The sequence below is a fragment of the Halobacillus ihumii genome (genome assembly GCF_902726645.1).
Taxonomy (GTDB): Bacteria; Bacillota; Bacilli; order Bacillales; family Halobacillaceae; genus Halobacillus_A; species Halobacillus_A ihumii.
Genome location: NZ_CACVAO010000001.1, coordinates 518,279 through 748,191 on the forward strand (window position 1 = coordinate 518,279; position 229,913 = coordinate 748,191).

255 protein-coding genes, 1 tRNA gene, 3 rRNA genes, 2 pseudogenes, 6 riboswitches and 2 other annotated features (2 of these 269 running past the window's edge) are annotated in these 229,913 nt (G+C 40.8%); of the genes and pseudogenes, 57 read left to right on the forward strand and 204 right to left on the reverse strand.

Translation table 11 applies throughout. The annotated features are described in order from the left end of the window. On the forward strand, positions 1–422 hold the 3' portion of the coding sequence (ytvI, locus tag G6R08_RS02740) for a sporulation integral membrane protein YtvI (RefSeq protein WP_163526570.1). The gene continues 691 nt to the left of window position 1, outside the view; 422 of the gene's 1,113 nt are visible here — the last part of the coding sequence; its start codon lies beyond the left edge, outside the window; it ends in the stop codon at positions 420–422. Positions 423–459: 37 nt separating this feature from the next. On the opposite strand, the gene G6R08_RS02745 is transcribed toward ytvI, so the two are convergent. The 8 genes from G6R08_RS02745 to dnaE form a co-directional block, all read right to left on the reverse strand. Next, on the reverse strand, positions 460–852 hold the full coding sequence (locus G6R08_RS02745) for an FxsA family protein (protein ID WP_163526571.1): 393 nt from the start codon (positions 850–852) through the stop codon (positions 460–462). A 101-nt stretch (positions 853–953) separates the two neighbouring features. After that, entirely contained in the window at positions 954–2,714 is a 1,761-nt protein-coding gene (gene pyk / locus G6R08_RS02750; RefSeq protein ID WP_205439452.1) for a pyruvate kinase, read from the reverse strand. Between the two features lie 36 nt (positions 2,715–2,750). Next, positions 2,751–3,710: a 6-phosphofructokinase gene (gene pfkA, locus G6R08_RS02755; protein ID WP_163526573.1), complete on the reverse strand. Its 960-nt coding sequence runs from the start codon at positions 3,708–3,710 to the stop codon at positions 2,751–2,753. A 243-nt stretch (positions 3,711–3,953) separates the two neighbouring features. After that, positions 3,954–4,916, reverse strand: a complete 963-nt coding sequence (accA, locus tag G6R08_RS02760) for an acetyl-CoA carboxylase carboxyl transferase subunit alpha (protein WP_163526574.1) — start codon at positions 4,914–4,916, stop codon at positions 3,954–3,956. Then, complete coding sequence (accD, locus tag G6R08_RS02765; RefSeq protein WP_163526575.1) at positions 4,913–5,773, reverse strand: acetyl-CoA carboxylase, carboxyltransferase subunit beta; 861 nt, start codon at positions 5,771–5,773, stop codon at positions 4,913–4,915. Before accD ends, accA begins: the two co-directional genes overlap by 4 nt. A gap of 95 nt (positions 5,774–5,868) precedes the next feature. Continuing rightward, positions 5,869–6,471 carry a FadR/GntR family transcriptional regulator gene (locus G6R08_RS02770; protein ID WP_163526576.1) on the reverse strand — a complete coding sequence of 201 codons (603 nt, stop codon included), beginning with the start codon at positions 6,469–6,471 and terminating at the stop codon, positions 5,869–5,871. Between the two features lie 129 nt (positions 6,472–6,600). Continuing rightward, a complete protein-coding gene (ystJ, locus tag G6R08_RS02775) occupies positions 6,601–7,839 on the reverse strand; it encodes an NADP-dependent malic enzyme (protein ID WP_163526577.1) in 1,239 nt (412 codons plus the stop codon). A 226-nt stretch (positions 7,840–8,065) separates the two neighbouring features. Continuing rightward, positions 8,066–11,395 carry a DNA polymerase III subunit alpha gene (gene dnaE / locus G6R08_RS02780; protein WP_163526578.1) on the reverse strand — a complete coding sequence of 1,110 codons (3,330 nt, stop codon included), beginning with the start codon at positions 11,393–11,395 and terminating at the stop codon, positions 8,066–8,068. A 664-nt stretch (positions 11,396–12,059) separates the two neighbouring features. Here dnaE and ytrH point away from each other — a divergent pair. Next, positions 12,060–12,440: a sporulation membrane protein YtrH gene (ytrH, locus tag G6R08_RS02785; protein ID WP_275897918.1), complete on the forward strand. Its 381-nt coding sequence runs from the start codon at positions 12,060–12,062 to the stop codon at positions 12,438–12,440. Next, positions 12,440–12,943: a sporulation membrane protein YtrI gene (gene ytrI / locus G6R08_RS02790; RefSeq protein ID WP_163526579.1), complete on the forward strand. Its 504-nt coding sequence runs from the start codon at positions 12,440–12,442 to the stop codon at positions 12,941–12,943. The genes ytrH and ytrI overlap by 1 nt, the downstream gene beginning before the upstream one ends. 37 nt (positions 12,944–12,980) lie before the next feature. Here the strand turns inward: ytrI and G6R08_RS02795 are convergent, their stop codons facing one another. Then, positions 12,981–13,928, reverse strand: a complete 948-nt coding sequence (locus tag G6R08_RS02795; protein ID WP_163531073.1) for a DHH family phosphoesterase — start codon at positions 13,926–13,928, stop codon at positions 12,981–12,983. A gap of 127 nt (positions 13,929–14,055) precedes the next feature. On the opposite strand from G6R08_RS02795, the gene G6R08_RS02800 reads away from it, so the two are divergent. Then, positions 14,056–14,352, forward strand: coding sequence for a YtpI family protein (locus tag G6R08_RS02800; RefSeq protein ID WP_163526580.1), 297 nt, complete (start codon positions 14,056–14,058; stop codon positions 14,350–14,352). 70 nt (positions 14,353–14,422) lie between these two features. On the opposite strand, the gene G6R08_RS02805 is transcribed toward G6R08_RS02800, so the two are convergent. From G6R08_RS02805 to G6R08_RS02845, 9 genes are all read right to left on the reverse strand, one after another. Continuing rightward, complete coding sequence (locus G6R08_RS02805; protein WP_163526581.1) at positions 14,423–15,736, reverse strand: DRTGG domain-containing protein; 1,314 nt, start codon at positions 15,734–15,736, stop codon at positions 14,423–14,425. 222 nt (positions 15,737–15,958) lie between these two features. After that, positions 15,959–16,639 (reverse strand): metal-dependent hydrolase, encoded by a 681-nt coding sequence (locus G6R08_RS02810; RefSeq protein ID WP_163526582.1) that lies wholly within the window; start codon positions 16,637–16,639, stop codon positions 15,959–15,961. Between the two features lie 31 nt (positions 16,640–16,670). Further along, positions 16,671–18,221: a polyamine aminopropyltransferase gene (locus G6R08_RS02815; protein WP_163526583.1), complete on the reverse strand. Its 1,551-nt coding sequence runs from the start codon at positions 18,219–18,221 to the stop codon at positions 16,671–16,673. Between the two features lie 110 nt (positions 18,222–18,331). Beyond that, positions 18,332–18,727: a DUF350 domain-containing protein gene (locus tag G6R08_RS02820; protein ID WP_163526584.1), complete on the reverse strand. Its 396-nt coding sequence runs from the start codon at positions 18,725–18,727 to the stop codon at positions 18,332–18,334. 12 nt (positions 18,728–18,739) lie between these two features. Continuing rightward, positions 18,740–19,411 (reverse strand): DUF4247 domain-containing protein, encoded by a 672-nt coding sequence (locus G6R08_RS02825; protein WP_163526585.1) that lies wholly within the window; start codon positions 19,409–19,411, stop codon positions 18,740–18,742. Positions 19,412–19,484: 73 nt separating this feature from the next. Continuing rightward, on the reverse strand, positions 19,485–20,156 hold the full coding sequence (locus tag G6R08_RS02830) for a PspA/IM30 family protein (protein ID WP_163526586.1): 672 nt from the start codon (positions 20,154–20,156) through the stop codon (positions 19,485–19,487). A gap of 15 nt (positions 20,157–20,171) precedes the next feature. Continuing rightward, positions 20,172–20,681, reverse strand: a complete 510-nt coding sequence (locus tag G6R08_RS02835) for a DUF4178 domain-containing protein (protein WP_163531075.1) — start codon at positions 20,679–20,681, stop codon at positions 20,172–20,174. A gap of 127 nt (positions 20,682–20,808) precedes the next feature. Next, positions 20,809–21,927, reverse strand: a complete 1,119-nt coding sequence (gene ald, locus G6R08_RS02840; protein WP_163526587.1) for an alanine dehydrogenase — start codon at positions 21,925–21,927, stop codon at positions 20,809–20,811. 167 nt (positions 21,928–22,094) lie between these two features. After that, positions 22,095–22,853: an SDR family oxidoreductase gene (locus G6R08_RS02845; protein WP_163526588.1), complete on the reverse strand. Its 759-nt coding sequence runs from the start codon at positions 22,851–22,853 to the stop codon at positions 22,095–22,097. A 283-nt stretch (positions 22,854–23,136) separates the two neighbouring features. Here G6R08_RS02845 and G6R08_RS02850 point away from each other — a divergent pair, with 283 nt between their 5' ends. Continuing rightward, positions 23,137–23,592, forward strand: a complete 456-nt coding sequence (locus G6R08_RS02850; RefSeq protein ID WP_163531077.1) for a universal stress protein — start codon at positions 23,137–23,139, stop codon at positions 23,590–23,592. A 92-nt stretch (positions 23,593–23,684) separates the two neighbouring features. Here the strand turns inward: G6R08_RS02850 and G6R08_RS02855 are convergent, their stop codons facing one another. From G6R08_RS02855 to G6R08_RS02870, 4 genes are all read right to left on the reverse strand, one after another. Next, positions 23,685–24,197, reverse strand: coding sequence for a MogA/MoaB family molybdenum cofactor biosynthesis protein (locus G6R08_RS02855; RefSeq protein WP_163526589.1), 513 nt, complete (start codon positions 24,195–24,197; stop codon positions 23,685–23,687). 3 nt (positions 24,198–24,200) lie between these two features. Beyond that, positions 24,201–25,025: an EcsC family protein gene (locus G6R08_RS02860; RefSeq protein WP_420810366.1), complete on the reverse strand. Its 825-nt coding sequence runs from the start codon at positions 25,023–25,025 to the stop codon at positions 24,201–24,203. 209 nt (positions 25,026–25,234) lie between these two features. Further along, positions 25,235–26,422: an acetate kinase gene (locus tag G6R08_RS02865; protein WP_163526590.1), complete on the reverse strand. Its 1,188-nt coding sequence runs from the start codon at positions 26,420–26,422 to the stop codon at positions 25,235–25,237. A gap of 122 nt (positions 26,423–26,544) precedes the next feature. Next, positions 26,545–27,537, reverse strand: coding sequence for a class I SAM-dependent methyltransferase (locus G6R08_RS02870; protein WP_163526591.1), 993 nt, complete (start codon positions 27,535–27,537; stop codon positions 26,545–26,547). Positions 27,538–27,779: 242 nt separating this feature from the next. On the opposite strand from G6R08_RS02870, the gene G6R08_RS02875 reads away from it, so the two are divergent. Beyond that, complete coding sequence (locus G6R08_RS02875; RefSeq protein ID WP_163526592.1) at positions 27,780–28,583, forward strand: NAD kinase; 804 nt, start codon at positions 27,780–27,782, stop codon at positions 28,581–28,583. Between the two features lie 48 nt (positions 28,584–28,631). Here G6R08_RS02875 and G6R08_RS02880 read toward each other — a convergent pair whose 3' ends face one another. From G6R08_RS02880 to G6R08_RS02915, 8 genes are all read right to left on the reverse strand, one after another. Next, complete coding sequence (locus G6R08_RS02880; protein ID WP_163526593.1) at positions 28,632–30,221, reverse strand: amidohydrolase; 1,590 nt, start codon at positions 30,219–30,221, stop codon at positions 28,632–28,634. 165 nt (positions 30,222–30,386) lie between these two features. After that, positions 30,387–31,589, reverse strand: coding sequence for a tRNA uracil 4-sulfurtransferase ThiI (gene thiI, locus G6R08_RS02885; RefSeq protein WP_163526594.1), 1,203 nt, complete (start codon positions 31,587–31,589; stop codon positions 30,387–30,389). 2 nt (positions 31,590–31,591) lie between these two features. Then, a complete protein-coding gene (locus G6R08_RS02890) occupies positions 31,592–32,734 on the reverse strand; it encodes a cysteine desulfurase family protein (protein WP_163526595.1) in 1,143 nt (380 codons plus the stop codon). A gap of 133 nt (positions 32,735–32,867) precedes the next feature. After that, the gene (gene ezrA, locus G6R08_RS02895) at positions 32,868–34,559 is read right to left on the reverse strand and encodes a septation ring formation regulator EzrA (protein WP_163526596.1); all 1,692 of its coding nucleotides are present in this window, start codon (positions 34,557–34,559) and stop codon (positions 32,868–32,870) included. 243 nt (positions 34,560–34,802) lie between these two features. Next, positions 34,803–34,982, reverse strand: coding sequence for a hypothetical protein (locus G6R08_RS02900; RefSeq protein WP_163526597.1), 180 nt, complete (start codon positions 34,980–34,982; stop codon positions 34,803–34,805). A gap of 38 nt (positions 34,983–35,020) precedes the next feature. Continuing rightward, positions 35,021–35,434 carry a hypothetical protein gene (locus tag G6R08_RS02905; protein WP_163526598.1) on the reverse strand — a complete coding sequence of 138 codons (414 nt, stop codon included), beginning with the start codon at positions 35,432–35,434 and terminating at the stop codon, positions 35,021–35,023. Between the two features lie 13 nt (positions 35,435–35,447). Next, complete coding sequence (locus G6R08_RS02910) at positions 35,448–36,035, reverse strand: replication-relaxation family protein (RefSeq protein WP_163526599.1); 588 nt, start codon at positions 36,033–36,035, stop codon at positions 35,448–35,450. Beyond that, a complete protein-coding gene (locus tag G6R08_RS02915; protein WP_163526600.1) occupies positions 35,971–37,254 on the reverse strand; it encodes an FtsK/SpoIIIE domain-containing protein in 1,284 nt (427 codons plus the stop codon). Before G6R08_RS02915 ends, G6R08_RS02910 begins: the two co-directional genes overlap by 65 nt. 226 nt (positions 37,255–37,480) lie before the next feature. Between G6R08_RS02915 and G6R08_RS22415 the strand changes: the two genes are divergently transcribed. After that, positions 37,481–37,672: a helix-turn-helix transcriptional regulator gene (locus tag G6R08_RS22415; RefSeq protein WP_163526601.1), complete on the forward strand. Its 192-nt coding sequence runs from the start codon at positions 37,481–37,483 to the stop codon at positions 37,670–37,672. 23 nt (positions 37,673–37,695) lie between these two features. Here the strand turns inward: G6R08_RS22415 and G6R08_RS02925 are convergent, their stop codons facing one another. From G6R08_RS02925 to G6R08_RS02955, 7 genes are all read right to left on the reverse strand, one after another. After that, on the reverse strand, positions 37,696–38,037 hold the full coding sequence (locus G6R08_RS02925; RefSeq protein WP_163526602.1) for a YolD-like family protein: 342 nt from the start codon (positions 38,035–38,037) through the stop codon (positions 37,696–37,698). A 299-nt stretch (positions 38,038–38,336) separates the two neighbouring features. After that, positions 38,337–39,290, reverse strand: coding sequence for a peptidoglycan-binding protein (locus G6R08_RS22210; protein ID WP_163526603.1), 954 nt, complete (start codon positions 39,288–39,290; stop codon positions 38,337–38,339). Between the two features lie 2 nt (positions 39,291–39,292). After that, a complete protein-coding gene (locus G6R08_RS02935) occupies positions 39,293–39,559 on the reverse strand; it encodes a holin (protein WP_163526604.1) in 267 nt (88 codons plus the stop codon). 12 nt (positions 39,560–39,571) lie between these two features. Next, positions 39,572–39,886, reverse strand: a complete 315-nt coding sequence (locus G6R08_RS02940) for a hypothetical protein (protein ID WP_163526605.1) — start codon at positions 39,884–39,886, stop codon at positions 39,572–39,574. Between the two features lie 86 nt (positions 39,887–39,972). Then, the gene (locus G6R08_RS02945; RefSeq protein ID WP_163526606.1) at positions 39,973–40,437 is read right to left on the reverse strand and encodes a hypothetical protein; all 465 of its coding nucleotides are present in this window, start codon (positions 40,435–40,437) and stop codon (positions 39,973–39,975) included. A 130-nt stretch (positions 40,438–40,567) separates the two neighbouring features. Further along, positions 40,568–40,762, reverse strand: a complete 195-nt coding sequence (locus G6R08_RS02950; protein WP_163526607.1) for a hypothetical protein — start codon at positions 40,760–40,762, stop codon at positions 40,568–40,570. After that, a complete protein-coding gene (locus G6R08_RS02955) occupies positions 40,762–43,650 on the reverse strand; it encodes a phage tail spike protein (RefSeq protein WP_163526608.1) in 2,889 nt (962 codons plus the stop codon). Before G6R08_RS02955 ends, G6R08_RS02950 begins: the two co-directional genes overlap by 1 nt. A gap of 103 nt (positions 43,651–43,753) precedes the next feature. Here G6R08_RS02955 and G6R08_RS02960 point away from each other — a divergent pair, with 103 nt between their 5' ends. Beyond that, entirely contained in the window at positions 43,754–44,401 is a 648-nt protein-coding gene (locus tag G6R08_RS02960) for a sugar transferase (RefSeq protein WP_163526609.1), read from the forward strand. 108 nt (positions 44,402–44,509) lie between these two features. Here G6R08_RS02960 and G6R08_RS02965 read toward each other — a convergent pair whose 3' ends face one another. The 51 genes from G6R08_RS02965 to G6R08_RS03205 all read right to left on the reverse strand — a co-directional run bounded on the left by G6R08_RS02965 (position 44,510) and on the right by G6R08_RS03205 (position 73,421). Further along, the gene (locus G6R08_RS02965; protein WP_163526610.1) at positions 44,510–46,789 is read right to left on the reverse strand and encodes an alanine-zipper protein; all 2,280 of its coding nucleotides are present in this window, start codon (positions 46,787–46,789) and stop codon (positions 44,510–44,512) included. Between the two features lie 16 nt (positions 46,790–46,805). Further along, the gene (locus tag G6R08_RS02970; protein ID WP_163526611.1) at positions 46,806–47,621 is read right to left on the reverse strand and encodes a phage tail domain-containing protein; all 816 of its coding nucleotides are present in this window, start codon (positions 47,619–47,621) and stop codon (positions 46,806–46,808) included. After that, entirely contained in the window at positions 47,618–51,064 is a 3,447-nt protein-coding gene (locus tag G6R08_RS02975) for a phage tail tape measure protein (protein WP_163526612.1), read from the reverse strand. The genes G6R08_RS02970 and G6R08_RS02975 overlap by 4 nt, the downstream gene beginning before the upstream one ends. A 215-nt stretch (positions 51,065–51,279) precedes the next feature. Then, on the reverse strand, positions 51,280–51,645 hold the full coding sequence (locus G6R08_RS02980; protein WP_163526613.1) for a hypothetical protein: 366 nt from the start codon (positions 51,643–51,645) through the stop codon (positions 51,280–51,282). Between the two features lie 54 nt (positions 51,646–51,699). Beyond that, positions 51,700–52,569 carry a major tail protein gene (locus tag G6R08_RS02985; protein ID WP_163526614.1) on the reverse strand — a complete coding sequence of 290 codons (870 nt, stop codon included), beginning with the start codon at positions 52,567–52,569 and terminating at the stop codon, positions 51,700–51,702. Positions 52,570–52,571: 2 nt separating this feature from the next. Next, positions 52,572–52,964 (reverse strand): hypothetical protein, encoded by a 393-nt coding sequence (locus G6R08_RS02990; RefSeq protein ID WP_163526615.1) that lies wholly within the window; start codon positions 52,962–52,964, stop codon positions 52,572–52,574. Then, positions 52,961–53,335, reverse strand: a complete 375-nt coding sequence (locus G6R08_RS02995) for an HK97-gp10 family putative phage morphogenesis protein (RefSeq protein WP_163526616.1) — start codon at positions 53,333–53,335, stop codon at positions 52,961–52,963. Before G6R08_RS02995 ends, G6R08_RS02990 begins: the two co-directional genes overlap by 4 nt. A gap of 1 nt (position 53,336) precedes the next feature. Further along, positions 53,337–53,693 carry a phage head closure protein gene (locus tag G6R08_RS03000; RefSeq protein ID WP_163526617.1) on the reverse strand — a complete coding sequence of 119 codons (357 nt, stop codon included), beginning with the start codon at positions 53,691–53,693 and terminating at the stop codon, positions 53,337–53,339. After that, positions 53,693–54,232, reverse strand: a complete 540-nt coding sequence (locus tag G6R08_RS03005; protein ID WP_163526618.1) for a head-tail connector protein — start codon at positions 54,230–54,232, stop codon at positions 53,693–53,695. Before G6R08_RS03005 ends, G6R08_RS03000 begins: the two co-directional genes overlap by 1 nt. A gap of 33 nt (positions 54,233–54,265) precedes the next feature. Next, positions 54,266–54,646 (reverse strand): hypothetical protein, encoded by a 381-nt coding sequence (locus G6R08_RS03010; protein ID WP_163526619.1) that lies wholly within the window; start codon positions 54,644–54,646, stop codon positions 54,266–54,268. 52 nt (positions 54,647–54,698) lie between these two features. Then, positions 54,699–55,925: a phage major capsid protein gene (locus G6R08_RS03015; RefSeq protein ID WP_163526620.1), complete on the reverse strand. Its 1,227-nt coding sequence runs from the start codon at positions 55,923–55,925 to the stop codon at positions 54,699–54,701. A 2-nt stretch (positions 55,926–55,927) separates the two neighbouring features. Then, positions 55,928–56,659, reverse strand: coding sequence for a head maturation protease, ClpP-related (locus G6R08_RS03020; protein WP_163526621.1), 732 nt, complete (start codon positions 56,657–56,659; stop codon positions 55,928–55,930). After that, on the reverse strand, positions 56,656–57,873 hold the full coding sequence (locus G6R08_RS03025) for a phage portal protein (protein ID WP_163526622.1): 1,218 nt from the start codon (positions 57,871–57,873) through the stop codon (positions 56,656–56,658). The genes G6R08_RS03020 and G6R08_RS03025 overlap by 4 nt, the downstream gene beginning before the upstream one ends. 181 nt (positions 57,874–58,054) lie before the next feature. Continuing rightward, complete coding sequence (locus G6R08_RS03030; protein ID WP_163526623.1) at positions 58,055–59,608, reverse strand: terminase large subunit; 1,554 nt, start codon at positions 59,606–59,608, stop codon at positions 58,055–58,057. Continuing rightward, entirely contained in the window at positions 59,598–60,134 is a 537-nt protein-coding gene (locus G6R08_RS03035; protein WP_163526624.1) for a P27 family phage terminase small subunit, read from the reverse strand. The genes G6R08_RS03030 and G6R08_RS03035 overlap by 11 nt, the downstream gene beginning before the upstream one ends. A gap of 218 nt (positions 60,135–60,352) precedes the next feature. Next, positions 60,353–60,694, reverse strand: a complete 342-nt coding sequence (locus G6R08_RS03040; RefSeq protein ID WP_163526625.1) for an HNH endonuclease — start codon at positions 60,692–60,694, stop codon at positions 60,353–60,355. Beyond that, the gene (locus G6R08_RS03045) at positions 60,684–60,947 is read right to left on the reverse strand and encodes a hypothetical protein (RefSeq protein WP_163526626.1); all 264 of its coding nucleotides are present in this window, start codon (positions 60,945–60,947) and stop codon (positions 60,684–60,686) included. Before G6R08_RS03045 ends, G6R08_RS03040 begins: the two co-directional genes overlap by 11 nt. Further along, complete coding sequence (locus G6R08_RS03050) at positions 60,931–61,275, reverse strand: hypothetical protein (RefSeq protein ID WP_163526117.1); 345 nt, start codon at positions 61,273–61,275, stop codon at positions 60,931–60,933. The genes G6R08_RS03045 and G6R08_RS03050 overlap by 17 nt, the downstream gene beginning before the upstream one ends. Before the next feature lie 144 nt (positions 61,276–61,419). After that, on the reverse strand, positions 61,420–61,578 hold the full coding sequence (locus tag G6R08_RS03055) for a hypothetical protein (RefSeq protein WP_163526627.1): 159 nt from the start codon (positions 61,576–61,578) through the stop codon (positions 61,420–61,422). 35 nt (positions 61,579–61,613) lie between these two features. Continuing rightward, positions 61,614–61,687 (reverse strand) — tRNA-Arg (locus G6R08_RS03060). Positions 61,688–61,992: 305 nt separating this feature from the next. Beyond that, positions 61,993–62,166 (reverse strand): hypothetical protein, encoded by a 174-nt coding sequence (locus G6R08_RS03065; RefSeq protein ID WP_163526628.1) that lies wholly within the window; start codon positions 62,164–62,166, stop codon positions 61,993–61,995. Between the two features lie 16 nt (positions 62,167–62,182). Next, positions 62,183–62,584 (reverse strand): hypothetical protein, encoded by a 402-nt coding sequence (locus G6R08_RS03070; RefSeq protein WP_163526629.1) that lies wholly within the window; start codon positions 62,582–62,584, stop codon positions 62,183–62,185. Next, on the reverse strand, positions 62,584–62,856 hold the full coding sequence (locus G6R08_RS03075; protein ID WP_163526630.1) for a hypothetical protein: 273 nt from the start codon (positions 62,854–62,856) through the stop codon (positions 62,584–62,586). Before G6R08_RS03075 ends, G6R08_RS03070 begins: the two co-directional genes overlap by 1 nt. Positions 62,857–63,288: 432 nt before the next feature. Further along, entirely contained in the window at positions 63,289–63,831 is a 543-nt protein-coding gene (locus G6R08_RS03080; RefSeq protein WP_163526631.1) for a tyrosine-type recombinase/integrase, read from the reverse strand. After that, positions 63,828–64,283: an ArpU family phage packaging/lysis transcriptional regulator gene (locus G6R08_RS03085; RefSeq protein ID WP_163526632.1), complete on the reverse strand. Its 456-nt coding sequence runs from the start codon at positions 64,281–64,283 to the stop codon at positions 63,828–63,830. Before G6R08_RS03085 ends, G6R08_RS03080 begins: the two co-directional genes overlap by 4 nt. After that, complete coding sequence (locus tag G6R08_RS03090; protein WP_163526633.1) at positions 64,261–64,416, reverse strand: hypothetical protein; 156 nt, start codon at positions 64,414–64,416, stop codon at positions 64,261–64,263. The genes G6R08_RS03085 and G6R08_RS03090 overlap by 23 nt, the downstream gene beginning before the upstream one ends. Next, entirely contained in the window at positions 64,394–64,582 is a 189-nt protein-coding gene (locus G6R08_RS03095; RefSeq protein ID WP_163526634.1) for a hypothetical protein, read from the reverse strand. The genes G6R08_RS03090 and G6R08_RS03095 overlap by 23 nt, the downstream gene beginning before the upstream one ends. A 114-nt stretch (positions 64,583–64,696) precedes the next feature. Continuing rightward, positions 64,697–64,822 (reverse strand): hypothetical protein, encoded by a 126-nt coding sequence (locus G6R08_RS22215; RefSeq protein ID WP_275897919.1) that lies wholly within the window; start codon positions 64,820–64,822, stop codon positions 64,697–64,699. A 37-nt stretch (positions 64,823–64,859) separates the two neighbouring features. Continuing rightward, complete coding sequence (locus G6R08_RS03100; RefSeq protein ID WP_163526635.1) at positions 64,860–65,021, reverse strand: DUF3954 domain-containing protein; 162 nt, start codon at positions 65,019–65,021, stop codon at positions 64,860–64,862. Continuing rightward, entirely contained in the window at positions 65,018–65,194 is a 177-nt protein-coding gene (locus tag G6R08_RS03105; protein WP_163526636.1) for a hypothetical protein, read from the reverse strand. The genes G6R08_RS03100 and G6R08_RS03105 overlap by 4 nt, the downstream gene beginning before the upstream one ends. A 12-nt stretch (positions 65,195–65,206) precedes the next feature. Further along, positions 65,207–65,737, reverse strand: a complete 531-nt coding sequence (locus tag G6R08_RS03110) for a zinc-finger domain-containing protein (protein ID WP_163526637.1) — start codon at positions 65,735–65,737, stop codon at positions 65,207–65,209. After that, positions 65,730–66,140: a YopX family protein gene (locus G6R08_RS03115; protein ID WP_163526638.1), complete on the reverse strand. Its 411-nt coding sequence runs from the start codon at positions 66,138–66,140 to the stop codon at positions 65,730–65,732. The genes G6R08_RS03110 and G6R08_RS03115 overlap by 8 nt, the downstream gene beginning before the upstream one ends. Further along, on the reverse strand, positions 66,100–66,441 hold the full coding sequence (locus G6R08_RS03120; RefSeq protein ID WP_163526639.1) for a hypothetical protein: 342 nt from the start codon (positions 66,439–66,441) through the stop codon (positions 66,100–66,102). Before G6R08_RS03120 ends, G6R08_RS03115 begins: the two co-directional genes overlap by 41 nt. Before the next feature lie 99 nt (positions 66,442–66,540). Continuing rightward, complete coding sequence (locus G6R08_RS21940; protein WP_205439386.1) at positions 66,541–66,681, reverse strand: hypothetical protein; 141 nt, start codon at positions 66,679–66,681, stop codon at positions 66,541–66,543. Then, complete coding sequence (locus G6R08_RS03125) at positions 66,662–67,102, reverse strand: RusA family crossover junction endodeoxyribonuclease (protein ID WP_163526640.1); 441 nt, start codon at positions 67,100–67,102, stop codon at positions 66,662–66,664. Before G6R08_RS03125 ends, G6R08_RS21940 begins: the two co-directional genes overlap by 20 nt. Continuing rightward, positions 67,092–67,628: a dUTP diphosphatase gene (locus G6R08_RS03130; RefSeq protein ID WP_163526641.1), complete on the reverse strand. Its 537-nt coding sequence runs from the start codon at positions 67,626–67,628 to the stop codon at positions 67,092–67,094. The genes G6R08_RS03125 and G6R08_RS03130 overlap by 11 nt, the downstream gene beginning before the upstream one ends. Beyond that, positions 67,625–67,789 (reverse strand): Fur-regulated basic protein FbpA, encoded by a 165-nt coding sequence (locus G6R08_RS03135; RefSeq protein ID WP_163526642.1) that lies wholly within the window; start codon positions 67,787–67,789, stop codon positions 67,625–67,627. Before G6R08_RS03135 ends, G6R08_RS03130 begins: the two co-directional genes overlap by 4 nt. Then, entirely contained in the window at positions 67,786–67,995 is a 210-nt protein-coding gene (locus G6R08_RS03140; protein ID WP_163526643.1) for a DUF1653 domain-containing protein, read from the reverse strand. The genes G6R08_RS03135 and G6R08_RS03140 overlap by 4 nt, the downstream gene beginning before the upstream one ends. 10 nt (positions 67,996–68,005) lie before the next feature. Further along, complete coding sequence (locus tag G6R08_RS03145) at positions 68,006–68,170, reverse strand: hypothetical protein (RefSeq protein WP_163526644.1); 165 nt, start codon at positions 68,168–68,170, stop codon at positions 68,006–68,008. Positions 68,171–68,179: 9 nt separating this feature from the next. Continuing rightward, positions 68,180–68,425, reverse strand: a complete 246-nt coding sequence (locus G6R08_RS03150; protein ID WP_163526645.1) for a hypothetical protein — start codon at positions 68,423–68,425, stop codon at positions 68,180–68,182. Continuing rightward, positions 68,422–68,811 (reverse strand): hypothetical protein, encoded by a 390-nt coding sequence (locus G6R08_RS03155; RefSeq protein ID WP_163526646.1) that lies wholly within the window; start codon positions 68,809–68,811, stop codon positions 68,422–68,424. Before G6R08_RS03155 ends, G6R08_RS03150 begins: the two co-directional genes overlap by 4 nt. Then, positions 68,812–69,390 (reverse strand): hypothetical protein, encoded by a 579-nt coding sequence (locus G6R08_RS03160; protein WP_163526647.1) that lies wholly within the window; start codon positions 69,388–69,390, stop codon positions 68,812–68,814. Continuing rightward, the gene (locus G6R08_RS03165; protein WP_163526648.1) at positions 69,387–69,557 is read right to left on the reverse strand and encodes a hypothetical protein; all 171 of its coding nucleotides are present in this window, start codon (positions 69,555–69,557) and stop codon (positions 69,387–69,389) included. The genes G6R08_RS03160 and G6R08_RS03165 overlap by 4 nt, the downstream gene beginning before the upstream one ends. Before the next feature lies 1 nt (position 69,558). Then, positions 69,559–70,353 carry an ATP-binding protein gene (locus tag G6R08_RS03170; protein WP_163526649.1) on the reverse strand — a complete coding sequence of 265 codons (795 nt, stop codon included), beginning with the start codon at positions 70,351–70,353 and terminating at the stop codon, positions 69,559–69,561. Between the two features lie 11 nt (positions 70,354–70,364). Beyond that, entirely contained in the window at positions 70,365–71,168 is an 804-nt protein-coding gene (locus tag G6R08_RS03175) for a phage replisome organizer N-terminal domain-containing protein (RefSeq protein ID WP_163526650.1), read from the reverse strand. A gap of 101 nt (positions 71,169–71,269) precedes the next feature. Next, positions 71,270–71,998, reverse strand: a complete 729-nt coding sequence (locus G6R08_RS03180) for an antA/AntB antirepressor family protein (RefSeq protein WP_240339639.1) — start codon at positions 71,996–71,998, stop codon at positions 71,270–71,272. Then, a complete protein-coding gene (locus G6R08_RS03185) occupies positions 71,973–72,185 on the reverse strand; it encodes a hypothetical protein (protein WP_163526651.1) in 213 nt (70 codons plus the stop codon). Before G6R08_RS03185 ends, G6R08_RS03180 begins: the two co-directional genes overlap by 26 nt. A 38-nt stretch (positions 72,186–72,223) precedes the next feature. Then, on the reverse strand, positions 72,224–72,397 hold the full coding sequence (locus tag G6R08_RS03190; RefSeq protein ID WP_163526652.1) for a hypothetical protein: 174 nt from the start codon (positions 72,395–72,397) through the stop codon (positions 72,224–72,226). A 326-nt stretch (positions 72,398–72,723) separates the two neighbouring features. Then, complete coding sequence (locus G6R08_RS03195) at positions 72,724–73,002, reverse strand: hypothetical protein (RefSeq protein WP_163526653.1); 279 nt, start codon at positions 73,000–73,002, stop codon at positions 72,724–72,726. A 4-nt stretch (positions 73,003–73,006) separates the two neighbouring features. Beyond that, entirely contained in the window at positions 73,007–73,198 is a 192-nt protein-coding gene (locus G6R08_RS03200) for a helix-turn-helix domain-containing protein (protein ID WP_163526654.1), read from the reverse strand. Between the two features lie 37 nt (positions 73,199–73,235). Then, positions 73,236–73,421 carry a helix-turn-helix domain-containing protein gene (locus G6R08_RS03205; protein ID WP_163526655.1) on the reverse strand — a complete coding sequence of 62 codons (186 nt, stop codon included), beginning with the start codon at positions 73,419–73,421 and terminating at the stop codon, positions 73,236–73,238. Between the two features lie 167 nt (positions 73,422–73,588). Here G6R08_RS03205 and G6R08_RS03210 point away from each other — a divergent pair, with 167 nt between their 5' ends. The 3 genes from G6R08_RS03210 (at position 73,589) to hisJ (ending at position 76,205) form a co-directional block, all read left to right on the forward strand. After that, entirely contained in the window at positions 73,589–73,930 is a 342-nt protein-coding gene (locus G6R08_RS03210) for a helix-turn-helix domain-containing protein (protein WP_163526656.1), read from the forward strand. A gap of 243 nt (positions 73,931–74,173) precedes the next feature. Next, complete coding sequence (locus G6R08_RS03215; protein WP_163526657.1) at positions 74,174–75,262, forward strand: site-specific integrase; 1,089 nt, start codon at positions 74,174–74,176, stop codon at positions 75,260–75,262. A 142-nt stretch (positions 75,263–75,404) separates the two neighbouring features. Next, positions 75,405–76,205, forward strand: coding sequence for a histidinol-phosphatase HisJ (hisJ, locus tag G6R08_RS03220; RefSeq protein WP_163526658.1), 801 nt, complete (start codon positions 75,405–75,407; stop codon positions 76,203–76,205). Here hisJ and refZ read toward each other — a convergent pair. Then, positions 76,195–76,803, reverse strand: a complete 609-nt coding sequence (gene refZ / locus G6R08_RS03225; protein ID WP_240339640.1) for a forespore capture DNA-binding protein RefZ — start codon at positions 76,801–76,803, stop codon at positions 76,195–76,197. The genes hisJ and refZ overlap by 11 nt on opposite strands. Before the next feature lie 121 nt (positions 76,804–76,924). Between refZ and G6R08_RS03230 the strand changes: the two genes are divergently transcribed. Continuing rightward, positions 76,925–77,404 (forward strand): GAF domain-containing protein, encoded by a 480-nt coding sequence (locus G6R08_RS03230; RefSeq protein ID WP_163526659.1) that lies wholly within the window; start codon positions 76,925–76,927, stop codon positions 77,402–77,404. Between the two features lie 320 nt (positions 77,405–77,724). Continuing rightward, a complete protein-coding gene (gene rpsD, locus G6R08_RS03235; RefSeq protein ID WP_163526660.1) occupies positions 77,725–78,327 on the forward strand; it encodes a 30S ribosomal protein S4 in 603 nt (200 codons plus the stop codon). A gap of 173 nt (positions 78,328–78,500) precedes the next feature. On the opposite strand, the gene tyrS is transcribed toward rpsD, so the two are convergent. Further along, positions 78,501–79,769, reverse strand: coding sequence for a tyrosine--tRNA ligase (gene tyrS, locus G6R08_RS03240; RefSeq protein WP_163526661.1), 1,269 nt, complete (start codon positions 79,767–79,769; stop codon positions 78,501–78,503). A 57-nt stretch (positions 79,770–79,826) separates the two neighbouring features. Beyond that, positions 79,827–80,034: a binding site (T-box leader), on the reverse strand. A gap of 126 nt (positions 80,035–80,160) precedes the next feature. Here tyrS and G6R08_RS03245 point away from each other — a divergent pair. The 4 genes from G6R08_RS03245 (at position 80,161) to G6R08_RS03260 (ending at position 85,766) form a co-directional block, all read left to right on the forward strand. Continuing rightward, positions 80,161–83,166: a transglycosylase domain-containing protein gene (locus G6R08_RS03245; RefSeq protein WP_163526662.1), complete on the forward strand. Its 3,006-nt coding sequence runs from the start codon at positions 80,161–80,163 to the stop codon at positions 83,164–83,166. A gap of 133 nt (positions 83,167–83,299) precedes the next feature. After that, positions 83,300–83,950 carry a GNAT family N-acetyltransferase gene (locus tag G6R08_RS03250; protein WP_163526663.1) on the forward strand — a complete coding sequence of 217 codons (651 nt, stop codon included), beginning with the start codon at positions 83,300–83,302 and terminating at the stop codon, positions 83,948–83,950. Positions 83,951–83,952: 2 nt separating this feature from the next. Then, on the forward strand, positions 83,953–84,600 hold the full coding sequence (locus G6R08_RS03255) for an acetoin utilization AcuB family protein (RefSeq protein WP_163526664.1): 648 nt from the start codon (positions 83,953–83,955) through the stop codon (positions 84,598–84,600). Further along, positions 84,597–85,766, forward strand: coding sequence for an acetoin utilization protein AcuC (locus G6R08_RS03260; protein ID WP_163526665.1), 1,170 nt, complete (start codon positions 84,597–84,599; stop codon positions 85,764–85,766). The genes G6R08_RS03255 and G6R08_RS03260 overlap by 4 nt, the downstream gene beginning before the upstream one ends. On the opposite strand, the pseudogene G6R08_RS22345 reads toward G6R08_RS03260, so the two are convergent. The 14 genes and pseudogenes from G6R08_RS22345 to G6R08_RS03330 all read right to left on the reverse strand — a co-directional run. Beyond that, positions 85,756–85,998 (reverse strand): annotated as a pseudogene (locus tag G6R08_RS22345) (OmpA family protein); the annotation flags it as partial. The gene G6R08_RS03260 and the pseudogene G6R08_RS22345 sit on opposite strands and share 11 nt — an antisense overlap. A 1-nt stretch (position 85,999) precedes the next feature. Next, positions 86,000–86,643: pseudogene (locus G6R08_RS03270) on the reverse strand (MotA/TolQ/ExbB proton channel family protein); the annotation flags it as partial. A gap of 45 nt (positions 86,644–86,688) precedes the next feature. Next, entirely contained in the window at positions 86,689–87,690 is a 1,002-nt protein-coding gene (ccpA, locus tag G6R08_RS03275) for a catabolite control protein A (protein WP_163526666.1), read from the reverse strand. A 215-nt stretch (positions 87,691–87,905) separates the two neighbouring features. Further along, the gene (locus tag G6R08_RS03280; protein WP_163526667.1) at positions 87,906–88,991 is read right to left on the reverse strand and encodes a bifunctional 3-deoxy-7-phosphoheptulonate synthase/chorismate mutase; all 1,086 of its coding nucleotides are present in this window, start codon (positions 88,989–88,991) and stop codon (positions 87,906–87,908) included. Positions 88,992–89,197: 206 nt separating this feature from the next. Continuing rightward, entirely contained in the window at positions 89,198–89,527 is a 330-nt protein-coding gene (gene ytxJ, locus G6R08_RS03285; RefSeq protein ID WP_163526668.1) for a bacillithiol system redox-active protein YtxJ, read from the reverse strand. Between the two features lie 64 nt (positions 89,528–89,591). Continuing rightward, entirely contained in the window at positions 89,592–90,053 is a 462-nt protein-coding gene (locus G6R08_RS03290; protein ID WP_338035421.1) for a YtxH domain-containing protein, read from the reverse strand. 14 nt (positions 90,054–90,067) lie between these two features. Continuing rightward, a complete protein-coding gene (locus G6R08_RS03295) occupies positions 90,068–90,484 on the reverse strand; it encodes a DUF948 domain-containing protein (protein ID WP_163526669.1) in 417 nt (138 codons plus the stop codon). Positions 90,485–90,674: 190 nt separating this feature from the next. Further along, entirely contained in the window at positions 90,675–91,970 is a 1,296-nt protein-coding gene (gene murC / locus G6R08_RS03300) for a UDP-N-acetylmuramate--L-alanine ligase (RefSeq protein ID WP_163526670.1), read from the reverse strand. A gap of 218 nt (positions 91,971–92,188) precedes the next feature. Continuing rightward, a complete protein-coding gene (locus G6R08_RS03305; RefSeq protein WP_079530549.1) occupies positions 92,189–93,304 on the reverse strand; it encodes a nicotinate phosphoribosyltransferase in 1,116 nt (371 codons plus the stop codon). Between the two features lie 108 nt (positions 93,305–93,412). Then, positions 93,413–95,923: a DNA translocase FtsK gene (locus G6R08_RS03310; RefSeq protein ID WP_163526671.1), complete on the reverse strand. Its 2,511-nt coding sequence runs from the start codon at positions 95,921–95,923 to the stop codon at positions 93,413–93,415. Positions 95,924–96,084: 161 nt separating this feature from the next. Next, positions 96,085–96,690, reverse strand: a complete 606-nt coding sequence (ytpR, locus tag G6R08_RS03315) for a YtpR family tRNA-binding protein (RefSeq protein WP_163526672.1) — start codon at positions 96,688–96,690, stop codon at positions 96,085–96,087. Beyond that, positions 96,691–97,512: a DUF1444 domain-containing protein gene (locus G6R08_RS03320; RefSeq protein ID WP_163526673.1), complete on the reverse strand. Its 822-nt coding sequence runs from the start codon at positions 97,510–97,512 to the stop codon at positions 96,691–96,693. It abuts the gene before it with no gap. A 128-nt stretch (positions 97,513–97,640) separates the two neighbouring features. After that, positions 97,641–97,958 (reverse strand): thioredoxin family protein, encoded by a 318-nt coding sequence (locus G6R08_RS03325; RefSeq protein ID WP_163526674.1) that lies wholly within the window; start codon positions 97,956–97,958, stop codon positions 97,641–97,643. Between the two features lie 33 nt (positions 97,959–97,991). Then, positions 97,992–99,011 (reverse strand): PTS sugar transporter subunit IIC, encoded by a 1,020-nt coding sequence (locus tag G6R08_RS03330; protein ID WP_163526675.1) that lies wholly within the window; start codon positions 99,009–99,011, stop codon positions 97,992–97,994. A 179-nt stretch (positions 99,012–99,190) separates the two neighbouring features. On the opposite strand from G6R08_RS03330, the gene G6R08_RS03335 reads away from it, so the two are divergent. Then, complete coding sequence (locus G6R08_RS03335; protein ID WP_163526676.1) at positions 99,191–101,347, forward strand: methyl-accepting chemotaxis protein; 2,157 nt, start codon at positions 99,191–99,193, stop codon at positions 101,345–101,347. A 370-nt stretch (positions 101,348–101,717) separates the two neighbouring features. On the opposite strand, the gene G6R08_RS03340 is transcribed toward G6R08_RS03335, so the two are convergent. Next, positions 101,718–102,248, reverse strand: coding sequence for a hypothetical protein (locus G6R08_RS03340; protein WP_163526677.1), 531 nt, complete (start codon positions 102,246–102,248; stop codon positions 101,718–101,720). Between the two features lie 160 nt (positions 102,249–102,408). On the opposite strand from G6R08_RS03340, the gene G6R08_RS03345 reads away from it, so the two are divergent. Then, complete coding sequence (locus tag G6R08_RS03345) at positions 102,409–102,849, forward strand: YtoQ family protein (protein ID WP_163526678.1); 441 nt, start codon at positions 102,409–102,411, stop codon at positions 102,847–102,849. 159 nt (positions 102,850–103,008) lie between these two features. On the opposite strand, the gene G6R08_RS22220 is transcribed toward G6R08_RS03345, so the two are convergent. The 3 genes from G6R08_RS22220 to G6R08_RS03355 all read right to left on the reverse strand — a co-directional run bounded on the left by G6R08_RS22220 (position 103,009) and on the right by G6R08_RS03355 (position 104,888). Then, positions 103,009–103,134: a hypothetical protein gene (locus tag G6R08_RS22220; protein ID WP_275897920.1), complete on the reverse strand. Its 126-nt coding sequence runs from the start codon at positions 103,132–103,134 to the stop codon at positions 103,009–103,011. An 86-nt stretch (positions 103,135–103,220) separates the two neighbouring features. Next, complete coding sequence (locus G6R08_RS03350; RefSeq protein WP_163526679.1) at positions 103,221–103,721, reverse strand: DUF84 family protein; 501 nt, start codon at positions 103,719–103,721, stop codon at positions 103,221–103,223. Between the two features lie 99 nt (positions 103,722–103,820). After that, positions 103,821–104,888 (reverse strand): M42 family metallopeptidase, encoded by a 1,068-nt coding sequence (locus G6R08_RS03355; RefSeq protein ID WP_163526680.1) that lies wholly within the window; start codon positions 104,886–104,888, stop codon positions 103,821–103,823. A 149-nt stretch (positions 104,889–105,037) separates the two neighbouring features. Between G6R08_RS03355 and G6R08_RS03360 the strand changes: the two genes are divergently transcribed. Beyond that, positions 105,038–105,355, forward strand: a complete 318-nt coding sequence (locus G6R08_RS03360; RefSeq protein WP_079530560.1) for a PepSY domain-containing protein — start codon at positions 105,038–105,040, stop codon at positions 105,353–105,355. Positions 105,356–105,418: 63 nt separating this feature from the next. Here the strand turns inward: G6R08_RS03360 and G6R08_RS03365 are convergent, their stop codons facing one another. Continuing rightward, positions 105,419–106,273 (reverse strand): YtnP family quorum-quenching lactonase, encoded by an 855-nt coding sequence (locus G6R08_RS03365; RefSeq protein ID WP_163526681.1) that lies wholly within the window; start codon positions 106,271–106,273, stop codon positions 105,419–105,421. Between the two features lie 68 nt (positions 106,274–106,341). Continuing rightward, on the reverse strand, positions 106,342–106,983 hold the full coding sequence (trmB, locus tag G6R08_RS03370) for a tRNA (guanosine(46)-N7)-methyltransferase TrmB (RefSeq protein ID WP_163526682.1): 642 nt from the start codon (positions 106,981–106,983) through the stop codon (positions 106,342–106,344). 313 nt (positions 106,984–107,296) lie between these two features. On the opposite strand from trmB, the gene G6R08_RS21945 reads away from it, so the two are divergent. Continuing rightward, a complete protein-coding gene (locus G6R08_RS21945; RefSeq protein ID WP_176142542.1) occupies positions 107,297–107,458 on the forward strand; it encodes a hypothetical protein in 162 nt (53 codons plus the stop codon). Between the two features lie 47 nt (positions 107,459–107,505). Here the strand turns inward: G6R08_RS21945 and G6R08_RS03375 are convergent, their stop codons facing one another. The 6 genes from G6R08_RS03375 to G6R08_RS03400 form a co-directional block, all read right to left on the reverse strand. Then, positions 107,506–108,312: a phosphotransferase family protein gene (locus G6R08_RS03375; RefSeq protein WP_205439387.1), complete on the reverse strand. Its 807-nt coding sequence runs from the start codon at positions 108,310–108,312 to the stop codon at positions 107,506–107,508. A 157-nt stretch (positions 108,313–108,469) separates the two neighbouring features. Then, entirely contained in the window at positions 108,470–109,399 is a 930-nt protein-coding gene (locus G6R08_RS03380; protein ID WP_163526684.1) for a diacylglycerol/lipid kinase family protein, read from the reverse strand. 50 nt (positions 109,400–109,449) lie between these two features. After that, positions 109,450–110,358 carry an NERD domain-containing protein gene (locus G6R08_RS03385; protein ID WP_163526685.1) on the reverse strand — a complete coding sequence of 303 codons (909 nt, stop codon included), beginning with the start codon at positions 110,356–110,358 and terminating at the stop codon, positions 109,450–109,452. Continuing rightward, positions 110,342–110,926, reverse strand: coding sequence for an RNA 2',3'-cyclic phosphodiesterase (gene thpR, locus G6R08_RS03390; RefSeq protein ID WP_163526686.1), 585 nt, complete (start codon positions 110,924–110,926; stop codon positions 110,342–110,344). The genes G6R08_RS03385 and thpR overlap by 17 nt, the downstream gene beginning before the upstream one ends. Before the next feature lie 61 nt (positions 110,927–110,987). Continuing rightward, positions 110,988–112,361: a dipeptidase PepV gene (gene pepV, locus G6R08_RS03395; protein WP_163526687.1), complete on the reverse strand. Its 1,374-nt coding sequence runs from the start codon at positions 112,359–112,361 to the stop codon at positions 110,988–110,990. Continuing rightward, positions 112,358–113,383 carry an ion channel gene (locus G6R08_RS03400; protein ID WP_163526688.1) on the reverse strand — a complete coding sequence of 342 codons (1,026 nt, stop codon included), beginning with the start codon at positions 113,381–113,383 and terminating at the stop codon, positions 112,358–112,360. The genes pepV and G6R08_RS03400 overlap by 4 nt, the downstream gene beginning before the upstream one ends. Positions 113,384–113,528: 145 nt before the next feature. On the opposite strand from G6R08_RS03400, the gene G6R08_RS03405 reads away from it, so the two are divergent. Beyond that, entirely contained in the window at positions 113,529–113,768 is a 240-nt protein-coding gene (locus G6R08_RS03405) for a DeoR family transcriptional regulator (RefSeq protein ID WP_420810368.1), read from the forward strand. A 42-nt stretch (positions 113,769–113,810) separates the two neighbouring features. On the opposite strand, the gene G6R08_RS03410 is transcribed toward G6R08_RS03405, so the two are convergent. Both G6R08_RS03410 and G6R08_RS03415 read right to left on the reverse strand, forming a co-directional pair. Beyond that, positions 113,811–114,533, reverse strand: coding sequence for a pseudouridine synthase (locus tag G6R08_RS03410; protein WP_163526690.1), 723 nt, complete (start codon positions 114,531–114,533; stop codon positions 113,811–113,813). 3 nt (positions 114,534–114,536) lie between these two features. Then, the gene (locus G6R08_RS03415) at positions 114,537–116,174 is read right to left on the reverse strand and encodes a putative polysaccharide biosynthesis protein (RefSeq protein WP_163526691.1); all 1,638 of its coding nucleotides are present in this window, start codon (positions 116,172–116,174) and stop codon (positions 114,537–114,539) included. 104 nt (positions 116,175–116,278) lie between these two features. Here G6R08_RS03415 and G6R08_RS03420 point away from each other — a divergent pair, with 104 nt between their 5' ends. Together G6R08_RS03420 and G6R08_RS03425 are read left to right on the forward strand one after the other, a co-directional pair. Beyond that, the gene (locus G6R08_RS03420; protein WP_163526692.1) at positions 116,279–117,541 is read left to right on the forward strand and encodes a BaiN/RdsA family NAD(P)/FAD-dependent oxidoreductase; all 1,263 of its coding nucleotides are present in this window, start codon (positions 116,279–116,281) and stop codon (positions 117,539–117,541) included. 238 nt (positions 117,542–117,779) lie between these two features. Continuing rightward, positions 117,780–118,760: a cation diffusion facilitator family transporter gene (locus G6R08_RS03425; RefSeq protein ID WP_163526693.1), complete on the forward strand. Its 981-nt coding sequence runs from the start codon at positions 117,780–117,782 to the stop codon at positions 118,758–118,760. Between the two features lie 481 nt (positions 118,761–119,241). On the opposite strand, the gene rrf is transcribed toward G6R08_RS03425, so the two are convergent. The 6 genes from rrf to leuS all read right to left on the reverse strand — a co-directional run bounded on the left by rrf (position 119,242) and on the right by leuS (position 127,768). Further along, positions 119,242–119,355, reverse strand: a 5S ribosomal RNA gene (gene rrf / locus G6R08_RS03430). Between the two features lie 80 nt (positions 119,356–119,435). Next, a 23S ribosomal RNA gene (locus tag G6R08_RS03435) occupies positions 119,436–122,358 on the reverse strand. Positions 122,359–122,575: 217 nt separating this feature from the next. Then, positions 122,576–124,142 (reverse strand): 16S ribosomal RNA (locus G6R08_RS03440). Together the 16S, 23S and 5S rRNA genes form the textbook arrangement of a ribosomal RNA operon. A 414-nt stretch (positions 124,143–124,556) precedes the next feature. Further along, positions 124,557–124,889 carry a rhodanese-like domain-containing protein gene (locus G6R08_RS03445; RefSeq protein WP_205439388.1) on the reverse strand — a complete coding sequence of 111 codons (333 nt, stop codon included), beginning with the start codon at positions 124,887–124,889 and terminating at the stop codon, positions 124,557–124,559. Positions 124,890–124,910: 21 nt separating this feature from the next. Then, on the reverse strand, positions 124,911–125,222 hold the full coding sequence (locus G6R08_RS03450) for a rhodanese-like domain-containing protein (RefSeq protein WP_163526694.1): 312 nt from the start codon (positions 125,220–125,222) through the stop codon (positions 124,911–124,913). A 131-nt stretch (positions 125,223–125,353) separates the two neighbouring features. Further along, complete coding sequence (gene leuS, locus G6R08_RS03455; protein ID WP_163526695.1) at positions 125,354–127,768, reverse strand: leucine--tRNA ligase; 2,415 nt, start codon at positions 127,766–127,768, stop codon at positions 125,354–125,356. Positions 127,769–127,823: 55 nt separating this feature from the next. After that, positions 127,824–128,041 (reverse strand) — a binding site (T-box leader). A gap of 124 nt (positions 128,042–128,165) precedes the next feature. Here leuS and G6R08_RS22225 point away from each other — a divergent pair. Beyond that, the gene (locus G6R08_RS22225) at positions 128,166–128,300 is read left to right on the forward strand and encodes a hypothetical protein (protein ID WP_275897921.1); all 135 of its coding nucleotides are present in this window, start codon (positions 128,166–128,168) and stop codon (positions 128,298–128,300) included. Between the two features lie 370 nt (positions 128,301–128,670). Further along, positions 128,671–129,243 carry a tRNA 5-(aminomethyl)-2-thiouridylate-methyltransferase MnmM gene (mnmM, locus tag G6R08_RS03460; RefSeq protein WP_205439389.1) on the forward strand — a complete coding sequence of 191 codons (573 nt, stop codon included), beginning with the start codon at positions 128,671–128,673 and terminating at the stop codon, positions 129,241–129,243. A 10-nt stretch (positions 129,244–129,253) separates the two neighbouring features. Here mnmM and G6R08_RS03465 read toward each other — a convergent pair whose 3' ends face one another. Beyond that, on the reverse strand, positions 129,254–130,294 hold the full coding sequence (locus G6R08_RS03465) for a tetraprenyl-beta-curcumene synthase family protein (protein ID WP_163531090.1): 1,041 nt from the start codon (positions 130,292–130,294) through the stop codon (positions 129,254–129,256). A 39-nt stretch (positions 130,295–130,333) separates the two neighbouring features. Continuing rightward, the gene (locus tag G6R08_RS03470) at positions 130,334–131,113 is read right to left on the reverse strand and encodes an alpha/beta hydrolase (protein WP_163526696.1); all 780 of its coding nucleotides are present in this window, start codon (positions 131,111–131,113) and stop codon (positions 130,334–130,336) included. Positions 131,114–131,182: 69 nt separating this feature from the next. Between G6R08_RS03470 and G6R08_RS03475 the strand changes: the two genes are divergently transcribed. Beyond that, positions 131,183–131,701, forward strand: a complete 519-nt coding sequence (locus tag G6R08_RS03475) for a gamma carbonic anhydrase (RefSeq protein ID WP_163526697.1) — start codon at positions 131,183–131,185, stop codon at positions 131,699–131,701. Between the two features lie 54 nt (positions 131,702–131,755). Here the strand turns inward: G6R08_RS03475 and metK are convergent, their stop codons facing one another. Beyond that, positions 131,756–132,952 (reverse strand): methionine adenosyltransferase, encoded by a 1,197-nt coding sequence (metK, locus tag G6R08_RS03480; protein WP_163526698.1) that lies wholly within the window; start codon positions 132,950–132,952, stop codon positions 131,756–131,758. A 233-nt stretch (positions 132,953–133,185) separates the two neighbouring features. Further along, positions 133,186–133,300: riboswitch (SAM riboswitch) on the reverse strand. Positions 133,301–133,739: 439 nt separating this feature from the next. Here metK and pckA point away from each other — a divergent pair. Further along, positions 133,740–135,332, forward strand: coding sequence for a phosphoenolpyruvate carboxykinase (ATP) (pckA, locus tag G6R08_RS03485; protein WP_163526699.1), 1,593 nt, complete (start codon positions 133,740–133,742; stop codon positions 135,330–135,332). Positions 135,333–135,408: 76 nt separating this feature from the next. Here the strand turns inward: pckA and ytkD are convergent, their stop codons facing one another. Continuing rightward, entirely contained in the window at positions 135,409–135,894 is a 486-nt protein-coding gene (ytkD, locus tag G6R08_RS03490; protein ID WP_163526700.1) for an RNA deprotection pyrophosphohydrolase, read from the reverse strand. A gap of 250 nt (positions 135,895–136,144) precedes the next feature. Here ytkD and G6R08_RS03495 point away from each other — a divergent pair, with 250 nt between their 5' ends. Further along, positions 136,145–136,963, forward strand: coding sequence for a DUF6612 family protein (locus tag G6R08_RS03495; RefSeq protein ID WP_163526701.1), 819 nt, complete (start codon positions 136,145–136,147; stop codon positions 136,961–136,963). Between the two features lie 250 nt (positions 136,964–137,213). On the opposite strand, the gene G6R08_RS03500 is transcribed toward G6R08_RS03495, so the two are convergent. The 7 genes from G6R08_RS03500 to G6R08_RS03530 form a co-directional block, all read right to left on the reverse strand. Then, on the reverse strand, positions 137,214–137,531 hold the full coding sequence (locus tag G6R08_RS03500; protein WP_163526702.1) for a hydrolase: 318 nt from the start codon (positions 137,529–137,531) through the stop codon (positions 137,214–137,216). An 87-nt stretch (positions 137,532–137,618) separates the two neighbouring features. Beyond that, entirely contained in the window at positions 137,619–138,722 is a 1,104-nt protein-coding gene (gene menC / locus G6R08_RS03505) for an o-succinylbenzoate synthase (RefSeq protein ID WP_163526703.1), read from the reverse strand. After that, a complete protein-coding gene (locus G6R08_RS03510; RefSeq protein ID WP_163526704.1) occupies positions 138,722–140,197 on the reverse strand; it encodes an o-succinylbenzoate--CoA ligase in 1,476 nt (491 codons plus the stop codon). Before G6R08_RS03510 ends, menC begins: the two co-directional genes overlap by 1 nt. A gap of 83 nt (positions 140,198–140,280) precedes the next feature. Next, a complete protein-coding gene (menB, locus tag G6R08_RS03515; protein WP_079526846.1) occupies positions 140,281–141,099 on the reverse strand; it encodes a 1,4-dihydroxy-2-naphthoyl-CoA synthase in 819 nt (272 codons plus the stop codon). A gap of 57 nt (positions 141,100–141,156) precedes the next feature. Continuing rightward, positions 141,157–141,954, reverse strand: a complete 798-nt coding sequence (gene menH / locus G6R08_RS03520) for a 2-succinyl-6-hydroxy-2,4-cyclohexadiene-1-carboxylate synthase (protein ID WP_163526705.1) — start codon at positions 141,952–141,954, stop codon at positions 141,157–141,159. A 3-nt stretch (positions 141,955–141,957) separates the two neighbouring features. Beyond that, positions 141,958–143,694 (reverse strand): 2-succinyl-5-enolpyruvyl-6-hydroxy-3-cyclohexene-1-carboxylic-acid synthase, encoded by a 1,737-nt coding sequence (gene menD / locus G6R08_RS03525; RefSeq protein WP_163526706.1) that lies wholly within the window; start codon positions 143,692–143,694, stop codon positions 141,958–141,960. Then, entirely contained in the window at positions 143,691–145,085 is a 1,395-nt protein-coding gene (locus G6R08_RS03530) for an isochorismate synthase (protein ID WP_163526707.1), read from the reverse strand. Before G6R08_RS03530 ends, menD begins: the two co-directional genes overlap by 4 nt. Positions 145,086–145,313: 228 nt before the next feature. On the opposite strand from G6R08_RS03530, the gene G6R08_RS03535 reads away from it, so the two are divergent. From G6R08_RS03535 to G6R08_RS03545, 3 genes are all read left to right on the forward strand, one after another. Beyond that, positions 145,314–146,261 (forward strand): 1,4-dihydroxy-2-naphthoate polyprenyltransferase, encoded by a 948-nt coding sequence (locus G6R08_RS03535; protein ID WP_163526708.1) that lies wholly within the window; start codon positions 145,314–145,316, stop codon positions 146,259–146,261. Positions 146,262–146,403: 142 nt separating this feature from the next. After that, positions 146,404–146,799, forward strand: a complete 396-nt coding sequence (locus G6R08_RS03540; protein WP_163526709.1) for a hotdog fold thioesterase — start codon at positions 146,404–146,406, stop codon at positions 146,797–146,799. Positions 146,800–146,828: 29 nt separating this feature from the next. Further along, a complete protein-coding gene (locus G6R08_RS03545; protein WP_163526710.1) occupies positions 146,829–147,197 on the forward strand; it encodes a TraR/DksA family transcriptional regulator in 369 nt (122 codons plus the stop codon). A gap of 81 nt (positions 147,198–147,278) precedes the next feature. Here the strand turns inward: G6R08_RS03545 and G6R08_RS03550 are convergent, their stop codons facing one another. The 4 genes from G6R08_RS03550 to G6R08_RS03565 form a co-directional block, all read right to left on the reverse strand. Then, positions 147,279–147,875 carry an ECF transporter S component gene (locus tag G6R08_RS03550; RefSeq protein ID WP_163526711.1) on the reverse strand — a complete coding sequence of 199 codons (597 nt, stop codon included), beginning with the start codon at positions 147,873–147,875 and terminating at the stop codon, positions 147,279–147,281. Positions 147,876–148,032: 157 nt separating this feature from the next. Beyond that, positions 148,033–148,184, reverse strand: a riboswitch (FMN riboswitch). A 71-nt stretch (positions 148,185–148,255) separates the two neighbouring features. Then, positions 148,256–148,729, reverse strand: a complete 474-nt coding sequence (locus tag G6R08_RS03555; protein ID WP_163526712.1) for a PTS sugar transporter subunit IIA — start codon at positions 148,727–148,729, stop codon at positions 148,256–148,258. A gap of 23 nt (positions 148,730–148,752) precedes the next feature. Then, positions 148,753–150,348 carry an FMN-binding glutamate synthase family protein gene (locus G6R08_RS03560; protein WP_163526713.1) on the reverse strand — a complete coding sequence of 532 codons (1,596 nt, stop codon included), beginning with the start codon at positions 150,346–150,348 and terminating at the stop codon, positions 148,753–148,755. Positions 150,349–150,469: 121 nt separating this feature from the next. Further along, positions 150,470–151,495, reverse strand: a complete 1,026-nt coding sequence (locus G6R08_RS03565; RefSeq protein WP_420810414.1) for a M20/M25/M40 family metallo-hydrolase — start codon at positions 151,493–151,495, stop codon at positions 150,470–150,472. Between the two features lie 167 nt (positions 151,496–151,662). Here G6R08_RS03565 and G6R08_RS03570 point away from each other — a divergent pair, with 167 nt between their 5' ends. Both G6R08_RS03570 and G6R08_RS03575 read left to right on the forward strand, forming a co-directional pair. After that, positions 151,663–152,217 (forward strand): thioredoxin family protein, encoded by a 555-nt coding sequence (locus G6R08_RS03570; protein WP_163526715.1) that lies wholly within the window; start codon positions 151,663–151,665, stop codon positions 152,215–152,217. Positions 152,218–152,308: 91 nt separating this feature from the next. Then, a complete protein-coding gene (locus G6R08_RS03575; protein ID WP_163526716.1) occupies positions 152,309–153,307 on the forward strand; it encodes a potassium channel family protein in 999 nt (332 codons plus the stop codon). Here the strand turns inward: G6R08_RS03575 and G6R08_RS03580 are convergent. The 3 genes from G6R08_RS03580 to G6R08_RS03590 all read right to left on the reverse strand — a co-directional run bounded on the left by G6R08_RS03580 (position 153,278) and on the right by G6R08_RS03590 (position 156,454). Next, positions 153,278–153,706 (reverse strand): YugN-like family protein, encoded by a 429-nt coding sequence (locus G6R08_RS03580; protein ID WP_163526717.1) that lies wholly within the window; start codon positions 153,704–153,706, stop codon positions 153,278–153,280. The two genes, G6R08_RS03575 and G6R08_RS03580, sit on opposite strands and share 30 nt — an antisense overlap. 93 nt (positions 153,707–153,799) lie before the next feature. After that, entirely contained in the window at positions 153,800–155,146 is a 1,347-nt protein-coding gene (locus G6R08_RS03585; RefSeq protein WP_163526718.1) for a glucose-6-phosphate isomerase, read from the reverse strand. A 141-nt stretch (positions 155,147–155,287) separates the two neighbouring features. Continuing rightward, entirely contained in the window at positions 155,288–156,454 is a 1,167-nt protein-coding gene (locus G6R08_RS03590; protein ID WP_163526719.1) for an iron-containing alcohol dehydrogenase, read from the reverse strand. 141 nt (positions 156,455–156,595) lie between these two features. On the opposite strand from G6R08_RS03590, the gene G6R08_RS03595 reads away from it, so the two are divergent. After that, complete coding sequence (locus G6R08_RS03595; protein ID WP_163526720.1) at positions 156,596–156,835, forward strand: DUF378 domain-containing protein; 240 nt, start codon at positions 156,596–156,598, stop codon at positions 156,833–156,835. A gap of 92 nt (positions 156,836–156,927) precedes the next feature. Here G6R08_RS03595 and yugI read toward each other — a convergent pair whose 3' ends face one another. Beyond that, entirely contained in the window at positions 156,928–157,308 is a 381-nt protein-coding gene (yugI, locus tag G6R08_RS03600; protein ID WP_079526880.1) for a S1 domain-containing post-transcriptional regulator GSP13, read from the reverse strand. Between the two features lie 316 nt (positions 157,309–157,624). Between yugI and G6R08_RS03605 the strand changes: the two genes are divergently transcribed. Further along, the gene (locus G6R08_RS03605) at positions 157,625–158,797 is read left to right on the forward strand and encodes a MalY/PatB family protein (protein ID WP_163526721.1); all 1,173 of its coding nucleotides are present in this window, start codon (positions 157,625–157,627) and stop codon (positions 158,795–158,797) included. Between the two features lie 39 nt (positions 158,798–158,836). On the opposite strand, the gene G6R08_RS03610 is transcribed toward G6R08_RS03605, so the two are convergent. Then, the gene (locus G6R08_RS03610) at positions 158,837–159,406 is read right to left on the reverse strand and encodes a superoxide dismutase family protein (RefSeq protein ID WP_163526722.1); all 570 of its coding nucleotides are present in this window, start codon (positions 159,404–159,406) and stop codon (positions 158,837–158,839) included. A gap of 134 nt (positions 159,407–159,540) precedes the next feature. After that, positions 159,541–159,729, reverse strand: a complete 189-nt coding sequence (locus G6R08_RS03615; protein ID WP_163526723.1) for a hypothetical protein — start codon at positions 159,727–159,729, stop codon at positions 159,541–159,543. 121 nt (positions 159,730–159,850) lie between these two features. On the opposite strand from G6R08_RS03615, the gene kapB reads away from it, so the two are divergent. Further along, on the forward strand, positions 159,851–160,234 hold the full coding sequence (gene kapB / locus G6R08_RS03620; protein ID WP_163526724.1) for a kinase-associated lipoprotein KapB: 384 nt from the start codon (positions 159,851–159,853) through the stop codon (positions 160,232–160,234). A 27-nt stretch (positions 160,235–160,261) separates the two neighbouring features. Here the strand turns inward: kapB and G6R08_RS03625 are convergent, their stop codons facing one another. Both G6R08_RS03625 and G6R08_RS03630 read right to left on the reverse strand, forming a co-directional pair. After that, positions 160,262–161,440, reverse strand: coding sequence for a cation:proton antiporter (locus G6R08_RS03625; RefSeq protein ID WP_163526725.1), 1,179 nt, complete (start codon positions 161,438–161,440; stop codon positions 160,262–160,264). Between the two features lie 6 nt (positions 161,441–161,446). Next, positions 161,447–161,935 carry a cation:proton antiporter regulatory subunit gene (locus G6R08_RS03630; RefSeq protein WP_079526891.1) on the reverse strand — a complete coding sequence of 163 codons (489 nt, stop codon included), beginning with the start codon at positions 161,933–161,935 and terminating at the stop codon, positions 161,447–161,449. 212 nt (positions 161,936–162,147) lie between these two features. Between G6R08_RS03630 and deoD the strand changes: the two genes are divergently transcribed. Then, positions 162,148–162,858, forward strand: coding sequence for a purine-nucleoside phosphorylase (gene deoD / locus G6R08_RS03635; RefSeq protein WP_163526726.1), 711 nt, complete (start codon positions 162,148–162,150; stop codon positions 162,856–162,858). A 230-nt stretch (positions 162,859–163,088) separates the two neighbouring features. Here deoD and G6R08_RS03640 read toward each other — a convergent pair whose 3' ends face one another. After that, positions 163,089–164,576: a leucyl aminopeptidase gene (locus tag G6R08_RS03640; RefSeq protein WP_163526727.1), complete on the reverse strand. Its 1,488-nt coding sequence runs from the start codon at positions 164,574–164,576 to the stop codon at positions 163,089–163,091. Positions 164,577–164,737: 161 nt separating this feature from the next. On the opposite strand from G6R08_RS03640, the gene G6R08_RS03645 reads away from it, so the two are divergent. Next, the gene (locus G6R08_RS03645) at positions 164,738–165,214 is read left to right on the forward strand and encodes a divergent PAP2 family protein (protein WP_163526728.1); all 477 of its coding nucleotides are present in this window, start codon (positions 164,738–164,740) and stop codon (positions 165,212–165,214) included. 41 nt (positions 165,215–165,255) lie between these two features. On the opposite strand, the gene G6R08_RS22230 is transcribed toward G6R08_RS03645, so the two are convergent. From G6R08_RS22230 to G6R08_RS03660, 3 genes are all read right to left on the reverse strand, one after another. Continuing rightward, the gene (locus tag G6R08_RS22230; protein WP_420810415.1) at positions 165,256–165,945 is read right to left on the reverse strand and encodes a 3D domain-containing protein; all 690 of its coding nucleotides are present in this window, start codon (positions 165,943–165,945) and stop codon (positions 165,256–165,258) included. Positions 165,946–166,027: 82 nt separating this feature from the next. Then, the gene (locus G6R08_RS03655) at positions 166,028–166,345 is read right to left on the reverse strand and encodes a YuiB family protein (protein WP_176142419.1); all 318 of its coding nucleotides are present in this window, start codon (positions 166,343–166,345) and stop codon (positions 166,028–166,030) included. 110 nt (positions 166,346–166,455) lie between these two features. Next, entirely contained in the window at positions 166,456–167,676 is a 1,221-nt protein-coding gene (locus G6R08_RS03660; protein ID WP_163526730.1) for an NAD(P)/FAD-dependent oxidoreductase, read from the reverse strand. Between the two features lie 315 nt (positions 167,677–167,991). Here G6R08_RS03660 and G6R08_RS03665 point away from each other — a divergent pair, with 315 nt between their 5' ends. Next, entirely contained in the window at positions 167,992–168,978 is a 987-nt protein-coding gene (locus tag G6R08_RS03665; RefSeq protein WP_163526731.1) for an NAD(P)/FAD-dependent oxidoreductase, read from the forward strand. Positions 168,979–169,078: 100 nt separating this feature from the next. Here G6R08_RS03665 and G6R08_RS03670 read toward each other — a convergent pair whose 3' ends face one another. From G6R08_RS03670 to G6R08_RS03680, 3 genes are all read right to left on the reverse strand, one after another. Continuing rightward, positions 169,079–169,441, reverse strand: coding sequence for a HesB/IscA family protein (locus tag G6R08_RS03670; protein WP_163526732.1), 363 nt, complete (start codon positions 169,439–169,441; stop codon positions 169,079–169,081). 135 nt (positions 169,442–169,576) lie between these two features. Next, positions 169,577–169,813, reverse strand: a complete 237-nt coding sequence (locus G6R08_RS03675) for a YuzB family protein (protein WP_079526908.1) — start codon at positions 169,811–169,813, stop codon at positions 169,577–169,579. A gap of 95 nt (positions 169,814–169,908) precedes the next feature. Continuing rightward, a complete protein-coding gene (locus tag G6R08_RS03680) occupies positions 169,909–170,238 on the reverse strand; it encodes a YuzD family protein (protein WP_163526733.1) in 330 nt (109 codons plus the stop codon). A 166-nt stretch (positions 170,239–170,404) separates the two neighbouring features. Between G6R08_RS03680 and G6R08_RS03685 the strand changes: the two genes are divergently transcribed. Then, a complete protein-coding gene (locus G6R08_RS03685) occupies positions 170,405–170,626 on the forward strand; it encodes a NifU family protein (RefSeq protein ID WP_163526734.1) in 222 nt (73 codons plus the stop codon). A gap of 107 nt (positions 170,627–170,733) precedes the next feature. On the opposite strand, the gene G6R08_RS03690 is transcribed toward G6R08_RS03685, so the two are convergent. Further along, positions 170,734–171,699, reverse strand: coding sequence for a 2-hydroxyacid dehydrogenase (locus tag G6R08_RS03690; RefSeq protein ID WP_163526735.1), 966 nt, complete (start codon positions 171,697–171,699; stop codon positions 170,734–170,736). A 176-nt stretch (positions 171,700–171,875) separates the two neighbouring features. Between G6R08_RS03690 and G6R08_RS03695 the strand changes: the two genes are divergently transcribed. Together G6R08_RS03695 and G6R08_RS03700 are read left to right on the forward strand one after the other, a co-directional pair. Next, the gene (locus G6R08_RS03695) at positions 171,876–172,388 is read left to right on the forward strand and encodes a phosphatidylglycerophosphatase A family protein (protein ID WP_163526736.1); all 513 of its coding nucleotides are present in this window, start codon (positions 171,876–171,878) and stop codon (positions 172,386–172,388) included. A 123-nt stretch (positions 172,389–172,511) separates the two neighbouring features. Then, positions 172,512–174,068, forward strand: a complete 1,557-nt coding sequence (locus G6R08_RS03700) for a hypothetical protein (RefSeq protein ID WP_163526737.1) — start codon at positions 172,512–172,514, stop codon at positions 174,066–174,068. 455 nt (positions 174,069–174,523) lie between these two features. Here G6R08_RS03700 and G6R08_RS03705 read toward each other — a convergent pair whose 3' ends face one another. Beyond that, on the reverse strand, positions 174,524–175,294 hold the full coding sequence (locus G6R08_RS03705; protein WP_163526738.1) for a TIGR01457 family HAD-type hydrolase: 771 nt from the start codon (positions 175,292–175,294) through the stop codon (positions 174,524–174,526). A gap of 44 nt (positions 175,295–175,338) precedes the next feature. Continuing rightward, positions 175,339–175,776, reverse strand: a complete 438-nt coding sequence (locus G6R08_RS03710) for a DUF86 domain-containing protein (protein ID WP_163526739.1) — start codon at positions 175,774–175,776, stop codon at positions 175,339–175,341. Between the two features lie 142 nt (positions 175,777–175,918). On the opposite strand from G6R08_RS03710, the gene glpX reads away from it, so the two are divergent. After that, positions 175,919–176,890, forward strand: coding sequence for a class II fructose-bisphosphatase (gene glpX / locus G6R08_RS03715; RefSeq protein WP_163526740.1), 972 nt, complete (start codon positions 175,919–175,921; stop codon positions 176,888–176,890). A gap of 11 nt (positions 176,891–176,901) precedes the next feature. Then, complete coding sequence (locus tag G6R08_RS03720; RefSeq protein WP_163526741.1) at positions 176,902–177,168, forward strand: DUF3055 domain-containing protein; 267 nt, start codon at positions 176,902–176,904, stop codon at positions 177,166–177,168. A gap of 77 nt (positions 177,169–177,245) precedes the next feature. On the opposite strand, the gene G6R08_RS03725 is transcribed toward G6R08_RS03720, so the two are convergent. Beyond that, entirely contained in the window at positions 177,246–177,545 is a 300-nt protein-coding gene (locus tag G6R08_RS03725; RefSeq protein WP_079526925.1) for a YutD family protein, read from the reverse strand. Between the two features lie 113 nt (positions 177,546–177,658). On the opposite strand from G6R08_RS03725, the gene G6R08_RS03730 reads away from it, so the two are divergent. Then, positions 177,659–178,249: a YhcN/YlaJ family sporulation lipoprotein gene (locus G6R08_RS03730; RefSeq protein WP_163526742.1), complete on the forward strand. Its 591-nt coding sequence runs from the start codon at positions 177,659–177,661 to the stop codon at positions 178,247–178,249. Between the two features lie 128 nt (positions 178,250–178,377). Further along, on the forward strand, positions 178,378–179,277 hold the full coding sequence (locus tag G6R08_RS03735) for a M23 family metallopeptidase (protein ID WP_205439454.1): 900 nt from the start codon (positions 178,378–178,380) through the stop codon (positions 179,275–179,277). A 56-nt stretch (positions 179,278–179,333) separates the two neighbouring features. On the opposite strand, the gene G6R08_RS03740 is transcribed toward G6R08_RS03735, so the two are convergent. The 17 genes from G6R08_RS03740 to G6R08_RS03820 all read right to left on the reverse strand — a co-directional run bounded on the left by G6R08_RS03740 (position 179,334) and on the right by G6R08_RS03820 (position 196,694). Continuing rightward, on the reverse strand, positions 179,334–179,432 hold the full coding sequence (locus G6R08_RS03740) for a methionine/alanine import family NSS transporter small subunit (RefSeq protein WP_163526744.1): 99 nt from the start codon (positions 179,430–179,432) through the stop codon (positions 179,334–179,336). Next, on the reverse strand, positions 179,432–180,961 hold the full coding sequence (locus G6R08_RS03745; RefSeq protein WP_163526745.1) for a sodium-dependent transporter: 1,530 nt from the start codon (positions 180,959–180,961) through the stop codon (positions 179,432–179,434). Before G6R08_RS03745 ends, G6R08_RS03740 begins: the two co-directional genes overlap by 1 nt. A gap of 237 nt (positions 180,962–181,198) precedes the next feature. Next, the gene (locus G6R08_RS03750) at positions 181,199–182,761 is read right to left on the reverse strand and encodes a Na+/H+ antiporter NhaC family protein (protein ID WP_163526746.1); all 1,563 of its coding nucleotides are present in this window, start codon (positions 182,759–182,761) and stop codon (positions 181,199–181,201) included. A gap of 159 nt (positions 182,762–182,920) precedes the next feature. Next, a riboswitch (Lysine riboswitch) is annotated at positions 182,921–183,105 on the reverse strand. A gap of 54 nt (positions 183,106–183,159) precedes the next feature. After that, entirely contained in the window at positions 183,160–183,918 is a 759-nt protein-coding gene (gene yunB, locus G6R08_RS03755; RefSeq protein ID WP_163526747.1) for a sporulation protein YunB, read from the reverse strand. A 91-nt stretch (positions 183,919–184,009) separates the two neighbouring features. Continuing rightward, on the reverse strand, positions 184,010–185,425 hold the full coding sequence (locus G6R08_RS03760; protein ID WP_205439390.1) for a bifunctional metallophosphatase/5'-nucleotidase: 1,416 nt from the start codon (positions 185,423–185,425) through the stop codon (positions 184,010–184,012). 11 nt (positions 185,426–185,436) lie between these two features. Next, on the reverse strand, positions 185,437–186,249 hold the full coding sequence (locus G6R08_RS03765; protein ID WP_163526748.1) for a sulfite exporter TauE/SafE family protein: 813 nt from the start codon (positions 186,247–186,249) through the stop codon (positions 185,437–185,439). 218 nt (positions 186,250–186,467) lie between these two features. Next, a complete protein-coding gene (locus G6R08_RS03770; protein ID WP_163526749.1) occupies positions 186,468–187,394 on the reverse strand; it encodes a glycine betaine ABC transporter substrate-binding protein in 927 nt (308 codons plus the stop codon). A 477-nt stretch (positions 187,395–187,871) separates the two neighbouring features. Then, positions 187,872–189,269: a Fe-S cluster assembly protein SufB gene (gene sufB, locus G6R08_RS03775; RefSeq protein WP_079526940.1), complete on the reverse strand. Its 1,398-nt coding sequence runs from the start codon at positions 189,267–189,269 to the stop codon at positions 187,872–187,874. A gap of 32 nt (positions 189,270–189,301) precedes the next feature. Beyond that, a complete protein-coding gene (sufU, locus tag G6R08_RS03780; RefSeq protein ID WP_163526750.1) occupies positions 189,302–189,745 on the reverse strand; it encodes a Fe-S cluster assembly sulfur transfer protein SufU in 444 nt (147 codons plus the stop codon). Further along, positions 189,735–190,955 carry a cysteine desulfurase gene (locus G6R08_RS03785; protein WP_163526751.1) on the reverse strand — a complete coding sequence of 407 codons (1,221 nt, stop codon included), beginning with the start codon at positions 190,953–190,955 and terminating at the stop codon, positions 189,735–189,737. Before G6R08_RS03785 ends, sufU begins: the two co-directional genes overlap by 11 nt. Then, positions 190,955–192,262: a Fe-S cluster assembly protein SufD gene (gene sufD / locus G6R08_RS03790; RefSeq protein ID WP_163526752.1), complete on the reverse strand. Its 1,308-nt coding sequence runs from the start codon at positions 192,260–192,262 to the stop codon at positions 190,955–190,957. The genes G6R08_RS03785 and sufD overlap by 1 nt, the downstream gene beginning before the upstream one ends. A 17-nt stretch (positions 192,263–192,279) precedes the next feature. Then, a complete protein-coding gene (sufC, locus tag G6R08_RS03795; RefSeq protein WP_079526948.1) occupies positions 192,280–193,065 on the reverse strand; it encodes a Fe-S cluster assembly ATPase SufC in 786 nt (261 codons plus the stop codon). 259 nt (positions 193,066–193,324) lie between these two features. Continuing rightward, positions 193,325–193,495, reverse strand: a complete 171-nt coding sequence (locus tag G6R08_RS03800) for a YuzK family famiily protein (RefSeq protein WP_163526118.1) — start codon at positions 193,493–193,495, stop codon at positions 193,325–193,327. A gap of 208 nt (positions 193,496–193,703) precedes the next feature. After that, entirely contained in the window at positions 193,704–194,069 is a 366-nt protein-coding gene (locus G6R08_RS03805; RefSeq protein ID WP_163526753.1) for a carboxymuconolactone decarboxylase family protein, read from the reverse strand. A 77-nt stretch (positions 194,070–194,146) separates the two neighbouring features. Further along, positions 194,147–194,980: a MetQ/NlpA family ABC transporter substrate-binding protein gene (locus G6R08_RS03810; RefSeq protein ID WP_163526754.1), complete on the reverse strand. Its 834-nt coding sequence runs from the start codon at positions 194,978–194,980 to the stop codon at positions 194,147–194,149. Between the two features lie 27 nt (positions 194,981–195,007). Next, entirely contained in the window at positions 195,008–195,676 is a 669-nt protein-coding gene (locus G6R08_RS03815) for a methionine ABC transporter permease (protein ID WP_163526755.1), read from the reverse strand. Next, positions 195,669–196,694, reverse strand: a complete 1,026-nt coding sequence (locus tag G6R08_RS03820; protein ID WP_163526756.1) for a methionine ABC transporter ATP-binding protein — start codon at positions 196,692–196,694, stop codon at positions 195,669–195,671. Before G6R08_RS03820 ends, G6R08_RS03815 begins: the two co-directional genes overlap by 8 nt. A 176-nt stretch (positions 196,695–196,870) precedes the next feature. Beyond that, a riboswitch (SAM riboswitch) is annotated at positions 196,871–196,981 on the reverse strand. 136 nt (positions 196,982–197,117) lie between these two features. Then, a riboswitch (SAM riboswitch) is annotated at positions 197,118–197,223 on the reverse strand. 78 nt (positions 197,224–197,301) lie between these two features. Here G6R08_RS03820 and G6R08_RS03825 point away from each other — a divergent pair. Beyond that, the gene (locus G6R08_RS03825; RefSeq protein ID WP_163526757.1) at positions 197,302–197,718 is read left to right on the forward strand and encodes a TlpA family protein disulfide reductase; all 417 of its coding nucleotides are present in this window, start codon (positions 197,302–197,304) and stop codon (positions 197,716–197,718) included. Here the strand turns inward: G6R08_RS03825 and G6R08_RS03830 are convergent. The 9 genes from G6R08_RS03830 to G6R08_RS03870 form a co-directional block, all read right to left on the reverse strand. Then, complete coding sequence (locus G6R08_RS03830; RefSeq protein ID WP_163526758.1) at positions 197,715–198,035, reverse strand: hypothetical protein; 321 nt, start codon at positions 198,033–198,035, stop codon at positions 197,715–197,717. The genes G6R08_RS03825 and G6R08_RS03830 overlap by 4 nt on opposite strands. Positions 198,036–198,136: 101 nt before the next feature. Further along, complete coding sequence (locus G6R08_RS03835; protein ID WP_163526759.1) at positions 198,137–198,451, reverse strand: thioredoxin family protein; 315 nt, start codon at positions 198,449–198,451, stop codon at positions 198,137–198,139. A 10-nt stretch (positions 198,452–198,461) separates the two neighbouring features. Then, a complete protein-coding gene (locus G6R08_RS03840; RefSeq protein WP_079526965.1) occupies positions 198,462–198,809 on the reverse strand; it encodes a toprim domain-containing protein in 348 nt (115 codons plus the stop codon). Positions 198,810–198,940: 131 nt separating this feature from the next. Beyond that, positions 198,941–199,327 carry a glycine cleavage system protein GcvH gene (gcvH, locus tag G6R08_RS03845; protein WP_163526760.1) on the reverse strand — a complete coding sequence of 129 codons (387 nt, stop codon included), beginning with the start codon at positions 199,325–199,327 and terminating at the stop codon, positions 198,941–198,943. An 83-nt stretch (positions 199,328–199,410) separates the two neighbouring features. Further along, positions 199,411–199,767: an arsenate reductase family protein gene (locus G6R08_RS03850; RefSeq protein WP_163526761.1), complete on the reverse strand. Its 357-nt coding sequence runs from the start codon at positions 199,765–199,767 to the stop codon at positions 199,411–199,413. Between the two features lie 151 nt (positions 199,768–199,918). Next, on the reverse strand, positions 199,919–201,700 hold the full coding sequence (locus tag G6R08_RS03855) for an acyl-CoA dehydrogenase family protein (protein WP_163526762.1): 1,782 nt from the start codon (positions 201,698–201,700) through the stop codon (positions 199,919–199,921). A gap of 14 nt (positions 201,701–201,714) precedes the next feature. Next, positions 201,715–202,890, reverse strand: a complete 1,176-nt coding sequence (locus G6R08_RS03860) for an acetyl-CoA C-acetyltransferase (RefSeq protein WP_163526763.1) — start codon at positions 202,888–202,890, stop codon at positions 201,715–201,717. A 15-nt stretch (positions 202,891–202,905) separates the two neighbouring features. Then, on the reverse strand, positions 202,906–205,305 hold the full coding sequence (locus tag G6R08_RS03865) for a 3-hydroxyacyl-CoA dehydrogenase/enoyl-CoA hydratase family protein (protein ID WP_163526764.1): 2,400 nt from the start codon (positions 205,303–205,305) through the stop codon (positions 202,906–202,908). Positions 205,306–205,547: 242 nt separating this feature from the next. Beyond that, positions 205,548–206,465 (reverse strand): proline dehydrogenase family protein, encoded by a 918-nt coding sequence (locus tag G6R08_RS03870; RefSeq protein ID WP_163526765.1) that lies wholly within the window; start codon positions 206,463–206,465, stop codon positions 205,548–205,550. 234 nt (positions 206,466–206,699) lie between these two features. Between G6R08_RS03870 and G6R08_RS03875 the strand changes: the two genes are divergently transcribed. Beyond that, the gene (locus G6R08_RS03875; RefSeq protein ID WP_420810370.1) at positions 206,700–206,963 is read left to right on the forward strand and encodes a hypothetical protein; all 264 of its coding nucleotides are present in this window, start codon (positions 206,700–206,702) and stop codon (positions 206,961–206,963) included. Positions 206,964–206,975: 12 nt separating this feature from the next. Continuing rightward, positions 206,976–207,314 (forward strand): spore coat protein, encoded by a 339-nt coding sequence (locus G6R08_RS03880; protein WP_079526978.1) that lies wholly within the window; start codon positions 206,976–206,978, stop codon positions 207,312–207,314. 184 nt (positions 207,315–207,498) lie between these two features. Here G6R08_RS03880 and G6R08_RS03885 read toward each other — a convergent pair whose 3' ends face one another. Continuing rightward, complete coding sequence (locus G6R08_RS03885) at positions 207,499–207,705, reverse strand: copper ion binding protein (RefSeq protein WP_079529097.1); 207 nt, start codon at positions 207,703–207,705, stop codon at positions 207,499–207,501. Between the two features lie 144 nt (positions 207,706–207,849). Between G6R08_RS03885 and crcB (G6R08_RS03890) the strand changes: the two genes are divergently transcribed. Together crcB (G6R08_RS03890) and crcB (G6R08_RS03895) are read left to right on the forward strand one after the other, a co-directional pair. Then, complete coding sequence (gene crcB / locus G6R08_RS03890; protein WP_163526766.1) at positions 207,850–208,218, forward strand: fluoride efflux transporter CrcB; 369 nt, start codon at positions 207,850–207,852, stop codon at positions 208,216–208,218. Beyond that, the gene (crcB, locus tag G6R08_RS03895) at positions 208,215–208,562 is read left to right on the forward strand and encodes a fluoride efflux transporter CrcB (RefSeq protein WP_163526767.1); all 348 of its coding nucleotides are present in this window, start codon (positions 208,215–208,217) and stop codon (positions 208,560–208,562) included. The genes crcB (G6R08_RS03890) and crcB (G6R08_RS03895) overlap by 4 nt, the downstream gene beginning before the upstream one ends. 37 nt (positions 208,563–208,599) lie before the next feature. Here crcB (G6R08_RS03895) and G6R08_RS03900 read toward each other — a convergent pair whose 3' ends face one another. The 6 genes from G6R08_RS03900 to G6R08_RS03925 all read right to left on the reverse strand — a co-directional run bounded on the left by G6R08_RS03900 (position 208,600) and on the right by G6R08_RS03925 (position 214,314). Next, a complete protein-coding gene (locus G6R08_RS03900) occupies positions 208,600–209,406 on the reverse strand; it encodes a VLRF1 family aeRF1-type release factor (RefSeq protein WP_163526768.1) in 807 nt (268 codons plus the stop codon). 87 nt (positions 209,407–209,493) lie between these two features. After that, complete coding sequence (locus G6R08_RS03905) at positions 209,494–210,717, reverse strand: hypothetical protein (RefSeq protein ID WP_163526769.1); 1,224 nt, start codon at positions 210,715–210,717, stop codon at positions 209,494–209,496. Continuing rightward, positions 210,710–211,927, reverse strand: a complete 1,218-nt coding sequence (locus G6R08_RS03910) for a DUF58 domain-containing protein (RefSeq protein ID WP_163526770.1) — start codon at positions 211,925–211,927, stop codon at positions 210,710–210,712. The genes G6R08_RS03905 and G6R08_RS03910 overlap by 8 nt, the downstream gene beginning before the upstream one ends. Then, on the reverse strand, positions 211,924–212,865 hold the full coding sequence (locus G6R08_RS03915) for an AAA family ATPase (protein ID WP_163531096.1): 942 nt from the start codon (positions 212,863–212,865) through the stop codon (positions 211,924–211,926). Before G6R08_RS03915 ends, G6R08_RS03910 begins: the two co-directional genes overlap by 4 nt. Before the next feature lie 162 nt (positions 212,866–213,027). Continuing rightward, on the reverse strand, positions 213,028–213,927 hold the full coding sequence (locus G6R08_RS03920; protein WP_163526771.1) for a glycine betaine ABC transporter substrate-binding protein: 900 nt from the start codon (positions 213,925–213,927) through the stop codon (positions 213,028–213,030). Between the two features lie 198 nt (positions 213,928–214,125). After that, entirely contained in the window at positions 214,126–214,314 is a 189-nt protein-coding gene (locus tag G6R08_RS03925) for a YfhD family protein (protein WP_163526772.1), read from the reverse strand. A 77-nt stretch (positions 214,315–214,391) separates the two neighbouring features. Then, positions 214,392–214,493, forward strand: a riboswitch (guanidine-I (ykkC/yxkD leader). A gap of 49 nt (positions 214,494–214,542) precedes the next feature. On the opposite strand from G6R08_RS03925, the gene G6R08_RS03930 reads away from it, so the two are divergent. After that, positions 214,543–214,887 carry a DMT family transporter gene (locus G6R08_RS03930; protein WP_163526773.1) on the forward strand — a complete coding sequence of 115 codons (345 nt, stop codon included), beginning with the start codon at positions 214,543–214,545 and terminating at the stop codon, positions 214,885–214,887. Further along, positions 214,884–215,198, forward strand: coding sequence for a DMT family transporter (locus tag G6R08_RS03935; RefSeq protein ID WP_163526774.1), 315 nt, complete (start codon positions 214,884–214,886; stop codon positions 215,196–215,198). Before G6R08_RS03930 ends, G6R08_RS03935 begins: the two co-directional genes overlap by 4 nt. A 44-nt stretch (positions 215,199–215,242) precedes the next feature. Here the strand turns inward: G6R08_RS03935 and G6R08_RS03940 are convergent, their stop codons facing one another. Both G6R08_RS03940 and G6R08_RS03945 read right to left on the reverse strand, forming a co-directional pair. Next, positions 215,243–215,857 carry a PH domain-containing protein gene (locus G6R08_RS03940; protein WP_163526775.1) on the reverse strand — a complete coding sequence of 205 codons (615 nt, stop codon included), beginning with the start codon at positions 215,855–215,857 and terminating at the stop codon, positions 215,243–215,245. Between the two features lie 153 nt (positions 215,858–216,010). Continuing rightward, positions 216,011–217,183, reverse strand: coding sequence for an MFS transporter (locus G6R08_RS03945; protein WP_163526776.1), 1,173 nt, complete (start codon positions 217,181–217,183; stop codon positions 216,011–216,013). A gap of 150 nt (positions 217,184–217,333) precedes the next feature. Here G6R08_RS03945 and G6R08_RS03950 point away from each other — a divergent pair, with 150 nt between their 5' ends. Beyond that, on the forward strand, positions 217,334–218,092 hold the full coding sequence (locus tag G6R08_RS03950) for a TrmB family transcriptional regulator (RefSeq protein ID WP_163526777.1): 759 nt from the start codon (positions 217,334–217,336) through the stop codon (positions 218,090–218,092). Between the two features lie 110 nt (positions 218,093–218,202). On the opposite strand, the gene G6R08_RS03955 is transcribed toward G6R08_RS03950, so the two are convergent. The 6 genes from G6R08_RS03955 to G6R08_RS03980 all read right to left on the reverse strand — a co-directional run bounded on the left by G6R08_RS03955 (position 218,203) and on the right by G6R08_RS03980 (position 222,736). Further along, the gene (locus tag G6R08_RS03955) at positions 218,203–218,799 is read right to left on the reverse strand and encodes a serine/threonine-protein kinase (protein ID WP_163526778.1); all 597 of its coding nucleotides are present in this window, start codon (positions 218,797–218,799) and stop codon (positions 218,203–218,205) included. 139 nt (positions 218,800–218,938) lie between these two features. After that, entirely contained in the window at positions 218,939–219,460 is a 522-nt protein-coding gene (locus tag G6R08_RS03960; protein WP_163526779.1) for a PepSY domain-containing protein, read from the reverse strand. Positions 219,461–219,610: 150 nt separating this feature from the next. Next, on the reverse strand, positions 219,611–220,318 hold the full coding sequence (locus G6R08_RS03965) for a PepSY domain-containing protein (protein ID WP_163526780.1): 708 nt from the start codon (positions 220,316–220,318) through the stop codon (positions 219,611–219,613). A gap of 54 nt (positions 220,319–220,372) precedes the next feature. Continuing rightward, positions 220,373–221,725, reverse strand: a complete 1,353-nt coding sequence (locus tag G6R08_RS03970; RefSeq protein WP_163526781.1) for a sensor histidine kinase — start codon at positions 221,723–221,725, stop codon at positions 220,373–220,375. Further along, entirely contained in the window at positions 221,722–222,417 is a 696-nt protein-coding gene (locus G6R08_RS03975; protein WP_163526782.1) for a response regulator transcription factor, read from the reverse strand. The genes G6R08_RS03970 and G6R08_RS03975 overlap by 4 nt, the downstream gene beginning before the upstream one ends. Before the next feature lie 97 nt (positions 222,418–222,514). Next, the gene (locus G6R08_RS03980) at positions 222,515–222,736 is read right to left on the reverse strand and encodes a YozQ family protein (protein WP_163526783.1); all 222 of its coding nucleotides are present in this window, start codon (positions 222,734–222,736) and stop codon (positions 222,515–222,517) included. 108 nt (positions 222,737–222,844) lie between these two features. Here G6R08_RS03980 and G6R08_RS03985 point away from each other — a divergent pair, with 108 nt between their 5' ends. Beyond that, positions 222,845–223,981, forward strand: a complete 1,137-nt coding sequence (locus tag G6R08_RS03985; protein WP_163526784.1) for a zinc-dependent alcohol dehydrogenase — start codon at positions 222,845–222,847, stop codon at positions 223,979–223,981. Between the two features lie 50 nt (positions 223,982–224,031). Further along, positions 224,032–224,166 (forward strand): hypothetical protein, encoded by a 135-nt coding sequence (locus G6R08_RS22235; protein WP_275897922.1) that lies wholly within the window; start codon positions 224,032–224,034, stop codon positions 224,164–224,166. A 20-nt stretch (positions 224,167–224,186) separates the two neighbouring features. On the opposite strand, the gene hpaB is transcribed toward G6R08_RS22235, so the two are convergent. From hpaB to G6R08_RS04010, 5 genes are all read right to left on the reverse strand, one after another. Next, entirely contained in the window at positions 224,187–225,629 is a 1,443-nt protein-coding gene (gene hpaB, locus G6R08_RS03990) for a 4-hydroxyphenylacetate 3-monooxygenase, oxygenase component (RefSeq protein ID WP_163526785.1), read from the reverse strand. A gap of 104 nt (positions 225,630–225,733) precedes the next feature. Next, positions 225,734–227,029, reverse strand: coding sequence for an isocitrate lyase (gene aceA, locus G6R08_RS03995; RefSeq protein ID WP_163526786.1), 1,296 nt, complete (start codon positions 227,027–227,029; stop codon positions 225,734–225,736). 164 nt (positions 227,030–227,193) lie between these two features. After that, positions 227,194–227,319, reverse strand: a complete 126-nt coding sequence (locus G6R08_RS04000; RefSeq protein WP_163526787.1) for a YhfH family protein — start codon at positions 227,317–227,319, stop codon at positions 227,194–227,196. A gap of 219 nt (positions 227,320–227,538) precedes the next feature. Then, entirely contained in the window at positions 227,539–228,471 is a 933-nt protein-coding gene (locus tag G6R08_RS04005; RefSeq protein ID WP_163526788.1) for an aldo/keto reductase, read from the reverse strand. Positions 228,472–228,533: 62 nt separating this feature from the next. Continuing rightward, positions 228,534–229,913, reverse strand: the 3' portion of a protein-coding gene (locus tag G6R08_RS04010; RefSeq protein ID WP_163526789.1) for an IucA/IucC family protein. The gene runs 423 nt beyond the window's last position; the window shows 1,380 of its 1,803 coding nt (coding positions 424–1,803); the start codon falls outside the window, past its right edge — the gene reads right to left on this strand; the stop codon is at positions 228,534–228,536.

Consider the following 229,913-nt stretch of genomic DNA (forward strand, 5'->3'; position numbering starts at 1 on the left):
TTATTTTGATGAGCATCTCTGTTGGAATGATCTACGCAGGCTTAGTTATATTGGACATACCTAACGCCTTAACCATCGCCCTTATATCAGGAGCTGTGGATTTTATCCCTTACATTGGTACAGGTATTATTTTTATTCCCTGGATCATCTATCAATTCTTAATGGGGCAGTTTGAAATGACAATCGGACTGGCTGTTCTTTACATGATAATCATCATTACAAGGCAGCTGCTGGAACCAAAAATCTTAGCTTCTCATTTCGGTGTACACCCGCTTATTCTATTAACAGGCCTGTTTGTTGGCTTTCAACTGGTGGGTATGTATGCGGTTATTGTAAGCCCGATTATTATAGCTTTTATCAAAACACTTCATACCACAGGTGTCACATTGCAAGCATGGCACTTCATTAAAGGCCATGAATAAGCAGCTGTTCCTTTTGTCAACAAGGAACAGCTGCTAGTTATCTCCGGTAAATTGTAATGGTATTCCGGTCCACAAGTTTCATTATAATCCTTCGAATAAACGACTTAATCGGTGGTCTAGTCAAAGGAAGCAGTAAAAGGAAGCCGGTAGCATCAGAGATAAAGCCTGGAGTTAGCAGTAGAGTTCCGCCTATTAAGATACAAGCACCATCCAGTAAAGCGTCCGCTGGTTCCTGGCCGACTCCGACAGAGGACTGTACTTTACGGATCGTTTCCAGCCCTTGCTGCTTAGCAAGCCATGCCCCAATAACTCCAGTAGCTATAATCAGCAAGATCACCCACCAAGCTCCGATTATTTGTCCAGCCCAGATAAACAGGGCAATTTCTAAAGCCGGTACAATAATTATGAGTAGAAACAACCAGCGAAACATAAGATCGTCCTTTCTGATCCTTTTCCTTTATTATATGACAGAATCGGCTTCCTACCAAAGGAAAAGGCAGAGCCTGAATTGACTCTGCCTATTTGTGTTTATTAAAGAACGCTTGCATGTCCTTCATAAATATCCCCACGAGAACTATCCATCGTTATATCTGATCCATCCGTGATTTTGGAAAGCGCACCTTCTACACCTACAATGACTGGAATCCCAAGACTCAGTCCTACAACTGCAGCATGTGAAGTTAAGCCGCCTTCCTGTGTGATTAATCCAGAAGCTTTTTCAATAGCCGGCATCATGTCACGATCTGTACCATACGTGACAAGAATGTCCCCATCGTCGACTCTGTTCATCGCATCTTCTGCATCTTTAGCCACTATAACACGGCCATAGGCACTTTTACGCCCTACTCCTTGTCCTTTTACGAGTACATCCCCAATGACATGAACCTTCATTAAGTTTGTTGTACCACTTTCACCCACAGGGACACCTGCTGTAATAATGACGCGATCCCCGCGTGTTACCACTCCCGATGCTAATCCACGATCAACTGCAACATCCAGCATATCATCTGTAGAATGTGCATGTGGACCCATCACAGCATGTACACCCCACACAAGAGAAAGCTTACGATTAACCCGTTCACTTGAAGTGATGGCAACAATTGGCGCAAATGGACGATATTTAGAAATCATTCTTGCTGTGTGACCACTTTCTGTTGGTGTGATGACCGCATTGACTGCAAGGTTAATGGCGGTATGGGTAACAGATTGACTGATACCATCCGTAATCGTCATATCACTGTGTTTAGAACGTTCATTGAGAATTGCTTTATAATTTAAGCCAGTTTCTGTTTTTCTCGCAATATTATGCATGGTGCGGACTGCTTCTTCAGGGTAGTCTCCTGCAGCCGTTTCCCCTGAAAGCATAATCGCATCTGTTCCATCAAATATGGCATTGGCCACATCGGAAGCTTCTGCCCGAGTTGGACGAGGGTTACGCTGCATGGAATCAAGCATTTGTGTCGCGGTAATAACGGGTTTTCCAGCTTTATTACATTTGCGGATTAATTCCTTTTGTACAAGAGGAACATCTTCAGCAGGGATTTCAACGCCCAAGTCACCGCGGGCTACCATTAGTCCATCACTTACTTCTAAAATTTCCTCAATATTGTCGACACCTTCCTGGTTTTCTATCTTCGGAATGATTTGAATGTGTGTCGCGTCACGTTTTTCTAGAAGCTCTTTAATTTCAAGTACATCGGAAGCTCGGCGCACGAAAGAAGCAGCAATAAAATCAACATCCTGCTCAATGCCAAATTCAATATCTTTTGCATCCTTATCCGTGATTCCAGGTAGATTCACACTGACATTTGGAACGTTCACGCCTTTTTTATTTTTTAATAAACCATTGTTCAAAACAGTTGTTTTAATTTCATTTTGTTCTGGCAGAATTTCTTCTACCAGAAGCTCGACCAAACCGTCATCGAGTAGAATTTTTGAACCTTTATGAACATCGTTAATTAATCCAGGATAAGTTATGGAGAAACGCTCTGCATCGCCTTCCATTTCGTCCATGGATACATAGACAGCAGACCCTTTTTCCAGTTGAGCTTCTCCACCTTTAAGTGTACCTGTCCTGATTTCAGGACCCTTTGTATCCAATAGGATGGCCACTGTTTTTCCTGTTGCTTGCGCCGCTTGACGAATATTTTTTATACGTGCTCCGTGTTCTTCAAAATCACCGTGTGAAAAATTCAAACGAGTAACGTTCATTCCTGCTTCAATTAACTTAGTCAGCATCTCTACAGACTCGGACGCTGGCCCAATGGTACTTACGATTTTCGTTTTTCTAATCATGTTATTTCCTCCTCAAAACATCTATTCAATGATTTAGATCGATAACTCTTTGGACAGACGATATAGACCTAAATCTACTGAATGCTTGGCATTTAGGATTTCCAGTATATCATGGTCAACCAGTTCATTTTTCTCTATACCGACCATACGCCCTGCCTTCCCTGCGATAAGCAAGTCCACAGCATAGGCTCCCAATCGACTTGCTAACACACGGTCAGCAGCTGATGGGGAACCACCGCGCTGAGTATGTCCTAAAACCGTTACACGTGTTTCCAAATCGGTCGCTTCTTTAATTTTCTTACCAAATTCAAACCCGCTTCCCATTCCTTCTGCCAGAATGATAATACTATGTTTTTTCCCGCGATCATGTCCGCGCTTAAGACGGTCGACCACATCATCAAAGTCATCTTTTACTTCAGGAATCAATATACTTTCTGCTCCATCAGCAAGCCCTGCCCAGAGAGCTAAATCTCCAGCATCCCGACCCATTACTTCAATTACGTATGTCCGTTCATGGGACGTGGCTGTATCACGAATTTTATCGATGGCGTCAATAATTGTATTTAAAGCTGTATCAAATCCAATGGTAAAATCAGTACCAGGAATGTCATTATCAATGGTTCCAGGCACCCCAATACATGGGTAGCCCTGTTCGGTTAGTTTCTTAGCTCCCATAAATGTCCCGTCTCCACCGATAACAATTAACCCTTCGATGCCATGCTTTTGTAGTTGGTCAATTCCTTTCTGCTGACCTTCCGCTGTTTTGAATTCTTCACAGCGTGCTGAATAAAGCTTTGTACCTCCACGTTGAATGATATCTCCTACTGAACCCAATTCCAGTTTTTCAATGGCACCGTCAATCAGTCCCTGGTAACCGTGCTGGATTCCATAAACCTCAATGTCATGGTAAATTGCTTTTCGAACAACTGCACGTATAGCAGCATTCATGCCCGGAGCATCTCCACCACTTGTTAATACACCTATTTTTTTCATCCTCAATCACCTCAAAAAGTTATACGTATTAATCTGTCTCCCCATTCAAATGTAATGTGAAACCTCGACTATATCAACTCTCAGCCAAAGCTTTAACTATTTCATTCTTATTTATAGACATAAACTAGAGTAAGAATACTAGGTCTAAACCCGAATGATAGCGTTACCATTCTGTAAAGATGACAAAAGTCGCACCTGGATCATGTGCGACTTCCCAATTTAAGCTGTATTTTTACCCTACCATTATATATCAAGATGTGTGTAATCACCAATTTTTTTATATTTATTAAACCGATTTTCTAATAGATCATACTCACTGTTCAAATACAACTCTTTCAAGGCACCGTCTAGCAGCTTCCTTATTTGGTCTGATTGAGCCTTAATATCACGATGAGCCCCGCCTCGAATTTCTGGAATTACTTCATCAATAACATTAAGAGCTTTTAAATCATAGGCCGTGATCTTCATCGATTCAGCCGCTTGCTGAGCTAAGCTTGAATCCTTCCACAGAATCGACGCAGCTCCTTCCGGTGAAATAACGGAATAGGTGGAATTCTCGAGCATAAAAATGCGATCACCAATCCCTAGACCTAAAGCACCTCCGCTTCCTCCTTCACCAATGACAATACAAACAATTGGAACAGTAAGCCCAGCCATTTCCATTAGATTCCTGGCAATGGCTTCACTTTGCCCGCGTTCTTCTGCTGCTCGGCCGGGATAAGCACCCTTGGTATCAATAAACGTGATGATAGGACGTTTAAACTTCTCAGCCTGTTTCATTAAGCGTAGTGCTTTCCGATAACCTTCCGGGTGAGGCATACCGAAGTTCCGCTTGATATTTTCTTTCGTATCTTTTCCACGTTGATGACCAATAACTGTTACCGGACGTTCCTCAAACTTCGCAATACCTGAGACAATAGCTTCATCATCGCCGTATAAACGATCACCATGAAGTTCCAGAAAATCTGTGAATAGTTCCTCAATGTAGTCAAGAGTCGTCGGACGCTCAGGGTGTCGTGCCATTTGCACTCTATCCCAAGGTTTCATTCGATCGTACACATCTTTCTCAAGCTTCTCCAATCGATTTTCTAAAGTGACGATTTCATCACTTAAGTCCATCTCACTATCTTCTGTTAAACGTTTTAGTTCAGCTATTTTCTCCCGAAGCTCTACTACTGGTTTTTCAAACTCCAATACGTGCTTCATGTGACTTTGCCTCCCGTCTGATGCAGCTCAAGCACCGTAGTCAGTGTTGCTTTCATATCATGACGGTGGATGACTCGGTCCAATTGTCCGTGCTCGAGCAAGAACTCAGCGGTTTGGAAGTCATCTGGAAGTTTCTCCCGTATCGTCTGTTCGATAATCCTTCGCCCTGCAAAACCAATTAAAGCACCAGGCTCTGCGAAGTTATAATCCCCTAAAGAAGCAAAGCTAGCTGAAACGCCTCCCGTAGTTGGATGTGTCATGATCGAAATAAACAACCCTTGTTCCTGGTGCAGACGCTGTAGTGCAATAGATGTTTTCCCCATTTGCATAAGACTTAGCACACCTTCTTGCATCCGCGCCCCGCCAGAGGCCGTAAAGATAATAAACGGAATTTTTTCCTTTCTGGCCTGTTCGATTGCATTAGTAATTTTCTCTCCTACAACTGACCCCATACTACCCATCCGAAAACGAGCATCCATAACAGCTAATGCCGCAGGGATACCATTCAACGATGCTTTTCCAGTCACAACAGCTTCATTTAAGTCGGATTTCTTTCGATCTTTCTCCAGTTTTTCTTCATAATCCGGAAACTCCAGCGGATTATTTGAAATCATGTACTTGTCCCATTCTTCAAACGAGTCACCATCAAACAAATGATCTATTCTTTCATAAGCATTTAGCCTGTGATGATGACCACAATGCGGGCAAACATTCTGGTTTCTATTTAATTCTTTTCTATAAAATATCTTTTGACAATTTGGACACTTTTGCATTAGACCCTCAGGTACATCCTGCTTTGCTTCCTGACTAGGAATGGATGCATACCTTTTTTTCTTGCTGAAAAAATCTCTAAGCAAGCTGATCCCTCCTTTAGGACAAAGGTTTCTACTATTACTATACAATAATGCACTCAGATAATATCACTTAATATGTCGAGACGTATTCGTCAGAATTACTCAAAGTTGAACAATGTGGTGACCCGAGTAACAGAGCCTTGTCTGATCACCGAATCTAATTCATCATACCACGAGGCATGATAAGTGATATCATGAACTGTATGAGTGAATCCAGTTATAAATTGCCACATTGATAATAGCAGAGGATGATTGCTTTGTTCAAATAAATAATAAAAAAGACGCTGGTGTCTCTCGCAAGAATGCTCTTCTTGCAGTATAGAAGATATAATTTCCATCTGTTGTTTTGATAACCTTCCAACTGACAGAAATAATACCTCTTTCTCTAGCATCTGCTTCGCTATTAGCAATTCTTCCCTAGTTCGGGAGTTGTTTAGTAAAAATTTGGATAATAATTCTACCATGTGATAAGGACGATAAGCTCTCATATAAGTTCCCTCACCACGGCGAGTCTCAATCAACCCTAATAATTCCATTGCTCTTAAAGCCTCACGAATGGAGGATCTTCCTACTTTAAGCCGTTCACTCAATTCTCGTTCAGAAGGGAGTTTATCACCAGGTTTTACCTTGTTAGCTTCAATATATGACTTTATTTGTTCCAGGACCCCTTCATACACTTTCTCATTTAAAGATCGGGACACACCTAAAGCCCCCTCCTTCACACATACATATGTAAGTACAAAAGCGCAAGCGCCCTGGGAGACACGCCAAGCATATTATTTCAAAAACCACCAGAGAAAAGCTGGAAGAGCTTTTCTCTGGTGTCACCTTTACTCTTCATCAATAAGAGTAAGTTGTCTGGTTTTCTCCGCAACTTCTTCAGGATCTACGTGATGTCTAGCTACACCTGATTCCATAGCAGCTTGAGCTACACTAGCTGCTACAGCAGGGGCTACTCTTGGATCAAACGGTGCTGGAATCACATAATCCTCATGAAGTTCCTCGTCGCTTACTAAAGAAGCTATGGCTTCCACTGCAGCAATCTTCATCTTTTCATTAATCCGTGTTGCCCGGACGTCAAGAGCACCGCGGAATATTCCTGGGAACGCCAGCACGTTGTTCACCTGATTAGGGAAGTCAGAACGGCCCGTCCCAATCACGCGTGCGCCAGATTCCTTCGCATCTTCAGGCATAATTTCTGGTTCTGGGTTCGCCATGGCAAAGATAATGGAATCATCATTCATTTTAGAAACCATTTCTTTAGAAAGGAGCCCTCCAACCGAAACTCCGATGAAGACGTCTGCGTCCTCCATTACTTCTTCTAAACTACCACTTAATTTATCCTTATTCGTAATTTTAGCTACTTCATCTTTTACATCATTCATTCCGTTCGGACGACCTTCATAAATTGCTCCCTTTGAGTCACACATAATAATGTCGCGAGCGCCAAAATGGTAAAGCAATTTAATAATGGCAATTCCAGCTGCTCCTGCTCCGTTAGCCACTACTTTGATTTCAGAGAAAGACTTGCCGGTAATTTTTAATGCATTTACTAATCCAGCTAACGTTACGATCGCTGTACCATGCTGGTCATCATGAAAAATCGGAATATTTGTTTCCTTTTTCAACCGGTCTTCAATGATAAAACAATTAGGGGCCGCAATATCTTCCAGGTTTACGCCGCCAAAAGTAGGCTCCATCAATTTAACTGTTTGAACAATCTCATCTATGTCTCTAGTATTTAAGCAGATCGGAAACGCATCTACACCGGCAAAACTTTTAAAGAGGGCTGCTTTCCCTTCCATTACAGGCAGGGAGGCTTCAGGTCCAATATTTCCTAAACCTAACACGGCAGATCCATCGCTAACGACTGCTACCATGTTCCCTTTCATTGTATAGTCATATACTGATTCTTTATGATCATAAATCTCTTTACATGGTTCGGCAACGCCGGGAGAATAGGCAAGGCTTAAGTCTTTTGAATTTCTAACAGGAACCTTTGAATTAGTTTCCAGTTTTCCTTTATTAGCACGATGTATGTGCAATGCTTCATCACGCAAATTTGACACGAGTACACGCTCCTTTATAACAGATAGAATAAAGCCGATTTTGGTGGTCAGACCACTATTAACCTCTCCATTATAACAGATCGATATGGGCTGTAAAGAATATGCACTAAAGCTATTCTTCCCAAAAAGAAGCCACAAGAAGGGATCGACTAATTTTACTTGAATCAGAAAAAAAGATTCAACGATACTTTTAATTCACATCACTAGCATCTGGTTGGACGAGCCATTATCGTAAAGCAACGGAAGATGGACCGAAAAACTCATGAAGTTTTCGTAAGCATTCTTCAGAAACAGTTAAAGAATAAGATTCACTTAATTGATACGTTTTACGGTCCTCAGACCGAAAGAGCAGTACTGGTGTTTCTCCTGGAAAGTAGGTCGATAATTTATTCAATCTTGCCAATGTCTGTTTTTCTTCAGATAGGCTCGTTTTTATAAACAGTCTCCGTCCAGAATGATTCGTTTCCTCCTCGCCATCTAAGGGGAAAATTGAAGAAATCACCCATTGTTTACGCCCGTTTCGTTCTTCTACCTTCCCTTCTATAACGGCTAGCATTTGTTCCGAAATCCATTGTTTCGCACTTCGATAGATCTCCGGAAAAAGAACAGCGTCCATTTCTGCCGTTTCATCGCTAATTGTTAAGAACGACATTGGGTCCCCGCGCTTCGTCCTAATCTCTTTCAACTGTTCAATGACGACAGCTGATTTAACAGATTTTGCATCTGTTTTCCGAAGAACATCTTTTAATAAACTAATGTTCTGGCGAGTAAGTTGTTGACGGTGAACTTCAAGCGGATGCTCGGATAGATAGGTGCCTAATACTTCTTTCTCCATTGAAAGCTGCTGTAAAACAGGAAAAGGGTCGACTTTCAACATTTGCCTGCCCAAGTCCAAATCTGAACTGAAAAGTCCGGGCTGGTCTTGAAACTCTTTAAACAATTCCCCTTGCTCTAAAGCTTGATCAATACTGGCGAGCAGACTTGCTCGATTTTGTTGTAAGTCATCAAACGCACCTGCCATGATCAAGGATTCAATCACAGATCTTGTAACTTCTTTATTCCGCACTCTTAAACAAAAGTCATTTAAATGTTTAAACGGGGCTGCTTTTCTGGCATTTAAGATTGCCTGAGATGCTTGAAATCCAACTCCTTTAATAGATAAAAAACCTAACCGAATTGATCCATGCTCATCACGAGCATATATGTGACTTTTGTTGATGGATGGCCCTTTTAATGACGCCCCTAAATCTTTTGCCTCTCGTAAGTATATTGATAACTTATCCCGGTCCCCTATTGTTGAATTAATGAGTTCCGCTAAAAAATATGAAGGGTAATGTGCTTTCAGGAAAGCCAACTGATAAGAAATTTTACTATAGGCCACAGCATGACTGCGATTAAAGCCATAATTTGAAAACCTGACGATCCAGTCAAACAACTCATTCGCCACATTTTCAGCATAACCTATGTCTACCGCTCTCGTGACGAATTGCTCTCGCTGCCGTACTAGAACCTCTCGTTGTTTCTTACTTACTGCCCGTCTCAATAAGTCAGCTTCTCCTAAGGAGTATCCTGCCATTTTCTGAGCGACTTGCATAATTTGTTCTTGGTATACAAGCACTCCAAAAGTGGACCATAAAATAGGCTGCAAATCTGGGTGAGGATAATCTACTTCCTCTATTCCATGCTTTCTATTGATATACACTGGGATATATTCCATTGGACCAGGGCGATAAAGAGCGTTAACGGCAACAACATCTTCAAAATGACTTGGTTTTAATCGGCGAAGGACATCCTTCATCCCTTGAGACTCCAGCTGGAACACGCCATTTGTTTTTCCCCTCTGTAGCAGTTCAAATGTTTCTTTATCATCAAGTGGAATACCTTTAATGGAAAAGTCCGCATCTTTGTAATGCTGAATTTTATTTTCAATTTTTCTCATCAGCGTGAGGTTTCGAAGGCCAAGAAAGTCCATTTTTAACAGGCCGACAGCCTCGATGTCCCCCATAGCATATTGAGTAAGCTGAACATTACTTTGTCCTTGCATCAAGGCAGTATAATGTACAAGCGGCTGTTCACTGATGACCACCCCCGCTGCATGGGTTGAAACATGACGCGGCAGCCCTTCCAGCTTACTCGCTAACTGAAACACCTTTTGTAAATGAGGAGACGAGCGAATGTATTCCTTTAGAGCAGCAGATTTCTGTACTTGCTGCCTTAATTTACTGGAGGAACCTCCTTTAATATGATTCAAGATAAAGGAAGCATCTCTGTGATCTACGTTCATCGTTTTAAACAGCTCTCGGAGTACACTCCTTGAAGCAAATGTACCAAACGTACAAATTTGAGCAACATGCTCCCTGCCATATTTATTCGCTACGTATTCAATGACTTCATCACGTCTGTCATCCGGAAAATCAATATCGATATCAGGCATACTCAACCGCTCGGGGTTTAAAAATCGTTCAAAAAACAGTTGATATTCCAAGGGATCAACCTGGGTTATGCCTAATAAATAACTAACAATTGATCCAGCAGCCGATCCCCTCCCTGGTCCCGCTTCCATTCCAGCCTTCCTTGCATAGTCGATAAAATCCCAAACAATAAGAAAATAATCACTAAAATTCATAGACGTTATGACTCTCAGCTCGTGCTCCAATCTTTTTTCAGCAATCTCTTGGTTATCTGGATACTTATTATCTAATTCACTTTCACAAAGAAAGCGTAAATATTGAGCAGAGGATTTTCCGTCCGGTACAGGAAATGAAGGGATTAGCTGCTGGTCCAGTTCAATCTGGACGTTACAGGACTCTACAATGGCCTGGTTCGCTTCCAGAACTTCTGGCCACCAATCTTTATAATAATTTTCTACTTCTTCGGAAGGTTTTAAATATTGATGGGGACTGCTGAACTCTTCAGGCGTAAATATTCCATCACGATCAATGGCTCGCAAACATTCGTATGCCTCAACGTCATCCCGATCAAGATACCGTACCTCATTCATCGCTGTCACAGGAATACCGCTTTCATTTGATAACTGTTTCAAAGGCTGATGAAGCTGCCTTTCTATGTGAACTCCATAATCTTTCACACCAAAAAATACTTCATCAAAGTAAAAACGCCAGTTTGTCAAGTCATCCCTAACGCTGTCAGTCATGCCATTAAGGATTGCAGATCCCCAAGAAGTTTCAGAAACAGCAATAATTGCAATGAGATGCGCGTGGGACAATGATATGTCCTCCAAGGATACCTCTTCAGACTTTTGCTTCAGTGAACTTATAGACAGCAGCTCCTGATAGCCCTGTTTACTTTTAGCAAGTAATACGACTGGGAAGAATTCTCCCTTATACCGTAGATGGATTCTCATTCCTAATATTGGCTTTATCCCTGCTTCAAGACAAGCCTTGTAAAAAGCAATGGCTCCACTCATTACATTGTCATCCGTGAGCGCAAGGGAAGTGAACCCGAGCTCTTTCGCTTTTTTTACAAGAGAAGGGATTTGGATCGTGCTGTTCATTAGGCTGTATCCACTATGTACATGTAAATGTGTAAATGACATCGGGGCCACCTTCTTTCTACCTTATATTATATGGAAGTTAGTCCACCTAAGAAAGCCTCCTGCATATTTCTCTAAAGCAAAGAATATTTTGAGTAATAAGTATATCTTTTCTTACATGAACCAATTTCATAATTCTCTACCTTTGCACTGCAAGGGGCTTGGTAAGTAAGAAAAGGATGCACCTCACAAGTCTACGCAAGTAGAAAATTTAAAAAATTTTATTAGATAAGGCCCACATCTTGAAAAAACGATTCCGAATGTCTGAGTGGAGAGGGGGAGTTGGGTAAGGAGTCGCTTTCCCCCTCTCCCCCTTGCGATATGTTTTTTCAGAATCATCACGACCTTTACATTTGCTGTAATGCAATTATTCAAAAGACTTTCTCAAAGAGTCCGTTCCGATTTTTATTAAGGTGGTTCCGTTGCTCTGATTAACGAAATGAGGGGTGGGAAACTGCGAGACTCCTACGGGAAAGGAAAGACTAGCGAGACCCCGGAGGTCACAGACCGAGGAGACTTGCCGTCTTCCCCGTGGAAAGCGAGTGGTTTCCCACCCCCATTCTCATATTAAAAATACGGAACCTTAATCAAATTCAACAACAGGACGATAGTGGAGCAATTGGAATAGAAAGTGATTTATCAGTCTTTATTTTGTTAAGGAGCCATTATGAAATTGACTCACGAAAATAACTTTTTAAGAAAGAGGGACGAGATGGAAGAGGAAAGGCTTATCGTATCTATGATCCAATGCTTTTTTATTGCTTTTGGTGTGATAATGGGCGGAACATTAATCGGCAGTATCGGCAGTTTCCTCACCGGCGAAGCACCTCTGACATCGATGTATAGAATTGCAAAAGCACTAAGGATCTGGGCAATAGTAGCTGCAATTGGAGGAACGTTTGATGCCATCAGTAATTTTGAAAGAGGAATTTTTGACGGTTCAACATTTGACTTATTCAAACAGGTAATGATTATCGTCTCAGCAATGGGAGGTGTCCAAGCTGCCCTTCTACTATTCGAATTCCTGCTTGGTGAGGAGGTTACTTAATGTACATTCCTCCCCAGGTTAGAAGTACCGAGTGGCGACGCTTCTACGCAGGCATGGTATTTGGGATCATCATCGGATATTTACTATTCGTATTTATCAATGGTCAGTTACAGGAGCAATTGGTGGAAGAAAACATTGAACTATCGACGAAGCTTAAGGATGCAGAAGCTAAATATGAAAATCTGCTTAACGCCGAAGAAGAGGAGGAGGAAGAACATAAAGAAGGACTGACCGTACAAGAAATTACTGTTGAATTTCAGAATGCCAAGGATTTGGAAGTGGATAAACTCACACAACATCAGCTCTCCTCTATGGTGAAAGATCAATTAACATCTGTAACCGGCAGCAAAATTGAAGAAATTTCCCGACAAAGAGAAATAATTATCTCTGCGATAGAAAACAAGCAGTTCAAAGTCGACGATTTCATCTACCACTTAACCGTTGAACAACTAGTTATCGCAAATGAGCTCCTGATCAGCTTATCCATTGAGATTGATCATTAAAGTGTCAGCAGGTTCATTGGTTCCTGCTGACACTTTATTATGAACGAAACGCCCGACAAACAGCCTCTAATTCTTTGGCGATTTCGTCTGTTTCCTCCCACGAATATGCAGAAGCCCCTGCCGCCATCGGGTGTCCGCCTCCATTATGGTTAGCGGCAATTGTATTCACAACAGGTCCTTTGGAACGCAGCCGCACACGAATTACGTCTTCTTCCTCCACAAAAAAGGCCCAAGCCAGAATTCCTTCAATATCTCCAAGCAATCCCACGAGAGCACTTGTTTCTGTTGGTGTCACGTTGTGTTTTTCAAGTATTTCCTTGGGGAGACGCACTGTACTATACCCTGCTTCGTTTAAGGTAAAGTTTTGAAGCACATATCCTTTTAATTTAGCCACATTTATAGAGGTCTTGTACATATTATTATACAACTCAGGTCGATCGAAGTTATAGTTAACAAGCTCAGCAGCTGATGTTAACGTATGGTTCGTTGTACTAGGGAACAGAAAGCGTCCAGTATCACCGACTATTCCAGCATACACCAACCTTGCTGCTTGATTATTAAATGTAAACCCTAAGTCAGATGTCTCCTTATAAAACGTGTAAACCATTTCAGATGTAGAACTGGCATCTGTATTCACCCAACTCCTGTCACCATAATCATCTACGACCGGGTGATGATCAATTTTAATTAGTTTATCGCCTTTCTTATACCTCTGATCATCAATGCGCGCTTGATTCGCTGTATCACAAACAATCACAAGCGCTCCCTCATAGTCCTTATCTGAAACCTCATGCATTTCTGCCAAAAAATGAAGGGAAGGCTCATCTTCGCCTGTGATCATCACTTTCTTCGAAGGAAAACTATGCTGTATCATTTCAGCAAGGCCCGCCTGAGAACCAATTGCATCTGGATCTGGACGCACGTGGCGATGTATGATAATCGTTTCATAATGTAGTATAGTTTCGGCAATCTCTCTTATTAACATCATTTCAACCCTCTCTCTATCATTCCTATTTTAATTAAAACACAAAAGTAAGTGTGATAGGTAGCAAAACCATGTGAAACAAGCTACAATTAATGAGTAACTATTTATCATCAGGAGTCGATTTAGATTGATCATTTTCCCAATTATTATCCTTATCTCATTTGTGCTTTATATTTACTATAAAGTAATGCTTGTAAAGTCTCGCGATCCTTTAGAACAATCTTATATGAACAGTAAAGCGAAGGTCTTCCTTGGAATCTTTGTTTTTTTCTTCGGGATCAACCAATACCTTTATTATGAAACTCAACTTTCGTTGTTTATTGGTATTCTATTCCTTGTAATAGGTGGTTTCCAATTTCGACTCGGCGTAAAAATGACACGCCATTACCGAAATGAATATAGAAAACACCGTGTTTCCTCCTAAGTTCACTATTCTTATCGAGAAACAGCCGGCTCCATAGATACGGATGGCGATCCGTTTTGAGCCGGCTGTTTTATCTATCTATAAGCTGAGCCATTAATAATGCCTTACCGACGATAGACTGATCATGGTGTACCTCTACATCCACTTTGGCAAACTTCCTGCCCACTTCCAGTATCTCAGGCTTGATCTCAATTTCACTCTCTAATTGGACGGGCTTTATGAAAAAGACAGATATGTTTTCAACTACCAAATCTCCTTTTTTATGCTTAGTCAGCAATCTGCTGGTAGATTCCGTAATAAGCGAGGTAAACACCCCATAGGACATAGTCCCAAGCTGATTGGTCATTTGTGGAGTCACTTTTGTTTTTAATGAGTACTCCCCATTTTCCGTTTCCCCTAACTCAAGCTGGCTTGTGATGAGATCATCAATGGTTTCTCCCACTTGAGGCTGGCGCTGAATTTGCTGAAGCGCTTTTAATACATCCTGTCTTGAGATAATCCCTTGAAGCTTATGTGCCGGGTCAACGACAGGCATAAGTTCAATCCCTTCCCAGACCATCATATGGGCTGCATTAGCTAAAGACGTCTTCGTATGAACGATCATCGGATTCTTCGTCATTACCTTATCTATTCTAATCTGCTTTTCCTTTCCAATCACGTCCTTAGACGTAATCATCCCAACAACCCGATTCTTTAAATCCACTACAGGGTATCGGCTGTGCAATGTTTCTTCATTCAACCGATGCCAGTCTTGCACACAATCTTTCGTTGTTAAAAATTTTGCTTCATCGAAGGGTGTATAAATGTCATTAACTAACACAATTTCCTTTTTAATAAGCTGATCATAGATGGCACGATTGATCATGGCAGCAACCGTAAATGTATCGTAACTCGTTGAAATAACAGGCAGTTTCTTTTCATCAGCAAGCCGTTTAACGGCATCTGTGGTATCAAAACCGCCAGTAACCAACACTGCTGCTCCTTCTTTTACTGCGAGCTCATGAGCGTTCGTCCGGTTTCCAACAATCAGAAGCGAGCCGGCTTCCGTGTAACGCATCATGGCATCCAGCTTCATAGCTCCGATGACAAATTTACTTAACGTTTTGTATAACCCTTCCCGCCCTCCAAGCACTTGACCGTCTACTATGTTAATAATTTCAGCAAAGGTTAACCGTTCAATGTTTTCTCTTTTCTTTTTCTCAATCCGGATCGTCCCTACGCGTTCAATCGTACTGACAAGGTCCTGATTTTCTGCTTCCTTAATCGCACGGTATGCAGTTCCTTCACTTACATTTAGAGCTTTTGCAATTCCCCTCACTGAGATTTTACTTCCAACCGAGAGGGAGTCTATATGGTCCAGAATCTGCTCATGTTTGGTAGCCATTTTTCCTCACCAATCTTTCTAACTGTACTAGTAACTTAATTGCTGATTGTTATTATACTAGTGATACAGTTTAACCGCAATTTTCACAACATAAACAAAGGAATATCTTCTCAACCATACTTTTGTAAAGGAATTACAGCGGCTAATGTGAAAGTTCGTCTAAATTTATTAGCTGATAACCCACAAAAAGACCCGCGGAATCTCCGCGGGTCCACCTATCCTTTATATCTCAATTGTATCGCCTGGTTGTAACGCTTTTCCTTTGCCCGGTTTCACTTTCGAAGCAAAAGCTTCCCCGTCCTGCTTAATTAAATCGAAGGTGTTGTAGTGAATAGGAACTACCTGTTTCGCATTGAGCCACTCTGCAGCAGTTAATGCATCCTCAGGTCCCATTGTAAAGTTATCTCCAATTGGAAGGAATGCCAGGTCAATATCATTTCGTTCGCCAATCATCTTCATATCTGTAAACAATCCGGTATCCCCCGCATGGAAAATCGTTTTTCCTTCAATGGTTAATAAAATTCCGGTGGGCATTCCTGTATAAACAATCGTGCCATCCTCTTCCGTATAAGAGGAACCGTGGAATGCCTGGGTGAATTTCACTTCCCCAAAGTCAAATTGCTTACTGCCTCCAATATACATTGGATGGGCATTTAACCCTTTACTGCCTAAATAGGAGGCTAACTCAAACGGAGCAATGATTTGTGCCTCACAGCGATTTGCTATCGAGAAAGTGTCCCCCACGTGATCATTGTGACCATGTGTTAATAAAATGACATCAGCTTGTACATCCTCAGCATTTAAATCGGTATTGCCATTGTCAGAAATATGGGGATCAAACAAGATTGTTTTCCCATGAGTTTCAACTTTTACAACAGAATGTCCATGATAAGATATTTTCACACTTACACTCCTTTTTTACCTTTTACCCTCATCAGTAATATTGCCATGCGTGCTCATATTTCTGAATGAGGTTAGGATCAATTAATGTATTAGGTTCTAATGAGACGATTTCCCCGTCCTTGTTTACAATTTCCCGATCTTCATCCTTTCCAAACACGGTCAGAGATTTTAATAAGTCACTTGTTAGAAATTCTGTTTCTTTAGTTATCTCAAGCTGACTTACATCAATAGGTTCACGACTTGCCATCACAAATCCCCAATCTCCGAAACTAGGAATCCCTACATGAAAGTTTTCAATATTCAGCCCTGTGGCAGCTACCGTTTCACTGATAGTCCAATAAACTTCTGTGGCAAACACAGGGCTCGTTGCCTGAATCATGGCTGCTCCGCCAGGCTCTAAGTGATTTCTAACAAGTGAATAGAATTCTCTTGTATATAGTTTATTGAGACTTTCGTTGTTTGGATCGGGTAAATCAATAATAATCACATTATAAAACTGTTCTGCTTTTTCAAGAAACTGAAACGCATCTTTATTATGAACAGTAACTCTCTCATCGAGAAGTGACCCTTCATTTAATTTAAATAAATGGTGGTTCGTCTTGGCCAGATTTGTAACCGCAGGATCGAGGTCCACGAGGGTAATCTCTTCAACATCCGAATACTCTAACAACTCGCGAGCGGCTAAACCATCACCGCCTCCAAGGACAAGCACCTCTTTGTGGCTTTCCGCCTGCGCCATCGGAAGATGAACGAGCGTTTCGTGATACCGGTGTTCATCGGAGGAACTAAACTGAAGTGACCCATTTAAATATAATCGTGTATCACCCTGTTCTTTAGTTAGAACGATTTTTTGATAAGCACTTTCTTCCATATAAATAATCGGATCCTTGTAGAGTTTTTGTTCGAAGGAAAAAGCCATTTCTTCTCCGAAAAATAAACCTCCGACTAATAATACACCTATCACCACAGCCGCTGTGACATGAATGGCCATTTTTTTTATTTCATAGCGAAACAGGTACAGGACAATAACAGCTACTCCAAGATTAATACAAGCGACGAAGAAAGCACTCTTCACCATCCCCATTTGCGGCCGTAAATAAAAAGCGAACAACAATCCGCCAATTAACCCTCCGGCATAATCTGAGAATAAAACTCGCGCAGTACTCCTGCTTAGTTCCACACCAATTTCATTGGCTTTTCGAATCAAAATCGGCAATTCTACTCCGGTGAGCGCCCCGACCGTGAATGTGATTAAATATAGAAATAAGGCATCCGAACCTGCAGGAGCAAATGCAGTCATCCCAAACATCATAAAGCTTGAGAATCCACCGATTAAGGCAACCATAAATTCGATCCATACAAATGTGATGATCAATCGTTTCATAACTTTCTCACTAAGACTGGCGCCAATCCCCATACCAGTTAAAAATAAACTTATCGTCAACGTATATTGTTTCACGCCATCTCCAAGTATGTATGATCCCAACGCTCCGAACAACACTTCAAAAATAATGCCACAAATCGAGACAATTCCAGAAGCCCAATAAATTACCCTGCTCTTTCTAACGGCTTCATTATTCATTGTTTTCACTCCTACATCAAACAATCGCTTTTAAAAAGCCACTATGAATCAGTACTCCATAGCGGCTCAATAAACATTCTTTTTTGATTAAAAAGTTACACTTGTGCTGCTTATGTAATGGAGGCGCCAATTACAAAAGCCAGCCCGATGGATACACCCATAGAAACAATTCCAACAGCTGTATTATTTTCCTTAAGCTTGGTTTCTACAGAAAACTTCCTCATAAATAATTCAAATAATAAATAAGTAGCCATTTGCAATACGACACCCACAGCTCCCCAAATCAAAGTATCCCATAACGTAAAGCTGTGATAAATGGCAAAAGATAAGATAATACAAATTCCAATAACCTTCCCTGAAATCGACATAGCGACAGCTTGATTTCCGTTACTTATTTCATCCCAATCCTTATATTGCTTCGTAAGCCATTCAAATATAAATAAACCAATCACGACAACAACAACGCCTAAAGCAAAATATCCTAATGTAGCTATAAATGGTCCCATTCATTTCCCTCCTTATTTTCCTGCACCAGGTCCGCCCCCGCGGTTTGAAGAGCCGCGAAATGATCCGGGAGTTCCTGAGTTGTATCCTCCGTACGTGCTATAACCGCCGTAACAATTACCTGTAGACTTACAGGTTGATGCACGTTTCCTTGCCCAATCATCAGAATCGAGCATTCGATTCAATAAAGAATAGGCTAATAAACCTTGGAAAAAGCTCGGCGAATAATGGTTTCGTACAAATTCATCACTGGATAATTCAATTAAGACAAGATCAGGTTCCGCATCGCTTTCCTGCAAAATTACAAAGTTTTCAGGATAAACGAGTACTTGTTTCCCATTGTTTCGTTTGCTCATCTCTTCAGGTGAAATATTCTTTTGAAGGAGTTCAGCGACCTTTTGCATCGAAAGCTCCTGTGTCATATAAATTTCGGAAATTCCTCTGTCCGTCTTGACTGTATCAAGTAAAGGAAAACCCTGTCTGACTAATTCTTCAATGGATGATGAATTAGAGTTATTGATGTTATCAATAATTTCACTTCGGGATGGTTCATCAGGCAGCTCTTCGTATGTATCTTCTGTATAAGAGCCGGAAATCCCTCTAGAACCATTATTATTTCCAAACATATTCATACCTAGTACCACCGCAATGATTACTACAATTATGACCCCGCCAAAACTTCTCACGTGCAACCCCTCCCTTCATCAAAAAAATACACGTGCCCGACGTAAAGTCAGGCACGATTCAACTTCCTGCCATTTACTCTTTATTCATTTTCTTTTTAAGGGCAGCTAATTCATCATCTACACTATTTTTATCATCTAAAGCATCGAATTCATCATCGAGGGAGCGATTAGATTTGGAAAGGTCCTCACTGGTCTCAGCTTCTGCTTCATACTGCATGACTTTCTCTTCCATTCTCTCAACCCCTTGACGTGACTCATCACCGCCAATGCCTGACATGGTGCGGTTCATCTTTGTACGTGTTTTGGCTGATTCCGCTCTTGCTTTAAGCGAATCCTTTTTCAACTTCATTTCCTGATATTCTTTCTTCATTTCATCAAGTTTTGTACGAAGATTATTCGAATCTTGCTCAGCACGTTCATGGGAAGCTTTAAATTGGTCAGCCTGTTCCTGATGATTATTTTTATCTTCGAGTGCACGGCGGGCTAAATCTTCGTTACCTGCTTCAATAGCTTTCTCAGCTTGTTTCATACGTTTATCACTTAATGCCTGTGAGTCATCATACTTACGTTTTAACATTTTTTCATTAGCGATTTGCTTTGCTACTGCACTTTCCGCATCACGGATGTCACTTTCCATATCTCTCATGAACTGTTCCAGCATTTTGACTGGATCTTCAGCTTTATCTAACATGGAATTAAGCTCGGCACCGACAACGGTTTTGACACGACTAAAAAGTTTAAACATTTCATATCCTCCTTATTATTTAGAACCTGCTATGATTTTTATTTCATAAGCTTCGATATCATATCCGTAGCTTACTTCAACTTCACTGCCCCACGATTCTAAAGACAGGTATGTTTCTTCATCCTCTGAAATGTACTCAGCATAACGAGTGGTCCGGCCATTGATATTCTTGCTCCGGCCTTCCCCCGTCACATAGGCTTCACCCTCCTCATCCTTATGATAAGAAGTGCCTTCATATTCAATTTGCTTTGGAAAGGAATCCTGCGGAAGCTTAATTGTCTCATATATACCAAGTTCCAGTTCATCATCCATCTCAGCAGAAAGCCACTTTATATTAGTACCTTCCAGCAGCTGATAGGAATACCATTCATAAGACCCATCACGGTAGGTAATTTTGCCAACCACTTCATAATCCACAAGGTCAAATGTAATGATATCTCCTACCTGAATATTAAGAACAGTTCTTTCCTTCACTTCAGGAGTTTCTGTTTTTTTATTGGAAAACAACCTTGAAAATAATCCCAAATGCTCACCTCTCTTCAACTAAGACCTCGTACCTGTATGTACGGGATAAACCCGTACTTGGTTTCATTTTATTATAACTTTTTATAAAAAAACAGTAGAACGAAGGGAAGTCCTACTGTTTGACAAGTTATACTTTTAATAATTCATTCGCACTAGCATAATCAAGGCCATGGGCTTCAGCTACTGCCTGATAAGTTACATAGCCATCGAGAGTATTGACTCCTTTAATAAGTGCTTCATTGTCCTTACTAGCCTGTTTATATCCTTTGTTGGCAAGCTGCAGAGCATACGGGACCGTCACGTTAGTCAAACCGATCGTTGAGGTTCGCGGAACTGCCCCAGGCATGTTAGCTACAGCGTAATGTAAGACGCCATGTTTTTCATATGTCGGGTCATCGTGGGTGGTAATTCGATCAGTTGTTTCAAAAATCCCCCCCTGATCAATGGCAACATCCACAATGACTGATCCTTCCGGCATCGATTTCACCATTTCTTCTGTTACAAGCTTCGGCGCCTTCGCTCCCGGAATAAGAACAGCTCCGACAACTAAATCAGACTCTTCCAGTGCTTCTTGTATATTTAATGGATTGGACATCAAAGTATTAATGTCTGAACCGAAAATATCATCAAGCTGACGCAAACGTTCAGGGTTCAGGTCGATGATCGTAACATCAGCCCCAAGTCCCATTGCAATTTTGGCTGCATTTGTTCCTACTACACCGCCGCCTATGATAGTTACTCTTCCTCTTCTCACTCCAGGAATCCCCCCGAGAAGGACACCTCTGCCGCCGTGAGACTTCTCTAAAAATTGTGCTCCGATTTGGGAAGCCATTCGTCCTGCCACTTCACTCATCGGCGTAAGCAATGGAAGTGAACCATTTGCTAGCTGTACCGTTTCGTAAGCAATAGCGACTACTTTACAATCGATCAAAGCTTTTGTTAATTCAGGTTCAGGAGCTAAGTGTAAATAAGTAAATAAGATAAGTCCCTCATAAAAGAAATCATATTCTTCAGGAAGCGGTTCTTTCACTTTCATAACCATTTCCTGTCCCCATGCCTCTTTTGCAGTTGATACGATTGTAGCACCAGCTTCTTTGTATTGTTCATCTGTAAAACTTGAACCAACGCCTGCATTGGTTTCCACAAAAACCTGGTGGCCTGAATTTAATAAAGTGACCACTCCAGCTGGTGTCATGGCGACACGGTTTTCGTTGTTTTTCACTTCTCTGGGTACACCTATTTTCACGAATACTCGACCTCCTACTTCGATTCGATCCAGGAGCATCCTTCCTGTCGAATTCAGCTATAACCTCATTTTTTACAAGTGAACAGAAGACTATTCTGTAAGCCCTTTCATTGTATCAAATTCGCGGACGAAACTATAGTCATTATCAATAAAGCGAAGTATTTCTTTCAGCGATATCGATTAATGACATCTAATCCACCCGTGACTTCATAGATGGTCCCTGTTATCATATCGGACTGCTCTTCACATAGGAAACCGATCGTCCGAGCGATATCTTCACCGGTTCCAGGTCTGCCGATCGGTGTTTTATCATCTTTCTTTTTCTTGCCTTGTTCGATAGACGCTTCTTTCATTTCCCCGGTAATATTGCCTGGACACACCATGTTCGATGTAATGCCATTTTCAGCTTCTTCAAAGGCGATCGTTTTCGTTAAAGACACTAAACCAACTTTGGCAGCAGCAAAGGCCGAGCGATAAATCCATCCTGATGAAGATCCCGCTCCTTGAAAGCCATAGTTTATAATTCGTCCAAACGATTGTGTCCTCATAATCGGAATAATCTGTTTCAGCAAATAAAACGCAGCGTCAAGATTCCCCCTGATCATAGCGTTCCATTCGTCATCACTATAATCGGCCAATTTTTTCCTTTCAAAAATATAAGGTCCTGCATTATTGATTAGAAAATCTATCCTTCCAAAGCGGCTTACTGCTGAATTGACTAGTTGTTGTAAATCAGATTGAGAGGTAACGTCTACTTGGACCAATTGGATCCTATCTGTTATGTCGCTATATTGTTCCACAAGCTCTTTAGCTTTTCTTTCATCGGTTCGGTAGGTAACGGTAACCGAATGACCAGCTTTGAGAAATTGCTCGGTTACTTTCTTACCTAACCCTTTCGTACCTGCAGTAATGATTGCGTGGCGCATATGTATTCTCCCTTCTTTTCTCGGGTAATTATGGTCTATTTTTATGATAATAATACCATGTGGGAAGCATTATTCTTTTGATTCTGGCTCCAGTTGTGAATATTAACTGTTATACATATACTGTACTACAAACAAAGATTAACGTTCAGCTCAAATGCCTCTATATGTATATTTTGGGAAATTTCCTAATATGAGAAAAATTACGAATCGCTTTCATAAGTAAGCACTACCACAACTTTTGTCATGTTATAATAAAGGTAATTAAAGGAAGGGAGAGTTCATGATGACATTTGAGTACAAAGATATCGTCGTCGCCGTTGATGGGTCTGAAACTGCGGAGGTAGCCTTTAATAAGGCCATCGATATCGCTAATCGGAATCAATCAAAGTTAATTCTTGCCCACATTGTTGACACCCGCGCGTTTTCAACTGTAGAGGCCTACGACCGTTCGCTCGCTATTCGTGCCGAGAAATACGCTACGGAGTTACTTGAGGATTACCGAAGCAAGGCAGAAGCCGCAGGTGTAACCAATGTAGTGATTGATATTGATTACGGCTCCCCTAAAGTGAAAATTGCAAAAGATGTCGCTCCTAAGCATCAAGCCGATTTAATCATTTGTGGGGCTACCGGCTTAAACGTCATGGAGCGCTTCTTTATCGGCAGTGTTTCCGAACATATAATAAGATATGCAAGCTGCGATGTACTCGTTGTACGTGAAGATGAAGCAGATGAGAACTAATTGAATAGGTCCCACAAAACAGAGGATGTTCGATATATTTAGTCGATCATCCTCTGTTCTTTCTTCCACTATGTTTATCTTTGTTCTTTCATTCAGTAATCTTTCTGGACTTCTCTTACCACATGAGTAATCTCAGGTAAAATCAGACGATCCATAGCTAGCTTCACTGCACCGCTCGAACCAGGAGTAGAAAAAACAGCTGTCCTATGAGTTACTCCGGCTGTTGCTCGAGATAAAAGCGCGGCCGAACCGATGTCCTCAGTAAAGCTGAGCATGCGAAATAACTCACCGAAGCCAGGAATTTCTTTGTCAAACATGGACGTCACGGTTTCGATCGTTACATCTCTCTTCGCAATCCCCGTACCCCCATTCGTTAACACGACATCAATCTCTTCATCCGTCACCCCTTGCTGCACTGCACTCCTTATAGCGTTTATCTCATCTTTGACTATTCGATAGTCGTTTATTTGATGGTTCGCAGCTTCGAGTTTATCTATCATTAATTGCCCGCTCTTATCCATTTTCTTCGTTCTTGTATCACTAATGGTAAGGACGCTGCAGCGAACTGTATGAGGTGCGCTTTGTTTATGTTGCTCCACTCCCATTTCCTATACCTCCTTCTCACTTAATAAATGCCGGTACTGGTAAAATTTCATAGCAAATTCGGTCATTTGCTTCGTCAATTGGTAGTTAGAATAAGCACCTACCGCTACACTAATAAGAGGGATGCCCTGGGTTAGTTTTCTTTTGAACATGAGGATAAAGAGTGACTTGAACGCCTGCTTCATCGGCTGCTCAAACCACGTTTCGTCTGTAAGTTGATCCTCTCCTTCATACACATAGGAGTGCGGAGTCAGCTTAACTTCATCTATTAATTGATCCCATGCAGCTGCCTGGAGTCGCTTAGGAAGCATAGATGCATGAAATACTTTAAACGAAATCATCATCTCATAGGGATGATTCATTTCATGTCCAAATGTTAAACCAATTAACTGAACAGCCCGCAGATTCAATATAGTCATCAGCGGGAAGTCTATCCCAAGCAGCAGCCAGCCTCCCGTGCCAGTTAATCCGCCTTGGGCAAAAGAATACAAACGTCCTCTTGCTACCTGCTGATCTGCTATGTACGTTAACTGATTGACATCCAACTGCTTCATATCTTCAATATGAGTAACATTCGACTGAAAAACCCGACCAACCGTTAATATGCGTTCTCGTGCATCGTTTTGGAAGGCAGAACCCTGAAGGAAAGCGTGGGTATGGAATAACCAGCCATCCAGTTTTGAAAAGAACTTTTGTTTTATATCTGGATTGATGCGGCTGAAAGATTCACGGATCCAATCATCATACATCATCTCAAAGTCATTGGCTTGATAACTTGATTGGTGCTCTCGCCACATCTCAATACCTTCTAACACTGGTTTCTTTGTCAAAAACACCACTCCTTCAAAAACCTTTCATTAACTTAATTGTAGCTCGAATGGAAGAAAAAGAAAATGATTTGGAAGAGGTTATTTCTTCAAAAAAAAGAGCTAGACACAGGATGTCTAACTCACAAGCTGTCGAGAAAGTCTCACCAGCTTCTTATTAAATTGTGTATTTCAAAATTAGAGAGAAAATTTTTATCTTTGAATTTCTTTATTTATAATCCTTTTTCAACTGTATCGCGAGCAATCATAACTTCCTCATTTGTTGGAATGACCATTACTTTAACAGGAGAATGCGGATAATTAACGAACGCTTCCTTCCCACGCACCTGGTTAAGTGAAGGATCCCAATACACACCCATAAACTCGAGACCTCGTAAAACGCGTTCACGAATGGAGGTACTATTTTCCCCAACACCTGCTGTGAAGATAATTCCATCGATCCCATGCATGCGAGAAGCGTATGAACCGATGTACTTGTGAATACGGTTAGCAAAAACCTCCAGTGCAAGTTCAGCACGCTCATCACCCACTGAAGCTTTCTCCTCAATGTCACGTAAATCACTTGAGAATCCGGATAGAGCAAGCATTCCGCTTTCTTTATTTAATACATTCATGACTTCGTTTGCTGATTTACCAGTTTTATCCATAATGAATGGAATTAAAGCTGGGTCAATATTTCCTGAACGAGTTCCCATCGTTACACCGGCGAGCGGAGTAAATCCCATGGAAGTATCAATGGATTTGCCGCCTTCAATAGCTGCAATACTCGCTCCATTTCCAAGGTGACAGGAAAGCAGGCGAAGCTGCTCTACAGGGCGTCCCAGCATTTCCGCTGCACGCTCAGAAACATACTTATGCGATGTACCATGAAAGCCATACTTACGAATTCCATACTGCTCATAATATTCATAAGGCAAGCTATATAAGTACGATTGTTCCGGCATCGTCTGATGAAAAGCTGTATCAAATACGGCTACGTGAGGAACATTTGGCATAATTTCCTTGAATGCTTGAATCCCGGTTAGGTTAGCAGGATTGTGCAACGGAGCAAGATCAGATACATCTTCGATTTCCTGAATGACTTCATCCGTAATCAAGACAGAATCGCTAAACCGCTCGCCTCCATGTACGACTCGGTGTCCTACCCCATCAATCTCATCAAGTGATTGGATGATTCCGAGCCCTGTCAACTTAGCTAAAAGTAAAGAAACTGCCTTACTGTGGTCAGGAATTTCTGTTACAGTTTTATCTTTCTCACCATTATACTCTATAGTAAAAACAGCGTCATCTAGTCCGATCCGCTCTATAAGTCCCTTTGTCACGACAGTTTCATCAGGCATTTCAATCAATTGAAACTTTAAAGAAGAACTGCCCGCATTGATCGCAAGAATATTATTCAACGTTGTTCATCCCCTTAAATATAGGTTCGTATCTTTCTGCCACTACCATTTAACCACCAGCCAGACTCGTTTTCAAGGACTAAGGAATATGATAACGTTTACTTGATATATTTCTTATTTTCTCACTTTTCTATCGTTTTATAATCTTGAAACCACTGATTCATTTGAGCCAGAATATCCGCCATTGCATCCGGATTTTTAAAGGAGGGCAGTTTTACGAGCAATGCCTGCTTAGGCGGTGTTGTGCCCTCACCCTTCTTTTGCAAAATTAAGATGCTTTTCCCGTGCTTCTCATCTTTGAAAAGAGAGTCTGATAGCTGCAGCATCCCTACAATATGAGCCTCTTCTCTAAGAAATTCATTTAGCGCTTTAGATTGATCACTATCAAAGAGAAAGTTCGGAACGATAAACATTAAATAACCGCCGTCTTTTGTATAGTTTAACCCTTGTTCAATAAATAAATGATGTGCATACGAATGGTCCTCTTCCGCCTTAAGTTGATACTGCTTAGCTTGGACATCATCTGGGTAATAACCGACAGGCAGATCCGCAAAAACAAAATCTACCGGTTCCATTAAAAATGGCCGCAGACTATCTTGATGGAAAAACTCAACGTGATTTTTTTGCAAGTTGGCATTAGCTAAAGCCAGTTGAATCAATGTCTGGTCTACTTCACTACCGTAAGCTGTAATCTCCATATCAAGTTGATTGAGTACAGCTGTCATTAAATTCCCTGTCCCGGCCGCAGGATCAAATACTTTCAACTGCTCTTCACCTTCAAATAGCTTAGAAGCTATATAACCCATGAACATGGCAACGGAGTCAGGTGTAATAAGATGCTGCTGTTGTGTGGCATCTTTCATTCCTTTTAATATAGCAAGTTGAACAGCTTTACGTATCTCCTCTTTACTATACTCATCACTTTTAATTTTCAACAGCTGATTCGTTAGTTTAGTCGAGAGCTGATCATCTATATCCTCAAATGGCTGTCCATTAAACAACGTATCCAATGTTTCGGCAACCGCCTCTAAGTACGTTACATTCAAATCCATTTCAATGATTGTTGCTGTTTCATCGATCCAAACATATAAACTCTCTACCATTTCTTGTTTCATTACGATCCCTCTGCTTCCTTCAAAACTAATTTCATACGAAAGGAACGCATTGCGCTCCGCTAATTATGCGTTCCTCAAACGTGCTTAATTCTATTTCTAACCATAACGGAAATAAGCACGTACTTCAACTTCAATCCCTCTCTATTACAAGATTTCAGCAGGTCATGCTAACAGAGTATCTGTCCATTTATTTATCAAGATGGTAAAATACATGATGAACGATATGAAGGAGGCTTTCTCACATGGATAATCAACGCAGAAATCTCTATTTTTATTACCATCCAGACCCTGAGCTGGAAGAAAAACTGGCACCATTATACCAGCTGGCCAATGAAAATGATTTTACGATCGTGGACGAGGCAAAAGATGCAAATATCATCGTATCTGTAGGTGGAGATGGCACTTTCCTCCAGGCAGTTAGAAAAACTGGCTTTCGACAGGATTGCCTATACGTTGGTGTTAGGACGAAAGATGAAGCCGGGTTGTATTGTGATTTTAATCTAGACAATTATAATGAAATGGTCCATTCCATGCTGCACGCCGAACTTGAGGTCAGACGCTTTCCGGTTATCGAATCTACAGTGAATGAGGAGTCAAACTACCTTTGTCTAAATGAATGCAGCGTTCGTTCTACATTGATTAAATCAATCGTTATCGATGTTTATATCGATGAGATTCATTTTGAGACTTTTAGAGGCGATGGCCTGATTGTAGCCACTCCAACAGGCAGTACTGGCTATAATAAATCAACCAAAGGGGCAGTAGTGGATCCTAAACTTCCGTGCATCCAGGTCAGTGAACTTGCCTCATTAAATAACAATCGTTATCGAACACTTGGATCATCATTTATTTTAAGTTCTGAACGTACTCTCCGATTGAGCGTTCGGCAAGACGGCAACGATTACCCGATCATCGGCATGGATAATGAGGCCTTTTCGATCCGAAATATTCAAGATATCACTGTGAAATTAAGTGATAAAGTTATTAAAACAGTCAAATTGAAAAATAACTCTTATTGGGAACGGGTACAGCGCACCTTTTTATAAACCGCATCATTGATAAAAGCCAGGCACATATATGTGCCTGGCTTTCACTTAGACGCGCTGATACATAATTTCACCATCTACCACGGTCATCATAACCGTGGCATCAGTTAATTCATGTGGCTTAAGAGCAAATAAGTCGCGGTCTAGAACGGTAAAATCGGCGACGTAATTTTTTTCAAGAAGACCGTGAGTATCTTCTTTCCCCATCGCATAGGCGCTCCCCTTCGTATATAAAGAAACAGCCTCATAAACCGTCAAACGCTCCTCGACCTGATACACTTCATTGTCATAGGTAGACCTGCGATCGACTGCAGCACGGATTCCAAGCAATGGATCGATCTCTTCAATAGGTGCATCAGAGCCTCCCGCACAAACAATCCCTTCATCCAGCAAAGTTTTCCAGGAGTAAGAGGTTTTCAGTCGGACTAGACCCAGACGTTCCATCACCCATGGGAAGTCTGAAGCAACGAAAGTCGGCTGAATATCAAGAATGACGTTAAGCTGTTGAAGTTTGTTTATAAGAGCCGGACTTAAAATTTGTGCATGGATAATTCTGTCTCTCTCTCCCGTTTGAAGAGGGTGTTCTTTAATCACATCAACTATCGCCTCTACCGCAGCATCCCCGATAGCATGCACAGCAACAGGCATCTGTCTTTGCCGTGCTTTTAAGACTAGCTCTTTCAATTGTTCATGCGTATAGATAGCCACACCTTGGTTCCCCGCGTCGTCAGCGTAATCTTTTGTGAGCCAGGCAGTTCGTCCACCAAGCGCTCCATCCGCAAATATTTTCATCGCGCCAAGTTCAACAAAGTCCGTACCTTTTTTAAAACCTAAGCCCTCAGTGTCCATATCCTCAATCACTCCATGGTGGACGAGTAAATGTGCCCTGAGTTTCACATCTTGCCCGTTAATCACATCGGTAAAAGCATCAAACGTCTTTTTAAAGCCTCCATAGTAATTTAGGTCCTCACTATGACCGCCCACCAGTCCGTGTGCATGCATGTCATTGACAGCAAGTTCTGTTGCTTTTCTTAAATACTGTGGAGTTACCTCAGGTGTTGCCTTTTTAATTATATCCTGTGCTTGGTCGTGAAAATACCCCGTTGGTTCAAGGTGTTCATCACGCACAATCACTCCGCCCTGAGGGTCTGGTGTCCGCTCCGTAACACCTGCAAGCTCCATTGCTTTTGAATTAGCTAGTAAGGCATGACGGCAGACTCGCGTAAGCATCATTGGATGGTCCTGAGTGAGTTCATCTAACTCCTTTTTATGTATAATCCGCTTATCTTCCCACTGATTCTCATTCCAGCCTTCCCCAATAATCCATTTCCCTTTTTCAAGCTGTTCAGCATGAAGACTTAAAGCTTGTTTGACTTCCTCTGCTGATTTCATGAAAGACAAATCAAGACGCATTAATCGTTCACCATGGCCAATGATATGAAGGTGGCTATCCGTAAAACCAGGGTACATTACAGCACCTTTTAAGTCGATTTCCTCTGTTATCGCATCCTGGTACGCCGCGTAAAGATCCTGAGTGTGACCTGTGGCCACAATCGTTCCTTTATCAGAGATAACAGCCTCTACCCAGTCGCCTTCTTTTTTCATCGTATATATTTTCCCACCATACCATAACTTCATTTGTCTGCCCCTTCCCAGCTATTTTTATATTTACCATACAGAATTCCCTTCAAATTGTAAATTAAAAGAGAGCAATGCAATTTTGCTTGCAGAACCTTCCCATCTAGATCATCGTATACAAAGAAAGCTCACCATGCTATATGCATCGTGAGCTGTTTCCTTTTTCTAAAGCAATTCATCAAATTCATCCAGTTCTTGCTGTTTCCGATCCATTTCAACCACAACGGATTTGTCAACTGCCTCTGCAATATCCTGGCTGAAATCAACTTTTGATTCGTAATAGTTCGCTTTTTCCCTCTTTGGCTTAGTTTTGGGAGCTTTCGGCACAAAGATGGTACAGCAGTCTTCATATGGCAGCACGGATACATCATAAGTACCGATCTTTCTAGATATATCGATGATTTCAAGCTTATCCATCGCAGCCAGCGGACGGATGATTGGCAAGTTGGTTACTTCATTTATTGTATGCATGCTTTCCATTGTCTGGCTGGCTACTTGTCCAAGACTTTCTCCAGTAGTCAGGGATAGAATTCCTTCCCGATTCGCTAGTAGTTCACTAATCCTCATCATCATTCGCCTCATGATCGTCATACTGTATCCTTCCGGCATTTCCCGGTGTATCTTTTGTTGGATGTTCGTAAAGGGAACGATATGCACTTTAACCTTTTTGCCATAATTAGAAAGTTCGGCGGCGAGGTCCAGAACCTTCTGTTTAGCTCGGTCACTCGTATAAGGAGGAGAGTGAAAATGAATCGCCTCCAGTTCAACCCCTCGCTTCATAGTTAAATAACCTGCAACCGGACTATCAATGCCCCCTGATAGGAGCAAGAGGGATTTGCCAGATGTCCCAACAGGGAGACCTCCAGCTCCTGGGTAATCTTTTGCAGTAATATAAGCAGCTCCATTTCTCAATTCTACTTTTAACTCAACATCCGGATGATGCACGTCCACCGTGATCCCTTCTGTATTTGAAAGCACATAACCTCCAATTACATGATTCAGTTCTTGTGAACGAATCGGGAAATCCTTGTCCGCTCGTTTGGATGAAACTTTAAAGGTCCGGGCTTCAGGTGAATCGCTTAGGGCGAATAATGCAGCCTGTTTAATTTCTTCCTCACTCTTATTAACTTTAATAGCAAAACTTAACGTGTGTATACCAAAGACCTGCTGACACATCCTCATAACTGAATGGGGGTCTGATCCATTCAACAGCACATACATTCTTTCTCCTTTTTTAGAAACCCGAACATCAGGAAACTCTTTTAACTTTTTAATTAGGTTACTTTGCAGTTTACTTTCAAATTTTTTCCTGTTTTTCCCTTTTATAAACATTTCACCATAGCGAATTAATATATGGTCAAATTCCATAGTTACCTCCTCATCGATCTTGTTATATGAACGACCGCCTTTTTTAACGCCTGAACAAACTGATCGATTTCAGTTTTTGTATTTTGATAAGATAGGCTTATTCTCAGAGAAGACGTAGTTCGGTCAGCTGCTAACTGACACGCCTCTAACACAGCACTAATATCTGACTGCTTAGAAGAACAAGCTGATTTTGTAGAAATATAAATTTCACTATCGGCTAGTTTATGAATGAGTACTTCCGGTTTAAAACCAGGCAGCGAAATGTTAATAATATGCGGTGCACTGTCTTCAGGAGAATTTATCACCAGATCATCAATTTGAAGGAGCTGGTGTCTTAAATCACTTTGCAGCGCTGTTAACTCCTGCAGCTGATTCTTCTCCTTCTCCTTGATTAACCTTATTGCTTTAGCTAAGGCCACGATACCCGGAAGGTTTTCTGTACCAGCCCGCATCTTTTGTTCTTGATTTCCACCATGCAATAACGGAAACAAAGATACATTTTTTCGAACAAAAAGGGCTCCTGTTCCTTTTAAACCATGGATTTTATGCCCTGACACTGAACATAAATCAATATTCGATCGCTTTATATGAAGTGGAATTTTCCCAAAGCCTTGTACATGGTCGACGTGGAAGAACAGCTTGGGATGCTTTTTAGTGAGCCTCCCGATAGCCTCGATCGGCTGAACGGTTCCGATCTCATTGTTAACAGACATTACACTGACTAAGATCGTATCCTTACGAATAGCTTTATCAATTTCATCTGGGTCCACACGCCCAGTTTCATCTACTTTCACATAGGTTACCTCAAATCCGATTGATTCCAATGAACGAAAAGCTTCTAAAACCGAAGGATGCTCGATCGTAGTCGTTACCATGTGTTTCCCTCTGCTTTGGTGTTTGAAAGCAATTCCTTTTATAGCCAAATTGTTGGACTCTGTCCCTCCGGAAGTAAACAACACTTCACTGGCCTTAATCCCTATCTGATCAGCTATAAGTGTTCGGGACTTTGTAAGCATCCTTTCAGCATCACTTCCTAACTGATGAACGGAAGATGGGTTAGCATAAAAGGTTTCAGCAGATTTCCTAAAGCTTTCAAGAACTTCTGGTAATGGTTTAGTTGTTGCACTATTATCTAAATATATCAAAAGGAAACACCTCTTTCCTATTTCGCAGTACATTATCGTACCATACCATGCAGGCAAATTAAATATTTATACTCAAAGTTAAAAGCTAGCATCCATTCGAGGATGCTAGCTCCGCTCACATTCCTATTTTAATTTAAACAGGTACTTGATCTCCTTCTTTGATCCGGCTGAGTGCCTGCGGGTCCACTTTATTTATCGCCGAGCTAGCCCTATCCAGCGCTTCCTCATAACGATAAGCTCTGAACTCATTTTCCGCTTCAAGTAATTCCGCTGCCAGCAGCGGATATTGACTTCGATACCGGTTTCCATACTGAATTAAACGTTCCACAAGTTGAGCTTGTGTAATAACAACCTCTGACTCTTTATTGATTGCTTCTGTCTCCTCAATAGCTTTTTCAAGTTTTTGATTTACTTCTACCATATCAAGCGGCTGAGTTTCCAAACTTCGAAACACCTCATCTATATCCTCGCTGGCTCTTTGCATTCCTTCAAAAAAATAAACAGGAATGCCTGGCAGATTACTTCTCTTCAGTCTGCGATGGGTGTCGAGAATCAGCTGCTCCATTTCAGCCAGTCGGTTCTTAGCCTCCATTTCATCTTTTCGCAGCGTTTGAATCTGCTCATTGAAAGTACTATGTTTCTCTTTCAATTCTTCAAGTTGTTCCTGAGCTTCCTCAAGTTCTTGGCGCAACTCTGTAAAAGATGTTTTCCCATCATCAAGTTTTTTCTCGAAGTTCAAATACTTCTTCTTTAATAAGGTCATAGATTGTTCGATAGTTCTGTGTGACTCAACGTCATCCATTTCCATTTGATAAGTTATTTGTAACCCGGCTAGTTCCTGTTTTGTCTCTTCGAGTATGGCTTCTAATTTCTCAAGAGAGACCTGGAAAGAAGGATGGTGCTGCCCTACAAATGAATGAGCAAGTGCCTCTTGTTCCAATGTCTGATAAATTTCCTGAATTCGAACTTCAATCTCATCGATAAGAGCTTGTACGTCTTCTTGATCTCCTTTTTCTAAACGTTCCACTGCTTTTTTTAATTGTTCTTGATAATTTTGTACTTCTGGTTCTAAATTCAGATGAGCAACACGATACCCATCTTCTTCCATATCCTTAACCCCGGACAAGAGCTCAGTCAACTGTTCCGGCAGTTCCGTTTGGCTCTTCTTCAATCGGTCGGGGAACACAGCCGCTTCTTCAGATAAAAGGCTAAGCTTCTCATGAATCGAATGCACAAGGTCATTTGCTTCTAAATAGTTTCCATGCTCGATTTCCTCTTCGTACTGTTTTAATTCAGTCTCAAGTTCTTCAATTCTCGATTCAAAAACTTCCACTGCTTTACCGTATTGGTAACGGTTATGTATCAGCTTCTTCTTTAGTTCCTTCATGTCAGGAGCGAGAGATTCAAGTTCGAGCCGGCTGCTCTTCTCCGAATCGAGCAGCATTTCCAATTCATTAAACATTTCTTCAATATCGCGCTCCACCGATTGCAATTCATTCTCAGTGTGACTTAAGGCTTTTCTAACCCGTTTAAATCGGTAACGGTCAGCTGCCTCTTCCGCATCAAACAAATGCTCCTCTAAATCAGGAAGCTCTCTAGTAAGAATTTGATCCCAGCGGTTACGCCACGTCTCAAACCGCTCCTGAGTTTGTCCCGAGAGATTCAGCGATTTTACACGGGATAGTTCCTCTGTCACATTCCGATTCATGATATCCATCTTCCATCCCTCTAAACGGTCGACTTCATCATACACTTTTTTTCGCCAGATCAACCCAATGATGATCAGTGCGATCAGTACTAAAATGCCCCCAATGAAGTACCTCATAAACAGCCTCCTTACAAAATGCACGTTCATAGATCATACGATCATATTATTAAAATTTAGATATTTCTTATGATACCATGGACGTACAAAAATTGACAGAAGTTATTTCACCGCGCTTTAGGCGTTTTCTTTAACCTAAGTAACCGATATAACAGATAAAAACAAACCAAAAATGTGAAACATGTGCCCGTTTGTGACCAAAATAAAGCAGCTGCCTTTGAATTGGACAGCTGCTTTTTATATTTATAACAAACGTTCCTCCAGTTCCTTTATATATTTTTTGTAATCTGAAACAGTCGTATAGTATCCCGACTCAATATTCTCTGCATACCAAGTTAGAGAACAATTCTGATTGCAGAATACTCCTTCATCCCCTACATAACATTCTTTCTTTAGCTCTTTTTCGCACAAATCACAATACATAACTAATTCCTCCTTAAATGTACTTTTTTCACGTTGCATCATACAGCTGAACCGACTCCAGCCAATAGATCAATAAACAGTGGAGACATTTGAACAAGTACATACCCTATACCAGCCTTCATCAATAAACCATATCCTCGATCATTCATCCCGATCATCACCATAAGAGCTCCACCAGTGACCATCACACTGGCTATTGGTAAGGAAATAGCAACCAATAATTCAACTACTGGATCAAATGCGCTTGCTATTCTTTCTTTAATCGCATCGCTAACGGCATTAGCTGTTACAACTTCCCCACTTGGTGCAGCAGATACCTTTGATAATCCTATAGGTAGTAATGCAGCTGGAACCGTAACAGCATATTTGCTTACATCCTTTAATGTTTTCCGCTTCCTTTTATAATCACCTGACATAAAATCTCCGAATGCAATAGCTTCTGTTTTAGCCATCTGATCATCCCCCTTATTTAATTTCGTTTAATGTGTAGACCTGACCAGGCATATCCTTCATCAATTCCTCCAAACGTGATTTCCTACCTTCTAATTCCGTAATCCATAACAATTCAAATCGAACACCTGACATTTCTTGTATCTTCTTGTATTTATCAATCTTTCTTTTATTAACGATCATTTTTTGAGATACATCAACCTCAACGAATTTAAGAACTCCTTTGCGCTCATACTTTGCATCGCAAATAATGTACATATTTTCTGTAGCTTTTATTTTCACTTCATTTTCCCACGAACTAGGTCGTTTTAAATGAATCCATAACTGGTTACGCAATAGGAAATGCTGGACCTGTGGTGTCTTCTTTCTTACGACTTCACATCCCACCTGGTCCCGACCTGTTTTGTTCAAGTAATAAACCTTTTCCAAACCGTGTCTATAACTTGATAAATACTTACTCATTGACTGTAAAAAACGATTAGTGTTTCTTACCCCTTTTAGATCGTGGAGTACCTGTAGTTGAGATCGCGTTAAATAGTCAAACCTTTTCAAACTCAAGAGGACGTTTTCTACCCGATTCTGTTTGATTGCAAGGTTGTTCATACTCATCATCCTTTCGGGATTTAATCACAATATGAGGTTTTACACGCTCCTGGATCTCTTTATTACTCATAAAAGGGGTTTGCACTGTCTGACATCGAACGTTTTTATATATGGCCCTACCAGGTATCATTGGTAAGTCTTCAGCACCAGCTTGATCTAAAACATTACTCGAAGCTGTTCCGCTATCTAGAACGAAGGATAACCGTGTAGGAATATTCCTTTTTAAATCAATCGGTACAGATCGGCTTGTTGGATATTGGGTTGCATAAACCGGATAGAAACCTGCAGCACGACCTTTTCTCCCAATTTCGGTTAGCAAGTCAATGCAACTCTGATCCCCGGCAATATCAGCTCCTTCATCAATAATAATAAAGTGCCGTTTTTTTATCCCTGCATCTTTGACATTGCTGTACCCCTTACCTATGAAGTCCCGATATACATTTTTCATTTCATCCTGAACGGACTCCAATACGGTTTTTGCCTCTTCTGGAGTGGTAGCAAATCGCTTCACTTGCTTCAAATCTTTAAACTTCGAAAATTCAGCGCCTTCTTTGAGATCAATCAATGAGAAGCTCACATTATGAGGTTGCATAACAATTAAGGTTATAATCATCATGTTTAAATACTGTGATTTACCATACCCAGGGGTACCTGCAACAATAAGAGAATATAGCTTATCGAAATCATGATAAATCATTCCGTTTCGGTTATGGCCAACAGGCACCTTCCAACCTTTTTTTATAAGATCTTCTTTCCAATCAATTTGTTTTGCTAGTGGTTGGTTATAGACGCTGATACGCAACATTCCATCAAAATCGATGCCGATCTCTTTCCTTGCAATCTTCTTATCTGTGACGATCTTTCTTATTTGTTTTAAAGCAGTTTTATCCCACTTAATTTTTAAAAGATCAGACGGTTCAAACTCTAGATATTTAGAGCGCCTATTTAATCCATCCTCTAAGACATTCTTTTTATCAATGATTTCTTTTGAAGACATCCCTAATGGCAGCTGCAGGACATATTCTGTTCCTCCTTCGATTTTTCTTTTCCTCTGGATCCTCACCGTTTTCACTTTTCCATCTTCTTTAATGGTCCATCCTGAATTTGCAAAGATACGTTGAATTTTTTCTCCATCATTTGTTGCTGGTCCTTTTGTTTTCAAATAAGAATAACCGGCCACTCCCGCCATAATAATTGTGGATCCGATCTCAACTAACACCGCGCCACCTCCTAAAGATATTTACAAAGTAAATAGTCCCACTTGAAAGGAATATTCCAGACACTTAACGAACATTGATATAAAGCAGTTAGGAATGTTCCAACAACTTTTCTAGGTTGGTATTTAGTAAAGCATATTCCATTGGAAGCCTGTTTTATTACTTATTAGTTCGAAAAAATTAAACGAGATTGGAATTTTATTTAGAAGTATAAAGTGAGGTGGTATTGTGAAGTGTAGTTTAAATGAACGGATTGATAAAAAGGGATATAAAAAAAAGTGGATGGCTGAGAAAATGGGGGTGAGCACTGCCGTTATGTCCAGGTGGTGCGCAAACAAAGCAACACCTTCATTAGAGAATGCATTGACGCTAGCTGAATTATTGGAGTGTAGAGTGGAGGATTTATGGCAAAAAAAATAAGCCCCGCTGTAATGGCAGGGCACTTATAGAAAGGTTATCTCTAGGATATCATCGAACTTAATGATGATATCTTCTTTGTTTTCTTGATCGATGCAGGAGATCTTCTTTGTACTTGGGTTTAAGCCGACCACTTTTACAGGTGTGCAACTATAATTAAATCCATTATGATGTTTCAATTCAATTGACAAATCATCACTTAAAGCAAGTTGAAGTGCAAAGCTGTTTTCTTCTATCTGTTGCTCATCCGGGATTCTCTTCTTTTCCCTTTCATCCTCTTTCCAGAGATCTTTAATCATTTCAACATGTTCAGGCATCATCAATGCAGTCCATTTTGCCGTACCTCGATCATTAACGTTATCACCCATTTCTTCCACTCCTAACAAGAACGTTTGTTCCTATTATAGCAGAATGACTCTAGATGTATACTCATAAATAAAAAGCTCCCACCCCTTCGATAGGTGAGAGCCCAAGCATGAAAGACATCACCAGTTCTATGTGATGATGGTAAATTAATTATAATCTTTTTCCAAAATAAAGCAATAATTATTTTATGAGTATGTTAAAATGCAGAAAAATAAGGAGGGTGATAGGAATGAAGGATCCAGGTAATCCAGGCGGAGGATAATTAAAAAAAGCCCCGCCATAGTTTGGCAGGGCTTTTGCTTTACTTCATGACTTCGATTAGTTTAGCTCGTGTTTTAGGACCATACACCTCATCAACCTTCAAGCCATAGTAAGACTGAAAACGTCCGACTGCATCGGCAGTATCCGGTCCATACCAACTATCACATCCGTTATTTGGTGCGCCTTTCTCCGGGTAGAAATAAACGCTCGATGTTGCTTCTTGTACCGCTAAGACACCGCTACCGTGAAACATTGGCTCTTTTTCATCATACCAATATGTTTCATGTGGCAATGTTGGTTTTTGGGCCTCTTTTAGTTCCTGAGTGGTAACAGGTCCGACCTTGCCGTCTACAGTAATACCTCTATCTGCCTGAAATTCCTTAACAGCATCCTTCGTCTCATCGCCAAAGTGACTGTCTGCTCCATACTCGGACAGATCGTAACCAAGATCGATGAGAGTTTCTTGCAAGTCCTCCACAGCTGCACCACTATCACCCTTTTCGAGTAGCCCGTCATCACTAGGAGCTGTATAAGTAACGCCCCCTAGATCCGGTCGTTGTCCAGCTCGTAACTGAGAGAGGCTTAATCCCCCGGTCATTTGCAAATGCGGGTTATCTACAAATCCTGACCAGTCACCGCCCCATTCAAACCCTAGTGACTTGCCAATAGCTGCAACGCGGCGCCAGTCGCTATTGACTACCCATATAGCACGTTGTCCATCATTGGACGTTAAGAAGAAGTCAACAGCCAAACCAAAGTTATGATAAGACTCTCCTGGTTCAGCATAGGTCACAATATTACCTGGTGCTGTTCGCCCTTTCGAATACAACCTTGCCTGTTCCGAATAAGTACGCAAACCGTCACTGATTTGCGCTGTAATTCCCTCACTGTAAGCACGTTCAATTGTTTCAATCGCTGCTTCTTTGACGACAGGGTGAACATTACCCATATTTCGGACAGAACGACTAATTAATGTTTGTAATGATACAGTCATAATTAATTAACTCCTTTCGTGGATCCACTTCGTTGATTTAGAATTTCAAACAACCCAGTAGCTGATAGTCCCGCAAATGCTCCAGCCCAAAGACGTAAGATAAGGTTTAAATCAGTAAACGGGTAAGCTAATGCGCCAATGCCGATCCCTAATACAAAGCTTAAAGCTGGCACCCAGTTCTTAGGTACATTCACTGTCCTTTTTACTAATTCAACTGCTCCTGCTAAAAGTGGTGCGATGACTGTTGCAAAAATCAATACTGCTTCCATATGAATCTCCTCCTATGCTAATAATTGGACCAGAGCATAAAAAATGGCGGTTATAATACCGCCAGCTCCAGTGATGTTTAAGATTACTTTCCAGAAGTTCGAGACTTTCATTTTATTAGTCGATAAGTGATGATCGATTAGAGTGTTCAATAGTTTTTTCTGTTCGTCGTTCTGCTGTTTTTGAATATTTCCTTGCTCCTTAATGGTCTTTTCCACGTTATCAACTTTAGTTGAGAAGGTACTGAAAGTGTTCTCTAATGTTGTAATACGCCTTTCGTGATCTTGCCATACAGGCATGTCTTCCATCTCCTTCATTTCCTTTGACATTTTCAACCCCCTCAATAAAATACTGACCACCCATGTACCAAGTGGATGGTTTAGAGCAATAAAAAAAAGAACCCCGAAGGATTCTTTTACTGAGCCATTGCTGGCAACACGTTATACATTTTTTTGCCTTTTACTTTATAAGTTTTGTCTTCAACTTTTATCGTAAATGTTGGCTTAATCCATTTAACTAGCTGCGAATCAAGACCATTATAATAATACATTAATCGTTCGTTGATCTTTGTTTCTCCAGATTCTAAAACTTCACCGTTTAAAATGTTTGAATTGTCTTCGCTTAACGTAAACCCTTGTAATCCACCAGTGACTGGATCACCTTCAAATACTTTAATATCTTTGCCAGTATTGTTGACCAGTTTCATAGTTACTGTAAATCCATTGCCATTGTGCGAAAAAGAATACTCTGGAATCATCTTGAAACCTTCCAAGTTGAATTCTGGTTCTCCTGAAACTTCTTCCGCCTGTTTGACTTCTCCTTCAGCACATCCGACAATAACCAAAAAGCACACGACAACAACCGTTAGTAATGACTTCATTATTGTAACCTCCCACAGTTACCCCATTTAATATTGCAGGCAGGAAGGTGGGTGCCTTCCTTTCGCCCCGTCGGGCTAGCCTGTAATATTATCATACACAAATCTTTCCAATATGATAACCCCCTTTCCATTATTTGTGTTCTTGATTATAAATATCGGCGGGTGTCACACCCTTAATATCTATCCTAGATCGCGTCAACCCGCCGATTTCAACAGAATTAATGGTTTCATCGTTCAATTTTGTATTGAGAACTGTTGCATCAAAGTCTTCAACCTCCACATCGAAGATATGACCGCTATGTGTTTCTATGGTTAATTGCACCATTAATAACTTCCTCCTAAGTGGCTCTGAATAAAAAGTCTTGATACTATGTTTGCGTTTATCCTAGCAAGAGTATCAGGTGTTAAAGTAATTTCATGCCAGGTCCCACGCTGTACTTTCCCACCACTGTCTTTTGACAGATAAGGAATCAAATCAATCATGTTTCCACTTGCACCAGTCGTAGGCATTAAGTTCCCGTCTACTCTTATCTCCACTTCGGACGGCCTATCCTGTAACTTATAAATTCCGTGTTTCACATCATGAGTGTGATCCGGCAACTCAAGCTGATGCGTGTGCTCTGGTATGCTCACCTCATGAGAGTGGGATGGAACCGTGAAGTCGTGTGAGTGGCTTGGAATATTTACATCATGACTGTGATTAGGTGTATTAAATGAGTGTGAATGGTTAGGTATTGAAACGCTATGACTATGATCTCCGTCAGCAGAATACGTGCTGAAGGCCCCGGGAGTTGATGAAGGTAAATACAAGCTTGTAAAGCCGACTCCTTCAACATAAACGTCAAACAAATTATAATTATCCGGGGGAGGGTAATTTGTTCCACTTCCAATGGAAGCTATTGTGTGTCTGTGACTCCCACCGTTATCGGAAGATTGAACAGATCCTCCGCCACTTTCAGTTGATTTACTTACTCCTCCACCGCTTGAACTCGTCTGAACTGATCCGCCGCCTGACTCAGTGGATTTAGATACGCTTCCGCCGCTTGTCGTTGTCCGAGTTGTACTTCCGCCGCTTGCAGTAGACTTGATTATTGCTCCTCCACCTTCAGTAGCTTGCGCGTATGCTCTGAATGCCTCTGTTTCGAAAGATAGATCAAGCGTATTGATATTCACTAGATCATTGGGTAAGAAGAATCGGATTGTTGCAGGATTGTTTGGATCACAGTTGTCCTGGTAATCATGAGAGTCAATGTTAGTCGAACCCTGCGAGTACGCTTCATTCACCTGTTGCTTTCGTTCTAAATCGGCTTGGGTTGTAGCAATGTCATCCAGTTTGTTCTCAATCTTGTATGTGACATCGTACTCTGCATCTAGCGGAATCGTATCTTCTATAATCCGAGCTTTGTACACATTACCTTTCTTAGTGGTGATATCCCCAACTGTATAAAAAGGCTTTCGTTCATGAGCATATTCTTCCCTTATGGAAAGATCAGCTGCATCCAACGTAAAAGAAATCTTAGGAATTTTCCATTGATCCAGAAGACTTTGAGCATTTTCTTTTAATGAATCTTTATCCTCGAATCGTTTATCATGCCAGATGTAAGAATGTTCTCCCCACTCATCGATCGATACCTGATCCTTTAAATAAGGAATACCATTATTGATATCACGAATATCCAAAGCATTTACACCTTCCCCAGCACCTTTAGGATATAGAACATTCACAATTTCACTGGGCTCTGAAGTCTCATTAAATGCGATTAGGTTTTTCCCCCAACGTATATCCCAAACCACATCATTAGATGTCTTCTCTAAATTAAGGGTGAAGGGGTATCTAGTGGTATCAAACGTAAATATATACGGTTCATCAAATGGTTGTGGAATGGAAAAGATCGGGGCAAGCAATCCGTTCTCGTCCTCGAATTTGTAATGGAAGTAACGTTTAATATCCACTTTTCCTAACTTCCAGTGTTTGATGGTTTGCCTTTCAAGTATGTTTTTAAACACATACTCTGTCGGCATGTTTGTAAATTGCGTATAGCCATAAATCACATCACTTAACAACGTAGCAAGTACATGCTCACACTTGTAACGAATCTCTTCACTATCATCGTCTTCTTGCCTTTCCATTTGCATAATACGGTATAGTCCGTAATAGCGACCGGATTCACCGTGAATTTTCACGTAATTAAAATGGTCACAATGCTCGTTCTTCGGATCGACTGCCGGCATAGAAAAAGACGCTGACCAAAGCTCGTTGGCGCGTCTTGTAATTTCTCCATCATATGCGTTTTCGAGAATCGCTACTTGATCAAAGTTTTTATCAAGTATTGAGATGCCGTGTGTCGGACCACCAATTGCTCTTTCATCAGGTGGAGGGGCATAACCCTCATAGGCTTGTAAGTTAAGTAACCCATTACCTTGCAGGTTATCGCTATATCCAAGACTCTCCGCGTGATGTAAAAGGCCGTAACGAACATCATCATAATTCGGTTCATGAAGCATAGACCATAACAAGGCGGCCGCCCCTGCAACATGAGGGGCAGCCATTGAGGTACCTGTCATGTAACCGTAACCGCCGCCCATTGTAGTGGAGTACACATCAACGCCTGGTCCAACAATATCCACCTCATCATTAGAACTTTGGTCAGTGTAGATGTTTTTATCTTTATCTACCGCGCCGACTGATATAGTTTCGGGCAAAACAGCTGGATAGCCTGTCTCATCTGTTGTTGCGTCACCATCCCCATAGTTGCCAGCAGAACATATTACAACTATGCCGTTATCTACAGCTCTTTTTATGGCATCGTGCCGTTCATCATAGGTGTAATAACTCCCTATAGATATATTGATAACTTGAACTTTTTCACCATTTGGCCCTATCCAATCAACTGCTGCATTAATAGCATTTGTGATCCATTGCCAATCTGTATTACCTAGCGAGTTGAACACCCTATAGGCAAGGATTGAGGCTTTAGGAGCAACCCCAACCGTTTCACCTGCTACTGTACCAGCTACGTGCGTACCGTGTCCATGTGTGTCTTCATATGAGCCCTCACCTGTGAAGTCTTGACCGCCTATGATTTTACCTTGTAAATCAGGGTGATTGGTGTCTATTCCTGTATCAATAACAGCGACGACTACACCCTCTCCCTGATTGGACTCCTCCCATATGAGAGGGGCGTTGATCATTTGTAGACCGTATGTTGACATATATTCACCTCCGAACTTAGTCGATATTTATTAAAATATCCTTGTAAAACTATTTACTTAATTATAATGTTCTAGTAATCTATCTCTAAAAGGATGGTGTTTTATGGAAACTATTAAAAGTTTTTTCAGTCTACGACTTAATACATACATAATTTCGAAACGGTGTCTTGACATTTTTTCAGCAGTTTTACTCCTTGTCCTTTTATCACCTGTTATACTCGTTGTTACTGTTGTCCTATATCTCATGCCTCGCCATAATGTGATATTCAAACAAGAAAGAATAGGACAAAACAGAAAAAAATTCAGAATAGTAAAATTTTGCACAATGGTCAATAATGCTGAAAATGTTTTAAAGGATAACACATTGCTATATCAAGAATTTGTGGAAAATGGTTACAAACTTGATCAAAATAAGGACCCTCGTATAACAAAAGTTGGTTCGTTTCTTAGAAAATCGAGTATTGATGAGATCCCCCAACTAATTAATGTCCTAAAAGGAGATATGAGTTTAGTTGGTCCTAGGCCTGTTATTAATTCAGAACTAAAAGAATACGGTGATCAAAAGGATTTATTCTTGTCTGCCAAACCAGGAATTACTGGATACTGGCAAGTGAGTGGAAGAAGTAATGTTGGCTATCCTGAAAGAAAAGAACTCGAACTTTTTTATATTGAGAAAAAATCATTTACATTCGATATAAGCATTATTTTCAAAACAGTCAAGGTGGTGCTAACGAAAAATGGTGCATGTTAAGCTGAGAAATTTGTTGAACGCACCACCCTGCTTCGGAAAAGGATTTCTCTTAGGTTTATCTTTTTCACTACTTCTATGGCTGTCCATCTTTTACTTTTTACGATTTATCTAGATTATATTAATAACTAGATCGTCTAACCATACTGCTACGTCGGTTGACCAAGCACCGCCCCAAAAACTAATTTCTACAGTTGTAGTTCCGGGCGGAGCTTCGATCGTAGGTACTACAAATCTTTCTGTCCATGAATAATAATCAGAACTAATTGTTTCAACCCCCCCAGTTGAGATAGCATCCCCTTTTCTATTCAAGAAACGTCTTTCTATCTTGAAATCCTTGCCGTTAGATTCTAAGTTTTTAGTTTTTATATGGTATTTAAAACGTATCATTTCACCAGCTTCGCAATTAAATTGAATTTGTGCACCTGAGGAATAACCTTCAGTAGGAACTGTAAACTTCATAGATGCTGAGCCTTCTTTAGATTCTGTTGAATCCAAGGAAGGCTTAGTAGCAGAAAACCTGTGAGAATCCCATTCATTTATTGATGCTTCCGTATTACAATCTCCGAAAGCAAGTTCATTTAAGAACCTGGAAATGACCGGTTTTCTAGCGTCTTTGTAACTGTCTACTCTATTGATTAAGGTTCGCCCTGTCCCCTTCACTAAGAAAGGTGTTATAGAACCTGCAGAAGTAACATCGGCTAAAGTTAATTTTAAGCTATCTGCTGTTAATCCGGCTCCAATTAGTTCATTAGTAGATTCCTCTACTCTAAAATACTCTTTTGTTCGATCACCCTCAAAAGTATCCACGATCTGTATTTTACCAATATCTAAATGGGCACCATAACCATCAACTTCAAACCAATGTGAATCCGTGTTCTGCTCTACAAAAACATTATCTAGGGAAACTAAACCTGAGTTTACCTTTATTGCTGTAATTCCGTAATCGATGCTTGAATTTACAACCCTAATATCTCCCTCACCATTGTTGTTATAAATAGCAGTTCCATAGAAATCGAAAACACTTCCCGATACGCTTATCTTCTCGCCGTAATTGGTTCCTCCATCAGGCATATAAATGCCATAATTAGTTTGTAACGGTTTGAAATAACATTTATCAAACAATGTTGCCCAAGTGCAACTATTCAATTCAATTATGTTAGCATCTAAGAAGGAACAGTCTATGAATTTCCACCCCGCTGCATATACTTGTCCAGGAGAATCACCTATACTTCTAATCAAGAAAATATCCCGGTTCGTTGCTCTGAATGTAATACCTTCAACACTTCTTTTGAAGGCTTGCGATAGGTAATCCTTAACGTCTAACCTTTCATAGGCCGTTATCTCCATCCCATACCCTGCTGTCTGAGTAAAAATAAATTCAGCATCTTCATCAGAGACAAGGGAAATCTTATCAGGGTAATACTTTAGAGTAGAGCTAATATTATAACCCCTACCAGGAATGTATACGGTACCGCCTCCGAAAGAAGCCACTGATTCGAATGAAGATTGAATAGCAATCGTATCGTCATGTTTTGTAATAGTACTTTTAACATCTGTACTTGCTACATCTGCTAAAGTAAACGTAACTCCATCTATCGCTGTTACTTCCGTAATAAGTTCGTCACCGTTAGTCCCCTCGGTCATCGTACTCATCGTACCTAACGCACCTGTCCCGTTCTGATTATAAGTTGCGTCCTGCTTTTCTCCTGCATCTTCACTAGTAAACGTAACCGTGTCCGTTCCTGCTGATCCGCCTGTCGTCCATCCCACGAATGTTGCCGCTCTGACTTTATCCGCTATTTGAATTGCAGTATCACCTGCTAACACAGCAATACTCGTCGCGATTCCATCAAGAGTAATAAGAACATTACCGTCTACTGTAGCTCCTGTTGTGACTTGTAATTCTGCAACCTCCACAATGCCGCCCATTCCTGCCCCTTTTATAAGAATACCTTGTCCAACGTTAAAGTCTTGTCGATTAGCCACGGTCAATTGATTTGACCCTGCTTTAATACTCCCTGTCGTTTCTAAGACAGAACCACTCGCACCGAACCATTTGACATTTACTCCACGTTCTTTAAATTCGATGTCTAAGTCATCAAGCCGGTCGTTTAATACATTAAAAGCTGTACCACGATTATTAACCCGAGCTTGCAATACTTCTGCATCACTGGTTCCACTTTCGATAATCACATTGTCCAATTGATCGGAAGTGATTTGCGATTGTTGCTTAGATTTGTCAGCTGTTCGACTAGCGTTCTTAGCTATGCTCATAGCTTGATTAGAGTTATTCTCAGCTTTATCCGCAGCTGAAATTGCATTGTTTATATAGTCAACGCCGTCGGCAATTGAAAACCTCTGACCAGTAGGTATTAAATTTAAAGCCATAATCTCACCTCTCTTATCAATACTGATCTCTAAATATCAGTGAAAATGTTATGTCTAAACCTGAACCATCAACGTTTACTGTGTTATCGCCTGGAAGTAGCTCTAAATGATCATTGATGGAATCTTTCTTGAGATCAGGCATACCATTTTGGGTGTTGTTCTTTTTAATGGTGTAATCCTGTCCGATTACTTCATATTTCGTATTAGTAAATGAACCCAAAGAAAAAGACTGCCCATTTGCTGAGACAGTCAAAGAATCTGCACTTCCCTCTATAATAATAGTTGGTCGTACCGCATAGCCATTCACGTAATAATCAATGGATGTTGGTGCTGTAACAGGTATGTTTGTACCAGGTGAATAGTGATCCATTGAGACACTCGAATCATAAGTTAGTTCAGTACTATCCCAAGAAATTTCGTGATTTTCTACAATAAGCTTGGCTTGGGGATCATGAGCAATGATAGGTAATTCAAAGCTTCCCATTGTTACGAATCGTTCAATAGGTATCTCCCCGACCTTTTTAATCATGTAATACTTGTCAGGATTGTAGTCGTACACTAGCTTCATTTCTCTGGGGTTCCCCCAGTCATCAGATATAAATCTATCAAATGCTTCGATCTTTCTATGCAATCCTATCTTATTTGCTTGCGGTAAAATTCCTAGAGGAAGATTAAGAGGTTTTGGATCGGTCTCGGTGCCAAAGCTAAGGACTCCTTTCCTTCCAGGAATCTTCAATGTTTTCTCACGTGTAGGAGCCGACATTGGATTCTGGTGATTCTCTAATAGTTCAATATCAAATTCCCTTAGATTGTTTCCGTCAAGCTTGATCATCGGCCCCCCCTCCTTCTTTTCTTCAATTTCACTTCTGTTCCCAGCATTTGGCTCACTTCATCAACATGCGCCTGCAGCTGCTGCCTCCCTATTCTAAGATTAATAGTTAGTGGTCCAGACTTAGATGTCTGTACTTGGGCCGGCGGGCTGTTATCTTGTAGACGATTTGCAATCCGATCCGCTTCACCAGATGAACTAATCCCACTTGCATAAGCAGGAATGTTATTCAAAGCACTCATGATCCTGTTGGATTCTTCATGTGTGAATACTTGAGTACCTTGTTGCAGATCCGCTACTCCAAAGTTCAACATGGACCATCGGTTTCCATGCTTCGCAAGCTCATATCCTTCTTCTCCAACAAGAGCAGGACCGCCAGGGTGAGAATTTGTTCCTTCCGCATATCGAGGAATCGATAGTACACCATTAGGGTTGGATACACTCAATTGAACCTTTTTAGAAATTGGTTTGCTCAACGTCCAGTCAAGTTCGGAAGCAGAGGGATTTACATTTACGTTTACATCCTTACTGATGTCCTGACCCATTTCCGTGTTATAGTCACTTGCTGCATTGACAAGGTTATAAATGTTATCCTTGGCTGTTTGTAACCTTCCAATTTCCTTTTCAATCTCTGCAACCGCTTCTCGGTGTTCTTCCGTATTACGTCTATTAACAGGAGTCTGTTCGATCAAGGCTTGTTTCTCAGCTTGTAACTTCCCAATCTTAGTTTCAATTAAAGAAATCGACTTACCCTCTTGAACAACTTGCTGCGCTTTTTCATCTGTAATCCCAGCTGCAATTAAATACTGCTCAGATAAACGTTGTTTGGCAATACTTAACTGGCTTAATTGCTTTTGTGTTTTTTCTAGCTCTTTCTGTCGTTCATTGTTTTTCTCAATGTAGATACTTAGCTGTTCATATAGGGTTTGTTTACCGCCTTTGAGCATGGTCAGCAATGCTCGCTTATCTTCTAATTCGATTTTGGCTTTTTCCAATGCTTCGCCTTGCAAAGTACCGTTTTGAGTCGCAACATCAAGTGCTTTAACCTCTGACTCATATTGCTTAATCTTGGACTGTGCGGTTTGCTTATTGTAATTTACGAGTAGTTTTTGAATTTCTGCTTCAAGGGACATTGAACGGTTTAATGCAGCTCGATCGTCTTTAATCTTTTGGATCAATTCAGACTGCTGACTAAGAGCCTTATAGAACTGCTCCTCTAATTCGCGAGTGGCCATGATCCGAGTTTGCTTGTTATATTCTTTCATTTTTTCTGTGGTGCCTGCAATCTCGTTCCCTTGATCTGTAATTTTGTTTGTGGCATGTGGCATCGTTTCAGTCAATGTTTCATTCTGACTAACCATTTTGGATAATTCCTCATTGGTAAGACCAGACTTATTTTGGAGTTTATCCATTTCTGATCGAATCGCTTTAATTACTTCAGGATCTGTCGCATCTTGAAGAGCGTGGTGAAGATCAATATAACGAGCAAACTCATCACTGGTAAGCTTAGATTTGTTTCTCAATTTATCAAATTCATCAATAAGCTGTCCGGTTTTCTTGTACTGCTCCTGGAGAGCATCTGCTGTTTCGTAGGATACTTCTTGGCTTTCTTCCATAGCACCCCTCAGCCCTACAAAAGCACCAACAAGTAAACTTAATCCTGTAATCGTTAAGCCTATTGGGTTTCCACTTAATAGCATTAATCCTCGTCCAACTTTAACAAGAGTCGCGGCCAAGAACCCAAATCCACCTGCAGCACCAACAGCTTTTAGTCCTGCTGCAACCATATCCGGGTTTAAGTCCCTGATCCATTCCGTTAATTCTTTAACTACTTCCGTAAGGTCGCCCATCGAGTCTTCAGCTATGCCAATACCAAGAGTCGCAAGAGTTGATTTAAGTTCCTCAAGTTTCCCTATAAATGTATCCATTCGAACAGCTGCAACTTCAGCCGCGGTTGTCTTACTCATCTCTTCATTCATTTCATTGATGCCTTCAGCGCCCTCTTTATATAGGATCGTAGCCGCACGCATAGCATCAGTACCAAACATCGTTTCTAAAGCTTGCTGACGTTGCATATCAGTTAAATCACCAAGTTGGGTCTGTAACAGCTCGGATATTTCTGCCATAGACTTAATTTCACCGTTAGCATCGTAAAAGGCTGACTGATACACTCCTACTTCATCTAATAAACCCTCAAATGCTTTTGTAGCTTCTTCCGTTCCCCTTTGAGCTCCGCTTGTAGCCTCAACATATTCGTATAAAGCATCATAAATATCAGTCCAAGAGTTACTAGCCGGTTTAATACCTTCTTCCTCTAATACTTGGAGAGCTTCTGTCGTATCTCTTGTAAGTAATCCAAACTTAGCAAAGGCATCTTTGGCCTTATCTGTCGTCGGTGCAAGTCTTTGAAACATGACTTTAAGGGATGTACCTGCGTCACTACCTTTAAGTCCATTTTGCGCCAATAGCGCTAACGCTGTAGACGTATCTTCAAATGAAAGTCCAGCACCTGCAGCAACAGCTGAAGCTTGAGCTAAACCAATTCGCATTTCATGTACATCTGTCGCTGAAGCATTCGCCGCCCCTGCTAAAATATCGGCAGCATCTGCTACACTCAATCCATCTTCTTCAAAAGCATTCAAAGCTGTCGAGGCGACTTCAGCTGCTTCAGCAAGTTGCAATTCACCTGCTGTCGCCAGATCTAGTGCTCCCTTTAGTGCCCCGCCAAGAACTTGTTCAAGAGGAATACCCGCTTTGATTAATTCTTGAGCACCTTCTAGCACTTGTTTACCGCTATACCTGGTCTGCTCTCCAAGTTCCTTTGCAAGATCAGCGAGCTGGCTCATTTCCTCCCCGGTGGCTCCACTTACAGCCTTAACATCAGCAAGAGCTTGTTCAAACGTCGCTGCTGAATAAATAGCTGCTCCAAATCCAATGCCACTCGCGATAAGTGCACCGCCCATGACCTGCTGAAGACCTTCCAACTCTCTTTTACTGTTCTTTATATCTTCACTTAAATTGTCAAAGGTACGTCCCCACAAGCCTCTATTAGTCGTTAACAATCCGTTCTGCTCTCTCAGTTCTCCATTTACATCGTTGATTTGCTGTTCCGTACCAATCATTTCACGCTTGGCCCGCTCTAACCGAACTGCTAAGTTCTGAGCAGTTTTAGAATGAGCACCTGCACTTTGCACAGCCTCTTTATGAGCCTTATCTAGAAGTTCAACACTGGTCTTTTGGAGTCTCAGCTGATTGGATAGAATTCTCGATTTATTTTCAAGGTTTTCTGTGGACTCTCCAAACTGTCTAGTTCTTAGCTGGGCTGTTTTCATTTCTTCCTTCATCAATTTAAGTCCACGATTAATCTTCCCTGCGCCATTTTGAAACTTGGTACCATCCAAAGTGACCTGGGCAACAAGATCAGCGATGACATCACGATCCGCCATGTTCTCACCTGCCTTTCACTAAACGTTCCTCATCTTATCAAGAGCTTCTCGTTGCTTCTGTAGTTCACGTTCTTTTTCAATACGTTTATTTTTTCGCTCATGCATACGAAAATAAGCATGTAAACGCCTCATGCTAAGTTTCCAAAATTCATCTTCGCTTTTTCCTGCCTGCTCTGTAATAAACCAAAAGTATCGCTCCCAGTCATGACGCTGATCTACTTTTTTTTAACGCTTCCTTCTGGCTGATCATCATCAGGATCTTTACTTGGCACGTCATCTTTTAATCCTCCTGAAATAATTTCAGCAGCATAGTTGAATCCGCCACTGTTTAGCATACTGCCTACTTGTTTCACTGTTAGATGCTCATCCTCATGCACCAGACAAGCCCACAAGAAAGCTCTTATGGCGTAAGGTCGCTGTTTAAAGAAGTCCTCTAAAATGTGATTAAATGATTTATCGTCATAAAGCATATCTAATTCCGAATAAGCATTTAGATCAAGAATAAAAGTTCGCTCTTTGTCCAGCATGATCGGTATTTCCTTGGGTTTGTGTTGCATGTCTCGCTTTAATCCACTATCCAATGAAATATCCTCCCTTCGTTTTTTATGTAAAAAAGAGCAGCCATACGGCCGCTCTTACGCTGTTGTAAAGTTAGTAATTTCATTGCTAGCCAAGTTATTGCCAGCAAGGTCACGAATGTTTTTAGATGCCACAGCTGTAAAGTCCGTAGCAGAAGTTAAAGCAGATGTTGGTGTGAAAGTAACAGTCGTTTCGTCTGTACTCTGTGTTAGTTCTCCATCTACCAGCGCTCCTGAGGAATCCATAAGATAGAAGTTTCCATCATGAACGTCTGCACCTTTAATGGCTTCATCAAATGTCCAAACGATATTAGAAGATGTCACGACTGCTGTATCTCCATCAGCCGGAGATACAGTAACCGTTGGTGGAGTTGTATCTGGATTAGGTTTATATACTTCATTAAACCAAGTATCAGCAGAAACAAAACCATCATTAGCTTCGTTACCTACAAACTTCCATTCTTCATCAAATTTACGTGGAATAAATTCACCAACAATGGAAGGCGAACCAAACTCAATAGAGTCTGTTGCTGTATTATTTGTACGGGAAGGCTCCTGGAACTTGCCTTTAAGTAACCACCAAAATTCACTAGTTCCGTCATCCATGGTTACTTCATAACCAAAAGCGCCGTATGGTGCGTTTCCTTTTGACTTAAGAACGCCATCCGGGCCAAGCTCTCTTCCCAATAAAACAGCTTCTTGTTTTGCTGGAAGATTTGTTGTATTAATTGTTACTCCTGCATAATTAAACTTACTTGCAGAAGCTACAACGTGGTTATCCCCAAAGTGCCTTCCTGTGGCAATGTTCGGCTCCAATTGAGCTGTAACCGCTTCAGATATTTTAATCGGTGTTTCATACACCGTACCTGTTTCATCATCAGAAACCAGTGGTGCGAAGTGGAAGTTTTTTAAACCTGTAGCATACATAATTAGTTAACCCCTTTCGGTTTTGTTTTCTTTGTTTGAAATCGCATGGGAATGTGAATATATACTTGCCCTTCATCCGCCATTTCAGAATTATAGGTACAAGAAAAGCCCAGCCCCTTCATCGTCTGAATTGTTTGTTCCGACAATGAAGAAGTTGAGCCGGTCTTAGTGAAAATCGAAATATGAACTTGAATATTCTCAGCCAGTGGATTGTTATCACCATAATGAGTGTCAGTTTGATTTAAGATGGAATAGATCAAGTAGGTATCAAAGTCCTGATTAGCTGGTGCCTTTACACCGAAAATGGCGGCATAGCCTCTATATTCATCAAGTTGAGCCGCCAAATTTTCGTTTTGTTCTAAAGCCAGAAGAATATCATCTCTCATGTTAATCATAAGCTCATGATCCTTCTCATGCCTTCAGTTAATGTCAAAGCCACACCATCTTTTGATTCAGCAATCCCGATAGTCATTGGCATTTGAGCAGACATTTTTACTGTGCCAAACTCAAGGAATTTCAATTTAAACCCTAGCCCTTTCCTTGCCCCTACTTCTACATAACGTTCTCCAAAATTGTTGGTTTTCGTCCGACTCACAATAATGTGATCTTGAAGGTGCTGATAGGTTGCGCTATTGGTTTTGGATCGATGGATATTATCAGCGATAGCATCAGCTAAAACTTCACCAGCTGTACGAAGCACTTTACCTTCCTGGCTTCTCCCTTTCTTACCAAGCTGATCGATACGATTACGCATGGAGATATTCATATCAGCTCCCACTATCCATCACCGCCTCTGTGATCACTTCTAATTCACGATTCATGCCTTCCATGTCGAGTATCCCTTTAATCTCGTAAACTTGTTTGATGGATTTATCAGGGTTTTTCTTAACAATTCTCATAGATTCATTCAATTCATCGTCATAACGCATTTTCCAATTCACTGTATGGATTGCATTAACCGCCTTAGCGTCAAAATACTCCTCAGCCTTCATCGGGACTTTATCAGCGAACTTCTTTTTAAAATCAATCCATGTATCAACCCATCGACCATCAGGATTACGAGTTGATTCCTTATTCTGAACATAAACCACATGACGATATTTGCCTGGTCTGATGGGCCGCATTAAAACCACCCCTTATAAGGGTAAAGCAGAGACTCAATAGAAAAAGGTATTTTAACAACCGATGTACCGACGATAACCGCTTCCCTATTTTCATAGAAATGGGAGACTAATAGGTGGATAGCTTGCCCAATGTCTTCTGGTAATGTTTCATATCCTGCTGTGTACTGAACTTTAAAAGCGTCAATAGGATATAATTCTACATCCGGCCATTCCACCAATAAGATTGCCGGTTCAGATTCGCTCACATAAAAATCTGTGACCTCTATAACGTTACCTTTTCTATCTTTCACACTCACTTTATCTATGGTTTGTAAGGGTGGATTAGGAATTTTAATCCGTTCTTTGCGCTCATCTAATATTAATTCATACGTTTTAACAGCCAAGGAACGACGAGTGAACTTTTCAGCGCTTCTTCTTGCAGCTGCAATGATCCGTTTCACCGTGTCATCCTCTTGCCCTTGATCTAGATGTAAATACTCTTGAGCATCAGCAACAGTAAGTGGTTCAGCCGTTGGCTCGGTGATCACTTTTACATGCATTATTCACCCTCCTGTCTAATAAAGGGAAAGATTTTACTCTTTGCCTTCTTCATTGTTGGGTGATTCTTCATTTTCTTTTAGCTGTTGCTCAATTTCTTCTTTCACACCTTTACGGTCCTTATCTGACTTTTCTTGCTCGAGAAGATCTTCCAACTCGGTTTTACTTAGTCCTTCTAAAGATTGAACAACTTCTTCCACTGTTCCTTCAAGAATGTTAGTTTTATCATCATTATCGTCAGGATTTTCCCCATTATTAGGTTGAGGTTCATAAGGGACATTAGGTTCAAGATCAGTTTTTTCAGCTATTCCTGCTGCAACCCAAGCAGCCCCGATCTCATCTGAAACGTCAAGGACATCTCCAATATTCTTAACACTATATTCTGATGCCATCGATACTCGCATTTTGATTTTCATTCACTTTCCTCCTTTTATAAAAAGAAAGAGAGGCGTTTAAGCCCCTCTATTATTATGCGCTGGCATTCTGCAATACTTTAACCGCTTCAGGTAAGATCAACTTGCCATCCACTCGTTCAAACATACGGAAACCAACTTGACCTGTTGCTGCATACAACTCATTTAGACGTTGCATAACACGTCCTTGACGATCTGCAATCCAGTAGTAAGAATAGTCACCGAAAGCCAATGGTTTGGCACCAGCTCCAAGAGCAGGAACATCATCACCTACATAAATAGGTCGGCTTAGCACTCGATCCGGTTCACCAGCTTGTAGTCCTGGTTGCCAGATATATTGTCCGTCGCTATCTTTCAGCTTGCGAACAGCTTTGACCGTACCGTCATTTGCCAAGAAAGAAGCATTACGACGATATGGACGCTTTAGGCTGTGATAAAGGTCAATGAAATCATCTGCAATGAGGGATGCAACCTGACCTGTGGCTGTTGTGTGACCAACTTGTGCTGATTGAATAACACCAGTTGGCTTTCCTACCCCGTCACCATTAATAAACGCTGCCTCTTCTAAGTTTCCGAATCGTTTAGAAAAGGAATTTAAGGCATAGTTATCAATATTAAATGCAGAATCATTTAATAGTTCCTCTGAAACCTTCATGATGGTACCCGCTTTATGAGCACTTAAGACCTTTTGAGAGAACGTTGCGTCACTTTCGGTGTATTGCTCTTTTTCACCCATCCAATTTGCTGTACCATAATCGGACTCAACAGGAATCTCACGGGAACCGCTCGAAGTAGTAATAACAGTAGCCAGTTGACGCATGATGTTTTGTTCTTCTAAACCCTGAATGAGTTTACGTTCGAACTCATCTGGCACAAGATAACCACCGTTTGCATCCGTACCAACAGCTAGGTTTCGAATTTGTGGATCCATAAGTAGAGAGACATCCTCATGGTTAAGTGCTTCTTTTCCATTACGGAACACTTTCCAGAAAGCATTGCGATATTCTTCTGCAGAACGACCTTGTTTTTGATCCATGTTTTGGTTCTGTGGTTCAGGACGGTGCGCTTGATGTACTGGCTGATCTAAATCATTTTCCAGACTAGTAAGTTTTTCTTCCCGATCAATAGAAGCTTTTAAGTTATCTACTTCATTCATGATGCGGTCATACTGCTGCTGATCTTCAGCATTAAAATCACGCTTTTCTTCTTCCGCTCGGTTTACCAAGTCTCGTGCTTGATTTACTAGCCTTGCTCGTTTTTCACGCATTTCGATAATTGTCATAACTATATGACCTCCTTGTTTAATAGCTCCAGTTTTTTCTTGCGTAAATTGTGCATATAAAAATCTTCTTCCGATTCACCATCGTCGTTAGAGGATTGAGTAACTTGATTATTTGGTTTTGGATCTTTTAAAACTTCATTCCGTAATTTATCGATGACCTGTTGAGGCAATAAACCGGAATGGTCAACACTTGCTACAAATTGATAATCTTGTTCAAACATAATCTCATCAATTAACTTGTATTCCATAGCTTGTTGAGGAGTAAGCCACGTCTCTTTGTCCATCATATCCAAGAGATCTGTTTCATTCATTCCGCTTTTAGCCATATAAGAGTTAGCAACTGTTTTATTAACATTTTTCAGTATTCCGGCTGTGTGTTCCATATCTCGGTAATCGCCACCCGCCATCGTAGCAGCATTATGGATCATAATTTGAGCTGTGGGTGACATCATTAAATTATTGACAGCCATTGCAATGACAGATGCAGCACTTCCCGCTAAACCAACGATTTTCCCTGTGGTGTTACCTGAATAATCCTTCAAGGCGGTATAGATCTCGGAACCATCAAACACCGATCCACCACCACTGTTGATATGCACTTCAACATCTTCACCATTCGCATCCTCCAATGCTGATTGGATTTTTTTTGGACTTGTAGCCTCCATATCTAGCCAGTCATAAATCCATTGGTGATTACTTGGGATAATAGGACCCTTCACATTGATTTTTTTCATTGTTTATCACCCCCTTTAAGCGCTGTTGTAATTGGAACCATATTTCCGTTTACCAAATACTCACCCCCGCCTTGTCCTTCAGGTAATGGATTCTGATTTTCCTTATCTCGGATCTCATCAGCGTTCAACCAGCCGTTTTGACGAGCAATCGCATACGCTTCATAACGACTTTTAATGTCGCCTCGTAACAACCCATCCACAAGAAATTCAGCGAAGTACTTTTTCTTCTCTTCCGGCCTAATCAATTGCATCTTAATAGCTTGTTCCCATCGAACGAGCCAAGGACGGATAGTGTGAACCACAAATTCAATGCCCTGGTGTTCAATATTGCTAAATGTAGCCTTCTCTAAATCTCCAATCATGTGAGGAGGTACACGGTAAATTCTAGAAATTTCAGTTGTTTGGAATTTCCTTGTTTCTAAGAATTGCGCATCTTCTGGCGGTATCCCTACCTGATGATATTTCAACCCCTGCTCTAAGATCATCAGTTTATGACTCTTGGATAATCCCGAATGGGCTTCCCTTGTATCCTCTTTGAAACGTTTAAACTGCTCATCATCCAATTGACCAGGGTACTCAATAATTCCTCCGGGTGTGGCCCCTTCACCGAAGAATCGCGCACCAAACTCTTCCGTCGCTTTAGCAAGTCCGATCGCTTCTCGATGCATACGAATGGGAGATTTACCAACAATCCCATCTCCTAATCCGGGAATATGAAATACTCGATGCCTGGGTAGCTTAAAGGACTTACCATCCGGTGTCATCGTTGTATATTCCAACTGCTTTGAACGTGGATTTCTTTCAACAATCGTTTGTGCTGGGTTTAATGGCCACAAAGCAATAGTACGACCAGCTCCATCGATTTCTTTTTCTGCAAATGCGTTTCCCCATGTTAATAGATGGTGTTGCATCAATTCACGAAAGGTAAATGCACTCATTTCTTCATTCGGCTGATCATGCAGCAGTGAATGCAGTTTATGATCTATTGCTTTCCCTTTACCTACTTCTTTTCTTTCGTACATAAACAGAGGTAAAGAAGCAATCGTTTCAAATATAACTTTTTGAGCTGCATATACCGCTGTACTGTTCATGGCATTCTCTTCATTGATGGAAACACCTGAATTTGTACGGGTTCCACCAAACATTCCAGATAACCATTCCGAAGGAGAACTTAATGTACTGGATTGATTCAATAACGTATTAAAAATCCCCATAAAATTTAATCACCGCCCTTCGGTTTGACCTTTTCGTTAGGAGTGTTCCTAGCCCCAAATAATCCAATTAAAAAAATCACCGTACCAATGATGACAAACATCAAGGGTGGTGATACGAGAAATAGGCCTATGCCCAATATAACAAGGCCTAAAATTATAAAAATATCCGATAAATCAGGCTTCACAAAGTTCGCACCCCCCTAAATTTATAAACAGAGTCAGTGGATTCACCCATAACAATGGCAGTAGCCATCGCATTGATCATCGCCACAGTTATATCAATACGATCTCTCGATTTGTTCTTCATAGGCTTAATGTTTTCATTACCGTCTGTGGCAATAACAACATTTCCCCAGCACCAACGTGCTACCGGATTGACCTCATGAGTGAACTCTTCCTTTTTCATCAGTCGTTCAATTGCTTTCATAGAAGGGCTCATATTTTTCATATTCTGTTGAATCTCAATGACTTCGACTCCCTCTTTCATCAATCTCTGACTCAACATCCGGCTATTCCATGGGTCAGTACCGAGCATTTGAAGATTATACTGCTTGCTAATATTAATCAATCTGGCTTCAACGAAGTCATAATCGACAACATCACCAGGAGTAGCAAACAAGTGCTTTTTGTTTACCCACTGATCATAAGGAACATGATCTCGTTTTACCCGTTCCCTCATGTTGTCTTCTGGTATCCATGCATCAAAAACCGCTCTCCACTCATCAATTCCTTTTTGAGGAGGAAATAAGTGACATGCAGCTGTGATATCGGTGGTACTTGATAAATCTAGACCCGTATAGCATTTTTTACCGACTAGATCAGATAAGTTCCATTTCCCGTCTGTTTTATCCCATAACGTCAACGGTTGCCAGCCAACGCTCTTCAAAGATATCCACTGATTTAATCGTAACCATCTGAATAATCGCTCTGATTTCTCAGAGTTTCTAGCTGATACAGCCTCTTGCCTAACACTTTCTATGTTGATGGTGTGCCCTAAAGATGGATTAGATTGAAACCAGACCTCTTCGTCAAATATATCTGCGTCCTCTGGGGCATAGAACATCTTCACATACCATGTCGGATCCACCAATTCACCATCAAGTATTTTTCTTGCCTGTTCATGAATTTCCCAGCCGATAGAGTTTCGGTCTGGATCATCTCCTGCTGTCGTAATGACCCACCAAATAGGTTCTTTACGAGCTGCACCTGCACCAAACGTCATGACATCCCACAAATCTCTATTTGGTTGAGCATGAAGCTCATCAAAGATAACAACAGTAGGGTTAATCCCGTGTTTGGTGTACGCTTCAGCAGACAATACTTTCATGGTCGTTCCAGTTTCACGATTGATGATTTCTTTTTTACTGTCTAAAACCTTAATTACACTTTCCAAGGCTTCATCTTGCTCAATCATGCCCTTAGCAGCTTTATAAACGAGCTCAGCTTGTTGACGGTCAGCAGCACAACAATAAATCTGCCCTCCAGGTGGATCGCAAACTAAATGATAAAGTGCTAATCCAGCAATCAACGAAGTCTTTCCATTTTTCTTCGGTACTTCAAGGTAGGAATATCGGTATTGCCTGTATCCAGATTCAGTAACCGTTCCGTAAACATCCCAAATGATTTCATATTGCCAGTCCAATAAAATAAACGGCTGACCATGAAAATCGTCAACCGCTTTTAGCATCTGTATAAATTCAATGGGTTCTAGAGCACGTTCTTTACTATGTGGCATTGTGACCACCAGAACGTTTATTCATAAATTGAGCCATCGGTGATTTCTTACTATCATCTTCTGGAGGAGATTTTGGAATGGCTTTTACTCTTGCTGTAGGATTCAAAAATAATCGATCTTCAATTTTCAGGAGCATGTCCCGGATCTGATTTAATTTCGTAGTCGAATTATGAATAGTTTTATAAATGCCTATTTCTTCCTCGATGCTTTCAACATCTTCTAACTTTTCTGTCAGCGAATCAATCTGTTTAGAGTAACTGAGCTCCTGGCTGACCATGTTGCAATATCGATTAATAATTCGTTCATCTAGTCCATCTATATACTCGATATGCTTATACAATTTTTTAAGCCTGAGAAATTCCTTGTGAGCAACAGGGTCAGATTTTACGACAGGAGATTCTTTAAATTTAATCCCTGTATAAAGCGATTGTTCCACTTTTTCCCGATGATCCAATTCTTTTTTTGTTCGATGGCTCTTTCCTTCCATTTTCACAAGTTGAACCGGTTTGCTCGATCTGCCTGCCATAAAATCACCCCCTTTAAAAATATTTCATTTTGGGAAAAAAACTCACGCGAAGGTGCCCCCACGGTCTGTAAAGAAATTACAGTAGGTATTTAGACCCCCTACCCCTTCTACAACCATTGTTTTTACATTTATTTACCAAATAAAAGTAGGAAAACGAAACAAAAAGAGAAGAAAAACACATTAAAACTTGCTTAGAAACGTTTATGTTTACTCTTACATTACAATCCTTTAGCTGTCTTACGACTGTGACATGGCTTACATAGGGCTTGATGGTTACTTGGTTCCCAGAACAGTTCACTGTCACCACGATGAGGACGGATATGGTCCACCTCGGTAGCAGGTACCAGTTGACCATGGGACCTACAGTGTTTACACAGTGGGTTGCTTCTCAAGAATACTTCTCTATACTTTCTCCACCTGTTGTCATAACCACGACGGTAAGCACTCTCTCTAAATTGATCATGTGTGTTACCTGATCCCTTATGCTCCTCACAGTAAGTTGTTGCAGTTAAGGTATTGCAACCTGGCTCACCACAAGGTCGGCTCGGTCTACGTGGCATGGTGGTTCTCCTGGATGGAGGTATCTGGATGAAGACCCCGGTGCCTTTCTTCTTTCCACCGGCGGTCTAATTCATTAACTTGTTCTCTCACTTCACTGATCTCACCGATGATCTCTCGACACCTGGCAACACATTTTCTCTTCTCACCCGGTAGCATATCTTTAGTGGGGAGGGTCTTTCTGTAAAGAGCCCATAGGTCTTGTTGTTTCTTGATGCCATCTCTAATTTGTTCAAGTTTACTCACGACAATCACAGGACCTGCACCTTGCTGAAGAATCTAATTCCTCGTCATCTGCAAGTAAAACAACCTTAGTCATAACATCACCACATTCAGGACATTCTTTGTTATAAGTCAAGCCGGATTTGCTACGCACATCCTCAAACTCTCTCAATGCACCAGTAGCCTTCTTCGCTTCACGTTGTACTGCTTTCAATCCTGTAAGTGCATCGGAACAATCTACGTCAATGCTGAGTTTGCCAGCACTTTTCTTCTTCGGAGTAACAGGTCTCCGTGGTGGTGTTTCTGTCATACTCGGTTTATCAATACTTCTTTTACCTTCGCTCGACTTATAGCCAGCCATGATCAACACTCCCTTTATATTTGTTTATCTCCATGCACTCCCGCCCCTGTGCTTTCTCCTATGGCCGACATCACTCGCTTACTTCGCTACGCAGCTACTAACCATAATCTTAGTGGAGATACATTACCCTTATATCCATAACGATTAAGCTGTTTCCCTAACTAACATGTTCCTATCTCTTAAGATGGCAAGCACTCTCCACATCACTTTAGGATTACCGGACTCAATACGATCAATGCTACCCTTCTTCACAAAAGCAACAGTCATAACTCCATCGCAATCTCCTATGATGTGAACCTGCAATACTCCCACCCTCTTATTTATTATTTTTGTATCAGCACCCTTGGCAGGAGTCGAACCTGCAACCGTGAGAATAGAAATCTCATGCTCTTTCCAGTTGAGCTACAAGGACATAAAAAGAGTCACTCACTACATCAGGCAATGTAATGAGTGACTATGCAAACGATGTAGCCACCACCTGGACCTAGTAAACAGATGGTGACCGTGCGTCGCGGCTTTTCCATGCCAACGACTAGACTTAAGATTGGTAGATCAACCAATGCTGACAGCTTTCCACACTATCAGCTGAAACAAGTCAACGTGGTTATACCAACACCGACGGGTAAATCGATGTGGTTAATTCTTTCATACTAGAATCATAACACCTTTTTAGTGAAATGTTCTGCCAAGAATCTGCCATCATCCTGCCATGAAAATTCAATCGTACTTTTCATTTTTGAGTTCATTTAGTCCAAAAATGAAAAAAGCCCACGCTGTCACCAAATAAGCAAATATCCGACTTATTGGAGATAGTTCAACATCAAAAACCGCATAAGCAATCGTGTTAAATATCCAAAGGGCTGCTGCTACAAAATAAATAACTGCAATCATATTCTACCCTCCTTGATTATTTATTACCAAAATATCTTTCTGCGATTTCTCTGCCGAATCCGACACCTCTCATATAGCCTTTCTCCCATTCTGTGTTATCCATATGGTTCATGGTGCATGTTTGGGTATAACAGGTGTAATGAAATTTGTTCAACGCCTTCTGCTGTTGTTCAAATTGATTCTGCAAAGCATAACGTTCATCTTCCCATCCGTTATTAACAAGCATTATCTTAGCTTCTAATTGCTGTTGTAAGGATTCAACTTTTTCAGCTTGCTCGATAAGCCAGTCTGTATGCTTTTTGGTGAATAACTCCCCTAAAATATCACCTAACTCCATGCGTATGTCGCCTTCCTCAGATACTTTGATCGCTTTGTTGTGTATTTCCTTAATAGCTTCTAAACGTTTCAGATCAATCATTAGAATCCTCTCCTTTTTTCGAAACTTACTTCTTTAATCCAATTATCAAATTCTCTTTGTGTCATGTTGTTTGGCAGAAATCTTTCAATCACTTCTGGAAATGGCCTCAACCAAACCTCTAATACTTCTTCTCCAACTTCTCTTTTACTAACTGTCCCAGTAATATTGTTCAAGTAATCTTCCTTTGTCATATTCCAATGTGTGGGACAGTCCACCACCGTAGAAAATCTACAATATAATCCATTGGGTTGTTGAGCTATAAATGCACCCAATGTTTTCACCTCCTTTGTATTTTGGCTAGTTCAACCATCACAGGTTGTAACGTGATAGTTCATTAATCGAATTCTGGTTCCATGCAATCAACGCATAACCTTCTGTGTTCTCCGCAATCTTCGCAAGGCTTTGTTTTACTCGCACCATATTCACAACCCATATGATACGGGGTTACAGTTCCATTCTTCTCCAGCCTTGCCACTTGAGTAAAATCCAAAGGTACTTCTCTGTTACATACACCGCACATTCTTTCACGCATTTATATCTTCCTTTCTATCGTTTTTTAGTAAGTGAGTTCACTACAATACATATTCTGTTGCACTGGTCTAAACGCTGAAAGCGTTGATGCTGTTACGTTTAAAGCATTTTATAAACTGAGCGCACTCCTAGCATTTTTATAGTGCGCTCATAAGAAAATAAAAAGAAAAAGGCTAGATTCGATATTTATCCATAGCCTTATCTAATGAATCCTGGTTGATGCCGATGTACCTTAGCGTGATCTCTTGGCTTGTGTGATTGAATAGTTCCTGCAGCAAGGCAATGTCCTTCGTCTGTTTATAGAAGTGATAACCGAAGGTTTTCCTTAGTGTGTGTGTGCCGATCTCAGATAAGCCTACATACTCTGCAGCTTCCCTTAAGATACGATAGGCTGTTGATCTGACAATAGGCTTGTTGTGTCCCTGTCGGCTCCTGATCAAGTATTCCTCATCGTTCAGTGACTTCACATAAAGCATTAGATCATTACGCACGTAACCAGGTATCTTGACGCGTTTTCTTTTCCGTGTCTTGGTTTCTTTGATGTCTACATGAGTACGTAGCAGGTTTTCCTTCTTCAGCTGCAGAATATCTGATATACGGAGCCCTGTTGCTATCCCTAACAGAAACAGGGCATAGTTCCTTTCATTCTTTTGCCGTAAGTACTCCTTCATCTTTTCAACCTTTACTGGATCTCGTATGGGCTCAACGAAGTTCATGCCTCTTTCACCTCCTTCTCATAAACTTCGATACGGAGCACAAAGGCCAGTTTGTAAATGGCTCTAGCCTTTAATCGGTAGTAATGACGTTCACTGTATCCCAGTTCGTTGTACGCCATGTAATCTAAGATGTCTTCGTGCTCCATGTACCTCTTAACGATCACGGACCGTTCCTTAAAGGGAAGACGGTTCACGGCATTTCTGATTCTATTCATGTATATCTGTTGCTCTTTCTCCAAGTCCATACGTTGAATTGCTGCACTTTCAGTGGAAGAATGGAATTGATTATTATTAGATGGTGGTGTGATCTTAAATTTTGCTGTGATTTGTGGTGTGAATTCGGACGGATCCATAAGCATGTACATCTGATATTTTTCTAGTGCAGCTTCAACGGCATCCTTTGTTTCATCACGATCAATCTTTGGAAGCTTAAAGTTTAGTTGATTTGTCATTCTTCCATCTCACCTCATCAAATAGTTGTTTGAGATATTCACTTGGCTGAATTGCTTTGGTTACACCAGCACGTTTATCTCGTCTGGCCTTATCAACTTTCCATTGCATGTCATAGGTCTGCTTTCTTGCCATTTTGTTTCACCACCCACCTATATAGGAGATACAGTGGCCAAAGAAACACCATGGCGATCAGAATAAACATATAGAAGTTCTCTTCCTCTTCCGTTTCATGTTGTGGATCGTCTTCAAGGAAACACAGCGCTAACCCAATGATTAGGTAAATCACAATTCCGACCATCACATACGCTCCTTTCTAATAAAAAAGAGCACCAACTACAGCTGCACTTGCAGCTTGTAATCAGTGCCCTGGTTGTTCCAGTAGCTTATTTGATTAGCCTTATCTTCGAAATGTTCAAAGGATATATCTTTCTACAAACCAATTATAAAAGTCGCTTAAGGATTCATAGGTTTCTTGTTTGTCGTTATCCAGTGCTTCTTCTCTTCTTTGGTTCAATTCATCAATGACTTCTGCTTTCAATTCCGCCCACCCCTTTTCTAAATGAGTCACTCATCTATCACAGTTTAAAACTCTGCTCCATTTTCCCGTGACATGGTTTCCCGCCTTGCCAGTTAATCGTTAGAGCTCCATATCCTTTCTCTGGAGCAGGAGCCTTAACAACCTCGCCATCTTTCACCACATATACCGCATCTTCATTCAGATCGATTTCCTCTTTCATTCCGACTCCTCCTGACTTATCTTCAGCAATTCGAATAGGTGGTAACTCTTCTTATCACTAATTTCCTTTTGGTTCTTCAGATCACTGATCTCATCAATAAGGTGAGCGATATTTCCTTTTAGAGCTTCGTTAGATTCTTGTTCACCTTCTAGCTGATGTTTCAAGTCCTTCATGTATTGATCATATTAAGCTTGCGGATTCTCCTGCTCAACTTTTTCCTGAACAGGAGTAACCGTCTTTTTTACTCTCTGATCCCTCGATTCCTTCTTTCTATATTTAGAAGAATAAGTGTAGACAGTTTTGATATTTGCACCGGTTTCAGCTGCAATCTCCTTTGGAGTCATATCCGTTTCTTTTAACAGTTTAATAGCTTCCTCATTAGGTTTTTTCGTTTTCAATACCGCTTCACCCTTTCGGACTTTATTCAATTCAAGAAAACTTTGTTTGTGAATTCCAGTAGCTTTATAGATTTCTGTCCATGGGACTTCACGTTCTTTCAAGAAATCAATATCGGACCACGTAAGGTCAGGACCCTTATCTAAAACCCTCTGATAATCACGCTCACCTACATTAAGCTGATCACCTAAGCTCCGAATCTCTTTTCCGATTGAGCATGGCATACAAGCTTTATTGTTATTATCGTTCCTGTGCTTGCATAAATTACAATGGCTTTCAAACAAATCATCTATTTTAGCAAGGGTATCCGCTCTACTCATGCTCCATCAACTCTGGGTTCTCGTATATGTTGCCGATTACTTTTACTGTCCCTGAATGCCCCCAACCTGAAACGCCTTCTGGGTGAAATTCACCGCTACTAAACATAACCTTTTTAATTTGCGTTCCACCTATGATCGGGTCAATGTAAACTGATTCGTAACTGACAATATCCCCTTCATAGATCTCCTTGCCGTTACAATCTTTAAGGCCTGTGAATTGCATGATTTCAAAGTCAGACATTCTTAATTGTTTGTATCCTGCATATTCAAAGTAAGCACCTATTACCTTTGTTTCAAAATTGATACTTTCTACTGCATTACTGCATAACAATTTATTTGTCGGCTTATACCAAGCTCGGAATTTAATTGGTCTCATAATCATCAACCTCACTTTCCAACTCATACCGCCGACCTTCCTCGGGTTCAGGTTCTAAGTGCTGCTTCATCTCGTGAATAGTGTCTCTGCAAAACCAGTAGATTTCGTTATCATTAGTTGCATCGGATATTATGCATAAAATTCTGTTCGCTCGTTCGACTGCCTTCTCATGACGTTCAATAAGATCATGCTGTTGTTTCGATAAATCAATTAGAAATTTGAAGTCGTCAATATCTAAATCGATCCTATCGTAAATACCGTGACCCTCTTGGTGCATAGACTTAAACATTGATTCCCATAATTCATCCACTCGCTTCATATCACTCATAAACATCCTCCAATTCATGAATAGCCTTCCTGACCTGATCAACAGTCAATCCCATTCCTTTTGCTTTTTCCATGAGCTTGATCCAATCATGAATTTCCTTCATGTAGGTTTCACCTTCCATCCTCTTCGCTTTTTAGCATTCAGTTCATCTTTCCTTAAGGGTTCATACACATGGACAGCTTGACCGTCCTCAAACCGAAACAGCAGGTACCATTTCGGCTTACGTTTTCTTTTCGCCATGTGATTCCACCTCGCTGATCTCAATTTCTACACGTGGCTTTTCGCTGTACCATTTACTAATAGTGAGATCGACTACCTGGCTATCATCTTTCCAGATCACTTTATTAAGAGCATCTTTGATTCCTTTAACATAATTATCGACATCGGGCTTGGTGATCGGTCTGTATAATCCCGCTTCCGCTTCATTCGTTCGTTTCTTGGAGAAACTTTTGAGCAGTGGCTTATACACTTTTACCCTAACGACTAACGGGCCTTCCAATAGATTATTAGGAGCATGTTGTGAAGCTACTAACTGAACATACCGCTTAAAATCCTTTGACTTCTTAGGATCGTATAAGATGGTCTTTCCGGTTGGTGACTTCCCAGCTCTAGGTCTGCCCTGGGCGACCGTTTCGCCCAGAACAGTGAAATTAATATCCATTGGCTTGCCTTTCGAAGTTCGTTGCATTCTTCTGCTTATAAGCCTCCATGATCTGATCCGATGTAAATCCAAGCTTTGCACCTAATGCTGTTACATGACTGATCACGGTCTGGAACATATTGAATTTATCCTTACCATATCCAAGCTGTGAAGCAGAGTTGAATATATCCCGGAAGAATTCCAACACAGTTTTATCATTAACCTGGACGATCTCAATTTCTTTAATTCCTAACTCCAAACCTACTGATGCAACAAAGTGAACAACGTCAATGAATTCTTCCAGGAGTGGGTTTTTATATTGCTTGTCCTCATCATTCATCGTTGGATGCACCAATACTTTGGTGTTTGGTCGCTGGTCCACCTTCCAGAACTTAAAGCATTTGTGCTCCTGGGCCATTTCTGCTAATTCGACTTGTAATGCTACGACCTTTTTAAGGAGACGATCTTCCCCTTCTTTACGTGGATGATTTTCTTCAATATTGGCATCCAGTTTCTGTTGATTCTTGAATATAAGCTGCCAATTCATTGACCCGCCTCCTTACATCGAATGTTGATATGAATTTCTTCAAGTTCAGTGAGGGTCATATCTTCCGTTTTCTTACCTAGAAAATCCTCAACATAACCCTTTTCCGCTAATTCCTGAATGAGATAGTTTTTCCGTTCATCAACCGCTCTGGATAGTATCATTCATGCACCTCCATTTTGGTGAATCGCTTCACACCTGATGGATGATCGTTCATGAACTCTTGTAAAGGCCTTACCCAACTGATTTCATCTTTGAAAGATTTATAGATTACGAGCTCTTCTTGTGTCTCATGATGAAGAGCAAGCCCCTGAACCATATATGTGTTTCCTTTAAAATGCTTGTAGAATTCACCTTTTTTAGGTCTCATCGACAACCTCCTAAAACCATTTATTATCATCGCTGTTCAAATCAACTTCCAACGCTCTGGCTACAGCTAACTTTCTTTTCAATTCGTCATATGTGAGTCCTTCGGTGTCGTTAAATCCTAATTTGTTGAGTTGCTCTATGATGTGGGCTGTTTTGTACTCCTGTTCATAGATCATGGCAACCTCCTAAATGTATCTGCATCCGAATTTTCGTTTAATCTTTCCTTTTCTTCCGAGATGGAACAGTGCTAAGAATATTTCATCAGCTGGACGTTTCTGTTTCCATGCGATCTGTTCCAGCTCCACACCATCGTTCCAATCGTCCTGGATCTCTTTCAGCTGCTTTTCTGGATAGCCGAATTCTAATTCCTCCAAGATGATTACGTTATTGCCTGTTTTCGGTAGGTAAGTGTTTTTAGCGATGGTGTTCATTCTTCAATCGTCCATTTGCCTTCAATCAATTCATGTAAGCAAAGGTTATCGCTAGATAGTTCCTTAAATTGGCCTGTGTCTAACGAGTGCTCAAATCTATATCTCAATTCATCGTTATGATGGTATGTGACTGTTTTCTTTTTACTATGAGCTATCATTGCTTCACCGAATGATACATATTTAGGTTGGATGCGCCACCTTTCATTTAGATAAACTTTGTTCATCCTTCTGGAATGTTCATTCTTGCGAAACTTATCACCTGATGGTGCGAATCTTAAGTCACCTGTTTGAGGAGCCCATTCAACCAAATCTCCTGATTCACTTTCCGCTATTTGACCTATCTTTAACCGATCAATAATCTGCCCTGTCGTTAGCCATTCACTCATTCACACGTCCTCCAATCCGAAACGCTGTTCGCTCGGTGTATCTAATGTTAGGAATGTTTTGAGTACCTTTTTTTCACTACCAGCGAAATTATCACTAACGAATGCATGCTCCCCCTCAACAGATACCACTTCCAGCAATCCCTTATGATACTCGTGAGTAACGATATCGTATGGCTTAATCTGTCCTGGTTCCCGATCAATAGCCTTCCAGCGTCTACGCTCTTTCTCTTGTGCGATTTCTTGGGGTGTGGCTTTGCGGAATGCTCCGATATAACCGCCCATTCCATTATCGGCGTGTAGACCATCTTCGACTAATTTAGTAACTTTTCCGATGTCCGCCTTGAATATTTTTTCAGCAAGCCCATGTACAACCCAATCCCCCACCTTGAAAGGTTCCTCTACGGTGTACCATCCGCATAAGAGTAAAGCGAATTGTTCAGGGGTGAAGTTGTTTAACGATTTAAAAGCACCCACCCATTCTGTCTCAGGATTTATAAAGTCTATAAACAACAGGTCATAACTGTTGAATAAATCTAACGCTCCTGATTGCTCTTTCGTAATCACCAATTTATCAGTCATACAGATGCAGCCTCCTTTTGATCGAGATACTCTTGTATTCTTGCTCGTACTTTTTTTGATTCTTCTTGAGCAATCTGTCTGCATACTTCGTTTGGACAAGGCATAACGTATATTACAGACTGATCGTAGTCGTAATATCCGCCTCTTCCGTGGCATATATCGCACATATTAAAACGCCTCCTGTCTTCTGTAGTCGTCGCCCTGCAATCGAATTCCAGTAGCGCCATTCATCATTCTGGAGATAATGCGAGGGCCATTATTGCCGTACTTTTCTTGGAGATCACGTTCTGAATAATTCGTGGTGCAGATCGTTGCTTTATTCAATCTCATATCAAACACCTTAAACAGCACATCTGATGCCCACGTTTCATGTCCAGTATCGTTCGTCTTCACGTACTCTGATCCAATGTCATCTAAGACGAGAAGATCTAAATCGGCTGCCATTTCGAAGATTCGTTCCTCTGATACATTGGAATGCTTGTTGTATGAAGCTTTGATATGATCTAGGAAGTCTGTAACCTTGATGTATAAAACTTTCTTCTGTTGACTGCGAACAGCTTTAGCGATCGCATATGATAAATGACTTTTGCCTAGACCAGGGTCCCCACTGAATACAAGTGACTGACTCGGCTTTTCTTCAAATTCCTTAACAAATTTAATCGCTGTTTGCTTTGCTTTGATCTGAGAATCATGTTTAGGAACATACGAATTTACAGAAGCCCTTTTGAGGTCATCAGAAACTTTCTCGAAACTGGCGATAAAGTTATTCGCTTTACTTTGTTCCAATTCTTCAAGATAAGGAAGTTTCAAATTTTTCTTTAGCTCATCATCCGCACATTTTTTACAGGCTCCCATTGGCCCCCTGGGAGTTTCATAGATTTTATAGAGAGACCCGCATGTTTCACATTCCTTCTCCCCTACTTCTTGCAACACCTTACCGGCGATTTCCTTAAATGATTTCACTACTGGACCTCCTAAAAGGCATCGGCATCGGGGTCATATCCATTTTGTGACTTTCCTTTACTACCTTTTGCCTGATCTACTTCTGCAGCAGTCAATAAAGATTCGTTTTCCCAATTCCTCAGAATGCCTTCAACATAATTTAAGCGACGTTTATTGTTTGCACATGCAATTTCTAATGCTTTTATAATCATTTCTTTTGGATATTGAAAATTAGAATCATCCAACCACGACAACAACTGATGTTTTGCATTTGTATTATTCAGGCCAAATCCATTTACGTCCCAGAACTGAATAACATCAGCAACGTCTTGTTCTTGTAGTTGTTCTTTCTCTTTATCTATATCTAATTCTCTTTCTAGTTCTTGTTCTTCTTCTGGTGCGTTACCTTGAGTTACATGTAACGTTACATCGTCTTTTGGTTGTTCTAGCTTCTTTTTTTGACGATGTTTGGCTACTCTTTTACGGTTCTGTTCGCGTATTTTTTCTAATCCAGCAATGTTCTGATGCTTCTCCCAATTGGTTATTCGGATAAACGATTTATCGTCAATGTGAATCATTCCGAACTGTTGGAATGTGTCCAGCGCCATTCTTACTGTATTTATTGGGCGGTTGAAGATCGTTGCCAGCATTTCATCGCTGTAAGGTATCCGTTCACTTAAGAAGATGTATCCGCTGGCATTGACCTTTCCTGCTTGAGCAATTAACTTGATCCAGATTACTAGAAGAGTGTCTGCATCTGGCATCTGTTCAATCAGCTTGATCTTTTCATCCTCGAACATGTGTGTATTCAGCTTTATCCACTTTACTTCGCTCACATGATCCCCTTTCTTTCATTTTCATGCATAAAGCTTGTCCTTTTTGATATAATAGGAATATAAAGTATTTTCTCAGGAGAGCTTTTAGGTGCTGGTGACCCCTAGGCTTTTTTTATTTCATTCAGCATTTTATCCGCCACTCTGATTGCATCTTCCAAACTATCAGTGAGAGATAGATATTGTGGCATAGTCAGAGATTTCAACCCGTGACAGTTCTTATAATGGTTTAACTTAGCCTTTAAATTAGTGTGAAAGGCTGTATTGTAAGCTGTTCTGAACTCGCCCCATGCTTTGGCAAAAGTTAGTCCTTCTTGCTGGGCGTACCTCTTCACCATCCCATTCAACCGCTGCTGTAGATCTCCGATAGCATCAATCCGGTCAATGTTATCCAAACGATGTGTGATGACCTTATTCTCTTTCTTAAGCTGCTCCTGATCTTCCCTTACTTGCTTCAAGGATTGAGCTTGCATGATAATCAAATCTTCAATGGATTGTGGTTGCTGTTTACGATGTTTCTTTTCTACCTCAATGAAGTATTTGCGAATGGCCCGTCCCAGTTCATTGTTTTCTACCATAGCAATTTCTTTTCCAGTATCCAGGGTTAGAAGGTAATCAATCTTCGGTCTTCCATATTCACTTTTCACCGAAATTGGGGAAAAGTCTTCACCTTCAATGAATCCGTAATTTTCAATGCGATTCTTTATCCAAGTAGAAAAGTCTTTACCTACCATCATCTGATCATGCAATTCTCTGGCATTCACAAATTTTTCTTGGTATTCATTTTCATAAACAGGAAGCATTTCATTAGCGATCATCTTCATTTGATTCATTCCCTGCCTCCTCCTTTAATTTGATAATGGCCTTTCTTCCAGTGATCTTAGATAGATACCATCCTGGATAGTTATGTTTCACGTAAGCTGCTATATAACGCTTGAATAACTTCCCTCGGTTCTTAGATCCTTCTGTCATCCATTCATAATGATGAGGAATGGCAACCTCTCTTCTGGTCAACTTCATTTGATTACCTTCTTTACTGTGGTAAAATGGAGATAATCTTATTCGATAAAGTCTCCAATAAATATACGGAGGTCTTTTTCGTCCAATCGACCGGCAATTTCATCTGCGACTTCTTTACACTGAGTTACGCCTTCGGAAGCTATTAACTCTGTATGGATCGTTTTGAAATTGCCTTTTTCTAATGGGATGCAAAAATCAACCTCATAAAACACACATGCTTCACCTACCTTCTGATGTGTGAACACATCGTTGAGACCAGGAACGCCGGACTAATTCAGCATTCTTGTGAATGGGTAAGGTCGCCATTCCTAGCCTCAACGACAGGTTCACCACGCCTGTCGCAGTATTGATTGAAACAAGTCATCAATGGTATAATATTTTTACTAGATACTCGCCGTCTAAGAGTTGGAGCTCTTGGCGGTATTTTTTTGATTAAATTTCATATTGTACACTTCCTATAAATTCACCAGCTGATGATATAAAAAAGATACAGACCCGATTAAGCAGATATAGATTTTCACATTTTGCCAATCAATCTTCATATCTTCACCTCTACAGATGCTGTATAAATGCCATGAGCATTGAGTTTATATTCCGCTAATTTTTCTAAGCGCTTACGATCTTCAATGATTTTTTTGTTTCTTAACTCGATTAACGTATTCGCTGTGTTTATCATGTCGCTGGCGATCTTCTTTGTATTCTCCATATCTCCTTGTGTAAAAGCCTCATTCAGCTTATCCGATAATTTCCAGAAACACTTGGTTTCCCTGACTGCTTGACTCACATCGCTAACAAGATAATTATCTAAGTTATTCACTTGTTTAAGCCTCCCTCAAGGTCTTTTGTTTTTCGAGCCATTCATATAAATCCTTTTCAAACACTCGCCTAAATACTCTAGATTTGGATTTATTAATTTCAAATGCAGGGAAGTCTTTCCAAGACATGATTTCCCTGGCATGATCCTCTCCGCATTGAAGAATTTCAGCAACTTCACTCGGTTTTAAAATTTTCATTTTTTCACCTCTTGTTTACTTATAGTGAACAAATTGATTAAAAAAATTCTTGAACAGAACAATCTAACTTTTCCGCTATGCGTGTTAGAAAGTTAATGGACGGATTTACATGACCGCCTTCTATTTGTGAAATGTAGGAACGGCTTGAATTAAGGGATTCAGCTAATTGTGATTGAGACATGCCCTTAGCTTTTCTAAGTTCTTTCAATCGGTGACCCTTCATGGTGATGACCTCCTTTTGTTTGTTATTTGTAAACTTTATAATTTTATACTACACTATTGTTTGTTATATGTAAACATTGTATCAAGAAAAAATTTCATGTTTTTTGTAGTTCTCGTTAAGTAATATTATAATTGTAAGGGTAAATTTACGTGGGAGGGTGGAAAGTAATGGAATTAGATGAAAAGATTGGTCAAAGATTAAAAAAGGAAAGGAAGAAAAAAGGATACACACTTAGAGAGGCAGGTAATCGACTGGGTAAAAGTCACTCATACATGAGTCAGATAGAGAATGGAAAGATTCCTAGCTTACAGACATTAGAAAAATTATGTGCGTTTTACGATATAGAGTTATCATCCTTGTTTGGCAAAGAAGCAGAGAAACCAGAGGGATTAGACGTAGAGTGGATCGCATTCAATGAAGAGTTAAAGAAAGAGAAGATCACACCACAAGAAGCTAGAGAGTATATAGAGATAGTTAAAACATTAAGAAAATTAAATAAAAATGAGTAAATTGTCGTAAAATGTCGCTATTTTTAACCCCCTCGATTTCAAAATATTATAGAAATTGTAAGTACAAAGATGTATAATTAAAGCATGTTACGAACAAGCGTTCTTACATCAAGGGGGTACATAGAGAAATGTTCATTTATACTGAGCTACTGGAAAAAGGTGTTACTATCAAGGATGGAGATATGGTGTATATTGGGGTGAGGGAGGAATGATTTCCTCTCTTTTTCTTATGGAGGTGACATTATGAAAGGGTCAATAAAAAAGCGCGGGACAACCTACTCTATCCGTGTAGATGCTGGAACAGATGCAAATGGAAAACGTAAACAGATCAGGCGTAGTGGTTTTAAGACGAAGAAAGCAGCACAAGAGAAAATAAACGAATTGCTTTACGATCTTCAAAGTGGGAAACAACTCTTTAAAGAGGACATCACTATCCAGGAGCTGTTTGCTAAATACGACCGGATCATTTTGAGCCAGTCTAATACCCGAACAATGGAAGCATATCGTGAAGGGTACAAACGGTTCATGAAGTATTTGAAGCAGGATACCTTAACTCATATTAAACCGTATCATTTACAGGAAGCATACAGTGAAATGTTAGATGAATATAGTATCCACTCTCATAACAACTCAGTAACAATTATTTCACATTTATTTGAGTTCGCCGTTGACAATGAATTTATTCAGAAGGATCCCCACAAAAAGATCAAAATGAAGAAAGTGCCAAAAACTGAAATAGATGTATGGACTGAGGAAGATATAAATAAGTTTATGAACATTTGTCATGATGATTTATATTCACGCACCATGTTTGCTCTAACGCTTCACACAGGTATGAGGAAAGGTGAAGTACGTGGACTGATGTGGGATGACATCGATTTATCAGAAAAGGTTATTCATATAAAAAGGCAACTTGCACCAGCTAAATCACAGTTTAATGAATGGATACCACCAAAAAGTGAGTCCTCCAGGCGACCAATATATATTTCAAACTACCTGGTAAACTTACTCAAGAAATACAAAAAACATGCCTGGCATCCTAATATCAGTAATGGGGTATTTTCGAATGAAAGGGGAACAGCTATAGCCACTAAAACGATGAGCGATCGCTTGGATAGATATGCTTTTTGTGCAGGAATAAAACGGATCAGGTATCATGATTTAAGGCATACACACGCTACTATCCTTATACAAAAAGGTGTAAACATAAAAGTAGTGAGTGATCGTCTAGGTCATAGTGATATATCCATTACTCTAAACAAGTACACTCACTTTGACGAAAGTTCTAAACGTGAAGCTGCGGAAGTGTTCGAATCCGTGACCGTTTCGTGACCACCCCTTACACAAAACCCTTGATGTAAAGGGATAATCCAATGTAACAACTTATGATACCATGTTAGTAGTCATTTTGGCTAAGATATTTCAAATTTATTAACATATTGACAATTAATGCAAGGGAAGCAGGTGCAGAATTATGATTGACGGCCACGTCCACTCTCCTTATTGTCCGCACGGGACTTCAGATTCTCTTGATTCATACGTAGAAAAGGCTATTGAACTCGGGTATGCTTCACTGACTTTTACAGAACATGCCCCATTACCGCCTTCCTTTACTGATCCTGTTCCATTAAAAGACAGTGGAATGAATCCACGCTTGCTAGAATCGTATATTAAGGATATAGAAGAAGTGAAGAAAGCTTATGCTTCTGATATCAATGTACAGGCAGGACTCGAAATTGATTATATAAAAGGATTTGAAAAAGAAACCGAGGATTTGTTAAATGAATACGGACCATCCCTTGACGACAGCATCCTATCTGTCCATTTTCTCCCTATTTATAATAAATGGTACTGCATAGATTATAGTCCGGACATGTATAAAAGTTCTTTGATGGCGATTGGTGATCTGCGTCAACTCTATCAGCTGTATTTTGATATGCTACGTGAATCAGTTCTAGCTGATTTAGGCGCCTTCAAACCGAACAGAATTGGACACATGACGCTTATTAAAAAGTTCCAGTGGTTATATAAGCCGCCTGCTGGGTGGGAACAGATGGCAGAATCCTTTCTTGATTTTATCAGGGACAAAGCGGTGACGCTGGATTATAATGGAGCAGGTATGAAAAAAGAACATTGCAAAGAAGCCTATCCGCCATTAAACATAGCTCGAAAGGCTTCCGCAAAAGGAATTTCGCTTATATATGGTTCGGACGCACACAACAGTGATTCATTAAAACAAGGCTATTCAGCTATTGACGCTTCTCTTATACGCTGAAGACTCGCTTTGCCTTCAACGCTTTACGTTCCATCATAAGTGAACTGTACACATCAATAAAATGAGAAACGGAAGTATCTGTTAAAAGTGATTCCTGAAATTCAAGCGGCATAACAAATGGGGCGTTTAAAAGGCCCTTCAGTTGTACCAGACACATCTTTTCTTTATAAGTAATCTCAAGTTTATTTGTTTTATTAAATAAGAGTTGTGTAAATAGATGGTTCTCTTTAGCCAAATAGGTGACTAACATTTCTCTGGCAAAAACAGTGTTTAATGTTAATTCCCGATTTACCAAACAGGAAAGTTGATAATGTTCCTGCTTATATTGTAAAATTCTTTTCACTAATGATTCTAAATTTTGCTCCAAATTTGCATTCACTTCATCCTCAATCATCTCAAGATATGGTTCAAAGTAATGCACAGCTAAGGACTCAAACAATCCTTGCTTACTTTTAAAGTAGTAATGAATCAATGACACGTTAACCTGTGCACGGTTAGCAATATCCCGGACAGATGTTCCGTTAAACCCCTGGCTATAGAAAAGTTGGCTGGCGACATCTAACACCTTTTGTCTTGTTGTATTTTGACGGTTCATCATTGAATTCCTCCTTACTAGAGGAGTTCCCCATTATCCGTTAAAATCCTTTAAGAATCGTACATCAATTCCCGACAATCAAGCGGGAATTCTGTCGAACATATATTATATAGGAGGTTTTATCATGTTTCAGACCGCACATTATAAAGGTACAAAACAAGAACAATATCAGCTGCTAATCAAGCAGCTGGACGCTCTGCTCGAGGGAGAACCTGATCAAATAGCCAACCTGGCAAATGCATCTTCATTGCTTAACCAATTTCTTGAAAATGTGAACTGGGTCGGCTTTTATGTGTGGAGGGAGAATGAGCTGGTTTTAGGACCATTCCAGGGTCTTCCGGCATGTGTGCGGATCCCAGCTGGAAAAGGCGTTTGTGGGACAGCTGTTTCTGAAGGTACCTCTCAACGAGTTCATGATGTAAATGCTTTTCCGGGACATATTGCCTGTGACGCAGCCAGCCAATCCGAAGTTGTCGTCCCCATCTTCAAAGACGGTGCCATATATGGCGTCCTCGACATTGACAGCCCATCTGTAGGCAGGTTTGATAATACAGACGAGGAATGTCTATCATTATTCGTTAAAACCCTTGAAAAACATCTTTAATCATACACATTAAATCTCTTATCACAGATTAAAACCGCTCTTGTACATGGAGCGGTTTTATTGTTTCTATATGATCTAAGATACTGACTAGGATTCTTCCTTGACTTATACCTATAAAAATTCTATAATAACCTTTGTGTAAAATAAATGGCAGCCTATGTGAATCCGGCGACTGTCTTCATTTTGTTCCTCATTAAAGAGGTGCATCGCGTAACTCTCTGCTGCTGGAGCGATGGTGCATGAAAACAAAATGTACAGCGTTACATGGAACACACTGTTTTTATTTTATGCAAAATAAAATAAAAGAGGAGGAAATACCAATGGCACGTTATACAGGATCAACCTGGAAAAAATCACGTCGTTATGGCATTTCTTTAAGTGGAACTGGTAAGGAACTAGACAAGCGTCCTTACGCTCCTGGACAGCATGGTCCAAATCAACGCAGAAAACAATCTGAATACGGACTTCAGCTTCAAGAGAAGCAGAAGCTACGTTTCATGTACGGCTTAACTGAGCGTCAATTCCGTCGCATGTTTGAAGAAGCTGGTAACATGAAAGGAATTCACGGTGAGAACTTCATGATTCTCCTTGAATCTCGTTTAGATAATCTTGTGTACCGTCTAGGTCTAGCTCGTACTCGCCCACAGGCTCGTCAGCTAGTTAACCACGGACACGTAACTGTGGATGGCGGCCGCGTAGATATCCCATCTTACCGCGTTGCTCCCGGCCAAGTAATTGGTCTTCGTGAGAAATCACAAAACCTAAACATTGTACAAGAAGCTGTTGAAGTGAACAACTTCGTACCAGAGTATCTTTCATTTGATGCTGATAAGGCAGAAGGATCATACTCTCGTTACCCTGAGCGTTCTGAACTTCCAGCTGAAATTAACGAAGCTCTTATCGTTGAGTTCTACTCTCGTTAATAGCCTATTTTATGAAAACCACCCCATCCCAGGGTGGTTTTCTTTTATGCATAAACAGGGATTTTCTACCACCTCAGGTCATCCATTTTCTGGATGACCTGAGGTGGTAGAATTTAGTAATTGGTATTCATAACTAAAGGAGCCTCCCTTTACCAATGGAGACTCCTCTTTCTTTATACATATCGAATTAAAAAGTACTTTTTCTTTCCTCTGCGAATGATCGTAAACTGGTCTTCAATCCGATCCGTATCGTTAATGGTGTGCGATAGTTCCTGATTTCGTTCTCCATTAATATAAACGGCTCCATTTTTAATATCCTCTCGCGCCTGTCGCTTAGATGAAGAAATTCCAGCTGCAACTAACAATTCAACTAGCGCTGGTTCTTTATCCTCAGAATGAAAAGCCGGCACATCCTTGAATCCCTGCTCTATCTCAGACCCGGAAAGGGATTTTATATCTCCGCTAAACAAAGCATCGCTAATTCGTTCTGCTTGCTTCAAGGCCTCCTCATCATGCACAAGGCGAGTCATCTCTTCAGCAAGACGTCTTTGAGCTGCCCGTTTCTCAGGCTGTGTTTCTACTTCTTTCTCAAGTTCAGCGATTTCATCATGACCCAAGAATGTGAAATACTTCAAAAATTTCACGACATCACGATCATCAGCATTTATCCAAAACTGATAAAACTCGTATGGAGTTGTTTTCTCAGGATCCAGCCAGATTGCGCCGCCAGCTGTTTTACCGAATTTAGAACCATCTGCTTTCGTAATCAACGGCATCGTTAACCCAAAGGCTTCCGTTTCTTTTTCCCCAGAAGATGACCTGCGAATGTATTCAAGTCCTGCGGTTATGTTGCCCCACTGGTCGCTCCCGCCAATTTGCAATGTGCAATTTTCTTTTTCATTTAACTGTTGAAAGTCTAAAGCTTGCAGAATCATGTAACTGAATTCTGTGAAGCTTATGCCGCTTTCAATACGAGACTCAACAGAATCTTTCGCCAACATGTAATTGATGCCAAAATGTTTTCCTGTATCGCGAAGGAAATCAATTATAGTCATTTGCGAAAGCCATTCATGATTATTTCTTGCCACAGCTGCATTTTCTTTTTTATCAAAATCAAGCAGTTTAGCAAGCTGTTGGCTCAGTTTTTCACTATATCCAAGCACGACATCAGCCGAGTTTAACTGACGCTCAGTAGACCGACCGCTGGGATCGCCTATCATCCCTGTACCGCCGCCAACTAAAGCAATTGGCCTATGCCCAGCCTCCTGAAATCGTTTCAATAACAGGGCCGGCACCAAATGTCCAATATGAAGGCTGTCGCCTGTTGGATCAAAACCACAGTACAACGTTACCTGCTTTTCACTTAAATGTTTACGCAATCCTTCTTCATCAGTTACCTGATTAACTAACCCTCGTTTCTCTAAATCCGTTAAGATATCCAATCTTTAACACCTCTATTTTTTTGAATTTTTGAAAACAAAAAAGACCTCCTCCCTATTAAAAGGGACGAGGTCTTTTCGCGGTACCACCCTTGTTGCACATAACATGCCACTCCATTGATAACGGTTGAACAATCAACCGTCTTCTGGCCATGCCAAAAGACTGCTCCAGACCGTAATTCAAGAGTAAGTATTTACTGACTCACAGCAACCGTCAGCTCTCTGAAAAAGTGATTCACTCTCTACTTCAGTCATTCATCGCACGAATAATTAAACTGTATTCCATTATTATCATAACTTGTTCGAAAAGGCAACAGTAAATCTTTGACGAACGGTGTCTTATAACGACTGATATGTTATAATATAGTGTGGAATTTAGGAGGGTTTATAATATATGGGGAACAATAAAAAGTTTGATTTTCAGTCTCTTAAGTCTCTTTGGGAGAGAGGAATCATTCAAAAGAATACTCGCATCAGCTACGATGTGGCCTGGAATATTATATTGTTTTTTATCATTCTTGGAGTAGTCGGTCTATTCTTCGCAGGAGGTGTCGGAGCTGGATATTTCGCCTCGCTCGTAAAGGACGAGCCAATGAGAAGCGAGGCAGAAATGCGTGAAAGTATATATAACTATGAAGAAACATCGGAAATTTATTTTGACGATGAAAACTACTTAGGGAAAATTCAATCAGATATATATCGTGAGGAAGTTCCATTAGATCAAATGAGTAAGCATCTTAAAAATGCAGTTATCGCAACAGAGGATGCCTATTTTAAAACACATAACGGAGTTGTTCCTAAAGCTGTCATGCGTGCTGTCATGCAGGAGGTAACAAACGCGGCAGTTAAAACGGGTGGTAGTACATTAACACAGCAGCTTGTGAAAAACCAAATTTTAACGAATGAAGTATCTTTTGAACGAAAAGCAAAAGAAATGCTAATAGCCCTTAGGGTGGAGCGTTTCTTTGAGAAAGAAGAAATTCTAGAAGCCTACTTAAATATTGTTCCCTTTGGCCGTAATGCCAACGGCCAAAACATAGCGGGCGTTCAATCTGCTGCTGAAGGAATATTTGGTGTAAGCGCAAAGGATTTATCAATTCCTCAAGCTGCTTTCATCGCAGGGCTCCCACAAAGTCCCTTTGCGTACACACCATTTAAAAATAATGGTGAGGTAAAGAGTGAGGAAGCGCTTCAGCCAGGAATTAACCGCATGAAAGAAGTAATACAGAGAATGTATGAAACAGAAGCTATTACGAAAGAACAATACGAGAAAGCACTGGACTTTAATCTAGTAGAGAATCTAGCAGAACCTACAAATTCATCATATGAGAAATATCCTTTCTTAACCGATGAGATTCATAGGCGTGCGAAAGATATTATCATCAAGCAGTTAGTTAAGAAGAACGGTGACACAATGGAAGACCTGGCTGACGATGAAGAGCTGGCTGAAGAATACAATATCATGGCAGAACGCAAATTGAGTACAGGCGGCTTCAAGATTCATACAACGATAGACCAGGAGGTTTATGATGTTCTTCAAAAAGTAAAAAATAATTACAATCGCTACCCTCGCAACAAGACGATCACAGTTACAGATCCTGAAACGGGAGAACAAGTTCAAAAAGTAATCCTTGCACAAGTGGGAAGTACAGTTATTGAGAACTCCACTGGTAAGATAAAAGGATTTATTGCCGGTCGTGACTTTGAACAAATGCAAGTGAACCATGCAACTCAGAGACCACGTTCGATTGGTAGTACGATGAAACCATTAGCTGTTTATGGACCTGCTATTGATATGGGACGGCTTCAGCCTGGGTCAGTGCTTGCGGATGTGCCTTATCAATACCGTGGCACGAGTGATGACGTAACTAACTACGGCATGGGATATCACGGGCTCGTATCGGCAAGATATGCTTTAGCGAAATCCTATAACGTGCCAGCAGTCAAAGCATATATGAAAATTATTGACGAAAACCCTGCTAAACATTATTTAGAAAAAATGGGAATCACGACATTGAGTGAAGAACACTATACGAACCCTTCCCTAGCACTAGGCTCGGCATCAATTATTAATGCGGAGAACACGAATGCTTATGCTACTTTTGGAAACATGGGAACATTTGTGGATGCCTATATGATAGACAAGATTGTAACGAAAGACGGAGAAGTTTTCTATCAGCATGAAACAGAATCTACAGAGGTCTTTAGTCCGCAAGCAGCCTACTTGACGATTGATATGATGCGCGATGTCTTGCAATACGGTACAGCAGCAGGATTAAAGGGTCAGCTTACAAATCCTGGTGTGGACTGGGCTGGTAAAACAGGAACCTCCCAAAACAAAAGAGATACATGGTTTGTGGCCACAAATCCAAATGTTACGGTCAGCATGTGGATGGGATATGACCGAAAAGAGAATTTAGAAGATGTGTCAAACTATAGTGGAAGAAATACAGCATTATGGGCTGATGTTGTTAATGCACTCTCAGAGATCCGACCAGAACTGATGGTTCCAGACAGTGGATTCCAGCGTCCAGACGGAATCGTGTCACGGTCTTATTGTGCGACATCAGGCTTATTAGCTTCTGAGCTATGTTCCTCAGTAGGATTAGCCAAAAGTGACCTCTATATCGCTGAATATGCTCCAACGAAAGTGGACGATAGCTTAATTAGTGGTAATTTTGTCAGAGTGAAGGACAAACTAGTAGCTGCCGGAGGTAATACTCCAAGTGAATTTGTGATAGACGAAGGCGGCGTCACTCTGAGCCCAGAGTTTATCAAAGAAAACAACTATGATTCGCAATCGACGTTAAATTATCTGATTCCAAATAGAGGGGCCTGGGAGAATGTTGCCCTTCCGTCCTCCGGATCGTTATCAACGTCATCATCTATAGAAAATGATGGGAAGAGTCCTGCAGCTCCAAGCTCTGTTTCAGTAAGCTCCTCCACCATTTCCTGGTCCGCCTCATCAAGTAATGATGTTGTTGGCTACAGGGTTTATAAGGCTTCTGAACCCGGAGGCTCATTCTCAGTAATAGGTAGTACGACTGAGACTTCCTTTAACTTCTCTGGCGGAGATGGTATTTATGCAGTCAGAGCCGTGGACTATTTCGGTCAATCTTCAGGAAATTCATCTACTGTTAAAGTAGGTGATCCTGGAAAACCAGCATCGAAACCAAAGAAAAAGGAAAAACAAGAACCTAAACCAGAACAAGAGTCTGAATCACAATCAGAGCAACCCGAAACGGACGAGCAGACTTCAGCAGAAGAAGAATCGGGAAGCACTAATGAATCAGAAGAGGATAATAATTCCAATGAAGAAACCTCCTCTGAGCAAGAAGCAGCTGAAACTGAAAACTCTTCCAATACCAACAATCAAAATCAAGATGAACCGGAAGAATAGCTCAACCGATTCTTACTATACTCCAGTCCTGTACTAGGGCTGGAGTTTTCTTTTGCAGATGATTTAAAATAGCAATCAATCATGTATAATGTGAAGAGTAGACAGAAAACCCTCAGAGCTAGGTGGTGATGCAATGGAACATACAAAAACCCAGTATTCAGAAACCTTTGATAGTAAATATGGACCCATTATAGTAGAAGGACCGCTCCTGCCAGATCAACTATCTCGTTATACATTTGATGAAGGATTAAATGCCTTCCGTCCTCCAGCTAAGCAGTTTGAAGCACTTCAAAGTATTGCTGCTTTTGAAGAGGGACGAATTATTATCGCTCGCAACCAAGAAAATATTATTGGTTATGTTACGTATCTTCACCCTGATCCATTAGAGCGTTGGTCGGAAGGAAATATGGAAGACCTCATTGAACTGGGAGCCATAGAGGTGGTTCCTAAGTTTCGTGGCTTTCGTGTAGGTTCACGCTTGCTTCAACTATCTATGCAAGACGAATATATGGAAAACTACATTATTATTTCAAATGAGTACTATTGGCATTGGGACCTTAAAGGAACACGCCTTTCCATTTGGGATTATCGAAAAGTCATGGAAAAGATGATGGCTGCCGGCGGGCTGACACCGGCTCCAACAGATGACCCTGAAATTATATCCCATCCAGCAAATTGCTTAATGGTAAGAATTGGGGAGAATGTTCCACAGGAATCTGTTGAACAATTTGATCATTTACGGTTTCTCACCCGCCATCAATATCGTAAAGCAAGGGGCGAATGAGTATGCTAGTCGAAGAAATTATGAATAAAGATGTCATCACTATGTCTCCTGAAGATTGCATTGAAACAGCGTTAAAGTTATTAAACGCGCATAGAATTCGACACATTCCTATAGTTGATCAGCAAAACTGTGTGATCGGAATAGTCTCCGATCGGGATGTCCGTGACGCAAGTCCGTCCATTTTTGACGACCCTGAACATTCTGACCAACTAAACCACCCGATTCAATCGATCATGACAACACCAGTTACAACCGTCCACCCACTTGATTTTGTTGAAGAAGTAGCAGGCATTTTTTACGAACAAGAAATTGCCTGTGTCCCCGTTACACGAAATGATGAACTTATCGGAATCATTACAGAAAAGGATATGCTGCACACACTCATCCAGCTGACTGGAACGAATGTGCAAAGCTCTCAAATAGAAATAAAAGTGATCAACAAACCTGGGATGCTCCCACAGGTCACACAAGTTTTCGGAAAGCGAAAAGTAAACATCAGTTCTGTCCTCATCTATCCATACAAGCCTGATCAAAACTATAAAATTATAGTTGTCCGAATACAAACAATGAACCCACTTCCAACTATCGATGACTTAAAAGCTGAGGGTTATGAAGTCCTTTGGCCGAATTTACCGGGGATGACATCATGACCTGTTCATCAAGCTTCGTTTTTTCAGAAGAATTTACTCGCTATCGCTTCCGAGAAGATCATCCTTTTAATCAACAACGAGTACTAATGACAAAGGATTTACTTGAAAAAGAGCACGCCCTTACTGAAACTCAGATTATTCCGCCCCGCGTGGCTACGGAACAAGAACTAAGACTCGTCCATCACCCTAAATACATTAATGCTGTAAAACGGGGTGGTGAAGGACAGCTGACAGAGAGTGAAGGGCTGGAATATGGAATTGGAACAGAGGATACGCCCATCTTTTCAGGTATGCATGAAGCTTCTTCCCTCCTGGTTGGAAGTACACTTGCCGCTATCGATTCCGTTCTGCAAGGGAAGGCAAAACATTCGATCAATCTAGGCGGCGGACTTCACCACGGATTTGAACGAAAAGCCTCTGGATTTTGTATTTATAACGATGGAGCTGTTGGTATAAAATATATCCGCAAACATACCGATTACAAAGTGCTCTATGTGGATACAGATGCCCATCATGGCGATGGTGTGCAATGGGCCTTTTATGACGATCCGAATGTTTGTACCTTCTCTATTCATGAAACAGGACGCTATCTTTTTCCTGGGACCGGCAATGTTAATGAACGAGGCCTCAAAGAAGGGTATGGCTACTCGTTTAATTTGCCTATAGATGCCTTTACTGAAGACGAGTCGTTCATACAATTGTATGAATACGCTTTCAGACAAATTGTAGACTATTTCAAACCAGACATTATTATTACCCAAAACGGTGCAGACGCTCATTTTCTGGACCCGCTTACCCATTTATGCGGAACCATGAAATTATATGAGAAAATTCCAATGCTTGCTCATCAACTTGCCCATGAGTATTGTGAAGGAAGGTGGATTGCACTTGGAGGAGGAGGTTATGATATTTGGCGAGTGGTCCCAAGAGCATGGGCGCAACTTTGGAAGATCATGTCAACGGGAAGTCCTTTTACAGGTCCGTTACCAGCTTCTTGGAGAGACCATTGGCAATCCAAATCTCCTGTTCAATTGCCCACACGCTGGGAGGACCCGCCAGGTGCTTACAAGGAAATTCCGAGAAAGCAGGAAATATCTGAAAAGAACCAAAAGATATTAGAAAAATCCATGCAGTTCATACTCAATCAGAAAAAATTCAACCCATAAAAAAAGACCTAAGAGGTCTTTTTTTATGGTCAACCCTGCGGTTTTTACTCCAATTCTCTATCGAGTTATTTGGTACAACTGGTCGCGTATCAGCGTAGGCCGCCGCTGTGAATCGACTTTGTTTTAAGCCTTCTGTATTTGAAAGTAAGTATCTAATAACACTCCCCGCCCTGGCACCTGACAATTCCCAATTTGAGGGGTATTTAAAGGTAGAAATCGGACGATTGTCCGTATCCAGCCATAGGATTAAATACTAAGTTAGCCAACAATGTACCATATAGTGTTGTTAGAAGCGCTATAGCCATTTTCGGTCCTAAGGTCTCCAGGGCTGCTTAATGTCTGCAGCATCAGCACAAGCCCGATTAACGTCCCGATCCGATCATCCCCCAGGCTGAAGCATACTCTCCTGCTTTTTCAATAATTGTTCTGCCTCGCTGATGGCGTTTTTCAACTGCAACAATCTCTGCAGTCATAATATCGTTAATCACCGTTAATCACGTCAGGCTCCGCTCCATCCATTGCCAGAAGAATGCATTTTTTAATAAAAGGGTCTTCTATTCCATCAAGCTCACTCTCCAGTGAAAGCAGCCCTTCCCTGCGAGCTTTGTCGGAGAGCCGAACGAACAACTGCACCAACTCACGTAAGCTCATATCATTCTTCATAAAAGATTCCTGAAGTACGCGAAATGTTACTTTCATTTCTGTTAAGTTAAAATTCGCCATTAGAGCCGCGAAAAGTCCGCCAATCAATTAAAATCGAAGCAGCGTCAGCAAAGGGAGCTGCTCCCTTTACGCCTGCACTCGAAATAATTCCAAACATAACCATCACGATACCTAAAGTGATTCCGATTGGAGTCAATACGTCTCGCTTGTTCATTCTTCTCTCCCCGATTCATAAATAGATTTAGTATTTATATCGGCATTACTTCGATTGAGTTGAATTTCTTTCGATTATTCTGTGGGGCAATGTAACATTTTGTTCTTCGACTTCTTCTTTGTTCATGAACTTCGTGAGTAACCGCATAGCAACCGCCCCAATATCATACATCGGTTGAACTACTGTCGATAAAGTCGGTCGAACCATCGTAGCCAGTCGGGTGTTGTCAAATCCAAACACTTCTACATCTTCAGGTACAGAGAGTCCCCTGTCTTGCGCACCATGAATAACACCTAAAGCCATTTCATCTGCTGCCACAAAAATAGCGCTAGGCTTTTCATCCAACTCCCAAAGCTGTTCAAATGCTTCAATTCCTGAATCGTAGGAATAGTCTCCTGTAATAATCAAGTCATCATTTATGTTTAGATTACGATCACGCAATGCACGCTTGTATCCTTCAAGTTTCTGATTGTTTATTTCAGTATTTTCAGCACCTGACACATAAGCAATCCGCTCATTATTGTGAGAGACTAATAGCTCTACAGCTTCATACGCCGCCTGTTCATAATTAATATTAACTGAAGGGGTTTCCTTCGTCTCATCTACAGTTGCTGCAAGCGCAACAGGTACGGAAGCATTTTTAAATTCATGGACGTGTTCGTCAGTGATTGTGCCCCCCATAAACACAAGCCCGTCCACTTGCTTTCCGAGCATAGCATTAATTAAGTGGAGTTCCTTGTCTTTGTTTTGATCAGAGTTACTAAGAATAATATTGTAATTGTACATCGTTGCTATATCTTCTATCCCACGAGCCAGCTCCGCGAAAAAGATACTTGAAATGTCAGGAATAATTACTCCGACTGTGGTAGTTTTCTTGCTAGCCAGTCCTCTTGCTACAGCGTTCGGCCGGTAACCAAGCCGCTCAATGGCATCATTCACCTTTTTTCTTGTTGCTGGCTTTACGTTCGGGTTGCCATTTACAACTCTCGAGACCGTGGCCATTGATACACTTGCTTCTCTCGCTACATCATAAATTGTTACATTCATCCTGTTTCCTCCTCCGTCGTTTCCAACAATTCCGAGATATTATAAATATCATCATACGATAATTAGATATTCTCCGCAATGTTTCTTAAATCGTTTGTTAGTTCTAGGATACCCTAACTATTATAACGAATAACATGAGAACAAAAAAATAAGTCAGGCTGAAAATTCAGCCTGACTTATTTATATGACATAATTTGTTCAAAAAATTGTTCAGATCATTGTCTAGCTAAGGCATTTACATTAAAGTTATTTAATTCTTTCATAAATGTATCGAAAGTTGGGATATCCATCTGTTGTGCTGAATCTGAAAGGGCCACAGCAGGGTCTGGATGTACTTCGGCCATTACTCCATCTGCACCAATAGCAAGGGCTGCTTTAGCTGCAGGCAGAAGCAGGTCTCTTCGCCCCGTGGAGTGTGTAACATCAACCATAACGGGCAGATGTGTTTCCTGCTTCAAAATTGGAACACTTGAGATATCCAGGGTATTTCTAGTGGCTTTCTCATATGTTCGAATTCCACGTTCACAAAGAATGATATTACCGTTTCCACGAGAAATTATATATTCCGCTGCATTTATGAACTCGGAAATTGTTGCCGACATTCCACGTTTTAATAGAACAGGTTTATTTACAGATCCTGCTGCTTTCAACAATTCAAAGTTTTGCATGTTTCGTGCACCAATCTGAATGACGTCAAGATAATCAACAGCTTTTTCAATATCAGCTGGATTAACAATTTCACTTACAACAGCTAGATCGTGTTCATCAGCTGCCTTTTTCAATATTTTCAATCCCTCGATTCCAAGACCCTGAAAATCATAAGGGGAGGTTCTTGGTTTAAAGGCCCCGCCTCGCAATAATTTCAATCCTTGTTTTTTTACAGCTTCAGCCACGGTAGATACTTGTTCATAACTTTCTACTGCACAAGGTCCCATAATAAAGTGTTGTTCACCGTCACCGATTTTCTCACCTTTAATGTCAATGACCGTATCCTCAGGCTTCTTCTTCCTAGAGACTAATAATGCTTTTCTATGATCATCTTCTTGCAGCTCAAGACTTGCCTTAAATATCTCTTTAAATAAGTGAATAACCGTTGAATCCTCAAAAGGACCATCATTATGTTTGGAAATTTGGTCAAACATGACTCTTTCTCGTACTGGGTCGAAACGATTCATGCCCTGTTTTTCTTTTATTTGACCAATGTCCTTTACCAATTCACCGCGTTTATTGATTAAATTCAAAAGCTGCAAATTTACATCTTCCAGTTGATTACGCAACTGGTCTAACTGTTGGTTGCTCATAACTAGTCCTCCTATGTCTATTATTGTTTTCGATAAAAAAATCATGCAAAGATAATTAGGAACAATTATAGCGAATTTTACGAAAGTTGTCACCCATAGTAAGGGCTTTCATGAAAAATTGTTTAAAAAGTTCATCATTTTCAGTCATATAACGTATAATTTCAATCAAAACAGGCGCAAACAAATGCTTTCATTCCTCCTATTGCTTATGAATGAATTGCAGCATTTGTTAATGAGGCGACTGTGATATTATGATGGCTGTTATGCCAAAGAACTGCCTTGTCATTAAATAACAACGCCTGAGGAGATTCATGCTTTATGTTGTAATCTTTAGCGATCTTACTGCTAAGCTCTTTATCTTCCTGTACATAAAGAATAAAACAGGGTAAATCAGACTCTTTGTTATAAACTTCGTATTCTTCTTTCGCCGAAGCACTAATTGGACAAGTAAGACTATGCTTTAACAGGAAAAATGGTTCATTTTTCGTAATTAGCTCATGAAATTCCTGCTCTGTTATTAGATGCTGAATCGTCATAAAAGAAATCTCCTTTATATAAGGTTAAAAAAAGCAGGGGCTCCCGCCCCCGCTCTAGTTGTATTTATACGTTTGAAGAAGTTGTAGAATCTTGTTGTTTCTCAAGCTCCTGTGCTGCTTCCTCAATTGCCTCTGCAACTTCCTGGGCAGCTTTCTCAGCTTCCTCATCATCATTATTTCTAGCGCTATTTACTTTGTCTTGAAGAGATTTTGTAGAATCTTTCACTTTTGAACCTAATTCCTGAGATTTTTCTGAGACTGTTTTTGACAATTGTGAAGAAGATTCCACAGCGCGGTCTTTCCACTCGCCGCCTTTCTCATAGGCCACATCTTTCCACTCGCCAGCCCGTTCTCTCCAATCACTTGAACCATCACTAATATTCGTACGCAACTCTTTACCTGATTTAGGGGCAAACAATAAAGCAACAACTGCACCTACTAATCCCCCAATAAGTGATCCAAGTACAAAGTCTCTTCCATTTCCATTAGCTTTATCATTTTGCTGGTTGTTTTGGTTACCCATCATTGCATTCCTCCTAATTATTTTTTATCTTCATTTTTTGATTTCTTCCACAGATTAATGGCTACTTGTCCCCATTTCATCGCCTGAGCTGCTGAATCTGTGTTGTTATTCGCAGATGTTGTCAGACCTTTTGAAAAAGTTCTTAGAGACTGATTGAAATCCTGCACAGAATCGCCGATTCCTTTAACACCATCTACCAATGTATTTAGCTTTTGAGATTTTTCGCCAACATCTTCAGCTAATTTATTGGTTTTATTTAATAATGCGGTTGTTTCTAATGTAATGCCTTCCATTTGTTTCTCAACGCCTTCTAATGTATCGGCTACATTGTTCATGGTTCGGCGTACGGCGATTAGTGTTCGAGCTACATAAATGACCAGAACTGCAAATGCGATCGCTGCAATTAGTGCAGCAATATATAACATAATTATCATTGCCCCTAAGCACACTCCTTCTTCGTATGTATTTACATTTTAGTAATTACCCAATTCAACAAATTTATAAACGTGTAATGCTTTTAATGGATATATTCTATATACATTTTGTAAAACCCTCTAAATTTGACGAAAAATTCATAAATAATAACGTGCGAACTATAATGCGATGTCCGCACGTCTATACATTTTATACACTGCTTTCTTCATAAGCCTTTTGAAACTTTTGAATATCACCTGCACCCATAAATAACAAAATCCCTTCCTCATATTGAGCCAATTGATTTGTATCATCAAGATCAAGAACATGGGCTTCAGGTATAAGGTTCTGTAAATGTTCAATAGTAAGTTTTCCGCTGTTTTCTCTTGCAGATCCAAATATATCACATAAATATACAGCGTCAGCCAATTTTAAACTCTCAGCAAATTCATTTAGAAATGTTTTAGTTCGAGTGTACGTATGAGGCTGAAAAATGGCTACAACCGACCTATCTGAATATTTCTTCCTCGCAGAATCTATTGTAGCTGTAATTTCAATCGGATGATGGGCATAATCATCGACTAAAATTTGATCGTTCCATTCCTTTTCAGTAAATCTTCGTTTTACCCCAGAGAACGTGGACAACTTACTAATCTGCTCGGCTGTCATTCCTTCATAATGGCATATAGCTATGACACTCAGGGCATTTAAAACCGTATGTGTGCCAAATTGCGGAATGGAAAAGGATTCATAAAACGTATTGCGTACAAACACATCAAAGGTCGTTCCCTGCTCGTCTTCATGAATGTTTTGAGCCTGGAAATCATTTGTATCTGCTAATCCGTAATACAACACAGGAACATTTGCCTGAATGTGCTGAAGATGCTCATCATCACCACACGCTATGATACCTTTTTTCACCTGCTTTGCCATTTGCTGAAAAGCCTGGAATACATCCTCAATGCTTGTGAAATAATCAGGATGGTCGAAATCAATGTTAGTCATAATTGCGTAATCAGGTGCATACTCTAAGAAATGCCTGCGGTATTCACATGCTTCAAAAGCAAAAAACTGACTTTCCTCATGACCTTTTCCAGTTCCGTCACCAATCAAGTACGAAGTAGGATAATTTTCAGAAAGAACATGAGCCAGCAGCCCTGTAGTCGATGTCTTGCCATGGGCTCCCGTAACCGCAATACTGGTGTACCTCTGCAGCCAGTCACCCAGAAATTCATGATACCAATAAAAAGGTAGCCCCAGTTCTTTGGCTGCTTTAACTTCTTCATGATCGTCATTAAATGCATTTCCAGCAATAATGATTAGTCCTTCTTTTATATTATCTTTAGTAAAAGGAAGAATAGGGATCTCTCTGTCTTCAAGGACTTCCTGTGTGAAAAATCTTTTTTCCACATCAGAGCCTTGAACATTTTTTCCGGAATCATGTAAAATCTGTGCCAGTGCACTCATTCCTGTTCCTTTAATACCAATAAAATGGTAAGTTGTCATAAACAAGAACCTCCAAAATAAAGAAAATCACTATTGTATAGTGTATGTAATTACAAGTTAGCTTGCGAATATTTTGCTCGCCTCATACTGTCTTCGTAAAAGAATACTCCTTATTCTACCACGTCAATTCCTTGTAAAAAAGCGTCTAACCTCATGAAGCTTACTCCTTGAAAGAGCAAGCTTCAGCAACGGATTTCATAGAAAACAGGCTGTACCCCTTATTCATTTCCAATAAAATCGACAAGTTCAAGACGAGGATTAGGTTTATAACGTCTGCCTTCTTTCGCCTCTTGGCTGCCATTAACTTTGACGTTATCCCCTGTAAATCCAATTCCTATTTTCAAAAGGCTTCCGCCTACGCCGTACATATCAACAGGGACGTTTAATTCTTCAAACGAGCGAATTCGATCTTCTGTAAAGCCACCGGTAACAACAATTTTCACATGTTCAAACCCTTCTTGATCAAGAGCTTTGCGAAGAGCGAAAACCAGCTCTGGATTAACACCTCTAGGATCAAAGGTTCCCATCAAATGCTGATTTCTCAGGAAATATTTATCAACTAAATTTCGAGAGGTATCCAGCCTCACACTTACAAGGTCATCACCAAATTCACGAGCAACTCGCAGGGAGTCCGTAATGACATCATTATTATAATCTACTAATGCCATAAGCTTGTCTTCAGGAAATTGACTTTGATAGGCTTTGCTGGCTGCAACAACATCCCCTCTGAACATTTGGATCAAAGCATGGGGCATCGTGCCCATTCCTTCTTTCCCCCACCACTCATTCATAGCATGAGTAGCCTGTGCTGTAGAACCGCCAATAAAGGCAGAATATCCATCTCCCGCCTGCTGGGTAAAATGGTCGTCTCGATCGCCCATGAAAATAACCGGTTTTTGCTTACCAGAAGTTCGGCCAGCTTTTACAACGTTATATACATTTGTAGCCACGGATGTGCGCCGTGCTAAGATCCCATCGAGAATACCTTCTAAAAAGCCAAAGTATTGGTAAGGACCTGTGATTGTCAAAACTGTTTCATAAGGGCTGATCTTATCGCCATCCTTTAAGGATCTTATTTCAAGCTCTTCAGGATGATCAGAAAACGTATGAATCAGAGCAATGGCTTCATCCGTTCCGCATAATACAGCATTATGTTCTTTTTGGAAAAATTGCATCGTTACCACGTTATCTGCTAAGTGTTCTTCAATGATTTCTTTCGTTTTTAAAAAATAAACTGCTGAAAACCATCCTTCAGCTACACGCTCATCAAATTTAAATGTTTTATTTGTCAAACGAGAAATCTCGCCATTTAATTTACTTTCAATTTCTTTCATCATTTTACTCCTTAAAAAGTTAGGATCTGTTAAACCTTCATTCTTTGTATAATGATATAGAATTGATACATTTTTAACAAGAGCTTTCACGGTTTGGAACAGAGGATTTTAGGCCATATTCCCCATCAGCTCGGCAACTTGCTGCTTATTTAGGAGAATATCTCTTGGCTTACTGCCTTTTTGTTCGGAAATGATCCCATAATCCTCCATTTGATCAATCAACCTGGCTGCTCGGTTATATCCAACTTTAAAGCGGCGTTGCAGCAAAGAGGCGCTTGCGCCATTGTGGTCAAGTACAAAATGTACAGCTTCTTCAAACAAAGCATCTGTTTCCTCTTCGTTCGAAAGCTGCTTGATCAGCTCTTCCTGCTCAAATAAGTAATTTGGCGGTGCTATTTTCTTCACATATCCGGTGATCCGCTCAATTTCATCGTCTGAAACGAAGGCACCCTGGATCCGGACAGAACGCCCTGAACCATTTTCTATGAACAACATATCTCCCTTACCAAGCAGCTTTTCCGCCCCGCCTGTATCGATAATCGTTCTGGAATCTACTTGTGAAGAAACGCTAAAAGCAATTCGGGTCGGGATATTTGCTTTAATTAGTCCCGTGATTACATCAACAGATGGCCGTTGTGTTGCTAGTAATAAGTGAATTCCGCATGCCCTGGCCTTTTGGGCAATTCGACAAATAGAATCTTCCACATCCTGCGGTGAAACCATCATAAGATCAGCCAGTTCATCTATGACAATAACGAGGTAAGGCAGCTTCTCGGACCTTCTGCCCTGCTGGATCATCTTCTCATTATAACGCTCAACATCCCTTGCTCCTTCAGCTACAAATTTTTCATAACGCTCTTCCATCTCTTTGACCGCCCATTTCAAAGCAGTCGTGGCTGCTTTCACATCTGTAATTACCGGAGAAACGAGATGAGGGAGATTATTATATGGTGCAAGTTCTACCATTTTTGGATCAATCAAAAGAAACTTCACATCTTCGTGATGCGCCTTGTATAACAGACTGATTAATATGGTATTTATGCATACACTTTTCCCAGAACCTGTTGCTCCTGCAATGAGTCCATGAGGCATTTTTTTCAGATTTGTCACAACTGAGTCGCCGCCAATATCCAAACCTAAGGCAACAGATAGAGGAGATGAGTCATTTCTAAAAGCTTCGGATTCAAAAATCTTCTGTAAACCAACCATTTCTGCCTGCTGGTTAGGAACCTCTATTCCTACCGCCTGTTTCCCTGGAATAGGTGCTTCAATTCGGATGTCCCTGGCAGCCATACTCAGCTTGATATCATCTGCTAGGTTTGTAATCTTACTGACCTTTACACCTGGCTCAGGCTGAACTTCAAACCTAGTTACTGCTGGCCCTTTCATAGCATGGACTACCTTCGCCTTTACATGAAATTGACGCAAGGTGGTCTCCAGCAATTCCATCTGTTCATGGATCCACGTTTGATCATCTGAAGATTTCTTAACGGGATCGTTTAACAAATGGAGCGGCGTGGAATATTCCAGTCTCTCACCTGCTTCAGGATAATGCTCCTCTACATGATCACTGTCTTCTTCAACTGCAATAGACTGCTCATCATTTTCCATTAAAAGAGTTTTTTTTTGCTGATCTCTGCTTCGTTTATCACGAGGTGTCATCACTACATTAAATGGCACACGTGAACCTTGCTTCGCAGAACGTTCAGGCGCTTTTGAAGGTTTTGACTTGGGAAGAGATTCGACAGTCTCCTTTGACGATCCGGGCTCATTCTCTTGCTGTGTTATAGACTCACTGCTTGTAGTTGCTTTAGTTTCTTCACTTACATTTTTTGTAGTTTGCTCCTCTGAAGGAATATCTGGGGTATTATTTATCTCCTTCTTTTCATTTGGCAGCTCCTTGATCGGTGATTCATTCTTCTCAGCTTTGTCACTATACTGGTCAGACTCCTGGACTGGAGTATCGCTTACTTCAGGTTTAGCCGCTTGCCTGTGCAGAGACACAGGACGTTTTTCACGCTTTTTACCTTCATCGATCTTGCCGCGCATTCTTTGTCGAATTGCCTGCCACTGGGCCTCATCACTCCTGGCTTGCTCCATACTTAAAGATTGAGAGGAGTTGTTTGGCTCATGCTTTTTATATTCTGTCTCCATTTCATTAACTACCGGATTTGCCCGGGGCTGGTACCCATAAATAGGTGAAGGTACATCACTAGGTGTAAATGGCTGGGACGATGTTTCCGGCAGTTTAGGTTTAGGTTTAGGTTTAGGTTTGGGCTGCCTGGACTTTTCAGATGATCTTTTGTACGTACCTTCTCTTTCTTTCTTATCCTCCTTATTTTCCTTAGCAAAACTTTCGTAATTATATTCTCGCTTTTCATCTTGTTCTCGCTTTTTAGAACGTGTTTTATAAGCTGGCTTCTCATGATTACTTTGTTGTGAAGCATCAGGTATTACAGGGAAACGAAAGTTCCCTGATTTAGGATATTTATAGGTCATTTTTGTGTTAGGATTTGACTCATGATGGTTTCTCTTTGGTTCTTGTGATTTCGGTCCTTGTGTCCGTTCCTCATCAGAATCAAATAATCCCTTAAATTTATTCTTAAATTCGTTCCACATTTTTTATCACACTCTCTTTATGTACATAATGGATAGAGGGTATATTCATTCTAACAGGTTTTAGACCGATTTTGGTTTACAATATGTTTAAAATATGAGCCAATTGCAGAAAAAGAAGCAAAGGGCTTAGTTCTTAAGTTCCCTTTGCTTCCATATTTATCTTAAAATTCAAATGGTTGTCCGGCCTCATAGTAATCCTCTAATACTAAGATACCTTTTTCCTGTGGTGCATTTTCGAGTTCCAGTTCTCTTGCTGAGCAAATCATCCCGCTAGAGGATACTCCACGCAATGCAGCATCTTTAATTCTCATACCGCCAGGCATTACCGCCCCGACTTTTGCAACGACGACGTTCTGACCTTGTTCAATATTAGGAGCTCCACACACAATTTGCAAAGTTTCACTGCCCACATCGACCTGGCAGACACTAAGTTTGTCCGCGTTTTCATGCGGGCCTTTTTCTACCACATAACCAACTACAAATTTCGGTGACAAATCAAAATCAAGCGAATCATCTAGCTGCTCGTGATTAAACAATGTTCGCAATTGCTCAAGAAGCTCTTCTGTCAGTTGCAGTTTACCTTCTCCTTTTATAGACAAATGGTCGGACGCATTAAAAATATTGTAACCAAGCAGAGACCCATCCTGTTTATTCGTAATCTTTACAATATCACCATGAGTCTTTGAACAAGTCGTCAAGCGGTCTCCATCATTAACTGGAATGAGCAAAACGTCCCCTATTCCTTTCGGGTTATAAAACACATCCATTCATTCATCGCCCTTTCTATTTTGCTTAGGTCTTTTTTGAGCAAGTATAAAAATTGGTTCAAGCTGTTTATCTTCGTACAAGAAAGATAATGAGGTTACAGGAACAAGTCCTTCCGCGAAAAACTTCATCGCCATTTGAGCCAGAATATCATAGCCCTCCGGATTCTTAATGTCTGCGAAAATGATGACATCTTGATGAGGAATACTAATCGCTAGTTCTCCCTCAAATTCAACTTTTAACTTCTCTAGAAGAACTTCATTTAATATTCTGCTGGCATCGTATCCATCCTGAGCTGATTGAAAGTAAAAGTCGTTACCGTATACCGTATCTTTTTTCAAGTCAACAGACAGGGAACGAACATTAAAGCCGGCAATTTCCTTCATGCGTTCTTCTGTCCAACGCTCTCTATCCAGCATATCTTTATCAATAAGTTGATAGGATTTACCGAGGTCCAATGCATAATATATCCTTGTTTCAGCCGTATGTTCTTCTACTACCAATTGTTTGCCGTTCTCTGTCTCGGTTGGAAAAGAAGCCGCCCGTATAACAGGGTAAATATGCTGTTCCTTTCCCGAAAGTTCATGGGTCTCATTCATGACTCTTAATGCCTCTTGAACATGACCTTCCAGTTCATCGACAGCTTTTTCCCCACGGTTTTCGTATTTTGAAACCACATTGGGGAGGGTGATTGTAATTCCTTTTCCTGAATCTTTCCATTCAACTCTGAACGTATCTTTATCACGATTGTACACCGTTTTCCATTCATCACGCTGCAATCGTTCTTGGAGAATGTTCTTCATCTTAATACTGGTCATTTTCATATTCTCTTCCTCCTTCTATAATGGAAGAATGATTCCGCAATCTATTTTAGCATATACGATGCAGCTAATACACTCAGGTGCTGCCAGCTCGCTTCAAAAAAGAAACAAGCTGCACTACTAACAGCTTGTTACAATTTTATATTGGAAATAAATGATTCGATTTCCTGTTGTGTTTTCCGGTCTTTGCTGACGAAGCGGCCGGCCTCTTGTCCCTTATGAAAAGCTACAAAGCTTGGAATTCCAAAGACATCATGCTCGGCACAGACATGAATAAACTTGTCGCGGTCAACGTAGACAAACGTCCACTCTTTGAAACGTTCTTCAATGTCTGGAAGAACAGGCTCAATTACACGACAGTCGGGACACCAGTCAGCAGAAAATAACAAAATAGTTCTATTCTCGTTTAGGAGTTCCTTTAACTGACCATCTGATTCTAAAGTAATCATTCTTACACCTCCAACACTTATTTTAGCACACGCCTATTCATATTCAATTAACATGTCACCATCCTGAATCAGGCCTTTTCCTCTAAGCCATATCGCAATCAAGTAACTAATGACAGCAGGAGCAATGAAATGAAGAATTAGGACGGTACCAGCCATCTCCCATGAGAACCCCATAGACTGAAAGGTCATAATTTGGCCAACTAATCCGCTCGTTCCCATCCCTGCTCCCGAGGCATTATTTTCTAACTCTAACCAAACAGTCGCAACGGGTGCTAGCAAGGCGCCGGCGGCGGTAGGAGGCAGGAGAATGATCGGCTTTTTAACAATATTCGCAACCTGAAGCATCGAGGTACCAATCCCTTGAGCTATGAATCCTCCCAATCCATTGTCGCGATAACTTATCGTAGCAAACCCGATCATTTGTGCCGCACAACCGACGGTAGCCGCGCCAGCTGCCAGTCCATCAATCGATAACATAATCGCAATAGCTAAACTTGAGATCGGTGCAGTTAAAGCAAGACCCATCAGCACGGCCACAATGATTCCCATTATAAAAGGTTGTTGGGCGGTGGCCCAGTTAATAATTTCCCCAAATCCCGTCATGAATTGGTCAATGGGCGGACCGATAAACTTCCCAGTAAAGAACCCTACTGTTAACGTTACGAATGGCGTTAAGATGATGTCCACTCTCGTCTCTTTACTAATTAACTTTCCAACTTCAGTTGCAAATAAAGCAGAAATATAACTTCCCGCTGGACCACCTAAATCGGCACCAAAGGCCCCGCTAAACAAGGCTGCAAAGATAACAAGAGGAGGTGCTTTCAATCCATAGGCAATTGCTACCCCTATCGCCCCGCCCCAAATTTTAGTATCCATAGCGAAGTTGCCCAATTCTATAAATGAAGAAAAGAAAGGAATCTGCTGTCCAATTGTTTTAATAATCAATCCAATAATTAATGATGAAAACAAACCTAAGGCCATATAGCTTAAAGCCGTTATCAAATAAGAGTGCACAGATATATGTACGCCTTTTTTCTCTAAGAAATTTTTCATAAAGTCCCCTCTTTCTATAACGCATACATTTTACATCATAACAAAACACGTGTAAATACATGTTGTTACCTTTCCTATCTATTACTTTTCGCTAGTATATTCACCTTTCGTAATTATTTAGTCCTATTTAGTTAAAATTATGAAAAAATTCCCGATACATACAGAAGGGGGGAGATCAAATGAAAACATTAAGAAGCCGCGTTCGATTCATCGTTGTATTGGCTTTAATCAGCTTACTAGTTCTGATAGGATTTTCTACATACTTCTTTACGAAGCAGACAGAGATAGCTGACGAAAGCAGACAAATCCAAAGTGCATTAACCGCAAGTACAGAAATTAAGTATTTAATGACGGATACTACCAGGGCACAACAAGCTTTCTTTACAAATCCAAGCAAGGAAACGGCTGAAGCCATTACAGGGTCTATATCACAAGTCAGGGAAAATGCCCAAACCTACGCCGATCGATACAATTCATATGGAAATGTATCAAAGGAATTCTCTTCCATTGCTGATCGCGCCAAACAATATGAACAGGAACTTGAAACACTGATCAATGCATTCAAATTACTTGGGTTCTCTGAAAAAGAAGGAATGTATAAATTTATCAATGATTCCTATCAATCTTTTAACGAGCTAGTCACTACCATCAATGAACCAGAACTTGAAACAGCTTTATTACAAATGAAACTTAGAGAACAGGCCTTTCTAAACCAGCCAACAGAAGAACATTTATCACATTTCAAAAAAAGCTCACAGTCATTTGAACAAGTTGCGGAATCAATAAGCATACCTGATGAACAAGCCACCGATTTAAATCGAACTTTACTTAAATATGAACAATCCTTAAATACCGTACATAGCACCTATAATCAGGCTGCTAAGGTAAAAGCTTCTTTCGAAGAGATCTCAGTCAATATATCGAACCTGGTGAATCAGGCTATTGTTTCTTCAGAAGCCATCAATGAACAGATCTTAACAGAACAAAGTTCAATGAAGAACTTTATTATGATTCTCTTATTCGTACTAGGTGGTATTGCTTTACTCGTAACCTTAAGTACGGGCTATATCTTAATTCGCTCTATAACAAAATCAGTCAGTACACTCAAAAAAAGCACAAGGATCATTGGAGATGGGGACCTTTCTCATCGCATCCAGTTAGATTCAAAAGATGAAATGGCTGAGATCGCGAACCAATTTAATATTATGGCTGAAAAAATGGAGGGTTCTGTTCAGAAGGTGCTAGGAGCTTCAGATGTACTCAATACTTCTTCCGACAATTTGACCCTAGTCTCTGACCAATCTGCCACACAGGCACATGAGGTTAATGATGCTATTAATCAAGTGGCTGTAGGTTCCCAGGATCAAGCCCAGAAAATTGAGGAAACAACGAAGCTGATCGAACATGTTTCAGAAGCGATCAGAGATACACAGCTGGCTACGGAAGATATAACTCACCGCTTACAAGAAGCAGACAAAGAAGGAAAAGATGGATTACAAACAGTCACACAACTCGAACAGACCTCTAATTCCTTTATAGAACTTGCTTCACATATGTCCAGTAAAGTTCAATCGGCATCTAAACAATCGGAAGAAGTAAAGAAAATTGTCGGAACGATTGAAGATATTGCAGATAGTACTGATTTATTAGCACTTAATGCAGCTATTGAATCGGCACGTGCAGGTGAAGCTGGAAGAGGGTTTGCAGTAGTAGCAGATGAAGTAAGAAAACTGTCGGAGCGATCCAAACAAGAAGCAGGAAGGATTCATGAGCTTGTCTTAAATATGTCTAAGCAAATGAACAGACTCTCTACGGACGCCATTCAATTTGATGACTATCAAACTTCACAAAACAAGGCGGTGCTTCAAACAAAAGAAGCTTTTACACGTATTTCATCGTATGTTCAAGATATGAATCATCAGATTAATCAAGTCAATACGGCTGTGAATGGTGCCGAAACTGTAAATGAAGAAGTAAAACGTAAGCTTCACGATATTAGTATTATCTCAGAAGAAGCTGTAGCAACCGCTGAAGAGGTAGCAGCTTCAAGTGAGAATCAACTTACTTCCATAGAACAAGTCCATCAGGCGGCAACAGATTTACAAGCTCTCTCACAAGAATTATCATCAGAGGTAAGCCAATTTACCATCCTTGAAAATAAGGACATTGACGAAGATTTATTGGATGAAGTGGTGAGCGTTGACGATCGACTTGTGGAAACCGATGAAAAGAATAGCGAAACTGAGCCAGAATATAACCTATTACAATTAGGAGAAAAAAATGATTTAAACATGAAGGAAGAAGAATTATACGATGACGAGAGGAAGTCTTCATAATAAGAGGCTGGGACATAAGTAAAGCAATGATTCCAAAAAACGAACATTAAAAAATAAATCGTATAAACGCAGACAATGAGCACAGTCAAAATGTGTAGACTCCTGCGGGAACAGCGCGAGTCGAAGAGCCCACAGGAAAGCGCTTTTTGCTTTCCGAGGAAGCTCGACTTTTTAGAGGATGTTCGGTTAAGTTCGGCACGTCGTGTGCCAACACCGAACGACCCCACGTCCTGTGGGGCCGCGGAAAGCGAAACATTTTGACGGAGCGATGGTAGAAGCCTTTCTTGGTATGCAAATAATCCGGACAAATTCAAATGAAATTGTCCGGATTATTTTATGCATAATTCAGTTTTGTCCCGGGCTCTTATTATTATTCTCTGACAAGGTTGCCAGAATATTGAACAGAGTTGGCAATTTCCATCATTTTCCCTGAGTCTGAAGCAAGCTCACCTTTTTCAGTGTAGGTTGTAATTTTTACACCGCCTACACTGACTTGAAGCTCATATTCTTCCTCCTTGTTCAGAGGCAAAACGCGTACATAGCTGAACCGATCTTTATCTTTATAAGACTGTAACAATAAGCTTTTATCTTTGGTTGAAGCCGTCTTATAATTCAAACGACTGGCCTGTGTTTCCATTGCATTATAGAAAAGAATATATGTTTGATCATTACCCTCAGTCATAACTATATTATTAGTAGCCTGCTGCTTAACTTCCATTGAGTCAGGCAAGTACATAGATAACGCCTGGCCATCATAGTTTGGCTCCATATTTTCTTGTTCGAACGCTTCCAAAGAGGCTTCTTTTGTCTGACTAATTGCTTCTTCTTCAGAAAGCATGAAACTGCATCCACCAAGGAGCATTGCCATTACTACGAAAAGCATCCCCTTCATCAAATACATCCAATATCTCCCCTTGTATCTGTTTTGTCTAAATTCATCATACTATGTCGATTTAATTTAACAAGGGTTAAATTTATCCAATCGAAGCTGAATTCCTGGACAACAGCCTGTATTGAACAACATACTAGGAGTAGAATCAATGTTTAAGGAGGGGGATTGTATGGAACTCACTATTTATTTAGCTGGTCAAATTCATGACGATTGGCGCAATGAACTGAGGGGTAAGGCTAGAAGGAAGAATATGGACATTCAATTTGTTGGTCCACAGGAGAACCATAAACGTTCTGACAGTATTGGAGAAGACATCTTAGGTCAGCAGCCAGGAAAGGAATACCGGGATGATGCCGCTTCGAGTATCAATAATTTCAGAACTCAAGTTTTACTTTCCAAGGCAGATGCTGTTATCGCCTTATTTGGCGAGGAGTACAAACAATGGAATACAGCGATGGATGCAGGTCTTGCTCTTCAGGCAAATAAACCACTAATCTTAATCAGACCAGAATCCCTGATTCATCCATTAAAAGAATTGTCCAATCAAGCCACGGTTACTGTTGAAACAATCGAACAAGCATTAAAAGTTCTAGCATATGTTTACGAATAAACCTTTTTATAATCAGGAGCCAGTGCCAACGTTGAACGCCCCCGCGTCGTGTGGGGCCGACGGATCGGTAATCCTTTCCTAGTACACAAATAATCCGAACTGATCGTTCGGATTATTTTATGCTTTATTCAGTTTGGTCTCAGCCCACATCTAATTTTTTTAGTAAGTGGATGGATGATCAGGACCGCTTCTTATCTTTTTCTCATCCTTTTTATTTGCTCGGGCCAAAGGTTTTGATAAAGCATTCAACTCTTCTTTACTTTTGTTTTTAGATTTATTTTTCATTTACCATAACCTCCTTATTTGTAGTCTGTCTCATTTGCCGAAATTGATGAAAAAAGAACACCCCTTGCAAAAGGATGTCCTTCTAACTATTGGTCGTATAACCATTGGCCTTTCAAAAGTTTGACTACATGTCCAAACATTTCTTCGCGTTGCACCAAACCGTTCGTGAAGACGCCGATCGTACCTTCACGTTTCCTTACATCTGTTTTTTCTGTGTACATATCAATTAACTCTCCAAGCTCTCTTCCTGTCTGAAGTCCGTTTTTAATTTCCTCAGGCAGTGGTATTCGCGCCCCGCTTGCTTTATACACATTCTCATTTTGATCTACAAGCGCTCCCCAATTACAAAGGTACCATTCGTCCTCTATTTCCATGACACCACCTTCTAATCCAATTCCGATGTCACTTCTCTTGAGGGCTGCACACTCACGCGCACGATTAATGGCTCCTTCTAACGTTTCTTCGTCTGAAAAAGGCTGGGCGGCTACCTTTGATTGTGCTTCCACCCCAATAACTTCATCCTCTGCAAAGATTTGCTTAACGGAATCAATCTTTGTCGGGTTAAGTGAACCTATATAAATTTTCACAGGTGTCGACACCTTCCTCATTAAAAAATTTCAGTTTCTAGCATAGCACAAAGCCGCACCATGTAAAGTATGAAACAGGGTGCGGCTTTATATTACAGACTATACATTTGATCTAATAGCATCAACTGCATTTTGATCAGTGGATTTCACAAGCGCTGTGATCAGTTCTTTAGCGGCCTCATAGTCATCGATATGAATGATCGATGAAGAAGTGTGGATATACCTCGAACAAATTCCAACAACAGCTGAAGGAACACCATTGTTTGTTACGTGAACACGTCCTGCATCTGTCCCCCCTTGAGAGACAAAATATTGGTAAGGGATATCATTCGTTTCCGCTGTATCCAAAACGAATTCCCTCATGCCGCGGTGAGTCACCATCGACTTATCAAGAATACGCAGAAGAGCTCCTTTTCCCAGTTGACCGAATTCTTTATCCTCTCCACTCATATCATTAGCCGGAGAAGCATCCAGGGCATAAAAAATATCTGGCTTAATCATTTGTGAAGCTGCTTGAGCCCCTCTCAATCCAACCTCTTCCTGCACAGTCGCTCCTGAATACAGTTGATTGGAAAGCTTCTCCCCTTGTAATTCTTTTAACAATTCTATTGCCAAGCCGCATCCATATCGGTTATCCCACGCTTTAGCTAATATCTTTTTGTCATTTGCCATAGGTGTGAACGGGCAAATAGGCAAAATGGATTGACCAGGTTTGATGCCAATAGCCGCTGCATCCTCCTTGTCATCCGCACCGATATCAATCAGCATGTTCTTCATTTCCATCGGTTTTTTACGCTGCTCAGGTGTTAAGTTATGAGGAGGAATCGAACCGATTACTCCAACAACAGGACCCTTGTCTGTCAGCACTTGGACACGCTGGGCCAGTAAAACTTGATTCCACCAGCCTCCTAAAGGCTGAAAACGAAGCATCCCATTCTTAGTAATTTGAGTAACCATAAATCCTACTTCATCCATGTGTCCAGCAACCATTACCTTTGGCCCTTTGCCGTGACGGACACCGAACACACCGCCTAGACGATCCTGAATAATTTCATCTGAATAATGTTCCAACTCACTTTTCATAAATTTTCGCACATGATGTTCATTTCCAGGTGCTCCCGGGAGTTCTGTAAGTGTCTTAAAAAGATCCTGTGTCTCTTGATTCATGATATGTACTCTCCTTTTTTATTTCTATATTATAGTTTAACGAAAAAGTAAGAACGTTTCTACAAATCAGTTTTTTATCTTTATGATTTCCTTTTAGAAGGAAATTCTAGTATACTAAAAATAGAATATAGATTTGAGGTGAGTGAACTATGAATTGGAAAAAGGTTGCAATAGCTGCTGGTGTTGGAGCACTTGCTGGTTATGTTGTAAAAGAACAAGTGGCAAACAAACAAGGTGTCACTCCTGAAAAAGCTTTAAAAATTGCTAAGGAAGCATTTAAAAAGCAAGGACCTATCAGCGGTTCATGGATTTACATGAAGCCAGAAGAGTTAAACAAAAATGGAATCAACTATGAAGTATATCGTGGTGGAATTTCTAAAAACCAGGATGGAGAAACCTCTCAATATGAGTTCTTCATTGATTCAGAAACAGGCACAATTGTCGATGTAGAAGAAGCAACTGCCTAATTAAATACGATTTCAAATATGAGAATTTCCCCGCCTGATTATTATTCAGTGCGGGGTGTTCTTTTATTCATATGCATGCACAACTCGTTTCAAATGATCCATCACTTCACCGTTTTGATCAAATTTTATCGCTCGGTATTGTGCATCATGGTAAAAAACGTACCAGGCTTTCTTGCCATAACCGAAATCCATCCACTTCTTCTTTTCGTGTACAGAGGTTACAGGGAAATCATCATAAGCCAAAGCCCAAAGCACATTCTGATGAGCGTGGGTCGGCATGATGTCTGCCATGTGAATAAATGTCTCACCGGCATCTTCAAAGATTATAATGGAATGACCATCGCTATGACCGCTTGTATGAACCATGCGTAAGCCCGGTAAAACCTCAAAGGAATTTTCAAATGTATGTACATATGATTCAACGGGCTTCCAATTTGATTCCCAATACGTATTTTTTGAGCGCATATTTGGATTTCTCATTTCGTTCCATTCCGTTTCACTCGTGTAGATTTTTGCATTTGGATAGGTTGGCACGAGTTGTTCCTTATCCCAGGACGTCAATCCGCAGGCATGATCAAAATGTAAATGTGTCATCAATACGAAATCAATATCTTCTTTTGTTAAACCTGCTTCTTCTAAACTTTGTTCAATACTTGATTCTTCTAACACCCCGAAATTACGCTTCTCCTTATCGGTCAGCTTGTCCTTGCCAATCCCCGAATCAATTATCAAATTCTTACCGTCTACTTGTAATAAAATTGGATCAGTGCGTAATTCAATTTGATTTTTCTCATTCACAGGGTATTTACGACTCCAAAGCGGTTTTGGGACGACCCCAAACATAGCTCCGCCATCCAAATGGGTTACTCCGCCATTTAACCACATTAATGTGGCCCTGCCTATTTTCATTGTTTCCAAAACTTTCTCCTCCTCTACTCTGGTATGAAGCTATTCTACCATAGGAGAGAAATATTTTGAAAACGTTATCAATCTTTAAAGCGGGCCTTACATCGATAGATCGGCTGACCTTTAGCTGAAAACTTCTCTTCATATTCTGTAGGAACATTAAGGGAATCCTCAAGTTCATGAAGGTCCAAAGAAACTTCTTCAAGGACCATTCCAAATTGTGAAAAACTGGCCAGAGAGTACTCGAATAATCCACGGTTATCGGTTTTAAGCGTCAATTCGCCACCAGGTTTTAATACATCTTCATACTGCTCTAGAAATGTGTGGAAGGTAAGTCTTCTTTTTTCGTGGCGGCTTTTTGGCCAAGGATCTGAGAAATTCAAATAAATATGGTCGACTTCATTCGGTGCAAAAAGGTCACGCAAGTCTTGAGCATCTTCATTAATCAGGCGAACGTTCTCCGTTTCCGCGTCTAGTACCTTCTTTAAAGCTCCTACAATAACACTTTTCACACGCTCAATACCAATGAAGTTTGTGTCAGGATGCTGCTTCCCCATACCAGCAATAAATTGTCCTTTACCTGACCCTATTTCTAAATGAAGCGGTTGATCCTTATCAAACGCTTCATTCCAACTGTCTTTCCATTCAAAAGGGCTGCGGATTACAATATGACTGTTGTCATCCATATAATCGTCTGCCCAGGGTTTATGTCTTAAACGCATTGGTTGAAATTCCTCCTTTTATCCGTTAAAAGCTTATCACGAATTATGGAATTTGTTAAAGTTTTTTATAAATGTGAAGAAAAAAGATGTATGTACGCTTATACAGCTAAATTAGTAATCATGCGGCAGTTATATCAGTATCAAGATGAGCCATACCGTTACAACCAGCTATTTCGCAAAAATTACCTATTGGGTTGTAAGCGCTTCCTGATATATGATTAAAATCGTTATATCAATTATGAACGGTCCGGAACATAGGGAAGTCAGAACAAAGCTAGTCAACTACAAACAAAACAGGAGTGAGTGTAAACGAATGAATTTAATTATCGGAATGATCGAATTGACTGTACTTGCGGTTTTCTCTGTACTATTTGCAGGCTACGCTTTACTTATATACCCTTTTGAAAAGTTAAACGAAAAAATGAGTTCGGAAGTACGTGAAAAGAAACTGAAGTATTCAGCTATCTCCCAGTAAACCATAAAAAAACTTGCGTTAGAATTTCTAACGCAAGTTTTTTTATGTTAGATGATTTCGTGATGAATCATCATTTCCCCTAATTTAATCATTCTATTTGAAGCTTCTTTATATTCGCCCCGCATCATGTGCCATTGAATGAACGCTAGTGATTGAGAGACTGCATACCATGTCATTCTTTTATACAAATGAGCATTCGGTTCCACACCATATTGATTCAGCCACCGATCCCAGTCTTGCTGAGGGATATAAGAGTAAAGAAGCATTCCCAGGTCCAATGCTGGGTCAGCCACCATAGCATTATCCCAATCGATTAAATACAACTGATCTCTTGAGGAAAGCAGCCAATTATTATGGTTTGTATCACAATGGCATACCACATGACGGGCAAATTCTACTTCTTGTACATGGTTTTCTAAGTAATGAATCGCTTGATGGATTTCGATGCGTGGCTCCACCTGACCTAGTATCTTTTGATTTTCCTTTAAATCTGTTAGTACTTCATGTGGGGTTAAAGGGTGTTTCCCCAATCTCATGAGCATGTCTAATAGTTCAGAAGAATGGTGAATTTTACTTAGTAACGCAGCTACTCTGGGATGTTTCATTTCTTCAGCACTTAACTCATGTCCCTCGAGCCAGTCCTGAGCTGTAATAACATCCCCGTTTTCTAATCTTTTCGTCCACATAAGCTTCGGCACGATTCCTTCAGCAGAAAGAACGGCAAGAAAAGGTGAAGAGTTACGTTTTAAGAATAAACGCTTCCCCCCGTTTTGAGCATAGTATGCTTCACCCGTGGAACCTCCAGCGGGCGTTATTTTCCAGTTGCTTCCTAATATGTGCTCCAACCAATTCACCTTCAATTCCTCAAATCTCTCTGTGATGGCATCACATTATTATCTTCAATCAGTATACCGTATCTAGTAAAAAATCTATAGTCCATCTCACAACTGTATATTTTAAGACACCTTCTAATAGATTAACGCAAAAGGCCATCTACATTCAAGCGAAAACTTATCCTCCATACAAGATTCGTTCTTGATCAGCTCGTTGTATTATACACTGATTACAAACTTCCTGTTCTCCGTCCACTTGCATGTGCAGACTTTTTCCAGCAGTAATTCTTATATATGCTCCCTTTAGTTCGTGCACTTTTTTTAACCGGGTGTGCTGCCCTATAAATACGAACATAAATAAAGTCACCACTTTCCATTTAGGCAATGGCTCAATAAATATAGTATGAAATGTTGGCTGATGAATATCAGCTTGAGGAGAGATTCTCATCCCTTTTCCGAAATAAGGGTGATTCGCCACAGTAAGCATTATCGCCTGTGGGATTACAACTTTACGGTGATCAATTTCTACCTCCAAATGTTCTGATTCTAGTTTAATAACGTTCCACAGCAATGACACAATGTAACTTAGCGAGTGTAGATGCAGTCGCTTCATCACTTTTCTATAGGTCGGTCGATTAGCAAGGGCTACAACTTTGCCATCTAATCCAATCCCTACACTGTTAATAAAAAATCGCTTCTGATGTTCGTGCTTTTCATTTAGAAGATAAGTTCCTGGACTTATCACGACCCGTTTCGGATTCGTAACAACCTTTTTAAAAAGTTCAACACCAGATAATTTAAATGCAATTCCTCTTGCAAAGTCATTGCCAGACCCTGCTGGAATCGGAGCAATAGGCAGCTCTGGATATTTCGCCAAGCCATTTAACACTGCATGAAGCGTTCCGTCTCTTCCAATAACCATAACAGCCTCAATACTCTCATAATGAATCGCGGCAATCTGCCCTGCCAGCCGTTCAGCATGTCCGCTTCTATTCGTATGAAACGATCGGCAGTTTTTCTGTTTATATAACGGTTCTTTCTGGATCCTATTAAATACTTTTTTCGCCTTGCCATTTCCTGCCGCTGGATTCACAATAATAATATACATTCACATTTCTCCTATTTATGTATGAAATGGCTGCACAAGACTACTTAGCGCTATTTTTCGCTCGTTTCATCAGTTTCCCATTCTGGTCGCTTAAAGGCTATTGTCTTAGTATGACGCATAAGTAAATTAGCTACTTTTAACTGTTTATGTTTCAGCGGAGCATTTAATTTTCTTTTCTTATCAAGCCACTCAGAAAAGTTTGTTGAATCAATGTAAGAAGTCAGAAAAGGGGGTTTCGCTCCATCAAAAGTGTGCGAAGGTGCCAGCACGACTTTATGAAAGGAAAAATCAAGCGTATACGTATGAAGGACACTTCTCACAAAGGTTTCTGTTCTCTTTAAACCATGCATTGGACTAAATACTTTCGCATGTTCTCCCATTTTCTCTACTTGCCAGCTTGACTCACTGGATGGATGGATCATGGTCACATCAGGAACTTCCATAACTGAAATAATTTCAACTTCATGAGGACCAATGATCAAAATTTCCGCTTCAACCGGTACAGACTTAATTTCCACCACAGGGTAATACATTACTAGAAATGTGTCAGGCAGGCGTTGGAGCAGTATTTTCAGCATTTGATCTTTATAAATTGTTTTTTCTATGAACGATTTCTTTTGTATAGTTGTCGAAGCCCATTTAACTTGGAAGGGGAGGATGCCGTCTAGAAAATATTGCTTAAGTTCCATCATTGTCGCTGGTGTCCAGGGTTCTTCGGGTGTCCCCACATCGTATTCTACCTTTTCTTTTCTGAAAAAACGAAGCCACATTTTGTCACGGGCTTCTCTCTCATAGAGAGATTCTCCCTCCTCTTCGTTTGGATGAAGTTCTCCCTGCTCCCAACGATGCTTGATCTTTTTCCAGTTTTCCAGCTTCAAACGGATGTATTGGCTGGAATATTGGTACATATTGGTTTCATAGCGCGAAATATAATCATACAATTTAATTAACTGTGCCACCAGCTCCACCTCCACTGGGCAGCCTGACTTCATATACCACTTCATACTTTGGAGACAGTTGAGGATGTACTCGGTAAAGACAAAAGCGGTCGACGTTCATTAAGTAATGCCTCATAAACCGGGAGTCGACTTCCTCAGTCGCCAAGGGAGACAGACCGTCAATCCACTTCTTCGCTAATGTTACATGAGGCGAATACCTTCTCCCTTCCCTTGCGAATCCTGCCTGCTCACAAATTTGTTCAACTCCTTCATGTATCATCAATAGATCCGAAGAAGAATTAACTGCAATATGAAACACTCTTGGACGTTCACGCTTACCAAAAGTATCGGCAGGTCCAAGCCTTAATTCAAATGGCTTCGGCCACAAATAGCTCATCAGTTGCTGTTTAATAGACTCAAGAACAGGGGTTGCACATGCTCCCAAAAACTTTATCGTAATATGAAAATCTTCGGGATGTGTCCAGTTCTTATAAGACATATCATGCTTGAGCAGTTGTTGTAGAGCTGTGAATTCATCTCGCTTTTCATTTAAAAGTGGAATCCCAATAAAATAATGATGATCTCCCATCAAGGTACACTCCTTTTTAAACATTCTGCCAAACGAACTAGACGTCAAATTAAAGTAAGGATTATTTTGTTAATTTATAAATCGATTCAGCATAAATAGCGATCGCCTTCACCATATCCTTAATTCGGACATGCTCATTTTCCTGGTGGGCTGTATCAGGACTGTCTTTAAATAAAGCTCCAAAAGCTACCCCGAAAGAAAGTGATCTGGCATAAGTTGCCCCGCCAATTGATTGTACATTCTCTTCTTCCTTTGCAGCGTTGTTATAAATAGCTAATAATGTTTGGACATAAGGGTGCTTTGCATCTACATAAAGAGCAGGCAAATGATCATATAATTCCAATGTCCCTCCTATTTCATTAGCATACTGTGATAATTTGGTTATAACCATGTCCCCCTCGACTGAAACAGGATATCGGGTATTGATTCCCACCTGACACTTTTCTCCTTTAATCCAGCTTATGGAACCGACGTTAAGTGTTAAATCACCAGAAGTATCAGCACACTTTAACCCTATCTTTTCCCCAGAATAATCATTTAACCTGTCATAAAGATTAGTAAGAATGGTTCGATGCTCTACCGGGAAAGGAAGTTGCTGCAGATACTCCACCATAAGAAGAGCAGCATTTCTTCCTTTATCCGGCCTGCTCCCATGAGCAGAAACACCTTCCATAGTCAAAGTTACTATCCCATCCTGCTTACTCATTTCCCCTATTATTCCTTTATTTCTCAGAAAAGATTGGAACGACTCTTCTAAGCTATCAATTGTTTTGATGTTCGCCTCAGCCCGGGAAGGAACCATATTAAGACGGTCTCCACTATTCAGTGTTACTAATTCAAAATCGTCCTCCTCCTCTGGTAAAGGGATCTTAACATATGTGTCTAGTAAACCTTTTTCTGCATTAATAACTGGAAAAGAAGCATCTGGAGAAAAACCGAATTCAGGCATGTCCTCCTGCTTAAAATAATGCTCAATGCCCTGCCAGTCCCTTTCTTCATCTGTACCAAGGATAAGTCGAACGCGTTTATTGGGTTGAAACCCTTGTTGCTTGAGGAGCTTCATTGCAATATAAGCAGCCATTACTGGACCTTTATCATCTTGTGCCCCTCTTCCATAAAGGTTCCCATCTTTTATAACCGGTGAAAATGGATCAGTCTCCCATCCCTCTCCTGCAGGGACAATGTCCAGATGACCAAGGATACCCAGAATTTCTTCCCCTTGGCCAAATTCAATATGTCCGGCATGACTTTCGATATTCTTTGTTTTAAAACCGTCCTCCTCAGCTATCTTCAGCATAGTTTGCAGAGCTTGATCAATGTGTTCACCATAAGGATATTCGTCGTTTAATTTATACACGCTGGGAATACGGATTAGTTTCATGGTCTTTTCGGTAAATTCTGATTCATATTGATGGCTCAAAGAATTAAAGTTCATAGAGATCCTCCCTTTTTCATAATCTTTTGATAAGCAGGGTCATCACAAATAACATACAATTCTGCTTCCTTGGGCAGTTTCTCGTCGAGTTTACGATTGATAGTGAGGTCGCTTCTGTCTGCAATCAGCGTTGCTCCTTCATCTATTAACTCTTGAAATGCATCTCGATACGTAGTCCATGAAGGACGAATAGGGATTCGATATAAATCATCCCCAACAGAACGTCTCAAAAGTTGATTATAGAGATTTGAAACACCTTTGCTAAAAGCTGACCGCACTGCGAGAGAGGAGATCGTTTCATTTGAAATTATAAATTCATCGACACTGGCATGCTGAAAATTCTTAATATGTTTTTGTTCCATAACTTCAACAACAGTATGCACATTAGGAGCAACGGATTCAATGGTTGAAGCAATCAAAAGAGTTTTGCCGTCTGTTACTTGATCGCCTGCTAAACTATCATCTGCAAAAATTACAACCGAACGAGCATTAGTGAGAGAAGCTTTTTCTAAGATACTGGGTTCCGAGGCATTTCCCCTTATGTAGTGAATATTCTCCGTTAATAAAGGAGCTTCGTCTAGCTCATCAATAATAATGATCTCAACATTTTTATATGTATCAACCATCTCATTTACGGCAAAGCAAGCTTTTTGTGACCATCCAATGATAATAAAATGATCTTTACCTTTAAACATAATATCACCCTCCACTCGTTTTCTTCTAAATACAGTAAGCATATCAATAATTTTGCCAATCACGATTCCGATCAAACCAATACCAAATATGTATAAAAAAATGGCAATACCACGACCAGCTGCAGTTACAGGATAATAATCACCATACCCCACCGTGGTTACAGTTGTCATCACCCACCAAAATCCATCAAAAATAGTAGGAAACGTTTCTTTTTCCACGAAGACGATGAGAATGGAGGATAAGATCACTAATAAAGCGCTGGTAATAAATAAGACGTAATGATTAACTTTTACTATTTTTAAGATAAGTTTTCTTAATAAAAACATCTTATACTCGCTCCCTAACTTTAACTCATTGTTAAATTTGACGAAAAGTCTGTAAATTCAGTTGGTTTGTCTAGCCGTTTTGTATCTAATGTTGTAATATAGAGATAACTTCATACATTCACTAGCACCGCGAGAATTCCAATGAATGACAATAAGGAGTGGTTTTTTGAATCATCCATCATCCCGCATGCTAAACCGAATCAAGGCTGTTTACTTGTACATTAAAGACCAAGGGACGGTTACGACTCAGCAGCTGTCTGAGGAGTTCGGTATTACTGACCGAACGATGCAAAGGGACTTAAGCATTTTGGAATACAACGGACTTGTTTCAAGTCCGCACCGTGGAAAGTGGACAACAACAGAGAAAAAAGTTAAAATTTCATAACGAATAGATAGAACACCCGGAATAGATCCGGGTGTTTTTTTGCTAGTCCATTTTGGTAATGGTCATTAAATATTCAACTTCCTCATCAGTGAGCTCTCTATACTCACCAAGCTCGAGTTCTGGGTCAAGCTTCAAACTGCCCATTTGCATCCGCTTCAAATACGTAACTTCTTTGTTAACCGCTTCAAACATCCGCTTCACTTGATGGAATTTACCTTCAGTAATCGTTAATTCAATTTCAGAGACATGATCCGACTGAAGAATGTTCAGGTCAGCCGATTTTGTAACGTAGCTATCATCGAGAGTGACTCCCTGTTTAAACTTTGTAACATCTTCCTCTGTTACAACACCTTCAATGACAGCATAATAAGTTTTACCAATATCTTTCTTTGGTGTGGTTAAACGATGAGCCAGTTGGCCATCGTTAGTAATCAAAAGTAATCCTTCCGTATCTTTATCTAATCTGCCAACAGGAAATGGCGAAAATACTTGGTCCTCTGGCTGCAGAATATCAATCACGGTCATATCATGGGCATCTTCTGTGGCTGAAATCAGATCCCCCGGTTTATTAAGCATTAAATAAATATGCTCCCGATAATTTACCTCTTCACCCATAACGGTTACTAAATCATCTTCTGGGTTCACATGTGTCTTCCCATTTTTTTCAGGTTGCCCATTGACTCTTACATTACCGCCTCTGAGTAACCCTTTTACTTCTTTTCGTGTTCCATAACCCATATTTGCTAATAATTTATCGATTCTCATAACTTATCCCCTTTGACTGCGCCGCAAGAACTTATCGAGGAACCGGACGCGGCCTCCAAGAATTCGTTCAAGCAATGTTGTTTTATAGGCCATCCACATATAAAAGATGCCTCCGACACCTACACCTAATACTAATATAAAAAATGCAGCCATTCTGCTGTCCATTGGATTCCACAAAAGACCTATTGACCATTTAATGACAAAGACTACAGCTGCCATGATCGACGAGATAATCCCAATGAGCAATGTCCTCTTGTATACTTGTTTATAGGAAAAATCAATCGCTCTCTGAATACGCCATAGGTTCAATGCCACTGCCACAAGAACAGCGAGTCCTGTTGAAATAATCGAACCTTTCGCACCAAATTCAACTATAAACCAGGAGTTTGTGAGTATCTTAATAAGGAGTCCTGAACCGAGACTGACTACTGCGAAATTTTGACGATTAATTCCTTGCAAGATTGATGATGTCACAGTATACAAGGCAAAAAATAAACCAACGGGAGCATACCATCTTAATAAAGTGCCGAAATAATCTACTTTATATGTCCCATAAAACGAACCGTAAGCCTCGTAGGAGAGCACAGATAGTCCAACCACAGCAGGCAATATCAGAAGTGCAATGATTTGCAGGGCCTGATTAATTTGTTGGTTTAGCTGTGTCATATATTCTTTCGTAAATGATTTCGTAATGGCCGGAAGCATTGCAAGCGATAATCCGATGCCTAACGTTACAGGAATGATCACAAGTTTATGACTTAGCACGTGAATGGCAGATAAAGAATCACCGGCTACGTCTTCACTAAACCCAGCTTCATCCATCGCCTGCATAAAAGTAAATTGGTCTATTAGCTGGTATAGAGGCGTCGCAATCCCAACTAACACAAAGGGGCCTGCGTAACCTAATAACTCCTTCATCATTGATTTTCTAGATAAATCGTATGTGTACTCTTGTTGGTCTACTAGCTTATCTAAATGAGGTTTGCGCTTTTTCCAGAACACACCCAGAACAAGTAATGAAGCAACTGCTCCTATAAAGGCCGCAAAAGTAGAAAAGCTTATTGCGAGTGAAATATTGTCCTCCTCTACTACGTTAAGTACAACATAGACTGAAACGAGCAAGAAGATAATCCGGACTATTTGCTCGATAACTTGAGAGATGCCGGTGGGAGCCATCGACTCATTCCCCTGAAAGAATCCTCTTATAAGACTCATACACGGAATAATGAGTAGAGCAAAACTAACCATTTTTATAACCATCGTCACATCTGCAACTTTAGCAGCAGAATCACCATTCAATGATAAACTATGGGTAGCAATTTGTTCTGCACTAAAAAACAAGAGTAAAAACGCGACGACTCCGGTAACAGCCATCAGCTGCATCCCTGACTTAAACATATCTCGTCCCGTTTGATAATCTTCCAATGAATTATACTTAGAAACGAACTTAGATACGGCCATCGGGACGCCAAGTGTAGATAAACTCAATAAAATATTGTATGGTGTATAGGCATAGAAATAAAGCTCTATTCCATCAGGCCCAACCATCTGTTCAAATGGAACCGTATAGATCATACCTAGAAATTTTGACAGAAAGGTTGCACCTGTCAAAATCATAGTACCTTTTAAAATTTTCGACATAATATTCTATTCACCTTCAATTGTTGTAGAGTCGAACGCATCTATTTTACCATAAAAATCAAGCTAACATCTGTTTTTAGTTGTTAAAAGAAAGGAAGAACAACATGAGTTACCACGTAACGGTCATCGGCGGAGGTCCAACAGGATTAATGGCTGCTATTGCAGCCGCTGAACAAGGAATGAAAACATTGCTGCTGGACAAAGGAAAGAAACTAGGCACCAAACTTGCCATCTCAGGTGGCGGGCGCTGTAATGTCACGAATCGTCTGCCTGAAGACGAGGTAATCAGACATATCCCTGGAAACGGCAAATTTCTGTACAGTCCTTTTTCTGTTTTCAATAACTATGACATTATCGAGTTTTTTGAAGGACTTGGTGTCGCCTTAAAAGAAGAAGACCATGGACGAATGTTTCCGGTCAGTAATAAAGCAAAGGATGTCGTCAATGCCCTTCTCACTCGCCTCGATGAATTAAATGTTGAAGTCCGAACTAAAATGCCCGTAGAATCAATTCATTATGGACAAGACGAACACCAAATCGTCCTGCAATCCAAAGAGAAAATCACTACACGTTCTATCGTATTAGCCGTGGGCGGCAAGGCTGTCCCCCATACAGGAAGTACAGGGGACGGGTATGCGTGGGCTAAAAAAGCAGGGCATACGATCACTCAATTATTTCCAACTGAAGTTCCTTTAATCTCAAAGGATTCGTTTATTCAAAATAGGGAACTCCAAGGATTATCCTTACGGGATGTTAACGTATCCGTCTTAAACAAGAAGCACAAACCACTAATTACCCATCGTATGGACATGCTGTTTACACATTTCGGATTATCAGGTCCGGCTATTTTAAGATGTTCGCAATATGTAGTAAAAGAATTTATGAAAGGTCATAAACCCGTAACCATCGAAATCGACTGTTTACCCGACCGACATGAACACTCTATTATAGATGAGCTTCACAAGCAAATAAATGAACAATCCAGGAAATCATTCCGCAATATTGTTAAAGGGGTAGTGCCTGAACGGTTACTTGATTATCTTCTGCAGCATATTGGTGTGAAGTCGGAAGACAAAGCAGGAAACATCTCAAATCAACAGCTGCGTGACTTCGTGAACGCGTTAAAACACTTTCAAGTATCCATACATGATTCACAGCCTATTGAAAAAGCTTTTGTAACAGGAGGCGGTGTTTCCATAAAAGAAATCGTACCGAACACGATGCAATCAAAACTAATGGACCGGCTATATTTTTGTGGGGAAATCCTAGATATTCATGGATATACTGGAGGGTATAACATTACGGCGGCCTTGGTAACAGGACGAGTTGCTGGTATTCATGCTGCCTACGAAGCAATGGGCACTTAATATATGAAATTTGGTTTAATCGCTAAAAACCGGGAGAGTTTAACACAACTCTCCCGGTTTTTAGCGATTCCAAAGGCATTCCTTTAAACTCCCCACCATTTCTTATTCCGCATCATTATGTAAATTAAATCCTGCCAGATGCAAAAAGTTTCAAGTTATCGCAAATCTCAGTTTAAAATTACTCGTTTAATGCAGAATAAGAAAGTACTTATTAAATTAGTGAGGGTGAAAAATTTTTATGTCCTTTTTTAAATTGCTCAAGAAAGGAAATAAATCATCGGGTATTGCTGCACTAGGGAACACATTATTGGCAATCATTAAAGGAATAGCTGCTGCAGTAAGCGGTAGTGGAGCTATGTTCGCAACTGCTATTCATTCTGCCGCTGATGCAACTAACCAGGGATTTGTTTATTTCGGAAGTGCGTTAGCTGAAAAAGAACCCACCAAACGTTTTCCAACTGGCTTCGGTCGAGTTGTTAACCTATTTGTGCTCATTGCTGTAACCATAATTACGATCATGGCTTATGAAACGATTTTAAAAGGATGGAAATTGATCCAGGAACCTCATCCTTCCTCCAACATTTGGTTAAATGTAGGAATACTATTTATCGCTATTGTGGTAGATGGTTATATTTTAATTAAGGTAATGAAGGAAATTGGTAAAGAAAGCCGTTCCGAGTCAGAGGATGGTAATATCTTTACAAATGCATTTAAAAACGTCAGCCTGGCAGCGCCACCAACACGGCTCGTCTTCTATGAGGATATTGTGGCAACAGCTGGTTCAGCTATCGCTCTAATTTTTGTGGTACTCTCTCACTTTACTGGCCTTTACTTTCTTGATGGATTAGGTACATTAATTATCGGGATATTACTCGTTGGCATTGCATTAAAGATTGGGTATGAAAACACCCTCGGTCTTATTGGTCTCGCAGCCCCTAAAATTGTGGAGGAAAGGGTAGCTGAAGTTATTTTAAACGATGAAAATGTGGTAGATATTAACAAACTTCGTATCCTCCAGGAAGGGAGAGACTACCATGTGGAAAGTTATATTGAATTAAGAAAAGGAATGACTTTAGCTGAAGCAGATGATATTAAATCCCAAGTAGAAGAAAAAGTGTTACAAGACGAAAGTATTGTCGATGCTACTATAGGTATTTTAGAGACAAATGATCAGAAAGACTGGTCAACTGATACAAAAGAAGGCAATCGGTCTGAATAAATACGAACCTCCCTGTGGAATGTACCAACATCAGTTTCCCTATCAAATGTGGTGGTGGAAAATAATCTCCCATCACCCTTTTGATTACCAGGGAAAGACGTCATAGAAGATCTTCCTACCTCCTTACAAGAATACTTTCGCTTTCCTTAAGAGACAGCTCAACAACCTGTTGTGATAAAATTGCGCGTTTGATCCTGTTTTTACAGGAAGGGCAGGTCTATTTTCTCTTTTCTGTATAGATTTCTACCAGCATATCCAGGCTTCCCATACTTTTCCGGTTTTCTTCAAATGTCTAAGCACTCGTTCTATTTCCTTTGCCTTTTGTGTGGCAACTTTAAAGTTTAAAAGAGAGAATAGAGTGTATTTTCTCCTAAGTCATAATACAGTCATAATACATCAAGACATTTACTGCACCAATAAGGTGGAAGGTGTAACAAAAACACACAAAAAAGCCTTGGAAATTTCCAAGGCTTTTAGACTGACGTGGCCGCGTCCTACTCTCACGGGGATCGACCCGACTACCATCGGCGCTGAAGAGCTTAACTGCTGTGTTCGGCATGGGAACAGGTGTGACCTCTTCGCTGTCGCCACCACATCATTTTATGAAGAAGGGTAAACCTTCAAAACTGGATAAGACATTCAAGTTATCAAACATTTAATGTGTACGTTTTCCTTATAGTTAAGTCATCGATTGATTAGTATCCGTCAGCTCCACGTGTCACCACGCTTCCACCTCGGACCTATCGACCTCATCGTCTCTGAGGAATCTTACTTACTTGGCGTAAGGGGAAATCTCATCTCAAGGGGGGCTTCATGCTTAGATGCTTTCAGCACTTATCCCGTCCACACGTAGCTACCCAGCGATGCTCCTGGCGGAACAACTGGTACACCAGCGGTGTGTCCATCCCGGTCCTCTCGTACTAAGGACAGCTCCTTTCAGATTTCCAACGCCCACGACGGATAGGGACCGAACTGTCTCACGACGTTCTGAACCCAGCTCGCGTACCGCTTTAATGGGCGAACAGCCCAACCCTTGGGACCGACTACAGCCCCAGGATGCGATGAGCCGACATCGAGGTGCCAAACCTCCCCGTCGATGTGGACTCTTGGGGGAGATAAGCCTGTTATCCCCGGGGTAGCTTTTATCCGTTGAGCGACGGCCCTTCCATACGGTACCGCCGGATCACTAAGCCCGACTTTCGTCCCTGCTCGACTTGTAAGTCTCGCAGTCAAGCTCCCTTGTGCCTTTACACTCTGCGAATGATTTCCAACCATTCTGAGGGAACCTTTGGGCGCCTCCGTTACTCTTTAGGAGGCGACCGCCCCAGTCAAACTGCCCACCTGACACTGTCTCCGAACCGGATCACGGTCCTGGGTTAGAATGTCCGTACAGCCAGGGTGGTATCCCACCAGCGCCTCCACCGAAGCTAGCGCTCCGGTTTCTCAGGCTCCCACCTATCCTGTACAAGCTGTACCAACATTCAATATCAGGCTACAGTAAAGCTCCACGGGGTCTTTCCGTCCTGTCGCGGGTAATGCGCATCTTCACGCATAGTATAATTTCACCGGGTCTCTCGTTGAGACAGTGCCCAAGTCGTTGCACCTTTCGTGCGGGTCGGAACTTACCCGACAAGGAATTTCGCTACCTTAGGACCGTTATAGTTACGGCCGCCGTTTACTGGGGCTTCGGTTCAACGCTTCGCGCTTACGCGCTAACGCATCCCCTTAACCTTCCAGCACCGGGCAGGTGTCAGCCCCTATACTTCGCCTTACGGCTTCGCAGAGACCTGTGTTTTTGGTAAACAGTCGCTTGGGCCTTTTCACTGCGGCTCCTCGGCAGAGGAGCACCCCTTCTCCCGAAGTTACGGGGTCATTTTGCCGAGTTCCTTAACGAGAGTTCTCCCGCTCACCTTAGGATCCTCTCCTCGCCTACCTGTGTTGGTTTGCGGTACGGGCGCCTCTTTCCTCACTAGAGGATTTTCTTGGCAGTGTGAACTCAGGAGCTTCGGTACTTTAGTTCCCTCCCCATCACAGCTTGACGTTGCCGAGTGGATTTGCCTGCCTCGACCGTCTCACTGCTTGGACGCACACATCCAATGGTGCGCTCTCCTTATCCTCCTGCGTCCCCCCGTCGTTCAAACGGAAAGGAGGCGGTACAGGAATATCAACCTGTTGTCCATCGCCTACGCCTTTCGGCCTCGGCTTAGGTCCCGACTAACCCTGAGAGGACGAGCCTTCCTCAGGAAACCTTGGGCTTTCGGTGAAAGAGATTCTCACTCTTTGTTCGCTACTCATACCGGCATTCTCACTTCTAAGCGCTCCACCAGTCCTTACGGTCTGACTTCGCCGCCCTTAGAACGCTCTCCTACCACTGATCCGTTCGGATCAATCCGCAGCTTCGGTGGTGTGTTTAGCCCCGGTATATTTTCGGCGCAGAGTCACTCGACCAGTGAGCTATTACGCACTCTTTCAATGATGGCTGCTTCTAAGCCAACATCCTGGTTGTCTAAGCAACTCCACATCCTTTTCCACTTAACACACACTTAGGGACCTTAGCTGGCGGTCTGGGCTGTTTCCCTCTCGACCATGAACCTTATCACCCATGGTCTGACTCCCAGAACAAAGTCGTTGGCATTCGGAGTTTGACTGAATTCGGTAACCCGGTAGGGGCCCCTCGTCCAATCAGTGCTCTACCTCCAAGACTTTCTATTCTGAGGCTAGCCCTAAAGCTATTTCGGAGAGAACCAGCTATCTCCGTGTTCGATTGGCATTTCACCCCTACCCACACCTCATCCCCGCAATTTTCAACTTGCGTGGGTTCGGGCCTCCAGTCAGTGTTACCTGACCTTCACCCTGGACATGGGTAGATCACACGGTTTCGGGTCTACGACCGCATACTCATTCGCCCTATTCAGACTCGCTTTCGCTGCGGCTCCGCTTCTGACGCTTAACCTTGCATACAGTCGTAACTCGCCGGTTCATTCTACAAAAGGCACGCCGTCACCCATCAATGGGCTCCGACTACTTGTAGGCACACGGTTTCAGGTTCTCTTTCACTCCCCTTCCGGGGTGCTTTTCACCTTTCCCTCACGGTACTGGTTCACTATCGGTCACTAGGGAGTATTTAGCCTTGGGAGATGGTCCTCCCGGATTCCGACGGAATTCCTCGTGTTCCGCCGTACTCAGGATCCACTCCGGAGAAAAGAAGATGTCGATTACAGGGCTCTTACCTGCTCTGGCTGATCGTTCCAGATCGATTCATCTATCTTCTTTTTTGGTAACTCCAAAGGAGTGTCCTACAACCCCAGAAAGCAAGCTTTCTGGTTTGGGCTGATTCCGTTTCGCTCGCCGCTACTTGGGAAATCGCGTTTGCTTTCTCTTCCTCCGGGTACTGAGATGTTTCAGTTCCCCGGGTCTGCCTTCGTCTACCTATGTATTCAGTAAACGATCCTGCTCCATTACGAGCAGGGGGTTTCCCCATTCGGAAATCTTCGGTGCACAGCCTACTTACGGCTTCCCAAAGCATATCGGTGTTAGTCCCGTCCTTCATCGGCTCCTAGTACCAAGGCATCCACCGTGCGCCCTTATTCACTTAACTATCTGTGAAAAGACGTTTAAAAAATTGATGTTTGATGTCTTGTCATCCCGTGCGGATCTAACGATCCAACACGTTCTGAAATATCTTATCCAGTTTTCAAGGTTCACAATGAGAAGATCTTTTGATCTCTCAAAACTGAACAACCAACCAGGTACGTCCTCCGTATGCGGCAGCTTCCGTCACCCGTAAGGGTGCTTCCGCCTTGCATATTCCTTAGAAAGGAGGTGATCCAGCCGCACCTTCCGATACGGCTACCTTGTTACGACTTCACCCCAATCATTGGCCCCACCTTCGGCGGCTGGCTCCATAAAGGTTACCTCACCGACTTCGGGTGTTGCCAACTCTCGTGGTGTGACGGGCGGTGTGTACAAGGCCCGGGAACGTATTCACCGCGGCATGCTGATCCGCGATTACTAGCGATTCCGGCTTCATGCAGGCGAGTTGCAGCCTGCAATCCGAACTGAGAATGGTTTTATGGGATTTGCTACACCTTGCGGCTTCGCTGCCCTTTGTACCAGCCATTGTAGCACGTGTGTAGCCCAGGTCATAAGGGGCATGATGATTTGACGTCATCCCCGCCTTCCTCCGGTTTGTCACCGGCAGTCACCTTAGAGTGCCCAACTCAATGCTGGCAACTAAGATTAGGGGTTGCGCTCGTTGCGGGACTTAACCCAACATCTCACGACACGAGCTGACGACAACCATGCACCACCTGTCACTGGGTCCCCGAAGGGAAGACCCTATCTCTAGGGTGGTCCAAGGATGTCAAGACCTGGTAAGGTTCTTCGCGTTGCTTCGAATTAAACCACATGCTCCACCGCTTGTGCGGGCCCCCGTCAATTCCTTTGAGTTTCAGCCTTGCGGCCGTACTCCCCAGGCGGAGTGCTTAATGCGTTAACTTCAGCACTAAGGGGTGGAAGCCCCCTAACACCTAGCACTCATCGTTTACGGCGTGGACTACCAGGGTATCTAATCCTGTTTGCTACCCACGCTTTCGCACCTCAGCGTCAGAAACAGACCAGAGAGTCGCCTTCGCCACTGGTGTTCCTCCACATATCTACGCATTTCACCGCTACACGTGGAATTCCACTCTCCTCTTCTGTCCTCAAGTTCCCCAGTTTCCAATGACCCTCCACGGTTGAGCCGTGGGCTTTCACATCAGACTTAAGAAACCGCCTGCGCGCGCTTTACGCCCAACAATTACGGACAAGGCTTGCCCCCAACGTATTACCGCGGCTGCTGGCACGTAGTTAGCCGGGGCTTCCTCGTTAGGTACCGTCAAGGTACCGCTCTATTCGCACGGTACTTGTTCTTCCCTAACAACAGAACTTTACGATCCGAAGACCTTCATCGTTCACGCGGCGTTGCTCCGTCAGACTTTCGTCCATTGCGGAAGATTCCCTACTGCTGCCTCCCGTAGGAGTCTGGGCCGTGTCTCAGTCCCAGTGTGACCGATCACCCTCTCAGGTCGGCTACGCATCGTCGCCTTGGTGAGCTATTACCTCACCAACTAGCTAATGCGCCGCGGGCCCATCTGTAAGTGATAGCCAAAGGCCATCTTTCACCTCTCTCTCATGCGAAAAAAAGGATTACCCGGCATTAGCCCCGGTTTCCCGGAGTTATTCCGATCTTACAGGCAGGTTGCCCACGTGTTACTCACCCGTCCGCCGCTCATTCCACAGGCATCACCCCCGAAGGGGATCTGCCTGCTTCCTGCGCTCGACTTGCATGTATTAGGCACGCCGCCAGCGTTCGTCCTGAGCCAGGATCAAACTCTCCATAAAAAGTAAAGTTTGACTTGCTCATTTGCACACCGAATGTGCTTGTTTGAATTCCTTCTATATAATAGAAAGAATATCTTGACGTACTGGTTGGTTCGTTCAGTTTTCAAAGATCAAAATGTTGAGCGCTGCTTCAAAACAGCGACCTAACTAATATACCACGTTGAAAGGGTTGAAGTCAACAACTTTCTTTATGAAATATCAGCAGACTATAACTTGCGGTCGCAATGAACTGATGCGACGTAAATAAATTCTAGCACAAAGCCTAAAAGATTGTCAATAGTTCAATAGATTTTTCGAATCAACAATTAAATTGCAGTAATTTGTATTTGAAAAGCAACACTAAACACTTTATGTGTTATGAATGAAATTGTCAATGACTAATTGAAAAACTGCACCTATCACGGGCGCAGTTTTTCAAGCTGACTTTATATAATAAATGGAGCTATTCCTTTTCTTTCTAATTATTTTGGCTGCCATTTTTGCACCGCGTTTATCATCGGTGATCAGCAAAATATTCTTTTCACAGTCCATACGCTCTTTGAGCTCACGGGGCAAATAGCTAAGAGGTATATTCTCAGCTCCAGGGTATGGAGAATGCGACGCGGATATATAATCTCGAATGTCTATCACGCAATACTCTTCTATAGAAACCTGTTCCTTCCCTAAATGAGTAAGCGATTTACCGTCAGCCGCATCTTTCAGGAAAACTAAGATGATTATTACCAATAAAAATAAGATGAGTTCCATATAAAGTTTTCCTCTTTCACCTTAAAAAACGAGCTCACCATTCCAGGCAAGCATACCGCCTTTAAGATTCTGGACCTGTTGAAATCCATTTTCCTTCAAAAATTCTGAGGCATTCATGCTTCTCCTTCCAGAGCGGCAAACCATTACATATTTTTTATTTTGATCAAGGCTGCTTACGGCTTCCGGTATATTACCTAACGGGATGTGTTCGGCAGTCGGAATAACACCTTGTTTAACTTCTTCATCTTCCCTTACATCTATAATCGTGATCTCCTTGTTACTATCAAGGACCTCTTGCAGTTCCTCTGCATTGATTTCAGGAATATTACTCACTAGAGATCTCCTCCTTAATGTTATCTGTGTTTCATATTGTATTAGTCTGCATCTTGAAGTCAAGAATTTAAGCTCATCTCATTAAAAAAGAAGGACGTCATCGAAAGGATGACGTCCTTCTTTATAGATAATTAGTTTGCTACAATGTTTACCAGTTTACCTGGAACTGCAATTACCTTACGTACTGTTTTTCCTTCCAGCCAGTCTTGAACCTGTTTATTCTCTAATGCTGCTTTTTCTAAGTCTTCTTTTGAAGCATCTACATTGACCATCATTTTGGCCCGTACTTTTCCCATGACCTGGATTACAATCTCCACTTCGTTTTCAACGAGTTTAGACTCATCGAAAGTCGGCCACTCCTGATAGCTGATTGTTCCCCCGTGTCCTAGCTTCTCCCATAGTTCTTCAGCTAAATGAGGAGCTACAGGTGATAACAATTTAACGAATCCTTCAACAAATGGTTTAGGAATCTCATGTGCCTTATAACCTTCGTTAATGAAAACCATCATCTGTGAAATCCCCGTATTAAATCGTAGCTCCTGGAAGTTTTCACTTACTCTTTGGACAGTTTCATGATACGTTTTCTCTAACGTCATATCATCACTGTTTTCCTTAATAGCTTCCGAAAGTTGCCCATCAACTACAAACAATCTCCACACACGGTCCAAAAACCGTCTTGCTCCATCAAGCCCATTCGTAGACCATGCAACCGAAGCATCGAGTGGTCCCATAAACATTTCATATAATCTCAGCGTATCCGCACCATGACTGTAAACAATATCGTCCGGATTCACAACATTCCCTTTAGATTTACTCATTTTCTCATTACCTTCACCAAGGATCATTCCCTGGTTAAACAGCTTTTGAAAAGGTTCTTTCGTAGGGACGGCACCGATGTCATAAAGAACCTTATGCCAGAAACGTGCGTACAGCAAGTGCAGAACTGCATGCTCTGCTCCTCCAATATAGACATCGACAGGCAGCCATTTCTTTAATTTTTCAAAATCGGCAAATGTCTCACCGTTACGGGCATCAATATATCGAAGGTAATACCAGCAGCTTCCCGCCCATTGTGGCATTGTATTCGTTTCACGGCGTCCCTTCATGCCTGTTTCAGGGTCCACTACATTTACCCATTCACTAATATTGGCTAAGGGGGACTCTCCTGTTCCCGAAGGTTTGATTTCCGTAGTTACCGGAAGTGTTACAGGGAGTTGGTTTTCCGGTACAGGTGAAGTGGTTCCATCTTCCCAGTGAATAATTGGGATCGGTTCTCCCCAATATCTCTGACGACTGAACAACCAGTCCCGCAGCCGGTAAGTGGTTTTCCTGGAACCTTTCTCATTTTTTTCAAGCCAGTTAATTGCTTTAGAAATCGCCTCGTCTTTACCTAATCCATTTAAGAAGTCTGAGTTTACATGTTCGCCGTCCCCGGTGTAAGGTTCATCTTCAATATTCCCGCCATCAACTACTTCGATAATCGGAAGATCATACTTTGTCGCAAACTCATAGTCACGTTCATCGTGAGCAGGTACAGCCATGATCGCACCGCTTCCATAGCTCATTAGCACATAATCTGCGACCCATATTGGCAATTTATTACCATCAACAGGGTTGATTGCGTAAGTCCCGGTAAATACGCCGGATTTATTTTTAGCCAGGTCAGTTCGCTCAAGATCACTTTTCTTCTGAGCTTGATCAATGTACTCCTTCACTGCTTCTTGTTGGTCATCGCTTACAATTTTATCAACTAGAGGGTGCTCTGGGGCAAGTACAGCATAGGTCGCACCGAAAAGTGTATCCGGTCTCGTAGTAAATACATCAAAAGAAGTACCGTGACCAGCAATATGAAAGCTTACTTCCGCACCTTCAGATTTGCCGATCCAATTTCGTTGCATATCCTTAATGCTTTCCGGCCAATCTAATTCTTCAAGATCTTCCAGAAGCCGGTCTGCATAAGCAGTAATTTTAAGCATCCATTGCTTCATCGGCCTGCGTTCTACAGGGTGATCTCCACGTTCACTTTTCCCATCAATAACTTCCTCATTGGCAAGAACTGTACCTAGTGCCGGGCACCAGTTCACAGCCACTTCATCAATGTAAGCAAGTCCTTTTTCATAAAGTTTCAGAAAGATCCACTGTGTCCATTTATAGTAGTCGGGGTCAGTCGTGTTCACTTCTCTGTCCCAATCATAAGAGAAACCTAACTCTTGTATTTGTCTGCGGAAGGTATCAATATTATGTTTTGTGAATTCCCGAGGGTCATTTCCTGTATCCAGAGCATATTGTTCAGCAGGAAGCCCAAAAGCATCCCAGCCAATTGGATGCAGCACTTCATACCCCTGCATACGCTTCATTCTTGATAAAATGTCTGTCGCTGTGTACCCTTCAGGGTGACCCACATGGAGACCAGCCCCTGATGGATAAGGAAACATATCTAGTGCATAAAACTTTTCCTTTTCCGAGTCGCTATTCGTTTTAAAAATTTTATTTTCTAACCAGTATTTCTGCCATTTCTTTTCAATTTCCCTGTGATTAAAAGCCATACTGTTCCTCCTTGATACTTTTGCTATATAAAAAAGTCTCTCGTCCCTTGTCATCCAAAGGGACGAAAGACTTATCTTCCGCGGTACCACCCAAATTAACGTTAAAAAACGCTCGCTTGATATCGAATAACGGTGATAGAGCCGGAAGGAACTACTCATTTGTTCGTTCCTACAACATCCAAGGCGAGTTCATAAAGATCAAGAACAGCTCGCACCACCCGCTGCCTCTCTTATACTTGAAACTTTACTACTAGTCCTCTTCTACGTTTATTATTTATATTCGTATAGTAATGAAAGGTGATTGCTTTGTCAAGTTCACTTTCCGAATAATGTTTACGCCATGCTAGTGCAGGGTATATTTAGAGTTACAACAAACTATTCTTAACGGAGGGTCGTAATGGTACGAAAGTTCATTAAAAAGGCAGCTGATTACGCAAAACAAAATCCTGAACAAACTAAACGTTATGCTAAAAAAGCTTTTGATACGGTCAAAAACAAGCGGAAATCAGCTTCTAATCAACCTAAAAAATAGAACGAGCTGGGACAATGTGCCTTTATCAAATAAAAATACGAACTACGCAGTAAGTACAATTATGCATATAACCCGCTACGAAAATATACTTCGCTTTCCGCGGGCGGCTGTTGAGCCTCCTTGTGCTAGCGCACTGCGGGGGCTCACCTAGGCCTTTCCTCCCGCAGGAGTCTACGTATGTTTTCTCCGCAAAAGCGGCACATCGTTCGCCTTCTCACTTAAGAAGTGCAGTTATGCCCCAGGCTCGTCCTTTCCTTATCATCATATCCATATGTTTACTTATCAAAATTCAAAATTCACCAGAAACATGCTACAATACCTTTGCTGTCAAACTTAGACAAGAAAACGATAAGAAAGAAGGTATATAAACATGATTCTGAAAAGAGCCCTGCATTACGCCCATGAGTTAATGGGAGATGTGCTGAAAACAGGGGATGTCGCCATTGATGGGACGTGCGGTAATGGGCATGATACTCAATTCATCAGCCAGCTCGTTGGTAAAAGTGGACACATATACGGATTTGATATTCAGAAAGAAGCCATCTTCAATACCAAACAACGGCTCATTGACCATCAGTTATTTGAGCAAACCACACTGATTCATGATAGCCACGCGGCTATTGAACAACATATTCCGGACGATCATCTCAGACGTCTTAAAGCTGCGATTTTTAACCTAGGGTATTTACCTGGCAGTGATAAGTCTGTTATTACTGAGGCTGATCAAACCCTTTCATCGATTCAAAGCATTCTCTCCTATATCCAAAAAGGAGGACTGGTAGTATTGGTGGTCTACTATGGTCATCCAGGGGGGGAAGAGGAAAAGACAGCATTACTTAACTATGTAAGTTGTTTAGACCAGCGTCACTACAACGTACTGCAGCATGGGTTTATCAACCAGCGAAATCAGCCGCCGTTCATTCTTGCCATCGAAAAGAAATAACCTGGTAACCCTATAATGGCTTACCAGGCTTTATTTTGTGATACATTTTTGTATTAAAATAAAAGAAAGTTGCCTTGGCTCCACTTACTTTTAATAACTCCTTCACAAATCCCTTCGCATGTTGAATGTTACTCACCTTCCGATCAGCAAGGTACATCCCTACGAGTCCTTCATGAATCATTTGGTGAAAAGCAGCATCAGGGAGTTTCTGAACTTCCTGGTTTGTTTGCTTTACGAAAAAAACAAACCTTTGTTTCATTTGCTCTTCATGATCATAATAAGAACAGAAATTCAAGTCGCCTTCTTCTTCATCTTCCTGTTGATCAATATAATAATCAAGCAGAATATGAAGGCCCTGCATAAATGGGAAGTAGCTTTTCTCAATCTGTTTAGCCAGATCATCAGTCATCTTTCCGCTCAGTGTATATGAAATTAAGCAGAATATCCCTAATGTAGAACCTGTACAGGCAGAGAACTCAAACCATTCTAGATTCGGCCAGTGTTTTTGATGGTTTTTGAACCAATTCTTCAACCTTGGAATACGTTCTTCTTCAATCACATGCTTATGTACTTGAAGATCGCTATATAATCCCCCAAGCTTCAAGGTATGTTCATAGACCCCTGGGTAATCTTTCGCTTCCCGCAGCACTGACTGACAAGTCTTAACGAGATCTACTAAATACCCGCCATCATCTTTCTCTTCACGATAATAATAATAATCCTTTATTTCATTCTTTGGCGTAAGCGCATCAATCATTGCCTGATGCAGCATTCTGAAATCTTTCGGATCCATCGAAGTACTTCGATCACATAAATTATCGAGATAGTCGCTGATTGTTTGATAAGCCACGATAAATCGAATCGATTCTTTCCAACTGTCCCTAGCTAACAGAGCGTATATTCCTCCTCCTTCACAGTGGAAAGTTTTCGACTCAATACTTGCTAATGCTTGATTTCTTAATTCCAAATTTGGTATATCTTTTGCTTTACTAATCCATTGATTAAGTTCAACGTGTACTCTCGGAAAAATATCCTTGTACACTCTGGTCATCAGATGTAAAGCATTCGCAGGGACTTGAGGTGCCACAAGTCATCCCTCCTTATGATGTAGGTTAGATAATTGTTGATGAATAAAGTGGCTAGTATATGAGTAAACTCGTTTCCATTCCGGTTCATTAAAAATCTCATGATAAAAACCCGGCCACTCTTTATAAGTTTTCTCTGAAAGCTTGACTTTATGAAACCATTCTCTTGTCTTATCCGCATCCACCATTAGATCTTCTCCCGCTTGCATAACCAGCAAAGGAACGTCTGGAAATTGATCAATGTCTACGAAGGCTTGCTGGATATTACGCTGAAATTCTCTATACCAACGCACAGATACTTTCTCTAAAATCAGAGCATCTCCACCATCACGTTTGCGAACATCCTCATTTCTCGTAACTTTTTCAGAACTGAGCTGATTGCCAACCTGCAGCTTTGGCCATATATGATTTAAAATTCGCGATGCCGCTTCCATCGGTTTAGAAGCACCTTCAAGAATTCCAAGGGCCGGAGATGATAAGATCACACCATCAACCTTCAGTTTGAGCTGTTGCATCGTGCGAATAACCGCTAAACCACCCATACTGTGCCCTAAAAGGAAGACAGAACCTTCCCCGGTCTCTTTCAGCCACTCCTCAATCGTATGTATGTATTGATTAAAGGATTTAATATGGCCTTTCATACCTTCTGACCTTCCTTGACCAGGGAGATCCCTGGAGATAACTTTATATCCATCAGCATGCAACTGTTTGATTAAATGTTCGTATCTTCCAATGTGTTCAAAAGCACCATGAACGATCACAATAGTCGCTTGCACCGCACACATATAATCCCTCCCATGCAACACCTTACTTTTGCTATACTAGATTATATCCATATTATAAGGGGGATTAGCGTGATTTGCGAATATAAAGGAAAGTACCCGCAAATTGACTCGACAGCCTACATAGCTGAAGATGCAGCCATTACGGGCGATGTCGTCATTGGTCCGTATGCGAGCGTTTGGTTTAAAACTGTTATACGCGGGGACGTTGCTCCGGTTAAAATTGGGAAAGAAGTAAATATCCAGGACTTAAGCATGCTGCATCAAAGTCCCAACCAACCGTTGATCATTGAAGACGGTGTAACTGTAGGACATCAAGTCACCCTTCATTCGGCCCACATTAAAAAGGATGCACTCATTGGTATGGGATCTCTCATTCTCGATGGTGCCGAAATAGGTGAGCAGGCGTTTATAGGAGCAGGCAGTCTTGTTCCTCCAGGTAAAGTCATACCTCCCAGGACACTAGCTTTTGGCCGTCCAGCAAAAGTGGTTCGGGAACTGAACGAGGAAGATTATAAAGAACTAGAACGAATTCGAACAACTTATGTCGAGAAGGGTCAAGTTTATAAGCAGCTTAGAAAAGAATCATAATAAAAAATAAAGAAAACCGTTCAACTTAAAATGAAGAAAGGTTTTCTTCTCTATTTATTGCAGACGTTTTTTCAGGTCTTCAGCCCGATCCACTTTTTCCCATGGGAATTCAACATCTGTACGGCCAAAGTGACCATAGGCAGCTGTTTGACGATAAATAGGACGACGTAGATCAAGCATTTTAATAATGCCAGCAGGACGTAGATCAAACAATTCCCTAACTGCTGTCACAAGCTTCTCTTCCGTTACTTTTCCTGACCCGTGTGTATCAATGGAGATCGAAACTGGCTGCGCTACGCCAATGGCATACGCCAATTGAACTTCACAGGAATCAGCTAAGCCTGCAGCTACAATGTTTTTCGCAACATAGCGGGCAGCATAGGCCCCAGATCGGTCTACTTTAGTAGCATCTTTACCGCTAAAGGCTCCTCCCCCATGGCGAGCATATCCGCCATATGTGTCAACAATAATCTTTCTACCTGTTAACCCGGCATCACCTTGTGGGCCGCCAATGACAAACCTTCCAGTAGGATTAATAAAATACTTGGTCTCCTCATCAATAAGTTCTGACGGGACAACAGGCTGAATAACTTTATCTTTCAAATCTCTTTGAATTTGTTCAAGTGTTATTTCTTCGGCATGCTGTGTAGAGATAACAATCGTATCGACTCGAACAGGCTGATCATGTTCATCATACTCAATCGTTACCTGAGTCTTCCCATCTGGACGCAAATAACCGAGAGTACCATCATTGCGCATATCTGAAAGACGCTTCGATAACTTATGAGCAAGTGATATCGGCAAAGGCATTAGTTCAGCCGTTTCGTTATTTGCAAAACCAAACATTAGACCTTGGTCTCCTGCACCAATAGACTCGATTTCTTGATCGCTCATTTGACCCTCTCTTGACTCTAGCGCTACATCTACTCCGCCTGCAATGTCCGGAGATTGTTCATCTATAGCCGTTAATACAGCACATGTATCAGCGTCAAATCCATACTTCGCTCTTGTATAGCCGATATCTTTAATCGTTTGACGTACAATAGCAGGGATATCTACATACGTATTTGTACTGATCTCACCTGAAACGAGGACAAGTCCTGTCGTAACAGTTGTTTCACACGCAACACGTGCGTTCGGATCATTTTTTAAAATTTCGTCTAGAATCGCATCAGAAATCTGGTCACAGATTTTATCAGGATGACCTTCTGTTACAGATTCAGATGTGAATAACCGGCGATTGGCTGGCATTCTGCTAAACTCCTCCTTCTGTTAAATACATAGATTAGACGGAACTCTTTACCAGTATCATTAGAAACCTCTCTAGATTCCTATGGTTTCCTTACAATCGTTTTTATGGCTATTGCACATTTCACGTTATATGTACATATGAATATGAACATCATCAGAAATTGTGCTGAACCTTTTCCCAATAAAAGAAAAAACCCTTCCTTCGTTCAGAGGAAAGGCATCGTTTCCTTTCGCTCTTATCGTCCAAGGCATAACAATTGCCTTGCTTCAGGTTAGCACCATGTCAGCAGCTATCTGACGGTTGCCGGGTTTCTCAGGGCCTGTCCCTCCACCAACTCTGGATAAGAGAGTATCCGTTCGAGATAATCGTACCGAAAACCTCATTTAATGTCAATCCGTTTACTATGCTTTAAGAAACGGTCTGCTTTTCTACGTAAATATCGCTATTATATAGTTAGCTCATATATCTGGAATAAGGAGCTCTTTACATTTCCGGTAAAAAGATGGATTCTCCGATTTACAAAAAAACAGAGACTAGTTTGACCATTATTGCTAAATGCAATAGGAAACGAATGAACTAGGGGTAAACCCCCACAAATAACAGCTTGGATTGTTCAAAGTTATCGAATGCGTGATACAAAATTTTATAGTAAAATAAATTGAAAGCATTTTCATTATTAGTATGGATTATTAAAATGAATGTGTTATACTATTAATCAACTTAAAGCAATAACTTAAAGTAATTTATGCTTTTTATTAATTTTAAAGTAAAGGCGGGTTGACACATATGAGTGCCATTAACCAACTATCAGATTTAAACCAACTTTTAGCGCAAGAGCATGTCCTCCATCATTTGTCTGTACCACAACTTGTAGAAAAAATACTTTCCAAAAAAGAAGGATCGTTAACGGATCGTGGGGCTGTTCTAGCTACTACAGGCACCTATACTGGCCGATCTCCAAAGGATAAATTTATCGTAAAAGATCATGAGTCAGAACCCAACGTCAACTGGGGAAGCACCAATCAGCCTATAGATGAGAGCACATTCGTTCATTTATACCATAAAGTGTTGGATCATTTAAAAGAGCGTGAAGAAGTATTTGTTTTTAAAGGCTACGCAGGAGCAGACAAGAAAAGCCAACTGCCTATTCAAGTCATCAATGAATTCGCATGGCATAATTTATTTGCCCGCCAAATGTTTATCCGCCCAACTGATCAAGAGCTCTCTGAGCACGAAGCCGAGTTTACAGTCATATCTGCACCAACATTTAAAGCTAATCCAAGAGTAGATGGAACGAACTCGGAAGCTTTCATTATGATTTCATTTAAACATAGAATTGTTCTCATTGGTGGAACAGAATATGCAGGTGAAATTAAAAAGTCGATATTCTCTGTCATGAACTACTTGCTTCCTAAACAAAATATTATGCCTATGCACTGTTCAGCTAACGTAGGCAAGGAAGGTGATGTAGCATTATTCTTCGGTTTATCAGGAACAGGGAAAACAACGTTGTCTGCTGATCCGGAGCGTCGTCTGATCGGCGATGACGAGCACGCCTGGTCAAACCATGGAGTCGCTAATATCGAAGGTGGCTGTTACGCCAAGTGTATCAACTTATCAGCAGAGAAAGAGCCGCAAATTTTTAATGCCATTCAATTTGGCTCAGTGTTAGAAAACGTAGTAATGGATGAAGAAACTCAAATTCCTGATTATGACAATACCAGCCTCACGGAGAACACTCGGGCGGCATATCCATTACATCACATTGATAACACCGTCCAGCCAAGCATTGCAGGGCATCCAAATGCAATTGTGTTTTTAACTGCTGATGCTACAGGCGTTCTGCCGCCAATTAGTAAACTGACAAAAGAACAGGCAATGTATCATTTCTTAAGCGGATATACAAGTAAATTAGCAGGAACAGAACGCGGAGTTACTTCTCCACAAGCTACCTTTTCTGCTTGTTTCGGGTCTCCATTCCTGCCATTAGCACCTTCTGTATATGCTGAGATGATAGGCGAAAAAATCGACCAATTTGATACGAAGGTATATCTGGTCAATACAGGCTGGACGGGAGGAGCCTATGGAGAAGGAGAAAGAATGAAACTTTCCCATACCCGTTCAATGGTTCACGCAGCGCTTGAAGGTGAGCTAAATTCAGTAGAAACGTACAATGACCCAGTATTTGGACTTCAAATCCCGCTTCATTGTCCAGGAGTTCCAGATGATGTATTATTACCGAGAAAGACATGGGATAATCCTGATGCTTATGATAAAAAAGCTCAGGAACTAGCAGAAAAATTCCACGACAACTTTAAGAAATTCACACATGCCAGCTCAGCTATCAAAAATGCCGGTCCTGCTTTTGGCAGAAAGTAAACATGTTTCCTCATCTCCTCAAAATAGATAAAACGAGCGCGCAGTTTAACTGCGCGCTCGTTTTGATTACTATTGCTTATTCAGTAGGATCCCCTAGAAATTTCTCTTTAATCTGTCTCATACAATTGGGCAGCACATCATCTTTCATCATAAAACTGTACTGCTCATCACTGACAATTCCTTCTGGAAGCTCCTCAAGCAATACAGGACCATTCGTTTCAAAATAATGGTCTTGCGATTGTAACTGTGATATGGAAGCGAAATACACATTTTTAACAATGGTTCCGCCCTTCCCTGCTACATGATATTGTCCCACATAATCAATCTGCTTAACACGCCCGCCTGTTTCCTCAAGTACTTCTCTGATCGCAGCATCTTTCGCTGTTTCTCCTTTTTCTACTTTGCCACCAGGAAATTCGAGGCCCCTGTCTTTATGATTGGTCAACAGCCATTTATTATCGAATTGACAAATAACCCAAACATGCTTTGGTGTCTTAGAAAATGGATGATTATCAAAGGATAACTTAACTTGATTTCGATAGTAATCGCTAAATGTTTTCATGTAAGATCATCTGCCTTTAATCCGTTAATTATGTAATGAATAAGAACTTTAGCGATACACTCTATCATGTATTGCTATTTAAATCGTATCATAAGCAAGCCAGATTACAAACAGTACCGTTCGTATTATTACTATGATTATCGATACCCTTATGTAAACTTTGTAAATGCTGCATGTTTTACCATAATTATGAAACTAAACTCGGCATCATTCGTATGTAATAGTATGTAGATAAAAGGAGGAATTTAAAATGAAAAAAATAAGATGGATTGTACTCAGTTTATTGTTTATCACTATGCTGTTTGTAACAGCTTGCTCGAGTAATGAAGCTGAAAAGGCGAAAGGAGTGTTTATGAAGTCTTCTGAAGCTTCAAAGGAATTAAACAGCTTTTCCATGAAGCTGGATGTCACTCAAAACTATAGTGCAGAATCGTCTGAAACCAAGGTACCCCCTCAACCAATCAAAACTTCGATTGATTCAGATATTCAACTTCAGCCGTTAGCATTACACCAAACAATTGATATAATGGGAAAGACTGTGGAACAGTATCATACAAAAAAGGGCATGTATATGTCTCAGCCCGGAACCCAAGGCTGGGTCAAAGCTCCTGAGGAACTTTGGGAACAATTGACTCAAACCAGTATTGCCCAGCAAACTCCAGGAAAACAACTTGAAATGCTGCAAGACTATGTAGACGAATTTAACATGGAAGAAAAAAATAATACTTATATTTTGTCTTTTAGTTCTAAAGGAGACAATGTTCAAAAGTTGATCGAGAAAACCATGGCTCAGTCAATGCCCAAAGGAATGCTTCCCGATAATCTGCTGAAGGAGTTAAAAGTTGAAAAGGCTAGCTATACTTTAACCATTAATAAAGACACCTACTATCCTGAATCAATCGAATCAACCATGGACTTTTCTATAGTAGTGGATGGCAAGCAGGCATTTATTAGTCAAAAAATGAGTGGTAAATACAGCAATTTTAATGAGGTTGAAGAGATTGTCATTCCCCAGGAAATTATAAAAAACGCCCAAGAGATGTCTGACTTAAGTTCCGTAACACAATAAATACAAATAGGGGCTGGGACATAAGTAAATCTCTAAAATGAAAAGACGAACGAAGCGCTATTTAAGCGGAGGAAATATACGGAGACTCCTGCGGGAGGAAAGGCCTAGGTGTGACCTCGCAGTGCGTCAGCACAAGAAGGCTCAACAGCCGCCCGCGGAAAGCGCAGTATATTTTCGCAGCGGTTATACAACAATCATAGTTTCTAATTAGTTCGGATTTTCATTTGGTAAAAATACTTTTGTCCAACCCTCATTTGTCTTTTAAAACACCCATTCCACTGATGTGGTGCCTGGTCGTATCATCACCTAAGTCATAGATCATCTGCAAGGCTCTTGTCATGCCCTCATCATATTCGTCATTCGAACTATCTTTGTGATACTCTACAAACGGAACGTGTGATCGAAAGAAAGCTCTTGTATCCGAGTTATACATTTCATTAAACACTTCCCTTAATAAAAGAAGTTCTTCTCGATCAGCGTTAATGATGAACTCATCATTGTTGCCATTGCGATTAATTGATATTTCACGTGTGCCGATATTTACAAAGTACTGGTTTTTTCCATCCATAATAAAAACCTCCTTATAACATAGCCTTAGCTATATAGGAAAGCTTTATTACAATAAAAAGCAAGAAGCATATATTACCAACCCAACCTATTCCGGCTGCCAGAAATAGCTTTGCAAGGTAACCTTTTCTAAATAAGAACTATCTACATTGACCCCTATTCCCTTTCCAGTGGGAACCTTGATTTTTCCGTCGTTTACTTCAATTGGTTCTTTGAGAACATCCTTATAAAAGTATCTGTCTGAACTCGATAAATCGCCCGGGATTGTGAAGTTAGGTAAAGAAGCAAGTGCCAAATTGTGAGCCTTGGCGATGCCTGTTTCCACCATGCCGCCACACCATACAGGCAGTCCGTTATTTTGACAGTAATCATGAATGTTTAATGCTGCTGTCATGCCTCCTACACGGCTGATTTTTATATTGACGATTTGGCAGCTTCCGAGTTCAACCGCTTGCCTTGCATCGTGTAATGACATAATGGATTCATCCAAACAAATCGGAGTATTCATTTGCTGCTGTGCTTTTCTATGCAAATAGAAATCACCAGGTTCAAAAGGCTGCTCAATCATTAGCAGCCCTAAGTCATCCAGGGCAGTTAAGTGATCTAAATCACTCTCTCTGTACATTCCATTCGCATCAATCATAATAGCCAGGTCAGGGTCAACGGTCTGAACCTGTTTGATTTTGTCCCGTTCTTTGCCTTTTTCAACTTTTAGCTTATACCGTTCATAGCCAGACTGTTTCAATCTGTTTATATCTTTCGTGATAGTGTCAGAAAGACTCAAAACGGCACCTGCTTTAACAAAATCACGTGTGCCTCCAATCAATTCAGCTAAACTCACTCGGTTCTGTTTCGCATATAGATCCCATAATGCTCCTTCCAAACCTGATTTTACCATTTGGTTACCTTGAATAAAGGAAGTCATGCGCACGAAGTCAGCTGGATGCTGAATGTGTCTGGCGTTTAGACGAGGAAGGATAATGTCTCTCAGCATATGCCAAGCTGTTTCAACGGTTTCGGCTGTGTAGAAAGGAGAGGGAAATGCCGATACTTCTCCGTATCCTTTCAACCCCTGATCATCACTAACTTCAATAATTATCACGGAACGTTCGTAGAGTTCGCCTTGATGGGTTTGAAATGGGCTTCGCAGAGGAAGTGAAATTTTACGAAAAACGATAGTGCGAATATCCATTAAATTACGTCCCCTTGCGCATGCTCAAATAATTTCCGTCTGACAATTTTATTTGATGCGTTTCTTGGCAGCTCTTGTATAATGAACAGTTGTTTTGGTGTTTTATAGGAGGCCAGATGTTGGCGGCAATAGGTGACCAGCTTTTCAAATGAAAGTTCTGCTCCTGCCCGGAGGACCACAAAAGCCACAGGCACTTCTCCCCATTCTTCATCTGCTGCACCAGCTACCCCAACTTCTTCAACTTCCTCAAGTCCCATTATAACGCTCTCGATTTCTGCTGGATAAATATTTTCTCCTCCAGAAATAATCATATCTTTGACGCGGTCTACAACATACAGAAATCCTTCCTCATCCAAATATCCTGCATCACCTGTTGCCAAATATTCGGAGTTGTTTCCTGGTCTTTTATAGTACCCTCGCGACACCATCGGCCCTTTAACGTAGATTTCCCCTGTCTCATACGCTTTAGCAGGGATTCCATCCACCATAACTTTCAGCGTAGCTGGAGCCAGGGCTTTTCCTGCTGAGCCAAGTTTATTAAAAGCGTCTCCGGGGCTTAATGTGGCAATTTGAGAACTGGTTTCTGTCATACCATACGTTTGAAAGACAGGAATCCCTTTTTTATTAGCCTCCTTTAATAACGGTTTAGGAACCGGTCCACCGCCTAATAAAAAACACCTAAAGGATGAAGGATAATGCTCTTGTTCTAAGTCTCGTATCAATCTTTGAAGCATAACCGTTACCACGGAAACCATCGTTACACCATGATGACGAATCTCATTATTGATCACGCGGGCATTAAAATGCGACAACAGACGAATTGGCATTCCGTAAATAACATTTTTCATGAGTAAGGAAAAACCACCAACATGAAACATAGGCAGGCAAATCAGCCACTTGTCCGATTGCGACAAACCTAAGTTAAGAGCTGAACCGATAGCGCTGAACCAGTGGTTTCCATAAGTATGCATAACAGCTTTTGGTTTTCCGGTTGTACCCGATGTATACATCATGGTAAATACATCATCTAAACAAAGCTGTTCTTTTAAATCAAATGGCTCATCGGACTTTGGCAAACGACTCATATTGATAAAATCTATATGATTTAACGAGACCTTTTCGACAGAGCGTAGGGACTTGTCTTCAAAATCAGGGTCAACAATCAATGCAGAAATTTCGCCATCTTTCATTTGGTAGGCAAGTTCTTCCGGTGTTAATCTGATGTTTAAGCAGATCACAACCGCTCCAATATAACTTAGTGCGTGAATACAAACGGGAAACTCTATTCGATTAGATGACAATATGGCCACATGGTCACCAGCTTTTACTCCCTCATTCATTAACCCTCTGGCCAGTCCTCGACTTTCTTCTCTTAAAGCCGAATAACTTAAAGATTGCCGTTCACTATATTCAATTGCTGTGGCTTCTGGCTGCAGTTCATACTGCTTCTCCAGCCAATGAGGAATTTCGTTCATGCTCTTTTATCCTCCCTCTTCTCATATAAAAAGGGCTGCCTAAGCTATAGGAAGCCCTTTTTTTAAACCATTTTATTTTCGAATCATGGGAAACGCGGGAACTGACCGAAGTCAGGTTTACGTTTTTCTTTAAACGCATCGCGTCCTTCTTTTGCTTCCTCTGTGGTGTAATAAAGTAATGTTGCATCGCCGCCCATTTGCTGCAGGCCTGCCAGCCCATCTGTATCAGCATTGAAAGAGGCTTTTAGGAAACGAAGAGCTGTTGGTGACTTCTCAAGCATTTCTCTACACCATTGAACCGTTTCATCTTCAAGCTGCTCCAGAGGAACAACCGTATTAACGAGTCCCATATCCTTCGCTTCTTTTGCACTATATTGACGGCAAAGATACCAAATTTCTCGAGCTTTCTTTTGACCGACGATACGGGAAAGCAAGCCAGCACCGTATCCTGCGTCGAAACTTCCAACCTTCGGACCTGTTTGACCAAAGATTGCATTGTCAGCAGCAATAGTCAAGTCACAAACGATATGTAGGACATGACCGCCGCCTACTGCATATCCGGAAACCATGGAAACGACAGGCTTAGGAATAACCCGGATTAGTCGTTGCAAGTCTAGCACATTCAAGCGAGGGATTTGGTCGTCACCGACATAACCTCCGTGCCCTCTAACGCTTTGGTCTCCACCTGAGCAAAATGCGTCATCACCAGCACCAGCTAATACAATGACTCCGATTTTAGAATCATCACGTGCATAAGCAAAAGCATCAATTAATTCTTGCACAGTTCTAGGAGTAAAAGCATTACGAACTTCTGGACGATTGATCGTAATTTTAGCAATTCCTTCAAAAGTTTCGTAGAGAATTTCTTCGTATTCTCTTTCAGTAACCCAGTTATAGGTCATACATAACCCTCCATTTTAAACAAATTGCGGATAAGTTTATCCGCTTCCATACAATTACTATTGTATCACGAAGTCTTCGACAGTTTTAGCAAAAAACTTCGGTTTTTCGAGATGGACTGTATGTCCGGAATTTTCAACGATGACTAAAGTGGATTCCGACAGTCGATGATCCATCTCCTTATTAATCGAGATAAATTTGTCATCCCACTCGCCTGCTACCAGAAGCACCTCTGCTGGTAAGTCGGAAAGTTTCTCCCACCATGAGGGCTGCTGCCCTGTTCCCATTCCTTGAAGAGACTGAATTAAGCCATGGGGATTCTGTCTTAATCGTTCTTCTTTCAAAAGAGAAATGTCTTCAGCAGACAACTGCTTTTGACTTTCAAAAAGAGGTATATTCTCCCAATAATGGACGAACTTTTGCAAGCCTTCGTTAGTAATTTTATCAATTATCCCTTGATCCTTAGTCCGTCTAGCCATTTGCTCATCAGGATCGGCGAGACCTGGCGAAGCACTTTCAAGAATTAATTTATTTGTCCACTCAGGGTAGAGCATTGCAAAAGACAGGGCTGCCCGTCCGCCCATGGAATAACCAAGAACATCCACAGCAGAGAGTTGTAAATGTTCCAGAATTTCCACTACATCTGCAGCAAATTGCTCCACCGTCAACGTGCCGACAACTCCTGTGTATCCGTGTCCAGGCATGTCGATGCAAATAGACCGAATGGAACCTGGTAACAATTCCCTTACTTTAGCAAATGTGCGGCTGCTGCCTGTAAACCCATGGAGCATCAAGACAGGCAAACCCTCGCCTTCGTCGTCTATCCAGTAAGTGCGATGGGTCAGTTTAATATACATAATCTAGACCTCATCCAGTGAATCCAGGGCCTCTGCGATCCCCTGCCATTTTTCTTTGTGAAAATCCACATGATCTTCCCTGTTCGTAATCACTTCTACAACACTCAAACCGTTTTCCTGATAACTTTCCTCTAATGAACGTGTATAGGCTTCCCAATTATCAACACGTCTATGTGTTCCGCCAAACATTTCTACAACTTTTCTAAAATCTATCCCGATTGGTGTTCCAAACAACTCTTCAAAGTAAGCAGGCTGTGTCGCTTGTGAAAGGTAAGAAAAGATTCCGCCCCCATCATTATTGATAACAACAATTGTAATGGGCAAATGATGCTGCTTCGCAAGCAGCAAGCCATTCATATCATGAAAAAATGATAAGTCGCCTAACAACAGTGTGGTCGGCTGCCCAGCTGCCGCTGCTCCGAGAGCCGTTGAAACTACACCATCAATCCCATTTGCTCCTCGATTAGCCATCACTGTAATATGCTTTGGCGTAGCCATTAAGAAGCTGTCGACATCTCGAATCGGCATACTATTTCCAACGAATAAAACAGAACGATCTAACATCGAATTCGACAAACGAACCACCGCATGTCCTTCATTTAATTCGGAACCTTGTTCAGCAAGCATATGGCTTTTAGCGAGCGTATTCATCTTCTGCCAATGCTGTAACCACTCACTTTCAATGTGATCTGCTTCCAATTTAGAATGGATCATTTGGCAAAAACTACCTGGATCAGACCAAACAAATTGTGTAGCTACACCTGAAGGCTCCCGATAGCTTGCATATGTGTCTACCACATAATGGTCGATGGCCGAATCATGCTTTTGTATCCACTGTAAGTATGGTTTGGACACCGGCATCGCTCCGAACCGAATGATGTATTCCGGTTCGAGTGACTCTCTTCTTTTATCTGATTTTAAAATGGCATCATAGTTTTCAATAATATTGCGTTTATCATGCTCGCCCGCTCTTAGTTGGGATAATGGATCTGCTAAAATCGGCACCCCTGAGCGTGCGGCCAAAATGGTAAGATGTGATGCTAATTCTGGATCCGTTTGCGGTCCGCATACGATCAAACCCTTTTTATCGCCGGCTAGTAATTCCACAAAATGGACTGTCTGTTTTTCAGAAGTTTGCGGCAAACCATATATATTCTTTGGAATTGGTTTTGCCCCTTCATTCCAGAGCCCATTCACATTAAAATCAGGAACTAATGGCTCCCTTAGAGGAAGGTTTACATGTACGGGCCCAGGGTTGTTTGACTCACTTTCTTCAACCGCACGAGCAGCCTGTTTTCTTACATATGAGAGTAACCCATCCTCAGGTAAGGCTAAATCATGAAACCATTTAACGTAATGACCATACATATCAATTTGATCAATAGATTGAGGAGCTCCTACATCTCTAAGCTCATGTGGACGGTCCGCCGTTAAAACAACAAGCGGAACCCTGCTATAGTAAGCTTCGACGATTGCCGGATAATAGTTAGCTGCAGCGGTGCCGGATGTACAGACAAGCGCTACTGCCTGTTGTTTTGCTTTGGCTAGGCCTAATGCGAAAAAAGCAGCAGATCTCTCGTCCACATGAACCCAATGTTTCACTCGATCGTATTCACTAAATGTCATAGCAAGGGGGGTGGATCGTGATCCAGGTGAAATGACAACATCTTCTATCCCCGAATGAGCGAGTTGGGCAACAAAATGGGTCATGTATCTCGATAAAGTTTCTGTGTAGTTCATACTGATCCTCCTAAAACGGATAACATAGGCCTGAGCTTGACAGCTGTTTCTTCGTATTCCGCATCAGGGTTAGAATCTTCCACGACCCCGCATCCCGCAAATAAAGAAGCTTCATCCTGCTGAAGAAGTGCAGAACGAATAGCTACCGCAAACTCCCCATTATTATGACCGTCAAACCAGCCAATCGGGCCTGCATACCAGCCGCGGTTCAACACTTCATGTTTCCTGATGTAATCTACTGATTGCTTCTGAGGCATACCGCCGAGTGCTGGAGTCGGGTGCAGTTTCTCTACAACATCAAGCAGTGTATATCCCTGTTCAAGAGTAGCTGTGACAGGGGTATATAAATGCTGTAAGTTACGAAGCGGATAAACGACTGGTGCACTAGGAATTTCGACATTGTAACAGCATGCTTCAACAGCTTCCCGAATCATCTGAACTACAAAATCGTGCTCCTGTCGGTTTTTCGGATCATTCAGAAGCTGCTTACTAAAGAGGTGATCCTCTTTTTCATCCTTGCCGCGTGGAATTGTTCCAGCTAAACATGTAGAGACCAGCTCTTGGTTCTCCAATTTAGCCAGCCTTTCTGGCGTTGCACCGATAAAGTAATCTCCGCCATTTTCGAAAACGAAGATGTAACTATTTTCTTGTGTTTTGCATAATTCTTCCACGATTGCGGACAACTCAGCTGAGGAGTCAAATTTAACACGCAGTTCGCGGGCAAGCACAACTTTCCCCAGTTTTCCCTGCTTAATGTCAGCAGTAGCTTGTTTGACGCTTTGCTTCCACTTTTCCGCTTCCATCTCCGTTAAACCCGTCTGCTTAGGAAGTTTATGTTCTTGACGATCACCATGTAAAAGCTGATGTTGATCCTCGTCTATTTGGTGTATAATCTGCTGTTTATGATCTTCCTCAAAGATAAGCAAATTGGTCGTCAAATATGATTTTGACCCTTTATTTGTTAACAAATAGGCTGGAATTGTCATCTGGCTGTCAGGAAACCCTTCCCATGGGGTTGAATTGTTTTGATTGGCATCAAAGCTGAATCCTCCCAGAGCAACAAGGCCAGTTCCTTTTTCATAGTGAGGATCGTACACTTGCGCCTCGTCCAGTAGTTCATTCCACGTTGATTCTATTTTCCTAAATCGATTCGGATGTGCCGCAATCATCTTATAGGCCGCACCTACCCCTGCCATCGTAAAATCCTCATCTGCACTTTTCCAAAATAAACGATGACGATCAATCTTCTGCGATCGATCCAAAAAAGTAAAAGCATCTGTATATTCTATTTCATTCACAAAACTGATAAGTTGCGGCTTTTTTTCATCAGTCGCCTTGTTAATCGCTCCCTCAACGATTTCATCTATTTGAGGTACTTTTATATGAAGCATTAAAATTCCTCCCACCCCAGTTTGGGACGTTGCATTATATTAAGATAATAACTCAATCATTTTAATAAACGATGAATACCCTCTTCTATTTTATTCTCTTTTTTCTCTTGACTCAAGAAATCTTCATCGGTTCTTGCATATTCTTACAAGGATTGACACCAGAGGACTGTTTGCCTAAACTTAAGTTGATATTATATTACTAGTTTAAATACAAGGGAGATGACACCCATGAGTTCTGTTTCAAATCAAAATATGAGAACTTCCTTGAATGAACGTGACGGATTTCAAGTTTGGTGGAGGTTATTACGTCCCCATACGTTAACCGCCGCTTTTGTTCCTGTATTCGTAGGGACAATGCTTGCTGCTCTTGATCATGGGATTCATCTTGGATTATTTGCCGCTATGCTTTTCGCCTCGATTTTAATTCAGGCGGCCACTAATATGTTTAACGAATACTACGATTTCGTCAGAGGATTAGACAACGAGAAGTCTGTTGGAATAGGCGGTACTATTGTACGGGATGGGATCCAGCCGCGAACTGTATTAACCTTAGCCATCAGCTTCCTTGTAGTGGCGACATTGCTTGGTGTTTATATTTGTGCTTCTTCTAGCTGGTGGGTTGCCGCGATCGGGCTCGTATCCATGCTATTAGGTTATCTTTACTCAGGCGGGCCTTACCCAATCGCTTATACTCCATTAGGTGAACTAGCCGCAGGATTGTTCATGGGGACAGTCATTGTTGCCATAAGTTATTATATCCAATCATTAAGTATATCATGGGAAGTCATCGTAATCTCAGTTCCGGTAGCGATTTTTATTGGTGCGATCAATCTCTCAAATAATATTCGTGACCGTGTCGGAGATGCTGAAAACGGCCGTAAAACATTAGCTATATTATTCGGTCATCATGGGGCTGTCCGTTTCTTGTTAAGTCTTTATGTGGTCGCGTATGGGCTGACTTTAATGCTCATCGCACTAGGGATGCTTCCGATCTGGTCACTCCTTACATTGCTTAGCATAAGAAAAGGAACCCAATCTATACATGGGTTCGCTGGTGAGAAATCACCATTAGAAATGATGCCAGCCATGAAGGCGACAGCACAGACCAATACCTTTTACGGTATGTTACTTGGAATATCGCTTCTTTTACAACTGTTAATCCCTTTTTCATTTTAGAAATGAAAGCCAATCTTAAGACACCCGGGCAGCTTTTTGAGTCCGGGTTGTTTGATTTTAATTAGGATAAGCTGAAATCACCTCATATTTATGTATGTTTGATATTATGAATTCGGGGAATGAAAAGTAAAGGATGATAAAAATGGATATATCTATACAAAACACATTAATGGAAGCGCTAGGAATGGAAGTCCTCGAAGCGGAACCAGAGAAAGTTACCCTTAAAATGCCTGTTGACCATCGAACACATCAACCAATGGGTTTCCTTCATGGAGGAGCAAGTGTAGCACTGGCTGAATCTGCTGCAAGCATTGGGTCTTTTTTAAATATTGATCCCGAACATCAGCAGATTTTTGGAATTGAAATCAATGCTAACCATATAAAAAGTGTGCGCTCCGGAAATGTATATGGCACTGCTATCCCTCATCACCGCGGAAGAACAACTATGGTTTGGGAAATTCGGATAGAAGATGAAGAGCAACAATTAATCTCTATTTCAAGATGTACAGTCGGGGTCGTTCTTCGCCAAAGTTCCTAGCTGCTTCCCACTAAATTAGGAGTGAAAGTATGTTAACTGATAAACAGTTGAATGAGTTCAAACAGCAGCTCGAGGCCATGAAAGTAGAAGCAGAAGAAGAGTTGACTGCATTTCAGAACCAACAGAAAGATAGTGAAGATCCTAACGATCAGGAAGGTGAACTCTCTAGTGTAGCTGACCACCCTGGAGACCTTGGAACTTCCCAATTTGAAAAAGAGAAAGATTATACACTTTATGAACAAACTCAAAAGAAGCTAAAAGAAATTAATGCTGCTCTTGACCGGATTAAAGATGGTAGTTACGGAAAGAGTGAAAAGTCAGGAGAACCTATCCCAATCGAACGTCTCAAAGCCATGCCTACAGCAAGGATGACCGTAGCTGAAGCAGAAGAAAAATAAAAAAGGAGAGCGTACAGTACGCTCTCCTTAATATATTGATAATCTCCGTATTTAGTATCGAGAAAACTATTCGTTTTTCCATTAAGCAGCGGAAGAGGTTTTGACCCGCTTCTGCTCAATCCACGGCTTAAGCTTAATAAACAGCGGGATAAATAATACTCCAACAATAATCCCTTTAAGAGCATTAAAAGGAAGAATCGCCCCAACAACCGTCAACCATTTTACTTGAGCAGACATTGTTTCCCACCCCATAAACCAGCTATAAGCAGGTAAGAACAGAAAATAATTGAGGACACTCATCCCTATTGCCATGATGACAGAACCTGTTACTAACCCTGAAACAAGACTTTTAACGTTCTTGAATTTATGATAGAACAACGCAACGGGCACGATGAATAAAACGCCAGCCAGGAAGTTAGCGACAACACCGACAGGGTCAGCAGCCCCTGTATAAATAAGATAGAGTGTATTTTTTAATCCTTCAACAATGATCCCAGCTGCCGGTGTAAACAAAATGGCAGCAACGAGTGCAGGAACTTCACTAAAATCAACTTTCAAGTATTGAGGAAGCATGGGTAACGGAAAATTCAGCAACATTAAAACCATCGAAATGCTTCCAAACAGCGATAATATAATTAACTTTAACAGCTTTGATGATTGACCTGTGTACTGGTTCATCTACAATCTCCTCCATCTTTTTGCATCGATTCAGAATCCCAGATGAAGGTAAGCGAAAGACATGCCCCATATAAAAACCCTTAAGCTATCAAGGCTTAAGGGTAGAGGTTTGTCCATAGGAAAGTTAAGGCGGGTGTCATTACCTGCCATTTTCGCTCGACATCTTCTCCCATCCAGACTATTACTGTCGGTCCCGGAATTACACCGGGTCCACCGTTAAGATTAAAACTTAACGGGTCACGGACTTAGAATACTTCTGACGTATTCCTTACCGTCGGTCGGGAATTGCACCCTGCCCCGAAGATTTGAATCGATATTATATTTGTATTAATTTTACAAAAAAATGCGCGGAATTGCAATAATATTGTTTACATGACTTTTTATTCAGTAAGTTCAAGTTCCATTATAATCGTTTCGCCTTTTATAACATGAGTTTTTGAGGTATAGGAAAACTGTGCAACCTTATTACGATTCATAATTACAATAGGAGAAGCAAGACCAGTTAGTTCTCGGCTTACTTTTGCTAAATCGAAAGTGATCAGGGAATCACCCGTGGAGACACGACTTTTCTCTTTTATATTGGTTTCGAATCCTACACCTTCTAGATTTTCTGCATCAATTCCAACTTGAATTAACAGTTCAACACCTGTATCCGTTAATAGATTTACAGCATGTTTTGTTGGAAATATTTGAGTGACTTCACCTGATACGGGAGCAGCCATTTCTCCTTCAGTCGGTTCAATTGCTATACCTTCTCCCATCATTTTGTTAGAAAATTTCTGTTTGGAAATATCAGTAAGCTGCACCAATTTACCAGAGAAAGGACTACTAACCCTAACTCTCTTCTTATTCACACTTGACTCCTCCTCTATAACGATTATGGTTTCACTACTTCTGCTGACGGAAAGATATTCTCTAATGATTGAAGACGCCCATGTTCATCACGATAAACAATATGTTTACGTTCAAATTTAGTTGGACAATCAATACCGACAGCCGCCGCAAGATTGTAGAGACCGTCCCTTAAAGATAGTACATAGTTACAGGTCCGGAACGACTTTTCTTCTACAATTAAAGCTTTTTGAAGATTAGGATTTGTCGTAGCCACCCCAACCGGGCAATTGTTCGTATGACAAATTTCAGCCTGAATGCACCCTACAGAAAACATCATTCCTCGGGCGATATTAACTAAATCGGCTCCCATTGCTAGAGCCATTGCTACTTTGTCAGGAGAAATTAACTGACCGGAGGCAAACACTTTCACACGGTCTCGTACATTATACTTCTTCAACATATCATCTACGACAGGCAGGGCTGAATTAATCGGCAGCCCCGTCGCATCTGCAAGTTCCTGATAAGATGCGCCGGTACCTCCTTCTCCCCCATCAACTGTTATAAAGTCGGGGCCTTCTTGGCTACTTGCCATATGTGACACCATTCCCTCTAATTGTTCAATATTTCCAACTACAACCTTCATTCCAATAGGTTTACCACTTACTTCACGTAACTGCTTCATAAATTCAAACATTTCTTCATTATTCCCGAATTGGTAAAAGCGATTAGGGCTGTCTATAGACTCCCACGGTTCAACGTTACGGATTTCAGCTATTTCAGGTGTCACCTTCGCTCCGTCAACGTGTCCGCCTCTTGTTTTTGCTCCCTGTGCAAGCTTTAGTTCAAACGCTTTCACTTCGTCTATTTCACTTTTTCGTTTAAATTCCTCCCATGAAAATTCGCCATCCTTCGTCCGGACACCGAATAATCCTGGTCCGATTTGGTAAATAATATCCACTCCGCCTTTAAGATGGTGATGGGACAATCCGCCTTCTCCTGTATTCATCCACGCTCCGCCTGCTAACCCAAGCCCGGTAGACAGGGCAGTAATCGCTTTTTCACCAAGGGATCCGTAACTCATTGCGGATTGACCAATCAGCCCCTTCACCGTAAAGGGATGTTTACATGTATCCCCTCCAATTACGACAGCTTCCTCATCTGGTAGATAAAATGGATTCGCTTCTTTATATGAAGAATGCTCCTTGCGTTGGAAAAGTTTTTCTTTATCCACTTGATACACTTTCGTGCGAACTTTATTTTCGTTATCGACAAGCATCTCCTCACGTTGTGTCGGATACATAGCATTTTTGAGATAATAACCAGGTGCTTCAAAATCGCGTTCTGAGCCAAACCCGATTAATCTCTTATTATATTTAGCGGAAATATATGTACCCTCCATTTGGTTACGGGTAAATGGTTTCCCTTCATTATCATCGTTAAATAGATATTGCCGTAATTCGGGCCCCATTTTTTCGGTGATATACCTCATCTTTCCCAGAATAGGGTAATTCCTCAGGATCGAATGCCCTTCCTGCCTTTTGTCTTTGAACATGACCCTGATTATAAATAAAGCTATAGCTATAATAATGACAAAAAAAACAGTCAAAATCCCAATTAATAGCAGAGCTGCTATTTCCATAAGAACCCTCCTTCACATGTAAATCGTTTCAATCCTTCTTAGTTTCATATACCACTTATTCCATGTTCTCAATCATTTTTCAGCAAAAGAAAAACTCTGGCTATATGCCAGAGTTGGATTGTTAATCTTCTAAAGGATTTAAGCTTTCATTACCGGTCAAATTCGCAATCATATCAACTAACAGGTCGATTTCTTCCTCCATATCTTTGATACTAACCGTCTCCACAGGTGAGTGCATGTAGCGTAATGGTAGAGATACAAGACTAACGGGAACCCCTTGTCCAGTCAGGCGCATTCGGTCCGCATCAGTACCAGTCATTCGTGGAGTTAATTCGTATTGCAGTCCAAGGTTTAACGAGGACGCGCTCTTCTCAAGCAGCTGGTTGATTTTTCGATTAATCGGAGCCCCTTTAGCTAAGACAGGACCGCCCTCGAGGCGAACATCACCATGTTTGTTTTTATTGACACCAGGATAATCAGTGGCGAAGGTCACGTCACAAGCGATAGCCATCGTCGGTTGAATGCCTGCTGCCGCAAAGTATGCGCCTCCCATGTTGGTTTCTTCGTTAACTGTACTAGCTGCATAAACTCCTACGTTAATACTGCGTTGCGCTAGTTTTCTTAACACTTCTCCAACGATAAATTGGCCTGTGCGATTATCCAGCCCTCGCCCAGAAATATAGCGATCCATCATAACTTCTGGATCACGTTTATATACGGCTAAGTCACCGATTTGAACAAACTTCTCCATCTCCTGTTTTGATTTCGCTCCACAATCAATAAAGAGGTCTTCTAACCCGAATTCATCTTTTAAGCCTCCGTGATGCTGGGCGTTGACACCAATTACTCCTGTAATAGAATGGTTATAGCCTAATACAGTCACCTTCATCCCCACTGCAGCCTTAGGATTAATTCCGCCCATTTTATCAAAGTGGAGATAACCTTGTTCATCGATACGGTTAATCACAAGCGCAATCTCATCACAGTGTCCGGCAAGCAGCACCTTGAATTCTGCGTCAGGATTTAATACAGCAATGACATTTCCAGCGTTATCCGTCTTTAATTCATCGGCATAAGCTTTCATTTCTTTCATCCATGATTTTTGAATTTCCATCTCCATGCTGGATGGGGATGGTGTCTTTAGCATTTGTAATAAAAGATCAATTTGTGTTTTTTCCAAGAAAATAAACCTCCTCAAATAGTTCACACTGTTGAAAATTATACCATTTCTCATGATTTATTAAAAAAAAGCATACTTTTTCAACATTTAGGGAAAATGAAGAGCTGTATGCAAAGTAAAGGAGAGAGCATGAAATGAATTTACATGATTGGTTTCAAAAAGGGATAACACCAGACCCTTATATCGAATCGATGGAACAGAATCAGGAAAACTTGATCAAAATCTATGATCAGTTCACGGTTCCTGAGGAAGACATGCCGTTTTTCAATAAATTAAAGGCCAAACAGCTTCGAAGCATTGTCATTACGGAAGACTGGTGTGGAGATGCCATGCTGAATGTACCGATATTTTTGCGTATAGCCGAAGCTGCAGGGATCGCGACCCGTATTCTAAAGCGCGATGAAAACCTTGAATTGATGGATCAATACCTGACCAATGGAAAATCCCGCTCAATTCCAAAGATTATTGTCATCGAAGAAAACGGAAGGGAACTATTCAATTGGGGGCCTCGTGCACCGGAATTACAGGCGTTTATCGACAACTCGATAGCCAGTCTCCCCCCAAAGGATGCAGATGACTTTAAAGAAAAGCAACAAGAAATGCTGAAATTTGTAACAAAAGCTTATCGTGACAATAAAGAGTTTCACTCATTTGTGTATCAAGACCTTAAAAAAGCTTTTGCTAAATAAGAGCTAAGCATGCCGGCATAGGCATGCTTTCTTTATGTTTGAATCTTGCTTTTGCTAGCCATACTAGTATATAAAAAGGGGATTTACTGGTATGCAGCAATGGATTCGCGATTATTTTCAACTTCCTCTATTTATCAGGCTATTATCGGGTATATTTATTACGATGATCATATTCGGTACATCTATCCACCTCATAGAACCAAATAGTTTCCCATCGATCTTTGACGGGATCTGGTGGGCATTTATAACAGGAGCTACAGTCGGCTACGGGGATTACGTGCCACTTACGGTCCCCGGAAAACTTATAGCCATGTTATTAATCTTTTCGGGCGGAGGGCTTCTCACCTTTTATATGGTGACCATAGCCTCGACCACTGTTGAACATGAGCGGGCCCTTTCAAAAGGGCAAGTAAACTATAAAGGTGAATCTCATATTATTGTTATCGGCTGGAATGAACGAACAAGACAATTGATTGATATGATGAGGAAAGATGATATTAAAGATAATATCGTTTTAATTGATGAGACAATCAATCATTTGTATCAAAACCTGGCAAATATTCATTTCATCAAGGGAGACGCCACAAACGAAGAAACACTTGAGAAGGCGAATGTATGTAAGGCAAGAATGGCTGTCGTTACAGCGAATCCTTCAAAAAAAGAGCATCAATCCGATCAAGCCGTCATACACCAGCTAGTTGCCTTAAAAGGGCATCACCCAAATTTATTTATCATTGCTGAAGTCCTTACAGAACGTCAAAAAATTAATGCTGAAAGAGCCGGAGCCAATACTGTAATTCGGTCAAATGATTTCATGAGCAGTTTATTTTATCATGAACTTTACCGAAAAGACCCCCTTCAGCCCTTTCAACTTTTTTTAAACTTATTAACCAATCGCCAGTTCCATGAAGAGAAAGTATCCTCTTCCTTAGCCGGAAAACCGATGATTCAGATACTCGAACATTATTTGAACCAAAGCTCCCAAGTGATTGGGATAAGGAACGGAAATAATTTCTATTTTGATTTTGATTCGAATACTACGCTAACAGAGGAGGATTACTTAGTTTTGTTTACGCCTTTCAACGAGTAATGCCTGCTCACACTGTTGTATCAATTCCTTGCCTGTTTGGATAAATTCTTCAGGAAAATCAGCATCCTTATCACGCGGAGTTTGAAACTGATCAAATGCTGCTCGGAAGTTCCCTTCCTGCACATGATCATCAATACCATCTTGATAAGCATGAGAAAGCAAATAAGGTTTGTTTACTTTGACAGTCGCAGGAGCTGTTGGAGAATCTAGTGTTCCTTCCACAACAGAGAAAGGAATCCTAAGAAATTGATAACCGCCCTGTTCCGCAATTTTATAATCAAAGTAACCATGTTCATAATCCCAATTATCCGAGAAAGTGAAGCCAATAGACTGAAGCTTTTGCTCAAGTTCATGCAAGTCAAATAGCTCATCCGTTAGCTGAGATTCCAAATTAATCATACACAATCCCTCCTTTTCATCTTATCCTGCCCAAATAAAACCACCTCAGGTCATCCATTTTCTGGATGACCTGAGGTGGTAATTAATGGTTTATTATAAGCGTTTTTCCAGGTCTTGTTTTTGTTGTTCAAATCCAGGTTTTCCAAGGAGAGCAAACATATTTTTCTTATATGCTTCAACACCTGGCTGATCAAACGGGTTTACGCCGAGAATATATCCGCTGATCGCACACGCTTTTTCAAAGAAATAGGCAAGGTATCCAAATGTAAATGCATCTCGCTTAGGTATATGCACAATCAGATTCGGCACTTGACCATCTGTGTGAGCAAGCATTGTACCCTGGTAGGCTTTCTCATTCACTTCATCAACAGTCTTTCCGGCCAGATAATTTAGACCATCTAAATTTTGCTCATCTTCTTCTATCGTATAATCAGAAGTCGGCTCTTCCACATGCAATATCGTCTCAAATAAATCACGACGGCCATCTTGGACATATTGCCCTAGTGAATGGAGATCCGTTGAGAAGTTTGCAGAACTTGGAAAAATCCCCTTCTGGTCCTTTCCTTCACTTTCGCCAAACAACTGTTTCCACCATTCTGAGAAATACTGTAAGGAAGGCTCATAATTGACCATCATCTCAATTGTTTTTCCTTTGTTGTACAACACATTTCTAACCGCAGCATATTGATAGGCTGGGTTCTCAGCCAAACGATCTGTATTTAATTCTTCACGACTTGCCTGTGCTCCCTGCATCATTTCGTCAATATCGATGCCGCTGGCTGCAATGGGCAGCAATCCTACAGCTGTAAGTACTGAATAACGCCCGCCAACATCGTCAGGCACTACAAACGATTCATAACCCTGTTCCTCTGCTAATGTCTTCAATGCACCCTTTTCCTTATCCGTAGTGGCGTAAATTCGCTTTTGAGCTTCTTCACGACCGTACTTTTCCTCCAAAAACTTACGGAAAATACGAAATGCAATCGCTGGTTCAGTTGTTGTTCCGCTTTTTGAAATCACATTGATGGAAACATCTTTATCCTTCAAAACATCAAATAATTCATTAATATATGGAGCACTAATACTGTTTCCCACAAAAAATACTTGCGGGGAAGTGCGCTGATCAGCTGACAGTTCATTGTAAAAGCTGTGATTAAGCATTTCTAACGCTGCACGTGCACCTAAGTATGAACCGCCTATCCCTATAACAAGGAGAACATCTGAGTCATCCTTAATCTTTTCTGCAGCTTTCTTAATCCGCGAAAATTCTTCTTTATCATAATCCACAGGCAAATCAAGCCATCCTAGAAAGTCATTTCCTGCACCTGTCTTTTCATGTAATGTTTTATGAGCTAACGATACAGTTCCTTCCATATATTCAAGTTCATGTTTATTAAAAAATGGTAAAGCTTTTTCATAATCGAAACGAACGTGTGTCATTTCCATCCCTCCAAGGTTCATCATTAAAAACTAAGCCATTTTCACTTTACCGAAACGTTCTGAGCAAATCAAGTAGGCCTATACATGTAAACGTATTCAATATAAAAAAGAAGTACAGACATAGCTGTACTTCTAACAAGGTTACTTAGACATTTCCAATATAGCCTCTACGTCATTTGCTTCAAGCTTGCTAAAGTTACCAAAAGCTCCTCGCTTCATAGCACGATTAACGATCAAATCAAACTTCTGATCATCTATTTCGTAATCAGCCAGTGCTTTAGGAGCCCCTATAGACGTCCAAAACTCCCGTAAAGAATCAATCCCTTCCTCAGCTATTTGACGGTCTGATTTGCCTTCAGAATTGACTGAGAACACTTTGGTAGCCAGTTGTACGAACCGTCCCTCGTCGACATCAAGATTATGCCTCATCCAATTAGGGAAAAGAATCGCAAGTCCTCCGGCATGTGGAATGTCATACACAGCCGAAACAGCGTGTTCAATATTATGACTCGCCCAATCTCCTCGGTATCCCATCTGCAGCATCCCATTTAAAGCAATCGTTCCAGCATATAAAATTGTCTCACGATGTTCATATGATTCAAGGTTATCCAGAAGTTTAGGAGCCGTATCTATAACTGTCCGTAAAACACCTTCGACCATTTCATCCTGTACAGGTGACTGGGTTGGGTTGTGAAAATATTGCTCTAGTAAGTGTGACATCATATCGACGATCCCATAAATCGTCTGTTCACGTGGCACTGTGATGGTGTTCTGAGGATCTAGAATAGAGAACGTTGGATATGTATAAGGCGCATAACCCCATCCATATTTTTCGTTCGTCTCCCAATTTGTAATCACTGCTCCTCCATTCATTTCAGACCCTGTTGCCGCCAAAGTAAGCACAGTACCAAAAGGAAGGACCCGATCTGGTGTATTTTTACGAGTAACTAAATCCCAGGCATCACCTTCGTATTTTGCACCCGCAGCAATGGTTTTTGTACAGTCAATGACACTGCCCCCGCCGACGGCAAGTAGAAAATCGATACCTTCTCGTTTACAAAGTTCAACGCCTTTTCGTACAGTACTCAGCTTAGGATTGGGGTCGACCCCTGCCAATTCATGAACCTGGACAGTCGTTTTATTTAATTCTTTCATTACACGATCGTAAACTCCGTTTTTCTTAATACTGCCTCCACCATAAACGATTAATATATTTTTTATATGACTAGGAAGCTGTTCGGTTAATTGTTCAATTTGATTTTTACCAAAAATAAGCTTCGTCGGATTATGAAATGTAAATGCGTCCATTATTTCTTCCCCTCTCTTTATTTCTCAGTGTTCCATTATCCCTGATCCATGAGAATTTCTCAAAAGATACGCAATATGTATAAATTGTTTTTTATTCCTAAAACTATAAGTGTTCATTTTAAAAACAGAAGGAGTGAAAACATGAATACAATCCAACGAATCGCTTTACTACTGACGATTATTGGAGCTATAAACTGGGGTTTAATTGGTTTATTCCAATTCGATCTTGTCGCTGCTTTATTTGGAGGCGGAGAGCAAAGTGGAGCGTTTGCGCGAATTATCTATACGCTTGTAGGAATTAGCGGACTTATTACCATTTCCCTTTATTTCTCCCATGCCGCAGAACATCATGAAGCAAGGACAGCAGATTCAACTGAGTAACGAATTTAACTGAAGAATACAAAAAACCCGGCTGCGGAAGCCGGGTTTTCAGTTTGAAAAGCTGTAATTGTACAGTTCAGCTTTTCTAAAAATTATTTGCGGAATTTTTCACGGTCGTCGGACTGTTTAATCCAGTCTTCTAACTTATCCTTAAGTGTGTTAAATCCTGCTGATGCATCTTCTTGCTGAGGAGTCGCTTGTTTACGAGGACGACGCTCCTTTTTAGGTGCTTCTTGTGTGGCACGAATAGAGAGAGAGTATTTATTATTTTTCTCATCAATGTTTAGAATTTTAACTTGGACTTCATCACCTTCAGAAAGATGTTCGTTAATATCCTTCACATAGCCATGAGTTACTTCAGAAATATGCACAAGACCCTGTACTTGCTCGTCAAGTGCAACGAAAGCACCGTATGGCTGTATCCCTGTAACTTTACCCTCTAAAACTTGACCTTCTTGAAACTTATCTGACATGCTATACAACTCCTGATATAGATTATTCGTTTCTTTTAACGCAATTACTGATTTTATCATAACATTTCATAATTAGCAAAAGCTTCTGATGATCCTTAACCTCTTAATCTATTATTTTTCACAAGAAATATTAAGAAACAGGTTTAAAACACGAACTATAAGGATATTAATAATACCGTAAGACTTTCTCGTATTCCCCCTGTGAAGCAAAGCGATCATTCGCTTTGCTTTTTTTCTGGTATAAGCTTTCTATTTCTATCTTTTACAATTATTCGTTAGTATAAGAATAAGATCCACTTGAAGGAGCAGTGATACAATGAACCGTTTCTCTGAAATAACAGAAAGAAAAGGCACAAGATCTGTTAAATGGGATTTAGCTGAAGAACTTTATCAGGACTCAGATGTGCTCCCGATGTGGGTAGCCGACATGGATTTCAAGGCTCCTGAAGCAGTTGTCCAGGCTCTAACCCAAAGAGTTGAACACGGAATTTTCGGATATACACTGGCTGACGAGCCACTTAAGACTGCCATAATCAACTGGCTTGACCGACGTCACGATTGGAATGTGAAGAAGGACTGGATTACATACAGCCCTGGAGTTATCCCAAGTTTGCATATGGCTGTGCAATCATTAACTGAAAAAAATGATGCTATTATGATTCAGACGCCTGTCTACCCACCTTTTTCAAGTGTAGTCAACGATCATGACCGTACACTTGTTGAGAATCCCTTAGTCCTTAACGATGGAATTTATTCCATTGATTTCACGGACTTTGAATCTAAAATCCGGGACTATCAGGTTAAGTTATTTATTCTTTGCAACCCACACAATCCCGTCGGAAGAGTCTGGAATGGTAAAGAACTCAAACAAATTAATGATATTTGTCTAAAACATGGTGTTAAGGTAATTTCGGATGAAATACACGCTGACTTGATCTATCCAGGGCACACACATATTCCGTTAGCTGCTCTATCTAAAGAAGCTAGTAACAATACCATAACCTGTCTTTCTCCAACAAAAACATTTAATCTGGCAGGATTACAGGCCTCCTACTTAATTATAGAAAACGAAAAAGTCAGAGGACTAGTAACTGATTACTTCAATAAGCAAGGAATGTTTATGCTTAACACACTGGGCATTACTGCTATGGAATCTGCCTACCTTCACGGAGAAGAATGGCTTGAGGAATTAATCGAAACACTTGAGATGAATCGAAACTATGTTACAAAACGCCTTCATGAAGAAACTGAAACATTACAGGTTATTCCCGCTGAAGGCACCTATTTATTATGGATCGACTGTCGTAAACTCAACCTATCCCAGCCTGAACTGATTTCCTTTATGAAAAAGAAAGCGAAGGTAGGTCTAAATGAAGGAGCTTCGTTTGGGGAAGAAGGAGCAGGCTTTATGCGAATGAACATCGCTGCCCCTAAAAAACTTATCGAAGAGGGTGTGTCACGAATCATCCAGGCAGTTAATAATAAATAAAAAACATCCCCTCTCTGCTCCTTCCGAGAGGGGATGTGGCTATTCTTTTTGCTTCTCATTTAAATCAGTAGGATCACTCGTTTTATTCTTATCACTATTTAACGTGATTTCTGCACAAGCCACCCGATCTCCTGATTCCCCTGCAGGCTGTGACATGCCATCATCAGGTTCGCTATGAATAACTAATGACGTCCCTTCACTTTTTAATAAAGAAGTTTGACCATCTTTCAGTGTAGCTCCTGAAAGCATCAATTTTGCTTTAGCTGATCCGCTTGATTCTGCATCAAGATTAGGAAGATCACCTGCATGAGCCCCTTTCTGATTTAACAAACCATGCTTCTTTTTGGTGGGGTTGAAATGATTTCCCGCACTCTTAAAGTCTGGCCCTTCACATTTAGGAAACTCATGAATATGGATGCCATGAGGACCAGGCTCAAGACCTTCTGCTTGTACCTTCACCTCTACCCCATCTGGCTGTTCTGTTAAGGTGACCGTTCCTATACGATCACCTTCCTGATTATAAAGCGCCGATTCTAAAGGGGAACGTTTTTCCCCACAGCCAGTCATCATTAATAAACTAACAAATGCGCCGATCCAAACAACTCTCATATTGTACGCCCTTTCCTAAAGTAATCATACCTTTAGCTTTTCCAAGAAACGGAGTATTTATAATCGGAAGAAGTAATGAGAGTGAAGCGATACATAAAAAAACAACACCTGAGATAAAACCCAAGTGTTGCCGTTCATTGATCATGTTGATAGTTATCTTGTTCTTCCTGGACGGGAGAGTAATCTGTCCGCTCCTCCTCCTTACGAGAAACTTTAATGATAAAGTACATTGTAACCGCAGCAGCTACGATAAATACTAATAAGGTCAGAAGAGCTGGAATATATTCAGATTTATCTTGGGGGAAATAGAGAAATTCCATCATAGGGCAACACACCTTTCCAAATTCATCACCATTATAACAAATCCTCTTCGCCATAAGTAATGCTTCTCTATTTTTTCACATTTTTAAACTCTGGTACAATAGTCAACAAGGAGGGGTTTAAGTGTCAGAATTTCAGAATGGAACAATTGTTAAGGCTCATTATAAATCAGGGATCTACATAGGGGAAGTAATAGAAGATCGCAAGCAAAATTATTTAGTCAAAATACTCGCCGTAGACAAGCATCCGATGCAAGGCGACCTTCATAATCCTGGTAAAACAGACGACGTGTTTTTTCATCAACGAAAGGCACTAAGTTTTCAAGAAAAGGCAAATATCCACAAAAAGGCAGTCCACCTTTTTGAAAGTAAACAAGTTCCTGATTACGACGTGTCATTGAAACAATCAGTTGAAAAGTTGAAACAAAAATTGACAAGAAGAGAAACAAACTTTAACCAACATGCCTTAGAGCAGGTAAAGGACCTCGAAAACCAATACTTTAGATAAAAACACGCTCCTCTTTGAGCGTGTTTTTTAGGTTCCAGGCACTTTTAAATTTTTCTTCTTTTTTTGAGGCTTTCCATAAACTTTTGTAACGATTTTCGGTGCCTGCTCAAACAAAACCATTCCTATGAAAGCCGCGATGAGAATATACAATCCGCTAAAGGCTTTAAGCACTCCGGTAGCGACACCGGCAATAACCACAGAGAATTCACCTCTTGAACAAATCGATAAACCTGCTCGTAAGGAAGCTCGTTTTGGCAACCCATAAAGTGGTCCGCCAAGTATGCCGACTAGCAGTTTTGCAATCACCGACCATACCAGAACAACAACGAGCAGACCTGCCATCGGCACACCATTGCCCAAATTAATGGTTGTCCCAAAGTAAACAAAGAATGTTGGAAGCATAAGATCTCGAATTGGAAAAACGGTTTGTTCCACTTTTTCTATCTTTCCAATTTCAGCCAGCATCATACCTGCTAAAAATGCTCCCAGTACCTCTGATAATCCAAGGTATAATGCTAAACCACCGTAAGTTAAAGCTATCCCTGTCAGCAACGCAATCTTAAAATCTTCGTCTGCTATTCGATCAAGCAGCGTCTCAACTTTTTTAAATACTGTTTTACCAAGGATGATCGCAGCTAACGTCAATCCGATAATTTTTCCGGTAATAACTAGAAAAGAAACTGTTGTGAAAGTCTCACCAGAACTGACACCGAATAAAATAGCTACGACAATCGGCGCAGCGAGATCTTCAAAAATAAGTATTCCTAAAATATATTCTGTTTCTATGTTGGCCATCCTGCCCCGATCATCCAACAATTTTGCAGTAATCGATGAACTCGTGGCATAGGCAATCCCGCCTATTAAAAAACTAGAAAATAGATCAAGATTAAATAAAAGAGCAATACCTGTAGTAATCCCTAAACTTAAGAACAAATCCAACAAACCAGATGGCCAGATTTTTTTAGCAATCCCACCAAGCCGTTTCACATTGAACTCCAAACCTAATAAGAAAAATAACAGAACAATTCCTATTTCACTTGCAAAATGGAGAAGTTCGTTTCCGCCAAGTTGTCCAGCCAGAACGATCCCTAATAGAATGTAAAGAATAACTCCAGGGATCTTGATTTTAAGACTTAAAAAACCTAAATAAAATATGGCAATTAGAATTAGCCCTGCACCCAACAGGGCAGGAAATTCACTGTGCACTAATCATCATCCCTTTCCACTGCACAATTCAGAGAAGCTGTCAATCTGCTCCTGTTTACCAATCGTCATAATGACATCCCCTGGTAACAGTTTTGTGTCTGCCTCTGGAATAGCAATGGTTTCGTCTCCTTTAATGATACCAATGATTGTGACTCCTGTCCTATTTCTGATTTCAGACTCCTCAATGGTTTGTTCGGTAATAGGAGAAGCCTCTTTTAATTCGATCCAATCGATTACAATCTGATTCTTGAACATCTTTAATTTATTGGCATCGACCGGCTGATAAGTAGCACCAAGCAGCTGGGCGCCAAGCTCTCTCGTTTCGTCCGATGTCAAATCCATAGCAAAGTCTGCTTCTTCACTGTCAGCCTCTTCAAAAAAATAAAGCTCCCGCTTGCCTGTATGATGTACGATCAATACAAGCATACTGTCCTCAGCTGTCTTTAAGGTAATTTTTTGACCAATACCTGGTAACTGCGAAACAGAAATATTCATTTTTACGATCCACTCCTTTTTCTTCTTTGACCTAGCCTCATTAGTATCACACGTTATGACGGCTTCATTAGTACTAAAAACCAAATTAGCTCTAATCGGTTACATTGTTATACTATCAGGAGTTGAGCTGTCAATCTACACCCGAGTTTGTTTTCTAGTTTCGTCTGTGGTAATTTTAAATAGTGTTAAATGTCTAAGAGGAGGTTATACCAATGAGTGTACATATTGGTGCCAAACCTGGAGAAATTGCCGATAAAATTCTATTACCTGGAGATCCCCTAAGAGCAAAATATATTGCTGAGAATTTCCTGGATGATGCAACATGCTACAACGAAGTCCGCGGCATGTATGGCTACACAGGAACATATAAAGGTGAACGTATTTCTGTTCAAGGAACTGGGATGGGTGTTCCATCCATTTCAATCTATATTAATGAATTGATGGAAAGCTACGATGTTCAGAAACTCATCCGTGTGGGTACGTGTGGAGCCCTACAAAAAGATGTTAAAGTACGTGATGTTATTTTAGCCTCAACATCAACTACTGACTCACAAATGAATCGTATGGTATTTGACCACATTGACTTCGCACCGACAGCTGACTTCGGTCTATTGAAAAACGCTTATGATGCCGGTATTGATAAAGGCCTAAAACTACGTGTCGGGAATGTTTTCACAAGCGACAGTTTTTACCGTGATAATGCCATGGACCTTTTCAACTTATTAGCTAAATACAATGTATTAGCAGTGGAAATGGAAACAACCGCATTATACACACTTGCGGCCAAATACAACCGCCAGGCGCTTTCTGTACTTACCGTTAGTGATCACATTTTAACTGGCGAAGAAACGTCTTCTGAGGAACGTCAGACCACTTTTAATGACATGATTGAAGTAGCATTAGACGCAGCCATTGAAGACTAACTCCTACCACTTGAATTTAAAAGCCCGCTACTGTGCGGGCTTTTTTTGATCCAAAATTGGTCTCCATTCTGGATATTAAAGCTACCCCTTAACCTTACCCTCTATTCTATACACTTGCCTGATTTTGCTCAGTGCCAATGCCTATAATTAATCGATCATTTTTGCACTCAGTAAAAAAGCAACCTGAATTATGACCCTTAGATTGCTTCATAAAAGAATCAGAAAAGCTGTCAAGATCTTGTTAGAATGTATTGAGACAAAGTCCGAGCCATCACACCTGTTGGACCTTTAGGACCTAAGTCATGGGATGCTTCCGCCATTGACGTTCCAGCAATATCTAAGTGCACCCACGGGGTTTCTTCTGCAAACTCCCCGACAAAAGCTCCACCCATAATGGGATGGGCTTTGCGTGTAGGAGAATTATTTAAGTCAGCAATCGAGCTCTTTCTAACTTGCTCCTGATAATCCTCGTTATAGGGAAGCTGCCAAATTGGCTCATCCACAGCTTCACTGCTCTTCTGCACTGCTTCGAAAAAATCTTTGTTATTCGTCATAGCACCTGTCATCCATGAACCTAATGCTGTAACAACACCACCTGTTAAGGTAGCTACGTTGATAATACGTTCAGCACCCAGTTGTTTGGCGTAGGTTACTCCATCGGCAAGGGCCAATCTACCTTCCGCATCGGTATTTAGCACTTCAATTGTACGACCACTCAAAGATGTAATTACATCATCTGGTTTAAATGCTGCACCGGAAATCATGTTGTCAGAGGAAGGGATAACAGCTAATACATTTTGCTTGGGCTTTAAACGGCCAATAATATCCATTGCCCCAAGTACAGCTGCTGCTCCACCCATATCCCCTTTCATCCCTGGCATGCCCGTTTTCGTCTTGATTGAATAACCACCAGTGTCATATGTAATCCCTTTACCAACTAGGGCCGTAACATCACCCCATTTCTCCAGCCCCTGATATTTCAATACAATCATCTTCGGAGGCTCTACGGAACCCTGATTGACAGCGAGCAACGCCCCCATGCCCAGCTCTTCCATTTGATTCTTATCAAGAATTTCCACTGCAAAATCATAACTGTCAGCCATACTCACAGCATGTTTTGCCATATTGGTGGATGTCAGCATGTTGGCAGGAAGATGCACTAAATGCCTAGCTGTGTTCACACCGTGGCTGAAGGAGTATCCTTTTTCTAACGAACTTAGTAGGTCTTCCTCTTGATCATTTGAAATTAAAGTAAGTGAGTCAATCATTGATAGTTTTTTAGGTTGATCGCTTTTATAATGAACAAGTTGATAAGTCGCTGTGCCCATTGATTCAGTAATAAGTTGAGCGCAATCATTACCCTTAAGGTTGTCTGATAGGAAACTATCAAGAGCTATGGACACTTCGGTGATGTTGTCAGATTGCAGCTCCTTAAATAACTTTCCAAAAGCACTCTTAAGCCGTTTTCTTGTAAGTTGTTTATTGTCGCCTAACCCCAAAAAATAAATCCGCTTTAGAGGAAACTGGCCGGAAGGCAGATATTTTGAAACTTCTTTATACTCCGGGGATAGATCTCCCTCCTTAGTATACACAGCAATCTGGCCGGAGGAGTGATCATCTAGTGTCTGATAAATCATTTGTTGATCAATATCTCCCTCATATAAACCGACAATAAGTGTGTGATTCTGGCTAAACAAATCTTTTTGAATGTTGAACATGGTTAACACCTCCATTGTCAGTATACTAAAAAAACTGTCAGGTTGCTGCCACAACTTTTAGAAGGACTCAGGGAAGAATCATATGATACAATACATTTAAGATCTATCGAAACCTATATTCCTTTACAGGCATAATGAAGGAAAGGATGTCTTTTGGCCGTATGAATTTACTACAAAATTTCCCTCTTTGGGCGGCACTCGCCGCCATAATTTTTGCACAAATCATTAAGGTTCCCATTCAATTTATCGCCTCTCGCAAATTTGATGGAGGCCTTGCGTTCAGCACTGGTGGAATGCCGAGCAGTCATTCAGCTGCTGTCACGGCTTTAGCAACGGGTGTCGGGCTCGACCAGGGTTTTGATTCCTCGATCTTCGCTGTTGCTTGTGTGTTTTCAATTATCGTCATGTTTGATTCTACAGGAGTTCGAAGGCAAACAGGTGAACAAGCTATTATGTTAAATATTTTATTAAATGATTTTCATCGTTTCGTTGGTGAAGCGAAAGAATGGGGAAATAAAGAAGAGTTTCAAAAACGTGAAGAGCTGAAAGAATTGCTGGGCCACAGGCCGATTGAGGTCTTTTTTGGAGCAATCACTGGTATTGGTTTAACCTTGGTGTTGAATGTATTAGTCTATTAACGTAAAAAACCGGATCCGATTTAGTCGGATCCGGTTTCATTTTATTCGTCAAGAATCTGTGTTCTGAATACTTGCAGGGCTTCATTTTTATTAAGCTGGGTTAAATCCCTTTCTGTAAGGGTGCCATCGCCTTCTTTAATGACATACACATCGACCTTTTTCTTACCCCAGTGCTCATATACATCATCCACTGTCGGGTAATATAAATCAATCTCGTTTCCGTTAATAGCAGAACCTTTATCTGCTACAACTCCATAGCCGTATTCAGGGATAAATAAAATCGTTCCTATTGGATATACAGATAAATCTGCAGCAATGGTAGAATATAAGTCTCTCTTTACGGTAACGCCGGAAAAAGTAATTCCGAACTGAGGATGCTCTGGTGTTTTTCCTGTTGATTCATACCCAGCTGTATAGCCTGTCGCAACTACTGTGTGACTGGGATACTGAGATAAATTTATCGCTTCCTGAAGAGAGGCAGGTGCTTCCACAGTAGAAGTTGAAACATAGCGTTGTTGTGCCTTTTTTACATTAAGAGATTTTGTTTCAAGCCCTGTTTCTCTATCCTCAAAAGCATTAATCGTCAATGCAGAGACCTTGTCATTATTACTAGATAACCAGTTATCTACATCTTTAAGTGTAATATTAGTAATGTTCACCCAGGTAAAATAAACAGCAGTCGCAAATATTGCTGCGAAAAAAAGAGTCCGTAAATATTTTCTCATGATTATCACCTCACGATGTCATCATGTCCAACATTTACCTGAAATATACAACACCACGGCATTCATCAAAGACGCCGTGGTGTGTGGATTAAAACATTTGATATCCGTGTTTTCTAAGTAATTTGATAACTATACCCGCTCCAATGGTTCCAGCAAAACCGCAAAGAAGAATAGTAATATCAACAGCTTGAAGATGAACGATTTGATCAAAAACAGTTCCAAAAGCTGCGGAAGTTTCAGTAAAATATCGACTCATTTCAAAATTATCTACGATGAGTAAGACAATGGCAGGATATACAATGGCCATAATCCAGGAAGATCGTAAAATCATGTTAATCAAAAAAGAAATCCCAAAGAATAGTACAAAAAACAATAGCATAGACACAACAAACTGAACAATATTCAAAATAAATCCCCCTAATTAAAAGCGCAAGAGCGATCGTGCATAAAAATTATATATTCTCGCCTTTAAAAAAGCAAAGACAGTTAACCTGCCTTTGCTTGTATTTATCAAACTTATTTAAAGAAATTAAGCTTTCCTTTTTTAAGGAGAAGTCCGATTCCGCCCAGTTTAAGGAGATAGCGATTATCAATCACTTTCTTCATTGCTGAGGCAGACCATCCAAATAACTTCTTATCGTCGAACACAACACCTATCGCATCACTGTGCCCAAGTGAAGCAACCGTACCCTGGAGCTTAGGAGTAAACGACTCTAAATGGTTATCGCCTTGAACTAATTTCGTAAGGCTCGCTGCTGTGTGTTCAGCCATTTGAATTGCAATTTGTGCTGTCGGAGGGTATGGACGCTCCGTTTCCTCGTTCATAATTAACGCACAGTCGCCAACGATGAAGACATCATCATAATTAGGAGCACGTAAATCATCACGTACTGGAATACGACCACGATTTGTTTCAAAACCAGCGTCAACAATTAAGGAGTTACCTTGAACCCCTGCTGCCCATACAACCGTGTTGGTAGCAATCTCTTCGCGCTTTTCATCTTTTTCAAATATCAGCTTATCTTCAGTGACTTCCTTGATCATCGCACCGATTTTAAATTCTACACCGCGTGCTTCAAGGGAGTTCATTGCATATTCTACTAATTCAGGATCAAAACCTGGAAGCGCAGTAGGTGCAGCTTCAACGTTGATAATACGCACATTCTCACGAGGAATATCGTATTCCTTACAAAGTTCAGGAACCCGGTTTGCGAGCTCACCCACGAATTCAATCCCTGTAAATCCGGCGCCGCCGACAACAAGATTTAAACGCTCTTCCTTCTTGTCCGCCTCATTGTTGTACTTAGCAAAGTTGTATTCAATATGCTGACGAATAAGACGAGCACTATTAATACTGCTAATTGTAAATGCATTCTCTTTAAGACCAGAAATTCCGAATGTTGCAGCTTCAAAGCCAAGCCCAACTACTAAATAGTCATAAGAAAGTTCACCGTTTTCCAGTGTGACTTTCTTTTCATCGGGTCTTACTTTCGTTACAGTGTCCTGAACAAAATTAATTTTGCTTGTGTCAATAAGATCGTTAATTTGGATCCTCGTCCGGTCATGGTGCAAAGTTCCAGCTGCATTTTCATGAAGCCAAGTCGTTTGATAATGATAGCTATGTTTGTTCACTAACGTAATGTTCGCATCATTTACGTTTAAGCTTTTTTGCAGCTTAACTGCTGTCATAATTCCACCGTACCCGGCTCCAATGATCACGATATTAGGATTATTCATGATATCACTTCCATCTCGAATTTTTTAACCTCATAATGGCTTATTAAATATTATTCCTTTGTGACTCGTTTCACACAATCCGACATAAAAAAAAGCCCATCGATTCTTATTTAATTTTGTCATAAAATCGTAAAATGTTTTCTAATTTTTATCTTAGACCTTTTCTTTTCTATTTTCAACCCTTGAGTAATTTTCCGAAATTTCCTAACTATTATGACTTTATAATATTGCATACAAATCAATAGAAATGCCAATAAAATTTAGTTTATGATAGAATAGAAAAAGTGTAATTTTTATCAGAAGGAGGCAAACTTAATGGATGATAAAGTATATGATATAACAATCATTGGCGGAGGCCCCGTCGGTTTATTTACTGCATTCTATGGCGGCATGCGTCAAGCAAGCGTTAAGATAATAGAGAGTTTACCTCATTTGGGCGGGCAGCTTACTGCACTATACCCTGAAAAATATATATTTGATGTAGCCGGATTCCCACGCGTTCGGGCCCAGGAACTTGTTGATAATCTAGAAGAACAAGCAATGGCATTTGATCCTGCGATTGCTTTGGATCAAGCAGTTGAAACGGTAGAACGTCTTGAAGATGGCTCCTTCAAGCTGACAACGAATTCAGAAGTACATTATACACGTACACTGATTGTAACTGCCGGCAATGGGGCTTTCCAGCCTAGAAGACTTAAAATAGACGACACAGAACGGTTTGAGCAGACCAACTTACACTATCACGTTAATGATATGAATCATTTCACTGATAAAAATGTCATGATTTGCGGCGGCGGCGATTCAGCCGTGGACTGGGCGTTAATGCTTGAACCTGTAGCTAAACAAGTTTCATTAGTCCATCGTCGTGATAAATTCCGCGCTCACGAACACAGTGTTGAGCAGCTTATGAACTCTAGTGTCAAATTGATGACTCCCTTCACCCCTGAAAAAATGATCGGTGAAGATCGCATAAACCAGGTAGAGCTGCATGAAGTTAAAGGTGACCGCGTGGAAACAATCGATGTAGATGAAGTAGTCGTAAATTATGGTTTTATATCATCTTTAGGCCCCATTAAAAATTGGGAGCTGGAAATTGAGAAAAATAGTATTGTTGTGAACTCTAAAATGGAAACAAATATTGAGGGGATTTATGCGGCAGGAGATATTTGCACCTATCCAGGGAAAGTGAAACTGATTGCTTCTGGTTTTGGTGAAGGGCCGACCGCGGTAAACAATGCTAAAGCTTATTTAGACCCGAAAGCACGGGTCCAGCCTAAACATTCTACTAGCATGTTTTCCTGAAGTTTTATTACAAAGGCTAGGCTCAGATACTGAGCCTAGCCTTTTTTGCATAAAAAATCCTTCTTCACATTCGTAGAACGTAAAGAAGGATCATCAGCTTTTAGCAATTAGGGTCCGGTGTCCCTGCATTTGTTGCTGTTTTAAAGGAAGATCCGCAGCCGCACGATACAATGGCGTTCGGATTATCGATGGTAAAACCGCCGCCCATCATGTTTTGTTTGAAGTCAATTGTTGTGCCTTCAATGATCGGAATATCTTGATTATGGATGACGACAGGGATGCCGTCCAATACCATAGTCTTGTCTAATTCTTCATTAATTTCCTCTTCGAAGCCCATCGCATAAGACAATCCACTACAGCCTCCACCCTTTATTCCAAAACGAAGGTGTACATCGCCCGATTCTTCTTCCTTCATCATTTCTCTGATTCGATGGTTAGCTGCTTCCGTGATATTAAGAATCATCTGGAGCCTCTCCTTTCATATCCTTACAACTAGTATACTAAATTAACTCAACCCTGAGCAAATATCCACTACTTTATCAAAAAACCCTTTTATGAAAAAAGTCATAAAAGGATTTTCACAGTCAGCATGACACCTTTAAAACAGGGGATTTTCTTCCAGGTGCTGATAAATATTTTGTACTAACTCTTCAGGTGTGTCTGCCATTACGCGATCACCATTTACCAATGCATACAATCCTTGAGAGCAAATGCCGCACTGGCTAAGGCAACCGTATTCTATAACATCAAGGTCCGGGTCTTTTTCAAGCTCTTCCATAGCTTCATCAGCCCCGCTGATTAAATTATTTACGCAAAATTCAATAATTGGATTCATCCGCTTCACCTCTTTACCCTGGATGAAACCCCACTAGAATATTATCCTACCACATTATTCAGTAAAAAGACACCCTCATACTTACTCATAAAGCCTTAAGAGAGTTCTTGCAATCCATGTTGCTCAAGCACGCCATAAACTGATTTTAAGCGCGGGATTCCCTCACCAGCCACTTCTCCGTTTACGATGATCAATGGATAGAAAAGCTCGTCATTTAGGATTTGCTGCACATATTCATGGTCTGTTTTATCATGGTGCTCGGAGTGGATATCCACATAAGCAAAGTCTACATGCCCTTGTCCATACTTCCGTGTAATAGCTGCTTCCAGCCATTCAAACGTTTCTTTTGATCCTGGTGCGTTGACACAGCTGGCACACCTTTCCTCTGCGCCATATACTGTTAAGTTAATCTTTTGATTACTCATTTAAGCCCCTCCATCTCGATGTTAGTCATATACAACCATTTTACAAAAGAAGATAAAAAAGATAAAATGAAAGTAGTTCTCAATTAAATCATATTTTGAAGAGACATCCATAGATTTTTAGTTCATTCCGTTTTATAATGATCATATTGAAAGGGGACGATCAAACATGGAAACACAAGTCCAAGAAGTACTAAATAAACTTCGCCCATTTTTACTGCGTGATGGAGGAGATGTAGAATTAGTGGACGTTGAAGATGGCATTGTCCGTCTTCGTTTAATGGGAGCATGCGGCAATTGCCCAAGTTCTACCATTACTTTAAAAGCGGGAATTGAGCGTGCACTTTCTCAAGAAATCCCTGGAATTTATGAAGTTGAACAGGTATTTTAAATGAATTGACTGGGTCAGCTAAGGAGGATAACTACCTTTTGAAGTTGAACACCGCATTTTAATGAAGTCCGTCCATGCAAGCAGCCTGGGCGGACTTCATTATTTTTCTAATCAACTGCTGTCAGCGGACATTTCCCTTCTAACACGTGGAGGGTGTTCTTAAGACTCAACTCCATCATTCTGTATCTGGTTTCGAGACTCGCTGATCCAATATGAGGCAAACAAATCACTTCTTCAAGCGTTAAAAGCGGATGATCCGCTGAAATCGGCTCCTCTTCAAATACATCAAGTCCTGCTCCCCTAATTTCACCAGACTTCACTGCCTCATAAAGAGCCATTTCATCCATCACTTTTCCTCTGGAAGCATTAATAAAAATTGCTTCAGACTTCATACTTCTAAAAACATCAGCATTAAACAAATGGTATGTTGCATTTGTCAACGGAACTAAGGAAACGACAAAGTCAGCCGTGCGGATAAGCTGGTCGAAACTGACATAGTTAAGTCCCAATTCCTCTTCAGCTTTTTGCTTTCGGGTTCTATTATGATAGAGCACATTCATATCGAAACCATTAGCCCTTTTCGCCACAACTTCGCCTATTCGTCCCATTCCGACTATACCTATTGTCTTATGATGAATATCTGTACCCGCAAGTAACAGTGGTGACCAATGCTCCCACTTTCCTTGTTTAATTACATCCGCTGCTTCGAGGAGTCTTCTTGCAGCTGCCATTAACAGAGCAAAAGTTAAATCAGCGGTTGTATCTGTTAAAACATCTGGTGTATTCGTAACCGTGATGCCATTCTTTTTAGCTGCATCGATATCGATATTGTCAAAACCCACCGCTAAATTAGCGACAACCTTCAATGTTTCCGTTTGGTTCAGCAGCACCTCATCGATGGGGTCACTCAGCATCGTCACTAATCCATCTGCCTTCTTGGATTCTTCCAGCAGCTTAGGATAATCAACAGATTCTTCAGCACTGTGCCACATATCAATGTTTAACTTTTCCCTAAAAGGAGCCACCACATCTTCCGGCAGTTTCCTCGTGATATACACGTAAGGTTTTTTCACTACATCCCCTCCCTTTCATACATCCTTATAGAATATATTATAAACGAAAATAAGCAGGAAAACATATGATGGAATGCCAGACAGAAATTTTTGATATAATGCAGGTATGCTTGATCATTTTTCCATAAAACAGAAACATTATGGTACGTTAACTACATGCAAGGAGGTCGATAATCATGAGTGGAGAAAATCGAACAATGTCTGTATTAGAGAAAAAAGCAAGAGAATGGTTGATTGAAAGAGGTGTAACCGTAGACGATATGGCCGAACTCGTCCATTACCTTCAATCGAAATACCATCCAAAGCTAACCATGGAGGAGTGTAGGTTTAACGTAAATCAAGTACTTAAAAAACGCGAAGTACAAAATGCGATCGTCACCGGGATCCAGCTTGATGTGCTCGCTGAACAAAAAAAGCTTGAGGAACCGCTTCAATCCACCATTGAAGTGGATGAAGGATTATATGGAGTGGATGAAATCATTGCCTTTTCTATTGTAAATGTTTATGGATCCATTGGTTTCACAAATTACGGGTATATAGATAAACAGAAACCTGGCATCCTTAAGGCACTCAATGATAAATCTTCCGGGGCATGTCATACATTCTTAGACGACATCGTCGGAGCCATTGCAGCGGCTGCTTCAAGCAGACTCGCTCACAGTGCAGTTGGCGAGGCAGAAGAAGAATAAGAAAAGTAAGAAGAGAAAGTCACGCTCCGCGCGTGGCTTTTTTAATAATTTTCTGAAACCTTAGACCTTTTTATTCGTAATATAGAATATAGTAGTTATAATGACTTTGAAAGGGATGGGGTTATGTCACGTTTTAAGAAAAGTTGGATATGGATTGGCCCGTTATTGATTGTCTTGGCCGGTGTTTTTATCCTATTTATCGAAAACTACCAAGAAGTAACTGTACCTCCGAGTGAAGAGTGGAGTCGGGAAATTGAACTCGGAAACGCCTCTTCAAACATTGAACCACACATAACAGAAACGGATAATGAAAAGCTTTCCATTTCATATGCAACGAAAGAAGGGGTACACCAGAAAATACTTAACGACACTCATCAAGTCATTGCGGAACATACATATGATATCCCATATAATAAATGGACAAAAACCTATGTAAAAAATGATCACGTACTTTATTTTGATTACTATGCGATCTATGATGGCAAGACAAAAGAAAAGATTACCGACGCATCTCGGTTTATCCCACTCAAAGATAATATAATTTACCGGCAAGGATCGGATATTTTTATAATGAACCCAGCAACAAAGGCTTCTTCTTCATTATTAACCTTAGCAAGCGACAAAGTTGAATTCAGTGTGTATGAAGCTGATTCACAAATTTATTTGATGACACAGCAAACAGACACTTCAGGGACTGATCTTACTTTTTATCAAATAAAAGATACTACGGTTGCTAAAATGGCAGCAGCACAATTCAAAACAAAGCCATCTGAGGTAGCGGAATCTATACAGTTCACAATAGAAGACCAAGAGTATTCGCTGTTTCTGCAAACATTCCAGAAGCAAAGTATGTCTGGCAAACCGGTTTCACACTATTATTACTCTAAACAACCCCTTAATGAAAAGCCGCATTTAGAAGTAGTTACCTTTTCTGACCCAGCGTCCAATCAGCTATTGACAGAGGTGTCAGACTTCGAAATGAAAACCAAAAATGGTCAAACTTTCCTTTTGTTTAAAGGATATGGGCTTACGAAAACAGGTTACCGAGAAGAAGGGCAATTCAATATTTATGAAGCCAGAATCAATGAACAAAATGAACTAATCACAACACGATTGAGTAATACGCCTAATTCGTCCGCCAATCCAGAACGAATCAATGAAGAAGCCGTAATTTGGGTGGATGTGCAGGGTGATACAAACCGCCTGCTGCTTGCCTCTTCCCACCCTGAAATTATTGAGCAAGCTCAGCAGATATCAGGGAAATACCTTCTGGGCGCGTTAGGGAAAACATTAGGGATGCTTTCTTATAGCTTTTTCGCAATTATTGTGGGGATCATTTGGTATATTTGGCCCTTACTCTTCATTACGGTCATGATGTTCAGCTCAAATAAAGCTTATGATAGAGATCGGGAATGGGTATTTTTCTTAGGGGCCGGCATATACCTGGGAGCTGCTATTGTATTTAAAGATAGTATTTATACGCCTTCTTTATTATCACGTACTCCTGAGTATTTAAGCTTTACAGGCAGTTCCATTGTCTACACACTTATATTTGCTTTGATCACTTATGTAATTATGAAGATAAGCACAAGAGATTGGTCGATTACAGTACGTCTAAGTTATTTTGTCGGCGTTCACATTCTATTTGTAACTATATTTTTCGGCCCTTATCTTATCTAATATGAGGCTGTACATAAGTAAAGCAATGATGCCAAAAAAACGATATACTGAATAGATCAATTAGCGTAGTCAAAATACTGAGGCTCCTGTTGGCACAGAGCGAGTCGAAGATACCTCAGAAAGCGTTCTCCATAGATTCAAAAATCCTAGAGGCTGGTTGAGCTTTCTTTCACTTCTCACTAAAACTCTTAAAAGAAAAATAGTGAGACTGGGACATAAGTAAATCTCTAAAGTGAAAAGACGAACGAAGCGCCGTTTATGCGGAGAAAATATACGGAGACTCCTGCGGGAGGAAAGGCCTAGATGAGACCTCGCAGTGCGTCAGCACAAGAAGGCTCAACAGCCGCCCGCGGAAAGCGAAGTATATTTTCGTAGCGGTTATATGCACCATTTATAGGTTTACTTAGTTCGGATTTTCAATTAATAAAAATACTTTTGTCCCAACCTCACTTATCTTAGTATGTTTTCAACCATTCATATAAGTCTTTCATTTTATAAGTCGGCTGTTTCAAGCAGTGTTGAATATCCTTAAAAGATGAAACTCCAGTCTCCACCATTAATGTATCCAGACCAGCATTTATCCCAGCTAGAATATCTGTTTCATAATTGTCACCGACCATCAGTACATCCTTCTTTTCTAAGCCAACTTTATTCAAAGCCTGCTCCATCGCAATAGCCTCCGGTTTACCAACGAAAATTGGTTCCACCCCCGTGCTGACCGCTACTACAGAAGTTATCGCTCCATTTCCAGGAAGCATTCCTCTCTCTGTCGGGATGGCAGCATCCTTGTTCGTACTTATTAACTTCGCACCGTTTCGGACATTTAGACAGGCTTTAGCAAGTTTTTCATAAGAAATGTGACGATCAATTCCTACAATCACATAATCCGCTCCATCATCAGTGACCTCGTGCCCTTCTTTCTCTAGAGCATCATAAAGCCCTTCTTCTCCAATAACATATACCTTGGCCTCGGACTGCAAAGAAGTGACATATTTTGCTGTCGCAAGACTTGAAGTAAATACTTGATCGTCTGCAGCAGGGATGCCCATATTCATCAACTTCTCCACTACCTGCTCTGGTTTAGCCGACGAATTGTTTGTCAAATACATAAAAGGAATCGATTGCGCCTGTACAAACTTAACAAACTCTGCAGCTCCAGGAATTGGATCTTTGCCTCTGTACATGGTTCCATCTAAATCGATAAAATAAGCCTTGTACTTTTTCATTAATTTCACACCCGCTCTCTCAATTTACTCTTATATTTCCCATTTTACTCCTTTGAGAAAGCACTTACTGGACCTAACTCGTCGGTCAAATACTTACGAACCCGATCCGGAAAATTATTAAGCGACACACTGTTTTGATCCCAAGTTTGCAAGATCGCTTCATGATCAACCGTTAAGTACTGCTGTACAACGATTTTACGGAGTTTAATTATTTCTTTATAGGCGCTTAATTCCTCTTCAGGAAGAACTTTTTCATCGGTTAAAATATCAATGATATCCTCATAGCTTCCAGGATCCCGCATGATAAAGCCATCAATCATTTGATTGCCCACATCAATGATAATTTCCACACAAAGATGTGTCAGCCTTTCTAAACTTAAATAGTCGGTAAACGTTTGGAATGTATGCTTCTTTTGTTCCTCTAGCAATGTTTCCATATATAACAACAACTCTTCAATTTTTTTCCGATCAACAAAATACATGATGACTCCTCCTTCTAACACTCTTTCACTTAAATAGAATAACACAATTGTCTTTTCATAGGATATTAGGATGTATATTTACGTTTTTATACGAATTCTGCTATAGTATATAGTGGAATTAAAGGAATCGGAGGCGAACTTATTGGATAGAGAACTCGCATTAGAATTAGTACGTGTAACAGAAGCAGCATCCATAGCTTCTGCACAATGGATGGGCCGCGGCGATAAAATGAATGCCGACGATGCTGCTACAACCGCAATGAGAACGATGTTTGATTCAGTCTCAATGGACGGGGTTGTTGTCATTGGCGAAGGCGAATTAGACGAAGCCCCTATGCTTTACATTGGTGAGGAGCTTGGAGATAAAACAGGGCCTAAGGTAGATATCGCTGTTGATCCATTAGAAGGTACTAATATTGTTGCAAAAGGTCATAATAATGCCATGGCGGTTATTGCAGCAGCGGAACGCGGTACTTTGCTTCATGCTCCTGATATGTACATGGACAAAATAGCCGCAGGAAAAAGGGCTAGAGGTCTCATACATATCGACGATCCTATAGAACGCACTATTGATATCGTTGCCAGAGCAAATAATAAACGCATTGAAGATCTAACCGTTATCATTCAGGAACGAGAGCGTCATCAAGAAATTATCGAGCGTGTCATTAAAAAAGGTGCTCGTGTTAAGCTTTTTGGAGACGGAGATGTTGGTGCTTCGATTGCAACATGTCTGCCCCAAACAGGTGTGGACCTTTTCGTAGGGACTGGCGGTGCACCTGAAGGAGTTATATCCGCAGCTGCCATCAAAAGCCTAGGCGGTGATATGCAAGCTAGACTTGTCCCTCAAAACGATGAAGAAGCACAACGCTGCCAGACTATGGGACTTGAAGATCCTCTTCAGCACCTTACCTTAAATGATCTTGTCAGGGGTGATGATGCAATTTTCGCCGCTACAGGTGTGACAGAAGGTGAACTGTTAAATGGCGTGAAATTTCTTGGAGGCGATCTGGTTGAAACGGACTCGATTGTCATGCGTGCTAAAACACGAACAGTCCGCTTTATTAAAGCCAACCATCACCTGGATCATAAACCACATCTAAAGTTTGAAAAATAGGAGCTGACGTTATGAGTGATTATCAACTCATGAAAGATGTTACGGAAAATGTAACAACCCGTTTTGTTGCGTTTACCGTCGGGGGACACCAATACGAATTGGCCTTTCTTCGAACAGATCACTTCCCGGATCAAACCATGGTTTTAGACCTAAACAAAAATAGGTTCGGCCTTTTAGATCACGAAAAGTTGGATAAACCAAACTATCTTGAACATATTTTTCAAATTAATGAGATTTATGCAGAAGAACTTAGAGCACGATTACACGAGCTTATTTAATTAAAGCCTTCCGTTTTTTTGTGAAGGTTCCTCATAAAAAAACCGGCATGGTTTCTACACCTTGCCGGTTTTTTGAGTTACTTGACTACTTTTTTCAACACAAAGTAAGCACAGCCAAAGTTACAATATTCGTATAAATAATCCTCAAGCGTACTTATTTTCGTTTCAAAAGTGGCTTTAGCATTTTGATCATCGTAAAAACCTTTAAGACGAAGCTGACCGTAGCCCCAATCCCCTACTATAAAATCATATTTACTTAAAATATCACTAAAACGGCCTTCTAATTCTTCCTCATTAAAGCCATCTCGATAATTCTCAACGACTTCATATGTTTTCCCAAACAGTTCAATCACTCGGATCACCTCATACCTTGTCATTAGTGTACCATATTTAAAAACAGTGGTGACAATACATCCGTAAAAATTTTGTATCATTCCTTAAAAAAAGTCCAACCTAAAAGTAAGTTGTCATATCAACAGGAGGATTTAACATGAAAAACTATAGATTAATTACACTTATAATGGGACTGACTTTCCTGTTATTAGCAGGTTGTACGGAAGCTCAGAAAGAAGAAGCAAGAGACAAGGGTACGGATGAAGCACTCCATCGAAATGAAATGGATGACTATAACGACCGCCCCATGGAAGGACAGGTAGGTTACGTTCGTTATGAAAAAGATCAGCTTGACCAGGACGCGGAACAAAATCAGAACTTTAAAGTTAATAAAGAAAAAGTGGCTGACATGATTTCACGCATGATTCTCAAATACGATGAATTTGAGGACGTAGCAACTCTTGTTACTGATGAAGAAGTTCTTGTTGCTTATCAAGCTCCGGAAGGTCAAGATCGAGAGCTATCAGCTGATATGGTGAAAAAGACAGCCTACTCATTAGTTCCAAGCTTTTACCATGTATATGTCTCTGATAACCCTTCTGCATTTGGCGATATTCAAAGCTTAAGTAACTCCACAGTTTATGATGATCAATATAATGAAGTGATCGATAATATTATTCAAAAAATGAAGGAAGCTCCTCAAGGTAAAGGAGATCAGGCAGAGAATACTGACACTGATCCTTCTTAACTCTTTCCCTAACTTTACCAAGCATAAGAGCCTGATAGGTAAGAAAGGCTAAACTGTACCAATTAATTTGAAGGTGAATATAAATGAACATTCGTGCTACAGTACTTTTAACCATCGTGATTACAGCTATGTGTCAGTTGTTCTTTATGTATAATGCTTCAGCAAGCGAAGAGTCTGAACGTATGTCTCTTTACAAAAAAACTTCTGCTGTCACCAATATCCCTTGGTATTACTTTGCTGCAATTGACCAATATGAACGACAAGTAAACGAAGAAATTCCCGAGGAAAGAGTAACAGCAATTAAGCCTGATCCATTATTTTGGAAAGGAGTTAAAGGACCTTCTTTGTTTTTTCCAAATGGATGGGGAGCCAGCGGAAACGATGATAAGAAAGCTGATATAACAAACGATGAAGACGTCCTTTGGTCCATAGGAAGCTATATAAAGTCCTATGGTACAACTAGAGATGACATCAGAATAGCTCTATGGAATTATTATAAACGTGATTTAACTGTTCAAACCATTATGAATACGGCCGAAGTATTTAAAAAGTTCCAAACTGTAGCATTGACAGACCGAGACTTCCCATTGCCTCTTGAAGCCAATTACAGTTATAACAACACATGGGGAGACGCACGTGGATTTGGCGGAAGACGGATCCATGAGGGAACGGACATCTTTGCTAACTATGGAGTCCCTGTAAAATCCACCACTTACGGTGTCGTTGAAATGAAAGGCTGGAACAAATATGGGGGTTGGAGAATTGGAATAAGAGATATTTATAATATTTACCATTATTATGCCCACTTAAATGGATTTAAAGATGGAGTCGATGTGGGGGACGTAGTGAAGCCCGGAGATGTAATTGGAAGTGTCGGTGCTACCGGTTATGGACCTCCAGGAACCTCTGGAAAATTCCCTCCTCACCTTCATTACGGCATGTACAAAGATAATGGAGAAAATGAATGGTCATTTGACCCTTATCCTTATTTAAAGAAGTGGGAGAAAATAGCTCGAAATTCAAAATAAAATTTTACAAAAAGACCCGCGTGCCCCCTCGTGAGGGGACACCGGGTCTTTTTATTCTAACTTTGAGATTTAGACTTTTTCACTGCATTCGTTATACTAAGTGCCAGGCCGCCCCAAATTATAACTATAGTGACAATAAACATGACGATAGCCATTAGCGAGCAACCTCCTTTTTCTCTTCATTTGACTGCTGTTCCAGTTCATTATTCGGCCACTTTTTAATGGACATTAATGCGCCCACAAAAATGGCTCCAATGGCAACGATCCATCCAAAGTTAAATAAGAAATCAATTGGATAGCCTCCGTATGCCGCTGACAATTCCGCACGTAAGTTTTGCAGAAGCATGTACCCAAGCACTACAGGTGTAATTATCCCAAGGCAAATTCGCCACCAGGTACCTAATCTAATATCAGAAATTTCGTTGGCATGTGCTTGAAAACCCTTAAGTCCCTTAGCGAACCAGGCTAAGGCCACAACTTCGAACAGCCCGGCCATTGCTACCCCGTAGGAGTTGATGAAATGGTCTACAGTGTCCAAAAGGTTCAGTCCACCTCGCGTAGCGTAAAGTAAAGAAATAAGAGCAGAAAGCCCTCCACCAATCGCTATTGATTTGCCGCGTGAGATATTGAACTTTTCAGATACAGCTGCAACGTATGTCTCCGTAATCGAAATGAGTGAAGACAACCCTGCCAATACTAAGGACGCAAAGAATAGAAAACCAAAAATTCTTGGAATCCCCGGAATTTGACTGACAATTTCCGGGAATACCATGAAAGCAAGTCCTACTCCTCCAACACCCTTTTCAGCCGCTAGCTGACTAACGGTTGTATCATAGGTAAATGCCATAAAACCGATTGCGGCAAAAACGCCAATCCCCGCCAGGATTTCAAAGGATGAGTTTGCAAATCCAGTGATAAAAGCATTGTTCGTTATATCAGATTTCTTAGGAAGATAGGAAGCATAAGTCACCATAATAGCAAAAGCAATTGATAAACTGAAGAATATCTGTCCGTATGCTGCTACCCAAACCTGCGGGTCGGCAATACTAGACCAATCAGGTGTAAAGAATGCTGATAGCCCTGCTGCAGCCCCTTCCAAAGTCACAGCTCTGATGACCATAATCGTAAACAAGATAACTAAAGTAGGAATAAAGATTTTGTTTGCTCTTTCAATACCTTTCTTAACACCTTTAGAAAGAACACCCAATGTAATAACCCAGACAATTAACAGCGGTAGTAAAATTTTTGGAACTAGACCACCGAAAGTCCCTGGATCTGTAAGTGTTAAAAAGTCTCCTACGAAAAAGCTGGTAGGATCATCGCCCCAAGTTAAACCAAAAGAATAATATGCATACATAATTGCCCAGGCAATAATCACGGCGTAATAAGTAGAAATAACGAAAGCAATCGTTACCTGCCACCAGCCTATCCATTCGAATCCTTTTCTAACCCTTCCTAGAGATTTAGGAGCTGAACCACGGTACTTATGACCTATCGTGTACTCCAAAATTAGTAACGGTATCCCTGCCGTTAATAATGCAAACAGATAAGGAATAATAAATGCGCCGCCTCCACTTTCGTAAGCTGTGGCGGGAAAAAGCCAGATGTTCCCTAAACCAATTTCCGAACCCATGGCAGCAAATAAAAATCCTGCCCCTGACCCCCATTGTGATCGATTTTCCATGTGAAAAGACCTCCCTTTCATAATCAGAATCCTTTCTCTATACTTTATGTGACAAGCAAGGAAAAGAGAATCTTTACAATTTTTCTTTTTTTCTGATTATTTATACTTAGATTATAACCATAGTGCTCATTAGATGTCAAAGCAATATTTTGGTATTCAATTTTCTTAAAAAGCCCTTTAATTGTGAATGGAATAAAAAAGAGAGGCGCTTTAAAGCGCCTCTCAGACAAGTATATTTTACCTAGCACTATAGTCTTTTGATAAATAGAAATGGACAATAGCGGCTATTACAGCGGTGATGATAATTGTAATTATGAATGCCCATACCAATTGTCCTGTGAAACCTAACAATAAATAGCCAACTCCAGCAGCAAAGGCTGCCATAAAGGCATAAGGTAATTGTGTAAGTACATGATCAATATGATTGGAGCCAGCACCGGTTGATGAAAGGATGGTTGTGTCCGAAATAGGAGAGCAATGGTCTCCAAATACAGAGCCTGCCAGCACCGCTGATAAAGCAGGCAGTACTATACTTACGTCAATTCCTGCAGCAACTTGGCCTGCTATAGGCAGCATAATTCCAAAGGTTCCCCACGACGTTCCTGTAGCTAACGCCATGAATCCTGCAACTATAAAGAATAGAAACGGCAATAAAGCTACATTAATCGATGCCTGGTTCACAAAACCAACCAGATACTCACCTGTACCAAGCTGATTGATGATGTCTCCGATCATCCAGGCGAAAAGAAGGATATATACAGCTGGCAGCATTGCTTTTATCCCTTCCACAAATACGTGGTTCATGCTTGATTTAGGTTCAGGCTGTTTAAAGTAAAGTGCTACAGCTAAAAGTACCGATAATAACCCACCAATAAATAATGAAATATTCACATTTGTATTAGCAAATATACTTAATAAGTTCACGGATTCTGATGAATTCCTTATTCCGGTTATCACCATGGAGAGAACTGTACCCACGATTAACACCGTGATCGGCCAGACGAGATGAGATATTTTTCCATGGTTATGATCTTGAAACTCCTCATTTAAGTCTCCAGGAACATCATTTTTCTTATCAGGGTCAATGAGTTCACCTGTTTGGACCGCTCTTTTTTCATGAGTACGCATCGGTCCAATGTCTACTTTCATAAAAACGGTTAGGAAAACAAGAAGCAATGCCGCAAACACATAAAAGTTATAAGGAATCATTCTGACAAAAGCTTCGAACGCTTGATAATCTGCAATTTCGTTTGCAGCTAAGATGCTTCCTATTGTACCGATAATATAAGCGCCCCAGCTTGAAATGGGGGAAATAACGGTTACCGGTGCCGAAGTGGAGTCTATATAATAGGCCAATTTGGCCCTGGAAATCTTGTGACGGTCTGTAACAGGCCTGGCTACCTGTCCTACCGCAAGGGCGTTAAAATAGTCATCGATAAAAATAATTATTCCTAGCAAAACAGGTACAAGCTTTGCCCCTCTTCGCGTTGTAATACGGTTTACAGCCCATTTACCAAAAGCTCTGCTACTGCCGGAAGCTGTCATAAAAGCTGTGGCAACTCCGAGTAATAGTAAAAAGGCCAACAAATAAATATTTCCTGTATTAAGGGTTCCTTCGCTGTAGAAAATCGAAGCGAAAACGCTCCAAATCGTTTGTATTCCTTCCATTATATTTAACTGTGTCAGCATAAACGCCCCAACAAGAATGCCTGCAGCTAATGATAAAATAACCTTTCTCGTTGCAATCACAAGCACAAGCATTAGTAATGGTGGAATTAGTGAGTAAATCGTTCCTTCCAAAATCGTCCCCTCCGTTTAACTTAAGATGGTTATTCGGTGACTGCGGGATTCTACTGGAGATAAAAATTGAGGAATGTAAAAGAGCAATTAAAACACAAAAAAGACAATGATAGAAAATAATCTATCATTGCCTTGTTAGCAACTTGATTATCCTCCATTTCGATCAGTAGCGCCCCATACACCAATAAAAGCATGCATGAGAGTGTATTTCTTGTTTAGATATACACCAGATTAAAGCAGATTGACAGCTGCAATAAACTTCGGCAGGACTCCCCTTTCTTCGTGTGATCTTCGTTGTCATGCTCCCACAGAATACTAATAAAGTCTGCGCCTCTACCTCACCGATCTGATAAGGTCACGCATATTCAGTTCCCACATAGTTTATCAGGAACCTTCCTTTATTGCAAGGGGTCCATTGGGATGGAGAACGTCGGAGACTCATTGTTACCATCTTCATTATAAAATTCAGGTACTTCACCCATAACCATGCGAGTATCTATCGGAATTTTATTGGTTACTACTGTAGGTTCTGAAGAAAATGGGATGACCACTCTCAAGCTAACTTTATAATGAATCCACAGTTGAAAATGTGCAGAGTTAATTCCATATTCGGTAATTTCATTTTTAAATTGTGTTTGAACATCTCCAATAACCTGCAACTGGACTGGTACCTTTGGGCCCAAGTTTGATAGAAGTGTGTTATTTGTTGCCAGCCCGATTGGCACTCGAATTAAAGTCACTGGTTCTACACTTGGATCTCCTTCTTGCGGCTCAAGATCCGCTTTTAATGTTACATCCATGGGCAGATCGTTTTGTTCCATTCGTCTAAGGAAATGCTGTACTCTCATAGTGGTGTCCCTTAAAGCTTTGTTTACAACGAGAGAATTCCATCCCATCGAAACTATGTTTCCTTCATTATCTTTTTCAATCTCCACCAGGTCGTCGTAATCTATACCCTCAGAGATTTGCCTGCTCACTGCTTCGTTAATAGCAACCCTCGCCAATTGATGAGCTTTCGTATTTGCGATATCCTGGATTGCTGGTGTAATCCCTCTGTCAATTAACCATAGGCACGAACCGGTAATAATCAGGAAACAAATAAAAGTAATAAGAATCCTCTTCCCAATTGAGGGTGGATTTGCTTTCTTTTTTTTCATAGAACAACCCCTCCTGCACTATCTATATGTCGGTGAGGAGGGGTTTAAGCATCCAGTTATAAAGTTGTTTCACATTTTACCATCATTCAAATTAGAAGTGAGTACTCCGTTCCTCTTTACACGATGAACGGAGAGACTGGGCAAGAACATCGCGCAGCAGCTCTGGCATGTAATATTTTTTATTTTTAGCATAGGCGATTTCAGGAAAAAGTCTGCCAAACGTAAAGGTGTCAGCAGTGCCCAATGAATACGCCCTCTTCTTATCAATGGCCTTTCCATTCATACGAACGTCACGGACATGAATTTCACCATCAGATCCTTCTTCCGTGTCAATCTCTACTCCTGAAAACACCATTTTACCGATCACTTCTCCTCTAAAACCTAAACCCTTTAGGCGAATTTCCGTGAATTTTTTTGTATGAGCGACTCGAATCACTTCCAGCAGCTCATCACCAAAAAGTTCAACTTTGCATGGATTCATGGGGTGAGGGCAAATTCTATGAATGTCCTCCAAGGTAATTACTCCAGAATGAATATGATCCAATAATACACCGGAATTCAACATAGCAAGATCTGCATTAGTCCAGTTTTGCATTTCTTCGGTAAATTGTTTCATAAGCGGTGTTTCCTTAAACCAGGCAATCTTTAACGGCTGCTCAATGCTGGCTAGAGGGGTCTGAAGATGTTCAAGCGCATGGCGCCTCTTATCTTCGACCTGGTTTGTCACCATGTTATCTTTTTTCATATTTTCTGTAGGCACGGCGTAAGCTTCTTTGTTAGTTATCGACTGTGTCCCATGATCCCACTCAATTAGCACTTCACCTAAATGGGTACCGTGTTTGCCGACGGCTGTTAATATAGACTCATTTGTTATCTCACCGTTTTGAAAGAGGTGGTGCGTGTGACCTCCGATAATTACATCAATTCCTCGATAACGTTTGGCGATCTCTTCATCATCATACATGCCTAAGTGAGAGAGAAGGACGACGATATCAGCTTGTTCTTGAACCTCTTCCAAGAGCTGATCTAATACATCAAAAGGCGAAGCAATTGACCAGCCAAGCAGCCTGTAAAAGGTCTCAAAAGGAGCCGTAAGCCCTATCACTCCGATCTTGACCCCGTGTTTGGATTGGACTACTTTGTAGGGTTTCAACCAATGAGGCTGAGCAGTTTTTTGAGATTTTAGATTAGCACAAACAATATCAAAATTAGCTTTATCATATAAGGAATACAAGTCATCATAGGATAAGGTGATTCCTTCGTTATTTCCTAAGTTTGCAAAACTATAACCTGCTTCGTTAAGAAGTTCAACATTTCCTTTTCCCATTAAGCCTTCTGTTAATGGGTGGAACCGATCAACATGATCCCCATTATCCAGCAGCCAAAAGCTCTCCTCATTTATATGGTGCAGTTTTTTTCGTTGATTAAAATACCCTGCAATTTGAGGCCAATTCTCAAAGTGACTATGCAAATCGCTGGTATAATATAAAAAGATTTTTTCCTTCATAATCAGTCTCCTTATCCAATACCTTGCCAGATTAATCGTATGCCAGCCATAATAAGTAATATACGGAGAAACCATTCTACTGCCTGTCCATCAACTTTTCGATTAATGAATGCTCCGCACATGCCTCCCAAATAGGCACCAGGGATAAAATAAAGGGTTCGAGCCCAATCAACATGCCCTAAAAAGATATGAGTAGACGCACTGGTTATACTTGAAATGAATATTATGAACATCGATGTTGCGGTCGCAATATGAGGAGGAAATCGAAACAACAGTATCAAAACTGGAACGATAAGCGATCCTCCACCTATCCCAAGCAGTCCAGATAGTATACCTATTATAAAAGATAAAAGGAATCCATAGCCAAAGGGAAACGTATAGGAATACTTTTCTCCATTAAGGTCTATATTCCTTTTCTTCCCTTTTAATACGTTCTTATTAGGTGGCTTTCTTGGAAGAAAAAATAATAAGGATACAACAATCATGACACTTCCAAACAATAAGGCAAAGTGATCTGCTTCGAAAAACTGAATTAGCCAAGAGCCTAATATACCCCCAGGGACACTTCCAATCAGTAGAAGAAACCCTGCCTTTAGGTCCACTCGCCTATGTTTAAAATAGGATAAAGTTGATGACAGCCCAGTAAAAATCATCACAACTAAAGAAATTCCTACAATCTTCTGTGGAGTGACCCAGGTAAATGATTGAGAATGGTCGCTAAGAAATAGAAGCGCAGGTACCAATATGACTCCACCGCCCAGCCCTGCAACACTTCCAGCTAATGCCGTTACAAATCCAATAAGTAAAGCAATGATTATAAACATAAAAGACCTTCTATCTGTATTAGAGATAATATTATAGTATCACGTTTTCTATGACGAAAACATGAGTATGAAAACATCCCTTCTAGTCTTTACCATTGGTCGTGAATAAAAAAGCCGTACAGATAGAAACCATCTGTACGGCGTAGTATCAATACTACCTTGTCCAATAGAAAAGGCTTTAACTTAACTAAACTTCTCAAGACTCTTTATTTATGTGATTATTCTTTTGGTTGTAAATCCTTAATTGATTCAATGTCCATGTATTCGGGAACAACGAATCCATTCTTTGTTCCTGTTAAGTTCTCACCTAAATCAACAAAGTCTTCTTTGTATTTCTCATAGAAAGAGCCGTGTGTTGTAGGCAGCCATGGAGCTACCGTTGCATCCGCATCTCCGCCAGCTATTGATTGGAATACAATTGCTGGAGCTACGGTTTTCAATGTTACCTCGTACCCCTGTTGTTCTAATACTACCTTCATCACATTGCCGGAAGCACGTTCTGTCTCCCATAGGGTTGATACTAATTCGATTTCTTTTCCGTCTACCTTATCAACACCTTTTGTCCATTCATCTACTTTTTTCGAATTCTCTTCTACCCAACTCTTTGCAGCTTCCTCATATGAAGATTCTTGCGCGCTAAGCATGACAGATTCAATATCTTCTGGTTCCCAATGGAAACGATCAAGAATTTGATAAGCAATAGGCATGTCCTCTTCTAAGCCTTTCCTTACTATTGTATTAATGTTTTCAGTTTTGCCGAGTGTGCCTTTCGGATCTTCTAGGAACTTCAAATCATACGCAGAGAATATCCAGTGCGGAGTCCAACCTGTTACAATAATTGGTTCTTCGTTCTGAATGGCCTCCTGCAGTGCACCTATCATACCTGCTGTTGAACTTTCTTGAAGTGTCCAACCTTCTAAGTTTTCATATTCTTCTAAAGTCTTTTTTGAAAGTTCTGTTATTCCTGCTCCTGGTTCTATCCCTGTAATCGTGTAGTCTACTTCTTCACTGACGCCGCCACTACTTTTATCGGACGACTCGTCGCTTGAGGCAGAATCTCCATTATCGGATCCGCATCCTGCTACTACTAGTGAAAGTAAAAGTCCAGCGACGATACCTAGACGTTTCCAGCATAATTTTAACATAATAAAAAAACTCCTCTTTTTATTTATATATATATGGAAACTTTTCTATTGAAAAGATACCAAACTTCGTTATGGAATTCTGGTTATTGGAATTAACATTTTGTCAGTATATGTAGCTTTGAAATAAAGTTTAATCATAAATTTCTCTCAATACCAAGATTTATAACAAATAAAAAAACCCTTTTGAAAGGTTGATCAAAATGGGCTTTTTATTAGTGAAACTTTACAATCTTAAAGAGTTTGATCATTCTTTGTTTGTACTATTCCACTAAAGATTCCTATAGCTAATATTCATTCTTTAGTTTCTTATCTGTATAGTATAACACAACTTATCGAAATTTTAAAAAACAGCCTCGATTTTTGTACTTTTTTGTACTTTTTTATGCCTGATATTAGTATGGATACTCGGCAGAACACAGACACAAACCAAAAATAAACCCTTACCACACATGTTGTTGTGATAAGGGTTTATAGTTATTATCCAATAGAACCTTCCATTTCGAATTTAATGAGACGGTTCATTTCTACAGCGTATTCCATAGGAAGTTCTTTTGTAAATGGTTCAATAAAGCCCATTACAATCATTTCAGTTGCTTCCTCTTCAGAGATACCGCGGCTCATGAGGTAGAACAATTGCTCTTCAGATACTTTCGAAACCTTGGCTTCGTGTTCTAGAGAAATATTTTCATTCATAATTTCATTGTAAGGAATCGTATCTGATGTAGATTTATTATCCATAATCAGCGTATCACATTCAACGTTAGATCGAGCACCTTCTGCTTTACGTCCAAATTGTACAATTCCCCGGTATGTTACTTTACCACCGTGTTTAGAAATTGATTTAGATACGATTGTAGAAGAAGTGTTCGGTGCCAGGTGGTGCATTTTTGCCCCTGCATCCTGATGTTGCCCTTTACCAGCAAGTGCGATAGACAACGTCATTCCTCGGGCACCTTCGCCCTTAAGAATCACAGATGGGTATTTCATTGTAAGCTTAGAGCCTAAGTTACCGTCTACCCATTCCATTGTGGCATTCTCTTCCGCAACAGCGCGTTTTGTAACAAGGTTATACACGTTGTTCGCCCAGTTTTGGATCGTTGTATAACGGCAGTATGCATTCTTTTTAACAAAAATCTCAACTACGGCACTGTGTAATGAGCTTGATGAGTAAGTCGGTGCTGTACAACCTTCAACATAGTGTACAGAAGCTCCTTCATCAACAATGATTAGGGTACGCTCAAATTGTCCCATGTTCTCAGAGTTAATTCTGAAATAAGCCTGTAATGGTGTCTCAACTTTCTGTCCTTTTGGAACATAAATGAAAGAACCACCAGACCAAACAGCCGAATTCAGGGCAGAGAACTTGTTATCTGAAGCTGGAATAGATTTAGCAAAGTACTCTCTAAACAGCTCTTCGTTTTCTTTCAAGGCCGTATCAGTATCTTTAAAAACTACACCTAGCTCTTCAAGATCCTTCTCCATATTGTGATAAACTACTTCAGATTCGTACTGGGCAGAAACCCCTGCAAGGTACTTCTGCTCTGCTTCAGGAATCCCCAGACGATCGAAGGTGTTTTTAATTTCTTCAGGAACTTCATCCCATGAACGTTCTGATCCTTCAGATGGTTTTACATAGTACGTAATATCATCAAAGTCCAGTTCGGACAAGTCACCGCCCCATTGAGGCATTGGCTTTTTATAGAACTGCTCAAGTGACTTAAGACGGAAATCAAGCATCCACTCTGGTTCTTCTTTATAATCGGAGATTTGCTTAACAACTTCTGCTGTCAAACCTTTTTCAGTTCGGAAAATAGATACGTCTCTTTCATGAAATCCGTATTGATATTCCCCAACTTCTGGCGCTTTTTTAGCCATGATTAAATACCTCCTTTTGGTATATAAAACAATTAAGCTTCTTGTTCATCGTCCACACCTTTTTCCATTGCCTTCCATGCCAGCGTTGCACATTTAATACGTGCTGGAAACTTAGCAACACCTTGCAAAGCTTCAATGTCCCCAAGATCCATGTCACTATCTTCAACATCATTGCCAAGCATTAGGTCAGAAAACATATGGGACATCTTTAAGGCTTCTTCAACTTTTTTTCCTTTGATCGCCTGTGTCATCATGGATGCTGAGGACATGCTAATCGAACAGCCTTCGCCATCGAATTTAGCATCTTCAACTATATCATCATTCACTTGAAGCTGAAGCTGAATTCGATCACCACATGTTGGATTATTCATATCCACAGTAAGATGATCTCCCTCTACTGTACCACGATTACGAGGGTTTTTGTAATGGTCCATAATAACTTGGCGATAAAGTGTATCTAGGTTATTAAAAGACATCACCAAAATACTCCTTTGTCGTTTGTAATCCTTGAACAAATCGATCGATATCTTCTTCCGTGTTATATAGATAAAAACTTGCCCGGGCAGTAGCAGACACCTCAAGCCACTTCATTAGGGGCTGAGCACAGTGATGTCCGGCGCGAACTGCGATCCCTTCCGCATCTAAGACAGTAGCTAAATCATGCGGATGAACGTCTGATAAATTAAAAGTAATCAGTCCAGCCCTTTTTTCAGGTCCATATATCGTTAACCCTTCTACCTGTTCCATTTGTTTCCGTGCGTACTCGATCAACTTATGCTCATGTTCAACTATTTGATCTAAGCCGACTTCAGTAAGAAAATCGATCGCAGCTCCAAGGCCTATAGCGCCGGCTATTACTGGAGTGCCTCCTTCGAATTTCCACGGAAGTTCTTTCCATGTTGAATCATAAAGGTTAACAAAGTCAATCATCTCTCCGCCAAACTCTACGGGTTCCATTTCATTGAGCAAGCTCTTCTTCCCATAAAGAACACCGATGCCAGTTGGTCCGCACATTTTATGTCCTGAGAAGGCATAAAAGTCGCAGTCAAGATCCTGGACATCCACATTCATGTGCGGAGCCCCTTGAGCTCCATCTACAAGAATAACGGCACCATTCTTATGAGCAATGGCAGCTACTTCTTTAATAGGGTTAATGGTTCCCAGCACATTTGATACATGTGCTAGAGCAACAATCTTAGTATTCTCTGTGACCGTCTTCTCAACATCATCTAAAAGAATTGTGCCATCAGCCTGAAGCGGCACATACTTCAATGTAGCTCCAGTCACTTTTGCTAATTGCTGCCACGGAATGATATTACTATGGTGCTCCATCGGGGTAATGACGATTTCATCACCCTCCCCTACATTTTCACGCCCATAGCTTACAGCAACCGTGTTTATGGCTGTAGTTGTCCCTCTTGTAAAAATAACTTCTTGCGTACTGTTTGCATGAATAAACTTTCTAACCTTTTCACGGGCTCCTTCATATTCATCAGTCGCATGTGTTCCAAGAGTGTGAACGCCACGGTGCACATTTGAATTATACCCACGGTAATATTCAGAAATCTTGTCAATGACCTGAACAGGTTTTTGAGATGTTGCGGAAGAATCCAGATAAACGAGCGGATGTCCATTTACTTCCTGATGCAAAATCGGAAAGGCGTCACGAACCGCTTTAATATCCATTAATAGACTTTCCTTTCAATCACTCTCGTCAACTGCTGTTTAACAGCTTCTACAGGCAGCTGTTTTACCACCGGTGCTAAAAACCCGTGTATAATCAGACGCTCTGCTTCTAATTGAGAAATCCCCCGACTCATCAAATAATACATTTGAACTGGGTCTACACGACCTACAGAAGCAGCGTGACCTGCCGTAACATCATCTTCATCAATTAGCAGGATTGGGTTCGCATCACCACGTGCATCTTTACTCAGCATAAGCACACGAGATTCTTGTTCAGCATTGGACTTTGTAGCACCATGTTCAATTTTTCCGATACCATTAAAGATCGCTGATGATTTATCCTTCATTACACCATGCTGGAGGATATACCCCTCGGAAGCTTTTCCAAAGTGTGTAATGTTTGCTGTGAAGTTTTGTTTTTGTGAACCGCGGCCAATTGCTACCGTTTTAGCATCAGAATGTGAGTTATCACCAATCAAATGGGTGATGTTTTCAGAAATTGTGTCACCTTCGTTCATTTGTCCAAGGGCCCACTCAATCACAGCGTCGCGATCTGCTACGCCGCGTCGATTAGTATATACAGTTGTACCTGCTTCAAAGTTATCAACTGCTCCAAAGGATACTTTTGCCCCAGCTTTAGCAAAAACTTCTGTAATGTTATTAGCCGAAGTTTTTTCTTCTTTATTATGAGAAATATAATTCTCTACATACGTGACAGAACTGTTTTCTTCAGCCACCACTAGTACGTGATTAATCAGAGAGGCTTCCGGATCCTCCTGCCAGAAAATAGCTTGCAGTGGTTCTTCTACTTCTACATTCTTAGGAACATATAAGAATACTCCACCATTCATTAAAGCTGCATGCAGTGCCGTCAAACGGTGCTCATCAACATGAACAGCATCCGTCATATAATATTCCTGGATCAGATCACTATGTTCACGGACAGCCGTTTTCATATCTGTGAACACAACACCCTGCTCTTTCAGTTTTGAATCAAGTTCCCCGTACGCAACCGTATGGTTACGCTGAATCACAAGGTTTTGCTGTTCTTTTTCATGATCAAGAAAGTTCTGTATTTCATCAGGAAGATCTGTCAATGATGCAATCGTTTCTCCACTTACATCATGCTTAAAATCCGAGAAGTTCCAATTACTAACGTTGGTTTTGTCAGGCTTTGGCATGTCCAAAGAAGCTGATTTCTCTAGGGCATGTAAACGAAAAGCCTGCATCCACTCTGGTTCTTGTAAACCTTGAGAGAATTGTGTTACATATTCTTTGTCATATGGTAGTGAGACTTTTACAGTCATATTATCCCTCCTGTCTATTACGCCTGTTGACCGATCGTTTCGTCTTCGATGCCAAGCTCCTGCTTGATCCAGTCATAACCTTCTTCTTCTAGACGCTGTGCTAGCTCCGGACCGCCGGATTTCACAACGCGTCCTTGCATCATGACGTGTACTTTGTCCGGTGTAATGTAATTAAGCAGACGCTGATAGTGGGTAATCATCAAGCACCCAAATGAATCATTGCGCATTTGGTTAATCCCTTTCGCAACTACTTTCAATGCATCGATATCTAAGCCAGAGTCAATCTCATCGAGAATGGCAATAGCTGGTTGAACCATCATAAGTTGAAGGATTTCATTGCGCTTTTTCTCACCGCCAGAGAAGCCTTCGTTAAGATAACGCTGCGCCATATTCTTATCCATATCAAGAGTGTCCATAGTAGCATCCATCTCTTTAATGAATTTCATTAGAGAGATTTCATCGCCTTCTTCACGCTGTGCATTGATCGCTGAACGTAAAAAGTCAGAGTTTGTTACACCACTGATTTCACTTGGATACTGCATTGCTAAGAACAACCCGGCTTGTGCACGCTCATCAACTTCCATTTCAAGAACGTCTTTACCGTCAAGAAGGATTTCACCTTGAGTTACTTCATATTTAGGATGTCCCATTACTGCTGATGCAAGTGTTGATTTACCAGTTCCATTAGGACCCATAACAGCGTGAAATTCACCGCCAGTAATTGTAAGATTTACACCTTTTAAGATTTGCTGACCTTCAATTTCTACATGAAGATCCTTGATTTCAAGCGTTGACCCTGCCATAAATAATACCTCCAGTATCTATAGTTATTGAATGTGCTGGTTAATGTAGATTAAAAAACCATTCTCAATTTATTCTCATTACAATCTTATATCATTTAGAATCTGATATCAACTGATTTCCTTTGTCAGCAAGTGGTTCAATTCTTTAATTAGAAAGGTTCTATATCAACGAGTTAACAAGTTCCTTCCTTATTATGATAACAAATTTTTACGCAACAAAAAAATCAGGTGACCTAAGATCACCTGATTCTTTATCACCTTATTTGTGGAGTTGACGATCCACTTGCGCGACCATTTTCTGACTCCGTTCGAATTCACGTTGGCGTTTTTCTTCAATCTTTAATCTTTCATCCAACTTACTGCTGTATTCCGCATAACTGATGTTATGGGCTTGTTGCATCGCTTTTTCCATTTCAGCAGTGTAATTCAAACTCAGATAGTCACTAATAATAAATCAACCCTTTCAGATTTTTTACACAATTTAGCTTATCACAGAACATTACCCGCGCCAAAGTTGATATAAACCTAAAAACGGATTTTTGGAGCGAATTTGAATAATAATACAACCTTATACATCTATTTGTTTATAATAAGTCTGATTTTCTCTACTTTTCAAAAAACTTCTGGATGAATGATATCTAATGTTTAGTTGTAGATAAATCAGAATAAGCATCCTGTACGAGTGTCACTGCCTGCCTCAGTGCAGCCCCGCCTCCAAATGCAGCAGCCACTCCACAAGCCTCCATGATTTCTTGCTCACTTGCAGCTTGATCCACGCAGCCTTTTGTATGATAAACCATGCAATACTCATCCTGAGCAACAATGCTTATACTAAGAGCCATAAGCTGCTTATCTTTTTTAGAAAGTTCTCCATCATTGAAACATGCTTCTGAGAAAGCATTAAAATGACGGGCAGCTTCAGGCATTTTTTCTGAAAAGATACCTATACCATGTTTATACTCTTGTAAAAATGCCGTTGTCCAATTGACATCTTGTTCTTCCATATGAAAATGCCTCCTATAAAAAATACGTGACTTCGGTTAGTATGAACGAAGTCACGTATAGTATGCGTCACATTATTTTACTTTCCATCAACTGGGACAACAGCTCCATCATATTCTTCCTTAATATAAGTTTGGATCTCTTCCGAATGAAGAACCTCAACTAGTGTTTGAAGAGCTTCGGAATCTTTGTCCTCACTTTTCGCCGCTACAACATTCACATATGGTGATTCAGAATCTTCTAGAATTAACGCGTCTTCACTCGGATTCAACCCGGCCTGAATAGCGTAATTAGTGTTAATAGCTACTAAGGCATCTTCTTCACGTTTATACGTTTGAGGAAGAAAAGCAGCATCGACACCTGTATCAAATTTTAGATTTTTAGGATTTTCCACAATATCATCAACGGTTGCTTTCACTTTATCAATGCTTTCATCCAGTTTAATTAAACCTTCTTTTTCTAGAAGCGATAGAATACGTCCGTGGTCAGCTACTGATCGGCTCATGATCACCGTTGTTCCCTCTTCGATTTCATCAATACTTGAAATATTCTTGGAGTAAATACCCATTGGCTCAATATGAATCCCGCCAAGGTTCGCAAAATCGTATCCGTGTTCAGCTTCCTGCGCCTTTAAGTAAGGGATGTGCTGGAAGTAATTCGCATCAATTCTTCCTTCAGATAAATCCTTGTTCGGTAAAATGTAGTCCTGATATTCTTCGATTTTTAGTGAAATTCCTTTCTCTTTAAGAATCGGTTTTGCTTGCTGAAGAATTTCAGCGTGCGGCACACTGGTTGCTCCCACTTTGATTTCCGTTTTTCCTTCATCAGAAGAGGAACCTTCTTCAGAAGAACCACATGCTGAGAGTAGCAAGATAAATAATACAGCAAGAACACTAGTCCATAATTTTTTCATTCTTTCCATCCCCTTTTTTATAAAATTTTATCTTTTATCCAATTTGCGGGAAATCAAATCTCCAATGAATTGGAATATAAATACGATCACAACAATTAAGAACGTACACACAAGCACAACACCAAAATCACTGCGCTGGAATCCGTAAAAGTATGCAAAGTCACCAAGTCCCCCTGCACCAATCACACCTGCTACCGCCGTGTAACCAATCAGCGCAATGGCTGTTACCGTAATTCCTGATATTAAGGCTGGCATTGATTCTGGCAATAGAACCTTGAAAATAATGGTGGAATATTTTGCTCCCATTGATTTTGCAGCTTCAATAACGCCTTTATCCACTTCCTTCAAGGCAATTTCCACCAATCTAGCATAGAAAGGTGCGCCCCCAATAATAAGGGCTGGAAGAGCGGCTTTAGGTCCCCGAATCGTCCCCATTAGAAAATCGGTAAACGGAAATAATAACAGTATTAAAATAATAAAAGGAATGGCTCGAAATACGTTAACTATTGCTGCTGTGACCCAGTTTAATGGTTTGTTCTGCCATAATCCTCCCGGGCCTGACAGGTATAAAAGCAACCCAAGTAACAATCCAAGAATAAATGTTCCTGCTACTGAAATGCTTGTCATAAATAGAGTTTCATTCGTTGCTGTAATCATATCCTGCATTTCAACGTTCGCGAACAATCCATTATTCATTTGGGTTCACCTCCACTTGTACAGAAGTGGTTTGAATGTAGGCGATCGCCCTGTCTATTTCTTCTTTATCGCCAACAAACTGTACAAATAAGGTGCCATAAGCTCCTTTTTGTGTTTGCGTGATTTTCCCATGAAGAATATTTACATCAATTGTAAATTCTCTGGAAAGTTCACTGATAAGAGCCTGGTTCGTACTTTCACCAATAAAATGAAGTTTTACGATCTCACCGGTTTTGTATGTTTCATTGATAAGTCCTAATGAATGTTCACGATCAGGATCACCCATTACTTGGTCAACAAACCGTTTCGTAACTTTTTGTTTTGGATATAAAAACACATCCAGTACATCACCTGACTCAACAATTTTCCCTTCTTCCATTACGGCGACCCGATGACAAATTTTTCGAATCACATGCATTTCATGAGTGATCAAGACGATCGTTAATCCGAGCTTTCGGTTAATATCCACTAACAAATCCAATATAGAGTCTGTGGTTTCAGGATCAAGTGCTGAAGTTGCTTCATCACACAAGAGTACTTTGGGATTGTTAGCTAAGGCTCTGGCAATTCCCACCCTTTGTTTCTGACCACCGCTCAATTGTGAAGGGTAGGAACCACCTCTGCCCGACAACCCCACCAAATCGATTAGTTCATTTACGCGTTTTTTACGCTCTTCTTTTTTTATCCCGGCTATTTCTAACGGAAAGGATATATTATCGTAAACTGTTCTTGACCAAAGCAGATTAAAATGTTGAAAGATCATGCCTATTTCCTGTCTGGCCACTCTCAGTTTACCTTTCTTTAGTTCAGTAACATTTTCGTTATCAATGGTTACACGTCCGCTACTCGGCTCCTCAAGACGGTTCAAAAGCCTGATAAACGTACTTTTGCCAGCACCACTGTAACCAATGACTCCGTATATTTCACCCTTATCAATATCCAAGTCCAGCTTATCAACTGCACGGACATTTTGATCTTTCGTATAAAAAACTTTTGATAATTCCTTAATCGAAATCAACGCTGCGCCTCCTAAAAACAAGCTGCAATTCCCTATGTTCGAAAACTACACTGATTAAAGCTGCTCAGTAGATGAACTACCTTTTAAAGGGAAAAGCGCTATAGCCATAAAATAAATTAAAAAACGCCTTTCTGTTGAGAACAGAAAGGCGTTTACACGTCTTGATATCTTCTGTTCTCTCATCTGCCAAAGCATAAAGCTTTGCAGGAATTGGCACCTTTTCAAGTTATAAACTTGACGGTTGCCGGGCATCAACGGGCCAGTCCCTCCGCCTCTCTTGATAAGAGATACGTATATTCATATTTTCAAATGTAGTTTTCTTAATGATACAAACAGGATTTTAGCACCACTGGCTTTAAACTGTCAACAAAAATCGACATAAAAAAATCTCTTCCTTTTAGAAGAGATGACTTTTTCATTCTCTTCTCATCTTTCAAAGCTCTCTGCTTTGCTGGAATTAGCACCGTATTGTAAGAAAACCGGTTGCCGGGCGTCAACGGGCCAGTCCCTCTGCCTCTCTTGATAAGTGAAGATGTCGATATTTATAATAAGAATATGTTAGCATGGGGTTGCATTCTCGTCAATGAAAAAGTTAGGAGGAGCCTAGATGAACGAGGAAAATGACTTTGAATTATCTTTTATTCATTCTCACGAAACATACCGATTAACAGAAGATCATGGAAAAGTAATCATGATCACTTTTTGGGCTTCCTGGTGCCCTGATTGTGGAGTGGATTTGCCAAAGAAAGAGCAGCTCTTCAAATCCTTAGATAAAGAAAAAGTAAAGATGATCACAATAAATGTGAAGGGGCGGGAGAGAAATAACAATGACGGGAGAATTTTTACGGAGAAATTTCTCACCCAGCCAACTTTGGAGGACAACGGAATGGAAGTGTATAACCAGTATAAATGCGAAGGAGTACCTACTACCATACTCATTAACAAAGATGGGGATGTAACGCATAAATTTGGTGATAAAACCTCATTTCTCACCATTGTAGAAGCTGTTGGTACTCTAATCTAATGAGACAGCATTAATAACGATTCTATTAAAAGTACATCACGATACTCTCCTTCAATTCTAACGATAGACTTCGGGAGCGCAGTAAGTTTAAGGTTTCCTCCTAACAACTGGTGAAACACTTTATAAGTGGAGGAAATCTGTAAACGATCCGTAAGGTCCTTTTCACGCGTGAGCCTCATTCCATCTTTTGAAATATAAATCTTAATATCATAATTATTTGCTTGAATGGTTAAAAGTATTTTTCTTTTTTTCCACCTTGGAAGTAGATCTGACCTGTCATTAACTCGATTGATCCACTCTTCCACCAACTCAACCAAACTAATCCCCCCTTATAACTTCACAATAAAATTTCGTGATGTAGAGGGGAGATACCTGCCTTATTCCCTTAGAATCGTTCGCCATTTCCCGGGAAATCAAGCTACTTTTTTACATATTGCGCTATTCTCTCTAACATATGTGGGACAGAGTGGAATGCATAGATCTTCTCAACCACCCCGCCCTCCTTCGTAATTAGCATACACGGAACACTTTCTATTTTAAAATCTTGCATTAGTTTCGGGTGTAATGAAGCATTTAACTCATAAAATAATCCTGATTGATAAACTTCTTCTATAGTGACTAACATTTTTCTAGCAATGTGACATGTTCCACAAAAGGGACTATGAATAAAAGTGAGCGCTAAATGCTTCTCATTAAGGTGATTAGCTGCTTTTGATTCGTCTAATGTAAGCAATTTGCTCCTCCTAGATTAAATACATCGGCTTAACTTGAAAATGTCTGCTCAGCAGTGCACGAGCAAGTTCAGGCTCTGGGGTAGCTGCTACTTCTCTAAATGCTTTATCAATATAAATATGAACGGCATGAGGGAGTTCTTCAGTGAGCTGCTTTCGAAGTTTGTAACCCGAATCATCTTCATCTACCAAGATAAAAACTGGTCTATGATCAAGGTTGTTATCAAGAATTAACTCCTCCATTCTTTCAATTCCCAACGTACCATGCGTACATATAATCTCCACAGTCTCTTTCAAAACTTTGTTCAGCTTCTTTTTATCTGTAATCCCTTCGACAATCACAATTCTGTCTTCATTCAACCCTATCACCCACTATATAGAAACAGACCATGCCGTGTAAGCATGGTCTGCACATGATTTATAACAGCCTGTGTTCATGCAGGCAAAGACCATTCTTGTAACCTTGCCTGTACTCTTATTAGAGACGATTATTAATCTTCGTCAATCATTTCTTCATACTGCTCAGCAGACATTAATTGATCCATTTCAGAAGACTCACTTGGCTCAATGATGATCATCCACGCCTTATCATATGGAGACTCATTGACGAATTCAGGACTGTCCTCTAGCTCTTCATTGATTTCTACTACTTTTCCACTAAGTGGAGCATATAATTCAGAAACCGTTTTAACAGATTCCACACTGCCAAATGGCTCGTCCGCTTCGATTTCTTCACCAACTTCTGGAAGCTCCACAAACACAATATCTCCAAGTTCGGATTGTGCAAAATCAGTTATTCCAATTCGTACTTTACTTCCTTCTTCTTCTTTCACCCATTCATGCTCTTCAGAATAACGTAAATCTTTAGGTAAACTCATACCTATCCCTCCAAATTATAAATAGTATAAACAACAAATATAACCATAAAAGCTTTGAGCTTTTATTTCCAGCCTTCTGCTCACTAAGTCCAAGTCTCAGTGAACTGTTCCTCTTTAAAGCCGACCGTGACCTTTGTACCATCTGTTACGATTGGACGTTTAATTAACATTCCATCAGAAGCCAGATACGTGATCATCTCTTTTTCTGTTGCATCCTTCAACTTTTCTTTCATATTATGTTCACGATACTTCTTTCCACTCGTATTAAAAAATTTGCGAGCGGGAAGATCGCTGTGATGGATCAGCTGTCGGAGTTCGTCTTCATTAGGTGTCTGCTCAACGATATGTATTGATTCATAATCTAAGCCATTATCGTCCAACCACTTTTTAGCTTTTTTGCAAGTACCACAATTAGGATACCAGTAGAAGGTTAATGACATTCGCTTCCCTCCCTTACTGATGGTTGATTCTTATTTTACCATACTGACACGAAAAATATCATTCGTTAGTTCAGATTGGCTATAAGAAATCCATCGATCCGCATTCAAAAGGAGCCCTGAGAAGAAAAATCATGAACAGGGCTCCTTTAATTTAAACAGTGTATTTTTGTTCTTTAATTAACGTCTGGGCAATCTCTCGTTTTTTCGCAATTACATTTGAAGGTGTATGGCGGGTCAGCTTTCGTAAAGCTCCCAGCATCATCCTGAGTGAGTCACCGGCCTCTGCTGCTAACAATGTTTCTTTCGCATGAGCTTCGATACGATTGAAAGCTTCCTGTACATATACTTGAGTATAAAGGAGTTTTTGAGTATTTTTCTCTTCTCCTTGCTTTTGAATTGCCTTATCGGTTCTTAAAATTGCTGATTCCATGTTGTAGATTTCTCCTGTGATATCAGCAATGTTGACAAGAACTTCCTGCTCATTCTCTAGTTTCTCACCGTATTTCTGAGCGGCGAGACCAGCAGCTAAGAGAGCTATTTTCTTAGCATTCTTCAAAAGATATTTTTCTTGTTCTAATGCTTCATCACCTGGTTCTTCAGGCATCATTGTCATGATCTCTTCCTGAAGTGCTTGAGCTTTTTGCAGAAGAGGCAGTTCACCTTTCATTGCTTTTTTAAGTAGAGTTCCTGGTACAATCATGCGGTTTATTTCATTTGTGCCCTCGAAAATCCGATTAATTCGTGAATCCCTATACATACGTTCTACTTCATATTCCTGCATAAATCCATAACCACCGTGAATTTGCACGGCCTCGTCTGCAGCAAAATCCAACAGTTCGGTTGCAAACACTTTATTGAGAGAACACTCAATCGCATATTCTGCGATTACCTTAGCCACGGCTGCTCCATCTTTTAGCTGTTCATCACTTAGTTTACCCATACTTTGCTCAAACAGGCCGACAGTACGATAGACAGAGCTTTCGTTTGCATACGTATTAGCTGCAATAGATGCAATCTTTTCCTGGATAAGAGGAAATCCTGAGATTGGCGTTTTAAATTGCTTACGTTCATTCGCATATTTAACCGCCAATTCAATTCCGCGTTTCGCTCCCCCAACACCGCCAATTGCCAGTTTGTAACGTCCGACGTTAAGAATATTAAAAGCTATGATATGCCCTCTCCCGATTTCTCCAAGTACATTCTCAACAGGCACCTCAACATCTTCAAGTACTAATGTTCGTGTAGACGAACTCTTAATACCCATTTTCTTTTCTTCGGGACCCGTAGATACACCTGGGAAGTCACGTTCTACGATAAACGCAGTGAACTTTTCACCATCTATTTTGGCATAAACTATGAATAAATCAGCAAAGGCAGAGTTTGTGATCCACTGCTTCTCCCCATTAAGAACATAATGTGTGCCCGCTTCATTAAGCTTAGCCGCAGTCTTTGCACCGAGGGCATCTGAACCTGATCCCGGTTCTGTTAATGCATAGGCTGCTAGTTTTTCCCCCGTAGCTAACTGAGGCAAATATTTCTGTTTCTGCTCCTCATTTCCGAAAAAGACAATAGGGAGTGAACCAATTCCAACATGAGCTCCGTGAGTAACGGAGAATCCGCCTGCCCGAGAGAATTTTTCAGTGATTAGTGAAGAACTAATCTTATCAAGTTGCAGTCCGCCGTATTCCTCTGGCACATCAGCACCTAACAGTCCAAGTTCACCCGCCTTTTTCAGTAAAGCAACGGAATGTTCAAATTCATGATTCTCCAAATTATCAATTTTCGGGACCACTTCACCTAAAACAAAATCTTCAGTTGTTTTAGCAATCATATGATGTTCATCTGTAAAGTCTTCTGGTGTAATAACATCTTCTGCCGTTAAATCTTCTACTAAAAAACCGCCGCCTTTGATTATTTCTTTCGTTTCGCGCATCCCTGTTCCTCCTCTTAGATTAACTCAAATACACCCGCAGCTCCCATTCCGCCGCCAATACACATCGTCACAACACCAAACTGTTCATTCCTGCGCTTCATTTCATGAATTAAACTTAATGTCAGCTTCGTTCCCGTACAGCCAAGTGGATGCCCCAATGCAATAGCCCCGCCATTTACATTTACCTTGTCAATGTCCAGGCCAAGCTTTCGAATCACTTGCAGGGATTGAGAAGCAAAAGCCTCATTTAATTCAAACAGGCCAATGTCCTGAAGTTCCAGTCCTGCGAGCTTCAGTGCCTTTGGAACTGCCTCAATGGGACCTACCCCCATAATGTCCGGCTCTACACCCGCTACGGCAAATGACCGAAATTTCACCAGTGGGGTCATTCCTTCAGCTGCAGCTTTTTCCCGATCCATTACGAGTACTGATGCAGCACCATCACTCATTTGCGATGAGTTTCCAGCCGTCACTGACCCTGTAACGGAGAAGGCTGGTTTTAATTTTGCCAGCACCTCTGCCGTGGTACCTTCCCGGACCCCTTCATCCATGGAAAAGGTAACTTCCCTCTCTTTCAAGCGGTTTTTATGGTCTAATGTACGATTTGTTACTTCAACAGGAACAATTTCATCCTTGAACTTTCCTTCATGAATTGCTCTGGCAGCTCGCTCATGACTCCGGACAGCAAACGCGTCCTGTTCTTCCCGTGAAATTGAAAATCGATTCGCTACTTCTTCAGCAGTATGCCCCATAGACATGTAATACTCCGGGGCCTGCTCGACAAGCTTGACATTCGGTTTAATAACGTGGCCGCCCATTGGAATTAAACTCATGGACTCTGCCCCTCCAGCGAGAGCTGTTTCGCTATGACCAAGCATAATTTTTTCAGCTGCGTAAGCAATACTTTGCAAACCAGAGGAACAATAACGGTTAATGGTGATTGCAGGAACTTGATGAGGTAATCCTGCAAGACCTGCTATATTCCGTGCCATATTCATACCTTGTTCAGCTTCTGGCATAGCACATCCTATAATAAGATCATCAATTGCCCCGTCATAATCTCCTGCTCTCTTCAACGTTTCTTTTATCGTTAAGGCGGCAAGATCATCAGGACGTGTATGTGCAAGTGTTCCTTTTTTCGCACGTCCTACAGGTGTTCTTGCTCCTGATACTATTACTGCTTCCTTCACATTCCTTCCCCCTCTCTAATTACGCAGCGGCTTGCCTTTCAATAACATGTGCTGCATTCTGGCCTGAGTTTTTGCCTCCCCAATTAAACTTAAAAATGCCTCTTTCTCTAAATCAAGCAAATATTGTTCGTCAACTAATGTTCCTTCCTTTACACGTCCTCCTGCTAATACATAAGCCAATTTCTCCGCAATTTTCAGATCATGGTCACTTGCGTAGCCGCTAAGTGCAAGCGACTTAGCTCCAAGAAGCATCGTGGCAAAACCTTGTTCCCCCACAACTGGAACTTTTGTTCGTTTTGGTGCCTGATAACCAGAATCAGCTAGCCCAATCACCTTCTGTTTAGCGTCATGAAGCAAATGGTCCCCATTCACACTAATGGCATCACTCTGATCTAAAAAGCCATTTTCTTTTGCACCTTCTGCTGAAGAAGATACTTTGGCCATGGCTATTTTTTCAAAAACTGTATTGACAACCTTTTGCAAATCAAAATCTACGCCTTGCGGGATATTGCGTAAATGTTTAAGGTAAAGTTCTTTATTTCCTCCTCCGCCAGGAATGAGGCCTACACCTGCTTCAACCAACCCCATATAAGTTTCACTTGACGCTTGAATAGCAGCGGCTGGTAAACAGACCTCTGCGCCTCCGCCAAGGGACATGCCAAACGGAGCAGAAACTACCGGGTTATTTGAATATTTTATTCTCATCATGGCATCTTGGAATTGTTTCACAACTAATTCAATTTCAAAGAAATTATAATCCTGCGCTTCCATTAACATCATGCCAAGATTCGCCCCGACACAAAAATTCTTACCCTGGTTGCCGATTACCAGACCTTTATAATTTGTATCTACTTCATCAATCGCGTAGTTAATCATTTGAATAATATCCATGCCTATTGAATTACTTTGCGAATGAAATTCCAACCCTAATAATTCATCGCCTAGATCAATTAAACTTGCACCTGCGTTTTTCTTGATCACTTCTTTTGTTTCTTTAAGCCGCTTAAGATTTATATGTTTCGTATTGAAGTGTTGTTGCTGATACGAACCTTGATCAAAGTAGTAAACGTTTCCATTTTGTTGCTTATAAAATTGCTCATGACCCTCATTGATCATTTGCTCAATCCAATTTGGTATTGTTTCCCCCTCTGACTTCATTCTCTCAACTGATTCCTTAACACCGATTGCGTCCCATAACTCGAATGGACCCAGTTCCCATCCAAATCCCCAGCGCATCGCTTCATCTATAGATGGAACATCATCAGCAATCTTCCCATATAACTCTGCAGAATAAAGCAATACCGGTTTCATGATTGACCATATAAGATCTCCTGCACGGTCACCTTTAGCAGATACGAGGGCTTTAATCTTCCTTTTTGTCCCTTTTTCCTGTTTTGCCATTTCACTAGCTTTTGTTTTTAACTTCTGTCTTGGTTCATATTCAAGTGTTTCATAATTTAATTGAAGGATGTCACTACCCTTTTCCCCTCGTTTCTTCAGGAAAAATCCTTGGCCGCTTTTAGCCCCAAGCCAGCCCTTTTCTTGCATGGTTTTCATAAAATCAGGCACTGCAAATATTTCTTTTTCTTTTCCATCTACCTGTTCGTAGACATTATTAGCCACATGAATAAATGTATCTAATCCAACTACATCAAGAGTTCTGAATGTAGCACTCTTTGGTCTGCCAATCAGCGGACCTGTGATCGAATCCACTTCTCCTATGCTATAGTTTCCCTTTATCATTTCCTGAACAGTTACCAGCAGTCCATAAGTCCCGATTCGGTTAGCGATGAAGTTAGGCGTATCCTTTGCCACCACGACACCTTTCCCTAGGACATCCTCGCCAAATTCCTTCATAAAAGAAAGAATAGCTGGATCTGTAGTCTTAGTAGGGATCACTTCTAACAGTTTCAAATAACGAGGAGGATTGAAAAAGTGAGTACCCAAAAAGTGTTTTTGGAAATCTTCACTACACTCTTCAGACATTGCTTCAATCGATATTCCAGAAGTATTTGAACTAACAATACTGCCTTGTTTTCGGTGCTTATCGATGTCCGCAAGCACTTTCTTCTTAATATCAAGGTTCTCTATCACAACCTCAATCACCCAGTCAGTCTCTTGAAGTTTCTGCATGTCATCCGTCATATTACCGACCTCAATAAGGTCAAGACTGGCTTCGCTTGTGATCGGGGATGGCTTCTGCTTCTTTAATGCTTTTTTGCTTGCTGAAGCAAGCCGGTTTCGCACAGACCGATCATTTAAGGACAAACCATGTTTCTTTTCAGCCTCATTTAATTCACGAGGTACAATATCTAACAATAGCGTTGGGATACCCACATTTGCCAGATGGGCAGCAATCCCAGCGCCCATACCCCCGGATCCTAAAACCGCCGCTCGTTTAATCTTGTGACTCATTTGTCTCCCCCTATCCATTTTTGAATGAATACTCATTCATTTTATGGGTAAAAAAATAGCCTTATCTTTTAAGTAGCTACTTTCACTATAAAATATATTCTGACATTTCGCAATCTTTTTAGTGATAATTTTGGATAAATAATAAGACTAACTTTCATGAACAGCATTCAATGTCACCCGTTCAACTTCCATTATAAAAAGAAAGAAAAGCACGCCTTATGGTTGATACTTTTCCATTTGAGCTATTTCCCCATAACACCTTTTAGAACAAAAGCCACGTTTGCTGGTCGTTCAGCTAATCGACGCATAAAGTACCCATACCAATCATTCCCAAATGGAACGTATACACGCATTTTATATCCTTCGCTCTCCAGCTCTTCCTGTCGTTCCACGCGAATTCCATATAGCATCTGAAATTCAAATTGATCTTTCGGGATATTATGCTTCTCAACTATTTGTTTTGTGTATTCAATCATTGCATCATCATGGGTAGCTATTGCTGTATAGTTTCCATTTAATAAATGCATTTTGATAATTTTCTTATAATTTTCATCAACGTCTTTCTTATCAGGAAAAGCCACTTTAGGTGATTCTTTATATGCTCCTTTAACGAGGCGGAGGTTAGGATTATACTGGTCCAGCTCCTCAATATCCTCTGCTGTACGATATAGATAAGCTTGCAAAACTGTACCTATATGCTTGAACTCAGACCGTAATTGTTTAAAAATGTCGAGGGTCTGCTGGCATCGCTCATGATCTTCCATATCAATGGTAACAAACACGTCTTTTTCTTCCGCGACCCTCAGAATCCTTCTCATGTTTTCCATCACAGTGTCTTCAGAAATATCTAGCCCCATTGAAGTCAGCTTTAAAGAAAGCTGGGAGTCCAAGCCATTGTCAGCAATCGCTTTGATCGCTTCTATACAGCCGTCCGCCGCTTCTTTAGCTTCTTTTTCAGTGTCTATAAACTCTCCTAAGTGATCAATGGTTACAGCCAAACCTTTACCGTTCAATTGTTGAATGGTAGTTACAGCGTTAGGGATGGTTTCCCCAGCAACGAACCGCCCAGCTCCAAAACGCAGGCCATATTGCTTAGCCAATTTTGTAAAAAAACGATTTTTAGACAAAAACAAAAAGAAATTACGAAGAAGTTGTTCCAACTTAAAATCCCCCTGTAACCATGGTTCAAACAAAGAATTTTGTCTTTAGTTAAACCGTAAGATTGATGTATCATGCCTGTTTTTTGTAAACGTTATCATAATCATATCTTATCACTTTTTTTAGAAAATGGGTATTGTTTCGCCTGAAATGTCGACAGCAAGTTTATAATCTTATCTCATATTAATTTGCCTTATAGATCATACTAAAATGAATGATCATAAGGAGAGTGAACGATGATGCAGCAAAACCAATTTGGACAATTTAAAAGTTCGCAACCGATGGCTCAAGTGCCTCCAATAGTGAGCACGAAGGACCAGCTATATCTTTCAGATATGCTATCCTGGAATTTAAACGCATGCAAAAAGGCACACTTTTTTGCACAAAATTGCCAGACACCTGAATTACAACAAGCTTTAGAACAAGCTGGTCAAATGCACCAACGCCATTACGACCGTCTGCTTAACCACTTAAATAATCAGCAGAACAAACCGAATTAAGGAGGAGCTTTGATGAATCAAAACCAACCATCTAATAAAATTCAAAATCCTGAAACATCTGTTCCTAAAACGCCTCAAATGAATGAACGTGACTTTATTAATGACCAGTTGACAACCGAAAAGTATATGACAGGATCTTATTCAGTCGCCCTTAATGAAGCCAGCAATGAAACATTGTATCAGGATTTATCTACTATCTTTAAAGAAACCCAGGATTGTCAGCGAAACTTGTACAATCTTATGTTCAAAAACGGCTGGTATGCTGTCGAGCAGGCCGAGCAAACAAAAGTCCAACAATCCTATCAACAGTTTAACGGCTACAAAACACAGTTTCCTTATAGCGTTCAATAACTAGTAGTAATAGCGAAAAGCGCCCTGATGGACACAACAAAGTAGGATTCAGGGAGTACCGGATACAGAGGAAGTTCGACTAAGAACGGCACGTCCTGTGCCAACATCGAACTGACCCGCGTCCTGCGGGCCCAAAAATGCCTGGCCCCCACAAAGTTGGGCGCCAGGCTTTATCACGTTGCCGTTAACCCACTGGCTTATAGCCCTGGGCCTCAATTGCTTCTTTCATCAACTCTTTACTAACATAAGATTCATCGTATGCAATGGTGGTCTTCCCGCTATCCACATCCACTTCAACAGCATGTACCCCTTCTAGTTTCGTTAACACATCCTTAACGGCTTTCTCGCAATGACTGCATGTCATCCCATTCACTTCTAATGTTAGTTGCATCGTTGGCTCCTCCCTTTCCTTGCACTTTTCTGTTTATAGAGAATAACTCTAAAAGCTATATGAAGTGTGTTCCACATATAACCCGATTCCTAACCTCTTTTTTTAACGCGTGATATAATGACAAAGGTGCAAGGAGATGGTTCTTTGAGAAAATATATTTACATAGGCATCGCTCTCGGTGGAGGGGCAGGATCTGCTGTACGTTATTGGCTTTCTGAAGCTTATAATCAAACCGGACTACTGCCCTATGGCACTTTATTGGTCAACTTGACTGGCTGCTTTCTGCTAAGTTTTTTCTTTCATAACTTTTTTACTTCTGCTTTGCCCGAGTCTGTCAAAAAAGGGATCACTACTGGATTTGCAGGGTCATTAACTACCTTTTCTACGTTTTCAATAGAAAGCATAGAACTGTTGCAGGAAAGCCTTTATGTAGGTGGTTGTTATCTCTCACTTTCGCTTATTGGAGGTATGATCATGACATGGGCTGGTTTTAAGTTAGGTGAGAGTGTATGATCTCATCTGTTATCGTATTTATGGGTGGAATGCTAGGAGCACTTCTCCGCTATGAACTAAGTCGATGGCTTAATAAGGATAGAACGATTCCGTGGGGAACAGGACTCGCAAATTTATCTGGGGGGATGCTGCTTGGTTATTTGATTGGTGCACAGGAATCGCTTAATATGCCTGACTGGGTCTGGCTGCTCGTAACAGTCGGATTTTGCGGTGGCTACACAACATTCTCCACGTTTAGTTACGAAGTAATGACATTGATGAAAAAAAGAGCTTATATGACTGCCTTTCTCTATGGAGCAGGATCTACCATGTTAACGATATTGGGCGCCGCCCTGTTACTTTAATTAGAAAAAGCCCCACGTCCTGTGGGGCCGATCCAAATTAACTGACGACTTCTTCCAGTACATGCATTTCTTCATGATCCAGAAGGTTCTTGTTAATCTCTTTATGAATTTCCTTATTCATATTTTCCTTTAGGTCTTCCGTTTCTTCCTTGTCGCCCACTAAATAAATGTGCTGCCACCCATACTGCTTGGCTTGCTTATCAATTGTGGGAGCAACACTTTTATACCAGCGATATCGATTAGCTTCAAATCGTTCTTGAAATTCATCTTGTTTTGAGCTTTTGGCACCACCAGATCCCATTGAGGCATCTGCATGATGGGGCCCTTGATGCTGACGCCAATCTTCTGTATCTAAGTCCAGTTCGAATAATTGGGTATCATTCAATGACCCGAGCTCCGCATCAATTAATTTAATATGATTTTTTTGAGTTAAGACAACCCCGGTCTTCGGAAAAGTCTCCTGCATTTCTTTTAACTGATCAAGTACGGGAGATTCTTCCCAATAAAATTCACTATTGACTGGCATCTGTAATCTTTCTGCAAACCATACCGAATCATCAGCTGTTGCAAAAAGCACTACACTTTTAGCGAAATGTTGTTCATTTTCCTGAATGTAATGATTTACTTTCTCTTTCACAGCTTCAAAATTTCGTTTTTCCTCAGAGTCTCCTTCTTCCTGAAGAAACGCTTCAAAATTATTGAACCCATTTTTCAAATGAATCCGCCATTCCCCGCCTTGCTGGTCCGGATCGGAAGGGTCTGTATTTAAATACATAGTGAAAACCCGATGAGGCTTCTCTAAATGTACATTTTCTAACTTTTTAATTTTATCATTCAGATTCATACAGTTCATCGACTCCTTTAATTATAAAATCTTTTCTACAGAACTATTTCCGTTTTGAAGATCGATTAAACTTGAACCCACTTTGAATCATCTTACCTTTGTCCTGTTTTCAATATCTGTACGTAATTCCTTCATCTCTTCGAAGAATCGTTTACGTTCATATTCATTCAATTTAGCCTGCCCATAGCGGACTTTTTGATATAAGTCTGTCCTTGCCACACTAAAGTTTTGACGCTTAAACCATTCCTCAATAGATTCATTCACCTTTCTCCCATATCCTTTTTTGTTTGAAAACTTTTCAAATCGATGAAATTCCCTGCGTACTGGATCAGTCCGTTTACTTCTCCAAAATGTCGGAGTCCTGCTTTCGTTCTTCCGTAATGTTTCACTTGATAAAGAAGAATAATAGACATGTTGAGCAGCTCGGTCTTCCTCTGCAGGTTGGCTCCTTTTACGACTCATTACAAAGATGACAATGATGATAGTGAGGGCTATCAAAAAAAGTGAACCCCATTCAATAACTTGACTAACTTCATCTACACGGTTTTCTTCCTGAATCAGATTCTTAAAATTTTCGTTCTTTCCTTCTTCCATTTGCCCATTGAGTTCTAGTATTGGCTTCTCGTCCAGCGCTTTAATGTTCGTAACATCTACTCCAACTGATTCTAATGTAAAGAGAAATCCCTTTACGCCTTTCAGAAACAAACCTGATGCCAGAAACCACGCTTTTTCCACGAGCCACCTGATTGGGCTTAATGCAAGTATCACCATGATTGTGCCTGCGATAAAAAGAACCAACCCACTTACAAGGTTCCTTGTTCCTTTCTTTCTTTCCCTTTGAGGTACTTGATAATAATGAGCCATTAGGTGACCAAATAAAATAACGGAACATTGTAAAATCAAAGCAAAAATCAGGATGTTTTCGTAGGAAAGAAGAACCTCAATAAATACAATCAAAATGCTGCTTAGGAGTATAATGGGCTGGTTTTCTTTATTAGGCTCATGTTCGTGAGCTAAAAATCTCCAAACTAAGATGACTGATATGATCATTGCAATGGATATCGGAAATTCAAACAAGAAAATCGCAACAATTGCTACGACGAGCGTTCCCAAAATAAAAGGGGCAAAGGTAACATCGCCCAAGCTTGCCACCTTAAAGCATAAAAAAGAAAATAGAATGATAAGCGCATAGAATAAGAAGTTAACGGTAAGTTCGCTGATTTGAATAATAGGAAATAAGAGAAAGTATACTAGGATGCCTTCACTAATATATTGATAAAATTGAGTCAGCAATTTTTGACTTTTAGGCATCCATTCCCCTCCTTTTATCTAGAGGAACGGCAAGCGCATGTCCTTCGTCTTCTACAATTTGAAACAAGCGCATCCCCTTACTTTGCCAAAGTTTCAGCTGTTGGCGAGACCTGTCAGTGATTTCTCCAATAATAATAATTGTTTTTCTTTTATACAGATGTAATTCCATTCCATGGATCAACTCATCGAAAGGTACTGTAAGCTGGTCTTTCCTTACCCTGGCTAGCGTTTCGAGCGATTTCCGCAAATGCTCTTTACCTGTTCCTTCTTCTTGGTAATAATATGGCGGACTTTGCTGTTTACGGGCATTAATAAACATATCCACCTGATAGCCATGCTTTACTGCATATTGATTTAAAAAGGCAGCATAGGATAGATGATTCTCGAGTTGCTTGGAAACATGAGCGTTTCCAAGCCTCGTTTCTTCGGTGATATTTACTACAATGGACCAGCTTATGTCTACCTGTTTCTCTAACACTTTCGTCCTTAATTGTTGTGTTTTAGCAGAGGCTTTCCAATGAATCCGATGAAAAGGGTCACTTGAGACATACTCTCTCGTACCTACCGGCGTCAAAACATCCTCATACGGCGAAAGCAATGCCGTCTGATTACCTTGCGCAATCTCAAAAATCGTTTCTATTCCTTTAATAGGCTTAAGCTCAGGATAAACGATCACTTCTGTCTCAAAATGGGGCAGGAACTTCAGTATACTCGAGTTAAAACTAATTAAATGAGGAAACATGAATTTTATATCTTTCATCTTCACTGCCCCTCTTCTCTTTGCAGTGACAGACAGTTGAATCGTGGTTTCTCCTTGCTTCATTAATGAAAGAGGCAAGGAATATTTGTATCCTTTAGAAGCATCGGAGTAGGGGTAGCTGTCCACGAGTACATTTTTTTCCATTAAAAATTGCAGCTTGCCATTGATCACCGGTGTCCTTGAATAATTTTGCAACCGAAAACGAATCTCCCCTTGATCGTTAGGAAACAGGCGAATCGTTTGTTTCCGGTTAACTAAATGAAGCTTGCTCGCACTCCATTTATTGTAAATTGCACTTGCCGCAAACAAAATGAGCATCACCCCTGATGGAATCAGCAGGATAGTTCTGTTAACATATACAGAGACAACAAACGTTACAATAAAAAAAGCCAGTAAAGTATCATTGAATTTACGCGATTCTAAATCGGCTACTTTGCTCCATTGTTTCAACTGCCTTCCCCTGCCTCCACTGGCACAGGTACTTCTTCCATTATTTCTGCAACGACCTGTTCTACCGTTTTTCTGATCGCTCCTTCCATTGAAAGCACTATACGATGTTCAAATACAAAAGGAACAAGCTTCTTCACATCGTCCGGCGTAGCATAAGTTCGCTCCCTTAATAAGGCTCTTGCCTGTACAGCTCGCATAAATACAAGTGCGCCTCTCGTACTAATCCCCAAGTCGATGTCTGGGTGGCTTCTCGTAAACCTGACTAAGTCGAGAAGATAATGAAGGGTATCTTCTGCCAACATGACTTCCTTTACTTTTTTGCGCAACCGGAGTACCTCTTCTTTTTCAAGAGAGGTTTTTAATTCTTGAAGCGGTTCCTCCAAACGATACGCATTTAAAATATTTGTTTCTTCTTCAAGGGATGGATAACCCATGTTTATTTTGAAAAGAAACCGATCGAGTTGTGCCTCCGGCAATGGGAATGTACCGTGGTTGCCCTCAATGGGATTTTGTGTAGCCATAACAAAGAATGGCGGTGCTATATGTAATGTCTCCCCATCGACAGTAGTTTGTTTCTCTTCCATTACTTCAAGAAGGCTTGACTGAGTCTTCGGAGTTGCCCGGTTAATTTCGTCAGCCAGGAGCACGTTAGTCATAACGGGGCCTTCCCTTAACTCAAACTCTTGTGTTTTGGGATTGAAGAACTGAATCCCTGTAACATCACTAGGCAGAACATCAGGTGTAAACTGGACCCGGCTGAATTTTCCGTTCATAATTTTGGCAAAACTTTTAGCAAGCTTTGTTTTTCCTGAGCCGGGAACACTTTCTAATAGCACATGACCATCTGCTAATATTGCAGTAAAAAGTAATTCAATGACTTCATCTTGGCCGATAATAACTTGACCAATGGATTTCTTTGCTTGTTCTATAGAATGCAACAACTAGATTTCCCCTTTCTACACTATACCGTACCCTTCATTGTATCATTAACAAAACGAGAAAGCGCTTACTGTGTCATTCTTTGCTGAATACTTTCCTTTCTGAATTAATGTACAAAACAGCCTGCTTTTGTAACAAAAGCAGGCTGTTTTTCGTTTCTATTATTTTGTCCACTCAGCAATAAGATCCTGATGATTGTCTATCCATTTTTGGGCACCTTCTTCAGGGGATTCCGCCTCATTCAATGCTCCCATTAAGCTGCCTAACTGTTGGTCATTTAGCATAAAGTTATCGAACCACTTCACAACCTCAGGCTGATCTTCCTCAAGTCCAAGTCTTGCTGCATAAGAAATGTCTTCAGAGTCTCCGTAAACATTTTTGGAATCCTCGAGGAATTTAAGATCCAACTCTGCAAAAGCCCAGTGCGGTTTCCATAGAGTTACTGCGATCGGTTCTTTTTCTTCCATTCTGTTTTTCAATTCCGCCATCATTGTTGGTCCAGAAGAGGATGCAAGAGAATAATTATCCAGATTGTACGCTTTTAATGCCTCTTTTGTTAATGACATAATACTAGCACCAGCATCGATGCCCACAATTTTTTGATCTGGAAACTTATCTGATTGCTTTTTAAGATCAGTTATTGTATTAACATCTTTCATATAAGAAGGGACAACAATTCCAAGTTTTGTTCCTTCATACCATGTATCTCGCCAGTCAATTTCCTCTTTATATTTTTCATAGAAAGCCTTATCTGTATGTGGCAGCCAAATCTCCATTCCTATATCTAAATCTCCACTTGATAAAGCTTCATACAGGAAACCTTTTTGAACTTGCTTAAGTTCAACGTTATATCCTTTATTCTCCAGGATGATCTTCCACATGTTTGATACTGCAACGTTTTCAGCCCAGTTATTCATCCCAATACTAATTGTTCCTTTGTCGCCTGACTTCTCATTCTTGCTGTCATCACTTGCGGAATCTGAACTTGACTCTCCACAGGCAGCAAGGATAAGGAGTGCACTAAGGCAAACAACAGGTAACCATTTACGCAAATTGTTCATAATTTGTTCCTCCTCAATTATTTAAGTAACTAATAGATTCCCGACGAAATTCAACACAATATCGTATTTTAACATAAATGTTGTTAAGTTTAAACGTTTTATTCTGTACAAAAAAATATTAATGATCAAAAAGGAAGAAATAACCACCTCAGGTCATCCAGAATCTGGATGACCTGAGGTGGTACAATATGGAATTATTTATTTTTCGTGTCTGTTGTGAACTCGTTGGTCTGCTTCTCGACTTCTTTCTAATGCCTCAAAATCTTCATGATCAGCAATTTCTTCAGAAAATTCTATATCACGTCCAGGGTGTTTTTGAGCATCAGGTGTTTGTGGTAATTTATGCTTTTTCTTACCTTTTCCGCTGTTATGTTCATCTCTTCCCATTGAAAACCCTCCTTCATTTTTATTGCTTTTATTATTTGCCCGAATAACGTTTCTATTCTATACTTACTGTAATTGAACTAGCTGTTTTCTAGGGTTCCGCAATTCAAACGATTGGACAGGACCAAGAGAAAACACACGACTTTTTAGTCGTGACACGGAGGGACAAAAGCCCGGGAGATATCTCACTTGTGAGGTATCTCCCCTTTTCATGGTCAAGGAGGGAATTGAATGAATAAAGAATGGTTCAAATTAGTAGTTGCGGCTTTCTTCGAAGTCGGCTGGGTGATTGGTCTTAAACATGCAGAAAGTGTATTGGCTTGGTCAGGAACCGCCTTAGCCATTTACGTTAGTTTTTACCTGCTCATCGCTTCAGGAAAGAAACTGCCAGTCGGTACTTCTTATGCTGTGTTTACTGGTCTGGGGACGGCGGGGACGGTATTGGCGGAGATTGTCTTGTTTGGAGTACCTTTTCAATGGATAAAAGTCATGCTGATCTTATTTTTGCTTAGTGGCATTGTAGGATTAAAACTCTTGACCGATTCACATGGACATGAGGAGCGTGAAACCGTATGAGCTGGATGGCATTGATCGCTGCGGGTCTATTCGAAATGTTTGGCGTATCCATGATCAACCAATTTCACAAATCACGAACTGTTTTATCACTTATTGCGATGATTTCCGGGTTTGTGCTTAGTTTTATTTTTTTATCAATAGCTATGAAAGAATTGCCAATGGGGACTGCCTATGCAGTCTGGACTGGAACAGGAGCAGCCGGAGGAGCTATTCTTGGCATGATCTTTTTTGATGAGCCCAATGATTGGAAACGTCTAATTTGTATAGGCGTGATTATTGCAGCAGCTGTTGGGTTAAAATTAATCAGCTAAAAAAAGCCCGCCTTTCTCTTTTCAGGGAAGGCCGGGCTTTCGTTTTAATTATGGATGAACAAGTCAAAGACATATCCAAAGTCTTTGATATGATACTTTTTCTTTGTTTCCAATAGCCAATCAAAAGTAGATTCATTAATATCCTTAAATTCAGCTGAAACACTGGATTCCTGGCTTCGGCTATTTTGGAGCGTGGCGGAAGCTGTTTGTAAACTTTGTTTCGCATACCCAGTCAAAATATCGTTCTCCTGATTAATTTCAGCTATTTTCAGCAACGATTTATACAGATCCTTAAGATCTTCAATAAATTTCTTATGCACATCAATATCAAAGTGTGTATTTCCTAATTGAAATTTAATCTCTACATCCAAATCAATCGTACCAGCCGTTTCCAGCTCAACGTTTGTGAACTGATTTGTACTATATGCATATCTGCGAAGCGTACGCTGTTTGCTTGCTGCACTAGTCCCATCCACATGGATCAAAGCTTTATTTGTAAAGCAATACTCATCGGATTTTGATTTAATCAGGAAATAAATCTTCTCATCATCTTCATGCATCACATAATCATCAGCATCTACTTTATCATAGTCTTCTGGTTTGATAACACTGCCTATATCACTTAAACCTAAAGCATCTGTAGCCATCTTTTTAAACATCTCACTCATCCCCTCAATATTTACTATCATTCGCCCCCATTCTATCATGAATCCAAGTCAAATTGGCCGACTTTAAATGGAAAACCCAAAAACTCCCACCTCAGGTCATCCATAATATGGATGACCTGAGGTGGGAGATATAGGAAATTTAAGTTATGAGCTTTGCATGGTTTTAGCGGCGGAAACATGGCTGCTTCTGGTAATGGAGAAATATGCTGTGCCTAATGCTAATAGAACAAACACTCCCCCAACTGATGCATTGTGGACAACAGATGTCTGTTCGATAACCAATGCTCCTACCGTAGAACCTAATGCAATCCCAAAATGAAGCGCGGAATTATTTAAACTTTGCTGAATTTCTGACGTTTCCGGTGCAGCGTTAATCAGATAACTTTGCTGAGCGGGAGTGATGGCCCAGCTAAGCATACTCCATATCATCATAACGGCTAAGAATAATGGAAGGGAAAAGGTGACAAACGGTATCATGAAAATAGCGATGGCGAAGATAACAATAATACCAATAATGCTTCGCTCCGCTCCCCATTTATCAGAAATAACACCGCCAATGCCTCCACCTAAAACTGCTGCAATCCCAAATATTAAATACGCGACGCTCACCCATGTAGCATTTAAACCCATTGTTGACTTTAGAAACGGGGTCAAATAGGCATATAAAGTTAAGTGACCTGTTAGAAAAAAGAACGATGTCATCTGGGCACTAAAAATTTTATTATTCTTTAATGTGCGAATCTGTTCTCTTAATGGAATGATTGGTTTCGGTTCAATTTTTTCCAAGAAAACCGCTACACCGATCATCGACAACAGTGTTAGAATGGCAATAAATAAAAACGGAGCACGCCAGCCAAAGGCATTACCGAGTGTTAACCCAATAGGAACTCCCAAAACTAGTGATGCACTAACTCCCATAAAAATGATTCCGATCGCTCGGGCCCGATATTCTTTTTCTACAATGGAAGAAGCAAGCGTAACTCCTAACACAACGAGCAAGGAGCCGCTTGCAGCCGATATTACTCTTGCGATCATAATGATTGAATAATTGGGACTCCAAAACGCGAGTAGATTCCCTAGGAAAAAGATCAATAAACAAACAAGCGTTAACCGTTTACGTTCATATTTAGCTGTGACTGTTAACAAAACAGGGGAAGAAATAGCAAAAACAAGCGAAAAAATAGTAATAAGTAGTCCAGCTTGCCCTAGAGTTACATTCAAATCTTCTGCTATTAAATCTAATGTTCCGCCAATAATTAACTCCACTGTTCCTACAACAAAAGAAACAACCGCCAACATGTATACTTTTTTATTCATCGTGTCATGTCCCTCTCTATATTGGTTACCACTAAGATGGTAACCAATTACACTAAAAAAGACAAGAGGTAATTCGACATACATTTTACGAAATGATTAAATATGTGTATTCTTTAAACACTAAAGCTTTTAAAAATGAGGTGTATATAAATGCTGCAGAAGTTTGGATTTACTCAGTATGAAAGCCAAATATTTGAGGTATTAACAGCAAGCAGCGAGCCGCTTGATGCTAGTTCAATTGTAAAATATTCACATGTGCCAAAATCTAAAGTTTATGAAGTACTTGGGCGATTAGTAGAAAAAGGTTTAATACTTACTTCGTTTCAAGAAAGAAAGAAATTATATACAGCACTTCCTTTAGACATAACGATTGAGAAACTAACACGCGAATTTCAAGAAAATGTCGAGGCATTAAAACACCGCGAATATAAAATGACGCCAAATGATGACCGGGTATGGACGATACAGGATCATCCAGCTATTATTTCTCTGACCGAAGACCTTATCAGCCGCGCCGAACAATCAATTTATATATCCGGCTGGAGTGATGATATCCAGCCGCTCCTCTCAGAATTAGAACGCATGAATCGGGAAAACATTAAAATTGAAGTGTTATCTGTTGGAGATGTAAAAACATTACTGAGTGATACCCATGTCCTTCTTCCTGTCGAAAAACATGAGGCGTTAGAAAGACATAAGCTGATTATTATCGATGAAAAAGAAATACTCTTTGCAGGGTTAGAACAGGAGACCTGGCAAGGAATCGCCACCATGTCCAGCCCACTTGTTAAGTTTTTCACTGAATTCTTTTATCACGACGTAGCCCTCACAGAAATCACAAAAAAGTACGAGTCCACACTTATGCAAGATGAAAAAATAAAAAACATACTGATGAAACTGCGGTATTAAAACACCCATAATTATCCACCTCAGGTCATCCAAAATTTGGATGACCTGAGGTGGATAATTTTTCTATTCGAGCATAAAATAGCCTCGATGCTGAATGGCATCGAGGCTATTTAAAAGGGAAGCAATTTTCTTCTGTATAGTCTTATAATCATCTCAATAAAAAATGGTGAAAATCTTTTTGGAAAAAAACGTTTCTGATAATAAGAATAATAGGCTCTTTTCAAATCTGGCCAATGTTGACATTCCTTCTCTTGAGAAAAGCGTACCACATCAATCACTTTAATCTGCTGATCATTTGTCAGCATTATATTTCTTAAATGTATATCTGAAGGGTTGAGTCCTTTACTGCGGGCATAATCCAAGGCTTCATCAACCATAGCTACCATACGTGGCGTAATCGGGATTCCACACACTAAACAATCATAAAAGGTGACGCCATCTAAATACTCAAGAACTAAGTATCCTTCCCCGACTTCAATCAGTTCTGGATAATAAATATAGTTTGAAAGCTGTTCATAAATCTTCCCTTCCTTTTCAGCCAATCCTTGCTGTTCGGAGTAAAAAATTTTAACAGCCTGCATCGTGTCTTTGATTCGGAATACGGCCGCGCTTCTACCCTGACCTACAAGTTGAAGCTCATCAGGTATTTCAATGACTTGATCCTCGTCAATTTGGACGGTGCTGATCAATTCTTTGATTGTTTTCATAGCTATCCCCTCATTTGCAACCCTTTAAGAATATTCCTTGCTCTCTCATTATATCAAACCTATAGAAATTATTATTACAATATGTTTGGGCATTAAAATTATGTAAACTTAAAGAGCTGCCATTGCGGCAGCTCCTTGTCTAATCTTCATCTTGTTCCTGTTCAAATTCGATCACTTCACCAGTTTGCCCATGAACCTTAACTTCGTATTCATTGTTTCCATCCTTAAATTCAAAGTCATAATGCCCATCGTCTAATTCAGCTTCTACCATTTCACCTTCAGCCTCTTTTTTGGCAATGGCTGTCGCCTCATTCATAGACAATTTGACGTTAGCGTTAGCTTCATTTTCCGACTCATCATCCCTGTCATCATCGCGATCAACCTCAATAACTTTCCCCGTCTCCGCATCTACCTCTACATCTGTTTCCTTACCTTTTTCCCCTTTAACTTGAACATCATAAATTCGTTGTCCGTCATCGGTCTCCATTTCTATTTTTTCGGTCGTGCCATTGACTTCTTTTTCAACAATTTGCTTTGCTTCACCTTTCGTTATTGGCGTCTTTTGACTAGACGTATCCGTCCCTGTCGCAGCGGCCACTCCAATTGCTCCACCTAGAACCACAACTCCAGCAACACCAACAGTCATTAATTTTCTTTTCACTTCTTAACTCCTCCTTTATTTAAGTTCTACTCTCAATATAGACAAGAAAAGTGAGTGATCCCTTAGAATAAAATGAGAATTTCATGAGAAATGTATGTTCTATTTGTAAATCCATCATCTTAAAGCTAATAAAAACCAGAAACACTTTTTCTAATCGTCCCAGCTCAACTTGATCTCGCCGGTAATTGCATTAATTTGCACCGTCGCTTCCGTCTCCTCTCCATTCTCAATATCGATTAGGTAAAAAAACTGACCATTCTCTTCCTCATATTCGACATCCTCAATAGTTCCTGAAACTTGTTTCAGTGCAAGTTTCTGAGCTTGTTCTTCCGTAATCGGCGGGTTAGTCCCTTGCGGTTTACCTTCCTGACTAGTATTCTGATCATTGTCCGTAACCGACTTTTCTTGAATCACGTCGCCCGTTTCAGTCATAATCAGTTTCACTTTTTTATCTTCAAGCTTTATCTCCACTTCATACTGTAATTGATTCCCGTCTTTTCTTTCTTTCAGGGAGGTGATTTTACCACTGTATTCCTGCTCTACCTGTTTTCTAATTTTAGACTCGGTTGATTCCGGCTGCTTCGTTGTTAAACGTTCCATGTCATTAATCTTACTCGTCGATTTATCTACTTGTATTTGATATTCTCCCGTGTCTCGTTCAATTGTGAAAATAAACTCATCATGTATTTCATCGATTTGAACGATTTTCCCACTGTACTGATTTTTAATCAGCTTTTTCGCATCACCTATAGATAGAGGCTCTGCGGACGTGACGCTTTGAACAATCTGCCACATGAGTACAATTAAAAGAATAAGCACTCCAAGAGAAAGCAGAATTCTCGTTACCTTCCTATTCACAGTCATGCCTCCCCATCCGTTTTACTGCTTACTATACAAGAATAAAATGAGAAATCACTGAGAAAGAGGAAGTTTGATTATCGCCTGCGTCCCTGCCCTCTCCTCACTGTGCAATAGTAGTTCCGCATCCATCACTCGTGCCAAATCCTCAGCAAGGGCCAGACCCAATCCAAAGCCTCCAGACTTTCTAGTACGAGCTTTGTCCACTCGATAAAAACGTTCAAATACTCTTTCCAGATCTTCTTGGCTCATACCAATTCCCTGATCGATGATATGAATATGAGCCCATCCCTCTTTCCTAAAGGCGTCTACTTGAATCTCTTTCTCACTGTACTTTCTTGCATTATCCATAAAAATATAGAGAAGCTGCTTCAACTTCTGTGCATCCGCTAACACGCTCAAACCTTCCTCGACGGATACTCCCACACGTCGCTTATACGCTTTCTCAAATGCACGCATACTTTCTTGTAAAAAAGTACTCAGTTCGATTTCCGTTAAGTCTACATTCCAATACTCATCATGTTTAGCTAACAACAGAAGCTGTTGCGTTAAATTCTTCATGCGAACCGCTTCTGAATGAATGGCTTCGACTGATTCATCAAAAAGTGCTTCATCGTTTCTCCCCCGACGCTCCAGGAGACTGGAATACGATTCAATAACCGTTAAAGGAGTCTTTAATTCGTGGGAGGCATTCGAAACAAATTGTTCCTGCTTTTCATAATTTGCTTGTAATAAAGTAATCATTTCATTGAATGTTTCTCCCATTACATACAATTCATCTTTGGATTTCTCTGGAAGTTCCAGCTGTTTAAAGCGTCCACTTTCCCGAATGTCTTGCATCGTACTCGTCATAGAAGTGATGGGGTGTGTAATCAAGTTACTCAAAAACCTTGCTGATATAAACAGTGGAATGATCGCAATCAGGGTGACAACGATGAGAACAATTTGTAGTACATGTAAATTCTGGTCTGTTGTTTCCAGGCTTTCGATCACCTGCAAGGCAGCCACTTCTCCATTAATCAATATAATGGGAACCGAAACCAATGCATGCTTAGTACCCTGATATTCAGTAGTCCTTGTGACCTCTTCGGAATAAAACGGAACAGAGACATCACGAAGGTCGCTATTGCCTGAAGAGGCCGCAGCAGACTTTACTGCTCCATCCTGCATAACGATTTTCACAAATCCATTAACAGGTACATATGCTCGTAAAAGCTCAGCAATTGGTACACTGGATTGATTATCATTCAAAGTTGCAACAATATTCTCTGCTTCCGCCTCAGTCTGTTCTAATTCACTCGTAAACATCATCCGGCTAAAAGTAAAATAAACAGCTGTGTTAATCAAAACGAGCAGGACTACAAACAAGACTGTTGTGTACAAATGAATTTTATTTCTTAACTTCATCGCGGATCCTTCAATACGTACCCAACTCCGCGAACCGTTTGAATTAACGCAGGGTCATACTTTTTGTCCATCTTATTTCGTATGTAACGAATGTACACATCCACAACATTCGTGTCCCCATAATAATCATAGCCCCAAACGGCATCGAGGATTTGTTCGCGATTCAACACCTGACGTTTATTTTTCATTAAGTAGGCAAGCAGATTGAATTCTTTAGGAGTAAGTTCTATAGAGTGGCCATCCCTTATGACTTCATGTGTCTGTTCATTAAGACGTAAATCCGCTGCTTGGATCCAACCTGCTTTACCATCACCTGCGGTTGAAGCATGAGTTCTTAATACTGCACGTACTCTTGCCAGAAGTTCCTCTATTTGAAAAGGTTTTGTTATATAATCGTTCGCTCCCAGATCAAGTCCCGATACCTTATCTTCAACGGAATCCTTGGCTGTCAACATAATCACGGCGATTTGTTGATCATCAGAACGAATTCTTCGTAATAGTTCTATTCCACTTATCCCTGGCAGCATAATATCGAGAAGTAGCAAATCCCAATGTCCCTCACGATATTTTTGCAGCCCTTCCATTCCGTCAAAAGCTTTTACCACTTCATATCCCTCATAAGTCAGTTCAAGCTCAAGTACTCGGGCAATTTTCTCTTCATCTTCAACGATCAATATCCTTGCTTTTTCCAAGTTTTCTCCCCCTCCTCAGCTATATGATTACCGCCATTCTAGCACATTTTTATTAAAAAAAGCTCACCGCCTTCATTTAGGGGTGAGCGTGTTGAGATTATTCATGTTTATTAGAAATGTCTTTTCCTTTATGACTGACAAGACGTCCATTTTCATCAACTTGATCAATCTTAGCATCGTGCGTACCTTCCGTTAACGTATCCGATACTTGCTCGTGTGTGGTGGCAAGCCCCTGCGAAGTATCATCCCTTCGTTCATAATCGGCTGATTCATAACGACGGTCACCAATTGATTTCGATTTCTTATTTTGTTCACTCATACAATACCTCCTCGTCTTCAGTCCTAGCATTCGCAAATTGAAAAAGAATAACCATCTATTCTCCTGCAAACAATAGATATTACAGAAGTAAGAAAAGGAGTCTATACGATGAAGGCTGTGACTTATCAAGGAATCAAAGATGTCAAAGTAAAAGAAGTTCCGAACGCCTCTCTCCAAAAGAAAGACGATATTTTAGTAAGGATTACCAATACGGCAATATGCGGTTCCGATTTACACCTGGTCCACGGGATGATTCCGCACACTCCGGAAGACTATATAATCGGTCATGAACCAATGGGAATTGTTGAGGAAGTCGGGCCAGAAGTCACAAGGGTAAAAAAAGGAGACCGAGTCATCGTCCCCTTTAACGTATCCTGCGGGGAATGTATGTACTGTAAAATGGACCTGGAAAGTCAATGTGACCGTTCCAATGACTTTGGCGAAGCAGGGGCATACTTTGGTTATTCAGAAACGTACGGCGGATTTCCCGGCGGTCAAGCCGAACTGCTTCGCGTTCCTTATGGAAACTTCACCCCATTTGTCGTACCAGAAGATGCTGAGCTAGAAGATGAACAACTGCTTTTCCTATCTGATATTGTCCCAACTGCATACTGGGGGATCGAACAGGCAGAAGTCAAGAGGGATGATACAGTTGTCATCCTAGGGTGCGGTCCTGTTGGATTGCTAGCCCAAAAATTCGCCTGGATGAAAGGCGCCAAACGAGTAATTGCAATTGATTATGTCGGTTATCGGCTGGAGCATGCAAGGCGAACAAATAAAGTTGAGGTCTTTGATTTCTCTAAAGAAAAGGACCTTGGTTCACACATTAAAGAAATCACGGGCGGAGGTGCTGATGCTGTAGTTGATTGCGTCGGTATGGATGGTAAGAAAAATGTTGCGGAAATGATTGAAAGTGCCTTAAAACTTCAAGGTGGAGCAATGGGAGCGATTCAACTAGCCAGTAAAGTGGTTAGAAAAGGTGGAACGGTAAGCCTTGTAGGAGTGTATGGAACTCGATATAATCAATTCCCGCTCGGTGACTTTTTTTCGAGGAATATTACGTTAAAAATGGGACAGGCACCGGTCATCCACTTTATGCCTAAATTGTACAAGATGATTAAAAATGAGGAATTTGATCCAACAGATATCATTACACATAGACTGCCACTTGATAAAGCTGAACATGGTTATGATATTTTTGATGAAAAGCATGACGATTGTATAAAAGTTATCTTAACACCATAAATGGATAACCGTTAAGTAAGAGTTTATACTAAACTATGGAGGTGTAAGGCATGAGCAAAAAGAGCAATTCCGAGAAAAGAAAAGTTCCGCCAACTGTTAACAAACAAGGTCTAACAGAAGATGTTGCTGACCAGCAGCCAGATTCTCAGTTAGAACAACGTACCAAAAGGAGAAATACTAAATAAGAAAAAGCTGACTGCCTTAGTCAGCTTTTTCCTTTTTCCAGCATCTCTTTCACGAATGCGGTATACCTATCTGTCGGATAGGATTGATATATGATTTGGGATAATCTGATTGGGTCACCAAAAAAGAACTTCTCATATAACGATTGCCTTGATCCAAACGAACTCATACAAAGATCAAAGGCTAACGTAAAAAGCTGAACACGATCGCGTCCCTTCACTTCAAACCCCTGCAAATAATGATCTAGTTCGCTGCCAATGCTGGAGTGAAATTGGGATTCTTCCATCAGCGTAACCATTCCGCTGGCACCAAGCAATTGAATAATTTCTGTAAACCTTGGATAAGTTTCCTGAAATTGGTTCACTGCTACATAGAGCGGAATTTTATCTGGAATCATTACTCCTTCTGCATTAAGACTCGCATTTATCTCCGAAGCTATAAGCAGCGCCTTTGAGGATTCAAGCCCTTTCACGATTTCTGCCACTTTGCTTTGTACATGCTGATATTCACTAATATTAATCGTGTCGACAATCATCTTGGCAAGGCCGAGAATAAACTCCATTTTAATCACTTGGCGAGAAACAATCTGATGAAGGGTAAACGGGACAAAATTACCTTTTAAATAAAAGTCATTTGCAACCTTCACATCATCGTAAAAGAAGACCCGTTCCCACGGCACTAACACATCATCAAAAATAACAACTGTGTCCATCTCTTCAAACCTTGAGCTAAGTGGAGCATTAAAGGACGAAGCATCTTTCACAAAGGAGGGTCGGCAAGCGAACTTTAGCCCATCTGTATCACTTGGAATTGAAAAGGCAAAGGCATGGGATTTATCTTGCACCCCCGGCGCTGAGAATACGATGATTTCATCCGTTATCCCTCCCTGAGTTGCGAGTAATTTTGCTCCTCTCACAACAATTCCTTCTTCGATTCGCCTCACCACTCTCGCGTTCGTTTGGTCTTCATCTAAGAAAGATAGTTGCGAACGGTTATTCTGGGGATTTACAAAAGTGTGAGTAAAAGAGAGGTCCTGTGAACGAGCATATTCATAGAACTGTTCTAAATGTTCCGGGAAACAGTTAGGTTTATCCTTTAATAAATGAACAGAGCTCGCAAAGGCAGCTAACACTGTATTCATATAATCAGGACTTCTACCCATTAATCCAGCTGAATGACGCGCCCAAACTTGCACCATTTTTCGGCGTCGCTCAAGGTCTGGTTTAGAAGCTGGGATTAAATAGGACATCCCCATTAGCTCTTTATTCTTTTGAGGAGTGTATGTCATGACCTCTTTTAATTTCTCTATGTGCTGTAAATCATATAATTCAGCTTGACTTTGCACGACTCCCTGAAATGCAGGATGTTCAGAAATCCTCCCCTTCACCTTATCTCCCTCAATCCACACTTCTGTATCTAATCGATCAATCCCTTCCTTATATTGTTTCCCTGTGCGCACCACCATGTTCTCACTCCTGTCATTTGATTCCAATAATTCTAGTGCATAGTTTATGATGGAAATGACGGAGTGTGTCTGAGTGGTGACCGCCTCTTACAACGGGCACTCGTTCAGGACTGTGTTATACCTTCATTTTGAAATTGTTCGGTTTCTGTTGAGCCTTTCAATGCAGTAGTGGACGAAGTACCTCCGGTGATCACTTGTGCTACCTCATCAAAATAGCCAGTTCCTACCTCCCGCTGGTGGCGTGTTGCAGAATAACCGTAACTTTCACTGTCAAATTCAGCTTGTTGCAACTCGGAATAAGCCTCCATACCACGATCTTTATACTGACGGGCAAGTTCAAACATTCCATGGTTGAGGGCGTGGAACCCAGCTAAAGTAACGAATTGGAATTTATATCCCATTTCAGCCAGTTTTTCCTGAAAGTGAGCGATGGTCTCTTCATTCAGCTTTTTCTTCCAATTAAAGGATGGTGAACAATTATAAGCTAGCAGTTTACCAGGGTACTTTGCATGAACCGCCTCTGCAAACTTTCGTGCTTCCTCTAAATTAGGCTCAGATGTCTCGCACCATATTAAATCCGCATAAGGGGCATAAGATAACCCGCGAGCGATCGCCTGATCAATACCTGCTTTTGTTTTGAAAAATCCTTCGGCAGTACGTTCCCCTGTAATAAACTCATTATCAATAGGATCTACATCACTTGTAATTAAATCAGCCGCATTAGCATCTGTCCGTGCAATAATTATGGTAGGTACACCCATTGTATCTGCCGCAAATCGAGCAGAAATCAAATTTCGCACCGCTGTTTGTGTCGGCAATAAAACCTTTCCGCCTAGGTGCCCGCATTTTTTCTCTGAGGAAAGCTGATCTTCAAAATGAACGGCAGCCGCTCCCGCTTCGACCATCCCCTTCATCAGCTCAAATACATTCAATTGCCCCCCGAATCCTGCTTCTGCGTCTGCCACAATTGGGGCAAACCAATCTATGTCATTGTTTCCCTCCATATGGTGAATTTGGTCTGCCCGCTGCAAGGCCTGATTAATACGCTTAACTACTTGCGGAACACTGTTAGCTGGATACAGGCTTTGATCTGGATACATCTGTCCGGACAAGTTGGCATCTGCAGCCACTTGCCAACCGCTTAAGTAGATGGCTTTTAATCCTGCTTTGACTTGCTGCATCGCTTGATTTCCAGTTAGAGCTCCAAGAGCGTGAACATAGTCTTCTTCCTGTAGTAAATTCCAAAGTTTTTTCGACCCTTTTTCCGCTAATGTATATTGAATGTCGATCGATCCTCTGAGCCGAAGCACATCCTCGACATTATAAGGCCTTGTAATACCTTCCCATCTATCAGATTGCTCCCATTGCTCCCTTAAAATTTCTGCTCGCTCATTTCTCATTGCGCTTCCTCCTCGTAATTTCTGCTCACTTAAATTTTCCAGGCAAAGTCTTCTTTCCAATGACTGTTATCAACAGCAATTCTACCCTTACACTTATACACCCCCTGTTATATATTAATACAAAAACAGCCTATTATGTTATATAACAACACAACCAAAAAAATTTACTCCTCTTTCTTGGATAGGCAGTGGTTACACTCCATCATATACGTATAATTGCCGCCCTCCACTTTTGAACCACACTGCGGACAAGTATCTCCTGCATTTCTTCTTGTTTCATTCATTTTCATGTTAACTCCTCCCTTCTGTATAACAGTTTAATTACTTTGTTTTCTGTTATAAAACAGTCTACGGTGGTTCCCTCAATTTTGCAACCCCTATTTTAGAATTTTTAAAAAAATTATCAAAAGAATGTCTGAAAGCTTGTTATAACAAGCTTTACTTAATGAATAATTTTTACTTCACTATATAAAAAAGACCCGCCCCATCGGGCAGGTCTTTTACGCTCATTATGAAAAAATCTTGTCGATTTGAGTGATCTCGTGGTCTGTCAACTGCACATCCAATGTCTTTAAGTTGTCGATGACCTGATTTTCTCTTTTTGCCCCAGGAATAATCGCATCGATGGAATCACGTGTTAAATACCAGGCCAGTACAATATGAGCGACTTCTTCACCTTTTGACTCGGCAATTTCGCGTACTTGCTCTACTTTTTCCAGATTACGGCGGAAATCTTCACCCTGGAACAGTGGATTTTCAGCCCTAATGTCATCAAATGTAGTGTTTTGATCATATTTACCTGCAAGCAGCCCTGATGCTAATGGGAAATAAGGAACGAACGTGATGTTGTTGGCAGCAGTATAAGGCAGTAACTCACGTTCAGCTTCACGCTTAAACAAGTTATACTCTGATTGGATCACATCAACGTAACCGTCTTTATTCGCTTCTTGCAGTTGATCCAGTGTGAAATTTGAAACTCCGATCGAGCGAATTTTACCAGCATCTTTTAGTTCTTTCAATGCCCCGACAGCTTCGTCTTTAGGCGTATCTTCATCAGGAAAATGAATATAGAATAAATCTATATAATCAGTTTGCAGCCGTTCCAGACTTGAGTCCACTGCTTCTCTTAAAAAGTCGGGAGTGTTATTAAATACAACATCTTCCCCTTTAAATTGATGTGCGCCCTTGGTTGCGAGGACAACATCTTCCCGCTTTCCGTGTTCTTTCACGACTTGCCCTGTCAGCTCTTCCGAACGTTCAGGACCATAAATAAATGCTGTATCTAAAAAATTGATTCCGTGCTCAATAGCTGTTCGAACGACATTCTTCCCAGCTTCTTCATCTAAATCCGGATACAGATTGTGCCCCCCGACTGCATTGGTTCCAAGTCCAATCGGGTTCACTTTTATATCTGATTTTCCTAATTGAGTATGGTGCGCCATTCTATCAATCCTTTCTTAAGTCATAGTTTCACACCATACTTTCTACCACTTTTTTACACTGTTCAAACTTCTAGTGAATAGTGAGCTAGTGCGTTTGTCACTTTTCCATATTCTGAGGCATGCGGGCGGTCCTCACCGTCTCCGTATCCATAATCTACCATTCGGTTACGATTTAAACAAAGCTTGGTAAATTCGGGTTTAAAGAAATCAAACAACTGAAATCGGGATTCTAAATGGGGGAATTTCTTTTGGTAACGATGTATGGTGTGAGCTAGTTTCTCCCAAAATTCCGTTTCAGCTACTAACTGATGGTTATCCAATATGGCGGCCAAATATCGCAGATGGCAGATAAATAGCCCAGTAAATATGAACTGCGTTAACCCTTCCGGCGGTTCACTCCTCAATACCTGTTTCAACTCATCAGTCAATACACGTAACTCTTCAAAAGGCTGATCACTAATATTAACATCATCAACAAAGTCCTTCACAGCTAGACGATGAGGTTTGCAATCTTTCAAGACAAGAATTGTATTTTGCCCGTGTGGTGAAAAAACTGTTCCATATTGATACAGAAAATGAAGCAGCGGGTCCATAACAACTTGAAACAGATCTTCTATCCATTTTTCCGAAGTTAGACCAGAGTGCTCGATCAAGCTTTGAATATAAGGTTTACCCTCAGCATCCTCATGTATCAGAGCAGCTAATGTGATGGCTTGTTCATCCTCTTCAAGATACGAATAAATACTTTCTCTGAAAATGACCCCAAGCATTTCATGATATTGATAAGGAGCTTGTTTGAGCTGATCATAATACCGGTGATCAACGTTTATGCTTGCCACTTCACCTGGAAGAACTACCCGGCACTCCTCTTTTAAAAACGAGTCCTGCTCGTAAATCCCTTTAATAAATTCTGTGATTTTAGGTGCAATTAACGTTCGTTCAGAGGGAAGTCCTCTATATACGAGCGTATTTAAAATGCTCATCGGCAGCTTAACATGATGTTTCTTTTCATTTGATTGATTAACAAATGTCCGGACTGATTGCTGCGGTAAATAGTCATCTTTTCCCTTGCCTAGAGGAATTATATAACCATAAGCCAAGTCTTCAGCGAACTGTTGTATAATACTGTTCTTCCACTGCCATTCATGGACGGGCATCAAATAATAATGATCAGGATCAACATTGTACGTTTCCAGTTTGCTCCGAAACATCTCTTTTTCTTCAGTCGTTAGTTCATGATGTATTAAAGATTGATAGTTATAACCCTGTACAGTTTGAAAGCTTGCTCTATTGTGATGAACACCGATCCAAAGCAAGTTAACTTGCTGCTGTTGTTCAGGGGCATAAGCCAAGTAGTCATCGTAGCCAAACCCGATTCTCCCTTTATTATAAGTAATCCAAGGATGGCCCGTCATCCTCCCCTCAAGCCAGGCATAATCTTC

Excerpts from the sequence above, each read along its gene's own strand:
- G6R08_RS02745 (WP_163526571.1), bottom strand. The coding sequence starts at position 852 with ATGTTTCGCTGGTTGTTTCTACTCATAATTATTGTACCGGCTTTAGAA.
- pfkA (WP_163526573.1), bottom strand. The coding sequence starts at position 3,710 with ATGAAAAAAATAGGTGTATTAACAAGTGGTGGAGATGCTCCGGGCATG.
- accA (WP_163526574.1), bottom strand. The coding sequence starts at position 4,916 with ATGAAGCACGTATTGGAGTTTGAAAAACCAGTAGTAGAGCTTCGGGAG.
- dnaE (WP_163526578.1), bottom strand. The coding sequence starts at position 11,395 with ATGTCATTTACACATTTACATGTACATAGTGGATACAGCCTAATGAAC.
- ytrH (WP_275897918.1), top strand. The coding sequence starts at position 12,060 with ATGAAATTGACTCACGAAAATAACTTTTTAAGAAAGAGGGACGAGATG.
- ytrI (WP_163526579.1), top strand. The coding sequence starts at position 12,440 with ATGTACATTCCTCCCCAGGTTAGAAGTACCGAGTGGCGACGCTTCTAC.
- G6R08_RS02795 (WP_163531073.1), bottom strand. The coding sequence starts at position 13,928 with ATGTTAATAAGAGAGATTGCCGAAACTATACTACATTATGAAACGATT.
- G6R08_RS02805 (WP_163526581.1), bottom strand. The coding sequence starts at position 15,736 with ATGGCTACCAAACATGAGCAGATTCTGGACCATATAGACTCCCTCTCG.
- G6R08_RS02815 (WP_163526583.1), bottom strand. The coding sequence starts at position 18,221 with ATGAATAATGAAGCCGTTAGAAAGAGCAGGGTAATTTATTGGGCTTCT.
- G6R08_RS02820 (WP_163526584.1), bottom strand. The coding sequence starts at position 18,727 with ATGGGACCATTTATAGCTACATTAGGATATTTTGCTTTAGGCGTTGTT.
- G6R08_RS02830 (WP_163526586.1), bottom strand. The coding sequence starts at position 20,156 with ATGTTTAAACTTTTTAGTCGTGTCAAAACCGTTGTCGGTGCCGAGCTT.
- G6R08_RS02845 (WP_163526588.1), bottom strand. The coding sequence starts at position 22,853 with ATGCGCCACGCAATCATTACTGCAGGTACGAAAGGGTTAGGTAAGAAA.
- G6R08_RS02850 (WP_163531077.1), top strand. The coding sequence starts at position 23,137 with ATGACATTTGAGTACAAAGATATCGTCGTCGCCGTTGATGGGTCTGAA.
- G6R08_RS02855 (WP_163526589.1), bottom strand. The coding sequence starts at position 24,197 with ATGGGAGTGGAGCAACATAAACAAAGCGCACCTCATACAGTTCGCTGC.
- G6R08_RS02870 (WP_163526591.1), bottom strand. The coding sequence starts at position 27,537 with ATGAAACAAGAAATGGTAGAGAGTTTATATGTTTGGATCGATGAAACA.
- G6R08_RS02875 (WP_163526592.1), top strand. The coding sequence starts at position 27,780 with ATGGATAATCAACGCAGAAATCTCTATTTTTATTACCATCCAGACCCT.
- G6R08_RS02880 (WP_163526593.1), bottom strand. The coding sequence starts at position 30,221 with ATGAAGTTATGGTATGGTGGGAAAATATATACGATGAAAAAAGAAGGC.
- thiI (WP_163526594.1), bottom strand. The coding sequence starts at position 31,589 with ATGGAATTTGACCATATATTAATTCGCTATGGTGAAATGTTTATAAAA.
- ezrA (WP_163526596.1), bottom strand. The coding sequence starts at position 34,559 with ATGAGGTACTTCATTGGGGGCATTTTAGTACTGATCGCACTGATCATC.
- G6R08_RS02900 (WP_163526597.1), bottom strand. The coding sequence starts at position 34,982 with ATGTATTGTGATTTGTGCGAAAAAGAGCTAAAGAAAGAATGTTATGTA.
- G6R08_RS02905 (WP_163526598.1), bottom strand. The coding sequence starts at position 35,434 with ATGGCTAAAACAGAAGCTATTGCATTCGGAGATTTTATGTCAGGTGAT.
- G6R08_RS02910 (WP_163526599.1), bottom strand. The coding sequence starts at position 36,035 with ATGAACAACCTTGCAATCAAACAGAATCGGGTAGAAAACGTCCTCTTG.
- G6R08_RS02925 (WP_163526602.1), bottom strand. The coding sequence starts at position 38,037 with ATGGGTGATAACGTTAATGATCGAGGTACGGCAAAATGGACTGCATTG.
- G6R08_RS22210 (WP_163526603.1), bottom strand. The coding sequence starts at position 39,290 with ATGACTGTATCATTACAAACATTAATTAGTCGTTCTGTCCGAAATATG.
- G6R08_RS02935 (WP_163526604.1), bottom strand. The coding sequence starts at position 39,559 with ATGGAAGCAGTATTGATTTTTGCAACAGTCATCGCACCACTTTTAGCA.
- G6R08_RS02940 (WP_163526605.1), bottom strand. The coding sequence starts at position 39,886 with ATGTCAAAGGAAATGAAGGAGATGGAAGACATGCCTGTATGGCAAGAT.
- G6R08_RS02945 (WP_163526606.1), bottom strand. The coding sequence starts at position 40,437 with ATGAAGTCATTACTAACGGTTGTTGTCGTGTGCTTTTTGGTTATTGTC.
- G6R08_RS02950 (WP_163526607.1), bottom strand. The coding sequence starts at position 40,762 with ATGGTGCAATTAACCATAGAAACACATAGCGGTCATATCTTCGATGTG.
- G6R08_RS02955 (WP_163526608.1), bottom strand. The coding sequence starts at position 43,650 with ATGTCAACATACGGTCTACAAATGATCAACGCCCCTCTCATATGGGAG.
- G6R08_RS02960 (WP_163526609.1), top strand. The coding sequence starts at position 43,754 with ATGGAAACTATTAAAAGTTTTTTCAGTCTACGACTTAATACATACATA.
- G6R08_RS02965 (WP_163526610.1), bottom strand. The coding sequence starts at position 46,789 with ATGGCTTTAAATTTAATACCTACTGGTCAGAGGTTTTCAATTGCCGAC.
- G6R08_RS02970 (WP_163526611.1), bottom strand. The coding sequence starts at position 47,621 with ATGATCAAGCTTGACGGAAACAATCTAAGGGAATTTGATATTGAACTA.
- G6R08_RS02975 (WP_163526612.1), bottom strand. The coding sequence starts at position 51,064 with ATGGCGGATCGTGATGTCATCGCTGATCTTGTTGCCCAGGTCACTTTG.
- G6R08_RS02985 (WP_163526614.1), bottom strand. The coding sequence starts at position 52,569 with ATGTATGCTACAGGTTTAAAAAACTTCCACTTCGCACCACTGGTTTCT.
- G6R08_RS02990 (WP_163526615.1), bottom strand. The coding sequence starts at position 52,964 with ATGATTAACATGAGAGATGATATTCTTCTGGCTTTAGAACAAAACGAA.
- G6R08_RS02995 (WP_163526616.1), bottom strand. The coding sequence starts at position 53,335 with ATGAATATCTCCATGCGTAATCGTATCGATCAGCTTGGTAAGAAAGGG.
- G6R08_RS03000 (WP_163526617.1), bottom strand. The coding sequence starts at position 53,693 with ATGCGGCCCATCAGACCAGGCAAATATCGTCATGTGGTTTATGTTCAG.
- G6R08_RS03005 (WP_163526618.1), bottom strand. The coding sequence starts at position 54,232 with ATGCATGTAAAAGTGATCACCGAGCCAACGGCTGAACCACTTACTGTT.
- G6R08_RS03010 (WP_163526619.1), bottom strand. The coding sequence starts at position 54,646 with ATGAAAATCAAAATGCGAGTATCGATGGCATCAGAATATAGTGTTAAG.
- G6R08_RS03015 (WP_163526620.1), bottom strand. The coding sequence starts at position 55,925 with ATGACAATTATCGAAATGCGTGAAAAACGAGCAAGGCTAGTAAATCAA.
- G6R08_RS03020 (WP_163526621.1), bottom strand. The coding sequence starts at position 56,659 with ATGAAAAAAATCAATGTGAAGGGTCCTATTATCCCAAGTAATCACCAA.
- G6R08_RS03025 (WP_163526622.1), bottom strand. The coding sequence starts at position 57,873 with ATGGGGATTTTTAATACGTTATTGAATCAATCCAGTACATTAAGTTCT.
- G6R08_RS03030 (WP_163526623.1), bottom strand. The coding sequence starts at position 59,608 with ATGCCACATAGTAAAGAACGTGCTCTAGAACCCATTGAATTTATACAG.
- G6R08_RS03035 (WP_163526624.1), bottom strand. The coding sequence starts at position 60,134 with ATGGCAGGCAGATCGAGCAAACCGGTTCAACTTGTGAAAATGGAAGGA.
- G6R08_RS03040 (WP_163526625.1), bottom strand. The coding sequence starts at position 60,694 with ATGCCACGTAGACCGAGCCGACCTTGTGGTGAGCCAGGTTGCAATACC.
- G6R08_RS03050 (WP_163526117.1), bottom strand. The coding sequence starts at position 61,275 with ATGGCTGGCTATAAGTCGAGCGAAGGTAAAAGAAGTATTGATAAACCG.
- G6R08_RS03065 (WP_163526628.1), bottom strand. The coding sequence starts at position 62,166 with ATGATTGCAGTTATTTATTTTGTAGCAGCAGCCCTTTGGATATTTAAC.
- G6R08_RS03070 (WP_163526629.1), bottom strand. The coding sequence starts at position 62,584 with ATGATTGATCTGAAACGTTTAGAAGCTATTAAGGAAATACACAACAAA.
- G6R08_RS03080 (WP_163526631.1), bottom strand. The coding sequence starts at position 63,831 with ATGAACTTCGTTGAGCCCATACGAGATCCAGTAAAGGTTGAAAAGATG.
- G6R08_RS03085 (WP_163526632.1), bottom strand. The coding sequence starts at position 64,283 with ATGACAAATCAACTAAACTTTAAGCTTCCAAAGATTGATCGTGATGAA.
- G6R08_RS03090 (WP_163526633.1), bottom strand. The coding sequence starts at position 64,416 with ATGGCAAGAAAGCAGACCTATGACATGCAATGGAAAGTTGATAAGGCC.
- G6R08_RS03095 (WP_163526634.1), bottom strand. The coding sequence starts at position 64,582 with ATGGTCGGAATTGTGATTTACCTAATCATTGGGTTAGCGCTGTGTTTC.
- G6R08_RS03100 (WP_163526635.1), bottom strand. The coding sequence starts at position 65,021 with ATGAAAGAGGAAATCGATCTGAATGAAGATGCGGTATATGTGGTGAAA.
- G6R08_RS03105 (WP_163526636.1), bottom strand. The coding sequence starts at position 65,194 with ATGAAGGACTTGAAACATCAGCTAGAAGGTGAACAAGAATCTAACGAA.
- G6R08_RS03110 (WP_163526637.1), bottom strand. The coding sequence starts at position 65,737 with ATGAGTAGAGCGGATACCCTTGCTAAAATAGATGATTTGTTTGAAAGC.
- G6R08_RS03115 (WP_163526638.1), bottom strand. The coding sequence starts at position 66,140 with ATGAGTTGGAAAGTGAGGTTGATGATTATGAGACCAATTAAATTCCGA.
- G6R08_RS03120 (WP_163526639.1), bottom strand. The coding sequence starts at position 66,441 with ATGAGTGATATGAAGCGAGTGGATGAATTATGGGAATCAATGTTTAAG.
- G6R08_RS21940 (WP_205439386.1), bottom strand. The coding sequence starts at position 66,681 with ATGGCGAAAAGAAAACGTAAGCCGAAATGGTACCTGCTGTTTCGGTTT.
- G6R08_RS03125 (WP_163526640.1), bottom strand. The coding sequence starts at position 67,102 with ATGGATATTAATTTCACTGTTCTGGGCGAAACGGTCGCCCAGGGCAGA.
- G6R08_RS03130 (WP_163526641.1), bottom strand. The coding sequence starts at position 67,628 with ATGAATTGGCAGCTTATATTCAAGAATCAACAGAAACTGGATGCCAAT.
- G6R08_RS03135 (WP_163526642.1), bottom strand. The coding sequence starts at position 67,789 with ATGATACTATCCAGAGCGGTTGATGAACGGAAAAACTATCTCATTCAG.
- G6R08_RS03140 (WP_163526643.1), bottom strand. The coding sequence starts at position 67,995 with ATGAGACCTAAAAAAGGTGAATTCTACAAGCATTTTAAAGGAAACACA.
- G6R08_RS03145 (WP_163526644.1), bottom strand. The coding sequence starts at position 68,170 with ATGATCTATGAACAGGAGTACAAAACAGCCCACATCATAGAGCAACTC.
- G6R08_RS03150 (WP_163526645.1), bottom strand. The coding sequence starts at position 68,425 with ATGAACACCATCGCTAAAAACACTTACCTACCGAAAACAGGCAATAAC.
- G6R08_RS03155 (WP_163526646.1), bottom strand. The coding sequence starts at position 68,811 with ATGAGTGAATGGCTAACGACAGGGCAGATTATTGATCGGTTAAAGATA.
- G6R08_RS03160 (WP_163526647.1), bottom strand. The coding sequence starts at position 69,390 with ATGACTGATAAATTGGTGATTACGAAAGAGCAATCAGGAGCGTTAGAT.
- G6R08_RS03165 (WP_163526648.1), bottom strand. The coding sequence starts at position 69,557 with ATGTGCGATATATGCCACGGAAGAGGCGGATATTACGACTACGATCAG.
- G6R08_RS03180 (WP_240339639.1), bottom strand. The coding sequence starts at position 71,998 with ATGAATCAAATGAAGATGATCGCTAATGAAATGCTTCCTGTTTATGAA.
- G6R08_RS03185 (WP_163526651.1), bottom strand. The coding sequence starts at position 72,185 with ATGAAGTTGACCAGAAGAGAGGTTGCCATTCCTCATCATTATGAATGG.
- G6R08_RS03200 (WP_163526654.1), bottom strand. The coding sequence starts at position 73,198 with ATGAAAATTTTAAAACCGAGTGAAGTTGCTGAAATTCTTCAATGCGGA.
- G6R08_RS03205 (WP_163526655.1), bottom strand. The coding sequence starts at position 73,421 with ATGAAGGGTCACCGATTGAAAGAACTTAGAAAAGCTAAGGGCATGTCT.
- G6R08_RS03210 (WP_163526656.1), top strand. The coding sequence starts at position 73,589 with ATGGAATTAGATGAAAAGATTGGTCAAAGATTAAAAAAGGAAAGGAAG.
- G6R08_RS03215 (WP_163526657.1), top strand. The coding sequence starts at position 74,174 with ATGAAAGGGTCAATAAAAAAGCGCGGGACAACCTACTCTATCCGTGTA.
- hisJ (WP_163526658.1), top strand. The coding sequence starts at position 75,405 with ATGATTGACGGCCACGTCCACTCTCCTTATTGTCCGCACGGGACTTCA.
- refZ (WP_240339640.1), bottom strand. The coding sequence starts at position 76,803 with ATGATGAACCGTCAAAATACAACAAGACAAAAGGTGTTAGATGTCGCC.
- G6R08_RS03230 (WP_163526659.1), top strand. The coding sequence starts at position 76,925 with ATGTTTCAGACCGCACATTATAAAGGTACAAAACAAGAACAATATCAG.
- rpsD (WP_163526660.1), top strand. The coding sequence starts at position 77,725 with ATGGCACGTTATACAGGATCAACCTGGAAAAAATCACGTCGTTATGGC.
- G6R08_RS03245 (WP_163526662.1), top strand. The coding sequence starts at position 80,161 with ATGGGGAACAATAAAAAGTTTGATTTTCAGTCTCTTAAGTCTCTTTGG.
- G6R08_RS03250 (WP_163526663.1), top strand. The coding sequence starts at position 83,300 with ATGGAACATACAAAAACCCAGTATTCAGAAACCTTTGATAGTAAATAT.
- G6R08_RS03255 (WP_163526664.1), top strand. The coding sequence starts at position 83,953 with ATGCTAGTCGAAGAAATTATGAATAAAGATGTCATCACTATGTCTCCT.
- G6R08_RS03260 (WP_163526665.1), top strand. The coding sequence starts at position 84,597 with ATGACCTGTTCATCAAGCTTCGTTTTTTCAGAAGAATTTACTCGCTAT.
- ccpA (WP_163526666.1), bottom strand. The coding sequence starts at position 87,690 with ATGAATGTAACAATTTATGATGTAGCGAGAGAAGCAAGTGTATCAATG.
- G6R08_RS03280 (WP_163526667.1), bottom strand. The coding sequence starts at position 88,991 with ATGAGCAACCAACAGTTAGACCAGTTGCGTAATCAACTGGAAGATGTA.
- ytxJ (WP_163526668.1), bottom strand. The coding sequence starts at position 89,527 with ATGACGATTCAGCATCTAATAACAGAGCAGGAATTTCATGAGCTAATT.
- G6R08_RS03290 (WP_338035421.1), bottom strand. The coding sequence starts at position 90,053 with ATGATGGGTAACCAAAACAACCAGCAAAATGATAAAGCTAATGGAAAT.
- G6R08_RS03295 (WP_163526669.1), bottom strand. The coding sequence starts at position 90,484 with ATGATAATTATGTTATATATTGCTGCACTAATTGCAGCGATCGCATTT.
- murC (WP_163526670.1), bottom strand. The coding sequence starts at position 91,970 with ATGACAACTTACCATTTTATTGGTATTAAAGGAACAGGAATGAGTGCA.
- G6R08_RS03305 (WP_079530549.1), bottom strand. The coding sequence starts at position 93,304 with ATGAAAGAAATTGAAAGTAAATTAAATGGCGAGATTTCTCGTTTGACA.
- G6R08_RS03310 (WP_163526671.1), bottom strand. The coding sequence starts at position 95,923 with ATGTGGAACGAATTTAAGAATAAATTTAAGGGATTATTTGATTCTGAT.
- ytpR (WP_163526672.1), bottom strand. The coding sequence starts at position 96,690 with ATGGATGTGTTTTATAACCCGAAAGGAATAGGGGACGTTTTGCTCATT.
- G6R08_RS03320 (WP_163526673.1), bottom strand. The coding sequence starts at position 97,512 with ATGAAAATGACCAGTATTAAGATGAAGAACATTCTCCAAGAACGATTG.
- G6R08_RS03325 (WP_163526674.1), bottom strand. The coding sequence starts at position 97,958 with ATGATTACTTTAGAATCAGATGGTCAGTTAAAGGAACTCCTAAACGAG.
- G6R08_RS03330 (WP_163526675.1), bottom strand. The coding sequence starts at position 99,011 with ATGAAAAATTTCTTAGAGAAAAAAGGCGTACATATATCTGTGCACTCT.
- G6R08_RS03335 (WP_163526676.1), top strand. The coding sequence starts at position 99,191 with ATGAAAACATTAAGAAGCCGCGTTCGATTCATCGTTGTATTGGCTTTA.
- G6R08_RS03340 (WP_163526677.1), bottom strand. The coding sequence starts at position 102,248 with ATGTATTTGATGAAGGGGATGCTTTTCGTAGTAATGGCAATGCTCCTT.
- G6R08_RS03345 (WP_163526678.1), top strand. The coding sequence starts at position 102,409 with ATGGAACTCACTATTTATTTAGCTGGTCAAATTCATGACGATTGGCGC.
- G6R08_RS22220 (WP_275897920.1), bottom strand. The coding sequence starts at position 103,134 with ATGAAAAATAAATCTAAAAACAAAAGTAAAGAAGAGTTGAATGCTTTA.
- G6R08_RS03355 (WP_163526680.1), bottom strand. The coding sequence starts at position 104,888 with ATGAATCAAGAGACACAGGATCTTTTTAAGACACTTACAGAACTCCCG.
- G6R08_RS03360 (WP_079530560.1), top strand. The coding sequence starts at position 105,038 with ATGAATTGGAAAAAGGTTGCAATAGCTGCTGGTGTTGGAGCACTTGCT.
- trmB (WP_163526682.1), bottom strand. The coding sequence starts at position 106,983 with ATGCGTTTAAGACATAAACCCTGGGCAGACGATTATATGGATGACAAC.
- G6R08_RS21945 (WP_176142542.1), top strand. The coding sequence starts at position 107,297 with ATGAATTTAATTATCGGAATGATCGAATTGACTGTACTTGCGGTTTTC.
- G6R08_RS03380 (WP_163526684.1), bottom strand. The coding sequence starts at position 109,399 with ATGTATATTATTATTGTGAATCCAGCGGCAGGAAATGGCAAGGCGAAA.
- thpR (WP_163526686.1), bottom strand. The coding sequence starts at position 110,926 with ATGGGAGATCATCATTATTTTATTGGGATTCCACTTTTAAATGAAAAG.
- pepV (WP_163526687.1), bottom strand. The coding sequence starts at position 112,361 with ATGAACTTTAATTCTTTGAGCCATCAATATGAATCAGAATTTACCGAA.
- G6R08_RS03400 (WP_163526688.1), bottom strand. The coding sequence starts at position 113,383 with ATGTTTTTATTAAGAAAACTTATCTTAAAAATAGTAAAAGTTAATCAT.
- G6R08_RS03405 (WP_420810368.1), top strand. The coding sequence starts at position 113,529 with ATGACAATAAGGAGTGGTTTTTTGAATCATCCATCATCCCGCATGCTA.
- G6R08_RS03410 (WP_163526690.1), bottom strand. The coding sequence starts at position 114,533 with ATGAGAATCGATAAATTATTAGCAAATATGGGTTATGGAACACGAAAA.
- G6R08_RS03415 (WP_163526691.1), bottom strand. The coding sequence starts at position 116,174 with ATGTCGAAAATTTTAAAAGGTACTATGATTTTGACAGGTGCAACCTTT.
- G6R08_RS03420 (WP_163526692.1), top strand. The coding sequence starts at position 116,279 with ATGAGTTACCACGTAACGGTCATCGGCGGAGGTCCAACAGGATTAATG.
- G6R08_RS03425 (WP_163526693.1), top strand. The coding sequence starts at position 117,780 with ATGTCCTTTTTTAAATTGCTCAAGAAAGGAAATAAATCATCGGGTATT.
- G6R08_RS03445 (WP_205439388.1), bottom strand. The coding sequence starts at position 124,889 with ATGGAACTCATCTTATTTTTATTGGTAATAATCATCTTAGTTTTCCTG.
- leuS (WP_163526695.1), bottom strand. The coding sequence starts at position 127,768 with ATGGCTTTTAATCACAGGGAAATTGAAAAGAAATGGCAGAAATACTGG.
- G6R08_RS22225 (WP_275897921.1), top strand. The coding sequence starts at position 128,166 with ATGGTACGAAAGTTCATTAAAAAGGCAGCTGATTACGCAAAACAAAAT.
- mnmM (WP_205439389.1), top strand. The coding sequence starts at position 128,671 with ATGATTCTGAAAAGAGCCCTGCATTACGCCCATGAGTTAATGGGAGAT.
- G6R08_RS03465 (WP_163531090.1), bottom strand. The coding sequence starts at position 130,294 with ATGACCAGAGTGTACAAGGATATTTTTCCGAGAGTACACGTTGAACTT.
- G6R08_RS03470 (WP_163526696.1), bottom strand. The coding sequence starts at position 131,113 with ATGTGTGCGGTGCAAGCGACTATTGTGATCGTTCATGGTGCTTTTGAA.
- metK (WP_163526698.1), bottom strand. The coding sequence starts at position 132,952 with ATGCCAGCCAATCGCCGGTTATTCACATCTGAATCTGTAACAGAAGGT.
- pckA (WP_163526699.1), top strand. The coding sequence starts at position 133,740 with ATGAGTGCCATTAACCAACTATCAGATTTAAACCAACTTTTAGCGCAA.
- ytkD (WP_163526700.1), bottom strand. The coding sequence starts at position 135,894 with ATGAAAACATTTAGCGATTACTATCGAAATCAAGTTAAGTTATCCTTT.
- G6R08_RS03495 (WP_163526701.1), top strand. The coding sequence starts at position 136,145 with ATGAAAAAAATAAGATGGATTGTACTCAGTTTATTGTTTATCACTATG.
- G6R08_RS03500 (WP_163526702.1), bottom strand. The coding sequence starts at position 137,531 with ATGGATGGAAAAAACCAGTACTTTGTAAATATCGGCACACGTGAAATA.
- menC (WP_163526703.1), bottom strand. The coding sequence starts at position 138,722 with ATGGATATTCGCACTATCGTTTTTCGTAAAATTTCACTTCCTCTGCGA.
- G6R08_RS03510 (WP_163526704.1), bottom strand. The coding sequence starts at position 140,197 with ATGAACGAAATTCCTCATTGGCTGGAGAAGCAGTATGAACTGCAGCCA.
- menB (WP_079526846.1), bottom strand. The coding sequence starts at position 141,099 with ATGACCTATAACTGGGTTACTGAAAGAGAATACGAAGAAATTCTCTAC.
- menH (WP_163526705.1), bottom strand. The coding sequence starts at position 141,954 with ATGTATATTAAACTGACCCATCGCACTTACTGGATAGACGACGAAGGC.
- menD (WP_163526706.1), bottom strand. The coding sequence starts at position 143,694 with ATGAACTACACAGAAACTTTATCGAGATACATGACCCATTTTGTTGCC.
- G6R08_RS03530 (WP_163526707.1), bottom strand. The coding sequence starts at position 145,085 with ATGCTTCATATAAAAGTACCTCAAATAGATGAAATCGTTGAGGGAGCG.
- G6R08_RS03535 (WP_163526708.1), top strand. The coding sequence starts at position 145,314 with ATGAGTTCTGTTTCAAATCAAAATATGAGAACTTCCTTGAATGAACGT.
- G6R08_RS03540 (WP_163526709.1), top strand. The coding sequence starts at position 146,404 with ATGGATATATCTATACAAAACACATTAATGGAAGCGCTAGGAATGGAA.
- G6R08_RS03545 (WP_163526710.1), top strand. The coding sequence starts at position 146,829 with ATGTTAACTGATAAACAGTTGAATGAGTTCAAACAGCAGCTCGAGGCC.
- G6R08_RS03550 (WP_163526711.1), bottom strand. The coding sequence starts at position 147,875 with ATGAACCAGTACACAGGTCAATCATCAAAGCTGTTAAAGTTAATTATA.
- G6R08_RS03560 (WP_163526713.1), bottom strand. The coding sequence starts at position 150,348 with ATGGAAATAGCAGCTCTGCTATTAATTGGGATTTTGACTGTTTTTTTT.
- G6R08_RS03565 (WP_420810414.1), bottom strand. The coding sequence starts at position 151,495 with ATGCTAAAGACACCATCCCCATCCAGCATGGAGATGGAAATTCAAAAA.
- G6R08_RS03570 (WP_163526715.1), top strand. The coding sequence starts at position 151,663 with ATGAATTTACATGATTGGTTTCAAAAAGGGATAACACCAGACCCTTAT.
- G6R08_RS03575 (WP_163526716.1), top strand. The coding sequence starts at position 152,309 with ATGCAGCAATGGATTCGCGATTATTTTCAACTTCCTCTATTTATCAGG.
- G6R08_RS03580 (WP_163526717.1), bottom strand. The coding sequence starts at position 153,706 with ATGATTAATTTGGAATCTCAGCTAACGGATGAGCTATTTGACTTGCAT.
- G6R08_RS03585 (WP_163526718.1), bottom strand. The coding sequence starts at position 155,146 with ATGACACACGTTCGTTTCGATTATGAAAAAGCTTTACCATTTTTTAAT.
- G6R08_RS03590 (WP_163526719.1), bottom strand. The coding sequence starts at position 156,454 with ATGGACGCATTTACATTTCATAATCCGACGAAGCTTATTTTTGGTAAA.
- G6R08_RS03595 (WP_163526720.1), top strand. The coding sequence starts at position 156,596 with ATGAATACAATCCAACGAATCGCTTTACTACTGACGATTATTGGAGCT.
- yugI (WP_079526880.1), bottom strand. The coding sequence starts at position 157,308 with ATGTCAGATAAGTTTCAAGAAGGTCAAGTTTTAGAGGGTAAAGTTACA.
- G6R08_RS03605 (WP_163526721.1), top strand. The coding sequence starts at position 157,625 with ATGAACCGTTTCTCTGAAATAACAGAAAGAAAAGGCACAAGATCTGTT.
- G6R08_RS03610 (WP_163526722.1), bottom strand. The coding sequence starts at position 159,406 with ATGAGAGTTGTTTGGATCGGCGCATTTGTTAGTTTATTAATGATGACT.
- G6R08_RS03615 (WP_163526723.1), bottom strand. The coding sequence starts at position 159,729 with ATGATGGAATTTCTCTATTTCCCCCAAGATAAATCTGAATATATTCCA.
- G6R08_RS03630 (WP_079526891.1), bottom strand. The coding sequence starts at position 161,935 with ATGAATATTTCTGTTTCGCAGTTACCAGGTATTGGTCAAAAAATTACC.
- deoD (WP_163526726.1), top strand. The coding sequence starts at position 162,148 with ATGAGTGTACATATTGGTGCCAAACCTGGAGAAATTGCCGATAAAATT.
- G6R08_RS03640 (WP_163526727.1), bottom strand. The coding sequence starts at position 164,576 with ATGTTCAACATTCAAAAAGATTTGTTTAGCCAGAATCACACACTTATT.
- G6R08_RS03645 (WP_163526728.1), top strand. The coding sequence starts at position 164,738 with ATGAATTTACTACAAAATTTCCCTCTTTGGGCGGCACTCGCCGCCATA.
- G6R08_RS03660 (WP_163526730.1), bottom strand. The coding sequence starts at position 167,676 with ATGAATAATCCTAATATCGTGATCATTGGAGCCGGGTACGGTGGAATT.
- G6R08_RS03665 (WP_163526731.1), top strand. The coding sequence starts at position 167,992 with ATGGATGATAAAGTATATGATATAACAATCATTGGCGGAGGCCCCGTC.
- G6R08_RS03670 (WP_163526732.1), bottom strand. The coding sequence starts at position 169,441 with ATGATTCTTAATATCACGGAAGCAGCTAACCATCGAATCAGAGAAATG.
- G6R08_RS03675 (WP_079526908.1), bottom strand. The coding sequence starts at position 169,813 with ATGAATCCAATTATTGAATTTTGCGTAAATAATTTAATCAGCGGGGCT.
- G6R08_RS03680 (WP_163526733.1), bottom strand. The coding sequence starts at position 170,238 with ATGAGTAATCAAAAGATTAACTTAACAGTATATGGCGCAGAGGAAAGG.
- G6R08_RS03685 (WP_163526734.1), top strand. The coding sequence starts at position 170,405 with ATGGAAACACAAGTCCAAGAAGTACTAAATAAACTTCGCCCATTTTTA.
- G6R08_RS03695 (WP_163526736.1), top strand. The coding sequence starts at position 171,876 with ATGAGTGGAGAAAATCGAACAATGTCTGTATTAGAGAAAAAAGCAAGA.
- G6R08_RS03700 (WP_163526737.1), top strand. The coding sequence starts at position 172,512 with ATGTCACGTTTTAAGAAAAGTTGGATATGGATTGGCCCGTTATTGATT.
- G6R08_RS03705 (WP_163526738.1), bottom strand. The coding sequence starts at position 175,294 with ATGAAAAAGTACAAGGCTTATTTTATCGATTTAGATGGAACCATGTAC.
- G6R08_RS03710 (WP_163526739.1), bottom strand. The coding sequence starts at position 175,776 with ATGTATTTTGTTGATCGGAAAAAAATTGAAGAGTTGTTGTTATATATG.
- G6R08_RS03720 (WP_163526741.1), top strand. The coding sequence starts at position 176,902 with ATGAGTGATTATCAACTCATGAAAGATGTTACGGAAAATGTAACAACC.
- G6R08_RS03725 (WP_079526925.1), bottom strand. The coding sequence starts at position 177,545 with ATGACAAGGTATGAGGTGATCCGAGTGATTGAACTGTTTGGGAAAACA.
- G6R08_RS03730 (WP_163526742.1), top strand. The coding sequence starts at position 177,659 with ATGAAAAACTATAGATTAATTACACTTATAATGGGACTGACTTTCCTG.
- G6R08_RS03735 (WP_205439454.1), top strand. The coding sequence starts at position 178,378 with ATGTGTCAGTTGTTCTTTATGTATAATGCTTCAGCAAGCGAAGAGTCT.
- G6R08_RS03740 (WP_163526744.1), bottom strand. The coding sequence starts at position 179,432 with ATGGCTATCGTCATGTTTATTGTCACTATAGTTATAATTTGGGGCGGC.
- G6R08_RS03745 (WP_163526745.1), bottom strand. The coding sequence starts at position 180,961 with ATGGAAAATCGATCACAATGGGGGTCAGGGGCAGGATTTTTATTTGCT.
- yunB (WP_163526747.1), bottom strand. The coding sequence starts at position 183,918 with ATGAAAAAAAAGAAAGCAAATCCACCCTCAATTGGGAAGAGGATTCTT.
- G6R08_RS03760 (WP_205439390.1), bottom strand. The coding sequence starts at position 185,425 with ATGAAGGAAAAAATCTTTTTATATTATACCAGCGATTTGCATAGTCAC.
- G6R08_RS03765 (WP_163526748.1), bottom strand. The coding sequence starts at position 186,249 with ATGTTTATAATCATTGCTTTACTTATTGGATTTGTAACGGCATTAGCT.
- G6R08_RS03770 (WP_163526749.1), bottom strand. The coding sequence starts at position 187,394 with ATGTTAAAATTATGCTGGAAACGTCTAGGTATCGTCGCTGGACTTTTA.
- sufB (WP_079526940.1), bottom strand. The coding sequence starts at position 189,269 with ATGGCTAAAAAAGCGCCAGAAGTTGGGGAATATCAATACGGATTTCAT.
- sufU (WP_163526750.1), bottom strand. The coding sequence starts at position 189,745 with ATGTCTTTTAATAACCTAGATACACTTTATCGCCAAGTTATTATGGAC.
- G6R08_RS03785 (WP_163526751.1), bottom strand. The coding sequence starts at position 190,955 with ATGGATATTAAAGCGGTTCGTGACGCCTTTCCGATTTTGCATCAGGAA.
- sufD (WP_163526752.1), bottom strand. The coding sequence starts at position 192,262 with ATGACTGTAAAAGTCTCACTACCATATGACAAAGAATATGTAACACAA.
- sufC (WP_079526948.1), bottom strand. The coding sequence starts at position 193,065 with ATGGCAGGGTCAACGCTTGAAATCAAGGATCTTCATGTAGAAATTGAA.
- G6R08_RS03805 (WP_163526753.1), bottom strand. The coding sequence starts at position 194,069 with ATGGAAGAACAAGATGTCAATTGGACAACGGCATTTTTACAAGAGTAT.
- G6R08_RS03810 (WP_163526754.1), bottom strand. The coding sequence starts at position 194,980 with ATGAAAAAATTATGGACTAGTGTTCTTGCTGTATTATTTATCTTGCTA.
- G6R08_RS03815 (WP_163526755.1), bottom strand. The coding sequence starts at position 195,676 with ATGAATAATGGATTGTTCGCGAACGTTGAAATGCAGGATATGATTACA.
- G6R08_RS03825 (WP_163526757.1), top strand. The coding sequence starts at position 197,302 with ATGAACGAGGAAAATGACTTTGAATTATCTTTTATTCATTCTCACGAA.
- gcvH (WP_163526760.1), bottom strand. The coding sequence starts at position 199,327 with ATGAGTTTACCTAAAGATTTACGTTATTCTGAAGAGCATGAATGGGTG.
- G6R08_RS03850 (WP_163526761.1), bottom strand. The coding sequence starts at position 199,767 with ATGTCATTAACCTTCTACTGGTATCCTAATTGTGGTACTTGCAAAAAA.
- G6R08_RS03855 (WP_163526762.1), bottom strand. The coding sequence starts at position 201,700 with ATGCGCGAAACGAAAGAAATAATCAAAGGCGGCGGTTTTTTAGTAGAA.
- G6R08_RS03865 (WP_163526764.1), bottom strand. The coding sequence starts at position 205,305 with ATGAGTCACAAGATTAAACGAGCGGCGGTTTTAGGATCCGGGGGTATG.
- G6R08_RS03875 (WP_420810370.1), top strand. The coding sequence starts at position 206,700 with ATGATGCAGCAAAACCAATTTGGACAATTTAAAAGTTCGCAACCGATG.
- G6R08_RS03880 (WP_079526978.1), top strand. The coding sequence starts at position 206,976 with ATGAATCAAAACCAACCATCTAATAAAATTCAAAATCCTGAAACATCT.
- G6R08_RS03885 (WP_079529097.1), bottom strand. The coding sequence starts at position 207,705 with ATGCAACTAACATTAGAAGTGAATGGGATGACATGCAGTCATTGCGAG.
- crcB (WP_163526767.1), top strand. The coding sequence starts at position 208,215 with ATGATCTCATCTGTTATCGTATTTATGGGTGGAATGCTAGGAGCACTT.
- G6R08_RS03900 (WP_163526768.1), bottom strand. The coding sequence starts at position 209,406 with ATGAATCTGAATGATAAAATTAAAAAGTTAGAAAATGTACATTTAGAG.
- G6R08_RS03905 (WP_163526769.1), bottom strand. The coding sequence starts at position 210,717 with ATGCCTAAAAGTCAAAAATTGCTGACTCAATTTTATCAATATATTAGT.
- G6R08_RS03920 (WP_163526771.1), bottom strand. The coding sequence starts at position 213,927 with ATGAACAATTTGCGTAAATGGTTACCTGTTGTTTGCCTTAGTGCACTC.
- G6R08_RS03925 (WP_163526772.1), bottom strand. The coding sequence starts at position 214,314 with ATGGGAAGAGATGAACATAACAGCGGAAAAGGTAAGAAAAAGCATAAA.
- G6R08_RS03930 (WP_163526773.1), top strand. The coding sequence starts at position 214,543 with ATGAATAAAGAATGGTTCAAATTAGTAGTTGCGGCTTTCTTCGAAGTC.
- G6R08_RS03935 (WP_163526774.1), top strand. The coding sequence starts at position 214,884 with ATGAGCTGGATGGCATTGATCGCTGCGGGTCTATTCGAAATGTTTGGC.
- G6R08_RS03940 (WP_163526775.1), bottom strand. The coding sequence starts at position 215,857 with ATGTTTAAAAAGATGGCTACAGATGCTTTAGGTTTAAGTGATATAGGC.
- G6R08_RS03945 (WP_163526776.1), bottom strand. The coding sequence starts at position 217,183 with ATGAATAAAAAAGTATACATGTTGGCGGTTGTTTCTTTTGTTGTAGGA.
- G6R08_RS03950 (WP_163526777.1), top strand. The coding sequence starts at position 217,334 with ATGCTGCAGAAGTTTGGATTTACTCAGTATGAAAGCCAAATATTTGAG.
- G6R08_RS03955 (WP_163526778.1), bottom strand. The coding sequence starts at position 218,799 with ATGAAAACAATCAAAGAATTGATCAGCACCGTCCAAATTGACGAGGAT.
- G6R08_RS03970 (WP_163526781.1), bottom strand. The coding sequence starts at position 221,725 with ATGAAGTTAAGAAATAAAATTCATTTGTACACAACAGTCTTGTTTGTA.
- G6R08_RS03980 (WP_163526783.1), bottom strand. The coding sequence starts at position 222,736 with ATGAGTGAACAAAATAAGAAATCGAAATCAATTGGTGACCGTCGTTAT.
- G6R08_RS03985 (WP_163526784.1), top strand. The coding sequence starts at position 222,845 with ATGAAGGCTGTGACTTATCAAGGAATCAAAGATGTCAAAGTAAAAGAA.
- G6R08_RS22235 (WP_275897922.1), top strand. The coding sequence starts at position 224,032 with ATGAGCAAAAAGAGCAATTCCGAGAAAAGAAAAGTTCCGCCAACTGTT.
- hpaB (WP_163526785.1), bottom strand. The coding sequence starts at position 225,629 with ATGGTGGTGCGCACAGGGAAACAATATAAGGAAGGGATTGATCGATTA.
- aceA (WP_163526786.1), bottom strand. The coding sequence starts at position 227,029 with ATGAGAAATGAGCGAGCAGAAATTTTAAGGGAGCAATGGGAGCAATCT.
- G6R08_RS04000 (WP_163526787.1), bottom strand. The coding sequence starts at position 227,319 with ATGAAAATGAATGAAACAAGAAGAAATGCAGGAGATACTTGTCCGCAG.
- G6R08_RS04005 (WP_163526788.1), bottom strand. The coding sequence starts at position 228,471 with ATGGCGCACCATACTCAATTAGGAAAATCAGATATAAAAGTGAACCCG.